238 protein-coding genes and 5 pseudogenes (2 of these 243 only partly in view) are annotated in these 229,085 nt (G+C 51.2%); 146 read left to right on the top strand and 97 right to left on the bottom strand.

Annotated elements, in window-relative coordinates; genetic code table 11:
• Positions 1-1,465, top strand: the 3' portion of a protein-coding gene (gene metH / locus EAV92_RS08465; protein WP_123040654.1) for a methionine synthase. 1,976 nt of this gene lie to the left of the window's left edge; only the last 1,465 of its 3,441 coding nucleotides appear in the window; the start codon falls outside the window, past its left edge; it ends in the stop codon at positions 1,463-1,465.
• A 62-nt stretch (positions 1,466-1,527) separates the two neighbouring features.
• Here the strand turns inward: metH and tlp are convergent, their stop codons facing one another.
• Positions 1,528-1,752: a small acid-soluble spore protein Tlp gene (gene tlp / locus EAV92_RS08460; protein WP_123040653.1), complete on the bottom strand. Its 225-nt coding sequence runs from the start codon at positions 1,750-1,752 to the stop codon at positions 1,528-1,530.
• A gap of 273 nt (positions 1,753-2,025) precedes the next feature.
• Between tlp and EAV92_RS08455 the strand changes: the two genes are divergently transcribed.
• From EAV92_RS08455 to EAV92_RS08370, 18 genes and pseudogenes are all read left to right on the top strand, one after another.
• Positions 2,026-4,311, top strand: a complete 2,286-nt coding sequence (locus EAV92_RS08455; RefSeq protein ID WP_123040652.1) for a DEAD/DEAH box helicase — start codon at positions 2,026-2,028, stop codon at positions 4,309-4,311.
• Complete coding sequence (locus tag EAV92_RS08450; RefSeq protein ID WP_123040651.1) at positions 4,308-5,723, top strand: ribonuclease H-like domain-containing protein; 1,416 nt, start codon at positions 4,308-4,310, stop codon at positions 5,721-5,723. Before EAV92_RS08455 ends, EAV92_RS08450 begins: the two co-directional genes overlap by 4 nt.
• On the top strand, positions 5,716-6,579 hold the full coding sequence (locus tag EAV92_RS08445) for an HAD-IIA family hydrolase (protein WP_241158482.1): 864 nt from the start codon (positions 5,716-5,718) through the stop codon (positions 6,577-6,579). The genes EAV92_RS08450 and EAV92_RS08445 overlap by 8 nt, the downstream gene beginning before the upstream one ends.
• A gap of 14 nt (positions 6,580-6,593) precedes the next feature.
• A pseudogene (locus EAV92_RS08440) lies at positions 6,594-7,411 on the top strand (Fpg/Nei family DNA glycosylase).
• 3 nt (positions 7,412-7,414) lie between these two features.
• Positions 7,415-8,254, top strand: a complete 840-nt coding sequence (locus EAV92_RS08435) for a deoxyribonuclease IV (protein ID WP_123040650.1) — start codon at positions 7,415-7,417, stop codon at positions 8,252-8,254.
• Positions 8,251-8,607, top strand: a complete 357-nt coding sequence (locus EAV92_RS08430; RefSeq protein ID WP_123040649.1) for a cyclic-phosphate processing receiver domain-containing protein — start codon at positions 8,251-8,253, stop codon at positions 8,605-8,607. Before EAV92_RS08435 ends, EAV92_RS08430 begins: the two co-directional genes overlap by 4 nt.
• Positions 8,600-8,935, top strand: a complete 336-nt coding sequence (locus EAV92_RS08425) for a thioredoxin family protein (protein ID WP_241158481.1) — start codon at positions 8,600-8,602, stop codon at positions 8,933-8,935. The genes EAV92_RS08430 and EAV92_RS08425 overlap by 8 nt, the downstream gene beginning before the upstream one ends.
• Entirely contained in the window at positions 8,932-9,705 is a 774-nt protein-coding gene (locus EAV92_RS08420; protein WP_123040647.1) for an ABC transporter ATP-binding protein, read from the top strand. Before EAV92_RS08425 ends, EAV92_RS08420 begins: the two co-directional genes overlap by 4 nt.
• Positions 9,702-10,730 carry a 23S rRNA (cytidine(2498)-2'-O)-methyltransferase RlmM gene (locus EAV92_RS08415; RefSeq protein ID WP_123040646.1) on the top strand — a complete coding sequence of 343 codons (1,029 nt, stop codon included), beginning with the start codon at positions 9,702-9,704 and terminating at the stop codon, positions 10,728-10,730. The genes EAV92_RS08420 and EAV92_RS08415 overlap by 4 nt, the downstream gene beginning before the upstream one ends.
• A 159-nt stretch (positions 10,731-10,889) precedes the next feature.
• Positions 10,890-12,539, top strand: coding sequence for a serine/threonine-protein kinase (locus EAV92_RS08410; protein WP_123040645.1), 1,650 nt, complete (start codon positions 10,890-10,892; stop codon positions 12,537-12,539).
• Positions 12,536-13,798 (top strand): chromate efflux transporter, encoded by a 1,263-nt coding sequence (chrA, locus tag EAV92_RS08405; RefSeq protein WP_123040644.1) that lies wholly within the window; start codon positions 12,536-12,538, stop codon positions 13,796-13,798. The genes EAV92_RS08410 and chrA overlap by 4 nt, the downstream gene beginning before the upstream one ends.
• A gap of 13 nt (positions 13,799-13,811) precedes the next feature.
• The gene (locus EAV92_RS08400) at positions 13,812-14,513 is read left to right on the top strand and encodes a response regulator transcription factor (RefSeq protein WP_123040643.1); all 702 of its coding nucleotides are present in this window, start codon (positions 13,812-13,814) and stop codon (positions 14,511-14,513) included.
• On the top strand, positions 14,510-15,865 hold the full coding sequence (locus EAV92_RS08395) for a sensor histidine kinase (protein WP_123040642.1): 1,356 nt from the start codon (positions 14,510-14,512) through the stop codon (positions 15,863-15,865). The genes EAV92_RS08400 and EAV92_RS08395 overlap by 4 nt, the downstream gene beginning before the upstream one ends.
• A gap of 45 nt (positions 15,866-15,910) precedes the next feature.
• Complete coding sequence (locus tag EAV92_RS08390; RefSeq protein ID WP_123040641.1) at positions 15,911-16,567, top strand: SGNH/GDSL hydrolase family protein; 657 nt, start codon at positions 15,911-15,913, stop codon at positions 16,565-16,567.
• A gap of 67 nt (positions 16,568-16,634) precedes the next feature.
• Positions 16,635-17,489, top strand: a complete 855-nt coding sequence (locus tag EAV92_RS08385) for a carbon-nitrogen hydrolase family protein (RefSeq protein ID WP_123040640.1) — start codon at positions 16,635-16,637, stop codon at positions 17,487-17,489.
• A 45-nt stretch (positions 17,490-17,534) separates the two neighbouring features.
• The gene (locus EAV92_RS08380) at positions 17,535-18,164 is read left to right on the top strand and encodes a GNAT family N-acetyltransferase (RefSeq protein WP_123043636.1); all 630 of its coding nucleotides are present in this window, start codon (positions 17,535-17,537) and stop codon (positions 18,162-18,164) included.
• A 19-nt stretch (positions 18,165-18,183) separates the two neighbouring features.
• Positions 18,184-18,855 (top strand): GNAT family N-acetyltransferase, encoded by a 672-nt coding sequence (locus EAV92_RS08375; protein WP_123040639.1) that lies wholly within the window; start codon positions 18,184-18,186, stop codon positions 18,853-18,855.
• A gap of 39 nt (positions 18,856-18,894) precedes the next feature.
• A complete protein-coding gene (locus EAV92_RS08370) occupies positions 18,895-19,668 on the top strand; it encodes an MBL fold metallo-hydrolase (protein WP_123040638.1) in 774 nt (257 codons plus the stop codon).
• Here the strand turns inward: EAV92_RS08370 and EAV92_RS08365 are convergent.
• Entirely contained in the window at positions 19,665-20,327 is a 663-nt protein-coding gene (locus EAV92_RS08365; RefSeq protein ID WP_123040637.1) for a thiamine diphosphokinase, read from the bottom strand. The genes EAV92_RS08370 and EAV92_RS08365 overlap by 4 nt on opposite strands.
• Before the next feature lie 133 nt (positions 20,328-20,460).
• Between EAV92_RS08365 and EAV92_RS08360 the strand changes: the two genes are divergently transcribed.
• Genes EAV92_RS08360 through EAV92_RS08350 form a run of 3 tightly spaced genes read left to right on the top strand, consistent with a single transcriptional unit; the run spans position 20,461 to position 22,078 of the window.
• Entirely contained in the window at positions 20,461-21,102 is a 642-nt protein-coding gene (locus EAV92_RS08360) for a trimeric intracellular cation channel family protein (RefSeq protein ID WP_123043635.1), read from the top strand.
• A complete protein-coding gene (locus EAV92_RS08355) occupies positions 21,099-21,578 on the top strand; it encodes a low molecular weight protein-tyrosine-phosphatase (RefSeq protein ID WP_123040636.1) in 480 nt (159 codons plus the stop codon). The genes EAV92_RS08360 and EAV92_RS08355 overlap by 4 nt, the downstream gene beginning before the upstream one ends.
• The gene (locus tag EAV92_RS08350) at positions 21,575-22,078 is read left to right on the top strand and encodes a hypothetical protein (protein WP_123040635.1); all 504 of its coding nucleotides are present in this window, start codon (positions 21,575-21,577) and stop codon (positions 22,076-22,078) included. Before EAV92_RS08355 ends, EAV92_RS08350 begins: the two co-directional genes overlap by 4 nt.
• On the opposite strand, the gene EAV92_RS08345 is transcribed toward EAV92_RS08350, so the two are convergent.
• The 5 genes from EAV92_RS08345 to EAV92_RS08325 all read right to left on the bottom strand — a co-directional run bounded on the left by EAV92_RS08345 (position 22,075) and on the right by EAV92_RS08325 (position 27,052).
• Positions 22,075-22,263: a CLC_0170 family protein gene (locus EAV92_RS08345; RefSeq protein ID WP_123040634.1), complete on the bottom strand. Its 189-nt coding sequence runs from the start codon at positions 22,261-22,263 to the stop codon at positions 22,075-22,077. The two genes, EAV92_RS08350 and EAV92_RS08345, sit on opposite strands and share 4 nt — an antisense overlap.
• A gap of 25 nt (positions 22,264-22,288) precedes the next feature.
• Positions 22,289-23,524: a Ger(x)C family spore germination protein gene (locus EAV92_RS08340; protein WP_123040633.1), complete on the bottom strand. Its 1,236-nt coding sequence runs from the start codon at positions 23,522-23,524 to the stop codon at positions 22,289-22,291.
• Between the two features lie 72 nt (positions 23,525-23,596).
• Positions 23,597-24,607: a GerAB/ArcD/ProY family transporter gene (locus tag EAV92_RS08335; RefSeq protein WP_338134408.1), complete on the bottom strand. Its 1,011-nt coding sequence runs from the start codon at positions 24,605-24,607 to the stop codon at positions 23,597-23,599.
• Positions 24,604-26,226, bottom strand: coding sequence for a spore germination protein (locus EAV92_RS08330; RefSeq protein ID WP_123040632.1), 1,623 nt, complete (start codon positions 26,224-26,226; stop codon positions 24,604-24,606). The genes EAV92_RS08335 and EAV92_RS08330 overlap by 4 nt, the downstream gene beginning before the upstream one ends.
• Positions 26,227-26,305: 79 nt before the next feature.
• Complete coding sequence (locus EAV92_RS08325; RefSeq protein WP_123040631.1) at positions 26,306-27,052, bottom strand: alpha/beta hydrolase; 747 nt, start codon at positions 27,050-27,052, stop codon at positions 26,306-26,308.
• Positions 27,053-27,299: 247 nt separating this feature from the next.
• Here EAV92_RS08325 and pdhA point away from each other — a divergent pair, with 247 nt between their 5' ends.
• From pdhA to EAV92_RS24510, 11 genes are all read left to right on the top strand, one after another.
• Entirely contained in the window at positions 27,300-28,403 is a 1,104-nt protein-coding gene (gene pdhA / locus EAV92_RS08320; RefSeq protein ID WP_123040630.1) for a pyruvate dehydrogenase (acetyl-transferring) E1 component subunit alpha, read from the top strand.
• A 43-nt stretch (positions 28,404-28,446) separates the two neighbouring features.
• Complete coding sequence (locus EAV92_RS08315; protein ID WP_123040629.1) at positions 28,447-29,424, top strand: alpha-ketoacid dehydrogenase subunit beta; 978 nt, start codon at positions 28,447-28,449, stop codon at positions 29,422-29,424.
• A gap of 91 nt (positions 29,425-29,515) precedes the next feature.
• Complete coding sequence (locus EAV92_RS08310) at positions 29,516-30,868, top strand: dihydrolipoamide acetyltransferase family protein (RefSeq protein WP_123040628.1); 1,353 nt, start codon at positions 29,516-29,518, stop codon at positions 30,866-30,868.
• 3 nt (positions 30,869-30,871) lie between these two features.
• Positions 30,872-32,290, top strand: a complete 1,419-nt coding sequence (gene lpdA, locus EAV92_RS08305; protein ID WP_123040627.1) for a dihydrolipoyl dehydrogenase — start codon at positions 30,872-30,874, stop codon at positions 32,288-32,290.
• Positions 32,291-32,439: 149 nt separating this feature from the next.
• The gene (locus tag EAV92_RS08300; protein WP_206424293.1) at positions 32,440-32,943 is read left to right on the top strand and encodes an acyl-CoA thioesterase; all 504 of its coding nucleotides are present in this window, start codon (positions 32,440-32,442) and stop codon (positions 32,941-32,943) included.
• Positions 32,944-32,986: 43 nt separating this feature from the next.
• Entirely contained in the window at positions 32,987-33,781 is a 795-nt protein-coding gene (gene thyA / locus EAV92_RS08295) for a thymidylate synthase (RefSeq protein WP_123043633.1), read from the top strand.
• A complete protein-coding gene (locus tag EAV92_RS08290) occupies positions 33,778-34,428 on the top strand; it encodes a DNA-3-methyladenine glycosylase family protein (protein WP_123040626.1) in 651 nt (216 codons plus the stop codon). The genes thyA and EAV92_RS08290 overlap by 4 nt, the downstream gene beginning before the upstream one ends.
• A 277-nt stretch (positions 34,429-34,705) precedes the next feature.
• Complete coding sequence (locus tag EAV92_RS24725; RefSeq protein WP_206424278.1) at positions 34,706-35,023, top strand: transposase; 318 nt, start codon at positions 34,706-34,708, stop codon at positions 35,021-35,023.
• An 11-nt stretch (positions 35,024-35,034) separates the two neighbouring features.
• The gene (locus tag EAV92_RS08285) at positions 35,035-35,895 is read left to right on the top strand and encodes an IS3 family transposase (protein WP_241158525.1); all 861 of its coding nucleotides are present in this window, start codon (positions 35,035-35,037) and stop codon (positions 35,893-35,895) included.
• Between the two features lie 239 nt (positions 35,896-36,134).
• Positions 36,135-37,775, top strand: a complete 1,641-nt coding sequence (locus EAV92_RS08280; protein WP_164472691.1) for a plastocyanin/azurin family copper-binding protein — start codon at positions 36,135-36,137, stop codon at positions 37,773-37,775.
• Between the two features lie 34 nt (positions 37,776-37,809).
• A complete protein-coding gene (locus EAV92_RS24510) occupies positions 37,810-38,013 on the top strand; it encodes a hypothetical protein (RefSeq protein WP_164472690.1) in 204 nt (67 codons plus the stop codon).
• A 42-nt stretch (positions 38,014-38,055) separates the two neighbouring features.
• On the opposite strand, the gene EAV92_RS24505 is transcribed toward EAV92_RS24510, so the two are convergent.
• A complete protein-coding gene (locus EAV92_RS24505) occupies positions 38,056-38,232 on the bottom strand; it encodes a hypothetical protein (RefSeq protein ID WP_164472689.1) in 177 nt (58 codons plus the stop codon).
• Here EAV92_RS24505 and EAV92_RS24500 point away from each other — a divergent pair.
• The 7 genes from EAV92_RS24500 (at position 38,222) to EAV92_RS08245 (ending at position 43,695) form a co-directional block, all read left to right on the top strand.
• Complete coding sequence (locus EAV92_RS24500; RefSeq protein WP_164472688.1) at positions 38,222-38,464, top strand: plastocyanin/azurin family copper-binding protein; 243 nt, start codon at positions 38,222-38,224, stop codon at positions 38,462-38,464. The two genes, EAV92_RS24505 and EAV92_RS24500, sit on opposite strands and share 11 nt — an antisense overlap.
• Before the next feature lie 91 nt (positions 38,465-38,555).
• Positions 38,556-39,122, top strand: a complete 567-nt coding sequence (locus EAV92_RS08270; protein WP_123040623.1) for an RNA polymerase sigma factor — start codon at positions 38,556-38,558, stop codon at positions 39,120-39,122.
• A gap of 3 nt (positions 39,123-39,125) precedes the next feature.
• Positions 39,126-39,911 (top strand): anti-sigma factor, encoded by a 786-nt coding sequence (locus EAV92_RS08265; RefSeq protein WP_123040622.1) that lies wholly within the window; start codon positions 39,126-39,128, stop codon positions 39,909-39,911.
• A 136-nt stretch (positions 39,912-40,047) separates the two neighbouring features.
• A complete protein-coding gene (locus tag EAV92_RS08260; protein WP_123040621.1) occupies positions 40,048-40,530 on the top strand; it encodes a dihydrofolate reductase in 483 nt (160 codons plus the stop codon).
• Between the two features lie 127 nt (positions 40,531-40,657).
• Positions 40,658-42,148: a glutamate synthase subunit beta gene (locus EAV92_RS08255; RefSeq protein ID WP_123040620.1), complete on the top strand. Its 1,491-nt coding sequence runs from the start codon at positions 40,658-40,660 to the stop codon at positions 42,146-42,148.
• A gap of 93 nt (positions 42,149-42,241) precedes the next feature.
• A complete protein-coding gene (locus EAV92_RS08250; protein ID WP_123040619.1) occupies positions 42,242-42,568 on the top strand; it encodes a hypothetical protein in 327 nt (108 codons plus the stop codon).
• A 41-nt stretch (positions 42,569-42,609) separates the two neighbouring features.
• The gene (locus tag EAV92_RS08245; RefSeq protein ID WP_123040618.1) at positions 42,610-43,695 is read left to right on the top strand and encodes a glucosaminidase domain-containing protein; all 1,086 of its coding nucleotides are present in this window, start codon (positions 42,610-42,612) and stop codon (positions 43,693-43,695) included.
• 20 nt (positions 43,696-43,715) lie between these two features.
• Here the strand turns inward: EAV92_RS08245 and EAV92_RS08240 are convergent, their stop codons facing one another.
• Positions 43,716-44,492 (bottom strand): HAD family hydrolase, encoded by a 777-nt coding sequence (locus EAV92_RS08240; protein WP_123040617.1) that lies wholly within the window; start codon positions 44,490-44,492, stop codon positions 43,716-43,718.
• 137 nt (positions 44,493-44,629) lie between these two features.
• Here EAV92_RS08240 and EAV92_RS24495 point away from each other — a divergent pair, with 137 nt between their 5' ends.
• Positions 44,630-44,767, top strand: coding sequence for a hypothetical protein (locus EAV92_RS24495; protein WP_164472687.1), 138 nt, complete (start codon positions 44,630-44,632; stop codon positions 44,765-44,767).
• An 18-nt stretch (positions 44,768-44,785) separates the two neighbouring features.
• Here EAV92_RS24495 and EAV92_RS08235 read toward each other — a convergent pair whose 3' ends face one another.
• A complete protein-coding gene (locus EAV92_RS08235) occupies positions 44,786-45,016 on the bottom strand; it encodes a hypothetical protein (protein WP_123040616.1) in 231 nt (76 codons plus the stop codon).
• 140 nt (positions 45,017-45,156) lie between these two features.
• On the opposite strand from EAV92_RS08235, the gene EAV92_RS08230 reads away from it, so the two are divergent.
• Entirely contained in the window at positions 45,157-45,888 is a 732-nt protein-coding gene (locus tag EAV92_RS08230; protein WP_123040615.1) for a phosphonate ABC transporter ATP-binding protein, read from the top strand.
• Here the strand turns inward: EAV92_RS08230 and EAV92_RS24490 are convergent.
• Entirely contained in the window at positions 45,885-46,025 is a 141-nt protein-coding gene (locus EAV92_RS24490) for a DUF6254 family protein (protein WP_164472686.1), read from the bottom strand. The genes EAV92_RS08230 and EAV92_RS24490 overlap by 4 nt on opposite strands.
• Before the next feature lie 90 nt (positions 46,026-46,115).
• Between EAV92_RS24490 and EAV92_RS08225 the strand changes: the two genes are divergently transcribed.
• From EAV92_RS08225 to EAV92_RS08200, 6 genes are all read left to right on the top strand, one after another.
• Positions 46,116-46,796: an MOSC domain-containing protein gene (locus EAV92_RS08225; protein WP_123040614.1), complete on the top strand. Its 681-nt coding sequence runs from the start codon at positions 46,116-46,118 to the stop codon at positions 46,794-46,796.
• Between the two features lie 7 nt (positions 46,797-46,803).
• Positions 46,804-47,550, top strand: coding sequence for an SDR family NAD(P)-dependent oxidoreductase (locus EAV92_RS08220; RefSeq protein WP_123040613.1), 747 nt, complete (start codon positions 46,804-46,806; stop codon positions 47,548-47,550).
• A 108-nt stretch (positions 47,551-47,658) separates the two neighbouring features.
• Positions 47,659-48,573, top strand: a complete 915-nt coding sequence (locus EAV92_RS08215; RefSeq protein WP_123040612.1) for a polysaccharide deacetylase family protein — start codon at positions 47,659-47,661, stop codon at positions 48,571-48,573.
• Between the two features lie 141 nt (positions 48,574-48,714).
• A complete protein-coding gene (locus EAV92_RS08210) occupies positions 48,715-49,719 on the top strand; it encodes a 2-oxoacid:acceptor oxidoreductase family protein (protein ID WP_123040611.1) in 1,005 nt (334 codons plus the stop codon).
• Between the two features lie 40 nt (positions 49,720-49,759).
• Entirely contained in the window at positions 49,760-52,069 is a 2,310-nt protein-coding gene (locus tag EAV92_RS08205; RefSeq protein ID WP_123040610.1) for a thiamine pyrophosphate-dependent enzyme, read from the top strand.
• 16 nt (positions 52,070-52,085) lie between these two features.
• A complete protein-coding gene (locus tag EAV92_RS08200) occupies positions 52,086-52,388 on the top strand; it encodes a hypothetical protein (protein ID WP_123040609.1) in 303 nt (100 codons plus the stop codon).
• A gap of 54 nt (positions 52,389-52,442) precedes the next feature.
• On the opposite strand, the gene EAV92_RS08195 is transcribed toward EAV92_RS08200, so the two are convergent.
• Positions 52,443-52,952, bottom strand: coding sequence for a hypothetical protein (locus EAV92_RS08195; RefSeq protein WP_123040608.1), 510 nt, complete (start codon positions 52,950-52,952; stop codon positions 52,443-52,445).
• A gap of 162 nt (positions 52,953-53,114) precedes the next feature.
• Here EAV92_RS08195 and EAV92_RS08190 point away from each other — a divergent pair, with 162 nt between their 5' ends.
• The 7 genes from EAV92_RS08190 to EAV92_RS08160 all read left to right on the top strand — a co-directional run bounded on the left by EAV92_RS08190 (position 53,115) and on the right by EAV92_RS08160 (position 59,469).
• On the top strand, positions 53,115-53,639 hold the full coding sequence (locus EAV92_RS08190; RefSeq protein WP_123040607.1) for an ADP-heptose synthase: 525 nt from the start codon (positions 53,115-53,117) through the stop codon (positions 53,637-53,639).
• 50 nt (positions 53,640-53,689) lie between these two features.
• Entirely contained in the window at positions 53,690-55,666 is a 1,977-nt protein-coding gene (locus tag EAV92_RS08185; RefSeq protein WP_123040606.1) for a tetratricopeptide repeat protein, read from the top strand.
• A gap of 87 nt (positions 55,667-55,753) precedes the next feature.
• Positions 55,754-56,071, top strand: a complete 318-nt coding sequence (locus EAV92_RS08180) for a YbjQ family protein (protein ID WP_123040605.1) — start codon at positions 55,754-55,756, stop codon at positions 56,069-56,071.
• A 12-nt stretch (positions 56,072-56,083) separates the two neighbouring features.
• Positions 56,084-56,995, top strand: a complete 912-nt coding sequence (locus EAV92_RS08175) for an aldo/keto reductase (RefSeq protein WP_123040604.1) — start codon at positions 56,084-56,086, stop codon at positions 56,993-56,995.
• Positions 56,996-57,066: 71 nt separating this feature from the next.
• Positions 57,067-58,035, top strand: coding sequence for a CobW family GTP-binding protein (locus EAV92_RS08170; RefSeq protein ID WP_123040603.1), 969 nt, complete (start codon positions 57,067-57,069; stop codon positions 58,033-58,035).
• 78 nt (positions 58,036-58,113) lie between these two features.
• Positions 58,114-58,845: a DUF2935 domain-containing protein gene (locus EAV92_RS08165; RefSeq protein WP_338134407.1), complete on the top strand. Its 732-nt coding sequence runs from the start codon at positions 58,114-58,116 to the stop codon at positions 58,843-58,845.
• 186 nt (positions 58,846-59,031) lie between these two features.
• Positions 59,032-59,469, top strand: coding sequence for a GNAT family N-acetyltransferase (locus tag EAV92_RS08160; protein WP_123040602.1), 438 nt, complete (start codon positions 59,032-59,034; stop codon positions 59,467-59,469).
• 64 nt (positions 59,470-59,533) lie between these two features.
• Here EAV92_RS08160 and EAV92_RS08155 read toward each other — a convergent pair whose 3' ends face one another.
• Both EAV92_RS08155 and EAV92_RS08150 read right to left on the bottom strand, forming a co-directional pair.
• Positions 59,534-60,973: a sensor histidine kinase gene (locus tag EAV92_RS08155; RefSeq protein ID WP_123040601.1), complete on the bottom strand. Its 1,440-nt coding sequence runs from the start codon at positions 60,971-60,973 to the stop codon at positions 59,534-59,536.
• Positions 60,970-61,653: a response regulator transcription factor gene (locus tag EAV92_RS08150; protein WP_123040600.1), complete on the bottom strand. Its 684-nt coding sequence runs from the start codon at positions 61,651-61,653 to the stop codon at positions 60,970-60,972. Before EAV92_RS08150 ends, EAV92_RS08155 begins: the two co-directional genes overlap by 4 nt.
• 198 nt (positions 61,654-61,851) lie before the next feature.
• On the opposite strand from EAV92_RS08150, the gene EAV92_RS08145 reads away from it, so the two are divergent.
• The 5 genes from EAV92_RS08145 to EAV92_RS08125 are packed head-to-tail and all read left to right on the top strand — an operon-like array spanning position 61,852 to position 66,985.
• The gene (locus EAV92_RS08145) at positions 61,852-63,324 is read left to right on the top strand and encodes an efflux RND transporter periplasmic adaptor subunit (protein ID WP_164472685.1); all 1,473 of its coding nucleotides are present in this window, start codon (positions 61,852-61,854) and stop codon (positions 63,322-63,324) included.
• A complete protein-coding gene (locus tag EAV92_RS08140) occupies positions 63,321-64,022 on the top strand; it encodes an ABC transporter ATP-binding protein (protein WP_123040598.1) in 702 nt (233 codons plus the stop codon). The genes EAV92_RS08145 and EAV92_RS08140 overlap by 4 nt, the downstream gene beginning before the upstream one ends.
• Positions 64,019-65,191 carry an ABC transporter permease gene (locus EAV92_RS08135; RefSeq protein ID WP_123040597.1) on the top strand — a complete coding sequence of 391 codons (1,173 nt, stop codon included), beginning with the start codon at positions 64,019-64,021 and terminating at the stop codon, positions 65,189-65,191. The genes EAV92_RS08140 and EAV92_RS08135 overlap by 4 nt, the downstream gene beginning before the upstream one ends.
• Before the next feature lie 23 nt (positions 65,192-65,214).
• Positions 65,215-65,781: an RNA polymerase sigma factor gene (locus tag EAV92_RS08130; RefSeq protein WP_164472684.1), complete on the top strand. Its 567-nt coding sequence runs from the start codon at positions 65,215-65,217 to the stop codon at positions 65,779-65,781.
• A 55-nt stretch (positions 65,782-65,836) separates the two neighbouring features.
• Positions 65,837-66,985 (top strand): metallophosphoesterase, encoded by a 1,149-nt coding sequence (locus tag EAV92_RS08125; RefSeq protein ID WP_123040595.1) that lies wholly within the window; start codon positions 65,837-65,839, stop codon positions 66,983-66,985.
• 112 nt (positions 66,986-67,097) lie between these two features.
• Here EAV92_RS08125 and EAV92_RS08120 read toward each other — a convergent pair whose 3' ends face one another.
• Positions 67,098-67,490 (bottom strand): hypothetical protein, encoded by a 393-nt coding sequence (locus EAV92_RS08120; RefSeq protein ID WP_123040594.1) that lies wholly within the window; start codon positions 67,488-67,490, stop codon positions 67,098-67,100.
• A 78-nt stretch (positions 67,491-67,568) separates the two neighbouring features.
• On the opposite strand from EAV92_RS08120, the gene EAV92_RS08115 reads away from it, so the two are divergent.
• Positions 67,569-68,000: a DUF3052 domain-containing protein gene (locus EAV92_RS08115; protein WP_123040593.1), complete on the top strand. Its 432-nt coding sequence runs from the start codon at positions 67,569-67,571 to the stop codon at positions 67,998-68,000.
• Positions 68,001-68,139: 139 nt separating this feature from the next.
• Here the strand turns inward: EAV92_RS08115 and EAV92_RS08110 are convergent, their stop codons facing one another.
• Entirely contained in the window at positions 68,140-69,696 is a 1,557-nt protein-coding gene (locus tag EAV92_RS08110) for an ABC-F family ATP-binding cassette domain-containing protein (RefSeq protein ID WP_123043632.1), read from the bottom strand.
• Positions 69,697-69,866: 170 nt separating this feature from the next.
• Here EAV92_RS08110 and EAV92_RS08105 point away from each other — a divergent pair, with 170 nt between their 5' ends.
• The 6 genes from EAV92_RS08105 to EAV92_RS08080 are packed head-to-tail and all read left to right on the top strand — an operon-like array spanning position 69,867 to position 74,310.
• Entirely contained in the window at positions 69,867-70,865 is a 999-nt protein-coding gene (locus tag EAV92_RS08105; protein ID WP_123040592.1) for an NAD-dependent epimerase/dehydratase family protein, read from the top strand.
• Positions 70,866-70,890: 25 nt separating this feature from the next.
• Positions 70,891-71,976 (top strand): histidinol-phosphate transaminase, encoded by a 1,086-nt coding sequence (hisC, locus tag EAV92_RS08100; protein ID WP_123040591.1) that lies wholly within the window; start codon positions 70,891-70,893, stop codon positions 71,974-71,976.
• Positions 71,973-72,794: an AAC(3) family N-acetyltransferase gene (locus tag EAV92_RS08095; RefSeq protein WP_123040590.1), complete on the top strand. Its 822-nt coding sequence runs from the start codon at positions 71,973-71,975 to the stop codon at positions 72,792-72,794. The genes hisC and EAV92_RS08095 overlap by 4 nt, the downstream gene beginning before the upstream one ends.
• Complete coding sequence (locus tag EAV92_RS08090; RefSeq protein ID WP_241158479.1) at positions 72,791-73,255, top strand: GNAT family N-acetyltransferase; 465 nt, start codon at positions 72,791-72,793, stop codon at positions 73,253-73,255. Before EAV92_RS08095 ends, EAV92_RS08090 begins: the two co-directional genes overlap by 4 nt.
• Before the next feature lie 14 nt (positions 73,256-73,269).
• On the top strand, positions 73,270-73,800 hold the full coding sequence (locus EAV92_RS08085) for a YfiT family bacillithiol transferase (RefSeq protein ID WP_123040588.1): 531 nt from the start codon (positions 73,270-73,272) through the stop codon (positions 73,798-73,800).
• A 30-nt stretch (positions 73,801-73,830) separates the two neighbouring features.
• Positions 73,831-74,310, top strand: a complete 480-nt coding sequence (locus EAV92_RS08080; RefSeq protein ID WP_164472683.1) for a DinB family protein — start codon at positions 73,831-73,833, stop codon at positions 74,308-74,310.
• Between the two features lie 58 nt (positions 74,311-74,368).
• Here EAV92_RS08080 and EAV92_RS08075 read toward each other — a convergent pair whose 3' ends face one another.
• The 3 genes from EAV92_RS08075 to EAV92_RS08065 all read right to left on the bottom strand — a co-directional run bounded on the left by EAV92_RS08075 (position 74,369) and on the right by EAV92_RS08065 (position 79,559).
• Positions 74,369-76,264, bottom strand: a complete 1,896-nt coding sequence (locus EAV92_RS08075; protein WP_123040586.1) for an EAL domain-containing protein — start codon at positions 76,262-76,264, stop codon at positions 74,369-74,371.
• Positions 76,265-76,371: 107 nt separating this feature from the next.
• Entirely contained in the window at positions 76,372-77,076 is a 705-nt protein-coding gene (locus EAV92_RS08070) for a response regulator transcription factor (protein ID WP_123043631.1), read from the bottom strand.
• Between the two features lie 92 nt (positions 77,077-77,168).
• Positions 77,169-79,559 (bottom strand): PAS domain-containing hybrid sensor histidine kinase/response regulator, encoded by a 2,391-nt coding sequence (locus tag EAV92_RS08065; protein WP_123040585.1) that lies wholly within the window; start codon positions 79,557-79,559, stop codon positions 77,169-77,171.
• A gap of 139 nt (positions 79,560-79,698) precedes the next feature.
• Here EAV92_RS08065 and EAV92_RS24720 point away from each other — a divergent pair, with 139 nt between their 5' ends.
• Positions 79,699-80,004 (top strand): response regulator transcription factor, encoded by a 306-nt coding sequence (locus tag EAV92_RS24720; RefSeq protein ID WP_206424292.1) that lies wholly within the window; start codon positions 79,699-79,701, stop codon positions 80,002-80,004.
• On the opposite strand, the gene EAV92_RS08055 is transcribed toward EAV92_RS24720, so the two are convergent.
• Genes EAV92_RS08055 through EAV92_RS08045 form a run of 3 tightly spaced genes read right to left on the bottom strand, consistent with a single transcriptional unit; the run spans position 79,972 to position 83,689 of the window.
• Complete coding sequence (locus EAV92_RS08055) at positions 79,972-81,207, bottom strand: sensor histidine kinase (RefSeq protein WP_241158478.1); 1,236 nt, start codon at positions 81,205-81,207, stop codon at positions 79,972-79,974. The genes EAV92_RS24720 and EAV92_RS08055 overlap by 33 nt on opposite strands.
• Complete coding sequence (locus EAV92_RS08050) at positions 81,204-81,878, bottom strand: response regulator transcription factor (protein ID WP_123040584.1); 675 nt, start codon at positions 81,876-81,878, stop codon at positions 81,204-81,206. Before EAV92_RS08050 ends, EAV92_RS08055 begins: the two co-directional genes overlap by 4 nt.
• On the bottom strand, positions 81,875-83,689 hold the full coding sequence (locus EAV92_RS08045; RefSeq protein ID WP_123043628.1) for an ABC transporter ATP-binding protein: 1,815 nt from the start codon (positions 83,687-83,689) through the stop codon (positions 81,875-81,877). The genes EAV92_RS08050 and EAV92_RS08045 overlap by 4 nt, the downstream gene beginning before the upstream one ends.
• A gap of 195 nt (positions 83,690-83,884) precedes the next feature.
• Here EAV92_RS08045 and gluQRS point away from each other — a divergent pair, with 195 nt between their 5' ends.
• From gluQRS to EAV92_RS08020, 5 genes are all read left to right on the top strand, one after another.
• Positions 83,885-84,841: a tRNA glutamyl-Q(34) synthetase GluQRS gene (gluQRS, locus tag EAV92_RS08040; protein ID WP_123040583.1), complete on the top strand. Its 957-nt coding sequence runs from the start codon at positions 83,885-83,887 to the stop codon at positions 84,839-84,841.
• A gap of 19 nt (positions 84,842-84,860) precedes the next feature.
• A complete protein-coding gene (locus tag EAV92_RS08035) occupies positions 84,861-85,481 on the top strand; it encodes an HD domain-containing protein (RefSeq protein ID WP_123040582.1) in 621 nt (206 codons plus the stop codon).
• Position 85,482: 1 nt separating this feature from the next.
• A complete protein-coding gene (locus EAV92_RS08030) occupies positions 85,483-86,040 on the top strand; it encodes a GNAT family N-acetyltransferase (protein WP_123040581.1) in 558 nt (185 codons plus the stop codon).
• Positions 86,041-86,665: 625 nt separating this feature from the next.
• On the top strand, positions 86,666-87,013 hold the full coding sequence (locus EAV92_RS08025; RefSeq protein WP_123040580.1) for a YciI family protein: 348 nt from the start codon (positions 86,666-86,668) through the stop codon (positions 87,011-87,013).
• Complete coding sequence (locus tag EAV92_RS08020; protein WP_123040579.1) at positions 87,010-88,239, top strand: RNA polymerase sigma factor; 1,230 nt, start codon at positions 87,010-87,012, stop codon at positions 88,237-88,239. The genes EAV92_RS08025 and EAV92_RS08020 overlap by 4 nt, the downstream gene beginning before the upstream one ends.
• Positions 88,240-88,290: 51 nt before the next feature.
• Here EAV92_RS08020 and EAV92_RS08015 read toward each other — a convergent pair whose 3' ends face one another.
• Positions 88,291-89,064 (bottom strand): C39 family peptidase, encoded by a 774-nt coding sequence (locus EAV92_RS08015; protein ID WP_123040578.1) that lies wholly within the window; start codon positions 89,062-89,064, stop codon positions 88,291-88,293.
• A 142-nt stretch (positions 89,065-89,206) separates the two neighbouring features.
• Here EAV92_RS08015 and EAV92_RS08010 point away from each other — a divergent pair, with 142 nt between their 5' ends.
• The 6 genes from EAV92_RS08010 to EAV92_RS07985 all read left to right on the top strand — a co-directional run bounded on the left by EAV92_RS08010 (position 89,207) and on the right by EAV92_RS07985 (position 95,013).
• Positions 89,207-90,502: a stalk domain-containing protein gene (locus EAV92_RS08010; protein WP_123040577.1), complete on the top strand. Its 1,296-nt coding sequence runs from the start codon at positions 89,207-89,209 to the stop codon at positions 90,500-90,502.
• Positions 90,503-90,628: 126 nt separating this feature from the next.
• Positions 90,629-91,018: a cupredoxin domain-containing protein gene (locus EAV92_RS08005; protein ID WP_123040576.1), complete on the top strand. Its 390-nt coding sequence runs from the start codon at positions 90,629-90,631 to the stop codon at positions 91,016-91,018.
• Positions 91,019-91,178: 160 nt separating this feature from the next.
• A complete protein-coding gene (locus EAV92_RS08000; protein WP_241158477.1) occupies positions 91,179-91,295 on the top strand; it encodes a cytochrome c oxidase subunit 2A in 117 nt (38 codons plus the stop codon).
• A 15-nt stretch (positions 91,296-91,310) separates the two neighbouring features.
• A complete protein-coding gene (locus EAV92_RS07995; RefSeq protein WP_123040574.1) occupies positions 91,311-91,781 on the top strand; it encodes a cytochrome c oxidase subunit II in 471 nt (156 codons plus the stop codon).
• A gap of 12 nt (positions 91,782-91,793) precedes the next feature.
• A complete protein-coding gene (locus tag EAV92_RS07990; RefSeq protein ID WP_123040573.1) occupies positions 91,794-93,428 on the top strand; it encodes a b(o/a)3-type cytochrome-c oxidase subunit 1 in 1,635 nt (544 codons plus the stop codon).
• A 163-nt stretch (positions 93,429-93,591) separates the two neighbouring features.
• A complete protein-coding gene (locus EAV92_RS07985) occupies positions 93,592-95,013 on the top strand; it encodes an NAD-dependent malic enzyme (RefSeq protein ID WP_123040572.1) in 1,422 nt (473 codons plus the stop codon).
• 75 nt (positions 95,014-95,088) lie between these two features.
• Here the strand turns inward: EAV92_RS07985 and EAV92_RS07980 are convergent, their stop codons facing one another.
• Positions 95,089-96,105: a ParB/RepB/Spo0J family partition protein gene (locus EAV92_RS07980; RefSeq protein ID WP_123040571.1), complete on the bottom strand. Its 1,017-nt coding sequence runs from the start codon at positions 96,103-96,105 to the stop codon at positions 95,089-95,091.
• Between the two features lie 133 nt (positions 96,106-96,238).
• On the opposite strand from EAV92_RS07980, the gene EAV92_RS07975 reads away from it, so the two are divergent.
• The gene (locus EAV92_RS07975) at positions 96,239-96,631 is read left to right on the top strand and encodes an MmcQ/YjbR family DNA-binding protein (RefSeq protein ID WP_123040570.1); all 393 of its coding nucleotides are present in this window, start codon (positions 96,239-96,241) and stop codon (positions 96,629-96,631) included.
• A 66-nt stretch (positions 96,632-96,697) separates the two neighbouring features.
• Positions 96,698-96,859 carry a hypothetical protein gene (locus EAV92_RS24485; protein ID WP_164472681.1) on the top strand — a complete coding sequence of 54 codons (162 nt, stop codon included), beginning with the start codon at positions 96,698-96,700 and terminating at the stop codon, positions 96,857-96,859.
• A gap of 31 nt (positions 96,860-96,890) precedes the next feature.
• Here the strand turns inward: EAV92_RS24485 and pdxR are convergent, their stop codons facing one another.
• Positions 96,891-98,294: a MocR-like pyridoxine biosynthesis transcription factor PdxR gene (pdxR, locus tag EAV92_RS07970; RefSeq protein ID WP_123040569.1), complete on the bottom strand. Its 1,404-nt coding sequence runs from the start codon at positions 98,292-98,294 to the stop codon at positions 96,891-96,893.
• Between the two features lie 132 nt (positions 98,295-98,426).
• Here pdxR and EAV92_RS07965 point away from each other — a divergent pair, with 132 nt between their 5' ends.
• Together EAV92_RS07965 and EAV92_RS07960 are read left to right on the top strand one after the other, a co-directional pair.
• Positions 98,427-99,605 carry an MFS transporter gene (locus tag EAV92_RS07965; protein WP_164472680.1) on the top strand — a complete coding sequence of 393 codons (1,179 nt, stop codon included), beginning with the start codon at positions 98,427-98,429 and terminating at the stop codon, positions 99,603-99,605.
• Positions 99,583-100,152 carry a thioredoxin family protein gene (locus EAV92_RS07960; protein ID WP_123040567.1) on the top strand — a complete coding sequence of 190 codons (570 nt, stop codon included), beginning with the start codon at positions 99,583-99,585 and terminating at the stop codon, positions 100,150-100,152. The genes EAV92_RS07965 and EAV92_RS07960 overlap by 23 nt, the downstream gene beginning before the upstream one ends.
• Here EAV92_RS07960 and xerS read toward each other — a convergent pair.
• A complete protein-coding gene (gene xerS / locus EAV92_RS07955; RefSeq protein WP_123040566.1) occupies positions 100,149-101,222 on the bottom strand; it encodes a tyrosine recombinase XerS in 1,074 nt (357 codons plus the stop codon). The two genes, EAV92_RS07960 and xerS, sit on opposite strands and share 4 nt — an antisense overlap.
• A 133-nt stretch (positions 101,223-101,355) precedes the next feature.
• On the opposite strand from xerS, the gene EAV92_RS07950 reads away from it, so the two are divergent.
• Complete coding sequence (locus tag EAV92_RS07950; protein ID WP_123040565.1) at positions 101,356-102,189, top strand: hypothetical protein; 834 nt, start codon at positions 101,356-101,358, stop codon at positions 102,187-102,189.
• A 12-nt stretch (positions 102,190-102,201) separates the two neighbouring features.
• Here the strand turns inward: EAV92_RS07950 and fumC are convergent, their stop codons facing one another.
• The gene (gene fumC, locus EAV92_RS07945; RefSeq protein WP_123040564.1) at positions 102,202-103,572 is read right to left on the bottom strand and encodes a class II fumarate hydratase; all 1,371 of its coding nucleotides are present in this window, start codon (positions 103,570-103,572) and stop codon (positions 102,202-102,204) included.
• A 96-nt stretch (positions 103,573-103,668) separates the two neighbouring features.
• Here fumC and EAV92_RS07940 point away from each other — a divergent pair, with 96 nt between their 5' ends.
• From EAV92_RS07940 to EAV92_RS07825, 27 genes are all read left to right on the top strand, one after another.
• Positions 103,669-103,989, top strand: a complete 321-nt coding sequence (locus tag EAV92_RS07940) for an MTH1187 family thiamine-binding protein (RefSeq protein WP_123040563.1) — start codon at positions 103,669-103,671, stop codon at positions 103,987-103,989.
• Positions 103,986-105,458 carry a sialate O-acetylesterase gene (locus tag EAV92_RS07935; protein WP_123040562.1) on the top strand — a complete coding sequence of 491 codons (1,473 nt, stop codon included), beginning with the start codon at positions 103,986-103,988 and terminating at the stop codon, positions 105,456-105,458. The genes EAV92_RS07940 and EAV92_RS07935 overlap by 4 nt, the downstream gene beginning before the upstream one ends.
• Positions 105,459-105,524: 66 nt before the next feature.
• Positions 105,525-105,782, top strand: a complete 258-nt coding sequence (locus EAV92_RS07930) for a hypothetical protein (protein ID WP_123040561.1) — start codon at positions 105,525-105,527, stop codon at positions 105,780-105,782.
• Positions 105,783-105,872: 90 nt separating this feature from the next.
• Positions 105,873-107,000: a tyrosine-type recombinase/integrase gene (locus EAV92_RS07925; RefSeq protein ID WP_123040560.1), complete on the top strand. Its 1,128-nt coding sequence runs from the start codon at positions 105,873-105,875 to the stop codon at positions 106,998-107,000.
• 121 nt (positions 107,001-107,121) lie between these two features.
• Positions 107,122-107,505, top strand: a complete 384-nt coding sequence (locus EAV92_RS24480) for a hypothetical protein (RefSeq protein ID WP_164472679.1) — start codon at positions 107,122-107,124, stop codon at positions 107,503-107,505.
• Between the two features lie 229 nt (positions 107,506-107,734).
• Complete coding sequence (locus EAV92_RS24475) at positions 107,735-108,097, top strand: hypothetical protein (RefSeq protein WP_164472678.1); 363 nt, start codon at positions 107,735-107,737, stop codon at positions 108,095-108,097.
• A gap of 1,513 nt (positions 108,098-109,610) precedes the next feature.
• Positions 109,611-110,105 (top strand): DUF6933 domain-containing protein, encoded by a 495-nt coding sequence (locus EAV92_RS07920; RefSeq protein ID WP_123040559.1) that lies wholly within the window; start codon positions 109,611-109,613, stop codon positions 110,103-110,105.
• 220 nt (positions 110,106-110,325) lie between these two features.
• Entirely contained in the window at positions 110,326-110,724 is a 399-nt protein-coding gene (locus EAV92_RS07915) for a hypothetical protein (protein WP_123040558.1), read from the top strand.
• Positions 110,725-112,177: 1,453 nt separating this feature from the next.
• The gene (locus EAV92_RS07905) at positions 112,178-112,663 is read left to right on the top strand and encodes a hypothetical protein (protein ID WP_123040556.1); all 486 of its coding nucleotides are present in this window, start codon (positions 112,178-112,180) and stop codon (positions 112,661-112,663) included.
• A 226-nt stretch (positions 112,664-112,889) separates the two neighbouring features.
• Positions 112,890-113,330 (top strand): DUF3841 domain-containing protein, encoded by a 441-nt coding sequence (locus EAV92_RS07900; protein ID WP_123040555.1) that lies wholly within the window; start codon positions 112,890-112,892, stop codon positions 113,328-113,330.
• A 767-nt stretch (positions 113,331-114,097) separates the two neighbouring features.
• Positions 114,098-114,595, top strand: coding sequence for a GyrI-like domain-containing protein (locus EAV92_RS07895; RefSeq protein WP_123040554.1), 498 nt, complete (start codon positions 114,098-114,100; stop codon positions 114,593-114,595).
• 215 nt (positions 114,596-114,810) lie between these two features.
• Positions 114,811-115,242 (top strand): hypothetical protein, encoded by a 432-nt coding sequence (locus EAV92_RS24470; protein ID WP_164472677.1) that lies wholly within the window; start codon positions 114,811-114,813, stop codon positions 115,240-115,242.
• Between the two features lie 629 nt (positions 115,243-115,871).
• The gene (locus tag EAV92_RS07890; protein WP_123040553.1) at positions 115,872-116,285 is read left to right on the top strand and encodes a hypothetical protein; all 414 of its coding nucleotides are present in this window, start codon (positions 115,872-115,874) and stop codon (positions 116,283-116,285) included.
• 240 nt (positions 116,286-116,525) lie between these two features.
• Complete coding sequence (locus EAV92_RS07885) at positions 116,526-116,840, top strand: hypothetical protein (protein ID WP_123040552.1); 315 nt, start codon at positions 116,526-116,528, stop codon at positions 116,838-116,840.
• Positions 116,841-117,319: 479 nt separating this feature from the next.
• On the top strand, positions 117,320-117,712 hold the full coding sequence (locus tag EAV92_RS07880) for a hypothetical protein (protein WP_164472676.1): 393 nt from the start codon (positions 117,320-117,322) through the stop codon (positions 117,710-117,712).
• 268 nt (positions 117,713-117,980) lie between these two features.
• Positions 117,981-119,768 (top strand): GmrSD restriction endonuclease domain-containing protein, encoded by a 1,788-nt coding sequence (locus EAV92_RS07875; protein ID WP_123040550.1) that lies wholly within the window; start codon positions 117,981-117,983, stop codon positions 119,766-119,768.
• A gap of 280 nt (positions 119,769-120,048) precedes the next feature.
• Positions 120,049-120,519 carry an NUDIX domain-containing protein gene (locus EAV92_RS07870; protein WP_123040549.1) on the top strand — a complete coding sequence of 157 codons (471 nt, stop codon included), beginning with the start codon at positions 120,049-120,051 and terminating at the stop codon, positions 120,517-120,519.
• Positions 120,520-120,889: 370 nt separating this feature from the next.
• Positions 120,890-121,147 carry a VOC family protein gene (locus EAV92_RS24465; protein WP_164472675.1) on the top strand — a complete coding sequence of 86 codons (258 nt, stop codon included), beginning with the start codon at positions 120,890-120,892 and terminating at the stop codon, positions 121,145-121,147.
• 265 nt (positions 121,148-121,412) lie between these two features.
• Positions 121,413-121,877: a GNAT family N-acetyltransferase gene (locus EAV92_RS07865; protein WP_123040548.1), complete on the top strand. Its 465-nt coding sequence runs from the start codon at positions 121,413-121,415 to the stop codon at positions 121,875-121,877.
• A 231-nt stretch (positions 121,878-122,108) separates the two neighbouring features.
• Positions 122,109-122,633, top strand: coding sequence for a DinB family protein (locus tag EAV92_RS07860; protein ID WP_123040547.1), 525 nt, complete (start codon positions 122,109-122,111; stop codon positions 122,631-122,633).
• A gap of 769 nt (positions 122,634-123,402) precedes the next feature.
• Positions 123,403-123,708: a low molecular weight protein tyrosine phosphatase family protein gene (locus EAV92_RS24840; protein ID WP_123043627.1), complete on the top strand. Its 306-nt coding sequence runs from the start codon at positions 123,403-123,405 to the stop codon at positions 123,706-123,708.
• A 274-nt stretch (positions 123,709-123,982) separates the two neighbouring features.
• Complete coding sequence (locus EAV92_RS07850; protein ID WP_123040546.1) at positions 123,983-124,378, top strand: VOC family protein; 396 nt, start codon at positions 123,983-123,985, stop codon at positions 124,376-124,378.
• Positions 124,379-124,512: 134 nt separating this feature from the next.
• The gene (locus tag EAV92_RS07845) at positions 124,513-125,001 is read left to right on the top strand and encodes a GNAT family N-acetyltransferase (RefSeq protein WP_123040545.1); all 489 of its coding nucleotides are present in this window, start codon (positions 124,513-124,515) and stop codon (positions 124,999-125,001) included.
• Positions 125,002-125,254: 253 nt separating this feature from the next.
• On the top strand, positions 125,255-125,704 hold the full coding sequence (locus EAV92_RS07840; RefSeq protein ID WP_123040544.1) for a GyrI-like domain-containing protein: 450 nt from the start codon (positions 125,255-125,257) through the stop codon (positions 125,702-125,704).
• A gap of 204 nt (positions 125,705-125,908) precedes the next feature.
• Entirely contained in the window at positions 125,909-126,460 is a 552-nt protein-coding gene (locus tag EAV92_RS07835) for a GNAT family N-acetyltransferase (RefSeq protein ID WP_123040543.1), read from the top strand.
• A 367-nt stretch (positions 126,461-126,827) separates the two neighbouring features.
• Positions 126,828-127,319 (top strand): GNAT family N-acetyltransferase, encoded by a 492-nt coding sequence (locus EAV92_RS07830; protein WP_123040542.1) that lies wholly within the window; start codon positions 126,828-126,830, stop codon positions 127,317-127,319.
• Positions 127,320-127,442: 123 nt separating this feature from the next.
• Positions 127,443-127,856, top strand: coding sequence for a hypothetical protein (locus EAV92_RS07825; protein ID WP_123040541.1), 414 nt, complete (start codon positions 127,443-127,445; stop codon positions 127,854-127,856).
• Between the two features lie 463 nt (positions 127,857-128,319).
• On the opposite strand, the gene EAV92_RS07820 is transcribed toward EAV92_RS07825, so the two are convergent.
• On the bottom strand, positions 128,320-128,541 hold the full coding sequence (locus EAV92_RS07820) for a hypothetical protein (protein ID WP_123040540.1): 222 nt from the start codon (positions 128,539-128,541) through the stop codon (positions 128,320-128,322).
• Positions 128,542-128,650: 109 nt separating this feature from the next.
• Here EAV92_RS07820 and EAV92_RS07815 point away from each other — a divergent pair, with 109 nt between their 5' ends.
• The 23 genes from EAV92_RS07815 (at position 128,651) to EAV92_RS07695 (ending at position 142,478) form a co-directional block, all read left to right on the top strand.
• Entirely contained in the window at positions 128,651-129,130 is a 480-nt protein-coding gene (locus tag EAV92_RS07815) for an SRPBCC family protein (protein ID WP_123040539.1), read from the top strand.
• Complete coding sequence (locus tag EAV92_RS25215; protein WP_123040538.1) at positions 129,093-129,623, top strand: GNAT family N-acetyltransferase; 531 nt, start codon at positions 129,093-129,095, stop codon at positions 129,621-129,623. The genes EAV92_RS07815 and EAV92_RS25215 overlap by 38 nt, the downstream gene beginning before the upstream one ends.
• 59 nt (positions 129,624-129,682) lie before the next feature.
• Positions 129,683-129,892, top strand: coding sequence for a helix-hairpin-helix domain-containing protein (locus tag EAV92_RS07805; RefSeq protein WP_123040537.1), 210 nt, complete (start codon positions 129,683-129,685; stop codon positions 129,890-129,892).
• A gap of 492 nt (positions 129,893-130,384) precedes the next feature.
• Positions 130,385-131,017 (top strand): GyrI-like domain-containing protein, encoded by a 633-nt coding sequence (locus EAV92_RS07790; RefSeq protein ID WP_123040534.1) that lies wholly within the window; start codon positions 130,385-130,387, stop codon positions 131,015-131,017.
• Positions 131,018-131,054: 37 nt separating this feature from the next.
• Entirely contained in the window at positions 131,055-131,387 is a 333-nt protein-coding gene (locus EAV92_RS24460; RefSeq protein ID WP_164472673.1) for a hypothetical protein, read from the top strand.
• Positions 131,388-131,493: 106 nt separating this feature from the next.
• The gene (locus tag EAV92_RS07785) at positions 131,494-131,973 is read left to right on the top strand and encodes a GNAT family N-acetyltransferase (protein WP_123040533.1); all 480 of its coding nucleotides are present in this window, start codon (positions 131,494-131,496) and stop codon (positions 131,971-131,973) included.
• A 16-nt stretch (positions 131,974-131,989) separates the two neighbouring features.
• Complete coding sequence (locus EAV92_RS07780; RefSeq protein WP_420888809.1) at positions 131,990-132,661, top strand: O-methyltransferase; 672 nt, start codon at positions 131,990-131,992, stop codon at positions 132,659-132,661.
• A 500-nt stretch (positions 132,662-133,161) separates the two neighbouring features.
• Positions 133,162-133,443, top strand: a complete 282-nt coding sequence (locus tag EAV92_RS07775) for a hypothetical protein (protein WP_206424291.1) — start codon at positions 133,162-133,164, stop codon at positions 133,441-133,443.
• Positions 133,427-133,978, top strand: a complete 552-nt coding sequence (locus EAV92_RS07770) for a GrpB family protein (protein WP_123043626.1) — start codon at positions 133,427-133,429, stop codon at positions 133,976-133,978. Before EAV92_RS07775 ends, EAV92_RS07770 begins: the two co-directional genes overlap by 17 nt.
• A 554-nt stretch (positions 133,979-134,532) precedes the next feature.
• The gene (locus tag EAV92_RS07760) at positions 134,533-134,982 is read left to right on the top strand and encodes a GNAT family N-acetyltransferase (protein WP_123040530.1); all 450 of its coding nucleotides are present in this window, start codon (positions 134,533-134,535) and stop codon (positions 134,980-134,982) included.
• Positions 134,983-135,003: 21 nt separating this feature from the next.
• On the top strand, positions 135,004-135,501 hold the full coding sequence (locus EAV92_RS07755; RefSeq protein WP_123040529.1) for a GNAT family N-acetyltransferase: 498 nt from the start codon (positions 135,004-135,006) through the stop codon (positions 135,499-135,501).
• 27 nt (positions 135,502-135,528) lie between these two features.
• Positions 135,529-136,047, top strand: coding sequence for a DinB family protein (locus EAV92_RS07750; RefSeq protein ID WP_123043625.1), 519 nt, complete (start codon positions 135,529-135,531; stop codon positions 136,045-136,047).
• Between the two features lie 10 nt (positions 136,048-136,057).
• The gene (locus tag EAV92_RS07745) at positions 136,058-136,576 is read left to right on the top strand and encodes a DNA topology modulation protein (RefSeq protein WP_123040528.1); all 519 of its coding nucleotides are present in this window, start codon (positions 136,058-136,060) and stop codon (positions 136,574-136,576) included.
• The gene (locus EAV92_RS07740) at positions 136,566-137,135 is read left to right on the top strand and encodes a GNAT family N-acetyltransferase (RefSeq protein WP_206424290.1); all 570 of its coding nucleotides are present in this window, start codon (positions 136,566-136,568) and stop codon (positions 137,133-137,135) included. Before EAV92_RS07745 ends, EAV92_RS07740 begins: the two co-directional genes overlap by 11 nt.
• A 21-nt stretch (positions 137,136-137,156) precedes the next feature.
• Positions 137,157-138,074: an SRPBCC family protein gene (locus EAV92_RS07735; RefSeq protein ID WP_123040526.1), complete on the top strand. Its 918-nt coding sequence runs from the start codon at positions 137,157-137,159 to the stop codon at positions 138,072-138,074.
• A gap of 30 nt (positions 138,075-138,104) precedes the next feature.
• Positions 138,105-139,058: an aminoglycoside phosphotransferase family protein gene (locus tag EAV92_RS07730; protein WP_123040525.1), complete on the top strand. Its 954-nt coding sequence runs from the start codon at positions 138,105-138,107 to the stop codon at positions 139,056-139,058.
• A complete protein-coding gene (locus EAV92_RS07725) occupies positions 139,055-139,312 on the top strand; it encodes a DUF2164 domain-containing protein (protein WP_338134405.1) in 258 nt (85 codons plus the stop codon). The genes EAV92_RS07730 and EAV92_RS07725 overlap by 4 nt, the downstream gene beginning before the upstream one ends.
• 133 nt (positions 139,313-139,445) lie before the next feature.
• Positions 139,446-139,988: an inositol monophosphatase family protein gene (locus EAV92_RS07720; protein ID WP_338134404.1), complete on the top strand. Its 543-nt coding sequence runs from the start codon at positions 139,446-139,448 to the stop codon at positions 139,986-139,988.
• Positions 139,989-139,995: 7 nt separating this feature from the next.
• Positions 139,996-140,787, top strand: coding sequence for a lipid II flippase Amj family protein (locus EAV92_RS07715; protein WP_123040524.1), 792 nt, complete (start codon positions 139,996-139,998; stop codon positions 140,785-140,787).
• Between the two features lie 23 nt (positions 140,788-140,810).
• Positions 140,811-141,116 carry a hypothetical protein gene (locus tag EAV92_RS07710; RefSeq protein ID WP_123040523.1) on the top strand — a complete coding sequence of 102 codons (306 nt, stop codon included), beginning with the start codon at positions 140,811-140,813 and terminating at the stop codon, positions 141,114-141,116.
• Between the two features lie 16 nt (positions 141,117-141,132).
• Positions 141,133-141,471, top strand: coding sequence for a cupin domain-containing protein (locus tag EAV92_RS07705; protein WP_123040522.1), 339 nt, complete (start codon positions 141,133-141,135; stop codon positions 141,469-141,471).
• Positions 141,468-141,866, top strand: a complete 399-nt coding sequence (locus tag EAV92_RS07700; protein ID WP_123040521.1) for a GNAT family N-acetyltransferase — start codon at positions 141,468-141,470, stop codon at positions 141,864-141,866. Before EAV92_RS07705 ends, EAV92_RS07700 begins: the two co-directional genes overlap by 4 nt.
• 15 nt (positions 141,867-141,881) lie before the next feature.
• Positions 141,882-142,478, top strand: a complete 597-nt coding sequence (locus tag EAV92_RS07695) for an AAA family ATPase (protein WP_123043623.1) — start codon at positions 141,882-141,884, stop codon at positions 142,476-142,478.
• A gap of 567 nt (positions 142,479-143,045) precedes the next feature.
• On the opposite strand, the gene EAV92_RS07690 is transcribed toward EAV92_RS07695, so the two are convergent.
• The 5 genes from EAV92_RS07690 to EAV92_RS07670 form a co-directional block, all read right to left on the bottom strand.
• Positions 143,046-144,044 carry a tyrosine-type recombinase/integrase gene (locus tag EAV92_RS07690; protein WP_164472672.1) on the bottom strand — a complete coding sequence of 333 codons (999 nt, stop codon included), beginning with the start codon at positions 144,042-144,044 and terminating at the stop codon, positions 143,046-143,048.
• Between the two features lie 83 nt (positions 144,045-144,127).
• The gene (locus tag EAV92_RS07685; protein WP_123040519.1) at positions 144,128-145,618 is read right to left on the bottom strand and encodes a hypothetical protein; all 1,491 of its coding nucleotides are present in this window, start codon (positions 145,616-145,618) and stop codon (positions 144,128-144,130) included.
• 12 nt (positions 145,619-145,630) lie between these two features.
• Entirely contained in the window at positions 145,631-146,599 is a 969-nt protein-coding gene (locus EAV92_RS07680; RefSeq protein WP_123040518.1) for an AAA family ATPase, read from the bottom strand.
• A gap of 16 nt (positions 146,600-146,615) precedes the next feature.
• Positions 146,616-148,604, bottom strand: coding sequence for a hypothetical protein (locus EAV92_RS07675; RefSeq protein WP_123040517.1), 1,989 nt, complete (start codon positions 148,602-148,604; stop codon positions 146,616-146,618).
• Entirely contained in the window at positions 148,591-149,277 is a 687-nt protein-coding gene (locus tag EAV92_RS07670) for a TnsA endonuclease N-terminal domain-containing protein (protein ID WP_164472671.1), read from the bottom strand. The genes EAV92_RS07675 and EAV92_RS07670 overlap by 14 nt, the downstream gene beginning before the upstream one ends.
• 111 nt (positions 149,278-149,388) lie before the next feature.
• Here EAV92_RS07670 and EAV92_RS25210 point away from each other — a divergent pair, with 111 nt between their 5' ends.
• On the top strand, positions 149,389-149,649 hold the full coding sequence (locus EAV92_RS25210) for a helix-turn-helix domain-containing protein (RefSeq protein ID WP_123040515.1): 261 nt from the start codon (positions 149,389-149,391) through the stop codon (positions 149,647-149,649).
• 44 nt (positions 149,650-149,693) lie between these two features.
• Complete coding sequence (locus EAV92_RS07660) at positions 149,694-150,725, top strand: tyrosine-type recombinase/integrase (protein ID WP_123040514.1); 1,032 nt, start codon at positions 149,694-149,696, stop codon at positions 150,723-150,725.
• Between the two features lie 2 nt (positions 150,726-150,727).
• Here EAV92_RS07660 and EAV92_RS07655 read toward each other — a convergent pair whose 3' ends face one another.
• Positions 150,728-151,066, bottom strand: coding sequence for a hypothetical protein (locus EAV92_RS07655; RefSeq protein ID WP_123040513.1), 339 nt, complete (start codon positions 151,064-151,066; stop codon positions 150,728-150,730).
• A 134-nt stretch (positions 151,067-151,200) separates the two neighbouring features.
• Between EAV92_RS07655 and EAV92_RS07650 the strand changes: the two genes are divergently transcribed.
• Positions 151,201-151,545: a helix-turn-helix domain-containing protein gene (locus EAV92_RS07650; RefSeq protein ID WP_123040512.1), complete on the top strand. Its 345-nt coding sequence runs from the start codon at positions 151,201-151,203 to the stop codon at positions 151,543-151,545.
• Between the two features lie 79 nt (positions 151,546-151,624).
• On the opposite strand, the gene EAV92_RS07645 is transcribed toward EAV92_RS07650, so the two are convergent.
• The 12 genes and pseudogenes from EAV92_RS07645 to EAV92_RS24455 form a co-directional block, all read right to left on the bottom strand.
• The gene (locus EAV92_RS07645; RefSeq protein WP_241158475.1) at positions 151,625-151,912 is read right to left on the bottom strand and encodes a GIY-YIG nuclease family protein; all 288 of its coding nucleotides are present in this window, start codon (positions 151,910-151,912) and stop codon (positions 151,625-151,627) included.
• A gap of 95 nt (positions 151,913-152,007) precedes the next feature.
• A pseudogene (locus tag EAV92_RS25205) lies at positions 152,008-152,163 on the bottom strand (response regulator); the annotation flags it as partial.
• A 46-nt stretch (positions 152,164-152,209) separates the two neighbouring features.
• Positions 152,210-154,879, bottom strand: coding sequence for an FtsX-like permease family protein (locus EAV92_RS07635; protein WP_123040511.1), 2,670 nt, complete (start codon positions 154,877-154,879; stop codon positions 152,210-152,212).
• Positions 154,876-155,538: an ABC transporter ATP-binding protein gene (locus EAV92_RS07630; RefSeq protein WP_123040510.1), complete on the bottom strand. Its 663-nt coding sequence runs from the start codon at positions 155,536-155,538 to the stop codon at positions 154,876-154,878. Before EAV92_RS07630 ends, EAV92_RS07635 begins: the two co-directional genes overlap by 4 nt.
• Positions 155,522-156,193: an ABC transporter ATP-binding protein gene (locus tag EAV92_RS07625; RefSeq protein WP_123040509.1), complete on the bottom strand. Its 672-nt coding sequence runs from the start codon at positions 156,191-156,193 to the stop codon at positions 155,522-155,524. The genes EAV92_RS07630 and EAV92_RS07625 overlap by 17 nt, the downstream gene beginning before the upstream one ends.
• Positions 156,190-156,912: a hypothetical protein gene (locus tag EAV92_RS07620; protein WP_123040508.1), complete on the bottom strand. Its 723-nt coding sequence runs from the start codon at positions 156,910-156,912 to the stop codon at positions 156,190-156,192. The genes EAV92_RS07625 and EAV92_RS07620 overlap by 4 nt, the downstream gene beginning before the upstream one ends.
• A gap of 131 nt (positions 156,913-157,043) precedes the next feature.
• Positions 157,044-158,096: a phosphodiester glycosidase family protein gene (locus EAV92_RS07615; RefSeq protein ID WP_420888808.1), complete on the bottom strand. Its 1,053-nt coding sequence runs from the start codon at positions 158,094-158,096 to the stop codon at positions 157,044-157,046.
• Positions 158,097-158,249: 153 nt separating this feature from the next.
• Complete coding sequence (locus EAV92_RS07610) at positions 158,250-159,851, bottom strand: COG4705 family protein (protein ID WP_123040506.1); 1,602 nt, start codon at positions 159,849-159,851, stop codon at positions 158,250-158,252.
• A 205-nt stretch (positions 159,852-160,056) separates the two neighbouring features.
• Positions 160,057-160,668: a TVP38/TMEM64 family protein gene (locus tag EAV92_RS07605; RefSeq protein WP_164472669.1), complete on the bottom strand. Its 612-nt coding sequence runs from the start codon at positions 160,666-160,668 to the stop codon at positions 160,057-160,059.
• Positions 160,669-160,736: 68 nt separating this feature from the next.
• The gene (locus tag EAV92_RS07600; RefSeq protein ID WP_123040504.1) at positions 160,737-162,110 is read right to left on the bottom strand and encodes a sensor histidine kinase; all 1,374 of its coding nucleotides are present in this window, start codon (positions 162,108-162,110) and stop codon (positions 160,737-160,739) included.
• Between the two features lie 24 nt (positions 162,111-162,134).
• Complete coding sequence (locus EAV92_RS07595; RefSeq protein WP_123040503.1) at positions 162,135-162,821, bottom strand: response regulator transcription factor; 687 nt, start codon at positions 162,819-162,821, stop codon at positions 162,135-162,137.
• A 50-nt stretch (positions 162,822-162,871) separates the two neighbouring features.
• On the bottom strand, positions 162,872-163,036 hold the full coding sequence (locus tag EAV92_RS24455) for a hypothetical protein (protein WP_164472668.1): 165 nt from the start codon (positions 163,034-163,036) through the stop codon (positions 162,872-162,874).
• A 289-nt stretch (positions 163,037-163,325) separates the two neighbouring features.
• On the opposite strand from EAV92_RS24455, the gene EAV92_RS07590 reads away from it, so the two are divergent.
• The gene (locus EAV92_RS07590; RefSeq protein ID WP_338134403.1) at positions 163,326-163,988 is read left to right on the top strand and encodes a C40 family peptidase; all 663 of its coding nucleotides are present in this window, start codon (positions 163,326-163,328) and stop codon (positions 163,986-163,988) included.
• Between the two features lie 47 nt (positions 163,989-164,035).
• Here EAV92_RS07590 and EAV92_RS07585 read toward each other — a convergent pair whose 3' ends face one another.
• The 3 genes from EAV92_RS07585 to EAV92_RS07575 all read right to left on the bottom strand — a co-directional run bounded on the left by EAV92_RS07585 (position 164,036) and on the right by EAV92_RS07575 (position 166,942).
• The gene (locus EAV92_RS07585) at positions 164,036-165,010 is read right to left on the bottom strand and encodes a C40 family peptidase (RefSeq protein ID WP_123040502.1); all 975 of its coding nucleotides are present in this window, start codon (positions 165,008-165,010) and stop codon (positions 164,036-164,038) included.
• Positions 165,007-166,092, bottom strand: coding sequence for a glycosyltransferase (locus EAV92_RS07580; RefSeq protein ID WP_123040501.1), 1,086 nt, complete (start codon positions 166,090-166,092; stop codon positions 165,007-165,009). Before EAV92_RS07580 ends, EAV92_RS07585 begins: the two co-directional genes overlap by 4 nt.
• 115 nt (positions 166,093-166,207) lie before the next feature.
• Positions 166,208-166,942 (bottom strand): YheC/YheD family protein, encoded by a 735-nt coding sequence (locus EAV92_RS07575; protein ID WP_123040500.1) that lies wholly within the window; start codon positions 166,940-166,942, stop codon positions 166,208-166,210.
• Between the two features lie 124 nt (positions 166,943-167,066).
• Here EAV92_RS07575 and EAV92_RS07570 point away from each other — a divergent pair, with 124 nt between their 5' ends.
• Complete coding sequence (locus EAV92_RS07570) at positions 167,067-167,765, top strand: succinylglutamate desuccinylase/aspartoacylase domain-containing protein (RefSeq protein WP_241158474.1); 699 nt, start codon at positions 167,067-167,069, stop codon at positions 167,763-167,765.
• A gap of 86 nt (positions 167,766-167,851) precedes the next feature.
• Here the strand turns inward: EAV92_RS07570 and EAV92_RS07565 are convergent, their stop codons facing one another.
• From EAV92_RS07565 to EAV92_RS07515, 10 genes are all read right to left on the bottom strand, one after another.
• Positions 167,852-168,445: a DedA family protein gene (locus EAV92_RS07565; protein ID WP_123043620.1), complete on the bottom strand. Its 594-nt coding sequence runs from the start codon at positions 168,443-168,445 to the stop codon at positions 167,852-167,854.
• A gap of 50 nt (positions 168,446-168,495) precedes the next feature.
• Positions 168,496-169,308, bottom strand: coding sequence for an undecaprenyl-diphosphate phosphatase (locus EAV92_RS07560; protein ID WP_123040499.1), 813 nt, complete (start codon positions 169,306-169,308; stop codon positions 168,496-168,498).
• A 71-nt stretch (positions 169,309-169,379) separates the two neighbouring features.
• Positions 169,380-170,066 carry a response regulator transcription factor gene (locus EAV92_RS07555; protein ID WP_123040498.1) on the bottom strand — a complete coding sequence of 229 codons (687 nt, stop codon included), beginning with the start codon at positions 170,064-170,066 and terminating at the stop codon, positions 169,380-169,382.
• Positions 170,063-171,529: a sensor histidine kinase gene (locus EAV92_RS07550; protein ID WP_123040497.1), complete on the bottom strand. Its 1,467-nt coding sequence runs from the start codon at positions 171,527-171,529 to the stop codon at positions 170,063-170,065. Before EAV92_RS07550 ends, EAV92_RS07555 begins: the two co-directional genes overlap by 4 nt.
• An 18-nt stretch (positions 171,530-171,547) precedes the next feature.
• Positions 171,548-172,297: an ABC transporter permease gene (locus EAV92_RS07545; RefSeq protein WP_123040496.1), complete on the bottom strand. Its 750-nt coding sequence runs from the start codon at positions 172,295-172,297 to the stop codon at positions 171,548-171,550.
• Complete coding sequence (locus EAV92_RS07540; protein ID WP_123040495.1) at positions 172,294-173,028, bottom strand: ABC transporter ATP-binding protein; 735 nt, start codon at positions 173,026-173,028, stop codon at positions 172,294-172,296. Before EAV92_RS07540 ends, EAV92_RS07545 begins: the two co-directional genes overlap by 4 nt.
• A 105-nt stretch (positions 173,029-173,133) precedes the next feature.
• Positions 173,134-174,051: a hypothetical protein gene (locus EAV92_RS07535; protein WP_123040494.1), complete on the bottom strand. Its 918-nt coding sequence runs from the start codon at positions 174,049-174,051 to the stop codon at positions 173,134-173,136.
• A gap of 130 nt (positions 174,052-174,181) precedes the next feature.
• Positions 174,182-175,360 carry an MGDG synthase family glycosyltransferase gene (locus tag EAV92_RS07530; RefSeq protein ID WP_123040493.1) on the bottom strand — a complete coding sequence of 393 codons (1,179 nt, stop codon included), beginning with the start codon at positions 175,358-175,360 and terminating at the stop codon, positions 174,182-174,184.
• Between the two features lie 32 nt (positions 175,361-175,392).
• On the bottom strand, positions 175,393-175,842 hold the full coding sequence (locus tag EAV92_RS07525; RefSeq protein WP_123040492.1) for a divergent PAP2 family protein: 450 nt from the start codon (positions 175,840-175,842) through the stop codon (positions 175,393-175,395).
• Positions 175,843-177,151: 1,309 nt separating this feature from the next.
• Positions 177,152-177,367, bottom strand: coding sequence for a hypothetical protein (locus tag EAV92_RS07515; protein WP_123040490.1), 216 nt, complete (start codon positions 177,365-177,367; stop codon positions 177,152-177,154).
• Positions 177,368-177,457: 90 nt separating this feature from the next.
• Between EAV92_RS07515 and EAV92_RS25115 the strand changes: the two are divergent.
• Positions 177,458-177,621, top strand: a pseudogene (locus tag EAV92_RS25115) (IS110 family transposase); the annotation flags it as partial.
• A gap of 1,740 nt (positions 177,622-179,361) precedes the next feature.
• Here the strand turns inward: EAV92_RS25115 and EAV92_RS07505 are convergent.
• Both EAV92_RS07505 and EAV92_RS07500 read right to left on the bottom strand, forming a co-directional pair.
• Positions 179,362-180,360 (bottom strand): DUF3889 domain-containing protein, encoded by a 999-nt coding sequence (locus tag EAV92_RS07505; protein WP_164472667.1) that lies wholly within the window; start codon positions 180,358-180,360, stop codon positions 179,362-179,364.
• Between the two features lie 261 nt (positions 180,361-180,621).
• The gene (locus EAV92_RS07500) at positions 180,622-180,717 is read right to left on the bottom strand and encodes a DUF4275 family protein (RefSeq protein ID WP_241158473.1); all 96 of its coding nucleotides are present in this window, start codon (positions 180,715-180,717) and stop codon (positions 180,622-180,624) included.
• Between the two features lie 370 nt (positions 180,718-181,087).
• Between EAV92_RS07500 and EAV92_RS07495 the strand changes: the two genes are divergently transcribed.
• A complete protein-coding gene (locus EAV92_RS07495) occupies positions 181,088-182,275 on the top strand; it encodes an IS256 family transposase (protein ID WP_123040486.1) in 1,188 nt (395 codons plus the stop codon).
• A gap of 106 nt (positions 182,276-182,381) precedes the next feature.
• Positions 182,382-182,594 carry a TM2 domain-containing protein gene (locus EAV92_RS07490; RefSeq protein WP_123040485.1) on the top strand — a complete coding sequence of 71 codons (213 nt, stop codon included), beginning with the start codon at positions 182,382-182,384 and terminating at the stop codon, positions 182,592-182,594.
• Positions 182,595-183,054: 460 nt separating this feature from the next.
• Here the strand turns inward: EAV92_RS07490 and EAV92_RS25200 are convergent, their stop codons facing one another.
• The 13 genes from EAV92_RS25200 to EAV92_RS24440 all read right to left on the bottom strand — a co-directional run bounded on the left by EAV92_RS25200 (position 183,055) and on the right by EAV92_RS24440 (position 198,536).
• The gene (locus EAV92_RS25200; protein WP_123040484.1) at positions 183,055-183,348 is read right to left on the bottom strand and encodes an integrase core domain-containing protein; all 294 of its coding nucleotides are present in this window, start codon (positions 183,346-183,348) and stop codon (positions 183,055-183,057) included.
• Positions 183,349-183,760: 412 nt separating this feature from the next.
• A complete protein-coding gene (locus tag EAV92_RS24450; protein WP_164472666.1) occupies positions 183,761-184,234 on the bottom strand; it encodes a hypothetical protein in 474 nt (157 codons plus the stop codon).
• Entirely contained in the window at positions 184,234-185,763 is a 1,530-nt protein-coding gene (locus EAV92_RS07475) for a hypothetical protein (RefSeq protein ID WP_164472665.1), read from the bottom strand. The genes EAV92_RS24450 and EAV92_RS07475 overlap by 1 nt, the downstream gene beginning before the upstream one ends.
• Before the next feature lie 197 nt (positions 185,764-185,960).
• Positions 185,961-186,266 carry an IS3 family transposase gene (locus EAV92_RS07470; RefSeq protein ID WP_241158472.1) on the bottom strand — a complete coding sequence of 102 codons (306 nt, stop codon included), beginning with the start codon at positions 186,264-186,266 and terminating at the stop codon, positions 185,961-185,963.
• Positions 186,263-186,817, bottom strand: coding sequence for an IS3 family transposase (locus tag EAV92_RS25195; RefSeq protein WP_420888823.1), 555 nt, complete (start codon positions 186,815-186,817; stop codon positions 186,263-186,265). Before EAV92_RS25195 ends, EAV92_RS07470 begins: the two co-directional genes overlap by 4 nt.
• Positions 186,712-187,107: a helix-turn-helix domain-containing protein gene (locus tag EAV92_RS24835; protein WP_241158471.1), complete on the bottom strand. Its 396-nt coding sequence runs from the start codon at positions 187,105-187,107 to the stop codon at positions 186,712-186,714. The genes EAV92_RS25195 and EAV92_RS24835 overlap by 106 nt, the downstream gene beginning before the upstream one ends.
• Positions 187,108-187,223: 116 nt before the next feature.
• Positions 187,224-187,688: a hypothetical protein gene (locus EAV92_RS24445; protein WP_164472664.1), complete on the bottom strand. Its 465-nt coding sequence runs from the start codon at positions 187,686-187,688 to the stop codon at positions 187,224-187,226.
• A gap of 369 nt (positions 187,689-188,057) precedes the next feature.
• A complete protein-coding gene (locus EAV92_RS07455; protein WP_123040480.1) occupies positions 188,058-188,471 on the bottom strand; it encodes a hypothetical protein in 414 nt (137 codons plus the stop codon).
• Positions 188,472-188,618: 147 nt separating this feature from the next.
• Positions 188,619-189,440 (bottom strand): ankyrin repeat domain-containing protein, encoded by an 822-nt coding sequence (locus tag EAV92_RS07450; RefSeq protein WP_241158541.1) that lies wholly within the window; start codon positions 189,438-189,440, stop codon positions 188,619-188,621.
• 56 nt (positions 189,441-189,496) lie between these two features.
• Positions 189,497-195,760 (bottom strand): DNRLRE domain-containing protein, encoded by a 6,264-nt coding sequence (locus EAV92_RS07445; RefSeq protein WP_123040478.1) that lies wholly within the window; start codon positions 195,758-195,760, stop codon positions 189,497-189,499.
• A gap of 1,087 nt (positions 195,761-196,847) precedes the next feature.
• Positions 196,848-197,318 carry a DinB family protein gene (locus EAV92_RS07440; RefSeq protein ID WP_123040477.1) on the bottom strand — a complete coding sequence of 157 codons (471 nt, stop codon included), beginning with the start codon at positions 197,316-197,318 and terminating at the stop codon, positions 196,848-196,850.
• A 409-nt stretch (positions 197,319-197,727) separates the two neighbouring features.
• Positions 197,728-198,171 carry an ASCH domain-containing protein gene (locus EAV92_RS07435; RefSeq protein ID WP_123040476.1) on the bottom strand — a complete coding sequence of 148 codons (444 nt, stop codon included), beginning with the start codon at positions 198,169-198,171 and terminating at the stop codon, positions 197,728-197,730.
• Positions 198,172-198,398: 227 nt separating this feature from the next.
• Positions 198,399-198,536, bottom strand: coding sequence for a hypothetical protein (locus EAV92_RS24440; protein ID WP_164472663.1), 138 nt, complete (start codon positions 198,534-198,536; stop codon positions 198,399-198,401).
• 674 nt (positions 198,537-199,210) lie between these two features.
• On the opposite strand from EAV92_RS24440, the gene EAV92_RS07420 reads away from it, so the two are divergent.
• A complete protein-coding gene (locus EAV92_RS07420; RefSeq protein ID WP_241158470.1) occupies positions 199,211-200,098 on the top strand; it encodes an IS3 family transposase in 888 nt (295 codons plus the stop codon).
• A 540-nt stretch (positions 200,099-200,638) separates the two neighbouring features.
• On the opposite strand, the gene EAV92_RS07415 is transcribed toward EAV92_RS07420, so the two are convergent.
• From EAV92_RS07415 to EAV92_RS07385, 7 genes and pseudogenes are all read right to left on the bottom strand, one after another.
• Positions 200,639-201,619: an SDR family oxidoreductase gene (locus EAV92_RS07415; protein WP_123040474.1), complete on the bottom strand. Its 981-nt coding sequence runs from the start codon at positions 201,617-201,619 to the stop codon at positions 200,639-200,641.
• A 239-nt stretch (positions 201,620-201,858) separates the two neighbouring features.
• Positions 201,859-202,647 carry an SDR family NAD(P)-dependent oxidoreductase gene (locus tag EAV92_RS07410; protein ID WP_123040473.1) on the bottom strand — a complete coding sequence of 263 codons (789 nt, stop codon included), beginning with the start codon at positions 202,645-202,647 and terminating at the stop codon, positions 201,859-201,861.
• A gap of 278 nt (positions 202,648-202,925) precedes the next feature.
• Positions 202,926-207,065, bottom strand: a complete 4,140-nt coding sequence (locus tag EAV92_RS07405; protein ID WP_123040472.1) for a carbohydrate-binding protein — start codon at positions 207,063-207,065, stop codon at positions 202,926-202,928.
• A 374-nt stretch (positions 207,066-207,439) separates the two neighbouring features.
• Complete coding sequence (locus tag EAV92_RS07400; RefSeq protein ID WP_123040471.1) at positions 207,440-208,657, bottom strand: MFS transporter; 1,218 nt, start codon at positions 208,655-208,657, stop codon at positions 207,440-207,442.
• 67 nt (positions 208,658-208,724) lie between these two features.
• Positions 208,725-209,300: a TetR/AcrR family transcriptional regulator gene (locus EAV92_RS07395; protein ID WP_123040470.1), complete on the bottom strand. Its 576-nt coding sequence runs from the start codon at positions 209,298-209,300 to the stop codon at positions 208,725-208,727.
• Between the two features lie 106 nt (positions 209,301-209,406).
• The gene (lspA, locus tag EAV92_RS07390) at positions 209,407-209,907 is read right to left on the bottom strand and encodes a signal peptidase II (protein ID WP_123040469.1); all 501 of its coding nucleotides are present in this window, start codon (positions 209,905-209,907) and stop codon (positions 209,407-209,409) included.
• Positions 209,908-209,985: 78 nt separating this feature from the next.
• A pseudogene (locus tag EAV92_RS07385) lies at positions 209,986-210,917 on the bottom strand (aldo/keto reductase).
• On the opposite strand from EAV92_RS07385, the gene EAV92_RS24435 reads away from it, so the two are divergent.
• The gene (locus EAV92_RS24435; protein ID WP_164472662.1) at positions 210,881-211,288 is read left to right on the top strand and encodes a TetR-like C-terminal domain-containing protein; all 408 of its coding nucleotides are present in this window, start codon (positions 210,881-210,883) and stop codon (positions 211,286-211,288) included. The pseudogene EAV92_RS07385 and the gene EAV92_RS24435 overlap by 37 nt on opposite strands.
• Before the next feature lie 37 nt (positions 211,289-211,325).
• On the opposite strand, the gene EAV92_RS07375 is transcribed toward EAV92_RS24435, so the two are convergent.
• The 5 genes from EAV92_RS07375 to EAV92_RS07360 all read right to left on the bottom strand — a co-directional run bounded on the left by EAV92_RS07375 (position 211,326) and on the right by EAV92_RS07360 (position 215,376).
• Entirely contained in the window at positions 211,326-211,769 is a 444-nt protein-coding gene (locus EAV92_RS07375) for a cell wall hydrolase (RefSeq protein WP_123040468.1), read from the bottom strand.
• 101 nt (positions 211,770-211,870) lie between these two features.
• Positions 211,871-213,007 (bottom strand): hypothetical protein, encoded by a 1,137-nt coding sequence (locus EAV92_RS07370; RefSeq protein ID WP_338134402.1) that lies wholly within the window; start codon positions 213,005-213,007, stop codon positions 211,871-211,873.
• A 33-nt stretch (positions 213,008-213,040) separates the two neighbouring features.
• Positions 213,041-213,604, bottom strand: a complete 564-nt coding sequence (locus tag EAV92_RS25105; protein ID WP_338134401.1) for a Rieske (2Fe-2S) protein — start codon at positions 213,602-213,604, stop codon at positions 213,041-213,043.
• 46 nt (positions 213,605-213,650) lie between these two features.
• Positions 213,651-215,111: a glycosyl hydrolase family 18 protein gene (locus EAV92_RS07365; RefSeq protein ID WP_164472661.1), complete on the bottom strand. Its 1,461-nt coding sequence runs from the start codon at positions 215,109-215,111 to the stop codon at positions 213,651-213,653.
• 52 nt (positions 215,112-215,163) lie between these two features.
• Positions 215,164-215,376, bottom strand: coding sequence for a DUF378 domain-containing protein (locus EAV92_RS07360; RefSeq protein WP_123040466.1), 213 nt, complete (start codon positions 215,374-215,376; stop codon positions 215,164-215,166).
• A 146-nt stretch (positions 215,377-215,522) separates the two neighbouring features.
• Between EAV92_RS07360 and gtfA the strand changes: the two genes are divergently transcribed.
• Positions 215,523-216,989 carry a sucrose phosphorylase gene (gene gtfA, locus EAV92_RS07355; RefSeq protein WP_123040465.1) on the top strand — a complete coding sequence of 489 codons (1,467 nt, stop codon included), beginning with the start codon at positions 215,523-215,525 and terminating at the stop codon, positions 216,987-216,989.
• Between the two features lie 62 nt (positions 216,990-217,051).
• On the opposite strand, the gene EAV92_RS24430 is transcribed toward gtfA, so the two are convergent.
• The 5 genes and pseudogenes from EAV92_RS24430 to EAV92_RS07325 form a co-directional block, all read right to left on the bottom strand.
• On the bottom strand, positions 217,052-217,993 hold the full coding sequence (locus tag EAV92_RS24430; protein ID WP_164472660.1) for an LptM family lipoprotein: 942 nt from the start codon (positions 217,991-217,993) through the stop codon (positions 217,052-217,054).
• Positions 217,990-219,034 (bottom strand): annotated as a pseudogene (locus EAV92_RS07345) (MBL fold metallo-hydrolase). The gene EAV92_RS24430 and the pseudogene EAV92_RS07345 overlap by 4 nt, the downstream one beginning before the upstream one ends.
• A gap of 139 nt (positions 219,035-219,173) precedes the next feature.
• The gene (locus tag EAV92_RS07340; protein WP_123040463.1) at positions 219,174-219,584 is read right to left on the bottom strand and encodes an RDD family protein; all 411 of its coding nucleotides are present in this window, start codon (positions 219,582-219,584) and stop codon (positions 219,174-219,176) included.
• Between the two features lie 109 nt (positions 219,585-219,693).
• On the bottom strand, positions 219,694-221,010 hold the full coding sequence (locus tag EAV92_RS07335) for a COG4705 family protein (protein ID WP_241158468.1): 1,317 nt from the start codon (positions 221,008-221,010) through the stop codon (positions 219,694-219,696).
• 446 nt (positions 221,011-221,456) lie between these two features.
• Entirely contained in the window at positions 221,457-222,689 is a 1,233-nt protein-coding gene (locus tag EAV92_RS07325) for an aminopeptidase (protein WP_123040460.1), read from the bottom strand.
• A gap of 128 nt (positions 222,690-222,817) precedes the next feature.
• On the opposite strand from EAV92_RS07325, the gene EAV92_RS07320 reads away from it, so the two are divergent.
• Complete coding sequence (locus EAV92_RS07320; RefSeq protein ID WP_164472659.1) at positions 222,818-223,894, top strand: FUSC family protein; 1,077 nt, start codon at positions 222,818-222,820, stop codon at positions 223,892-223,894.
• Positions 223,895-223,898: 4 nt separating this feature from the next.
• On the opposite strand, the gene EAV92_RS07315 is transcribed toward EAV92_RS07320, so the two are convergent.
• The 6 genes from EAV92_RS07315 to EAV92_RS07290 form a co-directional block, all read right to left on the bottom strand.
• Complete coding sequence (locus EAV92_RS07315; RefSeq protein ID WP_123040458.1) at positions 223,899-225,587, bottom strand: DUF6044 family protein; 1,689 nt, start codon at positions 225,585-225,587, stop codon at positions 223,899-223,901.
• 171 nt (positions 225,588-225,758) lie between these two features.
• On the bottom strand, positions 225,759-226,799 hold the full coding sequence (locus EAV92_RS07310) for an LLM class flavin-dependent oxidoreductase (RefSeq protein WP_123040457.1): 1,041 nt from the start codon (positions 226,797-226,799) through the stop codon (positions 225,759-225,761).
• A 97-nt stretch (positions 226,800-226,896) separates the two neighbouring features.
• Entirely contained in the window at positions 226,897-227,160 is a 264-nt protein-coding gene (locus tag EAV92_RS07305) for a thioredoxin family protein (protein WP_123040456.1), read from the bottom strand.
• 52 nt (positions 227,161-227,212) lie between these two features.
• On the bottom strand, positions 227,213-227,665 hold the full coding sequence (locus tag EAV92_RS07300; RefSeq protein WP_420888807.1) for a (2Fe-2S)-binding protein: 453 nt from the start codon (positions 227,663-227,665) through the stop codon (positions 227,213-227,215).
• A 23-nt stretch (positions 227,666-227,688) separates the two neighbouring features.
• Entirely contained in the window at positions 227,689-228,519 is an 831-nt protein-coding gene (locus EAV92_RS07295; RefSeq protein ID WP_123040455.1) for an FAD binding domain-containing protein, read from the bottom strand.
• On the bottom strand, positions 228,506-229,085 hold the 3' end of the coding sequence (locus tag EAV92_RS07290; protein ID WP_123043618.1) for a xanthine dehydrogenase family protein molybdopterin-binding subunit. The gene runs 1,754 nt beyond the window's last position; only the last 580 of its 2,334 coding nucleotides appear in the window; the start codon falls outside the window, past its right edge; its stop codon occupies positions 228,506-228,508. The genes EAV92_RS07295 and EAV92_RS07290 overlap by 14 nt, the downstream gene beginning before the upstream one ends.

Here is a 229,085-nt window from a genome sequence, read left to right as displayed (position 1 = left end):
CGGGCCACTGATGGCGGGCATGACCGAAGTGGGACGGTTGTTCAACAACAACGAGCTCATCGTGGCCGAAGTGCTACAGAGCGCCGAAGTCATGAAGGCTTCCGTCGCCCATCTCGAGCCCCACATGGAGAAATCCGATTCCGCGCTGAAAGGCTCCATCATGCTCGCCACCGTCAAAGGCGACGTACACGACATCGGCAAAAATCTCGTCGAGATCATCCTCTCCAACAACGGATACAAGATCATCAACCTGGGCATCAAAGTGCCTCCGGAGCAATTGATCGAAGCTTACCGCGCGGAGAAGCCGGACGCGATCGGGCTTTCCGGCCTGCTCGTCAAATCGGCGCAGCAAATGGTCGTGACCGCGCAGGATTTGCGAGCCGCGGGGATCGACGCACCGATTCTCGTCGGCGGCGCCGCGCTAACCCGCAAGTTCACGAAAACGAGAATCTCGCCGGAATACGACGGCGTCGTCTTGTACGCGAAGGACGCCATGGACGGCCTTGACCTGGCGAACAAGCTCAATGATCCCGAGCAGCGTTCCAAGATCGAAGAGGAGCATCGAGCCGCGCTCGCCAAGCTGGCGGAAGAGGAAGAGAAGCCGAAGGAATTGCCGGAAGCGACGCGCACCCGGCGTTCGAACATTTCGCAGGATGCCCCGGTATTCACGCCGCCGGATTTCGAGCGGCACGTCCTGCGGAACTATCCGCTCGCGCACGTGCTGCCCTACGTGAACTTGCAAATGCTCATGGGGCACCATCTCGGGCTCAAAGGCAACGTGGAAGAGCTGCTGGCGGCAGGGGACGAGAAAGCCGTACAGCTGAAGGAATCGATCGACGGCATCCTTAGGGAAGCGGAAGGCAACAGCTGGCTGAAGCCTCAGGCGATGTACCGATTCTTCCCGGCGCAGTCGGAAGGCAACGACGTCATCGTGTACGACCCTCAGGATACGACCAAAGTGCTCAAGCGGTTCAGCTTCCCTCGCCAACAGGTGGAACCGTTCCTGTGCCTTGCCGATTTCCTCAAATCCGTGGAGAGCGGCGTCATGGACACGGTAGGATTCCTCGTGGTCACCGCCGGCCAAGGCGCAAGGGGGCAGGCGGAGACGTGGAAACAAAACGGCGATTATCTCCGTTCCCACGTGCTGCTGGCGACGGCGCTTGAAACGGCGGAAGGCCTCGCGGAGCGCGTCCATCAGATCATGCGCGACAATTGGGGCTTCCCCGATCCGGCCGACATGACGATGAAGCAGCGTTTCGGCGCGCGTTACCAGGGCATTCGCGTTTCGTTCGGTTATCCGGCATGCCCTGACCTCGAAATGCAAGGCCCGCTGTTCGAGCTCATGCATCCCGAGGATATCGGGGTCGAACTGACGGAAGGCTTCATGATGGACCCGGAAGCTTCCGTATCCGCCATGGTGTTCGCGCACCCGGAAGCCCAGTACTTCAACGTGGATAAGTCCTGATCGGCGAATCGCCCGACGCGATAAATAAAGGGATGCCCCTCGGGGGCATCCCTTTCGCCGTATTACTGCCCTTCGTGCTGCGCTTCGTCTTGAATTTCGCTGCGGAAGCCTTCGATGCTTTCGCGTCTGTTATCGTTGTTTTGCTCGATCGCTTCGCGTTCCTGGGGTGCGATCTCTTCCGCATGCTCATCGAGGTAATCTTCGGATTCCTCGAGGTTGTCGATCGTGTTCTGCACCATTTCCTGCAGCTTTTCCACGTTGTCCGAACGGTCGTCCGGCTTGGCCATGTTCGATCTCTCCTTGTCGCCCTATCGGGATGCGTGTATTGACCCGTGCATAGGGTGGCAAATCCGCTTCGCCTTTATGCGCGGCGGGAAAACTTTTCCCGGGAAAGCGCAGGAACAGACACGGAATGTCAAGCGAAGGTGATTTCGGGCGAATCCGGGGAAACGGGGTACCGAAAACCGGACTCTTTGTCGAAAATAAGGAGCTTTCCCGCATTGCTGGGCGAACATATATTCTGTACAATAAAGAAACCAGTTTGTAAGGAGGCGGGGAAATTGAACCGCTTAACGGGAAAAACCGAATCGATGGAGGAGTGGCTCGCGCATCTGCGGACTCGGCAGGACATCATGGAGAACGTGACGTACTGGCACACGCAGCCGGCGCGGCCGTCCCGGACCGTCCTCCTGCCGGACGAAATCCATCCTAAACTCTCGCAGGCGCTTGCCTCGAAAGGCATCCGCGAGCTCTATACGCACCAAGCGAACGCGTTCCGAAGCGTGGCCGCCGGAAAGAACGTCGTAACCGTAACGCCTACGGCTTCGGGGAAGACGCTCTGCTACAACTTGCCGGTCCTTCAGACGCTGCTGCACGATGACAGCGCCCGGGCCCTGTACCTGTTTCCGACGAAGGCGCTCGCGCAGGACCAGGTCGCCGAGCTGCAGGAACTGGCCAACCTGATGGAAGTCGACATCAAGACGCATACATACGACGGGGACACCCCGCCGACGGTCCGGCAAGCGATCCGCAACGCCGGGCATATCGTCGTGACGAACCCGGACATGCTGCATTCCGCCATTCTTCCGCATCATACGAAATGGGTAAAACTTTTCGAGAATATCCGCTATATCGTCATCGACGAGCTGCATGCCTACCGAGGTGTGTTCGGGAGCCACGTGGCGAATGTCATTCGCAGGCTGAAGCGGATTTGCAAGTTTTACGGAAGCAACCCGCTGTTCCTGTGCGCTTCCGCGACGATCCGCAATCCGCGAGAGCATGCCGAACGGCTCGTGGGCGAATCCGTCGACCTGAACGACGACAACGGCGCGCCGGCGGGGGAGAAGCACCTCGTCTTCTATAACCCTCCGGTCGTGAACAAGCAGCTCGGCATCCGCCGCAGCAGCGTACTCGAATCGCAGAAGCTGGCCGGTTCCTTGCTGAAGGACGGCATCCAAACGATCGTGTTCGCGCGCAGCCGCGTACGGGTCGAAATCCTGCTCACGTATTTGCAGGAGCTGGTGAAGCGGGAGCTCGGCACCAAATCGATCCGGGGCTACCGGGGCGGATATCTGCCGAAGCTGCGGCGGGAAATCGAACGCGGGCTGCGCAGCGGGGAAATCCGCGGCGTCGTCAGCACGAACGCGCTGGAGCTCGGCATCGACATTGGGCAGCTGCAAGCGTGCGTGCTGAACGGCTATCCCGGCTCCATCGCGAGCACCTGGCAGCAGTCCGGCCGGGCGGGACGCCGGCATGGCAGCTCCGTGACGTTCCTCGTGGCGAGCTCGAACCCGCTGGACCAATACTTGATCCAAAATCCGGATTACTTCCTCGGAAGGCCGCCGGAAGAAGCCCGGATCCATCCCGACAACCTGCTCATCCTTCTGGATCACGTCAAATGCGCGGCTTACGAGCTGCCTTTCGAGCAAGGCGACAAATTCGGCGAAGAGAAGCTGTCGGACCTGCTGGAGTTTTTGGCCGAAGAGAAGGTGCTGCATCGCGTCGGCACGCGCTGGTACTGGATGGAGCAGGGCTTTCCCGCCCATAACATTTCGCTCCGGTCCGCCGCGCAGGAAAACTTCGTCATCATCGACATGACGGAAGGGCACCGCGTCATCGGCGAAGTGGACCGTTTCGGCGCGCCGACGCTGATCCATGAGGAAGCGATTTACTTGCACGAAGGGGTACAATACCAGGTGGAGAAGCTGGACTACCCCGAGAAGAAGGCGTACGTCCGCGAGGTCAACGTCGACTACTTCACCGACGCCAACCTGGCGACCGAGCTGAAGGTGCTTCACGTGGACCAAGAGAAGACGTCCGGCCCGCTGATGCGCCAGTACGGCGAAGTGATGGTGACGGCCAAACCGACCATTTTCAAAAAGATCCGCCTGCGCACGCACGAGAACATCGGATCGGGTCCCATCCATCTTCCGGAAGAGGAGCTGCACACGAGCGGCTACTGGTTCTCCTTCTCGGAAGAGGAGACCGCCAAACGCTCCGCCAACGACATGCAGATGGCGCTGCTCGGTCTGGCCAACGTGCTCGTGCATTTGGCTCCCCTGCACCTGATGTGCGATCCGCAGGACATTCGCGTCGTGCCCCAGGTGAAGGATGTCCACAACAAACGTCCGACGATCTACTTCTACGACCGTTACCCGGGCGGCATCGGCCTCAGCCAGCGCCTGTACGAGCTGCATGACGAGCTGCTGAAGGAAGCGGGTCATCTCATTCGGGGCTGCGGCTGCCTGAGCGGCTGTCCCGCCTGCGTCGGGCCGATCGAAGAGGTCGGTCTGCTGGGCAAGGATTTGGCCTTGTCGCTGTTGGAAGGGCTCGGGACGCCGTCATGAGCGGGCTGAAGGAGAGGCTGGAGCGGCTTCGCGCCGCGGCGAAGGCGGAGGAGAGCGAGGCCCCGAAGGAGGAACCGGCGGCAGCCGCCGTGTCCGATGAAGAGCCAGGCCTTCATCCGGCTTTCCGAAGGCTCGGCGTCGAAGAAGTGACCAACGAAGCCGGTTCCTTCCTGCTTCGGAGGATCGTTTACCCGTTTCCATACCGGCATGGCCGGTATGGCCTTGAGGAGCTGGCCGGCTGCGCTCCGTTCCTGCATCCTGTCGCATGCCGGCAGAACGGGAAAACCCGGGGAGCCCGGCGCCGGGTGGAATTATCGCCCGACGTGCCGGTTCCGGAGGCGAAGGGACTGCTGTTCCTCGATACCGAAACGACCGGACTCGGCGTGGGCACGGGCAACGTTCCGTTCATGATCGGAATCGGCCGCTGCACGGACCGCGCATTCGTGGTGGAGCAGACCCTCATCCGTCACCCCGGCGAAGAAAGGGCCATGCTGACCTGGCTCACGAGCCAATTCGCCGGCGTCACGCATCTGGTGACGTACAACGGAAGATCGTTCGACTGGCCGGTGCTCGTCGGCCGGTTCATTCTGAACGGATGGAGAAGAAGCGGGCCCGAGCCCGGGCATCTGGACTTCCTGCACCCGTCGCGCGCGTTATGGAAAAACACGCTGCCCAGTTGCCGCCTCGGAACGATCGAGGAGGAACGGCTCGGCATCGTGCGCGGCTTCGACGTGGCCGGCGCCTTAGCGCCGGAGCTGTACATGCGCTTTTTGCGGGACGGAGATCCGGAGCACTTGGCGGGCGTATACGTCCATAACGAGAAAGACGTGCTGACGCTGGTCTCCCTGGCCGTCCATTTCGGGCATTTGCTCGGCGGCGGCCTCGGCGGTGCGGCTCCCGATCCGATCGATGCCGAGGAGCGCTTTCGCACCGGAGCTTGGCTGGAGCAGCACGGGCAAACCGAGGAGGCACGCCGCTTATACGATCTGCTGGCCGCTCTGCAGGAAAAGGATGCAGGCGACGATGCCGGCTGGCGGCTGGGGCTTGCGGCGAAATATAAGCGGCTCGGCCATTGGGAACGGGCGATTCCGATGTGGGAGCAGGCGGCCGCGCTCGCCGAAAAGTCGCGGCTGCCGAAGATCGAAGCCCATCTCGAGCTCGCGATCCATTTCGAACACCGGGTTAAGGATTACGATACGGCATTGCGATACGCGGAGTCGGCGCTGGCGCTGACCAATCGCAGATTGTCTTTGCTCCGGCCGACGCCGGCGGCCCGTGAAGAAAGGCAGCGCCTGGAGAAGCGCATCGAAAGGCTGCAACGCAAGCTGTTTCGGGCGGCTTTCGGGCAAGTGGCCGGAGAGAAACGGTCGCGAAACACCGCAGAGGACACGGGAGGCTGGCTGGATGATTGAAGAACGACCGGGGGACGGCCCCTTGGCCCAACATCGGGAATTGCCGGAACCCAAGGCGCTCCTGTTCGATTTGGACGGGACCCTGTACCGGGGAGGAGAAAGGGTGCCTGGGGCGGACGGATTGATCCGGCGGCTCGCGGCGGCCGGCATCCCTTGCTGGTTCGTGACCAACAACTCCTCCCGCACGCCGGAGGATGTGGCGGCACATCTCCGGAAGATGGAGATTCCCGCGGAGCCGGGGCAAGTGATCACTTCCGCGCTGGCGGCGGCGGATTACGCGAGCCGGCTGCGGCCGGGCGGACGTGCTTTCGTCATCGGGGAGGCCGGCTTGAATCAAGCGCTGACCGAATCCGGCATCCGGATCGTGGACGAAGGCGATGAGGGTCCCGCAGATATGGTGGTGCAGGGGATCGACCGAAAATTCTCTTACGAAAAGCTGGCTGCTGCCGTTCGGCATATGCTGGAGGGAGCCGCATATTTGCTCACGAACCCGGACCGGCTGCTGCCGACGGACGGCGGGCTGATGCCCGGAGCGGGAAGCTTGGGCGCGTCGCTATCGGCCGCTTCCGGCAAGGAACCGGTCGTGATCGGCAAGCCGTCCGCCATTTTAATGGATTTCGCCTTGAAACGGGCCGGCGTGGAGCCGATAGAGGCTTGGGTGGTCGGCGATAATCCGTTCACGGATATCGCGGCTGCCGTAAACGCCGGATGCCCGTCCGTCCTGACGTTAACCGGACTCTGTTCGGCCGACGATTGGGAAGACAAGTGCAGGGCCGCCGGCGTCCGACCGGACGCGGTATGCGCCGGATTGGAACAGCTCGAACGGATGCTGCCGACATCGAAGCGAAGCGAATAGAGAGGAAGATTGCCATGCCGGAATGGCCGGAAATGGAAACATACCGCAAGCTGCTGGGCGAGCGTTTGGCGGGACAGAAAATCGTCAGCGTCGCCGTGAATCGCGACAAGTCGGTGAACGAGCCGGAAGATGAGTTCCGGCGGGCTTTGACGGACCGCCGCATCCTGTTCGTGGAGCGCAGGGGCAAACAATTGATCTTTCATCTCGACGACGGATTCCGTTTGGTGCTTCATCTCATGCTGGGCGGATGGATGGCCTACGGGGTGGATGGGCCGAAGGAAGACGGCGAATTCCAGGTGATCCTCGGGTTCGAGAACGGCAACCGGTTGTTTTTCGGCGGGCTCCGGCTCGGTTATTTGCACCGCCTGAGCGCGAAGCAGGTGAACGAGCAACTGAGAAGCCTGGGACCGGATCCTTTCGATCCGCGGCTGACGCCGGAATCGTTCCGGGGTCGGCTGAAACCGAGAAAAGGCAAGCTCAAGTCGGCGCTTACGGACCAGAAGTTTCTGGCCGGCATCGGCAATTGCTACAGCGACGAAATCTGCTTCGACGCGTGTATTCACCCCGAGACGCCGATTCCCTCGCTCGACCGGGAGGCGACGGACCGCCTGTTCGCGTCGATGCGCAAAGTGCTGGCGGAAGCGGCGGAATACGGCGGCTACATGGACCGCCCGCTGACCCCGGAGGATACCCTGACCGGAGGTTTCGACGACGGTGCCGGGTATATGATAGGGAAGGGGAGCCCTGCGTCCGGTGCGGGACCGACATCGAAAAGGGAGAAACGGCCGGACGCAAAATGTTCTATTGTCCCCATTGCCAAAAGGTGGGATAATGCATGCGGATCGGTTCTCACGTCAGCACGAGGGACGGCTACCGCGGCGCGGCGGTACAGGCGGCCGCGATCGGCGGAAACGCCTTTCAGTATTTTCCGAAAAACCCGCGCAGCCTGCACGTCAAGCCGTTTGATCGGCGCGACGCCGCCGCCTGCGCGGAATGGTGCAGGGAGAACGCCGTTTCCTCGATCGCCCACGGCCCATATCCGGTCAATCCGGCGGCCGAAGGTGAAGCGGCGGAGACGATGGCGTTGTCCACGCTGAATGATCTGGACATCGCGAATACGTGCGGATCGATCGGCGTTGTCGTGCACTTTGGCGTTTATAAAGGGACCGACCCGTTGCAAGGGTATCGGAATATCATCCAGTGGCTGAACGCCGTCACTTCCGCATGGACGGGCGACGCCAAAATCCTGCTCGAAAACCAGGCAGGCGACCACGGCATATTCGGCACGACGCCGGAAGAGCTTGTCCAAATCCGAAGCCTGTGCGCGGAGCCCGGAAAGATCGGGTTCTGCCTGGATACGTGCCATCTTTTCGCCAGCGGCGAATGGAAACCGGGCAAATGGGAAGCTTTCGCGGAAAGGGCGAGGTCTCTCGGTTATTGGGATGCGCTCGAGGCGGTTCATCTGAACGACTCCAAATATGAGTCCGGTTCCCGCAGGGACCGGCATGCCGTTCTCGGCAAAGGCTTTATCGGGGAGGATGGCTTCCGCGAAATGCTGTCCACGCCGGAAATCCGCCGCGTCCCTCTTCTGTTGGAGACGCCGGAGGAGACGGGCGGAACGCACCGCGAACAATTGGCGCTCGCGAAAAGATGGAACGGGGAGGAACCGACATGATCCACGTCTATTTGGACGATTTGCGTCCTTGCCCGCCGGGCTTTGTCCTCGCACGATCCGCGGAGGAATGTTTGCTGCTGCTCGCGGAGAGCGAGGTCGGCATCCTCTCGCTGGACTATGAGCTTGGATACGGGCAGCCCAACGGCGCGGCGGTCGTGAAAGGGATCATCGTCAGCGGGAAATATCCGAAAGAAGTTTACGTGCATTCTTCCAGCCCCATGGGCCGTGCGCACATGGTGAAGCTGCTGAGGGATGCCGAACCGCCCGGCGTCGCCATCCATGACGGCCCGATGCCGGAGAGCGTGCTTCGGGAAGCCGCTTTGCGTGCGGGAGGGGGCGGCGGCGGTGCGTGAATGGGAGCCTTCGGAATGGCGGCGGGAATGGACCGCCGCTCCGGGACCGCTCGCCGTATTCGTACATACGCCGCTATGCGGGACATGTAAAGCCGCCCGCCGGATGATGGACGTCGTCATAGAGATGATGCCGGAGCTTCCGATAGCCGCGGCCAATTTGAACGCAATGCCGGACCTGGCGCAAACGTTCCGAATCGAAAGCGTGCCGTGCCTGCTCATCAAGCGGCCCGACGGAGGCGTCAAAAAACGCTACCGGTTCGGGTCGGTTACCGAGCTGGTGGAGCGATTGAGAGCGGCGGATTTGAAGGGGAGGACCAAGCTGCCATGATTGAACTGAACGCATTGACCCTGCGCCGCGGGGAGAAAGAAATATTGAAGGGCGTCGATTTGCACGTCAAAGCGGGAGAGCGGTGGACGCTGCTCGGACGCAACGGGTGCGGGAAGACGACGGTCCTGGAAATGATCACGGGATATCTGTTCCCAACGACGGGAACCGTGGATGTGCTCGGCAACCGGTACGGACAGGTAGACGTCCGCGAAGTCCGCAAGAAAATCGGATACATCAGCCCTTCGCTCATGGAGAAATTCACGCTGCGCGATCCCGTTTGGGAGATCGTCGCGGGCGGGGCCTACGCTTTCCTGCGGATTTACCAGGAAGTGCCCGAAGAAATCAAGGAACGCTCGCTGCGGGAACTGGAACGGACCGGCCTGCTCGGGACGGCGAACCAGCCTTTCGGTACGCTGTCGCAGGGTGAACGCAAAAAAGTGCTGCTCGCCCGCACGATGATGGCGTCGCCGGAGCTGCTCATCTTGGACGAGCCTTGCGCGGGGCTGGACCTGTACGAACGCGAGAAGTTTCTGGATACGTTGTCCGGATTCGTTTCCCCGGATTTGTCCATGTTATACGTCACGCATCATATCGAAGAAATCGTCCCTTTCTTTACTCACGTCGCTTTGATGGCCGAAGGCCGGATGGCCGCCCAAGGGCCGAAAGAGGACGTGCTCACGCCGGAACTGCTGCAGCAAGCTTACGATCTGCCGCTGCAGGTGGACTGGTCGGAAGGACGTCCGTGGATTCGGGTCGGAGGTGGACGATGACGTCTGTTACATTCATCGGAACGGCAAATCCGGGATTCGCTCCCTATGCGATGGAAGAATTGCGCCGCCGTTTTCCCGGCTCCTCCGTGTCCGGGCTTTCGGGCGAGACGTTCCGATTTTCGCCCGGCGTATCGGATACGGAGGAATGGCTGAAGGAAATCCGCCGCGACGAGCCCGTGTTCCTTCGCCATCTGTTTCCCCTCGACGCCGAGGTTCCGTTAACAGACGATCCCGGAAGTACGGCAGATGCCATCGTGGCTTATGCGCGCACGCTGGCAGACAAGGTGAACGGCCGGAAAGTGGCCGTACAGGTCCGCAAGGCCGTTAACAGTCCGTTTCCGTTCACGTCGGCGGAAGCGCGGGATATCGCGGCGGGCGTCGTCCGGGAAGCGGGCGGAGAGCCCGTGCTGCAGGACGCGGATTGGATCGTGTCGCTGTACGCTTCGCCCAAGACGCTGTTGTTCGGCTGCTCGGAGCCCCGAAACAACCTGTCGGACTGGCCGGGCGGCGCGATTCGCTTTCGCCGGGAGGAAGGCTTGCTATCCCGTGCTGCGTTCAAGCTGCTGGAAGCGGAACGAGCCTTTCGGCTGCCGCTCGACCGGTTCAATAACGCGCTCGATCTGGGCGCGGCTCCCGGCGGCTGGTCATCGGTGCTGCTGGATCGGGGGCTGAAAGTAACGGCGGTGGATCCGGCGGAAATGGATCCTTCGCTGAAGGGCCATCCAAGGCTTCACCATCTCAAGAAGAACGCGGCGGAATTGTCGTTTCCGCCGGGGACGTTCGATTTGCTCGTCTGCGACATGAGCTGGGATCCGCATCGGACGTGCCGGCTTGTCTCCGCCTTGTCGCCCGCCTTGTCGGCGGGAGGCTCCGGGATCATCACGCTCAAGCTGATGTACCGCAAGCCGTTCCAGACCCTCCGGGAGCTTACGGAAGCCTATTCCGAGCATTTCGACGTCCGCAGGGTCAAGCAGTTGTTTCACAATCGCGAAGAAGTTACAATGTGGGTACGCAGGAAGCCTTGACTTCTTTTAGGCAACAGTATGGCACATCGGATCGGGAAAGCATCCCGCTCCCGGCACCGGTTTTCCCCGCAAGGGGTACCGGCCGCCGGCGGCGGGATTTTTGCGTTTACAGGCAATGGTGAGCTGGCCGAATAGCGTGAAAATAAGGAGGGGAAAGCGATGGAAGCGCAGCGAAGGGCGATACCGGCGTTGGCTGCAGGCTTGGTGTGGGGTGATCGCTACAGAATCGTCGGCCAGATCGGCCGGGGCGGCATGGGCAGCGTATATTTGGCCGAAGATCTTCGCTTGAACGGCAAGCTGAGGGCGCTCAAGCTGACGTGCACCCTGACCTCAGAGAGTGAGGCTTTCATCCGGGAAGCCCGAATTCTGGCCGACCTGCAGCATCCGAATCTGCCGGACATCGTGGATTACTTTCCGCCGGACGAAAGCGGGTGGGCTGTACTCGTCATGGAGTACGTGCCCGGGGACACGCTTGGCGACGTCTTTGCCCGGAGCGGCGGCAGGCTTCCTTACGCCAGAGTACTCCGTTACTTGGAGCAGTTGTGCGGTTTGCTCTGCTATTTGCATGGCAGGCAGCCGCCGATCGTATTCCGCGATTTGAAGCCTTCCAACGTGCTGATCGATTCCCTCGACCGGGCAGTGTTGGTCGATTTCGGCATCGCGCGGGCGTACCGGCCGGAAGCCGCAGCAGATACGGAGCGGCTGGGCACCCCCGCGTTCGCCGCGCCGGAGCAGCTTCGCGGCCTGCAAACCGACGCCCGTTCGGACTTATACGGCTGGGGTGCGCTCGCTTATTACCTATTATCCGGAGGCCGTTCAGCCTATCAGAGGACCGGCTCACTGCGGAGCGAGCTCCAGCCGGAGGTGCCGGCCGGCTTCCTTGATTTGCTGGATGAGCTGCTCTCGGACAACCCCGGTATGCGTCCGCAGAACGCGGAGACATTGAAGCGGCGCATTCGGGAGCTCGAGGAGGGATGGAACCGCTGCGAAGCGGATTGGGTACATACGCCGAAACCTACGGAAGCAGCGCACGATGGCGTGACGATAGCGGCCGTCCTGTCGGCGTATCCCGGCGCAGGCGCCACCTTCTCCACGCTGGGTTTGTCCGCCTTCTTGTCCTCCCGCGGAATCGCCCACGCCGTCGTCGAATTCCCGGCCGGAGAGCCGGAACTGCACGCCCTGCTGGACGGCGCGCGCCGAATGCCCCGTCATGCGGCGTTCGCCGATCCTTCCGGCAGGGGGCCGGCCTTACCCGCCTGGAGAGAAGCGAAGGCGAGCCTATACCCGGCGAATCCTCAAGGGGTAAGTCCCTTGCAGCCGGACCCCGCCTTCGGCGAATGGCTTCGCAGGCTCGGCGTGCCGCTTGTCCTGCTGGACGTATCGAGCCGCTGGGAGCAGGGCGGCACGGCGGAATGGCTCGAGCGGTCCGGTATCCAATCGCTGTGGTGGGTGGCGGACAGCCATCCCGCCAAATGGACGCCACGCAGGCAAGCTGCAGCGGAAGCGATCCGGGAGCGGGCGGCGCGAAACGGCATCCTGAGCGGATGGATCGCCAATCGGGATCATTCCTTTCCGGAACGCTCCGAGTGGCTCGCATGTTTTCCGACGCCCCCGATCTCTAAGCTTCACCGGGTGCCGGGGGAATGCGTTTCCCGAACCGTCTGGACGGGCGAAGGGTATCCGGCAGGCAAAGCCGGTTTGGAGACAAGCGGCCGTGCGTTTCAAACATGGGCGGAGGAGGTTATGGGAAGGCAAGGAAGCGAGCGCGTTTTTCAGACCTTCGCGAAACGTGCTACAATGGGGACATGAGACAAGAGAGCGAAATCGCGAGCCAAGCGGCGGCGCCCGTCCGAACGGGCGGCTGGATCGAGACGGGGCTGACCGCCCTGAAGCTGGGACTCACCTCGTTCGGAGGACCCGTCGCGCATATCGGCTATTTTCGGGAAACCTACGTGCGCCGCAAGCGCTGGCTGGACGAGTCGGCCTTCGCCGACTTGACCGCCATGTGCCAGTTCCTGCCCGGCCCGGCGAGCAGCCAGCTCGGCATGGCGATCGCCATGCGCCGGGCGGGAATACCGGGTGCGTTAGCCGCGTGGGCCGGATTCACGCTTCCTTCGGCGGTTTTGATGGTTTTGTTCGCATACGGTTTCGCTGCGGTGAACGAGTCCGCTTCCGGCTTGATCCATGGGCTCCAGCTGGCCGCCGTCGCCGTGGTCGCGCAGGCCGTTTGGAGCATGGGGCGGACGCTGATTCCCGATTTGGCTCGTGCCTGTATGGCTCTCATCACGGCAGCGGCAGTCCTGGCGTTTCCGGGTACGGCCGGCCAACTCGTGCCGCTCGCGCTGTGCGGGGTCGCCGGATGGCTGTTGCTGCGGAGCCAGGTTCCCGGAGATCGGCAGCGGCAGCTTCAAGATCAGGCTGAACCGTCGACCGTTCCGGTCAGCCGCAAGTTCCGGTTCGCTCCGGTCGCTTTTCTGTCGCTGTTCGGCTTGCTGCTGTTCTTGCTGCCTTGGCTGGCGCAGATGACGCAAACGCCGCTAACCCGAATCGCCGACATCGGCTACCGGGCCGGATCGCTCGTCTTCGGCGGCGGACACGTCGTGCTTCCGATGCTGGAGCACGAATCGGTCAAAGCGGGCTTGCTGGACGAACGCCAGTTCATGGCGGGATACGGCGCGGCCCAGGCCGTCCCGGGCCCGCTGTTCACGTTCGCCGCGTTCGTGGGCGCAGCGTCGTCCCAAGGCTTCACGGGCATCGTCCGCGCCGCGGCGATGCTGGCGTCCGTGTTCCTGCCTTCGTTCCTGCTTGTGGCGGGCGTCATGCCTTATTGGGAACGTTTGCGGAACAACCGGTCGGCACGTGCGGTGCTGGCCGGGGTCAACGCGTCGGTCGTCGGGCTTCTGGGCGCTGCGTTATACGATCCGGTGTGGACGTCCGCGGTGCATCATCCGGCCGATATCGCCGTCGCAGGCGCCGCTTTCGCCATATTATTTTACAAGAAGATACCGCCTTTGCTCATCGTGGCCGCCTGCGCGGCGGCCGGATGGATCATCGAGTCTATGACATAAGGAGGGGTACCCCGTGAAAGACAAAGAGAACATCCTGATCATCGAAGACGAGGACGGAATCGCAAGGATCCTGCAGCTTGAATTGGAGCACGAGGGATACGAGGTGGGGCGCGCCGCGGACGGAAGGACGGGTCTCGAAATGGCCCAATCCGGCGACTGGCACCTCATCCTGCTGGACGTCATGCTGCCCGAGCTGAACGGCATCGAGGTGCTGCGCCGCCTTCGCCAGGGTAATTCCACCGTCCCCGTCATCTTGCTGACGGCTCGGGACACGGTTCCCGACAAAGTCAGCGGCTTTGAGCACGGGGCCAACGACTACATCACGAAGCCGTTCGCCATGGAAGAACTGCTCGCGAGGGTGCGGAACATTTTGCGTATTTTCAAGGCTTCCCGCGAAGGGGAGAGCGAGGACTCGCTGAAAATCGGGGATTTGACGATCGAGCTCATCAGCCGCAAGGTGTACCGCAAAGACCATTCCATCGACTTGACGCCGCGGGAATTCGAGCTGCTGCTTTATTTGGCCCGGCACAAAAACGAAGAGAAAACGCGCGACGAAATCTTGTCCGACGTCTGGGGCTACGAGTACATCGGCGATACGAACGTCGTCGATGTCTATATCCGCTACTTGCGGCAGAAGATGGATAAAGGCTACCGACATAAGCTTCTCCACACCGTCCGCGGTGTCGGCTATATGCTGAAGGAGCCGGACGCATGACGCTGAGAGCCCGGTTTACTCTCTTTACCGTATTCTGGCTCATCTTCATCCTGATCCTGTATAATATATTCGTCTACTTTTTCGTCATTCGGGTGACGACGCGCGGGGAGCTCCAACTGCTCGCCAACAAGGCCGATCTGGTCGTGGAGGCGCTGCGCAAGCAAGGGATGTCGCGATACGACGATCCGAAGCTGCTCACGGACATGTACAACGCCAACGAAATGCTCCGGATCGTGCTGAAAGACAAAGGCGTCGTCAATAAAGTCGGCATTGATAAAGAGCTGCTCAATCTCCCGCTCGGCAATCCGTCCGCGCTGAAGTCCGAATCCTTGCAGGTGAACGGGCAGCGGATCATTTTCTTGACCGTTCCCTTATACGAGGACGGAACGTTGGTGGGCGCCGTGGAAGGCGCGCGCAGGCTGACCGTGCTGGACAGCTACATCCAGATTCTCGTCAGCGTTCTTGCCGCCACCAGCGCCGGAGCGATCGTCGTCGCGATATTCGGTACATACTGGTTCACGTCACGCATGACGGGCCCGATTTCCCAAATGGTGCAAACGATGCGCGAGATCGACCGAAGCGGGAAGCTGCATCGCGTGAAGCTGAACGGACGGGAAGAATCCGTCGAGCTCCAGCAGCTCGTCCGGGCGTTCAACGAAATGATCGACCGGCTGGACCGGACGATCGAGCATCAGAAGCAGTTCGTGGCCGACGCTTCGCATGAGCTGAAAACCCCGCTCACCGTCATCGGCAGCTATGCCGACATGCTGAAGAGATGGGGACGCGACAACGAAGCCGTGCGCGACGAGGCGATCGAAGCGATCGGCAAGGAAACCGAACGGCTGCAAAAGCTGACGAGATCGATGCTGACGCTGGCGGAAGCGGAGCAGGACGATTGGGTGAGCGTGTCCCGGTTCAACGTGACGAGCGTGGTGAAGGAGCTGGCGGAAATGCTGGGCACGACGTTCGCCCGGGATATCCGCGTGCATTCGTCGAACCAGTCGGTCCCGATGCGAGGGGACAAGGATAAAATCCGCCAGCTGCTGCTGATCCTGATCGACAATGCGATCAAGTACAGCAAAGAGCCGATCGACGTGCGCGTTCGGCAGGACAAGACCGGCGTAAAGCTGGAAGTGACCGACTACGGGATCGGCATCCCGGAAGGGGAAATCCCGTATTTGTTCGAGCGATTCTACCGGGTCGATTCCGCGCGGCATCGATTAACCGGCGGCAGCGGCTTGGGGTTGTCCATCGCCAAGCGGATCATCGACCTGCACGAAGGCAGCGTGGACGTGTTCAGCAAGCCGAGCAGCGGCACGACGATCTCGATCCATTTTCCGCGCACTCTATAAACGGATGGCGAAGCCGATCGTTCGCCTTAGGGAGAGTACAGACCAATGAAGCTTCAAAATGGGGAAAAACTGCTTTTCATCGGGGACTCGATCACTGACGCGGAACGTCAGCGTCCGGACGGCGAGGGGCTGTTCCAAGCGCTTGGCAAAGGATACGTCTCGCTCGTGGACGCTTTCCTTCAGGCTTCGTATCCCGAGCTCGGCATCCGGGTCGTGAACATGGGCACGAGCGGGAACACGGTCAGAGACCTGGAACAGCGTTGGGAAACCGACGTGGAGCAAAGAAAGCCGGACTGGCTGTCGATCATGATCGGAACCAACGACGTATGGCGCCAATTCGATACGCCGTTCATCCGTGAATGGCATGTGCTGCCGGACGAGTATGAGGCGACCTACCGCCGTTTGGTGGAACGGACGCTCCCGCAGGTCAAGGGGCTCGTTCTCATGACTCCGTTCTACCTCGAACCCAACCCATCGGACGCCATGCGCAAGCGCATGGAGGAGTACGGCGCCATCGTCCGTAAGCTTGCGGAGGAATACGGCACGTTGTTCGTCGACACGCAGGCGGCTTTCGACCGGGTGCTGACGCATCTGTACGCCGCCACCCTGGCTTGGGACCGCGTCCATCCCGGCACGGCGGGTCATATGATCCTGGCCCGGACGTTTCTCGGGGCGATCGGCTTCGACTGGAACCGCGGGTAAAGGAACGGCATTCGGTCAACTCGGCCGGATGCCGTTTGTTTAGAACACAGAGGAGGATTTCAACCTGATGAAGATGAGAGTGTCCGCCGTCCAATTCGAGCTCCGCGACGTTTCGGGATTTGACGAATTCAGCCGGCAGGTCGTTCACTATGTGCGCAACGCGGCCGAATACGGCACGCAATTCCTGCTGTTTCCGGAGTTCGTCACGACGCCTTTGCTGTCCGCAGGGAAAGGAGAGTCCGGCGATCCGATCGGCAAGCTGACGGATTATACCGACGATTACGTTTCCCTGTTTTCGGGGCTTGCGAAGGAATACGGCATGTACCTGATCGGCGGCACGCATGTGACGCGGCACGGAGACCAACTCCGGAACACCGCTTTCCTGTTCGGTCCGGACGGCTCCGTCCGCACGCAGGACAAATTGCACATCACGCCGACGGAGAAAGAAGAATGGCGGGTCAAGGAAGGAGACGGCGTCGAGGTGTTCGACACGCCCTTCGGCACGATCGGCGTGTTGACCTGCTATGACATCGAGTTCCCGGAAATCGTGCGGATGGTTCGGGCCAAAGGCGCGGACGTCATTTTCTGCCCGTCGTGCACCGACGACCGTCACGGCTTCTACCGGGTCCGCTATTGCTGCCACGCGCGCGCGGTGGAGAACCAAATCTACATCGTCACGACCGGCACGGTCGGTTCCCTGCGGCGCGTGGACTTCATGCGGGCCAATTACGGCCAAGCCGCCGTCATCACGCCGAACGACATTCCGTTCCCGCCGCGCGGCATCCTCTGCGAAGGGGAGATCAACGCGGACATGCTGATCACCGCCGATCTGGACCTGTCTTTGCTTGAGGACGTCCGCAAGGCAGGCTCGGTGACGACTTGGCGGGACCGCAGGACGGACCTGTATCCTGACTGGAAATAGGTGATCGCGTTGTACAAACGATTGAGGGTAACGGACGGCAGCCGAATGCTGCCCGCAGTCATCCGGAATTACGGGAAGGAAGATTTCGGCGGACTCATCGAGGTTCAAGCGCTCAGCTTTCCGCCGCCGTTTCCTTCGGAATTGTGGTGGAATGCCGAGCAATTGAACGAGCATGTCACCCGTTTTCCGGAGGGAGCGTTATGCGTGGAAATCGAGGGCCGGATCGCGGGATCGATGACGGCGCTGCGAGTAAGATTAGAGGATGATAAGCCCCATGACTGGGCTTCCGTGACGGATCACGGATACATCCGCAATCACGACCCCGATGGCGACACCCTGTACGTGGTCGATATTTGCGCCGCGCCGGCCTACCGCCAATTCGGTCTGGGGCATTGGATGATGCAGTCGATGTACGAAACGGTCGTCCATTTGGGCTGCAGGCGGTTGCTCGGCGGCGGCAGAATGCCGGGTTACCGGGCTGCCAACGCCGAGTCGGGGCTCAGTCCGGAGGAATATGTGGCGCAGGTGACGGAAGGCGCCAGGAAAGATCCCGTTCTGACGTTCCTGCTCCGCTGCGGAAGATTGCCCGTCGGCGTCATGGCCGACTACCTGGAAGACGAGGATTCCTGCGGATACGCCGCCTTGATGGAATGGCGCAATCCGTTTATGACTTAGCGCAGAGGAGAAAACACGCATGGAATACGTTCGCATTCAATCGATCCAAGACCCCAATTTCGCGGAAATGCACGGCTTGATGGGCCGTATTTTCCCGCCGGAGGAAGTGCTCGTGTTCGAGCTGTGGGAGGAGCCGCTTCAGGACCCGAACATCCATGTTTACGTCGCCGTGCACGAAGGTGCCGTGGTGGGAGCGACGGAATACCGCTATCAAGCGGAGCTGAAGGTGGCGATGACCGATTTCACGATCATCGGCCAGCCCGGCCTTGGCATCGGCCGCTTCCTGTACGTGAACCGGGAGAAGGATCTCCGCCGGCTGGAAAGCGAGTCGGGCACGACTTCGATCGGCATGTTCGCGGAGATCTATGATCCGCTCGAAGCCGAAGCCCTCTCGTTCGGGCAAGTGCTGCCGATGCATCCGGCGGTCCGCCGCGAGGTGCTGTCCCATATCGGGTTCAGCAAGCTGGACATCCGGTATGTCCATCCGTCCTGGGACCACGAGGGCAAAGCCGTCACCGGGCTCGACCTTGGCTTCCGGCCGGCCGACGAGAACCGGACGTCTTTGCCGGCGTCGCTCGTCGTCGCTTTCCTGCGCTGGTACTATCAAGCGCTGCCGAACAAACCGCAGGAGTGGCTGGACATGGTGGCCGCGCTCGAAAAGCGCGATGAAATCCCTTTGAAGCCTCTTTAAACCAAGAAACGCAAGCATCAGGGAAGGGGGCAGACGGGGTTGGAAATCACGTTTTTAGGACAGGGAGATTCGCTCGGCACGCCCCGGGTGTACTGCGGCTGCGGCGTTTGCGAAGAGGCCCGGACAACGGGAGCCAATCGGAGACTCAGATCCTCGCTGTGGCTGAGAGAAGAAGGCGAGCAGCCGCTGCTGCTCGATTGCGGACCCGATTGGCGTGAGCAGATGGAATCGGTCGGCGCGCGAGGCGCGTCTAGAGCGCTCCTGACGCACGCGCATTTCGACCACATCGGGGGACTCGTCGATTGGGCGGACGCTTGCCGCTGGACGGACTCGACCGCCGACGTCCATGCGCCGCTGGAAGTGCTGGAGGAAGTGCGCGAGCGTTTCCCTTGGATCGGATCGCGCCTGAAAATGCACGCGAACGACGGCGGCATGGTTTACGGAAGGTGGAATATTCGTCCCTGGAAGGTGAATCACGGGAAAAACGGCTACGCTTACGCGTACCGCTTCCAACATCAGGATACCGGCAAGGCGTGGGCGTACTGTTCCGATTCGATCAACCTGCCGGAAACGCAAAAAGCCCCTTTGCGGGGCTTGGATTTGCTCGTGCTGGGCACGAGTTTCGTCTTGGAGCCTTATCCGATGGAAACCCGGTCGGTCTATGACATGAAGGAAGGACTGGCGCTCGCGGAAGAGGTGGGAGCGGGACGGGTGTTGTTCACGCATTTGTCCCACGACGTCGACGTTCGCCGGGATTACAATCTTCCTGCTCATGTCCGGCTCGCGGAGACGGGAATGACCGTGACGGTCTAGTCACGGCTGCGAATGATGAGCACTTGGCCGCCGCGAATCGTGACGTTGCCGATGTCCGCTTCGAGCACGTTGCTCACGCCGAGCGACCAGCCGAGCGTCAGGACCGCTTCCGTGAGCGGATAGCGGAAGCCGGTCAACGTAACGCCGGTCACCGTCTCGGTAAGCGGCAGCAACGATACGTAAGGATATCTGGGATCCGCCTCGATCCGGCATTCGCCGGTGCAGAGGCGGATTTCGTTATGTTCGTCCACGAGAAGCGCTTGTCCGCCTCTCGCGAGCGCCTGCCTGAGTAGATGGACATTGGCGAGGCTATGGTCGAACCGCGTGCCGAGCCCGCCGAGAATCCGAATGTCGGCGTACCCGCGGTCCTGAGCTTCCCGAAGCGCCAGCTCCGTATCCGTCCAATCCTTGTCCACGGCGTCAACGGCCAGGCACTCCCGTGCCGCCTCTCGGATCGCAGGCAGCCGCTCCGGCGGAACGGAGTCAAAATCGCCGAGCGCCAAGTCCGGCACGAGACCTCGCGAGACGAGAAATTCCGCTCCGCTGTCCGCGCCGATCAGGTAATCGCCTTCCCGCAGCTCGTCTAGAGCCCAATCGCCCAGCCGGCCTCCCGTTACGATCACCGCGCGCCGCCCGTTTTCGTTTTGCTCAATTTTCATTCCGGTTTCCCCCGATACGTGGTCCACATGGTCACGTACCAGTATAACCGGAAAAATTCCATTGCGGAAACTTCCGGCGAACGTCTACAATGAGGAATGTTTGCGAAACTTCGACAAAGAGGGGTTATCGGCGTTGGATTTCGACGTGTTTCACGTGTTCAGCTTGATCGGGGTCATCGCTTTCGCAGCGAGCGGAGCCGTCGTCGCCATGGAAGAGGAATACGACATTCTGGGCGTGTTCGTCCTCGGTCTGGTGACGGCTTTCGGAGGAGGCGTGATCCGCAATCTGTTGATCGGCTTGCCGGTGACGACGCTGTGGAGTCAAGGACTGTTTCTGAAAACGGCGTTTTTCTCGATCCTGGTCGTTTTTGTCATGCCGTCGAGCTTGATTACCCATTGGAAAAAAGGCGAAGCCTTCTTCGATGCGATCGGACTTTCGGCGTTCGCGATTCAGGGTGCGCTGTACGCGGTGGATGCGAAATTGCCGCTCAGCGCGATCATGGTCGCCGCCATGCTGACCGGTATCGGCGGAGGCATGATCCGCGACATCATGGCAGGCCGGAAGCCGCTTGTCCTTCGGGACGAGATTTATGCGGTATGGGCGATCCTTGCGGGTCTAGCGGTCGGCATCGGCCGGCTTTCCTCGATCTGGCAGTTGATCACGCTGTTCGCGCTCGTCGTGGTGTTCCGGATGCTGTCCGTGCATTATAATTGGAGACTCCCCCGGCGTACTTTGCCGGGCAATCATAGCAAAAGCGCAGGAGGCGGATTATGAGTTACTCCGTTTTGTTCGTCTGTCTGGGCAACATTTGCCGTTCTCCCATGGCGGAGGCGGTATTCCGCGACCGGATCCGGCGCGAAGGATTGGACGGCGTCGTCCGCGTCGCGTCGGCCGGCACGGGGGATTGGCATCTCGGCCATCCGCCGCATGAAGGAACCCGCGGCGTGCTCGACGCGCGCGGCATTTCTTATGCCGGCATGAAGGCGAAGCAATTGGCGGCGGACGACGGCTCGCGCTACGACTTGATCGTGGCGATGGATTCCCGCAACGAGCGGGACATCCGCGCGGCCTTGCATCCGAAGCCGCAGGCGGAAATCATCCGTTTCCTCAGCCTCGTGCCCGAGAAGGGGATGGCGGACGTGCCCGATCCTTATTACACCGGCAATTTCGAGGAAACGTACACTTTGGTGTCGGAAGGCTGCGAGCGGTTGCTCGCTTACGTCAAGGAAAAGCTGGGGAATCGGCCATGACCGCGCATCCTCCGGTTTCGCTCACGAACATCCGCGTCGTCACGGAACAGATGCTGGCCGACCGTTTGGAACCCGTGAAGACGCTCGCCGAAGAAGAGAACGAGGCTTATCGGGTGATGAAGGACGCCGAAACGGGCGAGCATTACCTTCATTACGCGGTACGGCACTTGAACGTCGCGGCGGGAGGACTCGAAGAGGTGTACCACCAATTGATGCCGCTCGAGCATGACGACGTCATCGCGCTGGCGCTCGGCTCGCCCGATTTCACTTATCCGGCCCATTGGAATCGCGCTTACTTGCGCAACGGCCCGAATGGCGGTTTCGTCTGGTACGATCCCGACGGTGCTTCCTCGCAGGACGGCGATTACGAAGCGATCGCCGAAGAAATCCGCAGCAGGCTCGCTTCCTTCCGCAAGGAAGGGCGGGGAGGCGAGAACGAGGTCGGCCGCCTGATGGAGGATATCGAGCGCATTTTCGATCCGGATGCCGAGAAATCCTAAGAGATCCATTGCCAAATCGTTAAACCCAGGCCCGTCGCCAGATTGAACCATCCGGCGAATCGGGCCGCTTTTTTTTCCTTCATGAGCTGCGCCATACGATATCCTTCCACGTCGATTCGGAGCAGGAACAGCCCCGTCGCGATCCAGAGAAAAATCGAATAACTGACAGTCGACCCTGTGAGCACGGTAACGCCTCCGTTTCCCGTTCGTTTATTTCGCTTTCATGCCGACCCTGCGGATTTTGAAATCGACGTCTACGTCGATAGGGACGGTATTGTACATCATCTGCCATTTTTCCATGGTCTTCACGTTCTTGTTCCAATAATTCGATTTTTTGGCTCTCACGTATTCACCGAATCCGAATATATCGGAGCCCCAGCGCTGCGTTTTATGGATGAACTCGAGATACAGCTTTTCCGTGGAAACCGCGCCGAGCTCTTCCAGCTTATTGAGGATTTGATCGTTGCTGAGAGAGACGAGCTCGTTCGTTTTTTCCTCCACGTTGATTTCGGTGCTGACCTTGACGGAGAATCGAGGCTCGCCGTCCTGCAAGTAAACGCGGATTTTGGAGCTCCTGTGCGTTGCGTAAATCGTGACGGTAGTCCCCTGCAATTGGATGACGCCTCGGTAACCACCCGGGTTGATATGCTTAATCGCCATGTAGGCGGCGATTTCGAGAGGTTCGCTCGCGCCAACCATGGTGTCGCCTCGAAAGGCCGCCAAGCCGGCCAATTCCATGTTCTGCTCACTCATCATTTTTACATAGGGGAGTAAGCCTTCTTGTCCTAACTTGGAGGAGTTGCTCCAGAAATTGCCCATAAACGACTGCGGGAATTTACCCATGCGGACCGCGTTATCCAAGGTGGAGATCAAATACATCGTCGGTACCCGTTCCAAAGGCGGATGCGTGCGGATGACTTGTTCGGCTTTTCCTTGAGAGATCATCATCCACGCCATTCGCCGGACTTCCGGATTACGCCGCAGGAAATCGTTCAAGTTCGTGATGCCCTCCCGCGCCACTTCTTCCGAAACGACGATGGCACGCAAATGCCCGAAAAATAAAAGCGAGGAGATTTGCTGCTGCAGGTTCATCATTGCGTCGTCGATCGTATGCCCCGTCACGCCGATCACCCACAGCGTTTCCGAAGGTTTTCCTCCTCCTCCGCCGCCTTCGCCGGGTCCGAGCGGGATTTTTCCGGGCAAGGCGATTTGGACCGTGACGCGGATTTTATGCTGTTCGGGTGCAGGAAAGGATCCCGGCATGTGGGTCACATCGTCTTCCGACTCGCCATTGTCCGGTTCGGCCCTATCTACCGCGACCCCGAGAATGACCGCGCGTTCTTCGAGTTCCAAACGGTCCCAGCAGCCGGTGACCAGGGGAACGAATGCCAGCAGGACGGCGAGAAGTTTACCCGTTTTTTTGCGACGTTTTCGATTCAAGCCCATCCCCCCTCACTCCCCGGATCATCGCGATCAAGAGAAGGAGCGCCGGATACCCGATCGTCAAATACAAGCCCATCATGCCGACCTGTTGGATCGTCGTGTACATTTCCACGATGCTTTGCGGCTGCATGGCGAGCATAAAGATGAACGGCAATAGAAAAACGAGAGCATCCGGTAATCCCGCAGCCGGAACAAGTTCGTGATGGAAACGATGGTCAACGTATAGGTGGAATAAAGCGTCGTGAATACAGCGGTAACCCATACGGCCAAAAATGCGGCATCCAACCTTTCCAAGACGTTGGCCGGCAAAGAAGTCGTCTTCGCAAGCTCCAGTGTCGGCCAGAGCAGCAGCTTCGTTTCCTCCGCTCCGAATACGCCGACCGTCGCTGCCACGATCGCGACGTATAATCCGCCGGCGATGAGAATGCCGAATGCGCTGGCTTTCAAGGCTTTATTCGGATTGCGCATGGCTGGGATGACGCAGGAGAGAATGAACGAACTTTGAAACAGATTACCGATCGAGAAAATGCCGGGGACCATGTTTACGATCCCAGAGCCCGTATTGGGCTGCAAATTGATGTAATCCGCGTTTTTCAAAGACAAGATGACGATAAGCACCGCGGGAACGAGCAGGAACGGCAGATAGAAATAATGGATATAGGCGAACGTCGTCATACTGTGGCGGGAAGATATGGCCGCCAGAATGAGCATGACGATGACGGTCACTTCGACGGGGGTGTTTTTCAAGACGGAGGTGATCACGACTTCCCCGAACTCCCTGGCCGCGAATGCCGTCAAAAGCCCGAAGAACAAGATGATGGCCGTACTCCCGACCCACGACGTCCACTTGCCGATAATCACTTCGCTGTATTGGACCAGGGTTTGCCTGGGGAATCTTTTGCCCAGCAGCGAGAGTAGGACCAAACCGACGAAACCCAGCAGCGAACCGAGCAAAGTGACCAACGGAGCGCCGGAGCCGGCGGCTCTGACGGCGAACAAGGGAAGGGGGAGTATGCCGACGCCGATGATCGAGCTGACGAGGATGGCCACGGTCTCCAGGAAAGTGATCTCACGGTCGGACTTCATTTGGCAGACTCCTTGTCGTTGGGGTTCAGGTTTTTCGGGTCGAGAACGTTGGTAGGCGGTTTTCGGAGCTGTTCCACCGTTTCCCGATTCACCCGATCCGGGTCGCGCGGGTTCAAGAAGGAGGGGCGTTTCTTCATCGACCATATCGGGGTGCGGAAGAGAACGTCCATCATGCCGCTGACGTTGCCCGGAACGACCGGGCTAAGGTAAGGGATGCCGAACGATTTCAAAGACAGCATGTGGTTCACGATCAGGATCAATCCGACCATGATGCCGTAAAGTCCGAAGATGCTCGCCATGATGATAAGCGGGAAGCGCAGGAGCCGCAGCGCGAGCGCGGCGTTGTACGCCGGGGTCGCGAAGGAGCCGATCGTCGTAAGCGCGATGATGACGACGGTGATGGGACTCGCGAAGCCCGCGGATACAGCCGCTTGGCCGATGACCAGGACGCCGACGATCGATAACGCACCGCCGACTTGCTGGGGAAGGCGGATCGTGGCTTCCCGCAGCACCTCCATGGAGATCTCGATGACCAGGACCTCGATGATCGCGGGAAACGGGACGCCGGCCCGGCCGCCCGCTACGGCCACGGCGAATTCCGTCGGAATCAATTCCGGATTGTAGGAAATGATGGCGACGTACAGGGAAGGGAAGATGAGGGAGAAAACGAGCGCGATGGCCCGCGCCAGCCGAATGGCGCTCATGAGCAGGAAGCGTTCGGTATAATCCTCGACCGTCTGGTAGAACTGGTTAAACACGATCGGGACCAACAGGGCGAGCGGGGAACCGTCGACGAGTATAGAGACCCGACCTTCCAGCAGATTGGCGGCGACCTTGTCCGGACGTTCCGTATATTGAATCTGCGGGAACGGGGAAATGTTGTTGTCCTCGATGTATTGCTCCAGGTAACCGGAATCGAGAATAGCGTCCGCCTTGATATTGGACAGCCGTTTCTCCACTTCTTCAACGAGCGCTGGATCCGCGATATCCTCCAAATAACAGAGCGCGACTTTGGAGTGGGTTCTCTCGCCGATTTCCATCGTGCGGATCCGCAGCGTTTTCGTCTGCAGACGGTAGCGGAGCAGAGCGATGTTCGTCCCGAGCGGTTCGATGAAGCCTTCCCTAGGACCCCGGATGACCTGTTCGGTCGCGGGCTGGTCGACGGAACGTTTGTCGATCTTCCGAGTGCCGATCACAAGCGCTTCTGAAATCCCCTCGATGGCCACGACCGAGTCTCCGCGCAATACGGCGGCGGAAACTTTCTGGTAATCCGCTTCCCATCTGCATTCGCTGTGGTAGAGCGCTTCCTGAATCAAGACGGATTTCAGTTCTTCCTCCGGACACCCCTCGCCATCAAGACGCGGCGGAGCAGTCATCAACGCTTTTAGGATTTGGGTGTTGACGATTTCTTGGTCAATCATGTTGAAGAAATAGAAGAGAACGGCCGGACGGCTTCCGAAAACGATGAAAGGGCGGACCGCGAAGTCGTCGCTTTGGCCGAGTTCGGCTTTGAAGTAAGCGATCGTTTCTTCCCGGCTTCCGCCGATCGATGGGGGAGTCAACGCGGTCACCGCCTCCGGATGCAGGATTCTCCGCAGTCTTGCGGAGATGTGTGTCATTTTTTACATCCGGAGGGGGATTTAAACAAAAATGCCCCTTTCATTGAAGGGGCATTGCGGCGTGAAGTGATTTCCTCGTTCAGTATCGGCGGGCGGGGCCGAGGAACGGCGCCAGGGCCTCGGGGAGCAGCTGCTGCCAGAAGCCCCATTTGTGCTCGCCGTCCCGTTCGGCGTAATCCACGCGGGCGCCTTTGGACACAAGCAAGCGGTGCATTTCGCGGTTAAGCGTGACGAAGTCGAACGTTCCGCGGTCCGTTTCGAACGCGGTTTCCTGCAGGCCGACCGCCATCCACAAGTTCAAGCCGGATAGATCGCCGGCGGCTTTCGCCTGCTCCATCGAGTGATCGTAATAGGCGCCGGATAAAGACAAGATTCGGTTAAACAGATCCCGGCGCTGCAGCGACAGGCTGAGGCATACGGCGGCTCCGAGCGAATCCCCCGCCAGAAGGCGATCATCAGGCGTACGGCGGACGGAAAAATGCCTTTCGACGTCCGGCACCATTTCTTCCGCGAAAAAACGGGTATATACCTCGTGACGGGATCCGCCCGGCATGTATTCCGATGTGCGAAGCCTCTTATCGACATCGACGCCGACGATGACGAAGGGTTCCCAATCTTCTTCGAGGATCAAGCCCTGTCCGATGGTCGCGATGCGGCCGAAATTAAAGAAATCCTCGCCGTCTTGACAGTATATAACCGGGTAACTGATCGTCTCCTGGTATCCCGGGGGCAGATAAATCCGAAGGCTTCGCTCGCCTTCCGGCAAGAAACGGCTGGGAACGACATGTTTGACGACGGTTCGACGGGTGACGGCAAAGTCGCTCATGCAGATCTCCTCCTGAGGTAAGGTATGGGAAATCCCGGCCATGGGAAAACCAATGAAGGATTTGGACCGGGGATTGTATCAACGTGTTACACCGATTTAAACGACCTGTTATACAAACAACATAGTGCCGAAATGCCGATAAACATAAGGATTTCTTGTATTTCTCTTTGACCAAACGACTCATACAGAAGTATAATAATTCTATAACAGAAACTCCTCTTCCACAATCTATGATGAGGTGACTTTAATGAGCAAAGTATCTTTGGAAACGCCGGAGGCGAAAACCGGCGGTTTGCCGCACGAAGTGCGCGCGAATGACGTCGCTCCGCTGCAGGTATTGTCTCCCGAGGGAGAAGTCGTCAATCCGGACTACATGCCGGAATTGTCGGACGATCAATTGAAGGAAATCATGTACCGCATGGTATTTACCCGCACGTGGGACGAGCGGGCGATTAACCTGGGCCGCCAAGGCCGTCTGGGCTTCTACGCGCCGGTTTCCGGCCAGGAAGCGACGATGGTCGGCAGCGAATACGCCCTGAACAAAGACGATTTCATCTGCCCCGGCTACCGCGACATGCCGCAGATCGTATGGCACGGCTTGCCGCTGTACCAGGCTTTCCTGTATTCCCGCGGCCACCAGCATGGCGGCCAGATCCCGGAAGGCGTCAACGTTTTGATGCCGCAAATCATCATCGGCGCCCAGATCCTGCATGCGACCGGCATCGCGATGGGCTTCAAGCTGAAAAACGAGAAACGCGTCGCCATCACGTATACCGGTGACGGCGGTTCTTCCGAAGGCGATTTCTACGAAGGCCTGAACTTCGCCGGCGCGTTCAAGCTGCCGACCATTTATTTCGTCCAAAACAACGGTTACGCGATTACGACGCCTTTCGCCAAGCAGACGGCCGCGCAATCCATCGCCCATAAGGCGCTGGCGGCGGGCATCCGCGGCGTGCAAATCGACGGCATGGACGTGCTGGCGGTTATCGCGGCCGTACGAGAAGCGGCCGAAATCGGTCGCAACGGCGGCGGCGCGACGCTGATCGAGGGCCTGACCTACCGGTTCAAGCCGCACTCGATGGCGGACGACACGACCAAATACCGCACCAAGGAAGAAGAAGCGGAGTGGAGCGAGAGGGATCCGCTCGTCCGGTTCGGCAAATTCCTGGCCAAAAAAGGACTCTGGTCCGACGAAGATACGGCTCGCGTGAAGGAAGAAGCGAAAAACGCGGTCAACGAGCATATCAAAAAAGCGGAGCAAACCGAGAAAATGACGGTGTCCGGACTGATCGACTCGATGTTCGAGCAAACGCCGCCTCACCTGGAAGAGCAAAAAGCCGATTTCCAATAACCGAGATTCGCTATCGGATCCATAGACGGGGGAGTAAAACAGCATGGCGCAAATGAATATGAAAGAAGCGATCCGCGACGCGATGAGGGTTGAGCTCAAACGCGACCCCAACGTGCTCGTGTTCGGGGAAGACGTCGGCAAGGTAGGCGGCGTGTTCCGCGCGACGGAAGGATTGCAAGGCGAATTCGGCGATACGCGCGTGTTCGACACGCCGCTGGCCGAATCCGCCATCGGCGGCCTCGCCGTCGGCCTGGGCACCCAAGGATTCCGCCCCGTGGCGGAAATCCAATTCGTCGGCTTCATTTTCGAAGCGTTGGACCAAATGTTCGTTCAGGCAGCCCGGATGCGTTACCGTTCCGGCGGCCGCTATCACTCTCCGATCGTGTTCCGCACGCCGTTCGGCGGCGGCGTCAAAGCGGCGGAGCTTCACACGGACGCCTTGGAAGGTTTGGCCATCCAAACGCCCGGCATCAAGGTCGTTATCCCTTCCAACCCGTATGATGCCAAAGGCCTGCTCATTTCGGCCATTCGAGACAACGATCCCGTTTTCTTCATGGAACACTTGAACTTGTACCATGCATTCCGCGACGAAGTGCCGGAAGGCGACTACACGGTGCCGATCGGCAAGGCGAAAGTCGTCCGCGAAGGCAAGGACGTCACGATTATCGCTTACGGCCTGATGGTCCACACCGCCCTGAAAGCGGCGGAAGAGCTGGAGAAGAACGGCGTGCAGGCGGAGGTCATTGACCTGCGCACGCTTGTGCCGCTGGATATCGACACGATCGTCGCTTCCATCCAGAAGACCAACCGCGCGATCGTCGTGCAGGAAGCGCAGAAATCGGCCGGCGCCGCCGCCGAAATCATCGCCCAGATCAACGAGAAGGCGATTCTGCACCTGGAAGCTCCCGTGCTCCGCTGCGCGCCTCCGGATACGGTGTATCCGTTCGCGCAAATCGAAGATGCTTGGTTGCCGAACGCGGCTCGCATCGTGAAAACCGTCAATCAAGTGCTGCAGTTCTAATCGAAGCAGGACAATTCGGGGTCCCCAATAAGCTGCGAAAAGGCTTCAACGCTTCACGTCGATTTTTGGGGTGTAAATAGGAGGGTGCCAGGTGGCCAGATTCGAATATCGGTTTCCCGAGCTCGGCGAAGGGCTGCATGAAGGCGAAATCGTCAAAATGCACATCGCTCCGGGCCAAACGGTAACGGACGAAGACATCATTATGGAAGTACAGAACGACAAGGCGATCGTGGAAGTGCCTTGCCCGGTGAACGGCAAAGTGCTCGAAGTGTTCGCCAAGGACGGGCAAGTCATGCACGTCGGCGAAGTCGTCGCCGTCATCGAGGCGGAAGGCGACGTGCCGGAGCAAGCTCCGGCGGCGGGCGACCACGCCCAAGCGGTGGGCGGCGCGTCCGGCAACTCCGCGGTCGGCGGCGCGGATACGAAAGGCCAGCCGGCCCAACAGCCGGCAGCTGCGGAATCCGCTCCCGCACCGGCTCCGGCTCCAGCGGCGGCACCTTCGCAACCGGCTCCCGGCGGCATCGTGCTCGCCACGCCGAGCGTGCGCAAGTTCGCCCGCGAGAAAGGCGTGAACATCGCGGAAGTGAAAGGCACCGGCAAAAACGGCCGTATCACCCGTGAGGACGTCAGCGGCTTCGCGGCAGGCGGGGCTCCTGCTGCACCAGCGGCAACGGCAGCCGCCGATGCGCCTGCCGCTGCAAATGCACCTGCGGCAGCTCGTCCGGCGGTACAAGCCGGCCCGGGCGTCGAAGAGCGCGTGCCGTTCAAAGGCATCCGCAAAGCGATCGCCAACGCGATGGTCAAGTCGGCTTACACTGCTCCGCACGTGACGATCATGGACGAAGTGGACGTCACGGCGCTCGTCGCTCTTCGCAACCGCGCGAAGCCGGTTGCCGAGAAAAAAGGCGTCAAGCTGACGTACCTTCCGTTCATCGTGAAGGCGCTCGTCGCCGCGTGCCGCGAATTCCCGGCGCTGAATGCGACGATCGACGAAGCGGCGAACGAAATCGTCTACAAGAAGTACTACAACATCGGCATCGCCGCCGACACGGATAACGGACTCGTCGTGCCCGTCGTGCATGATGCCGACCGCAAGAACGCATGGTCGATCGCCGGCGAAATCCGCGAATTGGCCGGCAAGGCGCGCGACGGCAAGCTGGCTCCGAACGAAATGAAAGGCGGCACGATCACGATCACGAACATCGGGTCTGCCGGCGGGATGTTCTTTACGCCGATCATCAACTTCCCGGAAGTCGCGATTCTCGGCACCGGCCGCATCAGCGAGAAGCCGGTCGTCAAGAACGGCGAAATCGTCGTCGCCCCGGTCATGGCGCTGTCGCTCAGCTTCGATCACCGCATCATCGACGGCGCGACCGCCCAAAACTTCATGAACTATATCAAACAGCTGCTTAGCGACCCAGAACTTCTCGTCATGGAGGTGTAAACGATGGTTGTAGGAGACGCTTCCCTAGACATCGATTTGCTGGTTATCGGCGCAGGCCCCGGCGGTTATGTGGCCGCCATCCGCGCCGCCCAGCTCGGACAGAAGGTCATCATCGCGGACAAAGCCAAGTGGGGCGGCGTCTGCCTGAACGTCGGCTGCATTCCGTCCAAAGCGCTCATCAATGCCGCGCATCATTATGAGTCGATGCAGCATGCCGAGACGTACGGGCTGAAAGCCGAGAACGTCGGCGTCGATTTCGGCAAGGTGCAAGAGTATAAAACTTCCGTCGTGAACAAAATGACGGGCGGCGTGGAAATGCTGCTCAAGGCGAACAAAGTGCAAATGTTCGCCGGAGAAGTCATGTTCATCAACGAGAACGAGGCGCGTTTGTTCAACGATCAGGAATCGCCGCGCTATCGGTTCAAGAACTGCATCATCGCGACGGGCTCGCGCCCGATCGAGTTGAAGCCGTTCCCGTTCGGCGGCCGCATCCTGTCGTCCACCGAAGCGCTGTCGCTGCCGGAAGTGCCGAAAAGCCTCGTCGTGATCGGCGGCGGCTACATCGGCATCGAGCTTGGCCAAATGTACAGCAAGTTCGGCACGAAGGTGACGATCCTCGAAGGACTCGACACCATCATGGCCGGCTTCGACAAGGACATGAGCCAGCTCGTCGCCAAGAAGATGAAGAAGGCGAACGTCGACATCATCACGGGCGCCAAAGCCCAAAGCGCCGAGCAGAACGACAAGGAAGTCACCGTCACGTACGAGGCGGGCGGAGAGACGAAAACCGTCACCGCGGACTACCTGCTCGTCACGGTCGGACGCCGCCCGAACACGGACGGCGAACTCGGCCTGGACATGCTCGGCATCAAAATGACGGACCGCGGCCTGATCGAGGTCGACGACCAATGCCGCACGAGCATCCCGCACATTTACGCCATCGGCGATATCGTGCCGGGAGCCGCGCTGGCGCATAAAGCTTCCTACGAGGCGAAAGTGGCGGCGGAAGCGATCGCGGGACTTCCTTCCAAGGTCGACTACAAGTGCATCCCGGCCGTCGCGTTCTCGGACCCCGAATGCGCAAGCGTCGGCTATACCGAGAAGGAAGCGAAGGACAAAGGCCTGAACGTCAAGAGCAGCAAGTTCCCGTTCGGCGGCAACGGCCGCGCGGTAACGCTCGGAGGCGCGGACGGCTTCATGAAGATCATCCATGAAGTCGACACCGGACTCGTGCTCGGCGCCCAGATCGCCGGCGTCGAGGCTTCCAACATGATCGCCGAGCTGGGGCTCGCGATCGAAATGGGCGCCACGATCGAAGACATCGCGTTGACGATCCACGCCCACCCGACGCTTGGGGAAATCACGATGGACACGGCCGAGCTGGCCATGGGCCATCCGATCCACACGATCGCTCCGAAGTGAACCGAATGAACTCGCAGCATCGCCAAGATCCGCGCGGAAGCGCGGATCTTTTTTTTGCCGTAATCCCTTTGCGCGCGGTCTTTCGGAGACTGACAACTTCCGAAAGAGGTAAAATATAAGTAGATGAAGCCGACGAGGAGGCGCCAACCATGACGCTGGAAAGCAAACCGATGAGCCAATCCCGCACGATCATGACCGAGCTCGTATTCCCATCCGATACGAACCATCACGGCACGATGTTCGGCGGCACGCTGATGTTGTATATCGATAAAATCGCCGCGATCGCCGCCACCCGCCATTGCCACCGGCCGGTCGTGACGGCCAGCACCGACAGCCTGGATTTCCTGTCGCCGATCCGCATCGGGGAAGCCGTCGAATTGGAGGCTTTCGTCACCTGGACGCATCGGAGCTCGATGGAAGTGTTTTGCGTCGTCCGCGCCGAAAATCTGTTTACCGGCGAACGCAGGGTGACGGTGACCGCGTTCTCGACGTTCGTGGCCGTGGACGAGAATAACCGCCCGATTCCGGTGCCTGGCGTCCATCCGGAGAACGATGACGAACGCAAACTGCACGAAAGCGCGCCTGAACGGTATCAGCACCGGATGGAACGCCGCAAGACGCGGTATTCGTCGACAGAATCGGGCGCGCAATGATAGAATAGGCGGAAACGAGTAAAGAGAGTCAGAGGTGTCATTCGTGCGCAATTATTTGGATTTGCTGCAGGACGTGCTGGATCACGGCACGGAGAAAATGGACCGGACCGGAACGGGTACGCGTTCGGTTTTCGGCCGTCAGCTCCGCTTCGATCTCAGCGAAGGCTTTCCCCTGGTCACGACGAAGAGGATCCATCTGAAGTCGGTCGTCCACGAGCTTTTGTGGTTTCTCCGCGGGGAAACGAATATTCGCTACCTGAAGGAAAACGGCGTCACCATCTGGGACGAATGGGCCGACGAGAACGGCGACCTCGGGCCGGTGTACGGGTCGCAATGGCGTTCCTGGGAGGCCCCGGACGGCCGCAAGATCGACCAAATCTCGCAATTGATCGAGGGCATCAAGCGGAATCCCGATTCCCGCAGGCATCTCGTCAGCGCTTGGAACGTCGCCGAAATCGACCGGATGAAGCTGCCGCCTTGCCATTTGTTATTCCAGTTCTACGTCGCGAACGGAAAATTGAGCTGCATGCTGACGATGCGTTCCGTGGACACGTTCCTCGGACTGCCGTTTAATATCGCGTCTTATGCGCTGCTCACGCACATGATCGCTCAGCAATGCGATCTCGACGTAGGGGAATTCGTGTTCTCCGGCGGTGACGTCCATATTTACAGCAACCATTTGGAGCAGGTGAAGCTTCAGCTGACGAGGGAACCGCTGCCGCTGCCCAAACTCATCATCAAACGGAAGCCGGACTCCATTTTCGATTATGTGTTTGAGGATTTCGAATTCGCAGGTTATGAGCACCATCCCGCGATCAAAGCTCCGGTAGCGATATGACGAAGGAATGTCCCGCACGGCCGGACCGGCTTATCTTCAGCTCGGAAAGCCCCGAGATCCAGGCGCTGATCAGAAACGACGAACGGCTGGCTTGGCTGATCGGCAGGGTGGGAGAATTGACGATTCACCTGAATCCCGATCCGTTCCAATCGCTGGCGTTGTCGATTGTCGGGCAGCAGTTGTCGGTGAAAGCCGCCGCCTCGATCAAGGAACGCGTTCTGCTGCTGGCCCCGGAGTTCACCCCGGAATCCCTGCTGGCACTAGAGCCGGAGACGCTCCGCGGTGCGGGGCTGTCCCGTGCCAAAGTGGTTTCGATCCACGATTTGGCGTCCAAAACGGCCGCACGCCAGTTGGATTTTGACCGCCTGGAGCAGATGGAGAACGAGGAGATCATCGAGATGGTGACCGACGTCAAGGGCATCGGAAGATGGACGGCCGAGATGTTCCTCATGTTCTCGCTCGGCAGGCCGGACGTGCTGTCGCTCGGCGACTTCGGCTTGCAGCGCTCCACGAAATGGCTGTTCGGCATGGAGGACCGGCCGGACAAAAAGTACTTGGAGCAGCACGGCCACAAGTGGGCACCATATCGCTCCGCTGCTTCGTTTTATTTGTGGGAAGCGATCAACCGGGGCATCATCAACGAATAGGTTTCGCCTGTCGTTCCGTCATGGAGCGGCAGGCGTTTTATTTATGTAACTTTCTTGCATAATTCTGTGTGCGGCTCGAAGATTTGGCTGAGTTATGTAACTTTCTTGCATAAAACCGTGTGCGGCTTGGAGATTCGACGGAGTTATGTGACTTTCTTGCATAAATCCGTGTGCGGCTCGGTGATTCGACGGAGTTATGTAACTTTTGCAACTAGAATAAAAAGTGGACACCTCGTTAAGAGAACACAATAATGAATGTATCTCAGGAGGTGTTCACATGGGTGAACAACGGCAGCGGTTCAATGAGGAATTTAAGAAACAGACGATCAAGCTCCTTCAGGAGCAAGCAAAAACGGTCGAGGAGATCGCCCAGGAGCTCGACATTCCAGCAAGAACATTACATTCATGGAAAGCGAAATATCGTGATTTTAAGAATGAACCCATTGCCTCACTGGATCGCATTAAAGAACTCGAACAACTCGTCAAAGAGCAGCAACGTGAACTTCACGCGAAAGATCGGAAGATCGCTGATGTCGAAGAAGAGCTAACGATTGTAAAAAAGGCAGTGCACATCTTCAGCAAGCCAAAGAACTAAGATTTCAGTTCATTGAAGATCATCGCTCCGAGTTCAATTTGGAGAAGATGTGCGAATTAATGGGGGTTTCCCGGAGCGGTTACTACAAATGGCGGTCTGCTGGTCCAAGTAATCAGGAACTACGTAAGCGTGAACTGATGGGGCGTATTACGTATCACTTTAACGACTCAGAGAAGCGCTACGGCGCTCCCAAAATCACTTTTTTACTGCGCGAGGAAGGTTATACGGTAATTGAGCGGACAGTCGGTTTGTACATGCATGAACTCGGCCTGCGTTCCTGTGTCTCGAGTAAATACAAGGTTCAAACAACCGACTCTAATCACGACTTGCCGATCGCTCCAAACATTCTGAATCAACAGTTTGAAACGCAGCGGCCCAATCAAGTTTGGGTTGCTGACATCACCTACATTCCGTGCAAAGAAGGCCGGCTGTATCTCGCGAGCGTCCTTGATCTTTGCACCCGTGAGATCGTGGGCTGGCGCCTTGAGGACCGTATGACGACCGATCTGGTGCTCGGTGCTTTGCAAGATGCCTATGCAGCCAAGAAGCCGAAGAAGGGGCTTCTCCACCATTCAGATCGCGGGAGCCAGTACGCATCCGATGACTACAAAAAGCAACTTAAAGCTTACAGAATGAAAGCAAGCATGAGTCGAAAAGGCAATTGTTATGACAATGCGTGCATTGAATCATTCCACAGCATCCTTAAAAAAGAACTTATTTACTGCAAACGATTTAGAACGAAGCAACAAGCATACAACGAGATGTTTCGGTACGTTGAGTTCTTTTATAACCGCAAACGGATCCACGGTGCACTGGGATATTTATCACCAGTTCGTTTCGCTTCCAGTTTCAGTAAGAGTAAAGCTAGTTAATTGGTGTCCACTTTCTTGACGTAGGTCCATTTCTTGCATAAAACGGTTTGCTGCACGAGGTTTCGGTGGAGTTATGTAATTTTCTAGCATAAATCCGTGAGCGGCTCGAAGATTCGGCGGAGTTATGTAACTTTCTTGCACAACCCCTGATGAGAAAAATATTTTCTAATCCCTCAAACCGTTTTTTCCCATCCGTCGTTTCCTTGGGTGAAGTTGGAAAACGGGAGGGAACGATGGGGATGAAAATCGGTAAAAAGTTATTGTCGGTATTGAGTTTGGCGATCGCGGTGACGGTCGCGCCCTTCAGCGCGTTCGCGGCGGGGGAAACGGACAGCGCGGGAAGTTCGACGAGCGTCGCAGCCGTCAGTGCGCTGCCGACGGGCCATTCGTCGGACATCGCGGCGGAGCTCGGCATTTTGCTTGGGGACGGCCACGGCGTGACGGAAGCGTACCTCGCCAAAACGACGACGAGGATGCAAGGAGCGATTATCGCGCTTCGCCTGCTGTGCAAAGAAAAAGAGGCACTTGCGTATACGGGAACGGACAATTTCGCGGACGCAGGCTCCGCGGGGTCCAGCCTGAGGCCCGTACTCGCTTATCTGAAGGCGCATCCGGAGCTCGGCTGGAGCGGCACGGGCGGCGGAAAGTTCAGCCCGAACGCGGCGATTACGGCGCAGCAAGTGTACAAGGTGATGCTGGAATCTTTGGCGTACCGGACGGGAACGGACTTCGCTTACGCCGATGCGATCGAGTTCGCCGCTTCGAAAGGCCTTAGCCGGGCGGCCGCGGCAGCGCCGTTCACGAACCGCGATTTGGCGTCGGCGCTGCTGGAAACGCTGCAAACGATACCTCAAGGCGGCGCGAAGACGCTCCTCGACATTTTGGTAGAAGGCAAAGCGTTGTCGGCGGATAAAGCCGGCTTGCTCGGCGGCAAACGCATCGACGTGCGGAAAACCGCGGACGGCTCCACTTATTTGACGGACGGCGCGGGAATGGCGCTCTATCTGTTCACGAAAGACATGGCCGACCTGAATTCCTGCACGGGCGACTGCCTGAAGGCTTGGCCGGTATTCAGCGCGGACCGGCTGCTGCTCGCCGACGGGGTCGACGGCAAAGACTTCGGCGCGTTCACCCGCACCGACGGGATGAAGCAAGTCACGTACAAAGGCTGGCCGCTCTATTACTTTGTAAAAGACGCGAAGCCCGGAGACGTGACGGGCGAGGGTGTCGGCAAAGTTTGGTATTTGATCAAGCAGCCGTTCTACACGGTGGCGCTCGGTACCGATCCGACGCTGAAAATCAACTATCTCGTCGACGCGAACGGCATGTCGCTGTACTACTTCGATAAGGATCCGAAAGGCGCCAGCGTATGCTCCGGCGATTGCCTGGCCAAGTGGCCGGCATTCCACGCCGACAAGATCACCGTGCCCAGCGGCCTGAAAGCGGAGGATTTCGGCGAAATCATCCGGCCGGACGGCGCTAAGCAGACAACTTACAAAGGCTATCCGCTCTATTATTGGGTTCAGGACGCCAAACGCGGCGACACGCTGGGCCACAACGTCGGCAAGGTTTGGTTCCTCGTCGATCCGGACAAATTCACCGGTACGACCACGCAGGATTCCCTGCCGGGCAGCGCGACGATCGAAATGAAAAACTACATGTTCTCGCAGGATACGGTCACGGTGAAAGCCGGTTCGACAATCACGTTCATCAACCGGGACAATGACTTCCACAACGCGGTGGCGGTCGACGGATCGTTCCGGATCCCGCTCATCTCTCAAGGGCAATCCGTTACCATCAAGCTGGATAAACCGGGTACTTACGCCTTCTACTGCGAACCGCACAAAGACCATATGAAAGCCACGATCATCGTCCAATGAAGAATTTCGGAACGGGATTGATCCGGTATAGCGTATGGGCGCTTCTGATCCTTTTCGCAGCCGCTTGTTCGTCCAAAGGAGGGAGCGATGCCGCTTCGACGCCGGCAGCAGCATCGCCGTCCATCGCAGCCTCGGTTGCACCGTCAGCAACAGCATCGGCATCGCCGACGGAATCCTCGGAGCCCTCGGAATCGCCTTCGGGTTCGGCTTCCGCCTCGCCGTCGTCGGCATCGCCTGAGGCTTCGCCTTCCGACTCACCATCGCCGTCGGCGAGCGCGTCTCACGACCCTTCGCCCAAACCGGAAGCTTCGCACGACGACCACGGCGGGCACTCGGCGATGCCGTCGCCGAAGCCATCGGCGAAACCTTCGCCGCAGCCTTCGAAGGAAACGGCTTCACCATCGCCTTCCCCGTCCGCCGAAGACCGGAAGAGCGAGACGGTCACCGTGGAAATCAAAAGCTTCGCGTTCCACCCGTCCGATATCGAAATCCATGTCGGCGACAAAATCAAATTCGTCAACCGCGACGACGTCGAGCATTCGGCCGTTGCGGACGACGGATCGTTCGATACGGGCATGCTGGGCAAGGACGAAGAGAAGACCGTCACGTTCGACAAAGCGGGGACGTTCACGTACTACTGCAATCCCCATACGGGAATGACGGGTAAAATCGTCGTGAAAGAAAGTTGAATTCGGGACGGACGGGAGGGGCTCCCGTCCGTCCATTTTCTGTTAAAATAGGGATGGCAAGCAATCGCGGTTCAAAAGGGGTAACGACGAGATGCCGACCCATACCGACAGCGAATTGATGCGGATGATCCGCATGAAACAAAGGGACGCCTTAGAGCTTCTATATGACCGGTACGCGAAACTGGTCTATTCCTTCGCCAGACGGGCGGCGGGAAGCGAACCGCTGGCGCGGGAAATCGTCCAGCTGGTGTTTACCCGCCTATGGACGACGAGAGCCGAATACGATGCGGCGAAAGGCTCGTTCGCCAATTGGCTCATTACGGTCACGAGGAACATCGCCGTGGACGTCCTTCGCAGGGAGAGGCGGCATGCCGCCAACGTCCCGATGGAGTGGATCGAGGAAACGAAGGAAGCTTCGGAAACGGATGACCCGGCTAGCGAGCTCGTGCGGCGTTCCGAAATATCCGAAGTGGCTGCTGCTGCCTCCCGGCTTACCGTACCGCAGCAGAGGGTCATCGAGCTTTTGTACTGGAAAGGATATACGTTGCAGCAGATCGCGGAAATGGGCGGGGAACCCGTGGGCACGGTCAAAAGCCGGCTGCACCAAGCGTTGAAATCTCTTCGCCGCCATCTCCAGGGCCTCAGGGAGGAACGTTAAGCGATGGAAAACAGGGACATGACAACGAACTGCCAAGGACTGGCGGATTATATGGCGGGCGAAATGTCGGACGTCGAGCGCAAACGCTTCGAACGCCATCTCGATACTTGCGCCGCTTGCCGGGAAGACGCCGCCGAATGGCGTCTCGTATGGGATCGGCTGTCGGAAGACGCGCCAGAGCTGGAGCTTCCCGCCGACCTGAAGGCGGAAGTGATGGACTCGATATTCGGTCAAACGGAAAGCGATAATCCCGCAGAACGACAAACGCAAACCGTCACCCCAGATACGGTCCGTTCTCGCAAGCCGATCGCAAACGTTTACCGCCGGGTGATTCTCGCAGCCGTCATTGCTGCAGCGTTTTTCGCGGGCTTCGCGGGCCGGGGTTTACTGCCTTCCGGGTCGGAGCAGGCAGCCGTTCCCGCAATGGCAGCTCCCTCGCAAATCGAGAAGCTCGTTCGGCTTTCGCCCGAAGAGGAAGTCCGTTCCTACGCGGCCGGCAAAAACGCCTACGGCGTTGCATGCATGATCAAGTCGGCAGGCGAAACGCGGCTCGTCGTCTATGTTTTCGGCACGCCAAAGACGGAAGGGGAGCAGGCCTATCACGTCTGGCTGCTGAAAGACGGCACCCGCCGCAGCGCCGGTACTTTTACCGTGGGCTCCTCCGGTATCGGCCTTCTCACGGTACCGTGGAAGGATGATTTCCCTTCCTTCGATCATGTCGGGGTCACGCTCGAGCCGGATGCCGGCACGACATCGCCCCAAGGACCGAAAATGTTCGGATCCGCTTGAAGAACGAGTCAAATTTCGTAGAATCTTAACAATTGGAAATGGATTCTGGCCGTTCGTTCGGGTAGGCAGCATCTTTCCGGTATGGTATGATAGTGAAAATATACAGTCGTCATACGTTTCCGGAAGAGGGTTCCGCATGGCCATTACCATGATATCAGCAGCCGCTTCCAACGGGGTCATCGGGATCGGCAATCGGCTGCCCTGGCGGCTCCCCGCGGACATGGCTTATTTTATCGCCCAAACCAAAGGCAAACCGGTTCTCATGGGCCGGCTCACGTTCGAATCGTTGAAGAAGCCGCTGAAAGACAGGACGAACGTCATTCTTTCCCGAACGATGGAGGAAGCGCCGGAAGGCTGCGTCGTCGTCCGAACCGTGGAAGAAGCCGTCGAAAGATTCAAAAACGAAGATTTGATGGTTATCGGGGGAGAGCAGATTTATCGTCAGCTCCTTCCTTACGCGGACCGAATTCTGCTGACCGAGATCGATCGGGAATTCGAAGGGGATGCGTATTTTCCCGCTCTGGATCCCCGCGAGTGGACGCGCGTTTCGGCCGTGCCTGGCGTGCGGGACGAGCAGAACGATTTGCCGTTTACGTTCGTCGTGTACGAACGGCAATAGACGGATAGTGCAAACAATTGTAAGGAAAGTCCATTCTGGCTGCCGAAGCGATTTGGTAGCATGTTCTAATTAAAGTTAGAGATTCGCCACGAAACAGCGAAACACCGACAGATGGGGGAAACCGAAGATGTCCACACCTACGGGATTTATGGAATATAAGCGGGAGCTGCCCCGCGACCGCGATCCGCTCGAGAGGATCAAGGACTGGAACGAATTTCACAAATTGTTTTCGGAAGAACAGCTCCGTACCCAGGGCGCGCGCTGCATGGACTGCGGCACGCCTTACTGTCACACGGGGATAGAATTGTCCGGCGCCGCTTCCGGCTGCCCGGTCAACAACCTGATTCCGGAATGGAACAACCTGGTGTACCGCGGACTTTGGAAAGAAGCTTACGAGCGTCTCATGAAGACGAACAACTTCCCGGAATTCACCGGCCGCGTTTGCCCGGCGCCTTGCGAAGGCTCCTGTACGGTAGGCCTGATCGGCGATCCGGTCACGATCAAAACGATCGAGCAAGCGATCATCGACCGCGCCTTCGAAGAAGGCTGGGTCGTGCCGCAGCCGCCCAAGTCGCGCACCGGTAAGAAAGTCGCCGTCGTCGGCTCCGGCCCGGCGGGTCTTGCAACCGCCGCCCAATTGAACAAAGCGGGCCACACGGTAACTGTTTATGAGCGCGCGGACCGCATCGGCGGTTTGCTCATGTACGGTATTCCGACGATGAAGCTGGAGAAGGAAATCGTCCAGCGCCGCGTCGACCTGCTGGCCGCCGAAGGCGTCCAATTCGTCACCAACACGGAGATCGGTAAAGACATCCAGGCTGATAAGCTGATGGAAGAATTCGACGCCGTCGTCCTGTGCGGCGGCGCGACGAAAGCCCGTCCGATCGGCAACGTGGAAGGCGCTGAGCTCAAAGGCATCTATCCCGCAATGGACTTCCTGAACAGCACGATCAAGAGTTACTTGGATAACGGCTTGCAGGAAGGCACGTATCTTTCCGCCAAAGACAAGAACGTCATCGTCATCGGCGGCGGCGATACGGGAACCGACTGCGTGGCAACCGCGCTCCGTCACGGCTGCCGCACGGTAACCCAGTTCGGCACGCACGCCAAAGCGCCGGAACGCCGCGACACGGTTAACAACCCGTGGCCGGAATACCCGAACGTATACACGCTGGATTACGCTCACGAGGAAGCGAAGGCTCTTTACGGCGAAGATCCGCGCGCATTCTCCGTCCTGACGAAGAAGTTCGTCGGCGACGAGAACGGCAATGTGAAAGAACTGCACACCGTGCAAATCCGCCGTTACGTGGATGAGCAAGGGCGCAAGATTTACGAAGAAATCCCGGGCACCGAGCAAGTATGGCCTGCGGACGTCGTTCTCGTGGCCGTCGGCTTCGAAGGTCCGGAGAGCACGCTGGTCGACCAGTTCGGTCTGGAAACCGACCGCCGCACGAACGTCAAGGCCCGCTATGGCCATTATAAAACCAACGTTGACAAAGTTTTCGCCGCCGGCGACATGAGACGCGGCCAGAGCTTGATCGTCTGGGCGATCAACGAAGGCCGTGAAGCCGCCCGCGAAGTGGATAAATATTTGATGGGAAGCAGCATGCTTCCGTAATGAACGACCGTCAAGGCCGTTCCGGCGAACGCACCGCGTTTATCTTTTCCGGAACGGCCTTTTTTTGACCGTCGGGAACGAAGGAGGATCCGAATGATCAAGTATGGGGCCGAAAGCTGGAACGATTTGATTTTCACCGCGTTTTATCCGCGCGTCGAGAAACGGGACAACCAGTGGGTTGACGTGGAAGTTCAGGTCGACACCGCATCGTCTACGCCGCTTCCCGACGATTTGATCGATTTTTCCATTCTGATCGTCTGCACCCACCGCGGGTTTCCGATGCAGATCGTGCCGCAGGACGAAGGCTGCGACTGCGAATACCAGTTGACGGCTTCGGAAAAACAGCAGATCGAAGATTACATCGCAAGCTCTCCGTTACAAGCCCGGATACGCGAAGCCGCGGAACAAGATTTGGCTTAGTTTCCGCATCACATTGGCGATAAGAGGGGGGAGAGGGGAACGTGGAAAATGCGGCCTTGCTGTCGCCGGCGGACGTAAATGTCATTCGCCGGTACGTGCAAACGAAATACGCGCCCCTCTCCGGAGCCAAGCGGGCAGAGATCGTCGCTACCGCGATTCGCCAAACGATCCAGCGGAGACTGCCGGAATTGCCCGCCGAATTCAAGGAGAGGATCGCGGACGATTTGATCCGGCGGTGCCTCGTCGTGGAGCAGCGGGAAATCCGGCCAGACGACGTGTTGGACGTTTGCGCGGAGATCGAGCTGCCCGATCCGTCCGCGGAAGCGATGTTTTTGGACCCGATTCTCCGTTGGATGAATGAGCGGGCGCCGGGGAAATGGAGTCCCGAGCTGCTGATGAACCGATTGTTACGCAAAGAACCGGCTGCCGTGCTCGCCCAAGCGGAGTTCTCCGCCGAATTCGGAACGCTGGCGGCTGAAGCGCTGCCGCTTCCGGCACTGCCCCGAACGCGGCCTGGCTGGGACATCTTCGGCAGAGTGCCGCGTCCGGCTTTGGCGATGGCCGTTCTCGTGCTGGCCGGCGGCATCGCCGCGGGCGTGCTGCTGGGGCGTCCCGCTCCGGAGACGTCGGAGCAGCCTTTGCCGTCGCCCGTCCTGCAGCTGCCCGTGCCGTCCGCGGACGTGGGCATGCCGACGCAGCTGCGGTACCGGGACATCGATACGGCCGCGGTCAAATCGTACTTGCGGAGCCGGGATTCGATGCTGGCGGACGAGCCTTATTTCAGTGCCATCGTAAACAGCGCCAAGGAGCATGACGTGAATCCGCTGCTGCTGTTCGCGGTGACCGGGCAAGAGCAGGGCTTCGTTCCGAAGTCGAACAAAAACGCCAAAAAAATCGCCAACAATCCGTTTAACGTGTTTTACAGCTGGGAAGAATTCAACACCGACATCGGCGATTCGGCCGACATTGCCGCCCGCACGCTGTCGCGGCAGGGAAGCAAACGGCCGGAGGGATACGAGCCGTTCGACTGGCTGAATCAGACCTACGCAGAGGACCCGAATTGGTCCGACGGGGTCAAGCGAATATTCGATAAGTTGAACAGCCTGCCGCCTTCATCATACAAATGAAAAACCGTCCGAGGATCACCTCAGGACGGTTTTTGTACGTTGCGGAGAGGCTCTGCGGCCTCGGAATTTCGATAAAGATATTGGTGGATCGCCGGCGGCACTTCGGGTAAAGCCTCAAGCGTCAGGAACGCGCCCTGCGGCTTCGCCTCGACCGGGACCACATTGTAGTTCCATTCGCCTTCCTGCTTCAGGTAGACGGAGTGGATGCCGCATTGCAGCGCGGGGAGCACGTCGGTTCTTAAGGAGTTGCCGATCATCCAGGTGGAGGAACGGTCGAATTTCCCATCTCGCAAAATTTGCTCCAAAGCTTCGGTATTCTTATGCTGCCGAACGTAGATGCGGTCCCCGAAATAGCGTTTCAGGTTCATGCGTTCGACTTTGTTCTGTTGGATGGAGTAGTCGCCGCCGGTATAGAGATGGAGGTCGTGTCCTTCCTCGATCAGGTGCTGAAGCGTCTCGTCCATGTACGGATAGGGTTCAACCTCGAGGTCATAGACGCTGTAGCCCAGCTTCCAGAGGAACCGCTCCTCTTCATCGGAAGCCGACCGGCCGCAAAGGTTATGGAAATAACGGTACGTATCCACGAAGGACTGCGGAAAATGTTCGCTCTTGAAGCCGAAAACCTGGACGCCCGCGATATCGATCTCCGTATGCTTCCGCAGGATTTCCTCGCGTTTGAAGCCGAACGGTTCGAGCCATTGGGTCATCTCGTCGGCGAACTGCTCCAGGATCAAGTGGAAGTACTTGTTGCAATAGATCAACGTATCGTCCAGATCAAACAACAGTGTTTGCTTCATGTGAAAGCTCCTGTTTCGTCGGGAATGTGATGTCTTTCCATTATCCCTTAGCGGGAACGGGTTTGTAAATGTCGGGAACGAGGAAAGCTATATAGAAAACCCTTCCCGGGATTTCAGGAAGGGCGGGAGGTGAGCATATGCCCCATAACAAAAGCACGAAGGCGGACGACCAACGGAACGAGTCCCGTTTCACCGCCAAAGCGCAAGGGCTGAGCCTGAACAAAATGGCGCGTTATCCGGCCAGCATGAATCGGATTAACAAAAACTTGCCGTAACGGCAAGGAGAGACGCGATTACGCGTACTTCGCGATTTTGGATTGCAGGTCCCGCTTAATGAGCGCCAGCCGCTGGCGGACATAGAAGTCGTAGCTGCCCCCGCTCAACTCGCGGGGGTTCATCATGTTGCCCGTGTCGTTGTCGATGATCTCCAATTTACCGTCGGTGTAAAATTTGAAGGTCAAGTCCCTTGACGGCCTGGATCCCTTGGAAGCTTCCATGTAACGGAAATGTTCGCTGTTCGCCATTCCATCATCCCACCTTAGAGAGCAAGTGTAGGAACATTTGTTCCTGTTTCCATTATAGCAAACATTTGTTCGTATGGAAAGGCGTTCCTGAATGAAATAAACTAGATTTATCTTGTTTCAGAAGGAGTTCGTTCGCTTCTATGATCATCATTCGAGATTTGGACCGCAGGCTTCCCGAGGGAAAAAGGATTCTGGACGGCATCGACGCAAGGCTCGATCCCGGCACATTCGTCGCGGTAGCCGGCGCAAGCGGCAGCGGCAAGTCCGCGCTCCTTCGGTGCTTGGCGCTGCGCGACCGGTGGTCGGCGGGCGAATATAAAGTGGACGGCGTCGATATCTTGAAGGCAGGATGGTCCGCGCGGATGAAGTTCCGCCGCCAAATCGCCTATCTGGAGCAGCGCCCGGTCTTGTTCGAGAAGAAAACGGCGTTGAAAAACGTGCTGATCGGCAACGCGGAGCAGACTCCGTTGTGGCGCCGGATTACGGGCATGGTCCGCAGCGACGATTACATGGGCGGCATGGACATGCTCGAGGCGGTCGGCTTGCTCGACCATGCGCACCGGCCCGTGGAGAAAATGAGCGGAGGCGAACGCCAACGCGTCGCGATTGCCAGAGCCCTCGTGCACGGGGCCCGTTACGTGTTCGCGGACGAGCCCGTTTCCGGCCTCGATCCGCATACGTCGGAAGAGTTGATGGCCACGCTCAAGAAGCTGTGTTCCGAGAAGGGGACCACGATCGTGGCCGCGCTTCACCGGCTTGAACTCGCCGAGAAATTCGCGGACGAAGTCTGGGGCCTTCAGGACGGCAAGCTGGTTCTTCAGGTGCAAGGCAGGCGCCTCACGGCAGCGGAGAAGCTTCGCCTGAACGATTAAACGTCCGCCGGATCCGGCTTGCCTTCCGGATCAGCGTCATTGGCCAGCCCGTGCAGGGAAGGCACTTTACCGTGCGGGTGCTGGGCTTGTTTTCGGGCTTTCCAGGCGCTTTCGCGGCGCCGTTTGGATGTCGTCATCGGAAAACCTCCTTTCTTGGGAGTATCTTTAGCGTGGCGAAAGTCACTTGGCCTTATACCCCATTGAGTTGTCGAGCAGGAGGAACGCATATGACCGAGAACGATACTGTCCCTTCATGGCCGATTCTTTCGGTGAATGTCGGGCGCAAGAAGACGGAATCTTTTAAAGGGAAAGAAGCCGTTTCGGGCATTTACAAGCATCCGGCGGAAGGAGCGGCGCACGTGAGTCCGGCCGGCGTGTCGGGTGACGAAGTCGCCGATCTCGTGCACCATGGCGGACCTGACAAAGCCGTTAATGTTTACAGCCACGCGCACTACCCCCATTGGGAAGACGTGCTGGGCCGTAAAATGGCGTTCGGCGCATTCGGGGAAAACCTGACGGTGGGCGGCTTGCGGGAAGAAGATGTGTGCGTAGGGGATGTTTTCCGCGCGGGTACGGCCCTGCTTCAAATCAGCCAGCCCCGCGTGCCGTGTTGGAAGCTGGCCATGAAGTGGGGGCTCGACGAACTGCCGGCGCTCGTGACCCAGAGAGGGGCGACCGGCTTTTATTTTCGGGTGCTGGAGGAAGGCGAAATCCGGGCCGGTGACGTCATGACCTTGGAACGGCGCCATCCCTCAAGCGTCACCGTGGCCGAAGCGAACCGAGTCATGCATAGGGATCGGAACGATCAGGAAGGCATCCGCGCGTTGCTCGCGCTCGAAGACGTACTCGCGACGAGTTGGAAAACGCCGCTTGCAAGCCGGCTCGCCAGACTTCAGACAGGGAGCTGAACGCAGCATGTTCGAAGGGTTGACCGTCGTGATCACGGGAGCGGCGGGCGGTATCGGACGCCATTTGTGCCGCGCATACGCCGCTAAAGGCGCCAACGTGTACGCCACGAGCCTGCACGGTGTTGAAGGAGAGGAACTTGCCGAAGAGGTTCGGCTTGCCGGTGGCCGCATTCGCTATCGACAGGCGGACTTGCGGGATGCGGCGGCCGTTCCCGCCTTGTTCGAAGAAGCGGAAGCGGAATGCGGCGGAATCGACATTCTGATCAACAACGCCGGCTACGGCGTGTGGAAATCGCCGCTCGAGCTGACGGTCGAGGAATGGGACGGCGTGCTGAACACGAATTTGCGAGGCACGTTCCTGTGTTCCCGGGAGGCCGCCATAAGAATGAAGGAGCAGGGCCGTAAAGGCGCGATCGTGAACATCGCGTCCACGCGCCACCTTCAGTCCGAACCCCACTCGGAGGCGTATGCCGCTTCCAAAGGAGGCATCGCGTCGCTGACGCACGCCCTTGCGCTTTCTCTCGGCGAATACGGCATCCGCGTCAACGCGATCAGTCCCGGCTGGATCGAGACGGGGGATTACGATGCGCTTCGCCCGGAAGATCACACGCAGCATCCCGCCGGACGGGTCGGCAAGCCGGACGACATCGTCCGGGCGTGCTTCTACCTGACCGATCCGGAGAACGATTTCGTCACGGGCATCGACCTGGTCGTGGACGGCGGCATGACGCGGAAAATGATTTACGTTCCTTGAGTTCGAAAGCAGTCTGTCCGGTACCCGGGCAGGCTGCTTTTTTGCGCTCCAACCGCTTGGCAAGGGCGGGCATCCGCCGTCATACAATGTAGAGAGGAGGCGGTGCGCGTGAACACATCGGAGAGATTGGGCTACGGCAAAGAAGAGAAGCTGCTGATCGTCAACGCCGACGACCTGGGACTGGCGAAAGCCGCGAACGACGGCGTATTCGATTTGCTTGAAGAGGGGGCGGTTTCGTCCGCCACCATCATGATGAATTGTCCTTGGTCCGCGGAAGCGGCGGAACGGATCGCCTCGATGCCGGATGTCGATATCGGCGTCCATTGGACGCTGACGAGCGAGTGGCCGCACTACCGATGGGGACCTCTCGTCCGCAATCGTGCATCCGCTACGCTGACCGGCAAGGACGGCTGGTTCCCCCAGACACCCGAAGAAACGGAGAGGCGAGCCGACCCCGAAGAGGTGCGCGGCGAATTGATCGCCCAGACCGAAGCGGCGCTCGCCGCGGGGATCGCGTTGACGCATGCGGATAACCACATGGGCAGCTTATACGGAATCGTATCCGGCAAAGATTTGCTCCACGTTGCCTACGATGTATGCGCCAAATACGGCTTGCCGTTCCGCCTTCCCCGCAAGCTGATTCCGGTCGGCGGCCGGCAAATTCCCCCGGAGGTTCAGGAAAGAGCGAAACGCCGAGCAAGAGAGGCCGAAGACCGAGGAATCGTGCTTCCCGATTATATAACCGGACCTGAGTACCGGCTTCTTCCGGGCGAGTCTTACGACGATGTGAAAGCGGAAGGAATCGGGCTGCTGCGGGCACTGCTCCCCGGCGTCACGGAGTGGATCTCCCATCCGGCACGCGTGACGGACGAATTGCGATCTTTCCACCTTCATCCCGAGAAGAGGGGGATGGAAATCCGATTTTGGCGGGACCCCGACGTCCAATCTGTGCTGCGGGAAGAACAGATCCGGATGATCGGGTGGAAGGAGCTTAAACAGCTGCAAGACAGCCTGAGAATTTAAGAGACAGGCAAGTAAGCGTTTGCCGTTTTTTACCCTTCGTTGCAGGAATTTTGCAAATTATCTCGAAATTATAAATATTTCAACCACTCTTTACACGGCATTCGACGCTCACTTTATCCGGAAAGGGGACGACAAGGCAGCATGGTGCAGTTACCCAAACTGAACGAGCTTGGCTTTTTCGAAATCCGCTTGGAGTCGATCGGAGGGCTGGGGGCCAACCTCGCCGGCAAAATGCTCGCGGAAGCGGGCGTCATGGGCGTCGGCTTGAACGGCGTCAGCTTCAGTTCTTACGGTTCCGAGAAAAAAGGTTCTCCGGTCAAGGCGCACATCCGCTTCTGCGACGCGGACGCCAGGATCCGCGACACTTCCCCGGTGGAACGTCCCCACGTGGTCGGCATTTTCCACGAAAACCTGTCCAAAACGGTGAACGTCATTTCGGGCATCTACGAGGACAGCATCGTGCTCGTTAACTCGAAGAAATCTCCCGAAGAGCTGAAAGAGCAATTGAAATTGAAAGGCGGCATCATCGCCGTCGTCGACGCGACCGGCATCTCGCTCGCCGAGAACAACCGGGTCAACATGGCGATGCTCGGCGGACTGTTCCGGCTTTGCGAATTCCTCGATCCCGAATTCATGAAAGGCGTCGTCCGCAAGTCGCTGGAGAAGAAATACCCCGGCGCCGTGCAGCCGGCGCTGAACACGTTTCAGCGCGGCTACGACGAGGTCAAGTTCCAGACGTTCGCGCTGGCCGAGGGAGACAAGATGCCGGACTTCGTCCGGATGGACACGCCGGTTCTGGGATACGAGACCCAGCCGATCGGAGGCGTCATCACGAATCCCGGCAACAGCATCCTGAAAGACCTGAGCATTTCCCGGGCGGGCATGATGCCGCATTTCGACGACGACAAATGCATCCACTGCGCCGCCTGCGACAACGTCTGTCCCGACTTCTGCTTCGTCTGGGAGGAGCTGCCCGACAAGAAGGGCCGTCCCCAGATGTTCCTGCAAGGCATAGATTATCAATATTGCAAAGGCTGCCTGAAGTGCGTGCAAGCCTGTCCGACCGAAGCATTGTCCAGCGAGCTGGAGGAAGCGGGCTACGCGGAAAACCACCGGGTGGCGCATCGGTTCGATTTGGCGCTCTGATTAGATACCTGTCATGGGATGAGGAGAGGGGAAAGGCACAATGGCGATCGACATTCGCAAGGAAATGGGCTCCGCCGGCACCGTGGAGCAGCGCATCGTCTATGAATCCGGCAACGAAATGGCCGCATACGCCGCACACCAGATCAACTACCACATCATGGGTTATTTTCCGATTTCGCCGTCGACCGAGGTGGCGCAGTTCCTGGATTTGATGAAAGCGAACGGGCAGCACGACATCGTCCTGATCCCGGCCGACGGCGAGCACGGCTCGGCGGGCGTCTGCTACGGCGCTTCCACGGCGGGAGGGCGCGTGTTCAACGCGACGAGCGCGAACGGCTATCTGTACATGCTCGAACAAATGCCGGTGCAGTCCGGCACGCGTTTCCCGATGGTCATGAACCTCGTCTGCCGGTCTGTATCCGGGCCGCTCGACATTCACGGCGACCATTCCGACTTGTACTTCGCGCTCAACACCGGCTGGCCGATCGTGCTTTGCCGGGATCCGCAAGCCGTGTACGACATGAACATCATCGCGCTGAAGCTGGCGGAAGACCCGGAAGTGCGCCTGCCGGTGCTCGTCGCTTCGGACGGCTACTTTACCAGCCATCAGAAACGCCGCGTCCATACGTTCGCCAACCGCGAAGACGTGCAGAAGTTCGTGGGCGAGCATCCTCCGGAAGGCTTCGTGCACGTCCTGGACCGGAACAATCCGATTACCGTCGGCCCGTACATGAACGAACCCGATTACATCAATAACTGCTATCAGCAATCGATGGCCATGTATAACGCGGAAGCCGTCTACGACCGGATTCGCCAGGAATACGCCGAACTGACGGGACGCGATTATCCGATCCTCGACCTGTACCGGATGGAAGACGCCGAGGTCGCGGTGTTCCTGCTCAACTCGTCCGCCGAAATCATCAAGGACGTCGTCGACCAGCTGAGGGAGCAAGGGATCAAAGCCGGCTCGATCTCGCCGAACATCATTCGGCCGTTTCCGGCCAAGGCGATCGCCGAAGCGCTGCGCGGCGTGAAAGCCGTCACGGTCGGCGACCGCGCGGACTCGTACGGCGGGCACGGCGGCAACATGGTCAACGAAATCAAGGCGGCGCTGCAAACGTACCGGAACCACGACACGCTCGTGATCAGCCGCATTTACGGCCTTGGAGGCAAAGATTTCTATGCGGAAGACGGCTTGAAGCTGTTCGAATTCGCGATCGACGCCGCGGCCAAAGGCTACGTCGAGAAACCGTTCGACTATCACGGCCATACGCCGGGCGATCCGGCCAAAGCACCCAAACGCGTGATCGAACCGATGAAATACGAGGACCTGAAAACCGGCCTCATCACCGTCACGCCGGACGAGGAAACCGGCAAGCTGAACGTCCGCGTGCCTCCGCTTCGCTCCTTGACGAAGAAGCCGAAACGGATCGCGCCGGGACACGGGGCTTGTCCGGGCTGCGGCATTTTCTCGGGTTTGGAGCTGTTCTTCAAAGGAATCGAAGGCGACATCGTCGCGCTGTTCCATACCGGCTGCGCGATGGTCGTGACGACGGGGTATCCGTACTCCGCGCATAAAGCGACCTACATCCATAACCTGTTCCAAAACGGGGCGGCCACGCTGTCCGGCGTCGTGGAAATGTTCCAGGAGCGCAAGCGCCGCGGCGAGCTCGACCATCTCGGCCTGAAGGACGACTTCACGTTCGTCATGATAACCGGAGACGGCGGCATGGACATCGGCATGGGCCCGGCCATCGGGGCCGCGCTTCGGAACCACCGCATGATCATTTTGGAATACGATAACGAAGGTTACATGAACACCGGCGCCCAACTGTCGTATTCGACGCCGATGGGCCACAGAACTTCGACGTCGAACGTCGGCAAAGCGCAAGGCGGCAAGGTGTTCCACCACAAGGACACCGCGCAGATCATGGCGGCCACGAACATTCCGTACGTATTCACGGGCAGCGAGGCGAATCCGCAGGATTTGGTCCGCAAGGCGGCCAAAGCGCAGTGGTACGCGCAGAACGTCGGCATGGTCTACGGCAAAATCCTGATCACGTGCCCGCTCAACTGGCTGTCGGAAGACAAGGACGGCTCGACGATCATCGAACAGGCCGTGAATTCTTGCTTCTTCCCGCTCTACGAAGTGGAGAAAGGGATCACGACCATCACGTACAATCCGGAAGAGAAGGGCAAACGGGTCCCCGTTTCGGATTGGCTCAAAATGATGGGCAAGACGAAGCACCTGTCGAAACCGGAATACGCCGAGACCTTGCGGGAATTCGAAGGCGAGATCGAGCGCCGGTGGAGCATGCTGAAAGCCAAACACGAAAGTCCATACCTCTAAGATTGGGATGTCCGTCATGCCCTATGTGTTAAGAGAAGCGGGAACCGGCCGGCTGCTTGCGCGAGCTCAGGTCAACGGATATCGGCTGCCGTACTATGGCGTCGTTCTCTGGGATACTGTACCGACCGGCGAAGAAATCCGTGAATCGCTGGCTCAAGCGGGTGAAGCGGGAGATACCGCAGCGGCATGGGAGCCTGAGGCATTGACCGAACACCATGCCAAGATGGCGAACGTGAAGCTCCGCAACGACCCGCGACGTCAGGTGTTCTGGAACGACAATCAATTAAGCGCAAGTTTCGCGGATTCCCGCGGCGAATGAACAAACCCCCGGATCGCATGACAACGATCCGGGGGTTTGCTTATTTCGATGCGTTCAATAGTTCGGGAATATCGTCGCTTCTTTCTTGCCCGTGGTCACCGCCGCGTTGACTACTTTCTGCAGCTTTAAAAACTCATTGGGCTTGAGGTCGATTTGAAAATAGGCGTACAAATAAGCGGCGTCGTGAAAGGAGAGGCCGGGGTGACAGGCAACCTGAAGCGGAGTAAGCGGATTGTCGATCAGCACCTGCCATTCCCCGTCGCGCTCGCTTGGCGGTATGGAAGACAAAGTCTCGTTTTTGCCCTCATAAATCGCCTGGAATTCCTCCCAAACGCGATCCCAGGAAGGGCTGTACCGACCGGGATTCGGAAAATCCGCGCGAGCGCGCCGGAGAAGACCGCCGATCGCTTCGGCGTCGGCGTCTCCATACTCTCTCAAAGCAGTCCGGAAATCTTCCACGAACGCATAGAAGACGGAATAGCCCGCGGATTCCATCGCGGCGGCGAAGGCTCTGCCGCCCTCCGAAACGATGGCGCGATAGGCCTGAAAGCTGCAATCCGGCATGATTCGGCAACTCTCCTCTCGACTTATGCAAAGCGGGTTTACGGAAACATTCTCCGTTCATTATATCGCATTCGAAGGCTTCACGTCCGGCATTTTATGTTATAATGAGAACCAATGCAAAGACGCTTCAGGAGTGAAAGCTTGGGAAAGGAATGACGGAAGATGAGCCGGCGTTTTGTCATCGAGGCGGTTATGATCGCCATTTATGGGCAACTGCTTCTGCCGAAACGTTCAGTGGAATACAGGATTCCCTATTCTACGGTTATGGAGCTGTACGACCTCAAAGAAAGCGAGGAACCGATTATGCAAGACCCGGAAGACGAACGCCATGTCCGGGAAAAAATCGGGGAAATGATTGCATTCTTCGAGGATCCGTTTAATAAAAAGAAGTTGGAGCGCGCGCTGACTGCCCCGTGGAAGGAAAGTCCGCCGATGCCGATCAACGAGAACGTCACGTTCGTCGTCGTCAACGCCGTCGAAAACATGCAATACGGCGAAAATTTCGATCCGATCGAAACCGAAATCATATTGTCCTCGCTGCGGCTGCCTTGCCCGGTCCTGACCGACCACGTGGAGTTCCAGGACAAAGTCGTGCAAGGTTCCGTACCGATTCAACTGTTCGATATCGACGATTTCGAATTTGCCGTGGAAGAAGGCGCGGACACGACGGACGGTTATTCACAATAGCGAAGCTGCCGAGGAATCGGCAGCTTCGTCTACATACGGGAGGGATCCGCATGTTCCGTTCATTCTCTAGGTGGATGGCAAGCCGCATGTACCGCGCGGGGGATGGGAGCCGCGCCCTCAGGTGGTACCGTCAAGCCGGGACCGCCGGACTCAGCCCGCAGGAAACGATCGAGTTCGCCTCGCTGCTTCATGAGCACGGAGATGCGGACCGGGCGCTCGGTCTGCTGGACCGGCTGCTGGAACGGAAGCCGTATGCCGCCGCGTATGAGAGAAGGTCCCGCATCCTGCAACAGGCAGGCCGGGAAGACCAGGCGCTGGCCGACCTGGATGAAGCGATCCGAATGAACCCGGGTTCGTTCGCCCATTGGTATTCGCGCGCGATCCTGCATAACGAGCGGGGGGAACTGAACGAAGCGGTCCGGGATTTCCGGGAAGCGCTGAAACGGAAGGAAGAAGCGAAGGAATCCACGTATTTCGAGCTGGGGAACGTCCACATGCGGTTGGGTCAATTCGAAGAAGCCGAAGCGTGTTTCCGGCTTTCCGCCCAGGATGCCGACAAAGCGATTCCGCATTACTATTACCGGCAGGCTCAGGCGCTTGAAGCGATGAACATGCCGGAAGAAGCCTTGAAGGCGCTCTCGCTTGCCATCCGGCTGAACGACAGCTGGAACCTGCAAGCTGACAGAGGCGCCGCGGAGTTGAAGAAGCGAACGAGATATTCCTCCGGCGCGGTCAAAAGCTTCCTCCAGGCGGCGGATGAGGAATTCGGCTTCCGTCTGTTGCTGTCGAAAGTGTATGAAGCTCTCGGCAGGAACGCGGACGCTCTGGCGGCGGTAGAGCGGGCTTTGCGGGATTTTCCGGATGCAGCGGAGCTGCAGCTTCGGAAAGCCGCCGTCCTGCGGAACATGGGACGCCTGACGGAGTCCGAATCGCTGCTGTATGAGGTGAAAAGCCGTAATCCCGTGTGGATGCCCGTATATCTCGAGCTTTGCACGACGCTCCGGCATCAGGATAAGTACGATGAAGCGATCATGGTTCTTCAGGACGCCAAAGCGCATTTTCCCGATAACATGGTCGTGCGCTACTGGCTTTCCGACGCTTTGCGCGAAGCGGAGCGCCTAGACGAAGCGTTGGCGGAAAACCGCCTATTGACCGAACTCGAACCGAAGGATCCGCTTAATTGGCGGCAGCGCGGGGAACTCGCCATTGACGGCGACCGTTTCGAAGAAGCGGAGTCCGCCTATACGCGCGCGTTGGAATTCGAGGACAAAGCCGACGATTACATGAGACGCAGCTTCGCCCTTTATATGCAAGATCGTTACGAAGACGCGCTGCTGGACATCCAGAGCGCCGTCAAACGGGACCCCTCTCTGAAGAACGACAGCAAAACCGCGTATGCGCTCGCGGAACTGTATGTCGGGATGGAAAACTGGGACCTCGCCGAGAAGGAATATTCGCGCGCGATCGCCTCCGAGCCGGACAATCCGCAAATCTACGACCGGAGAGCCCGCTGCCGGGCCGCGGCCGAGAAGTGGGCGGAAGCGGTGGAAGACTGCAACAAGGGGCTCTCGCTCGACGCAACGAACGCCAAATTGCTGTGGCTGCGAGGCTACTTGCATTTTAAGCTGGACGAATACGATTCCGCGCTCCGCGACACGCTCACCTACGCGAAGCTGAGGCCGGAGGACCCTAAAGGGCATTACAATCTGGGCCTCGTTTACAAAAAACTGTACCGGTACGACGACGCGATCGGATCTTTCACGAAAGTGGTCGAGCTGAATCCGTTTGAGCCTCAGGCTTATCTGGAACGGGCGTCAATCTGGTACCACCATTCCTTCGACCGGATCCGTGCTGCGGACGACTTGGCGCAATGGATGATTTACGCGGGGAGCGTAAACGCGAACGGCAAGGAGCCGAAGGACAGCTTATCGCTGCTTGCCGATCTTTCCGGCTTCGACGACGAGATGAGGGAAAGGGCGCGCGAGCAGTTCCAGAGCGTGTTTTCACCCGCCCGTTATTTATCCTAAAGATTGCGCTAAGAATGGGCTTCGGCTTGGTTGCCCGTTTCCGGCTATGGTAAAATGAGGCGTACTTTTATTTAAGGAGGCGGCCTCATGCTGGTTACGACTACACCGAACGTTGAAGGCTATCGCATTACGCAGTATATGGGCATCGTAAACGGAGAGACGATCATGGGAGCGAATATCTTCCGGGACTTCCTTGCTTCGATCACCGATGTCGTCGGCGGCCGCGCCGGCTCTTACGAGAGCAAGCTGAAGGAAGCGCGCGACATCGCGATTTCGGAAATGGTCGCGCAAGCGCAGCGTCTGGGCGCCAACGCCATCGTCGGCGTGGACGTCGACTACGAAGTCGTCCGCGAAGGCATGCTGATGGTCGCGACCAGCGGGACGGCCGTTAAAGTAGAACCTTAAGGAGGGGAAACGGTGAAGTATCGGGTTTTAGGGAAAACCGGATTGCGCGTATCCGTCGTCGGAGTCGGCACGTGGCAGTTCGGCGGAGAATGGGGCCGTACATATTCGCAGCAGGAAGCGGACGCGATTTTGGGCAGGGCCAAGGAGCTCGGCATCAACCTGATCGATACCGCGGAATGCTACGGCGACCACCTGTCGGAATCGTTGATCGGCGAATCGATCAAGGGAAACCGGAGCGACTGGATTCTCGCGACGAAATTCGGCCATCATTTTCACCGCCCGTTCGAACGCACGGATTCCTTCGATCCCCAAGGCGTGGTCGCGCAGTTGGAAGCTTCGCTGAAAGCTTTGAAAACGGACTACGTCGATCTTTACCAGTTCCATTCCGGGCCTGACGCTTCTTTCGACCAGGACGCGTTGTGGGACACTTTAAACCGCCAGGTGGAGGCGGGGAAAATCCGGCACTTGGGCATCTCGATCGGCTCCAACCAGAATATCCACCAAACGTCGCAGGCCTCACAGGTCGGCGCGGAAGCGATCCAGGTCGTGTATAACCGGCTGGACCGCAAGCCGGAGGCCGAAGTGTTTCCTTCCTGTCTGGAACAAAACCTCGGCGTACTTGCCCGGGTCCCCTTGGCGAGCGGCTTCTTGAGCGGCAAATACAAGCCGGGCACTGCGTTCGACGCCAGCGACGTCCGTTCCCGCCGCAATCGGGAAGAAATCGACGAGCAGATGCGCGAAGTCGAACGGATCGGCCGCGAAGAGGTGCCGGCAGGCACGAACATGGCGGCATGGGCGCTGGCTTGGTGCTTGAAGCACCCGGCCGTGACGACCGTCATCCCAGGCTGCAAAGACGTTGCGCAGGTGGAAGCGAACGCCGCGGCGGTCGAGCTCGTGGAAGCGGGCCATCCGCAGGAAGCTTGAACAACGAAGCGATGATCGAGCGCCGCAGCCATAAGCTGCGGCGCTTTTAAATGCGAAGGAGAGTGGCGGAAATGGTGGAACGCACCGTGCCGGTGTACTTGCTGACGGGATTTCTCGGCAGCGGCAAAACGACGTTGCTCAGGCGCTTGATCGATGACGCGAACGGCCGCGGGTGGAAACCCGCCGTGCTCATGAACGAAGCGGGGGACGTGAACCTGGACGGCATGCTCGTCGGCACCGAGGTGCCGATGGCGGAAATGCTGGGCGGCTGCATTTGCTGCACGGTGCGGGCCGATCTCGGCGTGGAGTTGATGAGCCTGGTGAAGGAGCACGATCCGGACGTGATCTGGATCGAATCCACGGGCGTCGCGGAACCTTTGGAAATCATCGACGGCGTGACGGAAGCCTCCTTCTACGGCAGGATCGAGCTGAAGGGCGTCGTCACGGTCGTGGACGCCCGGCATCTTCTCGACCGGATGCGCATCGGAACCGGTAAAACCTACCGGCTCATGCAGGATCAAATCCGCGCGGCTTCGCTGGTCGTGCTGAACAAAACGGATTTGGTCGCGCCGGCGGAACGGGACGAGCTGGCGGAGCGGCTCGCGGACTGGAACGCAGGAGCGGCGATCGTGCAGACGGTGGGCGCTGAGCTCGATCCTGAACGGATTTATGGGATTCACGAGGGCCTTCCTGCGCAAACGGCCGATCAAGAACATCGGCACGAGCATCATCATGAGCATCACCATGGCCACCACCATGTCCGCGCGATGACCCGTTACCTGAAAGGCCCTGTCGACAGCCATGCATTCGAGGCTTTCGTCGGACGCCTTCCGGAAGGCGTCTACCGGGCCAAGGGCATCGTGTCGTTCCGCGATACGGCCAACCGGTATCTGTTTCAGTACGCGTACCGCCAAAGCGATTTCCTGCCAATTCGGCCGCAGAAGACGGTCCACGACGTGCTGGTGTTCATCGGGGAGGATTTCTCGGAATCCGACTTGGATGCGGAGCTGGACAAGCTGACCGCCGAAGACCGGAACTGAGCCGCTTGCCAGTCCCCGCCCACCGCATAAAGGACATGCGGAACGGCATAGGGATGGGCGAGAGGAGCGTGACGGAAATTGGAAGACATTCGGGCGGACGACGCTTTATTCGAGCACCGATTTTGGCTTCAGATCTTGGGAGATCATTCGAGGTTCATTCTGCTGACGCTGGCTCCGACGGAGACGGCGGACGTACAAAAGGCCCAAATCTTCATCGCGACCTTCGACCGTTTGCTGGCGCAAGCTCGAGCGGCGGTCCCGGCGGCGGATTTATCCGCGTTGAACCGGGAGGCTTACGGCCAGACCGCCGCTTTGCGAGCCTTCAAGCTGGATATCCTTTCCCGGCAGTTGGCCGGGAAGGTCAACGTCATGCTGCCGCCGACGTTCTTCAATCACATGGTGAACGAATTGGAGGAATATGTTCGTATTTTGCAGGCGCTGAACGCCGGTCAGCCGGTCCCGCAATTCGACCCGTTGCACCATGATTTGCTGTGGCTGACGGACGCCGCGGGCCACGCAGGCGCGATCGCCGCGGATTTGGACATGGTGGAGAAGCGGTTGATCGCGAGAAGCCGCAAGTTCATGAAGCACTTTGAAGGCCTCTACCTGAAGGCGATCGAAATGGCGGGCTACATGCGGACGAATCTCCGCGATTTTCCGGCATTCCGGCGGTTCTACGTCGACATCGATCTGGAGATGAGACTGTTCATCCAGTTCTTGTCCGAGATCGAGGAGATGGAGCTGACTTCCGAGGCGCTCGACCGGATCGCCCCGCTCATGCCGGATCATATGATGCGGGAAGAATGGTAATATTTGACGAAGCTGGCGGTCTCGGGATTGGTCCCGGCTCCGAACGGCGACCCCACGAAGCCTCGGGTGGAAGCTTGAGCTTGGTTCTCCATGGATAAGGCAGCGGAATGTCCCGCCTGTTCCCGTTGCGCGGATCGGGAGATTTCGTTATGCTGGGGAAAGCTTGTTTCGGAAAGGAAGAGGGATATGGATTGCCTCAGAGTCACGACGGAGGAAGAACTGCAACGGGCATTCTCCGTCCGCAAGGAAGTATTCGTCGAGGAACAGCAGGTTCCGCTGGATCTGGAAATGGATGAGTATGACGTGTCCGTCGACGCGTGCCGGCATTTCATTGCCGAGGCAGACGGGCGGACGGTCGGCGCCTCGAGGTGGAAGGAGTACGAGCCGGGCACGGCCAAACTCCAGCGGATCGCGGTGCTTAAATCCTACCGGGGAACGGGTGTCGGCAGGCTGCTCGTGCAAACGATGGAGAAGGACGCAGCCGCTCAGGGCTATCGTAAAGCCGTGCTGGACGCGCAAGTCAGCGCAGAGGAATTTTACAAAAAGCTCGGTTACGTCACCGAATCGACTGAGACGTTCCTGGACGCCGGGATTCCGCACGTTCGCATGAGCAAGGCATTATAACGCCGAATGACGAATGACGGCAAAACAAGAGGCAGCCCTGGGGGCTGCCTTTCGCGTTTGGCGGTCATACGCCCGGTTCCTCAACCGGCAAGAGCACCGTGAATCGGCTGCCGCGTCCGGGCTCGCTCCGGGCGGTTAGCGTTCCGCCGTGCCATTCGACGATGGCTTTGCTGATCGACAAGCCGAGTCCGGTTCCGCCGTAGGCGCGGGCCCGAGACTCGTCCACCCGGTAAAAGCGGTCGAACAGCCGCGGCAGATGGCCGGCCGGGATTCCCGAGCCGTTATCGCCGACGCTCCAAGCGATGCCCCCGGCGGCGATTTCAGTCGAAACGCGGATTTCCCCGCGCGCCGGATCCGTATGCTGAACCGCGTTCTGGAACAGATTCAGCAGCACTTGCTTGATCTTGTCCGAGTCGAGTTTCGCCGGAGGCAGCGTCCGAAGCTCGAAAATGACTTGCCGGTCCTCGGCAAGGAGCCGAAGGTGGGGTTCCATTTCCCGCAGGATACCGTTGAGGTCCGTTACGTCCGGATGCAGCTCCGGATTGCGGTCCAGCTTGGCGAGCAGCAGCAGGTCTTGAACGAGCTTGCCCATCCGTTTGGACTCCCCATGCATGCTGCGCAAGGCTTGTTCCAGCTGCTCAGGATGGGAGGCGGCTCCCCGGAGCAGAATTTCCAGAAATCCGTGAATCGAAGTGAGCGGGGTCCGCAATTCATGCGAGGCGTCGGCGACGAACCTGCGCATTCTTTCTTTGCCTTCCTGCTCCGAGCGGAATGACTGCTCTAACCTTTCGAGCATCCGGTTGGTCGAAGCCGCCAGCAGGTCGATCTCCGCTTGTCCTTGCTTCGAGGGAAGCCTTTCCCCCAGGCTGCCCGCGTCGATCCTTTCCAACGTGCGGGTGACCCGGTGCAGCGGAATCAAGGTGCGTTTAATGACGGGGCGGAACAGAAGCCAGCCCAGCATCAGCGCGAGCACGGCGATTCCGGAATAGAGCGCTAATTGACGGTAAGCGTCGGCTTTAATCGGGCCGGTGTTCGTACTGACCTGGACGATCCCGCTCATGCCGCCGAAGGAGCGCACCGCCTGCATGACGACGAGTTGTTCTACGCCTCGTTCGTTTTTGGAAATCCGATAGGAGATCCTTCCGCGTTCTCTTTCCGGCGAAGCGAGCGTTTCTTTCAGCAATTCCTCATTGAGCTTCGGGGCAGCGTCCTCATCGGCATCCGGTCCGATTTCCGTCAGATTGCCGTCCGGATCTCGATAGACGACCGAAGAAGAGGAGAGGATGAACACCGGAAATTCGCGGCCCCGGCGCATGCCCTCGGAAAACCGCTGCCAGACGTCGCCGGGAACGGACAAGATTTGCCTGCGGATGGCGTCCGCTTTGTTCCGGTAAAGGAACCGTTCCATGAACAGGTATTGCACGACCCCGACGCCGACCAAAATCGCGAGCAGCAGCAGGAGCGACCGGATGAGAAGCTGCGAGCGGAGGGAATTCATCCTCATGCCAGGTCCATCCGATAGCCGGCTCCCCGGATCGTACGGATTCTCTGATGCTCGCGATCGCCGATTTTCTCCCTCAAGGAGCGGATGTACACTTCGACGATGTTTTCTTCCCCGCCGAAATCGTAACCCCACACGCGGTCCAATATCACGCTTTTGCTGAGCACGTATCCGTTCTCCAGCAGCAGCAGCCGGAGCAGGTCGTACTCCGTCGGCGACAGCTCCAGCGGTTGATTATTCATCCGGATTTCCTTGCGGCGGTCGTCGATCCGGAACGGTCCCGCGGCGACTTCCTCCAGCAAATTCGGGAATTGGTTGCGGATCCTCGCATGGATCCGGGCTAACAGCTCTTCGAAGCTGAACGGCTTGGGCATGTAGTCGTCGGCGCCGATCGTAAGTCCGCGCACCCGATCCTCCGGCTCTTCCTTCGCCGTCAGCATGATGACGGCCACGGGTTGAATCTGCTTCATCCTGCGGCACACTTCGAAGCCGTCCAGCTGCGGCATCATGACATCCAGGATGACGATATGCGGGCAGAAGTCGCGGAAAACGGACAAGCCTTCTGCGCCGTCATTCGCGGTGCGAACCTGATAGCCCTCGTTCTTCAATCCCATCTCGAGGAATTGCAAAATGTTCGGTTCGTCATCCACGAGCAGAACCTTGATTCCTTTGTCTTGGGGCATTCGGCGAATCCTCCGTCCGATGAATTCCTATACCTCGATTGTAATGGAAACGGATGAAGCGGGAATGAGTACAAGCTGAAAATAAGCTGAAAATTTCGCTCAGCAAACTTTCAGCCGGAACTCATCTGAAACTAAGGTTCGCCTTTCATAATGGCCGATGAACAAGCCTTTTGGTGGTTGGAGGAGGAGCACGTGCGAATGAGATGGAACAAATGGTGGACGATCGGCACGGCGGCGATCGTGCTGGCCGGCGCGTTCGGCGGGTACCGTTGGTGGTCGGGCAAGGAAACAAAACCCCTGCAAGCCGCCTTGCAGACGACCCAAGTCCGCAAAGGCAATCTGGAAGTGAAGATCAGCGGGACGGGCAACATCGAAACCGCGAACCGCGAAACGCTGTCCGCCTCTTCTTCCGGAAAGATCGCGGCCGTCAAGGCCAAGGCAGGGGACAAGGTCAAAAAAGGCCAGGTGCTCGCCACGTTCGAGCAAAGCGACAACTCATCGAACACGGAAACCCAGATCCGAAGCAAGCAGCTCGACGTCAAGAAGAAAGAACTCGATCTGGAAACGATGCAAACGCAGTACAAGGAAGCTTCCGACGATGACCAACGAGCGCAGCTACTGATCAGCATCCAAAAGCAGCAGCTCGACATCGAGACGACGAAAGAAGACATCAAGACGCTGCAAGAGGATGAGTCGGATAGTCTTGATCCGATCACCGCGCCGATCGACGGAACGCTCGCCACATTTAACATCAAGGTCGGCGACACGATCGGCGGGCAAGGGGGAAGCTCCGGTTCTTCCTCCCTGGGCGAGGTCGTGGACTATGACCACTTGCAAATGGTCGTCGGCGTAGACGAATTGGACATCGACAAAGTAAAACTGAACCAGAAGGCGGATGTGCTGGTGGAGGCCGTTCCCGATCAGACGTTCACCGGCAAAGTGACGTCGATCGCCCAGGAAGGGACGGCGAGCAACGGAGTATCCACGTTCGACGTGACCGTATCGCTGGATGACGTCGGCAGTCTGAAGGCGGGCATGTCGGCGGAGGCCAGCATCTTGACGCAATCGAAAGAGAACGCGCTGTATTTGCCGATCGAGGCGGTGCAGTCATTCGGCGGACGGTATTTCGTCATGGTGCCGGACAGCACGGCGACGGTCTCGACCGGCGGCAACGCTGCAGGATCGGGATTCCGGCGTCAAGGACAGACGGGTGCCGCCGAGGGAGCAGCATCCCGCAGCGGACAAACGGGCAACGCGCAAGGAGGCACCGGAACCCAGTCGTCCGGCAACTTCCAGGGTCGCGGTAATTACTCTGGCGCCGCAGGACAAGGCACCGGACAATCCGGCACGTTCCGCCAGAATCGCCAATTTGGCGCCGGCACCGCGCAGAGCGGAGTAAGGCGCGTCTCCATCGAAGTCGGCATCCATAACGAAGATTACATCGAGGTCGTATCCGGCCTGACGGAAGGCGAAGCCGTCGTCGTTCCCACAACCGCGGGCAGCAGCACGAGCACGCAGAACCGCAACGGCGCCGTCGGCATTCCGGGACTTGGCATCGGCGGAGCCGGAGGTTTCGGCGGCGGGGGCGGCTTCACGGGTAGCGGAGGATTCCAGAGAAGCGGCAACGGCGGCAACCGGACGACCCGCACGCAAGGAGGCGGCGGGGGATGACGAACGCCGAGCTTCCGCTCATCCGCATCGAGTCTTTATCCAAGCAATATAAAATGGGGGGAGAGACGGTCCACGCGCTGGACGAAGTCTCCCTCACCGTCCGCCACGGCGATTTCGTCGCGATCATCGGGCCGTCGGGCTCGGGCAAGTCCACGCTCATGAACGTCGTGGGCTGCCTCGATACGGCATCGTCCGGCAGCTATTGGCTGGACGGGGAAGAGGTCAGCCGGCTGCGGGAGAACAAGCTGGCGGAAATCCGCAACCGCAAGATCGGCTTCATTTTCCAAGGGTTCAACCTGCTCTCCAAGCTCACCGCTTACGAAAACGTCGAACTGCCGCTCATTTACCGGGGCGTTCCTCCCAAGCAGCGGCGGGAACAGGTGATGGAAGCGCTGCGCAAGGTCGGGCTGGAAGATAGGGTCAACCATCGTCCGGTCGAATTGTCCGGCGGCCAGCAGCAACGGGTCGCGATCGCCAGAGCGCTTGCCGGAAATCCGCCGATGCTGCTCGCCGACGAACCGACCGGCGCGCTCGATACGAAGACCGGCAAAGAAGTGATGGGCCTCATCCGCGAGCTGAACGAAGCGGGACATACGATCGTTTTGATCACGCACGATCTTGAAATTTCCAAGCAGGCGAAACGCGTCGTCCGCATCCAGGACGGCCGGCTCAGCGAGGAAGAAGGTCGGACGGCATGAATTTCGCGCAAGGGATCAAAATGGCGTTCAAAAGCATCATGGCGAACAAGCTCAGGTCGCTGCTCACGATGCTCGGCATCATCATCGGGGTCACCGCGGTCATCGCGCTCGTCTCCCTCGGGCAGGGCGCCACGAAGTCGGTCACCGAACAAGTGCAGAGCCTCGGCACGAACCTGCTTACGGTCAACATTCTGGGCCGCGGCACGACCAGTACGCTGACGGCCAAAGAGGCCGACCAATTGGGCGACATCTCGGGCATTCAGTATCTTGCGCCGGCCAGCACGTCCAACGCCTCGGTCAAAAACGGCACGGAAAGCGTCAGCGTCAGCGTCGTCGGCACGAATTCCGAATACGCCGACGTGCGCGAGTACAAGGTCGCGACCGGACGATTCCTGTCCCAGATCGATTTGGACTTCTACCAGAAGGTCGCCGTGCTCGGTTCGCAGACGGCTTCCGACCTGTTCGGCTCCGGCAATCCGATCGGCCAATACGTTCAGATCAACGGGGCCCGGTATAAGGTCGTCGGCGTTCTCGCTTCCAAGGGCAGCACGACGAACGGATCGAGCGACGAGGTCGTCATGATCCCGGAAAGCTCGGCGGAGCGGCTGTTCAAGCAAAAAGGCGTCCGCACGGTTTACGTCCAGGTGCAGCAGCACGACCAAATCGACTCCGTCGTCTCGCAACTGGAAGCCGCGCTGAGCAAGAAGTTCCGGGGCAACACGGACAGCTACCGCGTGTTTAACCAAAGCGACATCTTGTCCACGCTCGACTCGGTTACGGGCACGCTGACGCTCGCTCTTGGCGGAATCGCCGGCATTTCGCTGCTCGTCGGCGGCATCGGCATCATGAACATCATGCTCGTCTCGGTGACGGAACGGACGAGGGAAATCGGCATCCGCAAAGCGATCGGCGCGAAACGTCGCGATATCCTGACCCAGTTCCTGATCGAATCGATGGCGCTTAGCGGACTCGGCGGCGTACTCGGCATCGGCATCGGGATCGGCGCGGCCAGGTTGGCGTCCACGATGCTGAAAATGCAGGTGGAATTCTCGGTCCAAATCATCCTGGTCGCCTTCGTCTTCTCCGTTCTGATCGGCGTCATTTTCGGCATGTTCCCGGCGAACAAAGCCGCGAAGCTGAAGCCGATCGATGCGCTGCGTTTCGAATAAAACCGAGAAAGGACGTGCCGCAGGTGAGCGTGACTTCAATTTATGAATCGTTGGTGGAACCTCACCTGGACGATTTGCGGAAATATTGCTTCTTCCTCACCAAATCCAAGTGGGACGGGGAGGATCTTTGCCAGGAAGCGATCTTGAAATCGATGGTTTATTTTCGGAACAAGGAAGCGTACCAAGACGTGAAGCCTTTCCTGATCCGCGTGGCGAGGAACCTGTGGATCGACGGGTGCCGTTCCCTTCAGAGGCAGCGGAGACTGCCTTTGAAGGGTTTGGCTTCCTGCTGGTACGACGCCAATTACGCGGAAGTGCGCAGCTTGATCGAGTGGGTCGGCGAACGATTGCCCGCAAGGAACATCGAAATGCTGCTGCTGTCCGATTATTTCGGCTACACGATGCAGGAAATCGCCGAAACGATGCATTCGACGGTTCCGGCCGTGAAGTCCGTGCTATTCCGCACGCGAAGCATGCTGCGGGAACAGGACGCGGAATCGCTTCGCCGGACGGATGGCGCCAAAGTCATCCCGCTCGACGTCGAAAGCTGGTCCAAGGCGATTATGCGCGACCTCCCGCCTTGTCTGTGACTGTGATATACTTTTCTCAGTTTGCTTAGACACGGGCAGAGGGAGACGCACGAAAATGAAGGGACGCATGGTGTTCGGTATTTCGTTTTTCTTGTTGGTCTATTTGCTGATTAACGCATACATCGGTTGGCAAGGATGGCTGTTCGCGGTCGAACTCGCGCCTTCGTTGCCGGCTGCGCTCTACTGGATCGTCTTCGGGATCATTGCCTTCGCCTATCTGATCGGCAGAATCCCGCTTCCGAATCCCTTGAAGCCGGCCGCCCGAATGCTGAAGGTGATCGGTTCCTACTATTTCGCGGTGATGGAATACGCTTTGCTGCTGCTCCTTGTCGCGGATCTGGCCGGCTGGTTACTGCGGCTCACCGGTGCGAAGCCCGACCATTATCCGCTAATCGCGGGATGGATCGTCATCGGCATCATCGCGCTGATCCTCGTTTGGGGCTCCCGGAACGCCTGGAGCCCGGTCATCCGGTCTTACCCGGTACAAGTGGACAAACAGGTTAAGGGCATGACGCGTCTTCGAATCGTCGTGGCGTCGGACATCCATCTCGGCAACATCGTCGGGAAGCGGCACTTGCGCAGGCTGGTCAGCCGGGTCAACGCGTTGCAGCCGGACTTGATCCTCCTGCCGGGAGACGTGATCGACGACAGCATCGAGCCTTTCGTTCGAAATCGGTTGAGCGATATCCTGCAGCTGTTAAAAGCCAAGTTCGGCGTCTATGCCGTGCTCGGCAACCACGAGTACTACGGCGGGCATGTCGAGGAGTACGTCAGCCGCATGAAGGAGATCGGCATTCCCGTCCTGAGGGACGAAGTGGTGGAGGCGGTGGACGGCTCCGTTATCGTGGCGGGGCGGAAGGACCACACGGCGGAGTCGATGGAGCCCGGCGGAAGGCTCAGCGTGGCCGAGCTGCTGGAGGGGATCGACCGCGGCAAGCCGATCATTCTGATGGATCACCAGCCGAGGCAATTCGGCTTGGCGGCGGATGCGGGAGTGGATCTGCTGCTCTGCGGGCATACGCACAGGGGGCAGTTCGCGCCCAACCATCTCGTCACGAAGCGGTTGTTCGAGCTCGATTGGGGCTATATGAGGAAAGCGGCGATGCACGTCGCCGTCTCCTCGGGCTTCGGGTCTTGGGGGCCGCCGATCCGGATCGCAAGCCGTTCCGAGATTTTGCAGATCGACATGACGTTCCAAGCTTGATCCGATAAGAAAAACCAGCCCGATGTGCGGCATTGCTGCCGACATCGGGCTGGTTTTTTAAGTAGGGATAAGAAGGATTCCGATAAGCTTTCCGCGAATGGGAAGTAAGGAATTAGTCTTTTAAATAAGATTCCAGCCGTTTAATCAGTTCCTGCGCGACTTGTTCGTAGGGTTCATCCATGTATTCGCCGATGACTTTGCTTCCCGGAAGATTCCGTTTCGTCGGAATCCCGAGGAACTCCCGTTGGCACTCCCAAATCACGACGCGGTGCGTGTCGGATTTACCGCCTTTCCGCGATACGTCCATCGTAATTCCTGAGCGGTAATAGGGCGTGAACGAGTCGTGGCCGGTGCGGTGCAGCGCGATTTCGACGTCCAATTGCTTCTCGGCGGCGATCGGACCGTATTTCAGAAGCAGCTCATCGCACAGCTTGCCGAACTTTCGCTCGGCTTCCATGATCTTGCCTTTGACGGTACGGGTCAGTTCGTGCTGTTCCAGTTTCATCTCTGAATCTCCCATCTTCAAACGGTCGTTCGATAACCATCCTAAACGTTATTCGTAGAAAGGGGAAGGGAAAACGGCATGGTAAATCTTTCATCCGGCAATGCCGGTTATTCGGGAACTCCGCTCGTGAAGAAGCTGGGATATCAAGCGGGACAACGGGTTTGCGTCGTTCATGCGCCGGATGCGTATTGGGAAACGCTGGGCGAATTGCCGGAAGGAATCGTCCGGGCTGCGGAAGGTGAGGGGGAGCTCGATCTCGTCCATCTGTTCGTGCGTTCCCGGCAGGAATGCGAGAACTGGATTCCGATTTACCGGGAGAGAATCCGGCCGAGCGGCATGATCTGGGTGTCCTGGCCGAAGAAGGCGTCCAAGGTGCCGACGGACGTGACCGAAGACGCGATCCGATCGTTCGCGCTCGAACAACGGCTGGTCGACGTGAAAGTGTGCGCGGTGGATACGGTCTGGTCCGGGTTAAAGCTGGTCATTCCCGTGGCGTTGCGAGGAAAATGAAAAACAGTCTCTCTCACGTGGAGGGAGACTGTTTTTCAGTCATTCAGAATTATAAGTTTCACACCTATGCATTTCTGAATGACCTCGATAAAAACGAGATTCTCTGCCCCAGTGGACGACGAAGTCGTTTTTACTTGCATTAAAACACTTTCGTCGTCCAGGACTCGCAGTTCCAGACGTCCGTCGCGACTTCCCGATAAAATTCGGGCTCATGGCTGATCAACAGAATGCTGCCCTTATATTGCTTCAACGCCCGCATCAATTCGTCTTTGGCGTCGACGTCGAGGTGGTTGGTCGGCTCGTCGAGCACGAGCAGGTTCGTTTCGCGGTTGATCAGCTTGCACAGCCGGACCTTGGCTTTCTCGCCGCCGCTCAGCACCGATATTTTGCTCTCGATGTGCTTCGTCGTCAGCCCGCATTTGGCGAGCGCCGCGCGTACCTCGAATTGGGAGAGAGAAGGAAAGTCCTTCCATACGGCCTCGATGCAAGTCTCGTCCGCTCCGCCTTTGACTTCCTGCTCGAAATAGCCGAGGAACTGGTTCTCTCCGCGCGTGACCGTGCCCGAGAGGGGGGCGATTTCCCCGAGAATGCTGCGCAGCAGCGTCGTTTTGCCGATGCCGTTCGCGCCGACGAGCGCGATTTTCTGGCCGCGTTCCATCAGGAGATCGAGCGGGCGGGACAACGGCTCGTCGTATCCGATCACGAGCTGCTTCGTTTCGAAGATCAGCCGGCCCGAAGTCCGTGCTTCCTTGAAGCGGAATTCCGGTTTCGGCTTTTCCTTCGCGAGTTCGATCACTTCCATATTGTCCAGCTTCTTCTGGCGGGACATCGCCATGTTGCGCGTGGATACGCGGGCCTTGTTGCGCGCGACGAAATCCTTCAGCTCCGCGATTTCCTGCTGCTGGCGCTTATAGGCGGATTCGAGCTGCTGCTTCTTCGCCTCGTGCTGCTGCACGAACGTGTCGTAATCCCCGACGTAGCGGTTCAGCTCCTGATTTTCCACGTGGTAGATCAAATTGACGACGCTATTCAGGAACGGGATGTCGTGGGAGACGAGAATGAACGCATTTTCGTATTCCTGCAAGTAACGCTTCAACCACTCGATATGCTGCTCGTCCAGGTAGTTGGTCGGCTCGTCGAGCAGCAGGATGTCCGGCTTCTCCAACAGCAGCTTGGCCAGCAGAACCTTCGTGCGCTGACCGCCGCTCAGATCGTTGACGTCCCGCTCGAGTCCGATGTCGCCCAGGCCGAGTCCGCGCGCGATTTCCTCGACCTTGGCGTCGATCAGATAGAAATCGTTGCTGTTCAGCGTATCCTGGATCGATCCGACTTCCTCCAGCAGCTGCTCCAGCTCTTCCGGCGTCACGTCGCCCATGCGTTCGTACATTTTGTTCATTTCTTCCTCAAGGTCGGTCAGATAACGGAAGGCGCTCTTCAGTACGTCGCGGATCGTCATTCCTTTGGCCAGCACGGAGTGCTGGTCGAGATAGCCGACACGGACTTTCCGGGCCCATTCGATCGAACCCGCGTCCGGTTCCAACGTGCCCGTGATGATGCTCATAAACGTCGATTTGCCTTCGCCGTTGGCGCCGATCAGGCCGACGTGCTCGCCTTTGAGCAGGCGGAAGGAGACGTCATGGAAGATCGCCCGGTCTCCGAATCCGTGGCTTAAGTTTTTAACGGTTAATATGCTCATGTTTTTGCACCTTTTGTAGAGAGGATAATGGCCGGTTTCGTCATTGAAACGCAACATTCTCCATTATAGAACGGGACCTCGAAAAAGGGAATTGTCCTGCGGTCTTTTCCGCTGGGACCCGGGAGGAGTATAATCATGGAAACGACCAACCAAGGGAGAGGTGACGCCGTTTGAAAATCCTGATCCTCGGAGGCACGCGGTTTCTCGGCTATCATCTCGTGATGTCGGCCGTCCGGGCCGGACACGAAGTGACGATATTCTCGCGGGGCCAGACGGACACGGCCGAATTGCCGGAATGCGTGGAGCGGCTGGTCGGTGACCGGGACGGACGCCTGTCCGCGCTGCAAGGACGGCAATGGGACGCCGTCATCGACACGTCCGGTTACGTGCCGCGAATCGTTCGGCAATCGGCAGAGCTGCTTGCCGGGAACGCCGGCCATTATACGTTCGTCTCGAGCATTTCCGCCTACGCCGGCCTTGACCGTTCCGGCGTTAACGAAGAGAGCCCGCTGCTCGAGCTGACGGAGCCTGGCTCGGAAGAAGTCGCTAAGCATTATGGCGCTTTGAAAGCCTTAAGCGAGAAGGAAATTCTGACCGCGTTCCCGGATCGGGCGCTGATCGTTCGTCCCGGCTTGATCGTCGGTCCTCGGGACACGACGGACCGCTTCACGTACTGGCCGTCCCGGATCAAGAGGGGAGGACAGGTGCTTGCGCCCGGACCTCGGGATGCGCGGATTCAAATCCTCGACGTCCGCGATTTGGCGGATTGGATCGTCCGGTTGGCCGAGGCACGCCAGGCCGGGATCTACAATGCGGCCGGTCCGGAAGGCATCCTCTCGATGGAAGAGCTGCTTGAAGCCTGCAGAACGGCGCTGAACCCGCAAGCCGGTCTCGTATGGGCGGACACTCCGTTTTTACTGGAACGGGGAGTGGGACCGTGGATCGAAATGCCCCTCTGGCTCCCGGGCGTCGGCGATACGGCCGAAGTCGCCGGCTTGATGGCCGCGGATAACCGCAAAGCGATCGGCGACGGCCTGACTTTCCGTCCGCTGGAGGAAACGATCCGCGACACCGCCGCTTGGGACGAATCGCGGCCGGATACGGCGGAGCGCAAAGCGGGCATGTCCCCGGAGCGAGAAGCTTCGCTGCTGGCCGAGTGGCTGGAATAGATCACGCAGAGAGGAAGTTTACGTCTTGAGCAAATTTTGGAGCCCCTTGGCCGCTTCGCTGATTCCTTATGTGCCGGGAGAACAGCCGAAGGACCAAACTTACGTCAAACTGAACACGAACGAAAACCCTTATCCGCCATCCCCGCTTGTGCTTAATGCGATCAAGGATGCCGCTAACGGCGATTTACGTTTATATCCGGATCCCACTTGCAGCGCGCTTGCGGAGAAAGCTGCCGCCTATTATGGCGTACAGCCGAACCAGGTGTTCATCGGCAACGGGTCCGACGAGATTTTGGCTTTCGCGTTCGCCGCTTTCTTCTCGCCGTCGAACCGGCCGATTTTGTTCCCCGACATTACATACAGCTTCTACAAGGTGTACGCGGCGCTGTACGGCATTCCTTACAAAACCGTCCCTTTGGACGAAGAGTTCCGGGTGCCGCTGGACGCGTTCGACGAACCGAACGGCGGCATCGTCCTGCCGAACCCGAACGCGCCGACCGCCCGTTACATCGAGACGGAGCGCTTCCGGGGCGTCCTCGATTGGAACTCGGATTCCGTGATGATTCTGGACGAGGCTTATATCGATTTCGGCGGAAAATCGGGGGTGGAGCTCGTGGCGGAGTTCCCGAACCTGCTGGTCGTCCACACGCTGTCGAAGTCGCGGTCGCTCGCCGGACTTCGGGTCGGCGTCGCGATAGGCCACCCGGACCTGATCGAGGGCTTGAACCGGGTCAAAAACTCGTTCAACTCTTACACGATCGACCGCCTCGCGCTTGCCGGCGCGGCCGCGGCTTTCGACGACAGAGCCTATTTCGAGGAAACGACGCGCAAAGTGATCGCGACGAGGGAGCGGACGGACGCCGGCTTGAAGCAGCTCGGTTTCCGGGTCATCGATTCGTCCGCGAACTTCCTGTTCGCGGAGCATCCGGACCATCCGGCCGCCGGAATCTTCCAAGGGTTGAAACAAAGAGGAGTGCTCGTCCGTTATTTCAATCAGCCCCGAATCGACAACTTCATCCGCATCAGCATCGGTACCGATGCCGAGATGGATACGTTTTTGCGGACGCTGGAGGATGTGCTTCGGCAGGATGGGGGATCCGCGGAAGCATGAATAACGAATGGAAAGCGATCGAACGGACGCCGTTCGTGGTGACGGTCGATTCGCTGGTAGAAGATTTCCGCCGTCTGGGCATCCGACCCGGCATGACGCTGCTCGTCCATTCTTCGCTCAGCGCCATTGGTTGGGTGAACGGAGGGCCGGTCGCGGTCGTGCAGGCGCTGATGGAAGCGGTGACCGAGGACGGCACCCTGGTAATGCCCACGCATTCGGGCGAATACTCCGATCCGGCGAAGTGGCAGAATCCGCCGGTGCCTGAAGCCTGGTGGGACACGATTCGCGCCACGATGCCGGCGTTCGATCCGGCCGTCGCGCCGACGAGGGGAATGGGCCGGATCGTGGAAGCGTTCCGCACTTTCCCGGGCGTCATCCGCAGCAGCCATCCCGCGCTTTCGTTCGCCGCCTGGGGAAAACTCGCACATCAGGTTACCGACGCGCACGGACTCGATTTCGGGCTTGGAGAAAGGTCGCCGCTGGCCCGTATCTATGAGCTTGACGGCTCGGTCCTGTTAATCGGCGTCGGGCACGACTCCAACACGTCGCTGCACCTGGCGGAAAATCGGGCGGTCAGACGAACGCAGCGAACCGAATACGCACCGATCCTCGAGAACGGCCAGCGGGTATGGAAGGCGTTTCAAGAAATTCAGTTTCAAACGGAGCTTTTCGAGGAAATCGGCCGCGCGTTCGAAGCGGATCGCCCCGTCGTTACGGGCGCCGTCGGCGTGGCCGAATGCCGGCTGTTCCGCCAACGCGACGCCGTCGATTTCGCCGCAGCCTGGCTGGACCGGGAAGGAAGGATGGACTCATTGTGATATCTTTAACCGTACTGCGCGTCACTTTGAATGAATTGGATCAAGCGGTGCCGTTGTTCGATCGATACCGCCAATTTTACGGACAGCCGTCCGACCAAGCCGCTGCGCGCGGTTTTCTGTCCGAACGGCTGCAGCGGCAAGAATCGGCTATCTATTTAGCGGTCGATGAGGAGACGGGCCAAGCCGTCGGTTTCATGCAGCTTTATCCGACTTTTTCTTCGATATCGATCCGCCATAGTTGGATTCTGAACGACTTGTTCGTGAGCGAGGAAGCCAGGGGCCAAGGGGCGGGACGGCTGCTGTTGAAAGCCGCGAAAAAGCTGGCTGAAGAGACGGGAGCCAAAGGATTGAGCCTGTCCACTGCCGTTGACAACGTAACCGCGCAGAAGCTTTATGAGTCTTTCGGTTTCGTAAAGGACACCGAATTTTATCACTACGATTTGAGAACGGCATCCGTATAAGAGGAGAGACGAACATGACCGAAGATTCGAGATATCCGATCGGCAAATTCGCCCAAGCAGGCGACATCACCCCTGAACAGCGCGAGGCCTGGATCCGGGACATCGAGCAAGCGCCGGAACAGCTGGCGGCCGCCTTGCAAGGGCTGAGCGACGAGCAGCTCGACACTCCTTATCGGGATGGCGGCTGGACCGTTCGCCAAGTGGCGCACCACATCGTGGACAGCCACATGAACAGCATGATCCGGTTTAAGCTTGCGCTTACGGAGCCGGAACCGACGATCAAACCTTACGACGAAAACGCCTGGGCACAGCTTGCCGATACGCGCGACGCGCCGGTCGATCTCGCGGTGGCGCAGCTCCGCGGGCTGCACGTCCGCTGGGCGATGCTGCTCCGGTCGATGAATGAGGCCGATTTCGCGAAAACGTTCTTCCACCCGGCCAATAACAGCGTATCCCGGCTGGACCGGACGCTGGGCATTTACGCTTGGCATGGCCGCCACCACGTGGCGCATATCACCGCTCTGAGAGAGCGGATGGGCTGGTAAAACGTCAACCGAATGGGGGAGGAACAGCGCTTGACGAATCATGATGCGATCCGCAATCGGCAATTGTTCGAAGACTACGTTCCGTTCGTCCGTTCCTTGGCGAATCTGACCGAGGAGCAACAGCTCAAGCGGCTGGGAGAAGGCAAATGGTCGGTGAGGGACGTTATTGCGCACATGTGGAAATGGGACGAATTTTTCGAGCGGCACGCCGTCCTGCCGCTAAGCCAAGGTCAGCCCCTGACCTATCACCATTTGGATTTCAATGCCTTCAATGAAAACGCCAAAAACGAGTGCCGCAAGCTTGATTGGAAACACGTGACCGAGCAGGCGGCTGCGACGCGGGAGCGATTGTTGAACGCCATCCGCGGCATTCCGGAAAGCGAATACGACCGCGAACACCAAGATGCCGACGGACGGCCTTTCTCGGTGACCGCCTACCTGCTGGATTTCGCCGAGCATGACGAGCATCATCGCAAACAGATCGAAAGCGCTCTAGGGACGGCACTTTGATCCGTAACGCAACTGAAGAAGCCTCTCCGGAACGAATTCCGGAGAGGCTTCTTTTCCATTAGGAGGGTAGTCCGTCGACTTCAGGTGACGGAACCGCGAAGGGGAAGGGCATCAGCTGCCTCAGGTAACGAAGCAGTTCCTCCTCCGGCATCGGCCGGCTGAACAGGAATCCCTGAGCAATGTCGCACTTCCACTGCTTCAGCCAATAGAGTTGATCGTAAGACTCCAAGCCTTCGGCGACGATGCCGTACCGCAGCTCCCGGACCCAGTCTATGATGGATTTGGTCATCCGGTCGTCCTGGCTCCGGCCGATGTCCTCGATAAAGCTGCGGTCGATCTTGATCAGATCGAAGGGAAGCCTCCTCAGATAACTGAGAGAGGAGTAACCGACTCCGAAGTCGTCGAGCGCAAGGCGAACCCCGCACTCCTTCAAACGCATGAGCTGATCGGCGGCTTTCTCGAACGATTGCACCATCGTCGTTTCGGTGAGCTCCAGCTCCAACAAACGGCCTTGCAATCCGCTTTCCCGAAGCACGACCGCTACCCGATCCGGAAAATCGGGCTCCAGCAATTGAACGGCGGAAACATTGACGGCCATCGTGGCGCCCGCTTCGTTCAGCTTCAGTTTCATGGCCATTTCGCAAGCGGTCTCGAGCACCCACTGTCCGATCGGGATGATCAGACGGGTTTGTTCCGCGAGCGGAATGAACTCGGCCGGCGAGATGGCGCCCCATTCCGGATGGTTCCAACGAATCAGCGCCTCGAAACCGCGAAGTTTCCCCGTTTCCAACTCGAATTGAGGCTGGTAGCTCAGATGGAATTGATTTCGGTCCAGCGCGAATTGCAAATCCTTCTCCAGGCTGGTGCGGTAACGGATTTGCTCCGTCAAACGGCTTTCGTAAGGCACCGTCTGGTTCGAGCCGCTTTCTCTCGCGTGCCGAAGCGCCGTTTCCGCCTGCATGAACAGATTCTGCAGCGTCTCCGCGTCTCCTTCGTATACGGCCAATCCCGTGCTGAAAGTGACGTGATAGGGACTTCCCTCAATGAGATAGGGAACGGACAACTTCTTTTTCATGTCGACGATCCAGATCAGAGACTGGAGCATGTCGTAACCGGGAAGAGAGACGGCGAAGTCCTGGCCGTTAAACCGGCTGATCAAACCGTCCTTCGGCAGGCCGGCGCCCAATCTTCCCGCGCATTCCCGCAGCAGTGCGTTGCCGCCTTCGACACCGTGGATATCATTGACGGCCCGAAGTTTTTCCACGTTCAAGATCACGAGGGAAAAAGGCTGCTTCCGGTCGATCATCCGCTGCCACTTGCCCTGCAGGCGCTCGTAACGGGGCAGCAGGGTCACTCGGTCGTATTGGGTATCGTGATAACTGACCCATTCCACCGTGACGAAATAATGGAAGATGACGGAGGACAAAGGGTATAGCGTGAGCAAAGGCAGCGTGAAATCCCGCAGCAATCCGTTCCGGATATCGGGAGGGAACCACATCGTTGCCGCGAGCTGGATGAGCGCAATGAACAAGCCGAAACAAACCGGCAGCCACCAAATCCGGCGCAGGCGCAGGCGTTTCCGGCGGAATACGAGGTTCAACGCCGAACCGGCGAGAGCTGCGGCGCCGATGCAGAGAATGCCCGGTGCCATTCCCATGCCGCCCAGATGATAACGGTAGCCGCCGATCACGACGAAAGAAACCGCGGCAGAGAGCGGACCTCCGAGCAAGCCGGACATCCCGGCGAGCACGGCTTTCAAGTCGACGGTTATGCCGGAATCGACGTGAATCGGCATATTCATCGATACGAGCCCGGCCGCGCCGAATAGAGCCCCGATCACGAGACATTGGCCGGGTTTATTCCAATGAAGCAGATAAGGATAGAGTCGATTCGCCAGCATGATGATAACGATCACCGTGGCGATATTTTGCAATAAACTCGTCATGTGGATCATGATGTTTCGGCAATCCCTCCACGTCGGACAGTCATGTGACAGTTTACATCACAAAAATTTAGAAAGTTTGCGGAGAGATGTTAAACGTTATGTAGGATTTGGAAAATTCAGCGGACGAATTTGTACCCGACGCCCCAGACGGTTTTGATATATTGCGGCTGCTTGGGATTGTCCTCCAGCTTGCGCCTTAAGTTCGTCACATGGACGTCGATGGCCCGGTCGTTCACGAAAGAGTCGATGCCGCGCACCGCGTTGATGAGCTCTTCACGGGTATAAACTTTGCCGGGATGTTCGACGAACAGTTTCATGATTTCGTATTCCGAAAACGTCGTTTCGACGGATTTGCCATCCCTCAGCAGCGTTCTCCGTTCAAGATCTAACGTGATGCCGGTGGATTCGGCTTGCCCGGCGGACGTCTCGGCCTCCTGAAGACGGCGGGGAGCGGAGGCGGCTTGCGAACGCCGAAGCACGGCACCGATGCGCACTTTGAGCTCCTGCATGCTGAAAGGCTTGACCAAGTAATCGTCGGCGCCCGCGCTGATCGCTTGGATCCGGTCCGCCACGGCGGTTTTCATCGAGATGACGATCAGCGGAAGGTCCGTCTGGCGGCGGAATTCCGCGCACAGCTCAGGTCCTTGTGCGTCCGGCAGGATGAGATCGAGCAAAATCACGTCGGGCGCAAAAGAAAACAGCGCCTGAAATCCGTCCCGGGCGGTTTCTACGCGCTGAACCGTAAATTGTTCTTCGTTTAAATACAGGGTGAGCATCTCGCCGATGATGGGGTCATCTTCGATTACGAGGATTCTCGTCAAGATCATCACCAACTTCGATAGTTGTTTAGGAAACTCATACTTTACTAACAAATTTCCGGCAAATTCATTATATCTTGTCGTTTGGCGTACGTCTAACCTCTTTTTTGTCTAAGAATGGAATCGATCGTGTCGATCAAAGCGTTTAAACGCGCATCTAACGTGCCTAATGCTTCTTCCGTCGGCTGGCTCTTGCGGAACGCCTCTTCGAGCAGCAAGGCTTCCCGGGCGACCGGAATGGCGCCCAAATGCGCGGCCGCGCCGCGGAACGAGTGGAGAAGGCGCTGAGGCACGGAAGAATCGTCGGAATCGGCGAAGTCTCGAAGCTGCTTCGGCAGATCCGCGTACTCTTGGCGGAACCGATCGAGCAGTTGGAGATAAAGGGCGGTTTTCCCGCCCAGCCGATGAAGCGCAAGCGGAATGTCCAGCGCGTCGGTGTCGGGCCATCCCGCGAGACTGTCCGACGGGGAAGGAACGCTCAAGGCCGTCGGAAGCCAGCGGGAGAGCACGGCTTTCAGGTTCTCCGGCGACACCGGTTTCCGAAGCAGGTCGATCATGCCGGCGTCCAGACAACGCTGCCTCCAATGCTCGATATCTTCTCCCGTCAGAGCGATCACGGGCAGGCTGGAGAAACGCTCTTCTCCATGGATGGCTCGCGTTGTCTCCAAGCCGTCCATGCCGGGCATCTGGAGGTCCATCAGCACGAGCTGAACCGGGCGGGACTCCAATACATGCCGGGCTTGCGTACCACTCGATGCTTCGCAGGCGACGAGGCCGAACTCTTCGACCAGACGCGCGGTGACGGTTCTGCTGATTTCGTTGTCCTCCACGACCAGCACGGTCCCGTTCAGCCGAAGGGAGGTTCGTTCCGGCTCGCGGGAAGCCGAGGAGTCCGCTGCTTCGGTTCGTTCGCACAGGGCAAGCAGAGCATGCCGGATTTGCATCGGAACCGTCGGTTTGATGAGGACGCCGGCAGGCCGCAGATCTTCTTCCATGGCCATGAGCATGTCCCTTCCCCGCAGCGTCGTGCTGCAATAAACCGCCGTTCCCTTCGCGTCGGCAGACCGTTTCCACGTTTCCCAAGTTTCCTCGCCGTGCATGTCCCCGTTTTCCATGTCGACGATCCATGCGTCCCAAGTTTCCGTGTTCAGCTTATGCTCGGCCGCAGCCCAGTCCTCTGCGGCTTCCACCTTACATCCCATCTCGACGAGTGTCTGCAGCCAATAGTCCCTCATCCGGGTACCGTCCTCGAGCACCAACACTTTCAAGCCATAGGGCAGAGGGTCTTCCAGGAATGAGCGGTTCCCTTGCGTGCCGAAAGGGATTTGGAAGGAGAAGGTGCTGCCCTCGCCAAACCCGCTGTCCACTTGAATGCGCGTACCGCCCATTCGTTGGATGAGGCTGCTGCTGATGACCAACCCCAGTCCGGTACCGCCGGAACGGTTCGCGCCTTCCGACGCCTGGGAGAAAGGTTTGAACAGCCGGGCTTGTTCCTGTGGCGTCATGCCGACCCCGGAGTCCGCCACGGCGAATCGGAGAGCGGCAGCGGACTCGTAAGCATGGACAAGCGAAATTTCAAGCGATATGAAGCCTTCGTCCGTGAATTTGATCGCGTTGTTAACCAGGTTGAGCAGGATTTGTTCCAGACGCGAAGGATCTCCGTACAGGACATCCGGCACGCCGGGCGCGATACGAAGCATCAGGTCGACGGGTTTCGCGCCCAGCAGCACGGCGAACGTTCTGCTTAACCGCTCCAATACTTCCTCCAGCCGGAATGGCACCGTTTCGATCGACAGCTTGTCCGCTTCGAGTTTGGAGTAGTCGAGCAAGTCGTTCAGGATATGGAGAAGCCCGTTGGAGGAGACCGTGATTTGCCGCAAATAGTCTCTCTGAATATCCGAAAGTTCGGTGCGTTGGAGCAGGTGAGTCAGGCCGATAATCCCGTTCAGGGGCGTGCGTATTTCATGGCTCATCCGCGCGAGAAACGCGCTTTTGGCTTCGTTCGCTTCGTCGGCGGCCTGTTTGGCGAGCCACAGTTGGCGCTCGATTTCCTTGCGTTCCGTGATGTCCCGGACGATCGTGGAGAAATAGGGCTCCTCCGCGCCTTCCGGTTGATGGGCGACAACCGTCTGCGACGTCGTGAGCACCGTTCCGTCTTCCTTGATCCACTCCGATTCATCCTGCCAATAGCCCTGCTCCTGGGCGATGCGCAGACCGGCGACGAGGCGAAGGGTGGTGGGCACGGACATGTAACGCTCCAAATAGCCGTTTTTCTCTCCGAGCGTCCGGATGCCGAGAAACTCATAGCCCGCCCGGTTCAAGTACAGGATTTTGCCTCTCAGATCGAAGGTGGCGATCATGTCATGGGCGGTTTCGGTAATCGCGAGCAGGCGCGAATTCATTTCCTCGGTGAATTGGAGGTTCCAGCCCGGCGTCGGTACCGGTTTCCACGAGCGAAACAGCTTTTTGAGCCGCGACAGAAACATGAGCTCCCTCCCGGTGCAGATGATGTCGAAAACTCATAATTTGCAAATATTCAGCCAAGAAGTCTTTTCATATTTCAAGTCTATCATATTCGATGGAGATAGAGCTCGGACAGAGAGTAGAGAGATGAGGAGGGATCGCATGTCGATCTTGATGAAAACGGCCCTATGGGAGCCGACGGGACGGGGAGATCACGACTTCGAGCCGTTGTTCGAGGCGTTCGGGGATCGATACTCGCTTACGCGGAGGGAGAAGGAAGTGCTTAGCACGCTTCTGACTTGGGGGTTGCGCAACGAGGACTTGAGCAGCACGCTTCACATTTCGGTGAAAACGGTCAAACACCATTTGGCGAGCTTGATGGAAAAAACGAGGACCCGCTCGTCCAGAGAACTGCAGGCCCTGTTTTTAAGATCTTTATTGAGCGGAAGTACCTTGACCTTGCAATGACCCTGCCGGGGGAATCGCCTCTTTCGGCAGCTCGACGCGGAACGAGGTTCCTTCGCCGGCGCGGCTGCAAGCCGACACTTCGCCGCCGTGCATGTCCACGATTTTCTTCACGATCGAAAGCCCGAGCCCGCTTCCCCCGGAGGCGCTGCTGCGGGCTTTGTCCGCTTTGAAGAACCTTTCGAAAAGGTGGGGGAGATCCTCGTCGGAGACGCCGATGCCGGTATCCGTGATTTCCGCAAGGACCCGACCGTCGCGTTCTTCCAAAGCCACGCGGATCGTGCCGCCTTCGGGCGTGAATTTCACCGCGTTATGCAGAAGGTTTTGCCAGACTTGGCTCAGCAGATCCTCGTCGGCGGAAATCGTCGTTTCCTGCAGCTCGACGTCCAGCTCCAGCCGTTTCGCACGCCATTGCGGCTCACAGGCGAGGATGGAACGACGCAGCTGGCGGTCGAGTCGGTAGGGCTTCGATTCGAAAGGATGCTTGTTCGATTCCAGAGACGTGAGCTTCAGCAGGTTATCGCTGAGCTTGGACAGCCTCGCGCTCTCGGATTCGATGATCCGAAGATAATGAAGGCGAGTCTCGGCCGGCAAATCCTCGCTGCGCAGCGCCCTCGCGAAGCCGCCGATCGACGTCAGCGGGGACTGGAATTCGTGCGAAACGTTGGAGATGAACTCCTGCCGCATTTTCTCCATTTGGCTAAGGTTGTCTGCCATTTGGTTGAAGTTGCGGACCAGAATGCCGAGCTGGCCCAGTTTGCGGGGATCCGATTCCAACGTGACGTCGAATTCCCCTTTGGCGATTTTGCGCATCGCCTCGATCCAATTCATGAATAAGGTGATCTGCTGACGGCCGGGATCGAATATGAACCGGATCATTAAAATGACGAGCCCTAACAAATTCACCATGAGAAAAGCGGTCAATAATTGCCGGCCGATGGTGTGACCGATATCGGGAAACCAGGTCCGGTAAATGAGCGACATGATCCAGTTGGCGATCAGATAGAGGACGATCAAGGTGACATGAAAAATCGCCGATCCGAACAGCACCCATCTCCATGGAGTCCGGGGACGTTTGGCCGGCTGCCTGCCGCCGTTTTGCCGCATTTGCCGGTAATATTCCTCCTGGGAGGCAAGCAGTCGGTCGTGTCTCTCCATATGGCGGCTGCGAATCCTGCCGAAAATACCGCTGCGTTCGTCCCTCATTCCGCCGCCTCCAACCTGTAGCCGAGCCCTCGGATCGTCGTGATCCGGAAGCCGTACCGCTCGTCGGGAAACCGTTCCCGCAGTCGCTTGATATGCACGTCCACCGTGCGCTCGTCGCCTTCGTAATCGTACCCCCAAATTTGCTCGATCAATTGTTCCCGCGCGAACGTGATGCCGGGATAACTCGCGAGTTTGAACAGCAGCTCGAATTCCTTCATCGGCAGGGTGAGCCGTTCTTCACCGGCAATGACGGCGTATGCTTGCCGATCCAATTGGATGCCGCCGATCGCGACCTTCTGGGAGATGGAGATTTTATACCGTTTAAGCAGCGCCTTGACGCGGGCGACCAGTTCATCCGGTTCGAACGGCTTCACCATGTAATCGTCCGTGCCGAGACGGAAGCCTTTGACTTTCTGCGACGTTTCGCCTTTGGCCGTCAGCATGAGCAGGGGAATGTCGTACCGTTCGCGCAGCTCCGTGCATAGCTCCCAGCCGTCCATTTTGGGCATCATGATGTCCAGTACGACCAAGTCGGCCGGGATTTTCTCCATCAGCTCCAGCGCTTCTTGGCCGTTTTCCGCCTGCATGATGTCGAACCCTTCCCGGGCAAGGAATAAGGAGACCAGTTCGCGGATATGGGAATCGTCGTCTACCACCATAATTCGTGTCATACGTTCAAAGCCTCCTCACGGTCATGGTCTGCGTACGCCGGTTGTTCGGCATAACGGAGCTGCTGCTCCGCGAATTCCCGGTACAGCGGATGGCTGGCGGCCAATTCCTCGTGCGTCCCGATGCCCGTCACCGAGCCTTTGTCGAGAAAAACGATCTGATCCGCGTCGACGACCGTGGAGAGGCGGTGGGCGATCACGAGCGTCGTGCGTCCTTGCATCAGATTCGCGAGCGCTTGTTGAACGACCGATTCGGATTTGCTGTCCAGGCTGGATGTCGCTTCATCGAGCATAAGCAGCTGCGGATCGCGGAGCAAGGCACGCGCGATGGCGATTCTTTGCCGCTGGCCGCCGGACAGCTTGATGCCTCGTTCGCCGACCTCCGTATCGTATTGATGAGGCAGCTCGTCGATGAAGGCGTCGGCATAAGCCATCGCGGCCGCTTGGCGAAGCTCGTCGTCGCTGACTTCGCGGTCTAACCCGTACGCGATGTTATCGCGGATCGTGCCGGACATGAGCGGACTCTCCTGCGAGACGTAGCCGATCCGTGCCCTCCATTGGGGGAGATCGTAGGTTGTGATCGGTTCGTCACCATAAAGCACGCGGCCGCCTGTAGGTTCGTAAAAGCGCTCGATCAGCGAGAACAGGGTGGTTTTGCCGCTGCCGCTGGGGCCGACGAGCGCGGTAACTTTGCCGGTCGGAATCGGGAAGCTGACCTCGTCCAGCACGGGACCGTTCCCGCCGTTGTAAGCGAACGAGACGCGGTCGAGGCGGAGGGAAAGCTCGGTCTGCGGGAGCGGCTTGCCGCCCGTGCGGATTTCTTCGGGCTTGCCCAGCGTTGCGATCATGTTCTGGGCGGCGCCCATGGCCTTCTGCAGCTGGGTGAAAAATCCCGTGATCTGACCGAGCGGCATGATGATTTGGATCAGGTACAGCAGGAAAGCCACGAGCTCGCCCGCGGACAGGGCGCCTGAAGAAACCCTTAGTCCGCCGAATCCGATGACGACGACCATCAGCGTCATGATGACCAGTCCCATCAGCGGGGCGATCAACGCTTGGACGCGGGCTTCTTTCAGGCCAAGCCGGTACAACGCTTGAATGCCGGTCATGCCTCTTGCGTATTCCGGAGCTTCGGCGCCGGAGGATTTGACCAGCCGGATCTCGGAGAGCACCTGCTGGAGGATGGACGTGAAGCCCGCCGTCTCATCCTGCATGCTGCGGGAAATCCGGTACATTTGCCGGCCGAGCGGGAACAGGATGCCCAGCGTGAGCGGCACGGCGATGAGGAGCACGAGCGTCATTTGCCAATCGAGCGTGAGCAGGATGACGACGGAGCCGATGATCGAAATGACGCCCGTGATAAAGCCGGACAGCAGCTCGGACATGACCTGCTTGATGACGCCCGTATCATTCGTGACGCGGCTGATGAGCGCGCCCGTTTCTTCTTTGTCGTAATGCGATACGGGTAGATGCAGCAGTTTGCGCCACAGGAGGCTTCGCAAGGCTTTCAGCATTTGCTGCCCGAACCGGTTGAACAGGAAGATCGAAAACGCGCCCGCGGCCGTCTGCACCAAGAAGGCGCCGCCGATGGCGGCGATCTGGGCGAAACGGATCGATTGCAGCGAGAAGCCGTCGACGAGGTTCCGCGTGAACAACGGCACGAACAGGCTGACGACCGTATTGATCAGACTAAGCGCGAAAGCGGCGGCGAACATGCCGTATGAGGGCTTGGCTTGGCGAAGCAGCGCGAAAAACGCCTTCCAATCGCCGGTCGGTTTCTTATTTGAGTTCGGATTCGGTTCGTTCGGTTTCATAGTAAAGCACCCTTTCGGTTTCCGGATCGCAAAATACGTCCGTATTTCCATTATGCGGATATGTGAACGGTTAATCTACCTCCCGTTCGGTGTCATCCTACGTCAGAATGCATCAGCAATGTGAACGGAATATGAATCGCGTGATACAATAGACGGAAATGGAAGCCGTTGGGCCAAAATAGGGAGGAATGTCGCATGCGGGGAAGATTCGCGCCCACGCCCTCCGGCTTGCTCCATCTGGGAAATGCGGGAACCGCGCTGCTGGCCTGGCTGCAAATCCGTTCCCGCGGCGGGCAGATCGTCATGCGCATGGAGGATCTGGATTTACCGAGGTGCAAGCCTGAATTCGCGGAGCGGGCGTTGGCCGACATGCGCTGGCTCGGCCTGGATTGGGATGAAGGGCCGGACGTCGGAGGGCCTTATGTTCCGTACGAACAGAGCCGGCGCGGCGAGCTTTACGATGCCGCGTTGGACAAGCTGGCGAGGGAAGGGCACTTATATCGCTGTTATTGCAGCCGGGCGGATCTGATGTCGCTGGGGAACGCACCGCATGGCTTGCATTCCGAGGGGCCGGCGTATCCGGGCACATGCCGCAGGTTGACCGAGCAGGAGCGAGAGGCGCGGGAAGCGGTGAAACCGCCGAGCTGGCGATTCGCCATGCCGGAGCATGGCGTTGAGTTTGTTGACGGCATCGCGGGTCCGATGGCTTTCGCGGCGGGAGCGGGTGGAGATTTCGTCGTCAAACGGGCGGACGGCATCGTGGGCTACCAGCTCGCGGTCGTGGTAGACGATGCAGCGATGGGCATCACGGAAGTGCTGCGCGGCTGGGACCTGCTCGACTCTACGCCGCGCCAGCTGATGCTGGCCGAAGCGCTCGGCGTGGAGCCGCCGCGATACGCGCACGCACCGTTGATGAGGGGGCCGGACGGCAACCGATTGGCGAAGCGGCACGGCGACATCGCGGTTTCCTCGCTAAGGGAATCAGGTTTGAAGCCGGAAGCGGTCGTCGGGCTGCTGGGTTGGCTGTACGGTTTGCTTGATCGACCGGAAGCGGTGTCGGCAAAGGAGCTGCTGCCTTTGTTCGATTTGGGGCGGATTCCGCAGGAATCGGTGACATTGCCGGAGGATTGGCTGGAACGTTTGGAGCGCTAGAAAGGAGCAGGGTGACTGCATGGAAACTTGGATCAATGAGAGAATGTCGGGGCAAATCGCGTTCATCGCGGAGGTTGATAAGCTGAAAGGCGTGCTGAGGCAAACCTTCATCATGGACGGAAGCCGCCGGGAAAACACGGCCGAGCACAGCTGGAATATCGCGGTGTTCGCGATGCTCATGCATGAGTATGCCGAGCCGAAGCCGGATCTGAACCGCGTCGTCCGCATGCTGCTTTTGCACGATATCGTGGAGATCGATGCAGGCGACACGTTCGCATACGACGCTGTGGGCTACGAAGATAAGGAAGAACGGGAGCAAGCGGCGGCCCGCAGGATCTATGGGCTGTTGCCTGAGGATCAGCGCGACGAATGGGTGCAGGCTTGGCGGGAGTTCGAAGAAGGCGAAACGGTCGAAGCCCGCTACGCCAACGCGATCGACCGGCTGCTTCCGCTCGTGCATAACTACTACACCGGAGGCCAGAGCTGGGTTCGGCACGGCATCAAGCGGTCGCAGGTAATCCGTCGGATCGCGCCTGTCGAGCACATTTCCCCGCCGATGTGGGAATTCGCGATGGAGCTGCTGGACCGGGCGGTGGAGAAGGGGATTTTGAAGGAAGACGAACCCGGGGAGAGGGGTTAATTTGCCGAGGCTGTACGGTTCGAAAATCATGCTGAGGGAGTACCGGATAGACGACCTGGAGCCGATGAGGCGATGGGTGAACGACGCGGATATCGTGTGCCATCTATCCGATATTTTCCTTTATCCTCATCCATTACAGGCTTCGGAACAATTTCTGGAGGAGATGCTCGAGGGGACTTCGGACAGCCGGGGATTCGTCATCGCCGATCCGGAGACCGAAGCGTACATCGGTCAAGTCAATTTGGACCGGATCGACTGGAAGAACCGCGTCGGCTCGATCGGCATCGTTATCGGTTCGCCGGAGAACTTGGGCAAAGGGTACGGCACGGAAGCTTTGCAGATGCTCGTTCGTTTCGCGTTCCTCGAACTGAATCTGAACCGCCTGGAGTTGGAGGTCTACGACTTCAACGAGCGCGCATGCCGGAGTTACCGGTCATGCGGCTTCCGCGAGGAAGGCCGGCTGCGGGAGAAGCAGTTCAAAAACGGCCGTTACGTGGACGTGATCGTCATGGGACTGCTGCGCTCGGAGTGGCTGGATGCGTTGGAGACGGGCGGTTGAGGCGCAGTCATCGTGTTCACCGACGAACATATTTAATGGCGTTAAGAATTTGAGTTCGTGGTAACTCATGCGCTCTAGCGGGACTTTTTCCCGTTCGAAAGAGAGTAACTCATGCGCTCTAACGGGACTTTTTCCCGTTGCAGGTTCGAAAGAGAGTAACTCAGACGCTCTAGCGGGACTTTTTCCCGTTGCAGGTTCGAAAGAGAGTAACTCAACTGCTCCAACGTTACTTTCTAACGTTGCAGAGGAGGAAGAGAGTAACTCAACTGCTCCAACGTTACTTTCTAGCGTTGCAGAGGAGGAAGAGAGTAACTCAGATGTTCCAACGTTACCTTCTACCGTTGCAGAGACGGAAGAGAGTAACTGAACTGCTCCAACGTTGCTTTTACCGCTGCAGAGACGGGAGAGAGTAACTGATCTGCTCCAACGTTACTTTTTACCGTTACAATTAATAGAGTGTGACACAACTCATCAATGTGTTTACATAGTAATAATTATGTAAACTTGAGATTTCACACATCAAAGAAAAAATATTTTCCGCCAATGTAGAAATCGTGCTTTTCCATCCGTCATGTTATCGAAGCGCGAATGAAGCGCTCAACAACATGCAAAGGGGATATACGAGATGCATTTTTCGTTACTGTTCTATGAAAGCCAGGAAGACTTCGCCAGTCGTTCCGACCCGGAAAAACAGCAGGAATACTTGGCCGGCTGGTCGCACTATGTGAATGCGCTTCGCAGCTCGGGGATTGTGGTCAGCGGCGCCGGGCTGTTCCCGCCCGAAACGGCCGCTACGCTTCTGCGCCAAGGCGGGGAGGTGCGCGTGCAGGACGGCCCCTTCTCCGAGGCGAAGGAACAGCTGGGTGGAATCTTCGTCATCGACGTGCCGGATCAAGAAACCGCGCTGGAGTGGGCGTCGCGCAGTCCCGTCCGGGCGGTCGAAGTGCGCCAGAACCTGCCGTCTCTTAAGTGACGGACGCACGAACCGCGATAGAGAAGGCGGCGCGCGAAGCCTACGGCCGGCTGCTTGCCTTCTTGGCCGTTCGATGGCGGAACGTGGCGGCCGCCGAGGATGCACTGGCGGATGCCTTCGTCGCAGCGTTGGAAAAATGGCTGCAGTCAGGCGTACCGGACAAGCCGGAAGCCTGGCTGTATACGGCCGCGCGCCGACGTTTAATTGACGGAGCGCGTCGGGATCGCGTGCAATCCCAAGCCGCACCGATGCTCTTAAAAATGGCAGATGAAGCCCAGAAATGGGCTTCTTCCGTCACGAATTTCCCGGACGAGAGGCTCCAAATGCTGTTCATCTGCGCCCATCCGGAAATCGATCCTTCGATTCGCACGCCGCTTATGCTCCAAATGGTTCTCGGGATCGAAGCGGCTCGCATCGCTGCGGCGTTTATCGTGAAGCCTTCTACCATGGGTCAGCGGCTGACCCGGGCGAAAGCGAAGATGAGAGAATCCGGCATCCGATTCGAACTTCCCGGTCCCGACGAATGGCCGGAACGGCTCGGTGCCGTGCTCGAGGCGATCTACGCCGCTTACGGCAGCGGTTGGAACGATGCGGACGGATTCGATCAGCGGAAACAGGGAATGGCGGAAGAAGCGATCTACTTGGGAAAATTGCTTCTGCGGTTTATGCCGGAAGAGCCGGAAGTTCTCGGACTCCTGGCGCTTATGCTGCACTGCGAAGCGCGGCGCGAAGCGAGGAGACTCGCATCCGGCCATTACGTACCGCTCTCCGAACAGGATGTTTCTCTCTGGTCCGGGACGTTGATCGAAGAGGCCGAACAGTATCTCCATACCGCGTCCAAAGCCGGTAAAATGGGGCGTTTTCAGCTTGAAGCGGCCATCCAGTCGGTGCATGCCCATCGTGCGTTAACCGGTCATACCGCGTGGGAAGAAATTGCGCTTCTGTACGAAGGTCTCGTCCGCATCGCGCCGACCATCGGCGCCTGGGTCGGGCGTGCTGCCGCAATAGCCGAAGCGAGAGGAGCCGAGCAGGGATTGGCCTCTCTTCGCGAGCTGCCGGACGAATCAGTCAAAGACTATCAACCCTATTGGGCGCTGATCGCCCATCTCCTTCGCCGACTGCGACGAATCGAAGAGGCGCGCTCCGCATACAGCCGAGCCATCGGACTCTGTTCGGATCCGGCCGTTCGCGAGTTTTTGAAACGGCAATCCGAAGCTGATGGCTAAACAAACGCAAAAAGCCCCGCCAGCCATCACGGCCAGCGGGGCTTCGTCTTTTTATCGGAGCTTTCCTTGTCTAGCCGCACGAATCACGACTGCCAGTCCACGCCAGAAATCCGTCGTGCCATGCGGGTCCTCAATGATTCCTCCGAGATCGGCGCTGCCGAACTCATTCAAGAACCAATCGGGGGCCGGCGTTTTCTTGTCCGCCTCCAGCTGAGCGACCCTTTTGCCCAGTTCTTCGAAAGCTTTTCTTTCCGCGTCATTCATGGGCTCGTCCTCCTCGTTACGATAAGTGAAAATCCAATACTGCCTTGCCTCGCTCTGGAACACCGATTCCTTGCCACTCACTCTGCCGTCGTTTTTCACGCCTTCTGCGATCATGCCGTCGTGCTTGTAATTGTCGTTGTCCGGGTTCGGGTCCATGACGTCGATCAATCCGTCATGTGCGCCCGTCAGGACAATGAAGTGGCCGCCGCGCGTGAAATGGCCGCCTGCGCTCATCGATGCGATCACAAGCGCACCATCAGACAAAGCTTTTTTCACCGCGTTTAGGCTGCCGGTCGCCGCGCAGCTCAGTCCGTAACTCTTCGCGATGCTCGGGAAGAGCGCCCAGGAAGTCCCGTTCTCGCTTGTCCGGAAACCGTGATCGACGGAGTATTTTGCCGCCTCGGGAGGAAGCAGGCTCTTTCCGGTAAAAGAGCTGTACACCATCGCGAAGGAAGTCGGGCCGCAACCGGTTAGCCCGATCGTTTGATTGGAATCTCGGATATTGGAATACATCTGATTCTTCCACCGCAGATCTTCTTGGCTGTAATAAACGAGATTCATTTCCCCTCACCGTCTTCCTTCGAATTCTGAATCTATACAAATTTCCACTTAACTGGTTATTTTCCTCTATTTCACTAGTGAGAGAGGATCATGCTATAATTCTATGAATAACGTCATAACGATATCATGGGAGATTCATAGAATGAACAAATGGGGAAAAACGCTCGCCGCCGCGCTGATCTCAGCTACCGCTTTGACGGCGTCAGGCGGACAAGCCGCAACTGCAGCCACCTCCGTAAAGCCGGTTACCGTCCTGCTTGATGACGTGGCGATGTCTTTCGACGGCATTCAGGCCCAAATCAAAAGCAACATTACGTTCGTCCCGTTCCGTTCCATCGCGGAAGCGATGGGCATCGACATTCAATGGAATGCGAAGCTGAGGAGAATTACCGCAACGGGCCAAGTGAACGGCCAGGCGACGACGGTCGTGCTCGATGTGGGCAAAATCACCGCCACCGTCAACGGAAAATCGGTTAAGCTTATCGCCGCGCCTTACACGATGAACGACCGGACGCTCATTCCGCTGAACTTTTTCAGCACGCAATTCGGCGCCAAGGTCGGCTGGGACGGCACGACCCGTACCGTTTCGATCGTTTCTCCGCTAAGGGAAATGTACCTCCGTGGATTTTACGCTATCAGCTCGTTCGCCGAGCGCGCCCATATCGATGAGATGAACTCCGTCGCTTTCGGTTGGGCACGGTTGGACGCCAACGGCGAACTGACGACAAGCGGCAAAGACTTCTACTGGCCGCCCGCAGCGACTGACGCATCGCCGGAATCCATCGTGAGCGGCGCTTCCGCCGAAGGGATTGCGCCTTATCTGATGGTTTTCGCGGTGGACGGCAGCGATGAGTTGACGAAAATGTTGAGCGATCCTGCGCTTCGTGACCGTTCGATCGACGGCATTTTGAAGCTTGCGAAAGAGAAAGGGTTCGGCGGCGTACAGCTGGACTTCGAAGGTCTCGGACTACGGGACAACGCTCCCGAACAACGGAAACTGTTCAACGATTACGTGAGCCTGCTCGCAAGCAAGCTTAAGCCCGAAGGCCTGAAGCTGTCGCTGGCCGTACCGCCTCCGAACGGCGCGTACAAAGGTTACGACTACGCGACGCTGGCGGGCCTTGCGGACGATCTCGTCGTGATGGCATACGCCTATCATCCGGCCGGAACGCCCAACCATACGCCGCAGCCCAATGCGAAAGTCGAAGCCGCGATTACGGGACTGCTCAAAGCCGGCGTACCGAAGGAGAAGCTCATTTTGGGCATCGACCTCTGGAGCGAAACGCCGCAGACGATTGACGACAAGCTGGGTCTTGCGAAACGTTACGCGCTCAAAGGCGCGGCATTTTGGCGGATCGGACTTTATTCGTACTATGGGCAGGAGATGACGGATACGATCAACCGTTCCGTCGTCAAACTGACCACGGTTTCGAACTAACGCCAACTGCACGCTTTCCAATTGTGTCCATTTTGTGGTTTCCGGCAAAAAGTGATTTTTCTCACAGTGGGGGCCTCCGGCACGGGTTTATGATAAACCCAGCCCGATATTGAAGGAGGACACCCCATGAAGAAATGGTTATTCACGCTCGGATTCGTGCTGGCGGCAACGCTGATTCTCTCCGCCTGCGGAAGCAAATCCGAGGACAAAGCCGCACCGGCCGCGAGCGCAGCGGCAAGCACCGCCGCCGGTGCCGCTAAAGAGATTACGATCAACGCGAAAAACTTCGAGTTCGACCAGAAAGAAATCAAGGTGAAAAAGGGCGACACGGTCACGATCACGCTGGCCAACAGCCAAGGCAATCATGGCCTCAAAATCGAAGGCTACGACAAAGAGATCAAAGGCAACGGTTCGGTAACCTTCACTGCCGATAAGGCCGGCTCGTTCAACTTCGCCTGCTCCATCATGTGCGGACAAGGGCATGCCAAGATGACCGGCACCTTGATCGTCGAATAACCGAGATGAACAAGCGCTTCCCGTAAGGGAGGCGTTTTTTTGTATTTGTCGCAACCTGTCACAAAGCGTTCACGCCGGATGTGATATTTGTCACAGAGGAAAACCCGGCTCACTCCCTACAATGAAGGCAAGACATCGACAGACGGGAGGTCATTTCGAGATGAAGAAAAAAGATAAGCCTTCTCTCAAGGGGACGTTCGTCTCCGTCATGCTGCTGGGCGCTTTCATCCTGGTCGCGTGGATCGGCGTTTTCGCGCTTTATATGGCCCGTAACTAAAAAGGAGTGGACTTCATGCATCTTCACCGTCTAGAGAAAATTTGGCTCAGCATCGGCATCGGGATGCTCGCGATCTTTCTGATCGTGCTCGGCACGATGGCCTTCACCATGGGGATGGCGCCCCCCAGCATGGATCACCACACGATCGATCCTACGAAGGTGAACCAAACGGCTCCGTTCGACAAGCCGGGCATCACCCAAACCGGCAACAAACAATATGAAGCGGTCATCGTCGCCTATGCATTCGGCTATGAGCCGCAGAAGCTCGAAGTACCGGCCGGCTCCACCGTGGATTTCATGGTCACGACTTCGGACGTCGTACACGGCTTCTCGATCGTCGGAACGAACGTCAACATGATGATCGAGCCCGGCGAAATCAGCCATATCAGCCACACGTTCGATGAACCGGGCGAGTATCTGATCATCTGTAACGAGTATTGCGGCACCGGCCACGAATACATGAAGACCACCATTGTCGTCAAGTAAGGGGAGAATAGGATGAAAAATTTCGATCGAAGCGACGGCAAGCTGGTTATCGCGCATATTCTGTTCGCGTTCGCGGCGCTGCTCGTCGGCGGCATCGCGGGGATGTTGCAGGGGATGGTCCGAGGCGGTACGATCACGCTTCCCGCGAACATCGGCTATTACGAGCTGCTGACCGCGCACGGCGTCCTCATGGCACTTATTTTCACGACGTACTTCATCATCGGGTTCCTCTACTCCGGCGTATCGCACACGCTGGGCGGCAAGCTGCTGCCGGCTTCGAAAAAGCTGGGGTGGGCCGGTTACTGGACCATGTCCGTAGGCACGGTGATCGGGGTCGTCGTCATTCTGCTCGGCAAAGCGACCGTGCTGTATACGTTCTACGCGCCGATGAAGGCGTCGCCGTGGTTCTATATCGCGCTGGCTCTCGTGGTCATCGGCAGCTGGCTGAGCGGCTTCGGCATCTTCCTGCAATACCGCCGCTGGAAGCGGACGAACCCCAACAAGCTGTCTCCACTGTTCGCCTACATGTCCGTCGTTACGATGCTGCTGTGGCAAGTCGCCACGATCGGCGTGGCCATCGAAGTCGTCGTGCAGCTGATCCCGTGGTCGTTCGGCTGGGTGGATACGGTCAACGTGGTGCTGAGCCGCACGCTGTTCTGGTACTTCGGCCATCCGCTCGTTTACTTCTGGCTGCTGCCGGCTTACATTTGCTGGTACGTCGTCATTCCGAAAATCATCGGAGGACGCATTTTCAGCGATTCTCTCGCGCGGCTGTCGTTCATGCTGTTCCTGCTGTTCTCGATTCCGGTCGGTTTCCACCATCAGTTGATGGAACCGGGTATCTCGACCTTCTGGAAATACCTCCAGGTCGTGCTCACCTTCATGGTCATCGTTCCGTCGCTCATGACGGCGTTCTCGCTGTTCGCGACGTTCGAGCTGAACGGACGCGCGAAAGGAGCGAAAGGCCTCTTCGGCTGGATGAAGGTGCTGCCGTGGAAAGACGTCCGTTTCTTCGCGCCGTTCATGGGCATGCTGATCTTCATTCCCGCCGGTGCTGGCGGCATCATCAACGCCAGTAACCAGATGAACGCGGTCGTGCATAATACGCTGTGGGTCACGGGCCACTTCCATTTGACGGTGGCGACCAGCGTGGCACTCACGTTCTTCGGCATCGTATACTGGCTCATCCCAACCGTGACGGGGCGCATCCTGACGCCGAGAATCAACCGAGCAGGCATCATCCAGACGATCGTATGGTGCGTCGGGATGTTCATCATGTCGGGTTCGATGCATACCGTCGGTTTGCTCGGTTCGCCGAGACGGACGGCCTACACGACTTACGACGACAATCCGGACGCGATCCTGTGGATGCCTTACCACGTCGCCATGGCGGTCGGCGGCATCATCCTCTTCGTCGGCGTGCTGCTGATCATCGGCAACGTGATCGCCTTGCTCCGCGCTCCGAAAGGAGAAACCCAGTATCCGATCGGCGAAGTGTCGGAGAACGCAGAAGCGACGCCGCGTTTCCTGGAACGCTGGGGCCTGTGGCTTGGCATCGCCGTCGCGCTCATCCTGTTCGCGTATACGATTCCGCTCATCGATATGCTGCGGAACACGGTGACGTCGCCGGGATACGTGACGTGGTAACCCTTATGTTAAGGCCATATTGAGATCAAGCACGGATCCGCTCGCGGGCCCGTGCTTTTTTGCGTATGCCGGAATCTGTTATAGTAACGGAAGAGGGGCCGGTCCGATTCCACGGACGGCCTCCATATCCGACAGCGGGAGGTTCTCGAATCCAATGAGTCCTATGGGTACCGGCATGTCAGGAGGCAAAAGCGTCATCATCCGCCTGGAGATCAGGACGGATCGCATTCATTTCGGCCAGGTGGCAAGCGCCGTCGCCGTCACCGGAGGGGACATCGTCGCCATCGACGTCATCCACACGGGACGGGACTCGACGATCCGCGATTTGACCGTTATGGTGGTTGACAACGAGCATTTGGACCGGGTGCTTGAGGCTTTGAAAAGCTTGGAAGGCATCCGGGTCGTGAACGTATCGGACCGGACGTTCCTTCTGCACTTGGGAGGCAAAATCGAAATCGCTCCGAAAACGCCGATCCAAAACCGCGACGACCTGTCCAGGGTCTATACGCCTGACGTCGCCCGGGTCTGCATGGCGATCCGCGAGGATCCCGGCAAAGCGTTCACGTTGACGATCAAGCGCAATACGGTCGCCGTCGTCTCGGACGGGACGGCCGTGCTCGGTCTCGGCAACATCGGCCCGTACGCGGCCATGCCGGTCATGGAAGGCAAAGCGATGCTGTTCAAACAGTTCGCCGGCGTCGACGCGTTCCCGATTTGCCTGGATACGCAGGATACGGAAGAAATCATCCGCCACGTGAAGGCGATCGCGCCGGCGTTCGGCGGCATTAATTTAGAGGACATCGCTTCGCCGCGCTGCTTCGAGATCGAGAAGAGGCTCCGTGAGGAGCTCGACATCCCGGTTTTCCATGACGACCAGCACGGTACGGCCGTCGTATTGTATGCAGGTTTGATCAACGCGCTTAAGGTGGTCGGCAAGGAGCTCGGCAGCGTGAAGGTGGTCGTGTGCGGCGTCGGAGCGGCAGGCGTGGCCTGCAGCAAGATTCTGATGGCGGCAGGCGTCGGGGAAATCATCGGCGTCGACCGAGAAGGCATCTTGACGGCCGACAAGGAGTACGCGCAGCCGATGTGGCGGTGGTATGCGGAAAATTCCAATCCACGCAGGATCAGCGGGGGATTGGAAGAAGCCGTGGAGGGTGCCGATGTATTCATCGGTTTGTCGGCCGGCGGGCTTTTGAAACGGCATAACGTGCAGCGAATGGCACGGGATCCGATCGTGTTCGCGATGGCGAACCCGACGCCGGAAATCACGCCGGAAGAGGCCGAGGATATCGTCGGCGTCATCGCGACGGGCCGGTCGGACTATCCGAACCAGATCAACAACGTGCTTTGCTTCCCGGGTATTTTCCGCGGGGCGCTCGACTGCAGGGCGACCGAGATCAATGAAGAGATGAAGCTGGCGGCCGCGGAAGCGATCGCATCGGTCATCCGGGACGAGGAGCGGAACAAGCTCTATATCATCCCCAGCGTGTTCAACCAAGAGATCGTCAAGACGATCCGCGACCGGGTGGTGGAAGCGGCCATACGATCCGGCGTTGCCCGCCGGATTCCGCGGGAATTCCGGTAAGACGGTGACCGGTTTCGACGAAAAAACGCGTCCCCGGACAGGGAACGCGTCAAATATCGTCGAATATTAACGTCATTAACCGTTAATCAGCGCATCTTTCACTTTCCGCCATTCGTCGAGATGCTTCTCCAGCGTCTCGATCCAGTGGTTAACGTCGTTAATGAACGGCTCCCGGCTTTCCGAAGGGATCTGCGAATAGGAGGGCAGCCATGCGAATGGTAGTTCCGCCTCCGCGGGGAGGGAGCCCAGCAGCTTCTTGAGCTGGGTCTCGATCGGGCTGGCTTTGACGGCCGGCTCCGCCTCTACGGCTTCCGGCTCTGCAGCCGGTTTCGCTTTCTGCGCGGGCGGTTCCTTCGGTTCAGCCGCTCTTTTGGCTCGTTCGGCGCGGTTCATTTCGAACGTCGACCAGGTTTCGAGCAGTTCGCGGCCGGATTTGTACAGCAGCTTGTCCTTCGTGCCCGCGGAAATCTCTTTGTCCTTGAACAGCTTCGCGATTTTCTTGACGTCGCTGACCGGCAGCTCGTCCCGGGCAACGATGAGCGCGAGAGAGTCGCGATGCTCGAGCGGCAAGTCTTTCAGCGGCAGGAGCTGGTCTTCGGTCAGCTTGTCCTTGCGGATTTCGGTGCCGCCGACGATCAGCTTTTTGACTTTCGCGTCGAATTTCAGCAACTCCAGCTTGTTTTTGATATAGGCTTCGGGTTTGCCGAGCTTGCTGGAGAGATATTTGACGGAGCTCGTGAATTTCGGATCGTTCATCAGCTTGTGGAACGCTTCCGCTTCCTCGATCGGAGAGAAGCCTTCACGGGTTAAATTCTCCGCGATCTGCTCGAGGTAGATCTCCAATTCGTCCGTCACGTTCGACACGATGCAGGGAATCGTCGCGCGGCCCAGGTTTTTGGAGGCTTTGTAGCGGCGGTTGCCGTAAATGATTTTGTAGCGGCCGTTGTCGAGCGTTCTCACCTTGATGGGAGACAGCAGGCCGAGTTCCGAGATGCTGTTCATCAGCTCTTGGATCGCCTCGTCATCGAACTGGTAACGGGGCTGATCGGTATCTTCGTCGATCAAGTGCAGGGGAAGTTCGATCATTTCCATATGAATTCTCCTAACGTCCATGAGGGCTTGGGACCGGATGTCCGACTTGTTTTAGCTAACCATTTTGCGCGTCGGGCGTCAATACGTTTCGCTATACTCGTCTCTATCGGAATCAGGAAGGGGATCGGATATAATGGCTTTCGAAAGCGAGCACGTGCTCGTCTCGGAGACCGCGTTCGCCGTTCGCGACCGGATTCGCGAGATTTGCGCCGGACTGCCGGAGGCGGAGGAGAAAATCGACGGCTTCGGTCATACGACGTTTCGCGTGAGGGACAAGTCCTTCGTCATGATGGGCGAAGGCGAGAAGGGCTGGGGCGGCAATTGCAACATCAAAAGCGATAAGGAAACGCAGCAGGTGTTGATCCAAAAAGGTCCCTACATCCGCGCGCCTTATATCGGCCAGCATGGGTGGGTTCAGGTGGCAAACAAAGAGATCCGCGACTGGGACGAGTTCCGGGAGCTGATCATCGAAGCCTATCTTCGAGCGGCGCCGAAAAAGCTTGTCCAAGCCTATCATCAGCAATGATGCGACGGTATTGGTGATCATTCGCAACGATCCCGTATACAATGGGTAAACGGGAGAGTGAGTGGGATGGAGACTTTCGGCAGGGGCTGCCTGTACCTGATCGTCGGATTCATCGCGATTACCGTGTTCGCGTTCTTGACCGGCAGCACGATCCACATTCCATGGTTCATCCTGATTCCGGTCATTATCCTGGTATTCTGGCTGGCCGCGAAGAAAAGCAATAAATAAGAGGGCCCTCGCGGGTCCTCTTATTTGTCTATCATCGGTTCTTGAGCACGTCCGCGAGCGTTCGGACCCCGTCCTCGATTTGCCGCTCCGTGACATTACCGAAACCCAAAATGAGTTTGCTTTCGTAACGGCCTTTGCGGATGGCGAACGATTCCGCGGGGTAGACAAGCACGCCGCGTTCTTTAATCGCCTCCGTAAGCGCGTCGTCAAACCGGACACCTGAGAAATCGGCCACCAAATGCAAACCGGCGGCGTCTCCATCCGTTTCCACATCGGAACCGAACCATTGGCGTAAAGAAGCGAGCAGACGGGCTCGTCTTCGGGCATATACCCGCTTCATCCGGGCCACATGGCGATCCAATTGGCCCTCCGCCATGAATCGGGCCAGCGCGAGCTGGGGCAGCGCCGGGACATGGAAATCCGCCGTTTTCTTGATGTGGACAAGGGGCTCTACCAGCGCTTCCGGCACGACCATGTAACCGATCCGCAAGGCCGGGAACAATTTCTTGCTGAATGTCCCGACATAGATGACCCGCTCCGCGTCCCATTCCCGCATAGCGCGTACCGGCATGCCCGAATAACGGAACTCGCTGTCGTAGTCGTCTTCGATGATGTAACAGCCGGTACGGCGGGCATATTCGAGCAGCTGCAGCCGCCGCTGAATCGGGAGGATGCCCCCGAACGGAAATTGGTGCGACGGCGTGACGAACACCGCTGCCGGCCGAATCGCATCCTTCAGCTCCGTTACACATAAACCATGCCGGTCGACCGGTACGGGTTCCACGTTTGCGCCTGAGGAAACGAAGATATCGAGTATGAAATTCGCGGTCGGATCCTCCGTCACGATCGTTTTGCCTGGAGCCAGCAGCAGCTTCGATAGCAGCGATAACGCTTGCGTCGCGCCTGCCGTCACGATGACTTGGGCGGGCGAACAGCGGAAGCCCTTGGTTTGCAGCAGCAGGCGGGCGATCTGCAGGCGAAGCTCCGGCCCCCCGGCCGGGTCGCCATAACCCAAAACCGCAGGATCGGCGATTGCCGCGCATTCTCGATAGGCGGCGGTCCACCTGGCAAGCGGAACGTCTTGCAAGGACGGGAAGCTGGGCATGAAATCGATGTAAGGGTTGCGCTTCGTCCGCTCGAACGTGATCGGCATGGAAGACGCCGCATCTCCCGAGAGCGGACCTTCAACGAATCCGCCGCTTTTCCAGTCCGCGACAAAGGTACCCGAACCCACGCGACCTTCCACGTAACCCTCCGCGATCAACTGTTCATAAACCTCCACGATCACGGACCTTGACGCGCCGAGCTCGCCGGAGAGATCCCTCGTAGACGGCAGCCGCCGGCCGATTCTTAATTGCCCCTGCAATATCCGATCCCTTAGCAGAGCGTAGATCTGTTCGGTTTTCGTTCCTGCGGATGCCATGTCTCCGGTCATGCTCGTTTGCGCCCCTTTATCGGAAAATTGGTATGCTCAAAATTGCGCAAAAGTGGTCCTAAATAAAACTAATTTAGCATGATAGGATGAAATTGCCAACCGAAATGAAGAGGAATGAGGGGGAGGATCCGGATGGTTCGGAAAATGGTATTTCTCGCTCTGGCGATGTTCAGCTTGGGGACGGACCTGTTCGTGATCGGCGGCGTGTTGCCGAAGCTGGCCCAAGGTTTGTCGGTTTCGGCCGCCGCAGCCGGACAATTGGTTACGGTATTCGCGGTCACTTATGCGGTTACTGCGCCGTTTTTATCGGCAATGGCGGGCAAGTATCCCCGTAAACCGGTCATGATCGGTGCGATAACGGGATTCGCCTTGGCCAATCTCGGTTCCGCATTCGCCGTGAATTTCGCCATGCTGCTAGGCATGAGGGTGTTGGCGGCATTATGCGCAGCCACATTCTCGCCGTCGCTGCCGGCAACGGCGGCGCAATTGGCCCCGGCCGAGCGTCGGGGAGCGGCGCTGGCCATCGTCAACGGCGGATTGCCTGCCGCTCTGGTGGCGGGTGCGCCGCTCGGCACATGGATCGGCCAGGTTTTCGGCTGGCGGTGGAGCTTTCTGCTCGTGTTCGCTCTGACGATTACAGCGGCTGTAAGCCTGTGGCTCACGCTGCCGCAGCTGCCGCGGGCGGAAACCGCGTTGGTCCGCCGAAAGCTGTCATTCGCAGTGACTCCCGCTTACCGGGGAGGATGGGCCGTATCCTTGGGGTGGATTATCGCGACCTATGAGCTGCAAACGTATCTGCCGCAGATTTTATCCTCGCTCCTGAAGATGGACGCGGAGAGGACGAGTCTCGTCCTGCTGATGAACGGGATCGCCTCGGTCGTCGGAATCGTGCTCGGGGGTCTGTTCGCGGATCGTTGGAAGCCGGTGTCGACGATCCGATACGCCTTGCTGCTGATGGCGGCATCGTTCTTGATCATGCCGTTTGCGGTTCACTCTGCGATCGGATTCACGGCCGTCGTCCTGCTGTGGGGGATCGGACATTGGGGTTTTTATCCGTCGCAGCAGCATCAACTCGTCTCGCCGCGTCCAACGGAAGCCGGTACCATTTTGGCCTTCAACAGCTCCGTTGTCTATTTCGGGCAAGCGATCGGCGCCGGACTCGGAGGTCTGGTATACGCATCCGGCGGGTCGGGCATCGAGATCGCCTGGATCAGCGCGGGAGCCGCGTTGCTCGCATTGGCCGCCACGAAAACGAAACTGTATATCACGAAAAATGGAGGAATGAAACATGACGATTCGATTGCCGCATAAAGTCGGGACCGGCATCACGCCGAAGCAGTTCATGGAGGGGATGCAGAAGAACCGGGAGCGTTTTGAGGACATCTATCGAGCTTTCGAATGGCCGAATAGGGAGGATGAGCGATATTTTCGAGGGTTCGCCAACGCGAAAAACCTGCAGGTGCTGATCCTATGTACCGATTGGTGTCCAGACGTGATCTGGAACGTACCGCTGTTGTTCCGAATGCTGGAGGATGCCGGCGTGCCTGTCGAGGTGCTGCCTATGGAGGAGCATTTGGAGACGATGGACCTGTTTCTGACCGACGGAGGGCGTAACCAACCGATCGTGCTTTTCTTGGACGGGGAAGGAACGGTGCTGGGCAAATGGGGAGCAAGACCGGCTTACATTCAAGAAGTCATGAATGAATTCAGACGCAAAAATCCGGACCGCACGGATCCGGATTACCAAGAAAAGGTGTCCCGCGTCAGGAGGGAGATCGAAAGCATTTACCGCAGTACCGATTACGTGTCGGCCGTGGTGACGGAGGTCCGGCAGCTGATCGCGTCCTTCGGCGTTTAACGGCGGTCGATCGCTTCTTCCATCGTTTTGTCGGTCAGGTGGGCATAGATTTGCGTCGTCTCCGGAGAGGCGTGGCCGAGCTGCTCCTGGGTTTTGTACAAATCGTTCCGCAAGTAATAGTCGGTCGCGAAAGAGTGCCTCAGCTTGTGGACGGACAGGAACGGTTTTCCGAACCTTTTGGCGTATTTGACGACCATCTCCTGAATCGCCCGCTTCGTCATGCGCGAGCCTTCTTGGCGGCCGTTCGCGATCGCGAGAAACAGCGCCTTTTCCCGCTTCGGCGCTTTGTATCGGGTTTCGCGCTGGGCGAGGTATTGCTCCAGGTCTTCGACGGCGTCCTGGCGGAAGTAGACCGGCGTCTTGAAGGTGTCGTCGTTCTTCCCTTTGCGGTAGACGTAGACGAGCTTGCGCTTCATGTCGAGATCGTCCATATCGAGGTGGACAAGCTCCGACACGCGAAGACCGGAGTTGAGGATCAGGCTGACGATGCAGCAGTCGCGGATCCGGTTGAGCTCATGTGCGTAGGTTGCTTGCTTGTTGGCGGCTACGTCGTGCGCGTAGTCGTTGCGGATATAGTTGATGAACTCGATGATTTCCTGCTCCTGCAGCAGTTTGCCTTCGAGTTTTGCGGCCGTGTCCTTCGGTTTGTGCGTGCGTTTGACCGACACTTTGGCCATCACGTTGCGCTTGAGCAAGGGATAGAAGTTCTCGTCCTCCGCGATTTGGCTGAGATAGTGGAACAGGGAACGGAGGGAGGAGAGCTTGCGTGAAATGGTCGTTTTACCGTTGGCATGCTCTTTGCGTGTGGCGAGGAACATGCGGAAGTTGTCCACGCTGTCCATATGGAGCCGTTCGAGATCCTCGATCGGAATCGCACTCATCGTGGCGGCGCTCGTCAAGCCTTCCGCTTGCAGCCAAGAAAGGAACGTTTCGTAATCCCGCACGTATTCCAGCAAGGACGAGGGGGACAGATCGGGCAGTTTATAGTTAATGAACTTCTCGACGTACCAGGGCATGCCGGGAATGTGCTTCTCGAGCTCTTCGCGGTCTTTCTTTTTCTGCAGGTTCAACGCGTTTCGCCTCCCGGGCGGTAGTTACTTCCACTTTACCGGGCTCCGTCCGCGCTGGCAAGGGTCCCGCAACCTATGGCGCCGACATCGCGTCTATGGAAGAAAGAGTAAAATCGCGAGGGGGTCGACGGGAATGGGCGTGAGCGCGGGGGTTCGAAGCTTATTGCTGCTGGGGGTGCTGGCCTTGTCGGGATGCGGTGAACGGCCGCCGGCGGAGCAGGATATGACTTATTACGCGCAGGGGCTGGCCCAGATGGACTCGGTATTTAAAAAGTATGATTTGGCACATATCGGTTCCGGTGTGCAGACGGACGGCGTGCATCTGGAAGTCCGAAAACGACATGATCCGATGAAGCCGGTTTCGGAATCGGAAATCAAGTCGATTAAGGAAGCGATCTATGAGGAATATGACCGGGAATTCCCGCTCGTGATCGAGATATGGACGATGCCGGAGACCCCATCGGTGGACGGCAAAATTACGGGGATGGATGGCAAGAGGCTGCTTGTCACGGGACCGGCAGCAAAGGATGGGGCTGGACCCCGTGCCATGTGGCTGGGTGTGGGCGAGGACACCGTCATCGTAAATGGGAAGACGGGGGAACCGATGGCGTGGGATCAACTGAAAATCGGTTACAAAGTGAAAGCATGGAGCGAACCGCTCGTAGCGACGAGTTATCCTGAACAGTCCGGCTTATTGCGGCTGGAGGTCATGGAAGCCGTTGAAGGCGGCGGCGATTTGCAAGGGACCGTCACGAAAATCGGCATCGGCATTGAGGATACGACGCAACGAGAGCTGCAAGTCGACGGAAAACCGTATCTCGTGCTGCCAACGGCCGTATTTCGCAACGGAGATCGGGAAGCGAAGTTCGAGGATTTGAAGGAGGGTGACCGTGTCGCGGTCTGGTTCGCCGGTTATTCCGTCAACCCGGATGAACAAATGATCTCGCAGGTGGTGCTCACCCCCTGATGATTAACGGCGTTAACTTTGTTGCCGAACCATGCGTTCCGGCCGGACGATCTCGTTAAACTGCTCTTCCGTCAAGAGGCCGCTGCGCAAGGCAGCTTCTTTCAGCGTCAAGCCTTCTTTGTGCGCCGTCTTGGCGATCGAAGCGGCATTTTCATAGCCGATCAGCGGGTTCAGCGCTGTTACGAGCATGAGCGAGCGCTCCAGATGACCGGCGATCGCCGGCAGGTTCGGCTCGATGCCGACGGCGCAGTTGTCGTTGAAGGAATGGAGCGCGTCGGACAGCAGCCTGGCCGATTGGAGAAACGCGTAGGCGATGACGGGTTTGAACACGTTCAGTTCGAAGTTCCCTTGGCTGGCCGCGAAGCCGATCGCCGCGTCGTTGCCCATCACCTGGCAGACGACCATCGTCATCGCTTCCGATTGGGTCGGGTTCACTTTGCCCGGCATGATGGAGCTGCCCGGCTCGTTCGCGGGAATCGTGATTTCGCCGATCCCGCTCCGGGGTCCGCTGGCGAGCCAACGAACATCGTTGGCGATCTTCATCAGATCGGCGGCCAATGCTTTCAGAGCGCCGTGCACGAACACGAGCTCGTCGTGGCTCGTCAGGGCGTGGAATTTGTTGGCGGCAGAGACGAACCTTTTGCCGGTTTGCTTGCTGATTTCAGCCGCGACCCGGTCGCCGAACTCGGGATGGGCGTTAATGCCTGTGCCGACGGCGGTGCCGCCGATCGCCAGCTCGCGCAGGTTTTCGGCTGCGCTGCGGATCATCGATTCGCTCTTTTCCAGCATGCGGACCCAGCCGCTGATTTCCTGGCCGAGCGTAATCGGCGTAGCGTCCTGCAGGTGCGTGCGGCCGATTTTGATCACGTCTTGGAATTGCTCGCTTTTCTTGTGGAGGGTTTCTTTCAGGACGGTGACCGCGGGAAGCACCTTGTCTTCGATGGCGGACAATGCAGCCATGTGCATGGCGGTCGGGAACGTGTCGTTCGAGCTTTGCGACATGTTGACGTCGTCGTTCGGGTGGATTTTGACGCCGTTCCCGGACGCGAGGTGCGCGATGACTTCGTTCACGTTCATATTGGACTGGGTGCCGCTGCCCGTCTGCCATACGACGAGCGGGAAGTGGTCATCCCATTGGCCGGCTAAAATTTCGTCCGCCGCCCGGATGATCGCATCGGCTTTATCGGCGGCCAATTTGCCGAGATCGCGATTGACGGCAGCGGCACTTTTCTTCAGCAGGGCAAGGGAGCGGATCACCTCGATGGGCATACGTTCCGTCCCAATGCGGAAATTTTCCGAACTTCGCTGGGTTTGAGCCCCCCACATCCGGTCGGCAGGCACCGCGATTTCCCCGATCGTATCCTTCTCCATCCGAAAATCCATCGTCCATTCCTCCTTGTGCGAGAGCGTTCGAATATGGTTTATTACCTATATAGAATAACTCTGATTCGCCATGACACCAAATGAGGAAGTGACGAGATGGCTATCGCCCAAGTAACGATCGTTCCGATCGGGACCGGTTCCACGAGTCTGAGCGATTACGTCGCCGATCTGTTCCGCGTCTTGGAGCAAGAGGCTGCCGGGCTGCGGTACGAATTGACGCCGATGAGCACGATCATCGAGGGGGAGCTGGACGACATTTTGCGGGTGATCCGCCATATGCATGAAGCTCCGTTCCTGCAGGGTGCGCTGCGTGTGTCCACTTCGATTACGATTGATGACCGGAGAGATAAAAAGGGTTCGATGCAGCAGAAGCTGGAATCCGTGGAACGGAAGCTTGGCGGGGGGACGGAAGCTTGATTCGGCTGCATGCGATGTTTACGGACCATATGGTCCTGCAGAGAGAGAAAGCCGTACCCGTGTGGGGAACGGGGAGCGATGGCGAGCGCGTGGCCGTCGAATGCCGAGGACAGCGGGTTGATACGGTTGTTCGGGATGGAAGTTGGAGAGTGGAGCTGCCTCCGATGAGTGCCGGTGGATCGTTTGAGCTCACGGTGACGTCGGAAGAGCAGGTCATTGTGTTGCGCGATGTCTTATTCGGGGACGTGTGGCTGGCCGGAGGGCAGTCCAACATGGAATGGAGCCTGGTCGATGCGGCCGAAGGGCCGACCGAGCTCCCTCAGGCGGCTTTCGAGCAGTTGCGCTATTATCAAGTGCCGAAAATCGCTTATGAAGACGGACTTGAGCATGAAACTTCCTGGGTTGTCTGTACGCCGGAAAACGCGAAGGCGTTCTCGGCCGTTGCGTATTTCTTCGCCAAACGGGTGATGGCGGAAACGTCGGTCCCGATCGGCATCGTCGGCTGCAATTGGGGCGGCACCTCAGCCTCGTGCTGGGTAAACGAGGAGGTGCTGGAGAAGGATCCGGCGCTGCATGTTTACTTGGAGGAGTATCAGGAGAAGCTGCGCGATTTCTCTTGGGAGGCTTTTGAGCAAGAGGAGACGGAGTATAAGGGTAGGGTCGATGCGTACAATGAGCGTGCCGCGCAAGGCGTGCCAGCGTCTGAGTTGGGGGATTTCCCTTGGCCGCCGCCGTTCAGCCCTCGCAGCTTCATGCGGCCGAACGGCCTGTATCATGCAATGCTGCGGAAAGCCGCTCCGTATGCGCTGAAAGGATTCCTTTTCTACCAAGGAGAGTCCGACGCGGACAAAGCGCATTTGTACGATCGATTGATGGCCGCTTTGATAGAGTTGTGGCGTTCGGATTGGGAGGATTCGCAGCTGCCATTCTTGTTCGTCCAGCTGCCTGTGTTCGACAACGACGGAAATCCGGATGGGGACCAATGGCCGCTGCTTCGTGAAGCCCAGTGGCAGACCGCGCGCCGCGTGCTTGGTGCATGGCTAGCCGCCGTGTGGGAACACGGTGAGAAAACCGACATCCACCCTCGCCACAAGCAGCCGGTTGGAGAAAGGCTCGCCCTGCTCGCGCTGGAGCACGTGTATGGATTTGATGGCATCGAAAGCTCCGGGCCGGTGTGGGTGGATATGCGGGTTGAGGGAGATGCTGTGGTGCTCCGTTTTGATCATGCTGGTGCTGCAGGATTACGCGTTCGCGGCAGCGGAGAGTTGCAAGGCTTCGAGATTTGCGGTCCGGACCGTGCATATGTGGCTGCTGAGGCAGAGATCCGCGGGGATATGGTGATCGTGCACAGTGATCGCGTGAGGGAGCCGATCGGCGTTCGGTACGGCTGGGCGAACTACTCCGAAGCTAATTTGATGGGTTCCGGAGGGTTGCCGGCATTTCCTTTCCGGACGGATAGGCGATCGTAATCGCGGCTTGTTGTTTGGCGGCTTGGGGTAATGGTGGGAAGAGGGAAAATTGGGGGGGCGGTTCGCATGGTCGGAATCGGGTATGTCCTTTTATGGATTGTGCTGATTATCTTGCCGATCTACTCGGCATGGAAGAAACGATGGCTTGTCAGCGCCGTCTATGCCGCCGGCTGCCTGATCTTTCTTTACTCCGTCCTTCAGCACAGAGACGGTTGGGAAGATCTCGCCGATATCGCGACCCTGATCGTCGTGGTGATTCCTGTCTATCTTATTGCCTCAATTATATGGCTGATCGGCACCGGGAAGAAGCGTTCCCGCCGCTGAACTAAACGTAATAGGATCCGAAAGAATCGGAGACAGCTGCTTAGGCAGTTTGTCTCCTTTTTATTTTTCATATGGGGAGGAAGTGGGGGGATGCAGGGAATGAGGGATGAGCAGAATGGTATCATTTTGGAGAGATTGCCGGACGGTTGGTTGGCGGTGACGATGCCATACGTGGCCGAATGGGTGGATCGGTTACGGAAGATCCCCGGGCGAAAATGGGATGCCGAAATGAAAAGGTGGCGCGTGCCGGATAACGTGGAGTCTGTGAGATGGTTGTGTCACTATTTTCGGGAGGATCCCGTTGAGGTGATGTCGCCTTCGCTGTTGGAATCGTATCCAGAGTTTGCCAAGCTGAGAAGCGGTTCCGATTGGCGCTCGTTGGATCGCTTGGCCGATCGGATGAAGAGAAAAGGATACAGTGCCAGCACGCAGAAAGCTTATACCGGACATGCTCGGCGTTTTTTGGAGCAACTGGCCGCCCCCTTTTCGGAAACAATGCCGGAACATGTCCACCAGTATGTGAAAAAGCTGATGGCGGAAGACCGGTCGCACATCTATGTCAGCCAGGCGCTCAGCGCTTTAAAATTCTGGCTGTGCGAGGTGGAGAACCGGATCGGCTTCTCCAAGGCATGGATCATGCCGAAACGCGAGAAAAAGCTGCCCAGCGTGCTGTCCATGCAAGAGGTTACGCGACTGCTCGGTGCCATCCAGAATGTGAAACACCGCACCATTCTGACTCTCGTCTATTCGGTAGGTCTGCGAATCGGTGAAGTCGTGAAGCTGAAACGTCAGGATATCGATCCGGCGAGGAAGACGATCCATATCCGCCAGGGCAAGGGACGGAAGGATCGTTATACTGTATTGTCCGCTCAAGCTTATCGATTGTTGGAGAAGTACTTGAAAATGGTCCGAGTTGAAGACTATCTCTTCCCGAGCGGTGACGATCTGGGTAAGCCCATCAACGTGCGCACGATCCAACTCGTATTCTACCGCGCCAGGAGAGCCGCCGGCATTCTGAAGCCCGCGACCGTTCATACTCTGCGTCACTCCTTTGCTACGCATTTGCTTGAGGAGGGGACAGACCTGCGCTACATCCAAGAGTTGCTCGGTCACGCCAGCTCCAAGACGACGGAGATCTACACCCACGTCAGCATCAAAGACATCCGGAGAATCAAGAGTCCTTTAGATCGGATGATGGAGTCCGGGGATGAGGAGTAGGGAGATGTTCGCGAAAGAGGAAAAATGTGGATTTATAGCGAATTCGTATATCAGACGGTGGAAGAGTGTTATGCGAGTTCGTGGAATGGGAGTTATCTGAAAGAACCGAAAGGAGAATCATATGAAAAAATGGATAAAACTAATTTCATTAATATCTGTTCTTTTCATAATGAGTTGTACAAATGATAAAAAAGTAAGACCAGATACACCCGAGAACCTATCACTTCTTGCATCCTTAGCGATAAATAATCAAGACTATGAAACATTAAAGTCATATTTTACAGAAACGAGGAAAGAGACAATAAATAGTGAGTATTTTGCTAATCTTAAAGAAATAAAATCAAATGGAGCTGAATTCAGAACATATAGTTACATAAGAATTAATGGAAAGAGTTTATTACTCGAAATTATTAAAGATCAAGACACAAAGACATATAAAATACAGAACATCATGGTAGTACCAAAAGAACTTGAAGGATTATTTAATACACCTAACGGTAAATAAGAATGTTAAGTTTCTCGATGAAGCTGGTTCCTTCAGATAACACTGCATTCACGCGTCGCAGCCTTACGGCCGCTCGGTCCGCCAGATGCATTTTCGAAGAAGAGGATACAGGCGGACAACCCTGCGAGGCTAAGTGGCGAAGCCACCCGGCGACTTCGTCGCCTTAAGCCTCTCGGGTTCGTGAATGCGGGAACGTTACACGAAATCATTGCGTTTTTGAAAAGAGTAGGTGAGAACCATACAGAGTGAATTCGAAGAATTTACTTTAATTCTTAAAGAAATTAAAAAAAAAATTGATATTAACACTGATATGACATGGAGCGGCTACAACAACATTAATGAATTGAACAGTGAATTGGATTATCTTCTCCTAACTTTAAGTAATAAGGATAGATCTGCCATAGATAGAGTTGTATTTTTGTTTGCTCCAACTGGGACATTTCAAGAATTATCAATTTCAAATGGATGGCAAGATAGATATCTGGAACTTATAGTGATTGTCGATCAATATTCAAGTAGGCCCAAAACAAGAAATGATGGTTTATTTACAAGATTGAAGAGATATTTGCAGCGTAATCAACGAGGGCAATGACATCGTGTAACATCACATTCACGCTGCGGAGCCTGACGGCTCCTTGGTCCGCCCGAGGCATTTAAATGGAAGTAACTCAGGCGGACAACCCTGCGAACCTAACCGCATCGCGGCCGGTCACTTCGTGACCTTAAGGTTCTCGGGTTCGTGAATACCAGAGACGTTATCGGAAAGATCCGCTGATTAAAAACCAATAGATAAATTAGAGATTTGATTACTTAGGTCACGGTTGCCGTGACCTTTTTTCTATTTAACGACCCTCATCGTGAAGGAAGAGAAAGGAAATTCTTGACGGACATGGAATATGGAAAGTAGGCATTTCGAAGAAGAGATTTTGAAGATCAAGAACAGATGAAGATCAAGAACAGATGAAGATCAAGAACAATTAGAGAACCTTGAAAGTATTTCGAAGATGGCGGATCGATCCGATAACACCGTATTCATGCATCGCAGCCTGATGGCTGCTCGGTCCGCCCGAGGCATTTCGAGGGAGCTAATCCAGGCGGACAACCCTGCGAACCTAACCGCGTCGCGGTCGGCTCCTCCGGAGCCTTAAGGTTCTCGGGTTCGTGAATACGAGAGACGTTATCGGAAAGATCCGCTGATTAAAAACCAATAGATAAATTAGAGATTTGATTACTTAGGTCACGGTTGCCGTGACCTTTTTTCTATTTAACGACCCTCATCGTGAAGGAAGAGAAAGGAAATTCTTGACGGACATGGAATATGGAAAGTAGGCATTTCGAAGAAGAGATTTTGAAGATCAAGAACAGATGAAGATCAAGAACAGATGAAGATCAAGAACAATTAGAGAACCTTGAAAGTATTTCGAAGATGGCGGATCGATCCGATAACACCGTATTCATGCATCGCAGCCTGATGGCTGCTCGGTCCGCCCGAGGCATTTCGAGGGAGCTAATCCAGGCGGACAACCCTGCGAACCTAACCGCGTCGCGGTCGGCTCCTCCGGAGCCTTAAGGTTCTCGGGTTCGTGAATACGAGAGACGTTATCGGAAAGATCCGCTGATTAAAGACGATAAGAGACATTAGAGATTGATTACTTGGGTCGCGGTCGCCGTGACCTTTTTTGCTATATAACGACATAAAGCATTAAGGAAGAGAAAGGAAATTCTTGACGGACATGGAATAAGGAAAGTAGGCATTTCGAAGAAGTGATCAGTCGAAGACTAAGTGCAGAAGAACAAGAGCGGATTAATATCAAGAGCAGATGAAGATCAAGAGCAGATGAAGATCAAGAGCAGATGAAGATCAAGAGCAATAAGAAGAACCTTGGCAGTATTTTCGAAGAGGGCGGATCCATCCGATAACACCGTATTCACGCATCACAGCCTAGCGGCTGCTCGGTCCGCCAGAGGCATTTCGAGGATGCAGATCCAGGCGGACAACCCTACGAACCTAACCGCGCTGCGGCCGCCCCGCTGGGGCTTAAGGTTCTCGGGTTCGTGAATACGAGAGACGTTATGCGAAACCAGTGCGAGAAAGGAACAACAGGATGCTTACTTTAAGACTTACTAAAGACCTTTTGAAAGACATGAAAACAACTCCAGTTGAAGACGCCAATGTAGCTCCGTTTTTAAGCTGGCATGTAAATATATATATCTTGAACAAACGAAAACACATTGTCTTTGTGAACGATTTAACTAGATTAGCTATTATCATTGATGGAATAAGAACAGGGCAATTAGAGCGATTGAAAGATAAATTCTTGCTAACTTTTAGGGAATACTTACTCCGAGAGGGAGTTAACGAAACATTGATCAATAGATATTTAGAGTACTGCGCAGAAGTAGTTATTTCGAAGACAAACAACAGAAGTGTCCTAGGAACAATGAAAGAAGTTACATGGTTTGTTGAAGATGATTTTTACGATAATATTGAACGCTTGAAATGGCTGAATAGAATGATACATAAACCAATAGATTACATGGAACCGATCAAGTACTTTATAGAATCCTTATGGGATCATAAAAACTACAACACAGTTTGAAGATTATTCAGGGTGGCACTGGCATCGCATAACACCGTATTCACGCATCGCAGCCTGGTGGCTGCTCGGTCCGCCCGAGGAATTCCCAGGGAGCAGGAACAGGCGGACAACCCTGCGAACCTAACCGCGTCGTCGCGGCCGCCCGTTGGGCTTAAGGTTCTCGGGTTCGTGAATACGAGAGACGTTAGCTGACATTGCCTAAAAAGATGGAGTGGTAAGTTTGTGGGTCCCATATGAAAAAATCAGAAATCATCCGCAAGATTTTAATGTAAAGTACCATTTCTATTTACCACAAGAAGGCGGAAGAAAGAAAATACCTTATCAAGGATACAGATGTGATTTTGCATATGAAGAATATTACGTGGAAGACAAGTCAATATATGCGATCCATCCTGAATTTGAAGATGAATTAGGAAATATTATTTTAGTAGATGACAAACCGGTAAGGGCAAGTGGAACAGCTCGAATGTGGATCCTTTTTCAAGAAATGAGGGAGAAAGTACATAGAAATAGAATTAAAGTAGGGACTAAAGGTTATTTCATGGAAGGCTCCAGGAGAGTCGGTGAAGTGGAAGTAATAGAGATTATAGGACTACATACAAACAAAGAAAAATTGTGAGTATTTCTATGAAGAGGCAACATCAGCTAACACCGTATTCACGCATCGCAGCCCTGTTGGCTGCTCGGTCCGCCCGAGGCATTTCGAAGAGGCGAATTCAGGCGGACAACCCTGCGAACCTAACCGCATCGCGGCCGCCCCGTTGGGGCTTAAGGTTCTCGGGTTCGTGAATACGTAAGACGTTATATGCAATCGTGGGGATTAAGTTCGTAATTTAAAGATCTAAATAAGGAGAAGAGCTTAAATGGGTAGCTTAGCAATAGAACCATTTATCTTTCTAGGATGCATCCTATGTTTTTTTCTGCCGATTTGGTTGAGAAACAATCTAGAATACATACAGTTCTTTGTTGGTTTTCTATTAATATTTGGTGTGATGGCACTTCATGAGGAGTTACAGATAAGAATTTTATATTTGTTAGCGTTTATATGGGTTTTGGGATCAATAAGTGCACTAAGAATAAACCAAAAAAGAAATTAAAGAAGACCTTGATTTGTAAGTATTTCAAGAAGTCCACGACTGCATATAACATCGTATTCACGCATCGCAGCCTGGCGGCTGCTCGGTCCGCCCGAAGAATTTTCAAGGGAGCTGAATCAGGCGGACAACCCTGCGAACCTAACCGCGTCGCGGCCGCCCCGTTGGGGCTTAAGGTTCTCGGGTTCGTGAATACGAGAGACGTTATCAGAAATAAGTGCTATATAAATCAGAAGAGAATTGAGGAATTGTTTTGTTCATTCACAGAGATCAAGTTTTAGAAATACTGGCGAAGAAATACTATGATTTTTTAATATCCCTACCATATGAAGACGAATTATATATGAAAGGAATTAATGAAGGGAAAAATAAATTCCTAGCAAATCTACATATTTACCTCAAAACTAAAACTGTTTCTAGACATCCCAAAGACAAACATTATACAACCGATTTTATTACTGAGAATGCATTACAGGAAATAAGCTTGGGATCATATTCAGATATAGAATATGATCATCTAATTCCAAAAAGAGGTATATTCAAGATATTTGCGAGACTAGAGCAAGGCAAAAAATGCTCTCCGAAGATTTTGTTAGAGAATTACTACATAAATATTTATGGACAGCTACTATAACTAAAGCAGAACATAGGCTTTTGTCTCGTTCTACAATGCCTGAGAATTGGGACAATATAAACATAAAAGCTCGGTATGAATTAAAAGGCATAGAATTATTAATCAGAAAAGTAGATTTTTCGTTTGCTTAATCAAGGTAGGCACTTACTTCTGATAACATCGTATTCACGCATCGCAGCCTGATGGCTGCTCGGTCCGCCGATGCATTTCAGGAAGTGGATCAGGCGGACAACCCTGCGAACCTAACCGCATCGCGGCCGCCCCGTTGGGGCTTAAGGTTCTCGGGTTCGTGAATACAAGAGACGTTAGCTGACATTCGACTAATAATAAAGGATGGTAACCAAGTGCTAAATGAATCAGATTTGGAAACCATTAAGTTACTTCTTAATAAATTTAACCCGTATATTTTCCCCACCAAGAATAAATGGAATACAACTCCAAGTCATAATGAGATTATCAAAGCTTTGGAAAGTTTTCCGGGCACTCATCGACTTGCCCTAGAGATTAAACGAATATTTGAAGATCATAAGAAGAATATTGATTTACAAAACTCTGTTGAATTAGCCAACAAAATATGGTCTTTTGCTTATCCATATTATCCTTTCAAAGTTGCTTGGCATGATGGCTGCCAAGGCTGGTTTGTAATATGGAAAGACATAGTGAACAACAAATTTTATGTAGAATGCACTGAGTGCTGTAGTCAGCTAGATTCACCGGAATATATATTAAGTGATAAAGATTTTAGTATTGATTCGTATGGAATTTCGTTGTATCCAACATTAGATGAGATAAAAGAAATTGGTTGGGACAAATACATAATTAAAGAATAAGATCTTTAGTTAGCAGTTCAAGAAGGTCGAACGTCAGCTAACATCGTATTCACACTGCGGAGCCTGACGGCTCCTTGGTCCGCCAGAGGCATTCCGAGGAAGCGGATCAGGCGGACAACCCTGCGAACCTAACCGCATCGCGGCCGGCTCCTTCGGAGCCTTAAGGTTCTCGGGTTCGTGAATACAAGAGACATTATACGATATTAATGCAAAGTTAGGGTGAAACATGAAATTCTGGACCGTCCAGCATATTGATTCCTGGAACATTGCAAAAGAGAAGGGATATTTAGAAGGAAATCCCGACTATATATTTGAGGAATTTTTAGATAGTTATAGGTGGATGATGGAACAGATGACTAAACGTCTCGTAAATTATCAAGGGAATTTTCCGATTTGGCTGTGGCTTAAAAAACCTGATTTAAGAAAAAGCGGCCATTTGAATAAGAAAGAACGAGGTGTTTTATTAGAAGTGGAATTAAATAAAGATGAAGTATTGATATCTGATTTTATGGCTTGGCATATCGTATTATGCAATGATTTTCTTGCTTTGACAGAAGCGGAAGATGATTTGTTCGAAGCTGGCAAACTACCCATGACAAAAGAAGAAAGTTGGACAAGGATATTTGATTACAAAGAACTTAAGAAAAATGAGTACTGGGAAGGTTAAGAAGATCTTCAGGCAGTAACGGGAAGAATTGAAATCTCTAGAATCAGATCTGTTAAAGAATTTACGGCAAGATAACAGAATTTCATAGCAGACTCGAAGAAGGCATTAACATCGTATAACACCGTATTCACGCATCGCAGCCATTCGGCTGCTTGGTCCGCCCGAAGCATTTCAAGAAGCTGGATCCTGGCGGACAACCCTGCGAACCTAACCGCGTCGCGGCCGCCCCATTGGGGCTTAAGGTTCTCGGTTTCGTGAATACGAGAGACGTTATCGGAAAGATCCGCTGATTAAAAACGATAAGAAACATTAGAGATTGATTACTTGGGTCGCGGTCGCCGTGACCTTTTTTGCTATTTAACGACATAGAACACGAAGGAAGAGAAAGGAAATACTTGGCGGACATGGAATAAGAAAAGTAGGCATTTCGAGAAGTGATCAGACGAAGACTAAGAGCAGAAGACCAAGAGCAGATGAAGTTCAAGAGCAGATGAAGTTCAAGAGCAGATGAAGATCAAGAGCAATCAGAAGAACTTTGACAGTTTTATCGAAGAGGGCGGATCCATCCGATAACACCGTATTCACGCATCGCAGCCTGATGGCTGCTCGGTCCGCGTGAGGCATTTTCAATGGAGTGGATTCAGCGGACAACCCTGCGAACCTAACCGCGTCGCGGCCGCCCCGTTGGGGCATAAGGTTCTCGGGTTCGTGAATACAACGACGTTATGTGAAATCCTTTATAAAAACCAAAACAAAGGAGAAATATCATGGAATTCAAGATAATCAATAAAGAACGAAAGTTACTTATCGGTCTAGCCTGTGACGTGACGCTAGCAGAAGTGCAAGACAGAGTGACCATTAACCTTGCAGAACAGTTTATGTCTAGAAGATCAGAAATTAAGAATGTCATTAATACCAGAGAAGTATTCGGGGTTTCGACAGACCCTGAGGATTACAATCCGGATACCGATCAGTTTGAATTTTTTATCGGAGTGGAAGTTAATTCGTTAACAGAAATACCAAAGGATATGGTATGTAAAGAAATTCCAAGTAACGAGTACGTTGTATTTGCATTTGAGGGACCTGCCGAGAATGCAGGGAGAGTTCATAATTACCTATATACTGAATGGCTCCGAAAGAATGAATATCAATTATCAGGTTTATATAACATCGAAGTATATGATGAAAGATTCAAAGGTCCATTTTCTGAAGAATCAGTAACAGATATTTACTTTCCAATTAAGAAGAAAGAAGCATGTGTGTAATGCTGTGCATGTCATAGGACTTCACATAACACCGTATTCACGCATCGCAGCCATTCGGCTGCTCGGTCCGCCCGAAGCATTTCGTGGAGATGATCCAGGCGGACAACCCTGCGAACCTAACCGCGTCGCGGCCGGCTCCTCCGGAGCCCTAAGGTTCTCGGGTTCGTGAATACGAGGGACGTTATGCGAAATTATCGAAAGTAGGTAAAAGTGCAATGAAATACGAACAACTCAACAAGGATTGGGGAGCTGAACCCAATTCACCAGATCCTGAGATAGAGATAAATTACAACTCAAGAACGTTGACTTTGCATTTTTATTTAAATGCCTTCATGTATGAGAATGTCGAAGAAGAGGACAGAGGAGTTCTTGAATTTCATAACTGTTATTTATTCAGATTAGGGCCGACAAATGATGAAGGATTTTATAAAGGTGATTGCCGATTTTCTAGAAGCGGAATTAGCTGGGGAGAGTTTTATAAGCTTGAGGAATCGGGATGGGAAAGTGATTTTCCAAGTGACAAAGTAATGATTGCATCAGTAGATGAAATAAGCAAGCTAAATCATTATCTATTTTACTTTAGAGATGAGACATTTGAATGCATAGCAGAAGGTTTTGATTTCAAAGCTTTACAGGTGAATTCTTAGGAGTCGATAACTTCGCATAACACCGTATTCACGCATCGCAGCCTGGTGGCTGCTCGGTCCGCCAGGGGTATTTCGGGGAAGCTGAATCGGGCGGACAACCCTGCGAACCTAACCGCGTCGCGGCCGCCCCGTTGGGGCTTAAGGTTCTCGGGTTCGTGAATACAATGACGTTATCGGAAAGATCCGCTGATTAAAAACCAATAGATAAATTAGAGATTTGATTACTTAGGTCACGGTTGCCGTGACCTTTTTTCTATTTAACGACCCTCATCGTGAAGGAAGAGAAAGGAAATTCTTGACGGACATGGAATATGGAAAGTAGGCATTTCGAAGAAGAGATTTTGAAGATCAAGAACAGATGAAGATCAAGAACAGATGAAGATCAAGAACAATTAGAGAACCTTGAAAGTATTTCGAAGATGGCGGATCGATCCGATAACACCGTATTCATGCATCGCAGCCTGATGGCTGCTCGGTCCGCCCGAGGCATTTCGAGGGAGCTAATCCAGGCGGACAACCCTGCGAACCTAACCGCGTCGCGGTCGGCTCCTCCGGAGCCTTAAGGTTCTCGGGTTCGTGAATACGAGAGACGTTATCTGCAATTGCTCTTGATTTGGGGGTAGAGAAGTATGAAGATGATTAAACCAGGAATTGGGGTAGACCAATTCACTTTAGGGATATCGATTGAAGAATTGTTGAGACTTATCGATGAAGAATACGAAAAAAGTGAGCTAGCCGACTACATAATATTGAAATTTAAATACTATAAGTTCTGGATCCATCAGATTTCAGAGACTGTAACTCAAATACTGGTATCTGGCCAATATCCAGGTAAACTACATGGCAAGATTGGCATTGGGAATACAATGCAAGACGTAGACGAACTTATTGGGAAGTACGTTCAAGATGATTATGTTTATATAATTCCTGATTTACCGGGAGTTTGCTTCGAACTTAAGGATGTAGAGGATTCTGAAGAAGAGTGGAACAATACTACCGCACCTATAGAAAAGATCACAGTATATACTGCCGAAGAGGTATAAAACTTGCGATAGTATATCAGTGAAGGAGCAACTGCAGATAACATCGTATTCACGCTGCGGAGCCTTTTGGCTCCTTGGTCCGCCAGAGGCATTTTCGATGGAGCGGATCCAAGCGGACAACCCTGCGAACCTAACCGCGCGGCGGCCGCCCCGTTGGGGCTTAAGGTTCTCGGGTTCGTGAATACGAAGGACGTTATACGAAATCACTGCTAATGGAACATATATAAAGGCGGAAAAGCCATGAATGATTTCGAAGTAATTTTTAGAGAAATAAAGAAAGACTTAGGTGACATAATTAAAATTGAAGATTATTTAGTAATTGAGAATAAGAAAGCATCAATAGTTCTAAGTACAGTAAGATTCATGGGTTCAATAGAAGTACTTGTTGATTTTACATATGATTTTTTTATTTCTCATATAGAATCAGAAAATTCATTCAGATTTAAAACCATTAAATTCGAAAAAATAATAGATTTGATTAATGAAATAAAGAGAGATATTAATGATTTAAGAGAGCTTGAATGTGCATACATTGAAGGCAGTAACTTCGTATAACACCGTATTCACGCATTGCAGCCTTATGGCTGCTCGGTCCGCCAGGTGCATTTTCGAGGGAGAGGTTTCTGGCGGACAACCCTGCGAACCTAACCGCGCCGCGGCCGCCCCGTTGGGGCTTAAGTTTCTCGGGTTCGTGAATACGAGAGACGTTATACGCAATTACTGGGATTGGTTTTTAAGGGAAATGATCCGGGCGGGTTGAAGGGCACGATGAGTACTCGAGGATGCATGCGGCGCAATAAAACCGTACTTCGATGTCATTTCGAAGATGCACGACCCGCGGGATTTTAAAGATAAGATTTGTGGGTGGATCGAAGAAGCCAGTAACTGCGTATAACACTGCATTCACGCTGCGGGGCTTACGCCTCTTGGTCGTCCAGATGTATAATCATGGAAGATGGTTCAGACGACACACGAGCCGGCCTAAGATAGGAGCTATCTAAGGCCGGCTCGCGTCGTGAATGCGGGAACGTTATATGAAAGGGCTGAAGAAAATAAGAAAAATCGTTCAAGAAAACAAGTATGAAATACTTCAGGTAATTTTAAACATTTTATACTTAGTAATATTATCTATTGGTTCAAAAGTGGTTGGCTTAGGTTTTCCAATCAATATATTTATAGGCTCATTAGTTGGCATAATTATCGGATTTATTTTTGAGCTTATGGGAAATTATCGATTTCAGTATTCGAGTAGATATAAGTACTATTTAATTGTTGTAAATTCACTTTTTGCCGGCTTTGCAATTTATTATAAAAGGCATGAAAATATAGCTGGTGTATTATCTCTGTATTGTTTTTTGATAGTTTACACCTTATGGATGGATCAAATTCTGAAAAGATTCTATCACAAACACTGTAGAGATGCTTAGCTGTTTCAATGATGTCAGCCCCTTCATATAACATCGTATTCACGCTTCGCAGCCTGGCGGCTGCTCGGTCCGCCCGAGGCATTTCAAGGGAGCCGGATCAGGCGGACAACCCTGCGAACCTAACCGCGTCGCGGCCGGCTCCTTCGGAGCCTTAAGGTTCTCGGGTTCGCGAATACAAGAGACGTTATCTGAAACCAATGCAGACTATAGAGGAATTTGTAACTAAATGTAGAATAATTCCTTCAACACCTATATTTTGGAGGTAAGTATGCCAGAAAACTTAACGATTCAAGGGATCCATGTTCAAACATTATATTCGCAGTATGCATCAAAGAAATTTATCGTAAACAGAAAATATCAGCGGAAATTGGCGTGGACCATTGAAGAAAAAAGGAATTTCATTGACACAATTATTCGAGGGCTTCCAGTTCCGTTATTTTTATTGGCGGAAGTGAAAAATGACAATGACATAAAGCTTGAGATTATTGATGGAATGCAAAGACTCGATGCTATTTTTTCATTTGTTGAACAAAAGTATATGCTAAAAGATGGATATTTTGATTTATCAGTCATGGCTGATACTCTCGAAAAAATGAAATCCAAAACTATTCAACAAAGGGAACCTGTATTAGATTCAAAAATATGCAAGGAAATCGCTAATTATTTGCTACCGGTTTCCAAATCTCTTTCTATGGTAGAGGAAGAAATCGAAGAAACATTCAGAAGAATAAATTCAAGTGGTCGTCATCTGTCATATCAGGAATTAAGACAAGCTGGCGCCATTGGCAAATTTCCTGACTTAGTCAGTGGCCTCGCTGCAGAAATACGAGGTGATATTTCTCGTGACAGCGTCCTTTTGAATGATATGTCAAAGATTAGTATAACGAACAGACGACTAGAGTACTATGGGATAAATATTTATGAAATATTTTGGGTTAAGAACGATATAATGTCATACCGAAATATTCGTGAATCTAAAGACGAGGAACTAATCGCGCATATCATTTCAGATATGATTCTAGATAATAAAGAAAATTATAATGCAGAGGCGTTGGATTCATATTATGGATATAATTCAAACCCACTCGGGGAAACCCCACTCGGAAAAACTAAGATTGAAACTGCAATTGATAGAATCTCAGAAGAAGTCATAAAAAAACAATTCGACACTGTGTTCTCAGCAATTGAAGAAATCTTAACAAAGAAAACTCTTAAGTTTGCTAATCTTATTTATAAGAAGTCGGATAGAAAAGAAAATTGGCGTTCATTTCACGTAATATTTATGGCATTTTTTGATTTAATGGTTCGTCAATCGAAGAAAGTATATGACGAAGATGGTTTACTTTCATCACTCAATGGTATTGGTGATGAGTTAATAGACAATCGTGTGTCTGAAAGATTGTGGGATTGGCAATTTAATGACAGAACAGTTAAATCTATTGTTGGTAGAATACAAAGTTATTTCGTAGAAAGAGTTGTAGATGACCCAGCATTCGATGATTGGACTCGCAATATTACAAAAATTCTTATGCAGTCGATTACGGAACAAAATCAATATGATTTTAAAATTGGAGTTCATGATTTTAATACTGGTAAATATAATGAACCTTTAGTATGGGACATTATTAAAACCCTCACAGCGATAAACAATCTAGGCCCTAATAGGGTGGGGTATGTCTTAATAGGTCTGACAGATGATTTGAAAAGCGCAGAAAAACATAAAGCAAAATATCATAGCCCTTTTGTACAAGTTCAAGATTTTTATATAACAGGAGTAAAAGATGAAGCAAGAACAAAAACAGGTAATGTGGATAAGTTTCTCCATAAGATAATTGAATCGATCAAAAAAGCGCCAGTTAAACCTGAGTCTTATCTACAATCCATTTTAAATAATATTAAATCACGGCAGTATCATGGTAAGGAAATATTAATCTTGAAAACTGAGTTTAACGAGCCTGTTTGGTACGATGGTAGATTGTTTGAAAGAAATGGATCGCACAGTGAGCCTGTAAAGGAAGAAAATTACTACAAAGTCTATAATAAATTTCAAAAATAGTTTGCAAACAAGCCTAACTTCATATATCGAAGTAGGCTTGTTTTTTAGTGAATTCGAGAAGGCATTGGCTTCAGATAACATCGTATTCACGCATCGCAGCCTTACGGCTGCTCGGTCCGCCTGAGGCATTTCGAAGATGTCAATCCAGGCGGACAACCCTGCGAACCTAACCGCGTCGCGGCCGGTCACTTCGTGACTTTAAGGTTCTCGGGTTCGTGAATACGAGGGGCGTTATCTGACATAATTGCAAAGCGGATTAAAGACAAGGAGATCGATACATTTGAGTATGTCTGAATATTACAAATACTTACGAAATAAGTTTGGATCCGAATTGATCTTTATGCCAGCAGTAGTTGGCATAATTCGTAATGAATATGATGAAATCTTATTTGGTCGTAAACATGAAGAAGATACTTGGGGATTAATTGCTGGAGCAATTGAAATTGGCGAAACTCCCTCTGAGGCTGTTATAAGAGAAGTATTTGAGGAAACAGGTTTAGTTGTACTTCCGGAAAAGATCATCGGGATTTTCGGAGGAGAAAAACATCGATTTACTTATAGAAATGGACATAAAGTCGAATACATTACTACTGTTTTTGAATGCAGGGTAGTTGGAGGAACGCTAAAACCGAATAATGATGAGATAAAAGAATTGAAATACTTCAAAGATACCGATATACCCGAAATTCAAAACCCATATCCCAAAGAGATATATATTAAAGACTACTCTGAAAGAGCAATATTTGAATGATTGTCGAGGAAGGCAATTACGTCATATAACATCGTATTCACGCATCGCAGCCTGTTGGCTGCTCGGTCCGCCTGAGGGATTTCGAAGAAGTGGTTTCAGGCGGACAACCCTGCGAACCTAACCGCGTCGCGGCCGGTCACTTAGTGACCTTAAGGTTCTCGGGTTCGTGAATACGAGAGACGTAATAAGAAAGTCCAGCCAAAAATTCATATAAAACCCAAGTGGTGATTTCAAAGAAATAATTAAAAAAATAGGAGGTATTATTCGTGGAAGCAAAAAAAGTGGGCAAGATACGTCATTTTTCATCTATTTTCTTTGTGGAAGATCGGAAGTTAGTTTTAGATTACTTGGATTCAGTTGTGATTACAACATGGGATTTGTTGAACGTGAGGGTCTGAATCTTATTTTTCATGAAACCATAAACAAAAATCATATTACTCCTAACTTTCCTAATCATAGTGACATTGCGTTGGACGTATTTTCAATGGTTGAAAATATTGATGCATTATATGAGGAATTTAAGACAAGAGGTGCCCAGATTCATTACGAATTAAAAACCAATGAATACAATATGAGAGAGTTTGCGATTATAGATCCGCAGGGATACACGATAGGATTTGGTGAATAGCACAACCTTATAAAGGATATTTGTAGTGTTTCGAGGAAGGCTGGACCTTCTTATAACACCGTATTCACACATCGGGTCGGCATTCGCCGCCCCTCGGTCCGCCTGAGGGATTTCAAAGAAGCGGATTCAGGCGGACAACCCTGCGAACCTAACCGCGTCGCGGCCGGTCACTTCGTGACCTTAAGGTTCTCGGGTTCGTGAATACGAGTGACGTTAGGTGAAATATTCGCAGATCGTTATTAGGTTAGACCTGGAGGGAATAATCATGCAAATCATTCAAACTTCAGAATCAGAAGTAGTTGCTCATCTCAACAAGGAAGTACATGATTTGCATGTATCTTTATATCCAGCTTACTTTAAAGAATATCACTTTGAGACCGTGAATGAGTTTTTTAAGAATGCGATGACTAATCCAAGATTCCTCTTTTACATAATCAAAGATGAAGATCAATATTTGGGGTATGCCTGGATTGAACTAAGGGAATATACAGAGAATGTTTTCATGAGAGCATACAAATCCATATTTGTACATCAATTATGTATTAGTAAAAGATATCAGAGTAGAGGGCTTGGTTCATTGCTAATAAATAAGATAGATCAAATTGCTAAAGAAAATGGAATCAATAAAATAGAGCTCGATTTCTGGGCTGATAATAAGATTGCGGAGCAGTTTTATCTGAAGAATGGATTTAAGGATTATAGAAGATTCGTATATAGGGATCATCACTGATTTGAAAGTATATCTGAGAGGGCAAATACTTCACCTAACATCGTTTTCACGCATCGCAGCCTTATGGCAGCTCGGTCCGCCAGAGGCATTTCGAGGAAGCTGATCAGGCGAACAACCCTGCGAACCTAACCGCGCTGCGGCCGCCCCGGTGGGGCTTAAGGTTCTCGGGTTCGTGAATACGAGAGACGTTAGGTGAAATTCGATGCAATGCTATTTAGAGGGAGGATTATCATGGATGCAGAAAAGCTATATTTAATTTCTGAGGTTGAAGGGTATTCCCCTCAAATTGGAAGATTGTTATCCATGATGAACTACGCTAGATGTACAACGCTTGAGACTGTAAGGGATTTAACAATAAGTCAATTAGATTACCTACATGATAGTGATAGTAATTCAATTGGTGCCTTGTTGTTTCATATTGCTGCTGTTGAATATGCATATAGAACATGGACTTTTGAGGAAAGAGATCTTAATTATGACGAAAGGCAATTTTGGGAACCTGGAATGAAGCTTGGTGATTCAGGTAGAGAACGAATTAAGAATAATGACCTTACTTATTATTTAAGTTTACTAAATGAAGTGCGAACTAAAACTTTGGAATATTTCAGCAATAAAGAAGACAGCTGGTTAGATATAGAAAAACCTTTTAATAATAAACCATCGAACAACTATTTTAGATGGTTTCATGTTTTTGAGGATGAATTGAATCATAGAGGGCAAATAAGATTGATTATAAAGAAATTAAGGAACGCTTAGGTATCTCAATGAACTTCACCTAACACCGTATTCACACGGCGGGCCGACATTCGTCGCCCCTTGGTCCGCCCGAGGCATTTCGAGGAAGCTGGATCAGGCGGACAACCCTGCGAGGCTAAGTGGCGGAGCCACCCGGCGACTTCGTTGCCTTAAGCCTCTCGGGTTCGTGAATACAAGTACGTTAAGCGAAATTGCTGATACTAAAACTAAATGCAGATAGGAGAGGTTTTACTGGATTCATTTATAAGAAAACTAAGTAATTATTTATTGGCTATTTCACCGACGATCTTTGTCATGTTTCTATTAATAGATTATTTACCTTACACTGGACTTGGAAGGATCGCGTATATACCAAGTGTGATTACAATAAACACTTTTATTATTCTTATAGCGAGTTATAAGAAGTTCAAACATAAACTGAAATCTGTGTCTTTATGGAATATCAGTTATATTTCTAACGACATTCATAACTGTAGTGCTATACCCACAGGAGTCAAATCCTCATGTAATCATTCAAATCTGGAATCAATTATTTGGTTTTAGTTAATAAGTATGACTTTGATTTTAATTCAAAGAAGCCAGCAACATTCACGCTGCGGGGATTACGTCCCTTGGTCGTCAGATGTATAATCATGGAAGATAACTCAGACGACACACGAGCCGGCCTAAGATAGGAGATATCTAAGGCCGGCTCGCGTTGTGAATGCGGGAACGTTAGATGAAATCAGGGAATTATTGTATAAAACATATTAAGGGACAGGTGAAATTCATTAAATTACTTTTCATCTGCAGCCGGAATAAGTGGCGCAGTTTAACAGCGGAGAAGATCTTTGATGGACTTAACGGATATGAAGCAAGGTCAGCCGGATCAGAAGAAGGTGCAAGAATTAAAGTTACTCAAGGTCTTATTGGATGGTCTGATTTAATTTTTGTTATGGAGAAGAAACATGTTCGAAGACTCAAAGAAAAATTCTCAAACCAACTACATTCAAAACAGATAATATGTTTGGACATCCCCGATGACTATCGATTTATGGATAAAGAGTTAATAGAAATATTGAAGTCTCGAGTATAGAACTTCCTGATGAATAAAAAACAAGGTTTTTGGTTGTAATTCAAGGAGCCCCTGACTTCATCTAACATCGCATTCATGCTTTGCAGCCTTACGGCTGCTCGGTCCGCCAGAGGCACTTTGAGGGAACTGATTCAGGCGGTCAACCCTGCAAACCTAACCGCATCGCGGCCGGTCACTTCGTGACCATAAGGTTCTCGGGTTCGTGAATACGAGAGACGTTATGTGCAATCGAGGCAAGTAAATAATATATCTTAATTCTCTAGGAGGTAGTAGAATGTCTGACATAAATAATCAATTAGTTGAATTCATCGATACAATATATCTGCCTGTATTAGATCGACAGGAATCAATTCAATGGTTCCAAGAAAAACTGGGCTTAACTTGGAATGGTTATTGTTTTAATCTCGGTTCCGGCCCAGTCATATTTTTAGTCCCCGTTAAAAACAAGGAAGATGTAAAGCTCTCATATTTGACGGATGAATGGGAAGGAACAGATTATGAAATGCAATTGGTAACTTTTCGATCAAAGAATATTGAAGAGACACATAGAAAGCTACAAGAACGGGGAGTGAACGTATCTGAAGTAAAAGTGTACGATGGAAATCGAAAAAACTTTAGATTTTATGATTTGAATGGTAATCGATTTGACGTTTGGTCAGGTTGGCTATAACAGGCGGACAACCCTCGAACCTAATCGCGTCGCGGCCGCCTGTTGGGCTTAAGGTTCTCGGGTTCGTTATTACGATAGACGTTAGGTGAAATAAATGCAAAGCATTAAACATCCAGTTTGAGAAGAGGCTAACGATGAGGATAAGTAAGGTTGAATTGAATGATAAAGGAATTCTAATGAATTTGATGACATTATTTCTTCATGATTTATCTGAATTCAATAATGATTTAGAAATAAACCAATCGAATGGATTGTTTGAGTTTGATGTATTTGAATGGTTTTTCGAGAAGGAAGGTTTGACTCCATTCTTCATTTACAATGAATCTAAAATCATCGGATTTATATTACTTCAAAGTGGTCCTTACACAAATCAGGAATTTGCTGATTATGTGTTGAACTCATTTTTCATTCAAAAGAAATATCGAAGGCAGGGACTGGGAAGAGAGGCTTGCAAATTATTCTTTAAGCAATTTCCTGGAAGGTATGCAATAAGTCAATTGAAAAATAATGTGCCAGCAGTTCAGTTTTGGAAGAACATTTACAAATCAATTGATGTCGAATTTTATGAGAAAGAAGAAATCGAGGATGGTCATGAAGTAGTGTATCAATATTTTAAAGTCTGATAAGAGCTCTCTAGCAATTCAAGGGGCATTAATTTCACCTAACAACGCATTCACGCATCGCAGCCTTGCGGCTGCTCGGTCCACCGAAGGCATTTCGAGGTAGCGGACGGATTCAGGCGACAACCCTGCGAACCTAACCGCACCGCGGCCGCCCCGTTAGGGCTTAAGGTTCTCGGGTTCGTGAATGCAAAGACGTTAGGTGAAATAACTGCATTCATACAAACAAACCGACAAATTGAAGGGAGTTACGTCAATGACTACTTCTTCAGAAGTGGAAATCATTCAATTGCCAGAATTGAAGTTTGTTGGAATACCAGTAACTTCAGTATTCGCAAATCATGATCAAAGAAGAATTGAAAAAGCAAAGCAAGATTTTTTAAATCGGATTGAAGAAATAAAGAGTATCGCAAACCCATCTGAATATGTTTGTTTGGGCTTTGTATCAGAGACGCTATTTACATATTTGATTTGCATGGAAGTTACGGAATTAATAGATGTACCGGAAGGAATGCTAGGCTTTTCAATCCCATCTCATAAATACGGAAAAACAAGATCAGATGAAGATCCATATTCGGTAATTCATAATTATTTGAAACAACAAGGAATGATAAACAATAAGAGAGCAGTAGCAATAGAAAAATATAAATTTGAAGATCCTCAATGGCCTGATAAGGTTGATGTATTTATTCCAATCGAAGATTAATCATTTGATAGTTATTCAAGAGGGCAGTTACTTCAGCTAACACTGTATTCACGCATCGCAGCCTGGTGGCTGCACGGTCCGCCCGAGACAATTCGAAGCGAAATCTGGCGACAGCCCTACGAACCTAACCGCGTCGCGGCCGGTTCCACCGGAGCCTTAAGGTTCTCGGTTTCGTGAATACGTGTATGAAACCCAGGAGGGCATATGAATCATTTATTAGATACAAAGACGGATAGACTTTACATCCGACCATACAGAACGGATGATTTTGACAAGTCATTTTCGCTGATGCAGGATAAGGACCTATATAGATTTCTGCATTTTGATGTAATGAATTATGTGGAATATCAAGGACTGTTCAATTGGCTGATTCAAAGCTATGAGTCTAAGGGAATGGACTTTAAGTATTCTTTCGCAATAATACTGAATGAAACAAATCAGTTAATTGGGTGGGTTGGCGTGGGGAATCTTGACTTTCTTCAAGACGAAAAAGAAATCTATTATCTAGTTGGTCAAGATCATTGGGGCAAAGGTTTTGCATATGAAGCAGCTCAAGAAGTGGTAAATTATAGTTTTAATACATTGGGTCTCAGCCGAGTGGTCGCCAAAGTTGCACCAGAAAATCTTGCTTCAAAGCGAATTATCGAGAAATTAGGTTTTAAATTTGAATATGAATTGAATAACCTACCTGAAGAACATGCTGAGTGTAATGGGGAATTGCTTTACTCATTAGACAAACAAGATTTCTCAAGCTAATTTGAAGAAGTCGAAGACTTCACACAACACTGCATACTCGCTGAGGGCTAACGTCCCTTGTTCGTCAGACGACAAACGAGTCGGCTCGCGTCAGATGTGCATTTCGTTTTTTAGCAGTCGTTCAATGTATAAGATAAGTAAAACAACTGATTGGCGGACACTTATGAATATAGGAATTCTACTATCATTACAAATCTCTTTCCTATCAGGTTGGACAATAAACAAACTTAATCAAATTCATAAAAAGGTCCAGAAATATAATGAAAAAATGACTTCATCGTGAATCATGAAAGCGTTGACTCCGAAACATCATAACCACACGCAACCACCTGAAACCGTTATAGACTCACAGGGGGCTACTTTTAATATGATTAGAATGTGTAATAATACGGATGTCGAAGAAATTTATTTGATAATCAACGATGCAGCAAAGGCATATAAAGGAGTGATACCTGACGACAGGTATCATGAACCGTATATGTCAATGGAAGAACTGAACAATGAAATCAGTAATGGCGTAGTGTTTTGGGGTTATGAAGAGAACAAGTTATTGAATGGAGTTATGGGGATTCAAGACAAGGGAGATGTGTCCTTAATCAGACATGCTTATGTACGAACAAACCAGCGGAAAAGTGGAATAGGTACAAAGCTACTATCTCATTTGACGGCATTAACTACTAAACCGATCTTAATAGGAACATGGGACGCTGCTGATTGGGCAATAAGATTTTATTTGAAGAATGGCTTTTCTCTTGTTTCATCTGATGAGAAGAAAGAATTATTACATACTTATTGGGATGTTCCTGAAAGACAAATTGAGACTTCTGTAGTTTTATGTGACAGCAAGTGGACTTCATGACAAGTTGTCATAACATCGTATTCACACATCATTGCCTGGCCGCACCGTCGGGGCTTTAGGTTATCGGGTTCGCGAATATGAGCGAGTTTATCTGACTTAGACCAAATTGATATGGAGTAATTCATGGAGAGCAGCTTTTATAAATGGAAAGATTATTTTCTAGAGAATAAAGTAAACCTAAAGTTAATTAACTGGAACGACAACTATAAGTTAACCGATACTGAGCGTAAAACTATCGTAAAATCAATCCAACAGTTCCAACTCGGTGAGAACTCAGAAGGAAAATACCTAATAAATAGTGCGCGTAAATCTAGGTTAAGAACTCACGATCATAATTATTACGATGCACTTATAGAATTCATTGGAGAAGAGCAACGTCACGCTAGGGATTTGGCTAGATTTATGAGGAAACAAGATATCCCATTAATCCGAGTCCACTGGATTGATCAAGTATTCAGAAGACTTCGTAGATTGGCAAGTTTAGAGATATCAGTGCTCGTCTTGTTAACAGCGGAAATTATAGCAAAGGTCTACTAAAATGCACTTAAAAACGCTACTAATTCAAAGGTGTTAATTGATCTCTGTGATCAGATATTAAAAGATGAAGAAAAACATGTTGAATTTCAATCCGTGACACTTCAGTACTTTGCAAAAGCCAGAAGCAAAATCTCAATCACCTGTTCTAGATTGATTCACAGAGCATTGCTCGAAGGTACATTGATCATCGTATGGTTACAACATAAATCCGTATTTAAAGCTGGAGGTTATAGCTTTAGTAGATATTACTCGACCTGTAGAAATGAATTTAAACAGTCAAACAGAATCGTAGTTGGTTCATATATGCGGTTACGCTAGATACCACTGCATTACAAAGCGGGGGGCTTACGCCCCATGGTCGACAGATGTATAATCATGGAAGATGGTTCAGACGACACACGAGCCGGCCTAAGATAGGAGCTATCTAAGGCCGGCTCGCGCCGTGAATACGGGAACTTTATGATCATTCATTTTTTGTGTGCAAATCTTTCTCTTCATGATAGTCTTCCCAAAGTGAGCTGATATAACTTTCAAGTGTCTTTACGATTTCATTTCTTCGACTTTCTTCAATATTTACAGTGTCATTTAAGATATCATTTCTAATTCGAATGAGTACGAATAAAGGAGGTAGAGCATTTTCCCGAAAAGCCAAAATCATGTTTTCTTCCTGTGGTGTAATATCCATAGCTTCCTCTTTCCCTTCTGATCAAGATAATCTCATTTTAATCCCTCACATTAGTGTCAAGGTCAAGCGGAAATAAGAATATTATCTGTGTAACCTGGAGGACTGATTCATGTCAATTTCGTCAAATAACAAACGAATTGACTCTGTTTCTAGAGTTATCAAAGCTTCACCTCAAACTATTTATAAGTCATTCATTGATCCAGAAGCCTTGGTTTCATGGCTTCCACCTAAGGGAATGAAGGGACAAATTTATGAGTTCGATGCTACGAATGGTGGCGCCTATCGAATGTCCTTAACGTATACCGACACAAAACATGCTATGCCCGGTAAGTCCTCGGAAAATACGGATATTGTTAAGGGGAGATACCTTGAATTTGTTCCAAACGAGCGAATTGTACAGTTAGTAGAATTCGAGTCCGCTGACCCTGCATACGCCGGGACGATGATAATGACGTGGATCTTTGCAGAAGTTTCTGAAGGCACCGAAGTTACGATTGTCTGTGAAAATGTTCCCGAAGGAATCCGACAGGACGATCACCTTTTGGGTATGAATGCCTCTCTGGAGAATCTTGCTTTATTTACGGAATGAGCCGAACAACTCATATCATGATAGGAACGTGAGAGCAATGGAAAAGGATAGCATAGTCTATCGTAAGCTTGTTACTAACGACGAGACTGCGTTTGCTGGATTGGTGCGGCTGTTTAATCGGGAGTTCGAATCGGTGGATCCTGAGTACGTTAACGCTCAAAACATCGAATTGTTACTGGGGCGTCCAGAATTTGTTTGCATTGCTGCTTTCGACGGAGACGAGATTGTAGGCGGGATCACCGCGTACGAACTTAGGATGTATGATCGTCCGGGATCAGCGATGTATTTGTACGATTTGGCCGTAGCTGAGAAGACCAGGCGCCGTGGGATTGGTAGTGGGCTTGTTCGAGAGCTTCAGGCATATTGTAGGCGAACGGGGATTAGAGAACTATTTGTACAAGCGGATTCTTCGGACGAGCATGCTTTAGCGTTCTATGACAGTTTGAGCGGAAGACCGTCTATGGCTGTGCAATATTCCTTTGACTTGGTATAGAGGTGAACAACATTTTCAAATTCAATATCAGTGATCATAACGAGGAAGAGAGGAAACATATGCTAAGCAATCACGAAACAAATGATTTTCCAAGACTGGCGCAGCCGGCAATTCGCGCCCTTAGGAACTCAGGAATTTCAGATTTACAGCAACTGACGCGAATCACAGAAGCAGAACTTAAACAATTACATGGAATTGGACCAAATGCAATAAAACAACTGCGTGACGCATTAGAAGCGAAAGGCCTTTCATTTAAAGATAGTGAATAAGGAGAGTTTATGATGAAAAAGGCCAATTATCGTGCAGTTTCCATATTGAATATTCTAGCCGCGGTTTGTTTTGCGATTGCCGGGTTTCTTTCGAAATCAAATAATGATAAAGCAGGTTACGGTTTGTTTATCGTAGCTTTGTTGTTTCTCGTGAACGGGATAGCGAATTTAATAAAGCATAGGAAGTTGAATGATAAACAATGAAGAGGTTTAAACTCACCGTAATCTTAACCGTTGTTCAAATTTGTTTAGGAGCAACAGCAATCATTATTGATAAAAGTCATCTCAATGGACTTGGTGAAGGCAGTAATCAGGAAATAGCCAATCTCGTAACCAATATCGAGTTTTACATAAAGAATTGGTTAGGGATTGATGATATTGTAAATTACAATTTCAATTTTCTTACTTATCTTCTGGGAGTCGTATTTTGGTTGTTCGTAGGATTGCTAATTGATCTTATTAGGAATCGAATAAGTCTTAGGAGCGATCGGTTTGAGCAAAAAGATAGATTATAAAAAAGACTATAAGCAGCTTTATATACCAAAAACGCTACCGGAAATAGTGGAAGTGCCATCGATGTCATTTTTTACGATCAGTGGTTCAGGGGACCCTAACGGCGAGGAATTTGGCAAGGTGATTGAAGCTTTGTACAGTTTGAGTTACGCAGTCAGAATGTCTTACAGAAGTAACGACGTACCCACGGGTTATTATGAATACACGGTGTTTCCGCTTGAGGGCGTTTGGGACTTGGTTGACCGGTCAAAGCCCGCGACTGACAAAAGCAATTTTAAGTACACGGTTATGATACGCCAACCGGATTTTGTGACTGAGAAAGTGTTTGAGCGATTTTTGGAGCAGACCAAGAGGAAAAAAGCCAATCCCTATCTGGAAAAAGTCCGGTTCGAACACGCGGAAGATGGATTGAGTTGTCAAATGATGCATCTTGGAAGTTTTGATGATGAGCCTGCAAGCTTTGCACGTATGGAAGCGTTTTGTACAGAACAGGGATTTATCCGTTCAAGTAAAATTCACCGGGAGATCTATCTGTCTGATCCCCGGAAGATCGAACCGGAGAAGTTGAAAACGGTGTTAAGATTCCCAGTAAATAAACGCTGGTACATGTAACAGTAATCTATCACCTTGGAGAAGAGAGAGGTGCTATATGGGAAAGATTCACCCTCACTATTATCTTGGGGCATTGATTGGTTTAGTTGTAGGTTATGTAATATCGAAGATTTATGAAATATGGGCAATTGCATATCGTGAGACTCATTTTGACCCTCACATGACGAATTCTTGGCAAAGTGATATACCGCCGCTTTGGATTACAGCTACTGAAAAACCTAGCTTGTTTTCTTTATTGGTGATTTTGATATATATCGTTGTCGGCGTTGTTTTCGTGAGAATTTTACATATCAAAATAAATAACTTAAGTAATGCGGATAGTGGTATTGGAACTGCCCATGGAAGATCAGTGGAGGATAGCCAAGTATGATCTTGCTTTGTATAATCATGGAAGATATCTCAGACAACACACGACCCGGCCTAAGATAGGAGCTATCTAGAGCCGGGTCGCGTCGTGATACTGGAAGGTGATTTGTTTGACCTATGAAATCAAACAAGCTGATGATTCTCAGCTTTCGATCGTTCATCGAGTGATGAGGGAAGCATTTGAAGAATATCAGGACCGGTTATTCCCTCAGTCGGGAGCATTACGAGAAGAAGTCGAAGACATTCGAAAGAAGATAACCGACAGGGGCGGAGCTATTATAGTATGGCAGCACGAAGAGCCCATTGGATCCGCTCAGTATTATTTTCAAGGAGATTATATGTATATCGGTCGTGTTTCAGTTGTACGATCGGCACGTGGAAGAGGAATCGGAACGGCTATAATGCAAAACTTAGAACAAGTAGCTATGAAAAGGAATGTTTTTGAAACACGAATTGGAGCGAGGAAGTCACTTCCAAACAACATTTCGTATTATCAGAACATTGGATTTGAAATTCTCGAAGAACACGAGTACCCGGAAAAGACGGATGGCTGGTTTGTAATGAAGAAGTGCTTGAAAAGCAATCAATAAAACAGAGGTGATGTTCGTGGAGCAATCGATCATTTGGGAGAACGTGGATCAGTACATATCGGAGCAACTGATTCGGCACGATCCGATACTCGATGATGTGTTAGCCAATAATCGAGAAGAAGGATTACCGTCTTATGACGTCTCCCCCGCACAGGGTAAGCTGTTAAATTTACTTGTGAGAATGCATGGGTCAAAACGCATTTTAGAAATTGGTACGCTCGGAGGATATAGTACGATTTGGTTGGCGCAAGCACTTCCATCGGATGGAAAGTTGATTACTCTGGAACTTGATCCTCATCATACACGGGTCGCTGAAGCAAATCTTGTACTTGCTTTAGTTCATGAGAAAGTAGAAGTTCGCGTAGGTGATGCTTTGGAACAATTGGCGCAGATGAAAGATGACGGCATCGAGCCTTTCGACTTTATTTTTATCGATGCTGACAAACCGAATAACCCAAATTATTTAAAATGGGCACTTGATCTTTCCCATCCAGGCACTGTCATTATTGGAGACAATGTAATCCGTGAAGGCGAAGTCATTAACGTGAATAGCGAAGATCCGCGTGTACGAGGTGTAAGAGAGTTCTTTGAACTTATCGCAAACGAACAGAGAATTACGGCTACGGCAATTCAAACGGTGGGAAGCAAAGGTTACGATGGATTCGTGATTGGAATTGTGCAGTATTAAATTTCCCCTACAAGAGAGAGGGAGAATTTTGAAACCATCCCGGATCATCATAACTATGTTTGTTTTGATTATTCTTGGGTCAATCCTTTATTTCATTTATCCAGTTAATACTCGAAGTGTATTAAAACATACGACTAATATAGAGAAGATTCATGTTGTTTATCAATCCCAAGGCAATTCAACTGTGTACTTGTTAACCAAGGAACAGGGCAGAAATCTTGATGAACTAATTCAATTATTGAGCACGGTTACATATACAAGAAAATTAAATACGTTTCGAGGTGGAACAGGCGATGTACTTCTTATGACAATCGTTTATAGAGATAAAAATGGTCATCTTAATAATTACGATGTTGATTTCCGTGAACAGGGAATCATCAAAAGCCATGATCAGGAATACAGAATACACGGGAATCTAAGGAATTAATGAAAGAGCTTGTCGATTGGATAAGACTCAGTGATAGCAACTCTAGATCCGTCTCGTGAGGTGAAGCAATCGAATGAATAGAAGGTCAATGGGAATAGCTTTTATAAGCATTGCTGCTTTTCTCTATAGCGTCCGTTATATCTGTGCAGCAATTTGGGTTTCAGGTACGAACGGTTGGGGCTGGCCGCACTTTAAAGAAGCCCTGAATAATTTAGGCGGCGGACTGTTGCTGTTCAGCATTATTTCACTGATTATCGGTGTCCTTTATTTAGCGATTTCTGAATTTGGTAATCATTTGGAGAACACTTTTAAGCAAATAAAAAAGAACTGGGATGATTATGATACGACACCTTAACAGCAACTGGCCGGTATGGGCTACGGAATCGGTTGAAATTAAGACACCTGATCCTGTTTGGTTAGAGAAAGGGCGTTATGAAGTTAATAGATTAAGAGAGCACCTTTCTCCTTATGGAGTCAGCGAAGTTGAACATATTGGCAGTACATCGATACCGAATCTCCCGGCAAAGCCCATTATTGACTTGATGGCTAAGATTAGCTCTTATGATGAGATAGAAAAGATTGCTGCAAGCCTTAAAGCTGTTAACTGGAATTATGTGCCGCCTGAATTGGATGGGCAGGAGTGGAGAAGATTCTTTGTCAAAGTTAAAAATGATAAAAGAGAGTGTCATCTTCATCTTATGTTAGAGAATGAGGAGCGATGGGAAAAACAACTCCTGTTTCGAAATTTACTTCGAGAAAATCCAGATTGGACCTGGCAATATGGCGAACTTAAAAAGAAGTTAGCGGAGGATTACAAAGAAGATAGGGAAGCTTACACGGAGGCAAAAACTGATTTTATAAAGAGTGTTTTGGAGTCAATTGATAACTAAATCGTCATGAATACGAGAAGGAGAGTCGACTTGCACAATAAGAGATTAGTGAACACAATTTGTTTTGTTCTTGGCGGCATTCCTTTGCTCATTTATCCATTTGTTGTTATAGCGAATATTATGCAAATGGCAGGCGAGTCATCAGACGATAGAGTTTATCTATCTGTAATCGTCTATTTGTTCCTATTCTTGAGCACCACATATTTGTTAACGTACCTTGCTTGCTTAATCCTCTTTTTCATTATCAAACGTAAGAGAAAATTACTCCCCATCATACCGTTAGTTCATCTCGTGCTTACAGTCATAATTGGCATTCTGTGGGCAGCCGCTGAATAGAATGTTTACATAATAATGGTTATGTTAACTATTAGACTAATGATTTAAATCGTGCGAATGTATAGTCGCATCTTAAGCATTCAATGTATAATCATGGAAGAAAGCTCCGACGACATGCCGGCCGGACTTAGATAGAGCTATCTAAGCCCGGCTTCTTTTTTTAGGAGCGACAAAACTAGAATCTACTGAAAGCAGGGTCATGGGGAGAAGGTGATGACTTGGCAATCTGCAGGTTGATCCAGGAGAACGAATTGGAGGACCTTCTCGAACTTTACAGGCATTTGCAACCGTTAGATCCTGAATTGGCAAGAGACGATGACCTGGCTGCTCATTGGAATGACATCTTGAATGACAAAGGCATGCACATCATCGTTGTCGAACACGAGGGGAAAATCGTCGCCTCATGCGTATTGGTGATCATCAAGAATCTTACCCGCAACGCTCGACCATACGGATTGATCGAAAATGTCGTTACGCATGAGCGATACAGACGAAACGGATTCGGACGCATGGTGTTGAATAAGGCCAAAGAAATCGCGATGACCCAAAATTGTTACAAACTCATGCTAATGACCGGCTCGCATAGAGAAGAAGTCCATCAATTTTACGAGAATGCCGGGTTCATCAAAGGGAAGAAAACCGGATTTATCATCAACTTTGACATATAGGGTCTCAGAGCGGAGGGCGACATGATTCGAATTCTGCAGGAAACGGATGCGCAAGCATACCAAGAGATTCGGTTGAACGGGCTACTCACGAATGCAGAAGCTTTCGGATCCACTTATGAGCGCGAAGCGGGCTTTACCTTAGAGACGTTCATGGAGAGAATCAAACCCAGCCAGGATCGCTTCGTTTTAGGTGCGTTCGAAGATGGTCGAGTGGTCGGCATTGTCTCTTTCGTCAGGGAGACAGCCATCAAAACCTCGCATAAATCCAATGTTTACGGGATGTACGTCCGGAAAGAGATGCAAGGGAAGGGCATAGGTAAATCGCTAATGCTCGAATTGATACGACACGCACGAGAATGTGCAGGTTTGGAGCGTATTAATTTGACCGTCGTGTCGACGAATGAAGCTGCCAAGAAGCTTTACCGCTCGATCGGGTTTGTCATCTATGGCGTGGAAAAAGACGCTTTAAAATATAACGGGCAATATGCGGATGAGGATCTAATGGTTCTTGTTCTATAGAAATCGGAGGGATCCACATTGATAGACATGGAAAAGATTTATCTCATCACCGATATTCCGGGATATACGCCTCAAGTCAGCCGGTTGCTCTCGATGATGAACTACGCGCGTTATACAACGCTGAGCGCAGTTGAAAATTTAACATCGAATCAACTCGATTTCTTATTAGATGAAGATAGCAACTCGATAGGCATGTTATTATTACACTTCGCCGCCGTAGAGTTTGCCTATCAAGTGTTCACTTTCGAAAAGAGAGATTTAAATAAGGAAGAAGAAGCGGTCTGGGGACCGGCTCTAGATCTCGGAGAAGCGGGACGACGGGAGATTCGCGGCCACGAGCTCTCCTATTATGTGGACAAATTGAATGCAGTCAGGGAACGCACCTTTGAACTATTTAAAACCGTCGGCGATGATTGGCTTCATCAGGAAGAAGCGTTCTGGCATCAGAAGCCGGGGAACCATTATTTCATGTGGTTTCACGTCTTCGAAGATGAGATCAATCACAGAGGCCAAATCAGATTGATCAGGAAGAAACTGAAAGTCTAAGGAGCACCCGATGGATCGTATCCTTGTTATCGGTTCAGCCGGATCCGGAAAGTCAACATTATCTCGCGAAATCGGCCATGCGACCGGCCTTCCCGTCGTTCATTTGGATCGGCACTATTGGAAACCCCATTGGACGCCGATGCCGAACGTTGAATGGGATGTATTCGTGGAGCAAGTTTCACTGCAAGAACAATGGATTATGGACGGCAATTATTCTCGAACATTAGAGCTTCGAGCGAAAAGAGCCGATACCATCATCTTTCTGGATATGCCGCGATATCTATGTATGTACCGTATTCTGAAGCGGAGATGGCAGTACCGCGGCAGAACAAGGCCCGATCTGAATGAAGACTGCCCGGAGAAGCTCGATTGGCCGTTTTTAGTATGGGTTTGGAACTTCAGAAAGAGAAGTCGCCCTAACATTCTCCGTATTCTGGATAACGTTAAGGATTCTAGAACGGTAATCATCCTAAGTTCGAGAAAACAAGTGAAAGAATTTCGAAGAGGGAGAGATGGACTTGAATGTTGAGAAGCTGTTCACGACTGAACCTATATTTGAAACGAACAGGCTTTATTTAAGAAAACTTGCCTCTTCCGACGCCGAACAGTTCTATTCATTCGCAAGCGACCCATTGATGACCGAGCACGTTAGGTGGGATTACCACCGTTCCATAGAAGACACATTTGCCTTGTTAAACTCGATTGAACAGAAATTCAAAGCGAGACAGTCTTTTAACTGGGGAATCGTTGATAAACCATTAGGAAATCTGATCGGAAGAGTGTGCTTGTTCGGTTTCGACGAGGAAAACGACATGGCGGAAATCGGTTTCGCCTTATCCAGGGAATTTTGGAACCGGGGCATCGCATCGGAAGCCAGTAAAGCGTTAATCGAGTATGGATTTGAGGAAATGGGACTGAACAGGATTGAAGCTCGCTGCAACGTAGCAAACCTGGGTTCCGAAAAAGTCATGCAAAAGATCGGAATGAAATTCGAAGGTGTCTTAAGAAATCAAATCAAAATGAAAAACGAATATAAGAGCCAGAAGCTATATTCGATTCTTCGTCAAGAGTACTTCGACGCCAAGTGACAGAGTGGAGTGAGACAGCTCATGAATAACAAGAAAGCGGCCATTTGGAAAGGGATCATCGCGGCGAATTTGCTCGCGCTTGTCTGTTTGGGCGCAACGACGGCATTATTGAAAATGAGTACCGGCGAGCCGGGGATGTTGATATTATCCGAATTCGTGATCCTGCCCATGATTATGGGGATCGTGAACGCATACTTCTGGAGATCACACGGCGTTACGGCGGGTCCATCCTTCGGATATGGATTCCTGAACCTCATCATCAGTCTCGTACTCAGCGCCTTCTTCATGGGGGAGGGCGTCAACTGCCTCATCATCGTTGCCCCGCTGATCTATACGTTTCTCATGTTGGGAATCCTGTTCGGACATTACATGTTCAAACGCAATAAAAATACGCTGAACATCGGGATTCTAGCCGTCTTTATGAGCGTGTTCGTGGCCAATCTCGCTATGACATCCCCGTCGGATGGGCTGGCCACGGACAAAATTGTTATCAAAGCCAGTCCCGAGAAGGTCTGGCAAAACGTCGTTTCTTTCCCGGCGATCGATGCCGAGCCTACTTACTGGCTGTTTAAAATCGGGCTTCCGAGTCCAGTGCAATCCGTGGCGGAAGGCAACTACGTGGGAGCAAGCCGGCAGTGTATCTTCAGCAATGGTGCCGTATTCGAAGAAAGGATCGTCGAATATGAGCCGAACAAGAAACTGACCTTCGAAATCACCAAGCAGCCCGACGATCCCGAAATTATCGGACACTTGAACTTGTTGAAGGGTCAATTCATTCTCGAAGACAACGGGGACGGCACGACAACGCTGATCGGAAACAGCTGGTATGACCTCAAAATCAAGCCGTCGCAATATTTCGATGTCTGGACGCAGAGTGTCATCCGAAACGTCCATGTAGTCGTTATGGAGCATATCAAACAATTGTCCGAGCAAGCTTGAGCCCTAAATAGTTAATTTCAGGAGGTAGGGATGGTTTCGTTTAACGTCGTTCGAGACCTCGTTGCGGCTGCTCCTTGGGGCGGAGAAAAGGCTCATGTAAGCCCGATTTTGAAAGGATATTCCACCGACGGTAAATTCGTCATCAATCTGCGGGGCCGACACTATCTTCTGAAGACATTCGATTTGGCGCAGCTCGATCAGAAGGTACAAGAATACGGCGCATTGGAGAAAATGCAGCATTTCAAGGTTAAGAGCTCCAGGCCACTGGAATTTGGCTCTTGGGAACAGCACGGTCTCGGCTATATGCTGCTAACATACATCGATGGAAAAGACGCCGCCGAAGAGCTTCCTCGGTATTCCGTCGCGGATCAATATCAAATCGGTGTGCAGGCTGGTAGAGAACTGCGAAAAATCCATGAATATTTACCTGAGGTAGAGGCTGCCTCATCGTGGTGTGAACGAAAAACGCTGAAACACCGGAGATACTTGGATGAGTATCTGGCGTTAAACGTTCGTATCCCCGGAGATGAGCGTCTTTTGTCTTTTATCGATGACAATCTGCACTTGATGAATGGAAGGCCGGATGGATTTCAGCACGACGATTTCCATGTCGGAAACTTGATCGTGCAGGACCAACAGTTGGCCGGCGTGATTGACTTTAACCGTATTGACTGGGGAGATCCGATACACGATTTCCTGAAAGTCGGCATTTTCAGTTCGGAGGTCAGTGAACCGTTCTCCATCGGGCAGATTCACGGCTATCATGGCAACGATGAGCCTGATGAAGATTTTTGGAGACTTTATTCTCTATACTTGGCGATGTGTCTGGTTTCGTCGGTCGTATGGATTTTAAAGGTCAAACCTGAAGAACTGGATGTCATGATGGATAAAATTGTTCGCGTCTTAGAAGACCATCGTCACTTCGAGGATATTATTCCGAAATGGTACACAGAGATCTCCAAATTGAAAGGAGCATGCAAATGATCATCCCCATAAAGTTGCCTAAAGAAGATAAGGAAGCAATCGTACATAAAGTACAAGCTTATTTCGAAACGGAACGGGGCGAGACGATCGGCTCCATCGCAGCGGAACAGCTCATCGACATGATGGTGACCGAGCTGGGACCGTACCTCTACAACAAAGCCATTATCGACGCCAGAGCTTTGATCCTTGAGAAAACGAGCCAAATTGAAGACGAGCTATACTCTCTGGAAAGACCGACTCGGGGCAAGAAGTGAGCGATGGACCGGAAAATCATTCAAGCCGCGCATGATTTGGCTGTCTCCGTGATTAAGGATGCGGGACGGATCGGCTCTTGATAGATTTGATCGCTATGAGCGTTTGGTAACGAAAGATGCTTATGGAGATGTCGTGACCGAGGTCGACTATTTGGCGGAAGCCCTTATTTTGGAACGGATTTATTCGGCATTTCCAGACCACCAAATACATAGCGAGGAAGCGGGAGGTAACGGGAAACGATCCGATTGGCTCTGGCTGATCGATCCGTTGGACGGGACGAATAATTACGCCATCGGGCTGCCGATATTCACGACATCGATTACGCTCTTGTACCGCAAAGAGCCGGTATTAGGCGTCGTTTATGAGCCCATCACGGATCGTTTGTTCGTCTCCAGCTTGGGTGCAGGAGCGACTTGCACGCGACTCTGGGCGCCAACTCTGCAATGGTGCTTGCTCGCGAAAGGTCACCTAGACGGGATCGTCCTCTATAATTCTGAAGGAGACGATCTGTACTCGGGATTACTGATGGTGCAAGAGGCAGGTGGCAGCATCGTGGATTTTGAAGGAAATGCTTTCCGCGCCATGACGGATGAACCTTATTTGATCGCCTGTCACCCTGACCGCGTCAACGAATTGCTGGGTATCGTGCACGAAGGACTGAAAATACGGAGCTGATTTCTGGATGGAACGTCTATTGCTCATCGTATTCATACTGACCATGATTATCCATGCGGCCGAGACGCTATCCTACTCGATCCGCTTAGCCGGCGTGCGACTGAATAAAATCGCGGTGGCATTATCCTTAACCGGCATCATCGTGCTGGTGTCGAGGACAGCGAATTTGGTGCAGGCTCCGTTAACCGCCAAATTCGTTGATTTTGCGAGGGGTAACGCATCATTCGACTTGTTGGTACATTTAAGATGGATCCTGCTCGCATCTTCCGTCGGCACGCTGATCGCCATCGCCCTGTTTCCCTCCTTTGTCAGCCTTTTTGGGAGGATCATCGCGAGGCTGGAGGTAACGGGATCCATTCCCAAACTCATCTCCAGCGTTTCGATCGGTCAGCTCATGAGAACGCGACATTACCTCAGAATCCCGCGCTTCCGCATTAGCCAGTACCGTTACCTCGGCATTTCCAAAACGTTTATCCTCTTGAACGTCGTCGTGACCTCATTTTATACGGTGGGAGTTTTGTCCTCGCTATACGCGGCATATAGGCTTCCGCAATACACTACAATGGCTTCCCAAGCAACCGGCATCATTAACGGGGTTGCCACGATCCTGCTTACCGTGTTCATCGATCCGCAGCTCGGCTTGATCACGGATAAGGCTCTGAATCATGAAGAGCAGCGAAACCAATTGGGAAAAATTTACGTCTTATTGATGACGAGTCGATTTTTCGGCACGATGCTCGCCCAGTTCGTATTGATTCCAGGCGCTTATTTTATCGGAATCATCGTGAAATTGATTTGAGTTGATTAGTGGGGAGTGTTCTGATGGGGGCAGCGGTCATCATTTGGTTGATCGGGATGATCATTTTCTTCTTTTTCTTATACTTGGTCGTTCAATCGGCGATCGATAATACAACCATGGCGGGCAATATCCAAGAGATTAAGGATCTTCTTCAAGAGATGAAGTCTTCAAGAGTTCAAGCTGCAAGCCAACAAAATGATGAAAATACGCCTGCTGATCTCGAAACGGCTGCTTATGAAGACTGTCCCGCATGCGGGAACCGGGTGAGAGTCACGGATAAAACGTGTCCGGATTGCGGTTTGACGTTACATTCGGATTCGGAAAATTAGGAATAGGAGTGGTGTTATGCAACGTGCTTTCACAACGTATGAGATATTCAAGAAGTTAAGCCGCGAGAATCCTTATAAAGAGTTCTTGCGCGTACCGACAATGAGCGCCGGCATCTATCAGTTGAATCAGGGGGACGTCGATCGCCAGCAGCCTCATACGGAAGACGAAGTCTACTACGTGCTGGAAGGCGAAGCGGAGATACAGGTCGGTGATCAGAATTATGAAGTGAGTGAAGGATCCGTTATTTTCGTGGAAGCGCACTTGGAGCACCGTTTTCACTCGATTAAAAAGGATTTGAAGGTGCTTGTGTTCTTCTCGCCATCAGAGTATTCCTTGAGGGGGAACGAGAAGTGACAATTACATATCTTGATACGCATGAGATTCTGCCGGAGGATTTGTCCCGGGTTTTCATGAATTCCGGAATCAAAAGACCTTATCAAGACTTGGAGCGATTGCAGCAAATGATCCATCACGCCGACATTGTCATCACCGCTTGGGCGGATGACCGTATGGTGGGGATCGCCAGAGCGCTGACGGACTATTCCTATTGCTGTTATTTGTCGGATCTGGCGGTGGACCGAGAGTTTCAGCAGCATGGCATTGGTAAAGAGCTCGTTCGCCGGGTTCAGGACAAAATCGGAGAACAGTGTTCACTTGTGCTGATATCCGCACCAACCGCGGTAGACTATTACCCCAAAATCGGATTTACACGTTCGGATAAAGCATTCGTGATCGCACGCAACAAGTAGAAAGGACGCAAAATGATGTTGATTTGGATCAATGGGACGTTTGGAGCCGGCAAAACACAAACCGCATACGAGCTCCACAGGCGGTTGGAAAAGTCTTATGTATTCGATCCCGAGAATGCCGGCTTCTATTTACAACGGAATGTGCCGCGTGAATTACGCAAAGACGATTTCCAAGACTACCGCTTATGGCGGGAAATCAACTATTCGATGCTAAGTCACCTGGTTAAAGAATACGATGGGATTCTCATTGTGCCCATGACGATCGTTAATCACGTTAATTTTATCGAAATTGTGGGCAGACTAAGGAATGACGGCGTTGATGTACGACATTTTACGCTTAGTGCTTCTAAAGAAACCGTGCTTAAACGGTTGAAGAGCAGGGGAGACGGAGCGAATTCTTGGCCGGCCAAGAAGCTTGATCGCTGTATGGAGGGTTTAAGCCACGAGATGTTCGAGGAACACATTCCGACAGACAATATGACCATTTCGGAAATCGTGGAACATATTGCGAACCGAACGAACGTTTCCCTAAAGCCGGATCAGCGTGGTACGGTCGCTAAGTTCAAGGATCGTCTAATCATCAAGTTGAAACATTTGAGATGGTTTGGATGATTTGAAGTTTACATAATTATTGTTATGTAAATAATACTAATGAGCAGCGATGATTTGAACGATGATTGGGAGCCAAATGAATCTGAATGCTTAATACAAAGTTTCTGCAAAGACGGAAAGCAATTTGATTATTCAAAAACCTGTTCGATGAACATTTGGTAAAGCTTCATTTGAAATCAAAATCAAACATCACTAAAATCAAACATCGAATTCGCCGGACGTCGGATCGGCTGCCGGCGACTGAAAAAACACTGGCAACAATCTGTTATTGATACAAAACAAAAGATCAGGAAAAGAGATGTTATATGAGGAAAGCCCGAAATCAATATAAAAACGGTTATGACGAGTTAAATAAGCCCAGTGCCTTTAATACTTGATGTCTTTTTCACAAAACCCGTATTTTGTACATATGTCTATATGGCTTTTTTTCCGGTGGTTCCTTCCCGTAAATCCGGTGTCGAAGGACAAGAACATACATCGTTAAAGGACAAGAACTTGCATCGATTGACTCGATCTTAACTTTTCTGCGTTCTTGAACATGAACTTGCATCGCTTTGATTCTTTTCTTTAGATTCCGAAATCATTGTATTTTGAATACACTCCGATCATATCGGTTATCGATAGTCCCAATTGCATCTCACCAGTTGAAATGTTATTTGAGTCTAAGTAATCAAGAATAAACGTTTGTCTGATTCGATTTGCTGTTATTACTGATTTACCAAATGCATCTGCATATTTTTCAATTATTAAAGCTAATGCTCGTCGAGTTAATCTAGAGCCTTTTGAATTTCTACCTCTTGTGAAGAATAATGGTAAATTTGAAACTAAATCATTATCGAAGTCCACTCTTACGTATTCAAGTAAAATACTCTTTGCTTTTTCACCAAATGAAATCTGTACAAAGTGTTTGCCTGGTCCTCTATAATTTCTTCTTAAGAATGAAACGTGGTTCTTTGATAAATCTAAATCTTTACAGTTTAGAAATCTAATTTCAGATAGTCGGAGCCCTGTATCAGCAATCAAGGCAACAATAGAGGCATCTCTTAACCTATTAGATTTATAGAATATCTCATCATAGGAGTTTACCGGGATGTAGCCTTGGTATACAAACTCAACAAAACACATAATCTCCTCTCTTGTCTCATCTATCTCATGTTTTCGAGTAATCTGATTCCGTTCTTGTTCTACTCTAAGCACTTTAATGAACTCATTATGTTTTAAGAGGTAATCCCCTGCTTCATCTTTAGTGAAAAGTAAAAATGAAAAAATAGATCTCAAGGAATACACTTTTCGTTTCATTGACTTCATGCCTTTATCACGTAGAAATTGGACATATTGCTCAATGTCATCTTTACTTAAATTATTTATAAATGACATGCTGATTAAAGATAGCTCTTTTCTTGGCTTATTTCGAAATTCAAATAGCCAATTGATAAAATATTCAAAGTCTTTTATGTATGAAATTTTCGATGTAGGTGCTAGTTCGAGCTTTTCATAGCAGAATCTCTTGATAAACTCCGGGGAGCAATTTAATAATTTGCCAAGAGCAATTTGGTCTTCATCCATGTGTAACAATCCCTTTTGTTTTTCCAGAAAGGATACCCATTTTCCTTGTCGATGATACATTGCCAAAGCCAAACCACTCAATATCAAAATGCTAAGCGGTTTACATACTGATCCACATATTCTTTCAATTTTTTATTTTCATTACTTGGATTATCCATTATTTTCATGGCTACCTTTAAAGGATGAAACGATTTCATTTTGTTGAGCATTCGACGTTCTTTATTGTTGTTGGATGGGTATATGCACTGAGATTTATCTTTTTCATATTGCAATCGACTAAATTCAATTTGTCCTATCGGATCATTTCCGTTAAATTTAAAAGCGATTCTTGGGAAGCAATTCGCTTTCATAATATGAATTTCGTTCCAGTTAGGTACTTTAATCTCTGCGGCTCCCTCCTGTGCGATCCTCAACCATTCATTGAAAAAGTTAATGCAAAATTCAGCTGTGATGCGGTTTAACAGCCAATTTACTGCAGCTTCTTTTCTATCTATAGGTATTGAGGAGTACTCCATAAATCTTGATCGGTAGTATTTCAGTTCGTCTTGAATAAGTTTTGTGGCATACTCAAATAAAAATAACTTTGGGGGCGCTATACCGTCACTTCTTGATGTTCGGTAGAAGTGTTCTATCTTAAGTATTGATTTTCGCCAAAATACATATGCGTATGCATATGGGCAAATTGGCGGGAATTCCGCCCCTTCCCCCTTTTTTAACTCAAGCATATTTTCAATGCAATTCTTATGTTGCTTCAGTATTTTTTTCCTTATATAACGATCCACCGACATAAATACATTTCGATTCTCGAAAAATGCGCGTTCACGCATCTTTTCATTTCGTAGATATTCTAGTTCGTTTTTGTCTGACAAGATTGGCCAATGAGCTGTTGACTTAACTTGTGATGGCTTTGTCAGTAGTTGTAGATCAACGTGATTCGGAATAAACAGCCATCGAACTTCATGATGCATGCTTTTCCAAATATCAGAGAGCCACAATTCAACCATATTATCTTTAGATTGTATCGGCGTATTCCAAGTCTGCCAGCGTTCAACAGTAAAGTCTGCTAAGCGGTAACCGCATTTGCATGTAAACGGGTCACTTAGCTGCTTGTTACTTATTAAAAACGGAATTTGGTTCCTACAACCTGGGCATGCATCTAACAAATATTCTTCATGGTTTGGACACTTACGTACCATAATGAATTGATGTAGCCAACTGTGATAGCCATTATTCATGCATTTTTCACACCACCTAAGGTAAGGGGCGAACCATGAATCTAAGCGCTCCTTGCAATAATGCAGTGGAGATACGATGTTGCTGGTTGTAGTGTGATTATGCTCTGTCAGGTCGTAGTCCAATGCCGTCCTCAATGCAGCACTGTCAAAACCGCGTAACTCTCTCAACTCCCTCCACCTATCGCCGATTATGTGGTTTTTTATACCTTGTACACCCTCACTTCCAAATGTTTTTAACAACTCGTTGCGTTCTACTCGATTCGCTAAGATCAGCTTTTCAAATACGGACCAGGGTGTCTCATAAGGATGGATCCACTCTCTTCTCCAAGCAATGTTCATGATTGACCTCCCTTAAGCAAGTGCCATGTAAACTTCGGATTCAATATACCCGGACAGTTTGATTGCCTGACGCCATTGTTCTTCGCATATCCAATCGCATTGGTCCCCATGTGCCCCGAATATTTTAAGAGCATTTTCAATCGTAAACGCGAAGTACTCCATTGGAATCTCAAAGTCGCTCGCTAATCCATATTCCTTCCTTATGTCGACAAATAGTTGGTGGATGATCGACGCATCTTTCTCTAATCGAGAGCCTTTGGCAAAACCCTCAGGGAAGAAGTAACGTGTGTAACTCCATCCACTGTTCTCCGGGTATTCAGATATCTCTGGAGAGTCATAACATTTCATGATTAACTTCATTTCATCGAGCGTTCGAATACCATAATAATGGTGTTCATGTGTCATAAATCGGCCTATAATCTGCGATTTCTTTTGCTCTAGAAAGAAGGTTCTCCGAGCAAGCAGTTCTTCTTGGCCGACCGAAAGTACAGACATGCTAATTTTTTCCCTATCCAGCTCATTGTAGATGTCCATGAGCCAGTTAAAATGAAACTCTGTTAATCGATGAGCTTCATCCATGATGAGCATTATTCGTCTAAGCTTGGATTTCTCTGCCTTCTCCATCATCAGATTTACAATCTGTCTTCTCATTTCGGCCGGCTTTCGCCGCGCAGGAAATGGGAACTTAAAGTCGTTTAGTAAGTCAAGAAAGAACTTTTCTTCACTAGGTACACGATACGAATTGCTGTTCGCGATTAGGATCGGAAGTGGGGCGCCAATTTGAGTCGGTAAATTCTCGATCGCAAACTTTACTGCAGATGTTTTTCCGATCCGCGGCCGACCGTATACGATCATCCCTGGCAGTCGATTGTTTACAATTCGGATCAGGCTTTCCATTAGCCGGAGTACTTCTTTGGTGGGGATCAAATAGTGTCCTTGTTCGATTGGGTGAGTTCCAATCGAAATTTTGGGTTTATCCATCTTGTTGCAGCTCCTTTTATAGCGATTGCGTTTTAAATTGTTTCATCATTTTTTCGTAACGATCAAGCTCAGCCTCATTTTGCGACTTATTGGATAATTCTCTTGCTTTTTCCAATGATTCATTATGTTTAGCAGCTGATTCCAATGCTTGTGTTTCGCCTTCTGGAACATTTACTCTTTTTCGTTTGCTCTGAGCTGTTTCTTGAACATGAGTTACTTTATTGGTCGCTCCTCGCTTTCCTTTACTTGCATTTTTCATTAAGTACTCTGTGTATACAAACACAGGATCATCCCAAGTCGTATAGTGAATCAATTTGCGCAGCACTAGCGAATTGATTGCCTTTCGCGTTTGTAACGAATGAGGGGTGATTGACCATTTACCTACTGCTGTCAAATAACCAAGTTCGCTACCGTCTGCCAAAAACGCCTTTATGGTCCTCAGATCATCTACATTTACGTGTAGGATCAGATCTTGGCCAATCAGATGCGCAGAATTCGTCAACTTTTCGTTGCGATATTCAACGCCTTCGTAATGGACATAAGGTTTCTTACCTGATGCTATTGACCCTCGAACTGTTCTTTTGATCGTTGTCTGCATGAACAAAACTTCTGAACGCATCCTTTCCTCTAATTGACGTGGGAGCAAACCTTGGTCAAGCCGCTTTCCAAGCAACTCCAGGGGGGTCTGATGATATATCCCCCCATGTGGTGAGCCATTGTAATTTGATATCATTACGTCGATCAACTCTTTAAGATGATCGTATGAAATGTCAAACTTGATTGCACTTTCCTCAGGGTCCTTACGACGAGGATCATCAGGATTACTTCCCGTCGTATTTGGTAATCGGTGAAAGCCCATTTCCTCCAGGATCTTAAAAAAACGTTCAATGATCCCTCTTCTCATAGGAAGGTCTACTGGTCCTAAGTTGGTAAAACAACCAATTAAATTTTTAAGTCGATCTTTTACGAGGTTAGCAACATGAGATTTCGCATTATCGAAGCATATGACATCCCATACCGCCCACTGCGTTGCTGAATATATTTCAGACGGAAAGCCTCCAATCTCATGGTAGGTCAATCCTGGAATGGTCAATTGTAATTTCTCATGCGGTAGAATAGCATTACGAATGCAGTGCATGACATCGCTAGCACTGTACTCCTTGCTAAGGCTGATTGAGTACCCTAGAATGTTTCGCGTTGCGACGTCAATTATGGTTAGTATCCAGAAGCGATCGAGGACTTTGGTGACTTCGTCACCTTCTGGAGTCTTGATCTTGACTGCGAAAAATCCATCGATGCGGTGCGCATCAAATTGAATTTTCTGATAAGGCGGAATTGTCGACGGATGATTCTGCTCCCCTTCTCCCGTATGTCTGGCTTTTTGTTCAGCATCATGTCCGAACCGGGAAACTGCTTTGCCAAAGTATAAGTAAGCTAAGCGATTCAAATAACGTTGCAATGCTTTATATCCCATGTGCTTTGTATTAAAGGGATAGGCCGACAATGGAATTTCTTTTTTACGACATTCTTCAATCAGCTTCTTATGTATGCTCTTAGGTTTCATAGCCGGTTCCAATGTCCTTCGATTCCTGCCTAAGTAAAGATCATCGATTAAATCCTTAATATCTGGATACTTAGCAAGCAGTAAATTAAACTCACCAGATTTTCTTGTTTCGTTTCTCGCTGTATTCAAAGGATTAAGCTCATACTTTTTGACTTTCTTTTGTGGGATTAAAGCTCGAAACCCCCAAATTGTTCCGTGCCCGTCTAAACTCATGCATCGCTTAATTAGTCGCCGAACGCTCTGTTCGTCTACTCCTGTTTTTTCTTTAATTTCGGTAAGGTCAGCCTCTCGTTTGAAATACATAATCACTGCCTCTCGGCGACGATTGTAAATATCTCTTGAAGTTTCACTTAAAGATTGTTCGTCCACAGTTGGCCATACCTCTGGGTTCACTTGCTCAGGAAGAAGCCCTTCCTTTTCATGAATTCTAAGCCTGCTCATTTCTCCATACCTCCAATTGGTTACTCCAAATTTGATTATCTAAATCAGCTTGAATGTGACCCTCATAAATCAGCCATTGACAAGCAAGATGAATATTTTCTTTCCCAACTTTTTCATACATTTCAGAATAAATTTCATCCAACCTTTTCTTTTGCGTTATATTCTTCAACACTTCATTTGCACAGTGAGGTTTTTCATGATTGGTGACACTCGAGACTATTTTTAATTGGTTCTGAATAAGAAAGCGACTTCGACGTATTTGCTTTTCCGTTCTAACCTCGTAACCAATTCCTTCCTGATTACACCAAGTTTCCTGAGCTTCAATTTGTCTCATTGTCCGTTCATATTGGCGATGCCGTGGATGAAGCTCCTTTTCGTATTTAACCTCGATAAAAAGCACCTTTCCATTTACATACAGGATCCACATATCAAGGATCGAAGTATGTCTCTTTCCTTTAAGAACAAATTCGATTTCACAGGGCTGTTCGCAGTACGTAAGTACTCGATAGTCGGATTCCACATTAAGCCAGTGGTCAAATTCTAAATCGCTGTAAAGCACAATATCCCTGAGACCGACTTTTCGACCAGCTGCGTTCCAGCAGTTATTCCCGTACCGTTTGTTTCTGGGTAACACAATTGGGGAATATCCAGGTGTTTGAAACGTTGAAGACAATCCGTTTCCCCCTTCCACTCGATGTTTATAACCTAAACATTTTTCCAGTTCCTTATACAGGCTTTCTACAGCTATATGAAACACGTTTATTGGCAATACTAGAGTTATAGAATGAATAGATTTGCCGAGGGGGAGATTATCATAAACGAAGAGGAATTTTATATATGGCTAGGTCAATATCTGAAGGGCTTAAGGATGAGTAAAAAATGGACTCAGTCTCAACTTTGTTCGAGGTATCATCTTTCACGTTCATCACTTTCAAATATCGAATTAGGAAGACACCACTTATCAGCATTTGCGCTATATAAATTGCTTCGCATTTTAGACGAGCCCTTCGTATTAACGCTCAAAACAATGACTTCAACTGAATAAGAATGGATAAACTGGAGGGTAAAAAGTATTAGAGGTGTTGAGCGTTGAGGATTCAAGAAAAGAACGATTTATCGGTGGTTTTAACTTTGATGGAAGGCTATCCGGAGTTTGTTCGTAAGTTCATAAATTACAAACGAGATGATTTGTCGCCCTCTTCTCTTCTTGAATACCTTCGAGATTATAAGTTTTTTTTCGAGTGGATGTTGTCCAACTGCGTTGATGAAAAGGATGACTACTTGTACATTACGTTAGTTGACCTGGAAGCTCTAACTGTTGATGATGTACACCGGTTTATGAATTACATCCTTGAAGATCTTGGTAAAAGCGTTCAAACGATGCAACGAAAAGTTTCTTCGGTTAGATCGTTATTTAACTATTTAAATGATGTTGAAGAAGATAGAAGCGGTAATCCATTGCTGAAGCGTAATGTATTCAGAAAAGTCTCGATCAAACGATCTGCAGATCCTCAATCAATTGCACGTAAAATCAAAGATAAAGTGCTGGATCGGAACTCGATATTTGATTTCATTCACTTCATTGAGTTTCGCTATAGGCAGGATCAACGTAGGAACAAGCAATCAATTTTTTGCTTTGACCGTGACTGTGAACGTGATTTATGTATTATCAGCCTTCAACTTCATTTGGGCTTAAGGGTAAGTGATTTAGTAAATTTAAATATTGATGATTTTCTAATGAATGAACAGAGTATCGTCTTGAGAATGAATGATAGTACCGTAGTAAAGCAGCTCAGCAGCATTGCTGCTGAAAAAATCGAAAAATATATTAAAGTTAGAGAAGAAAAATATTCTCCAGAAACAAATGAAAATGGTTTGTTTCTTGCAATTCAAAATGGCTTTGAACAGGGTAAACGCATGACCAAACGGGCGATTCAAGAAATGGTTAAAAAATATGGTCGAGCATATGGTAAGTCCGAACTAACGAACAGACAACTTCGGCATTCATTTGGACTGAACCTTGTTCAAACGACCGATTTGATCACCACAAAAAATCAATTCGGACAAGGAATTGAGACAATCCAGAAATATGGTTTTCTCGCTGATCTTTTTGATGATTAGCATCAGTCTTCAGGGTCATGCAATGAATTTCTTTGTAATGCAAGCCGCGTCTTCAAGTTGTTGAAAGCTTCAAAATAAGCTTCCTTAACGTCGAGATCACTAATTTGCGAAACCACAACTGTTGAAGCAACTTCTACCCCTTTAATATCCAGTATTGCGATTGAGTCAGGTGCGGCTGGTTTAAAAATAACAGGGACTTCCCATTCTCCATAGAGCTGACTCATGAGAAACCACTGATTTTTAATCATTTTCGTATTTGTAAACATCCGCCCTTGAAATTTTAGTCCAGAGGGAGTAACTGTTGCCATGCCGAACTCAATGAGTTCGGTTTTTTTTGTCATTTTGATCACCTCATAAGTATGTATGTGCAATTTCGATCAATTTGATACATATGAATATCAACTACGTCGAATGATACCAATCAATGCATGTATCCTCCATTCCCCATTGATTACACTAAATTTGAGGTGTACCAATGGAGAAGACGGTATTGAAATCTGTAGGACGAAGAATTCGCGATTTAAGACAACAGAAAAAACTCTCCCAAGAAGAACTCGGGGAGATTTCCGGATTTCATTTTTCTTATATAGGTGGAGTTGAACGTGCAGAAAAAAATATCTCGCTTCTCAATCTTCAAAAAATAGCTGATGGGCTTGAGGTTCCACTACATGAATTATTTTTATACTCTAGACATCTTCGTTTTAAAAAGACTGAAAAAGATAAATTATTGAATGATATTATTCATAAGTTAAGTGACATGTCGATTTCAGATTTAAAGAAAATACAGGTACTTATCGATCAATTGTTTGAAAGTAGATAGCAAAATATAAAAGCTCTTCGATTGAGGATTTCCCTCATTCAAAGAGCTTTTTACTATTCGTCATCTTTGTATCAAATATTTAATGAGCAAGGACAATCAAACTAGCCGTCTTGGGATCATAGTCCACATTGGTAATCGAGCCATCCTGTATACGGTGCACCGCTTCGTCAATCACCTGCAGCGGTACAAGAAACCATTCCTTTGGCCGTACAGGGCGGCCAAAACGGTCACGGATGGTGAGATCGAGCTGAGCCGGTGCAAAGATACGGTGGAGTATCCCCTCCAGCTTCGTGCGGTTGATGCCGGCCAGTTTGTAGCTGGCGATGACTTCAACAACCGCCAGCAAATAGGGCTTCGTTTGACGCATTGGCTAAACGTGGAATCCGTCAACTGCGAGAAGTCTGCTGTCGAACGCATCCACCCCGAACTCAATTTAAAAAACAATATCACGCACGATGATGTATTGTCCGCACCGCAGTGCAGCCCGGTTACACGATCCTTCACGGTATCGCTTGCGGTTAGCAAGATGAGGGGCGTTTTTACATGTTGACTCCTTAACCGTCTGCAGATTTCGATTCCATTAATCCCGGAAGCATGATCTCCTAACAATAAATCCAAATGGACAGGTACCTATAGGATACCTGTCCACAGCCACAATGAACACTTAGAAAAATAGATTCGTGTTGCGGAGCGTTTGCACCAACTGCCGTTCCGCGATGCGCCGGAGTCCGATAATGGCGATAACCGTGGAGACCGCTGATGCGATCAACAATTCAATGAAATAAATCCAAGGAACGGCCATCGCTTCAGGCGGAGGATCGAAAACGCCCGTGAGAATCTTGACGAACAAATACGCGATCCCAAAGCCAAGAACGATTCCGGAAATCGCTCCGCCGATCAGCATGAACAGTCCTTCGCTCCATAAGAAGGAACCGACCTGCTTCTTCGTCCCCCCAAGCGCCGAGATTATGGCGAAGGTACGACGTCGTTCCGTCAATCCGAGCGCTAGTATCAAACCCGTGAACCCGACGGCAATCAGAACCGCGTACAGGATTTCGAGATCAGACAACCCCCGCAGGCTGATGGAGGTCAGACTCGAGCTGATGGTTTTCTCCACGGATCCGATTTCCGTGACGCTGACTCCGGTAAGCGGAGAAGAGATATCGGCCGCTTGTTTGGCGGCTTGAACCGGGCTTCCGTTCGTTCGGATTAGTACGACTTCAGCTGCGTCGGAGCCTGTCTGCTTAGCAATATAAGACGAGTTGGCGACCAGGAAAGAATCCTTCGGCGCAGTCGGAAATTCCTTCACCATTCCAACGAGATGGAACGGAATCACATGATATTGATGATCGATTGCGTTCTGTAATCGAAGATTGATCCGATCCCCCGTTTTCAACTGGAAGTCCGAGATCGTTTCCTGAGATACCAGCACTCCGTCGGGCGTGTTGGCCAACTCATCCAATGTCGCTTTCGCGTTCCCATTTCCGAAATAGAAGTCGGACATCGTGCTGACTTCGCCGATATGACGAGGGTCGATTCCGTAAATGTCCTGCAGGTCATTCCCGACGAAAGCAAATCGGTGCTCCATGGACTGAATGCCCTTCACGCCGGGAATCATGCCAAGCTCCGCAAGCTTGCTGTCTGGCGGAGCAGCCGTCGTCCCTGTCACGTTGACGTCGGAGCCGTTGGTCAATTCGGCATCCACTCTTGCCTGACCGTTATAGGTCATGTTGAAAACGGAAGTGGAGACTGCAAACGAGAAAGCCAGCGCGATCAGGATCGTACCCTTGGCCACCAGCGCTTTCTGTCTGGACAAGGATCCGGAAACCACGTGGGACAATCCCCCGGCGATGGGACGAAACAGGAATGACAGTTTGCCCCCTCCCTGCTCCAATATGATCGACCATAGCCGCAGCAGCAGCAGCGCTCCGCCGATCCACAATCCGAGCGGCGCGATGAATTGCTCATAGTGAACTGAGGTTTTGATGACGCCTTCCGGTGCCAGTACCAACTCATAGCCGGTATTCGCCGCTCGCCAATAGAACAATCCGGCAACCGCCAAGAGAATCCAATCCAAACAAAGCAAACGCCAAAGTGGCTTGCGCTGGCGGCCGACACTCGTTCTCAAGCTCGCGACCGTCGACCGTCTCGCTTCCATCCAGGCCGGATAAACGACGGAATAAACGGAGAGCATGAAACCGACGAAGGAAGCGATGGCGAGCCAGATAATCGTCGTCGCGTTCCAAGCCAAAGGAATGGCCGCAATGAGCTTGGAGGTGATGACTGCGAACAAGATTCCCGCTGCGATGCCTCCGATCGTGATGATGAGCGCTTCCGTGCCATGCAGCGCCAAGACTTGCCGCATGGATGCGCCTCGAGTGCGAAGCAGCGCTTGTTCTTGACGGCGCCTAGCAGAACCGGAAGCCGTGATGGCGACGGTCAGCAGGACGCCTAGAACAGCGCCGGGCAGGCCAAGAAATAGAAAGACGGTTCGGGCATAGAGCGCATCTTCCCTCACGCCGTCGAGGCGTGCTGCCAAATTGTTCCCTACGGTTCCGCTGCCCGCGATCTCGGCTTCCACGTGATTCGCCATTTGCATGGCTTCCGCAAAGGCGGCATTCGGGTCGGAAGGAAGCGGATGGGCGATTTTGACATGCACTTGCGTCGTCACCGTATCCGGACGCGTTTCCGCTTGCGGATCGAAAATTTGATGGTACACTGCGTTCGGTAGTACCAACACATTATCCGGCGGCGCTTGCGGGGAAGCGCTCGGCGCCGCGCCTACCGCCTGAAACAACGAATCCGCTTCCGGCAAATCGATGACGCCGTCAATCTTGACTTCAGCCGGGGCGGCGCTGATGCGTTCGATGCGCACGGTATCGCCGACGGTTACGTGCAGATTCGCCGCGGTTTGTTGGGCGATGAGGACGCCCTGTGTCCCACCGAGCAAAGGACGAACCTCCGCTTGCATGAAGTGCGTGGGATCCTTCGGCAACCCCAGCACCTTACCTGCGCCAGTGGTTTGCGTCGTGCCGCCGGTAACCGCCGTAAAGCTTGCGACGTCCGCATACCCTACCGGGTACATCTCGGTGTAGGGTGTAGTGCCGGAAACCGCATTCTGAATGGTTTGATTATTTGCGCCCGGAGCCAGCAAGATTTGCCAATCGACCGGAAGAGAGTGAATGGCTTTCTGCGTCATTCTGGCATTGCTGTCCGAAATGAAGCTCCCCAGGGATGACAGCAAAGCGACGGTTAGCGCAACCCCTGCCATCGTACCGGCCAACCTTCCGATTCTTCGGCGCAGGAGCCCCTTTACCCAGATAGACAGCATCATGATGTTCTCACCTCCAGTCTGCCTTTATTCATTTGCCACAAGGTATCGAACTTCTCCGCGATGCGGCTATCATGCGTAGCGACAACCAGCGCTGATTGCGTGTTTCTTAGGGCATCGAACAGCACTTCGAACAAATGCTCCGCGGTGGGATGGTCCAGTTGTCCTGTCGGTTCATCAGCCAAGATCAACGGAGGACGGGTCGTCATAGCCCGGGCGAAGGCCACGCGTTGGGATTGTCCGCCGGAAAGCTCCTCCGGCAGCTTGTTCGCCAAGTGCTTCAACCCGATTCTGTCCAATTCTTGGATGGCCGCAGACCTTGCCTCTTCTCTGCTCGCATGGGCCAGCAGAAGCGGCAGCTCCACGTTTTCCAGAACGGACAACGGCGCGAGCAAACTGGGCATTTGGAAGACAAATCCGACCTTCTTGGGGCGCAGTTCGCTGCGCTTGCCAAGCGCTGGCCATTGAATTTGCCCGGCGGTGGGCGCTTCGATACCGCCAAGAAGCTGAAGCAACGTCGATTTCCCGCTGCCGGACGGGCCGACCAATGCAATCCGGTCGCCAGGATTTACTATGCAAGTCGCGGATTCAAGCGCCGTCACCGTTTGATCGCCGCTTTCGTACTTAACGCCGATCTCCTGCGCTTCAACGAGAGCTTTCATCCAGCATCCTCCCGTCCTGCATGCTGATTACGCGATCCGCATATCCAGCTACGACTTCGCTGTGCGTGACAACCAATATAGCTCCGCCTTGTTTGCGGCGATCATCGAACAACCGCAAGATTTGCCTTTCCGCCTCGGCATCCACTTCGCCGGTAGGTTCGTCCGCCAGCAAGATCGGAGGATCCGTCGACAAGGCGACCGCAAGTCCCGCCCGAACCGCTTCCCCGCCCGAGAGTCCGGAGGAATTCGCGTCGGCGCGATCCGCCAAACCGACAATCTGGAGCAATTCCGAAACTTTCGAAAAATCGGTTTTGCCGGCTAATTTCATTTGCAAACGGATGTTATCCGCTACCGTAAGGTGAGAAAACAGGTTGCCGGATTGCAGTAAAATACCGATCTGAGCGGCGCGAACGGCCGAACGTTCTTTTTCGGCTAAACGCGTAATTCGTTTGCCCATCAATTCGACATGCCCGCCATCCGGCATGTCCAATCCGGCCAGACAGGCCAGCAGCGTGGATTTTCCACTGCCGGAAGGCCCCATTACGGCTACAATTTCTCCTGCATGCACCTCCAGGCTCATTCCCCGCAAAGCTAACGTTTCTTCATTCTCGGTGTGATAGAACCGGTAGAGATCAAACGCTTCAAGAACCTTCATTGGGCATCCCATCCGAAGCTGTCGGACATCCTCTTCCATTGGTCCACGTTATCCGCTCCGAGCGGCGCCCACATCGTCAGTGCGGCCAATACTTTATTGTGCCAGTAGTAGTACGTTTCGTTCTCCTGACGCACTTGTTTGCCGGTCACTTCGTTGGGCTCCGAGTTGGACTCGTATGAGACTTTGATTGCTTTGCCGTGTGGCAAGGACACTTCCTTGATCTTGACAATCTTCACGGCGCGGCCGTTCTTCGCTAAATCGGCGGCTAGACTGGATTTCACGCTGTCTATCGTCGGCGCTTGATCGAGAGCCTTCACCTCTACTTTCACGCCGTCCAATTTATCAATGAAGCTGACGTTCGAATCTTGCTCCGTTCTTCCCCAGCCTTCGGGAACATCCAGAGTATAGCCTCCCGACTTCGAATGGTATTTCACGAATGCTTGAGAGTCGGGGATATCGCCGGGAGGATTCTTCTCGGGGGTGATCGGCTCTTCGCCCGGCAAGGCGGATTCAGCAGGAGCAGCCGATGCAGTGGCTGACGGTGCCGCCGATGCCGATTGAGATGGTGCGGCCGCCGGCTGCGTAGACGCAGGTGCCGATGCGGAAGCTTGGTCAGGTGCGGTATCCGTTGCCGTACTCGCAGCTTTGTTGCTCGAACATCCACCGATCAGCGCGCCAGTCAATAAACAAACGACGGCAATCTTATACGTATTTTTCATGGACAAACGACCTCCTTGTATTCAAATCCGATTCTAACTTTATCTGTTTCATACTTTGAAAGTCTTTAAGAGATCATTAGAATTTGATGAGAGAAAGACAGCCCAATCCGGATGGCTTTTTCCAACTGTAATTAACTCCTAATCTTGTTTGAAGAGTCGAAATGACTCATATCAATGCCTTGCCATATATTTTTCACAACGACTTGTTCCGGATGATCAAACACCAAGAAAGCGGTTGGCAAGTAACGCCCCCCATTCTTGACGGCAGGCTTATCTATAATGTTATTGTCTTTCACAAGTACGGTAGACGCTCCTCCATCGAGATTAGCGGCGATCACAGCTCCCTTTTCGAGAAGGATTTTCTGTACATCATATAACGTAGCGCCGAGGGAATAACCCGGTTGACGTCCATCAATGACAATGAACATGATCGTACCGTCTTTTTTCTGAGCCATACAGGTACGAGGGGCGATTCCCCATCCGTCGGCTTCGTTCTTTACTAAGCCTTTACCGTTCACGATAAATCTCGGTTGAAAAGTCACGGCTTCCTGAACCCCCATAGAAAGCAGATCCGCGGGTTTATATTTTCCTGAAACCATCATTCCGTTACGATCAACGCCGACTACGTTAACAGGTGTATCCATGTCGACATCCCGATACAATATTTGGCCCCCCGACATGACGATGCCCGCAGGCTTAAAGCCGTTGCCCTCCCAATTAGGATCATCGAAAGCGCCGCCATTCACACCTGCAATGGCCCCCGTCCGTTGAACCATGCTCAAGACTTTTTCTCCACTTCCAACCGTATTCGTGACAACAAGTCTGATCATTTTGGGATCGTGCACATACATAATATAGCCCTTGAATTTGCTTCCTGAAATCTGTTCAATGTCAACGCTATTGCTCGAATGTGTCGATAATCTAACAGGACGATTGTCCTTCACTTGCGCCATGGCATCAAACTCTTTGTTGTAATCGGCCACACGGCTATCCAAACCATCTTGGCCAATCAAATATTTTGCTAAATAACGATGCTGAGTTGTAATCAAAGTGTCTGCCAACATGTACCGTAGATTTGAGCCGGATGGCGTGAAGTAAAACCATCCTGTCCCCCCGAGAATAACTAGTAACGCCGCGTAGAGAAAAAGTAAAAAATTGTTTTTTCTACGGCTTCTTCTTCTCAAGATAATCACATCCTAACTATTCAGAAATACGAATAAATTCCTCATTAGTTAGGCTACATCAATCTTCTTAAGAGATTCTTAAAGTAATAAATTCTTAACTATAATGCTATATAAGGAACGGTCGTCTGGAATCAGACGACCGTTTCTTAATTGTTATTTATTTGAGCCGTTCAAAATACTAAGTGAATCGTTAAGCGCAGAAATGCACTTGTCCGCATTAGGGTTGCTTTTGCGAACGGCTGCCAAAACAACGTCAATCGTTCCATCGATTCGAGTCCATGTTGGGCCATCAATTTTCCTGAGCTTTGGCTCAGAAATGTCCCACTGATGCTCCAAATTGTCGGCGCCTTTTTTGGCGGATGAAAAGTCCTTTTTGTTTATGGCATTCAACATGTCATTTTCAATATTGACGAAATCCGTTAATCGTCCGGCCAATTTCGATTGAGATGGAGCATTCGTGGCTGCCGGAGATTCTGCCGGAACTTGAGAAGTCCCCGATGGCGAAGAAACGGGGGTTTGTGATGCCTCTGCCCTATTTGCATCGTTCAGTACCTTTAGAGAAGACTGAATTGCGGTTGTGCATTGATTCGCATCGGGTTTGCCATTGCGTACTGAGGCCAATACAACGTCAATCGTTCCATCGATTTGAGTCCATGTGGAGCCGTCTATTTTTCTAAGCTTCGGCTCCGACTTGTCCCATTGATTTTCCAAATTGTCGGCATCTTTTTTCGCAGTAACAAAGTCCTTCGTGTTTACGGCGTTCAACATATCATTTTCTAAATTTATAAAATCGGTCAACTGTCCGGCTAATGAAGCCGGATTGGACGCTGAGGACGAACCGGGAGAATCCATTTGCGATGCGATTTTATTGTTCAGCAGAACATATCCGCCGATGCCGGCAGCTAAGAAAATAAGGAGTACGGCTGCGGTTTGAACGAGGACGTTTCTTTTGTTTTCTTTTGCTTGCCCCGGCTCTGCGATTTCGCTTTTCGGTGCCGTATCGATTTTGGTAACCGCCAAGAAAATGATGACAACCAAAATCGCAGCTAGAAAGATGACGCTCGTAATGGTGGTACCTAAGCCTAATCCGCCATTTATTTTGGTTTGGGATAAGTAGTCACCCAAGGATGCCCCAAGCGGACGAGTCAGAATATAAACGACCCAGAAAGCTAATACCGCATCGAGACGCAGCCATTTCCAAGCCATATACGTAATTGCGATGATAATAACGACCGTGATGCCCGTGTTAAAGTAACCAAGTCCGAGTTGTTCGGAATACAAATCGCCGACAGCTGTTCCTAGGGCGAATGTGAATAGAATGGTTAGCCAATAAAAAACTTCGCGTTTCCTTGTGTAGATCGAGTGAATGGAAAGCGTTTTTTCGCTTGCGTACCAAAGCAGGAAAGTGAGACCCAGCAGTATGCTGAATACGGTCGTGCTTCTCTCCAGCGGAATTCCGATTCCGTCCGTCAAATTATCGGTAACCAAGGTACCGAATACGCTTATTAATACGACAGTCAGCCAATATATACCGGGTACATATTTCGGCGCCCTGAATTGAAGGAACAATAAGATGAAAAACGCGACTCCCATAATAATCGTTGTGTTCGTTAAACCGAATCCCAAGTTGAAATTGATATAATCCGCAAATGTTTCCCCGACCGTCGTGCATAGGACTTTGATGATCCAGAAGTAAATCGTAACTTCAGGTACCTTGCTCAGTAATTTTTTCGTTTGGGTTGGATTTGTCGCCATGACCTTCTTTGTCCTCCTCGACATTTTCCTTTTTCAATGGATTTCTCGTCCGAACAGAAGTCGTTCGAATTAACTCCTTCTCGGTTGATTCAACTTATTACATTAGCCTACCCATACATTAGCCTCTAATCCTAAAGCATCGGTGAAGGAATTCTAAACTGTTTCTTAACTTCATAACTTTTCATGCCAAGGTTGACGAATGATTTCATATAGCGGGTTTTCGTTTTTTCATCACTCTGCTGATTCCGATAAGGGCAATAAAAACGATGAAGCCTATTACTCCTGCTGTCCAGGATCCGTGCCGCACACCCGCATACATTCCGCTGACAGCGATATGGTATGGCAAGAGGCCTATCATTGTCGTCCAAATAAATTTTCTAACGTTGGCTTTTAGTATTCCCGCGGCGTAATTGATCATATGGTATGGCAGAAAAGGCACGAAGCGGGCCATCAACAATCCTAAAGCCTCTTGTTCACTCAGATATCGCTCTAGTATCTTTGTAAATGCGAATTTCTTCAGGGTACTCGCAAAAGGATTAGATAGCCACTTCGCCAAATAATAAGCGCCAATTGCTCCAAGAACGCCCCCGATCCATGAATAAACGCCGCCTAATGCCGGGCCGTAAATTTCCATCAACAGCAGTGTCGTAAACTCACCAGGTACCGGAAAGACATTGACGGTCATTTGCACGCAAATACCAATCACAACGCCCCATAGCCCAAAATCCTGAATGGCATGAAAAGCGTGTTGTACAACTCCAATTTTTAATAAGTAAATGTAATAACCAATCGCGGTGGCGATCAATGCCAAACTCACGAAATTGACCCATCTTGATTTATTTTTTAGCATTCTTACTCAATCTATCTCCTCAATCTTCCATGTGATCAATATGTACGCGAAAAAACGAATGAAACCGTAGTGCCCTTACCTTCTTCGCTTGTGATGGAGACGGACCCTAAGTACTCTGACGCAAGTTCTCTCGCGATCGATAAACCCAGTCCGTTACCGCCGCCTTCCTTCCTACTCCTCGACTTATCCACACGGTAAAACCTTTCGAAAACGAAAGGCAATTCAGCTTTGGGAATGCCTGAACCATGGTCCTCTACTTGTAGATAGACCTTTTCATTATCGACTTGAGATCGTATAAGGATCGGTTTATCAACGCCGGAATAGCGTACGGCATTATCCAATACGATGATCAGCATTTGCACGAGATGATCTCGGTTAATGCAGATTTCAATATCCGGGTTTAACTTGGCTAGAAATGTATACCTGGGGTGCAACATTCGATAATTTCGGATTACGGATGAGATGACTTCCGCAACATTAACGGGGGCTACCAACTCTAGAGGAATAATATTTCTGTCCTTCTGAAGGACGAGTAGTTGGCTCGCAAGCGACTTTAATCTCTCCGTCTCTTGTATTGCCGCATTCAGCGATTCGTCAAGTACGTCGGCTCGATGTTTCCCCCACCGATGAATGAGTTTCAGATGGCCTTCGATAATCGCGATCGGGGTATGGAGTTCATGTGAAGCGTCTTCGATGAATTTGCTTTGCCTGTTGAAAGAGCTTTCCAACTCGTCCATCATTTCATTGAACACGCGAATGAGATTCGACAGTTCATCGTTATTATCTTGATGAATGATTCGTTCATGCAATCCCTGTCGCTTGATCCTATTCATAGTAATCGACATATGCTGAATGGGCTTGACCAATTGCCGAGCGACGAACCACCCTCCGAGCGCGCAAAAAACGATGCCAAATATTCCACATGCCACGATAAGGCTGTTGAGTCGCTCAATCAAGTTGTCAGCGGTTTCGATATTCGTGGCTAGCTCGATGGTCCCGGTAAACGAAAGCGTCTGAATGGGACTCCGAATCGTTAGCAAATGGTCTTGTCCATGATACGTGGAAGTATATTGAACGGCTTTCACCATCGAAGAAGGTATCCATACTGCCGGAATCCCGTTGGAGATTTCTAAAAATACGTGCCCTTTTGCATCCAATAATCGAAAGAGTTGATCCTGACGAACGAGTTTGTCAAAAAATTGACGATGGCTGCTCCAATCTGCCGGATCGTTTTCCGATTCTTGTTCGTTCAAATAGCCGGCGACTTCATCAACCGTCTTTTTCAAGTTGTTCCTTTCCGTTTGTTGAATCCAATGGGAAATAAGGCCGTACTGGGTCAGACTATAAATGACGAATAAAATTAAAATCAGACTCGATGTTAGTATGGCCAGTTTTAGTTTGATTTTCAATGCGATGCATCTCCTTCTTAGATATCAACCTTTTAGCATGTAGCCCACTCCCCTTATCGTCTGAATGAAATATTGCCCAGGATCAAGTTTTTGCCTCAGATATCGGATATAAACGTCAACGACGTTCGTTTCGATTTCGGCATCGTATCCCCAAACTTCGTTCAATAAACGATCCCTGTTCATTACCTCGTTTCTGTGTTGAAGCAACGTAATCAATAAATCAAATTCTCTTTTGGTCAGTTCGATCCGTTTCCCTTTCTTTTTCACTGTTCTTGACAAGATATTGACGGTTATATCGTGAATGGCCGTAATTCCGTCATCATGGGATTCGCCTTTCGCCTCGTCGACTTCTACCCTGCGAAATATCGCCCTCATTCGGGCAAGCAATTCTTCGATGGCGAACGGTTTCGCGATGTAATCGTCAGCACCGCTGTCTAATCCGGCAACGCGATCAAGTACCGAATCGCGCGCAGTCAACATAATGATTGGAGTCTTGTTGTGCTGGCTCCTTAATCGCCTGCATATTTCGATTCCGCTAATTCCCGGCAGCATAATGTCCAGGAAAATCATATCCCACTTGTGCTCGGATGCTTGCTTATACCCTTCTCTGCCGTCAGAACAAACGGTGATGTGGAATCCTTCATACTCCAACTCCAATTGAACGAAACGCGCAAAATTGGGCTCGTCTTCGACGAGCAGCAGTTTCTTCATGTTCGATCTCTCCTGACAATGAAAGAACCAGATAAAACAGGTATCCCTCATTAGAATACCTGTCTTATCCAGTGTTTATCCTCAATCGTTTTCGGTTTCGCCATCTCCATCGGACGTATCTTGATCGTCAGCCGCTTCTCCGTCGCCATCCGATTGGACCGTAGCGTTATCAAAGCAGCTAGCAACACGGCAAATGGAATCCATTTTTTCTTCACATCATTTCCTCCATGTTGATTGTCAACTACGTACCTAACAGTACCTTATCCTAATGAGCAAGACTTTAAGAAACCATTAGATTTTCATGAGAAAAGACAGCGCTCTTCGGCATTATGATGAGATTGTCCAGTATAGTAGATTAATCTATTCACATCATTTTTTCATAAGAGCCTTTTTGATGGATGATGTTCGGCTTTTCGTTCTCCTTGGAAAGTGTCGGCAAAAATCGATGTGGTATAGTGGTCCTGGGATTTAAACCGGGTCCTAAACACATCGAAGGAGGCTGTTATGAATATGAACATCGTCCACAGCATCAAGAATACGCGAATGAATAAATCTTTTGCCGGGTTCGCTCTTGGTCTTTCCATTGCTTTGTCCGGTGGTTTGTTGATGAACGCTCAACCAACTTATGCGGCGGTTGCCGTTTCGACGAACTCCATTGCCGACAAAGTGATTGCCACCGGGGAACAATTCATGGGCGTTCGTTATCAATTCGGCGCGCCCGGCGGACGGACGGACGTCTTCGATTGTTCTTCGTTTACGCAGTATGTATTCAAGCAAAACGGCATCTACCTGCCGCGTTCTTCGAGACAGCAAGCGGCAGCAGGAGTGGCTGTTTCCAAGGATCAACTGCAGCCGGGCGATTTGATTTTCTCCGATACGAATCGCGATGGGATCATTAACCACGTAAGCATCTACATTGGCGGCGGACAGCTCCTGCACACCTATCGGGTGGGCATCGGTGTCACGATTTCCAATTTCGCGGGCAGCACTTGGGATCGTACTTTCGTCACGGCTCGCCGGGTAATTAACGGCGGTTCTGTACAAGCCCCCGGGTTTACCCAAGCACAACCTGCCCGGAGCGCACCGGTTCAAACACCGGCTTCACCTTCAAAAGTTTGGAAACACGCTTACAGAACGGACTCGGATAACCAGCAAAGCGAACAATAATAAGATATATCACTAAAAGCAGAGCTCCGAGAGAAGCTCTGCTTTACTTATAATATCTCCCGTGCCGTCACGAATCGACTAAGCCAATAAGGTGAAGTCCATTTCGTAATCGTCACGCCCGGCGGCGAACGATACGTATTGAGCATGTAGCCGTTCCCGATGTCCACCCCGACATGGCCGATCCGATTATCCGAGTAACGGTCTCTTTTGAAAAAGATTAAATCCCCGGGTTCGATCTGACTTCGAGTAATCGCGCGACCCAGTCGCGCTTGGGATCTCGAAGTTCTTGTGAGTCTCACACCGTTTTTTCCGAAAATATATTGCGTATAAGAAGAACAGTCGAATTTACCCGTTCGGGGATATGGTCCGGCACCGAACTGGTAAGGCTTTTTAAGCAAGGTTCTGCCAAGCGCCAGAATTGCCGGAGCGAGTTCCGGTTCCGGTAATTGTTTGATCTTCACGGGTTTATCCTTTTGATTTGCCGCCATCACGGCGAGTTTCCCGGCGGGTATCAACACGCGTGTTCCGGAGGGGATCGGTTCTTTTAATTGCGTATTGGAGGCAAGCACGTTCTTAACTGTAGTATTGAACAATTGGGACAGTTTTTTTAAGGTGTCCCCACTCAGCGTAGTGAAGAAACGGCCGGGTTGTTTGATGCAAATTCGATGTGCTTTGTAATTCAGCCGAAAATCGACATTAAAAAGCCGGTTCGTTGAGCGAAGAGTAATGTATCTCTGCTTGTTCAAGACGACAAGCGGATCGATTCGCAGCGTAACATTTTCTCTTCTTGCTGCTTCTCCGGATTTGGGAATCGTGATGCATTCCGAACCGTCCGTGATCACGAAGCCTGTATGGGTCGTTCTCAAGATATCATACTCCAGGATCTCCATCACATCTTTAAGCGGTAAATAGTGCAATCCGTTTTTCGTGAACATGTTTACGTTCGAAAATTGCCTTCTCTTCCGCGTGAAATAGTCTCTTTGAAATAAGAGGACGGTTACCTGCGAATTCGTAGATATCATGGTGTGACCTCCTTATACGTTTGAAGCAACCTGGCGACAACGTTATGATTCGAAAATTTCTTCTTGACTGTTTGCGATCCGAACTCTCCCCATTCTCGGGCTAGAGCAGGATTTCCTAATAAGAAACGAATGTCTCTATTCAGTCTTTGTGTGGAAACCGAATTCATTGCACCATGATCGCCAAAATGAAATTGAATCATTTTATCGATTAGATTCGGTTGTACGATGCCACAGTATCCGGCAACACCTACTGCTACAACAGGTTTTCCACAAGCCATGGCTTCAAGTGCGACGCGCCCCGTACCGACGACGATATCTGCAGCAGCATAAGCTTCATGGATCCGGGACGTAGGGGGGCGAACGATGATGGCTTTTCGGCCTATGCGTCGATTGACAGCAGCGGCAAGCGAAACCAAGTACGAACGTTTGGTTCCGGGACCCATGAGAACGGCGATAACTTGTGGATCGTTCTTCGCGATCTGCTCTGCAACCTTGACTACGATCCGGGCTATCGGATATTTGTCAAAAGAGAACCTGCCGGCGTACAAGAGTATTTTAGATGATAGTGGTAAACCAAACCCCTTTCTTGATGAATTCGGATTTTTTACGGGATGGAACGTCTCTAACTCAATTCCATTGGGGATCGTCCGGATTTTTTCCGTCGGAACTTGATGGCGTTTCAACCAATTTGTTAATTGAGGAGACACGGATATCATGCGTTTTGACTTTCTCGCTGCCGTCAATAAGGCCGATTTATCATGATAAGTACCATGAACAGTAACGACGAACGGAATATTCCGCAAATTCGATAGTGTAGCCGCGAGAGTAAATGATTTAGAATCATGAGCATGCATTAATTCATATTTTTCTTTGATGAGCATTGAGCTGAGCCAGGCTGCCTTGTTCCTACTCGGGAGAATATGAAGTTTAATACCCGCTGCTGAATAAGCTGCTGTGAGGGGACCTCCTTCTGTTGCAACACCTATTGGGATGCCGCGTGCCATTAAAATTTTGGAGATGGCGAGGGTATATTTTTCCGTACCGCCAATATTCAATCTAGAAATCAACATCAGTATTTTCATGGTTCACCATCCCGATTCGCCGACTCCAAGAGGCTCTATAAGCATGATGGTATATGCTATGTGCATGCTTCGTTACCTGCAAGGGCGTATATGGACATAATCGGAATTGGGAAATTTAACGCCGTCCATTCATGATCTGATAGCGGCGGATCTTCTGATAAATCCGTTTGTCTTTTAAGATTTTAAAGCCATAAATGGCCGGACGCGGATTGGCTTCCAAAATCCAAGGACGCAGATTGCTGTCAATGCCTACATCGAACCCGATTTCCTTAATCAAGGGAAACGTTTTATTCAATTGAGCGACAGCTCGGCATCCTAAATCTTTAAGTTTGTTCGTGTATGCATCGATGTCTGACACATGCCGTGCTAACAATAATTCAACCGGTTTGGAAGATCCACCTTTGCACACATTCGTAACGATCTTTCTTGGATGCCCTAATCGGCCGATGATCCCCGTTGTGTCCCATTTTTGATTTGGATTTTTCTGTACCATGATCCTCAAATCAAAGCGGCGCCCGTCATATTTCAATAATTCAATGCCGCGTTGAACAACAAATACGCGTTTGTACCTCAGCTTCTCTATGGCCTTAAATAGATCTTCAAATGTGTAGAAAGTCCTGATTTCCGTGTTTACTTGAAAAAAGTATTTATTTTCTTTTACTTGTTCAACTCGGAAGACATCCTTGCCGCCAGTTCCATTATTTGGCTTCACATACACCATCGTGTACTTGTCTAACATCGCTTTTAGCGTGCCTATGGAAAACAGCCTTGTTTCAGGGACATGTTCATGAAGATCACGGATTTGAATTAATGATTTGTATACATTGTGTTTTGTTGCAAAGCCTCCCAGGGGGGCCCCCCCTTTCCGATGTATTCATTTATCTAAAGTATGCGGTTCGCGCCTTGTTGGGTTCACGACCGTTACCCTTTTGCATATCGGAACGTATTATGATCATTCAGGAGGTGGTTGTCCTTTGCACATTCAAAAAGGGAGGTTACTGCCGAACACCAAATTCAAAACCGCTTGTCTCGTTGTAAAAGGCAACTCAGAAGGTCCATCGATGATGATAACAGCTGGAGTCCATGGGAAGGAATTGGCAAGTATTTATGCTGCCGAGAGATTTGTTGGGATGTTGAAAAGAGAAGAGCTTCTGATCCACAAGGGTTTGGTTGTCATTATCCCCCTTGTCAATCGTATAGCTTACAAATTGCGTATTAGGGGAAAGCCCGACTTAAATCGAACGTTCCCGAAAAATCCCTCCGATTATTCGCGTCACCCGATTTCGAATGCAATTTACCAATTAGCGATGCGTATCAGACCAGAATGGTATATCGACCTGCACGAAGCCAATGGATTGTCTCAACTAAACCCCAAAGTACTCGGACAAACATTAATTGTCGATCCAAAAAGCCCAGCAATAACTATTGCAAAGTCTATCGCGCTTAATATGAATAGATCAATAAAGAGTAGCACAAGACATTTCATGGTCCGCCAAAGAAACTTGCCGGGTTCCGGTCGAAGCGCCGCATTTCGATGTTTTCAAGCAAAGTCAATCACAGTCGAAACCAGCTGGGAATTGCCTTTTCATGAACGGGTAAATTACCAGATGAGTATTCTCCTGAGTATTTTGAAGGAAGCCAGTATCATACAGCCGCAACCATTTTCAATGTAAACGAAGAACTAGGATTCATCTTGTCGATCTTCAATTTCGATCGTGGACTTTAATTATCCGTGGCAACGGCTACGGTTAATTACGGGTTAACGTTTTCTTGATTTCCAAACCCACCGAACAATTAACAAAAGGATAATAGCTGCAACCAAATAACTGAACGGTCTGATGTATGGCTCGGCTTCGTTCCAATTCTCGCCCAACCGAAATCCGGCATATGTTAATGCTAAGTTCCAGGGAATGCAACCAAGAGCGGTAAAGATGGTGAACCGGAAGAAATTCATTTTGGCTATGCCAGCAGGTAAAGAAATGAACGTTCGAATAAAGGGCAGGTTTCTTGTAACAAGTACAGTCCACTCTCCATAATTCTGAAACCATTGCTCTGCTTTTTCCAGATGGCGCTCATGAAGTCGAACATATTTCCCGAATCTCTGAATGAAAGTTCTCCCGCCAGCATACCCGACAGCATATGCGACAATTGAGCCAAACAAATTACCAATAACGCCAGCAGCGACTATCTCAAGAAATCCAAAATTGCCTCTGGAGACTTGAAAGCCTCCGACAAGCATGATGACTTCGCTTGGTAGCGGAATACAGGCACTTTCCAATAGCATGCTGAATCCTATTCCCAAAATACCTAAATGATCAATTAACGATTGAATGAATTCAGTTAGACGATCCATTAATTGATGCAAAACTTTTCAACTCCTTCTTTTCCGCTATGATTTTCGCTTTATCTCACGAGAAGGTATATCCCAAATAGAATGGCCAGTACAAATCGATAATACGCAAAAGAGCTTAACTTCAGCTTCTCCAGTAATTTCATAAACGAGACAACTGCAAGCAATGCGACGATAAAGGCAATCACGAATCCAACCGCAAAGTATCCCATGTCTGAAGCGGTTAGCGTTTTATAGCTCTTCAGCATGTCAAAGCCGCTTGCAGCTACCATCATAGGTACTGCGATTAAGAAGGAGAAGTTTGTAGCCGCTCGGTAACTTGCGCCGATGAGTAAACCTCCTGCGATCGTGGCACCTGATCTGGAGAAACCCGGCCAGAGCGCCAAACACTGAAACAGGCCAATTTGCAACGCTTGCCGGTAGGACAACCCATCCATCGATTGGGCTTTAGCAGGCTTCGCGTTCCGTTCGGCGTAAATCATGAAGACCCCGCCCACCACAAGACCGATCAATACGGTATAGGGAGAAAACAAGTAGTTCTTAATGACTTTGTTCAGGACCAAACCCATTGCCATCGCGGGGAGACATGCGACAATGATGTGACCGAGGTTAAGAGAATGACCGTTCGCTTCTTGGCTCACCTCATTCTTAACGATGCCAAGCAGACTCAAGTACTTCCTCCAATACAAGACCACAATTGCCAAAATTGCTCCAAGCTGAATGAAAACCTCGAACGTATCAGCTTTATCTCCTTTAAAGCTCATTAAGTCTCCACTGAGAATCAAATGGCCCGTTGACGATACAGGAAGAAACTCCGTCAATCCTTCAATAATTCCTTGAATTATGGCAGTCACAATATGGCTCACAGTTTAACCTTCCTCCGTTTCATCTGACTTTCTCATCAAAACTATAATTTCCATATTTTTATAACTTTTTCTCAAATACGAAATCGGTACCCCGCCCCCCACACGGTTTCAATAAACTGAGGATCGCTGGAATCAACTTCTATTTTTTCCCGAAGTTTACGGATATGAACGGTTACCGTCTGGGTATCTCCCGAGGCGTCGTAACCCCAAAGACGTTCAAACAAATGCTCCTTACTGAAAACGTGGTTTGGATTTGAGGCCATAAAATACAACAATTCGAACTCTTTGGCCGTCAACGTTATTTCCTTCTCTCGAATGAAAACACGTCTTTCGTCTGGATTGATACTGAGTCCATTTACCGATACTTCATTCGATCCATTTTTTCTGCCTACCAGTCGATCGTAACGGGTGAGATGAGCTTTTACGCGCGCAACCAATTCAGCGGGTTTAAATGGTTTTACGATGTAATCGTCCGCGCCCAATCCTAGTCCGCGGATGACGTCTATGTCTTCTCGTCTCGCGGTTACCATCACAATTGGAATGTTCGAATGTTCGCGAATTCGCTTGCAAATTTCAAATCCGCTCAATTTCGGCAGCATTAAATCCAATACAATCAAATCAAAATCTCCGGATAATCCAAATGCAAGCCCGGACTCGCCTTCGATGGCAATTTGTACTTCATATCCGTTCATTTGCAAATAATCGCGTTGAAGCTCCGCAATGGATGGTTCATCCTCAATGATTAATACTTTTTTCAAACGGATACCTCCTTCGCTTGAAGTGGCAGCGTCAGCAAGATTATGGTGCCTACACCTTCCTTGCTCTCAGCTGCAATCGTTCCTCCGTGGCTCTCCATAATTTGCTTCGCGATCGCTAGTCCCAAACCGCTGCCTCCTGTACTGGAATTACGGGATTGCTCGGCTCGGTAGAATCGGTCAAAAATGTGCGGTAAGGATGAGGCCGCTATCCCCGATCCGTTGTCCTCTATTTCAATATGGAATTCCCAATCCGTCGAAGTTGCGCGAATAGAAATTCGTTTTTCTTCCTTGTCCATATATTTCAAGCTGTTCTGGATGACATTGCTCAATACCCGCTTGAATTTCTCGCGGTCCATTAATACCGTTGCATCATGATCCAATTGCCAAGTAGTCCCTAGATGAATGTCCATTTTTTCTAGTTCAAACTGAAGTTCTTCTGTCCAATCTGTCATAAACATCTGAACGGGAACTACTTCAAAAATAAAAGGAATTCTTTTTAAATCCAATTTAGAAAAGAGGAACAACTCATTGATTAACCGATCCATTTCTTCAGCTTTGGCAGCAATTGTCTTCATATATTTCTCCGTTTTTTCAGGTGAATCGGCGACGCCTTCCAGGATGCCGTCGACATAGCCCTGAATAGAGGTAAGAGGCGTTTTCAAATCGTGCGAAATGTTCGAAATCAATTCCTTGCGATTTTCTTCATATTGAAGCTGCAAAAGTATAGATTTCTGAAGCTGAGATCTCATTTCTTCGAAATCATTTCCAAGTTGACCGATTTCGTCTTTGCCGGAAACCTTGACTTGAAAATTAAGATTCCCATTTTTTATTTGCTGCGTCGCCGATCGGAGCTGTCGGAGCGGCCGGATAATACTTTTGGACATGACATAAGTAAGAAACGAATGCGTAAGTACAAGGATGACCACGAGCACGGCAAACAAGCTCGGAAAGTACTTCCGCGCAAAGTATACGAGCGGATCCACTTTGATAACCAAATAAAGGCTGCCCTTACCGCCTGTTTGAGTCAGGAAATCGAATTGATTCACTTGAAATAGCTCATTGCCGTATGACTGCGTCGGCAATTCACCTCGGAATCCTACGCTATTGTATTGCGGCAAACTGGCCAAAAGTGAGCCATTCACGCGAATCAGCTCCGGCACGAATAACATTGAATCGTTCAAACGAACGACAACGTAGCCGCTCTTTTGTTTCATTTCCTCGTTGAAATCGGCTAAATAACTGGGGTCAGTCAAAAGAGTCGAGTTTTGCGAGATCAAATGCTTGATAATGTGGTGATAATCTCCATCGTCAAAGCCTTCTACTTGCGTTTCGTAGAAACTTTTAATATTTTGAATATCTCCTCGGTACACGAACACGAATAATAATGCGGTGACAACCATCAGAATGAGCGGAACGATGAGCATCGCGGCATAGGAGATCAATAATTTTAAACGGATGGACAACAGAATCAACTCCGCAAATTAAGCTTCTTTGCGATCAAACCGTAAAAATCCAAGTGAGAGGAACAAGACGAGGGCAGATAAAATAAACAAGGCCGTGATTACTATTTTTCCAACGGATACAGCGCCAGCCAGCCAAAGAACGTACCAGTCCGTGTAAGATGCAATTGAAAATGCAGAAAACCCTTTGACGAAATAAGGAAGAACCTTCACAACAGCATATAGTACGATCGCAAAAACGACGAATCCGCTCACGCTTTGAAACAACTGCGCCACAAATACGAAAAGAGCAGCAAGCGCGCACATGGAGATAAAACTTGCCAGGTAAGCCTTAAGGACATCGAAGTAATCCATTCCATTCATCACCGAAGATCCTGCTGCTAAATTGCAAACGATCGAGACAGACGCCAACAACAGAAAAATAGCGGCAATGGCAGTAAAAAGGACAAGTGTCTTGGCCATATAGACACGAAATCGGGTAATGGGTCGCAACAGAGAAAGTTTTAACGTTTTGGAGGCCACTTCATGAGGAAAAATATCTGCAATGGAAAGAAATAAAAATAAAGGGATCCATAGAGCAGTATAAATACTGAGGATCTGAATGGGAAAGGATGCGCTGACAGCGATCCAACCGATACGAGGACCAAGGGCATGAAAGGCTAGGGCGAGAAGTATAGGCAGTATGGCTGAAAAGAGTAAAAAATAAGTGGTCTTTCTGCGGTACGTCATGAGACGAACCTCATTCCGGTATCCCGCCAGCAAGCTGCTCATGTTGGATCCCCCTTCTTCGCACTCTGCAATTGCTCAATATAATACTGCTCTAAAGTAGGGGTACCCTGAAGCAGAGCTGACACGTCACCTTCTACCATCATTCCCCCATTAAACAAAATGCCAACACGATTACATAACTGCTCCAACTCGTGAATCATGTGACTGGAAATAAGAAAAGTTGTACCCTTTTCAGCCGCACGCCGTTTGACTACGTTCCGAAACAGGACGATCCCCTCAATATCCAGACCGTTAGTCGGCTCATCGAGAATGACAAGTTCTGGATTCGGAAGAAGTGCAGCAGCTAGTGCCAGCTTTTGTTTCATGCCGGTAGAAAAATGTTTAATCTTTTCGTTCTGATATCGGTCAAGCCCTACCTCTTGTAGCATTTCCGTTATTCGGTTTGAGTTTACATTTGGATAAAAAGAGGCGATCAACGATAAATATTGATTGGCGGACACGTAATCATAAAAATCAGCGGATTCGATCATGCACCCAACCCTGCTCATTGCGCGTTCAAATGAGTTTTCCATCTGCTCGCCAAACAAGCAGACGTTCCCTTGGTCGGCTTGAATAAGACCGGTTATCAATTTTAATAAAGTCGTCTTGCCTGCTCCGTTCGGCCCAAGTAAGCCGTAAACATCTCCTTGGTGAAGCTTCAGATGAATATCACGGATTCCCCGATTGTTACGATAAAGCTTACTTAATCGATCAACTTCAATAATTGTTGACATCCTGCCACTCCCCTTTCTTGGAATAAACAGCAGACCCGAGCAAAGAAAGCTCGGTCTGCTGTTTTCCCATAGATTATGAATGCAACTATTGGGCATTACATAAAATCAATCCTCGTGATTGTGGCCTTCATGACGATCCTGTACCGTTTTCACAGTTTTGCCCGTCAAATCAATCGTATCTGGCACCGTCTGATCGAATCCCGTCAATTTTGCATCGAAGTCGAACGAAACAGTATGCGCGTTGCCGTTGGTGTCTTTCCCGGTAAATGTAATGCTGGCTTGTTGACTTTCGATTTGATTACTTGCATTAATCGTAGCATCTAAGCGGAACGATTGAATTTGAATGTCTTGCGTAATCGGCAGCACCTGGTTTAATAACAAGGTCTCTCCGAATGCGCGCTCAGGATCTTGTTGATCTTTATGTTCGTTGGAATCGCCATTTTCGTTCCCAAAACGATGAAGGGCAAGCGGCGCTAGCGCCTGAACGACAGCAGGAATTTGAGTTTGGGACAATTGCACCGAAATTTGCTTGGAACCATCGCTCTGAGTGGTCGACTGCACATAATTCTTTAAATTGCCGACAAGCGCGTCAACAACGGTTTCCGCTTGCTGATCCATCCAAGCGGATTTACCTTCCTGGTGGTTGCCTTCTTCTTGATCAGCCTTGTCTTGCTTCAAATAATAAGTATTGTTGTTGCTGGTCTTCCACACTTCACCATTGTTTTGCGCGAACAATTGAAGCGACTCGTTGCCGCTTTTACCGGAAATTTGGAAGTTTCCGCTTTTGGCTTCGTTTTGCATGTTTGCCTTGAGCGTTCCTTGTCCCTGTTCAAGGATCGTGCCGTTGTCCATCAACGATCCCGAAACCTGTACAGTTACGCTCTTGAGTGCTTTCGTCGTTTTGAGAGCCGACTTGTACGCATCATAGCCGGAAGTGCTAGCCAAGGCCGTAAAGCCAGTCGTCAGCATGACGACTCCACTGATGCCAATCGCACCGCCTGTCATCAACCATTTCTTTTTCATGTCCTTCCTCCTTGTTCGATAATAATTGGGACACATCCCATATCATCGTACTTTCGAATAATGAAGAACACGTGAAACACCCATTAAATAATTCTTAATTCAATGCGAACAACTCGGCAAAATTATTTGTTTAACGATATCTTTGAACGGCCTGCCTATTCTGTTGGATGTTCACCCGTTCACATGCAAAACTGTGCTGTTGAATTTCACGAACAATATTCGTCGCAATTGTACCCGCTGCGTCATATTCGCGGACTTGACCCATGGCTCTCGCCATCTCCTGGCGAAAGCCATCATCCTCCAATCGAACCAGATTGGCTGATAATTCATTCAAGTTATTTGCAATAAGTAACGCCCCCCTTGCGGACAACGAGTCAGCGTTCCCTTTTTCTTGTCCGGGCAATGGCCGATATACCACGACCGGGAGCGACTTGACTGCCGCTTCGGAGAGGGTGATCCCGCCCGCTTTTGTAACAAGACAAGCCGAAACCGACATCAGCTCTTCCATTTTTTTGACGTATCCGAATACATGGATCCTTTGTTCACTGGCATACGTCTTCTTCATTTGAGCAGCAAGTTTTCCGTTATTTCCGCACACGAGCAAGATATCGAAAGAAGTGCCCTTCAAAATGGTTTGTACCTGTTCTCGGATATTAGACAATACGCCATGCGCGCCTGCGGCCAGTAACAAGTATTTGCGTTGGGGGTTCAGCTTGTATTTTTCAAACAGTGTCTCTAGGATAAATTCCTTTAGAAATGGGTTTCGAACAGGAATGCCGCTGACGACGACCTGTTTGTCGCTTACTCCGTATCGCAACATTTCTCCTTTCAAATCCTCGGTAGCGACAAAATATCGGTATGTGCCGGGATGGATCCAACGACTGTGAAGTACATAATCCGTTAACACCGTAAAGGTCAACGGCATCGAGCTTTCCCGTTTGAGAGACATCTGTGGGACCGTAAGGAAGGGAAATGTATGAATGACCGCGTCCGGTTTCCACTTTTCGATCAGTGCCGATATTTTGTGTTTACCGATGGCATGCAGCCATTGATTCAGCCAAAGATTTTGTTTTCGCGAATTGGCCATATGATAGCTTAGACCGTACAACTTTGGACAATAGACCGTACTTTTCAAATAGGCGAACCGAGAAAGCGTATTCCAAAGCGGATGGGCTTCCGCGAGCAAATCGACAAGATGGATCCGTTCGTACCCCATATCGTTAAACGTCTGCTTGAGCGAATTCGCCACCTGGAGATGACCATCGCCAAAGGTAGAATAAATAATGAGTATTGTGGCGTCCTTATTCATGACAATTGCCTCCTACCTCAGACCTTAAAATATTAGATTAATAAGTGCAGCAATATACTGACAATTCCACCGAATATAGCACCGGTGACGACTTCGATCGGACGGTGCCCTAGCATTTCCTTCAGTACAACGGGATCCCTTTTATCGGAGGCCCGAGCTGATTGAGATTTTAATATCCGATTAAGTAATTTCGCATGGATACCGGCGTGTCGCCGGATGCCTGCCGCGTCGTACATCGTTATCACGCTAACCATTGCGGCGACGGCAAATACGGAAGATGAAAAACCGTCGGAAATCCCGACGGCCGTGGCAAGAGCAGATACGCCCGCCGAATGCGAACTGGGCATCCCTCCTGTACTTATGCTCCGAAGTAGGTCCCATTTCTTGTTGGTAAACCAGTATAAAGGCACTTTTATCACTTGCGCGAGAACGATGGATGCGAGGGCGGAAAGCAGCGGATAGTTGGCAAAGAATGCGAGCAAATTTTGCACTCCTTCGTGGGTCAGTAGCTTCAACTGTTACAATAAGATCGATTTCTAAACATCCGGTGAAGCATTTATTAAATGATTATGAACTGAAGGATTCCCATGCAATTCTCGAGTAAATTGTTTGCTTTTAACATGCTCATTTCCAGTAATTCGTGGTACAACTTGTTCATTTGGAAAATAGAGAGCTTTTCGATGTGTTAGTTTGCAGGATATTTTATTTTGTTTGATTGATTTCAATGTTGCGAACTGAAATCATGATTTATCTTCGACCGCGTAAACGCGAAATGGGCTGCTAGGATGATTAAAATGTCGGGGTAACAAATCGCAGAATACACTAGCTTCCAACTCTGATATGAAAAGAAACCAGCTTGCATCGCCAACCATTCGTACACAAGCGATGCGATGGTCGCCGTGGCGATATAGAGGACATGAAAATGCAACGCTTTACGATGAGGATAAAAATAGTACAATTCAAATCCCGTCATCCGCTTTGGCATACAGATCGAGAACTCATATAATCAGCTAGGCTGACCACCAAAAACGCCATTCGCTGATCACCTCATATTCAATATTGCCGGAGCGCGGAAGTCGTAAACAAACGAGTACTTCAGAGTTCAAGAGATACCAAGATAAATAACGCCATCACCCTTCTGGGAGATGGCGTTATTTATTATCTAGGATGCTGTGAATGCCTATTGGCCGGCAACCCCATTTTTTATCGATAATGCATTCAGTTGCCTATTTCGTAAAAGCCATTCCTCCATGCCCAAACTCAGCTTATCTTATGAGCATATAGTATATGACTTTTGCATGTACTATCATCGTTTAATTGCGATATGAAACGAATAAAAAAGGGCAATGCAGTGAAATAAGCCCAGGGAGCTAGGTACAGCAAAAGTCATTTTGGGTTTACTCCATACCTCCCCAAGAGGTCCTTTCGAAACATTCCGGTAGGGGCAAATACCGGAATGCGGACCCCCTCCTATTGCTTGGTTTTCGGCCAAGGACGGACGTCGATGTCAGGCGTTTAAGGTGTGGATCGGCAGCGCATGCGGCCAGCGCCAATAATGGCCGTTTTTTTTATTCAGGCTTGTTTAAGGTGATCCATCATAACAACGAAAACCAAAATACATACCGTTGTTACCGTCAGCTTCAACATGGTTTACTACGCCTCATATGACCTATCACGCCGATAAATTGTACTCATTTCCTGTTATGGGTCCGATATCGAGTTTAATAAGGCATATCTGGATAATGAAAAGTTCCCTGCCGGCCTTATGGCGAGCGGGGAACTTTTCAAGTGTTATGGCAGGAATATATCGCTTGGAATCAAATTTTTATGGATCAGTAACTGCAAAGCAACCACAACTTGAAGATCGGTTAAACGGCATTCTTTTGCGATTTTCGAAATATCGGTACGTTCATCCATCTTTATGAGAGCATTATAAACCATAAGTTCAGACAAACTTAACGAAGATAAATCTTTTGCTAGTGGTAATTTATCTTGATTGGCCGACATTAAATCTGCCTCCCGGTCCAGTGCGTCAAAGTTATTTACCACCAATAGACAGATCTAATCAAGATACTATGGCCATAAAGCCTTCAGCCAGAATTCGGTGAAATCGATCGGTTTAATCACCCAAAAAAGCTCGTTGTCTATGCCAGCGTGGACCCAGCGTTTATTATCTCCAGGAAGTTTGCGGCCACCGTTAACCGGATCAGAAACGTTGGTCTAGCAGGCTCCGACACCAGCAGAGGATCGCATTACAGAATTGGAACGAATAATAAGGGAAATAGCAAAATCCAATCACAGCCGTTTAAAATTAATTAACTGGGAATTTGATTATGGGAGTTGGAAGGCCGGGTACTTACTGGGTTATAAAAAAACCCACCAGGGGTGGCCCTGATGGGGAGATAAATCAGTACATGATTTTTACCAAATACCCGTACTCAATATGATAACTAACAGGATGAAAAGAACAAGTGTAAAAGCTGCCATTCTGTGGTGATGAAAGTGATGATGACCTAAGCTACGAACGCCAAAAGACATCGAAATCACCGCCTTTTTTTGTAGTTGTTATTACCCTGTCTAATATATTATGGGGAGCAGTATACGGGCAGTGTATTCGCACTATAACGATCAAAATTGGCGTGTACACAATCAGGCACTATGGTTTAAGACGAGTGACCGATAGCCGAAAATCCGTGTGAAAATTAGTCTGTTATAGCGTGCACCCTCTTACATCTACACATATTGTATGATGAGGGGGTGATTAAAAACGGCTCAACCGATAACTATTGGAGCGAATAGCATAGCTAATATTGGCGGTCGGTTTTTTCTAATTGTCGAGGTGGAGGCAAAAACAACCGGAGTTGAAATTGATCCGGTATTTGGAGTTCGGACGACTGGTCAACAAGCGGCAGCATTCCTTCGCGCAGGCGTAAGACGTACGAAATTTGCGATTTCTGATCCTAGACCTACGAGTACAACGAAAGTCGAGCTGAAAGGCGTTTTGTTTGCCAATGGACAAATATTTAAGGTCTTCGACGTAGAAAACGCGAAGATGGACATTTCCGTTTTAGTCCGAATCAACCGAGCGACAGCGCAAAGGCTAATTCGAAACGGTACGCGTATCATCAAGGTTTATAGAAAACCATTCTAAAATAACGAAGGGGCTGATATCAGCTCCTTCAGAATGAAGACAAATGCCCTCGTTTCGGATCGAATCGAAGGCGTTTGTTGTAGTTGAAAGCGACAAACAACTGATTTCGTTTATGCGGATCGTTGAAACCACCTGAGCGCCAGAGCCAAGAGGCTAATTTTTTTTAGGTTCATTGCAGCATAAGCGAGCATCGCCTGATGGTGATGTTCTTCAGTCCGCGTAAGGTCGTCCATCGCTAGCCATGCTTTTCCTTCATGTCGGCGAATACTCTCTGAATCGTTTCCTTGTGTCAATTCGGTCGGTAATCGGAACACTTTCTTGGCCTCATTCGGTAATCGGAACAGATTCTTGACCACGGCAAGTGACAAGAATCTGTTCCGATAAATTTAAAAACCCGCGATTTACGCGGGATTGAATCGGTACATATTCTTGTCCTCCGACACCTTCCTCCCGCTACCGTTTTATTCGTCCTCCATCATGACTTCCACACACCAACAAAGCAGCATAGGGCAAATTACGCGATCACATTGACGAAAAAAAACCGCCTGATTAGGCGGTCATTGTTGAGTAAAGCGGGCAACCAAATTACAACCAGAGTCCCCTTCTTCAATACTATTCAAAACTTCAACGGCCTCCGCTAAATGGTCCTCAGCGATATAAAGCATTTGATCCTTCGTCACTAATGCCAAGTTATTGAGTTGTTGACGAAGCCCATTGATTTCCTTTCTAATTTTACGCATTCATTCAAATTGGTCTTTTGTTAAGCTTTGCCTTGTTGGAAGATTCATGATCGAATTACCCCCTTATTCCATTGTAAGAAGGGAGCGCTGTCTGTCGGTCAACCAAGTTATCACTTAGTTCCCCTTACAATATCCTGCCAATGTTGAGGTAAGGTATGTGTCTCTAAATGCTGAAAACTTGCCAGCTTTACACTGTTTGGGAATTTAGGCGATATTTCAAACGTTATTTTATCTTTGCCAACTGAAATATGTGGTCCGACTACAGGAGTTACAGCAAGAGTTATGTAAAAATGAAATCCTCGATCTCTTGGTCCGCCGTCAACCCTTCCTGCATTTATTACATCTACCTGGTATGGATAGACGAGAGGGAGTTCATGAAGCAGTTTGACGTAATGTTGATTTACGGCTTCTTGGATGTACGGAAGCAGAAACAACATAAGCATATCCTGACACAAGTATCGTTGGGATTCCTGCATCGCGGGAACGCTTGTTGCACCTATAGTTGACTTAAAACGTCGACGTTCTTTAACTTCAATGGTCATGACCTTTTCAGAGTCAATTATATATTGAATGGTGACTTCTACGATTTGTGATTGGTTGTTGCGATTTACCCACTGCGAAAAGGTTTGACTAGCTGCATTATTACGTATCCAGTGACAGCCTTGCGGTGTCGGGCTGCCATTTATTATGGCATCAGGATACTTTTGCTTCACTGCTTCTTGTACAATTCGTCTCCACTTGCCGTAATAAGGTATACTTCCGTCTGCTTTCTCCACTTTTAATACTACTGCTCTGCCAGTTCCCTTATTTGCCGCAATTGTGACATACACACCGAACGCACCGTTGGCTTCCCTCAGCCAGAACTTATATACAAGATGTCTAGTTGTTGGTAATGTAGCTGCACAGCCAACGTAATGAAAATCAACAATAGCTGCGCTTGGGTACTTCGATTTTGCTGCACTGCTAGCCATGTTCGCCCATTTGATGTATTGATGATACCCATCTTCTGCATCCTCCACAGAATATTTATTGGGAATGGCTAAAACAGGTTTGGCATCATTCTTTATCAATTGCAGCGAAATGACAATAAAGCACAATAGCTTTTTCATTCTTTCGCCCCCTTTATTCATGTTTCCTTTATTGTTCCAAACCGCATCTGGTTTATCCCAAGTTTCCCTTATCATCACTCCATCACCAGTAACCCCCCAGATCGTCTCTCCCGCTTCCGTTTCATTCCCTCCTCAATTGTCCACCTAGGTACCTACAACGCGGCAGAATGGCAAGCAGCGTTGCCAGACAACCAAAAGAAAAACCGCCTTTTATTGGCGGTTATTGTGTACTATCGTACCCGTTAGTTGAACATTTTCATACTATCTACGGCAATAATAAGGTCCCAATATACTTTCATGTGTTACTATATATGTCCATGTAAAGTCCTTATCAACAATATAAATATCTTGTTTCATAACGCAATTCATCAGCGGTTATCTTTGATGCATTTTAAATAATAAAGCCTTTCTAGAATGCTGGTTGGGCTTATCTTTGGTCACTTAATCGGCACGGCGATCGGCGTGGCTGCTCAGCCGTTGGTATCGTTTTGCATTTTCGTTCGACTAAGAAATTCGCCTTCAAAAAGAGCAATTAAAAGGACTCCAATGGGCCCTTTTGATGTAAATATTACCGCTATATTGCTTATTCTCAATATAGTATTATCTGTCTGTCAGAATAGTAGATGACGTAAAGTAGTTTGTGTACCAGAGTTTGGAGTCTATCCAGACACAAAAAAAGTAGGGTATTCTCGGGATGGCTAAGTCACCAAGAAAGGAACCCTACTCGATGACTACTATACCTGAAAGTACGCTGTCTAATCTATTTGAAAATCTTGTTACTCAATTTATTAAAGACAACCTCGAATCCATCATGTGTGCGGAAATTACTCAGTTTATGGATGAAAATCCGGAGGGTCACCATAACAGCCGAAACGGTTATTACCGGCGTAACTTGCACACTAGATACGGTAACATCGAAGACATGGCAGTCCCTCGGGATCGAAATGGTGAATTCCACACACATGTATTCGAGCCCTACCAGCGCCGGGACGGATGGCTGGAGGAGGCAGTAATTCAGATGTACAAGAGTGGCATGGGAACCCGAGAAGTGGCTCGTTTCATTGAGAGCATGTTCGGCAGTCACTACTCCCCCACAACGGTCAGCAACATCACGGCCACTGTCCTAGAGGACATTGAGAACTGGCAGCAACGCCCCTTGCAAAAGCGCTATAGTGTCATTTATCTTGACGGCCTCTATGTGAAGCTAAAGCGCAGTACGGTGAGCGGTGAAGTCATCTATTTCGCTATGGGTATCGACGAGGAAGGCCATCGTCAGATCCTCGGCTTCTACGTCGGCGGCCAGGAAAGCGCAAACGGCTGGCGAGACGTACTCAAGGATCTCTACCGCCGTGGTGCTCATGAGGTGCTGCTTGGTGTGTTCGACGGGTTACCTGGGCTTGACGACGCTTTCCGCGAGATCTATCCCAAGGCTGACGTACAACACTGTATTGTCCACAAGGTTCGCGCCACATTCCCAAAAATCCGAGTGCAGCACAAGACCGACTTCCTGGATGACTTGAAGACGGTTTACAATGCACTTGATCATGAGCTGGCGCTCGCCGCATTCGATACGGTAAAGGCCAAGTGGAATAAGCTATACCCTAAGGAGATCAAGTCGTGGGAAGAGCAGTTGTCGACGTTGCTGACGTTTTACAAATATCCACCTCTCATCAAAGAAGCGATTTACACGTCCAATCCGATCGAACGTATGAACAAAGAAATTCGTAAGCGTCTTAAGCCGATGAACAGCTTAACGAACATGGATGCGGCTGAGAAGATCGTTTACCTGGATGCCATTGATTACAACGAGCGATTTGCCAACAGAGTGATTCGAGGTTTCGGTGATACAGCTGTAAAGAAGAGACTGTCCGAGATGTTTGAGGAAAGCTACCCTACTGCTAAGACGGCGGAATAAAAACCGTCCCCGCGTTTCACTATCCACCGTACCCTTGGGTACCCCTACAGCACCTTACACAAACTTCTTGACGCTACCGAATAGTATTCTAGGGGAGAGAATTAGTTTGTTAAAAAGTGAAAAGTCGTTCCTTGCCGCGATCTTGCTGTGCTTCTTTTTGGGCAGTTTTGGCATCCATCGCTTCTACGTCGGTAAAATCGGCACAGGCATCCTGTCTCTTTTGACGCTAGGTGGTTTTGGTATCTGGGCGATCATCGACCTGGTTATTATTGTCGTCGGCAAGTTCAAGGATAAGCAAGGCTTGCCGCTGAAGGCATAGGTCAAAGGAATGATAAAGAGTCCCGAGTGAACTGGTACCCTCTATGTAGACACGGTTATTAAAAGCCGAAAAAGTCTACATAGGGGGTATTTTTATGCCTAAAAAAGGAACACCTCTACATTTACGGCAAACGCCTTCGTTTCGAACCGAAACGATGGCGTTTGTCTTCAGTCTGGCGGTAGCTGTTAGTTTGTCGTTGTTACGACGCGGGAAGCATCTGGGTCACCAAGAACAGAAGAAGAAACAAATGCCGGCCCGCTATTCGAAAACGGGCAAGACCATAAGAAGCCGGTTTTCGGAGTTTATATGCCACGTATCGAGAGACTCAGACAAGAGGGAAAAAAGCATCACGTAAAGGCATTCACAGTAAACTCACCGTTTTCTTTTTGGAGTGAACCGTTTCACCCCCTCGGTGCTTCATGCAAATATTGTGTAGCGGCTCGGCCCCGTTAATCCGGAGTCATGCCCACCAAAAATGATGTGGACCGTAAGATTGCTTTTTTTTCTCTGATTTACGGGCTCGGTGATACTTTGTTCGATCTTCGAGCGTCATGACCCACTTTGAAAATACCACTGGTGGCATGTTCTTTAGGCTGCCGTGTTTTTTGCGGTTGTTGTAGAAATCCATGTAACGATCGAGTGCACCATACGCCTCATCCAGCGTCATGAACTCCATCAAGCTAAAAAGATCACGTTCCAAAATGCTATGAAATGACTCAATATACGCAATTATATTCGGGGTATGAGGCGGGATTAGAGGTCATCCTTCCTAAGGATCCTGGGGGATAATTCCAATGTTCGACTGCTAAATGCTTTCTCGTCAAATTCATAATGTTTGCACTGGTGAAACATCGGGCTTTCGGCATCGCCTTTTGAATCGTCTGCCGATATCCGAAATACCCAAGCACATGTTTAACGGCTGCCCCGATCATCTGCCTGACTAACTTTTCTTTGAGGCTGAGATCCGTCCGGTTATCGAATTTCATTTCCAGCTGTTCGACAATCCCTTCAAGTGCCGGCCGTCCGAACTTACATGCATCCAGCATGTCTTTCACTTGATATGGTAAAATATGTTAAATAGGTTTCGAAATATGCCTAAAAATAAACCGAAAGTCAGCTCAACTTCTTGAGCTGACTCTTTAAAACCGACTTAGTATTTTAATCCTTTACGGAGTAGTTACAACTAGATCCCATTTTTTTTGTCCAAAAGCTCGTGCATTTATATATGTTGAATCAAAACCAGGATTACAACCCAAAGGAGTCGCATCAGATCCTGTATACGCATTTGTTCGACAAAAACCAAACCAAAGGTCAGTCGCCAAACTAGAAAGGTTAGGATCAACTCCTGTATCTTGAACTGTAAAAGTATTTAACGACTGCCCTTCAATTGATACATTTTGTGGTGTTTTGATTGTTGTTCCAAATGGAACAACCGGGGTACCAGAGGTGTTCTTTCTAACTGCTGCAAATCCAACTTGCGGTGCTAACCCTGAATGAGTAAGCCTAGTACTGCCCGACGAAGTTTTCATACTGCCTGTGTAAGCTGTTACGTCCTGGTTAGTCCAAATTGCCGCAAATGCATTGGGAGTAATAGCAACAAATAATAGAACAAGGGACAAAATAATCCTTAACATCTTCATTATTTCTTCACTCCTTGTAATTTAGTCCACAAGAAATCAGGTATTGATGCAATAAATAAATAATCATCCTTTACAAGCAAATCAGAAATTATTTCGGAATCTGGTTTCAGAAGTTTCACCATTTTCCAACTTATAGAATCACCCTCTTTCACAATTTGATATGGATTTCCTGAGGAAGAAATCGCGAAAGTTTTAGTCGCCTTTTTTATTAGTCTCGAAATTGGTTCCTCTGAAGGTATCCTTGTCCATCTTTCCTTATTAATGTCTATTGACCAAAGCGAGCCAGATAAATTAGCAATTAACGAATCTTCAACAGGAATAATATACTTCGGTTCTCCCTCGATTGCAGGTGTTTTAATACGTTCCCATGATGTACCCTTTTTGATAAGCAATTTTCTTTCTTCTGTTAAAGCAACCAACTTGCCATCATCTGCGATGTTTAGTGATAGTAAGGGAGATGGAATAACAGTTTTATTCCAAGATCCTCCGTCGTTTTTTGATTCATAAATATATTGTTCTGTGGATATAACAATTGATTTGTTCAATGATACATCAACACTTTTAATACTAGACTCAAGGGATAAGATTGCTCTATGTTCACGTTTGTATAAGGAATAATCCCAAACTTCCTTATCTGTTGCAAAAAACAATTCATCCTGTTTATTAAACCAAGCGGCTTTAATATTCTCTTTAATCTTTAAAAATTCCCAGGAGTTTCCGTTGTTATATGTTATCAAAACGAATGGTTTTATTCCTGAAATAAATTCACTTGGGTTACTGTCACCCCATGCTATCAGGGGGTTTTTTCCTGCTGATATCCCGTTTACCGCAAATCCGCTTTTATAAATTAAAGCTTTATTAATCGAACCAGTATACCTGAATACCCCCCCTCCTGAAGGGGTTTTGTGTAAAGCATCAATAACTGTCCCGCTTTTCGCGTCATAATAAATTTTAGAAAACCTATTTTCACTATCGATTCCAACCACTGTAATAACTGGTTTGCTATCAATAATGGAAAGCGTAAATTGATACCCGGTAGCCCAATGTTCACCTTTTTTTAGGTGGAATTGGGACTTTGCTGCTTCGAGCAAAGCTGGACTGTCATATTTAATATCTGATAGCGTTATTGGTTTCGTATCTTTAAGCCCGGTTGTTTGTTCTTCTATCGTAATTTTTCCTTCTGATATCCCGATCATTAAATGCTGCACTGAATCTGGCTTTGAAAAAAACAATGTCCATTTAAACCGTTTTCCAGTTTCCCCTCTTGTTCCTCCCATAGTCTCATCAACACTAGTCATTGATTCAAGAGCGGCATTCTGATTCCAAACTTTAGCTTTTCGGAAGCCGACTATCGCGGCTTCTCTTAGTGTTAATTCTCTACTATTGGATTTAGTTTCCACAACTGAAGCGATAGAACTTGATATTGAATGACTTCTAATAATTAAATAGGAGATTAGGCAAAGTACAAATATAGCGATCGCTGCTAGCACAAATCCTCTATGACGCCAAGAGATTTTATATATCTTCACTCCCCCCCCTATTAACTGTATTTTATACCACATATATTCAATTTTATATAGTCATTTGGTAGTATATGGAATTTTAAATGATGTCTTAATAAGCCGAAAAAAATCGAAACAAGCTTTATAGAAACTATCTCAAACTATCGATTAATCCCTCCTCTTACATGGTCAAGACCCCTTTTAGCGGACACTAAAGAAAAACCCTACCCGACAAGCTGGCGCCGGTATTGAACCGGAGTCAGCTTGTTCAATTTTCTTTGCGGTCGACAATGATTGTAAAAGTGGATGTACTCATCAATTCGCCTTTGTGCTTCTTCAAAGGTTCGAATATCATAGGGGTAGAGCCCTTCCGCTTTCAAATGCGAGAAGAAACTCTCCATGGAGGCATTGTCATAACAATTGCCTCGGCGAGACATGCTGATTTGGGCGCCAACCTTTGGCAGCATGTCGTGGTACTTGTAGGACGTGTACTGGGTTCCCTGATCGCTGTGAACGATCAGACCGGTCACGTCCTTCTCCGTTTCGAATGCCTTTGCGAATGTCTGCAACACAAGTTCCGTGTCATCTCACTTATATGGTGAGCGACGATTTCGTTCTGGCATAAGTCTTTAATGGCGGAGAGGTACAGCCAGGAATCTCCAACTCGATACTGCGTAATATCGGTGACCCATTCTTGGTTCGGTGCATCTGCCCGGAATTGGCGATCTAAGATGTTTCTTGCTACTCGGTCGCCAATGTTCCAAGTCCGGCTGTACGGACGGTACTTGCGGCGAATTTTGGAGCGAAGTCCCATCCCTTGCATTAACCGCAGTACTTTCTTGTGATTGATCCAGATACCGTGATCCTGGTGCAGGAAAAGCTGAACTTGCCGGTAGCCGTAAATCCCTTTGTAGCGCTCAAAGGTGGCACGAACTAACTGCTTTGCTGCTTCATCCTTATCCACATCCATCCGCTTTACATATGCGTAGTATCCGCTTCGGGAAACGCCGACTTCTTTACAGAACTCTGCGACGCTAAAGTTTTCACGGAGCTCGTAGACGAGCCTATACTTCTCTGGTATACCTCCGCCTTCGTAATGGCCAACCACTTTTTTAGGACGGCATTCTCCATCTCCAAACGCCGTACATAGCGATCTTCATCGACATACTCTTTCCGTTTCCCACGGTGATCCATAAGCCCATACTCGCCCATCTGCTTGTAGCGTCTCATCCATACTTTTAGTCGAGTAATATCCTCGATTCCGAGTACCTCTGCCACTTTCTGTTTTGTCATCCCTTGAAGTCGCATTTCAATTGCTTTCTTCTTCGTTTCGAAGCTATACGTAACAAATTTTTGCCCCTTCTTCGCCATGACGAAAAGCACCCCCTATAGTTTTCATCGGTTTAACACCAGGGTGTTTTTCCAATGTCCACTATAAGGGGTGCACTTCATTTCGGTGGAGGGCTTTTGCTATTTAGTACCTTCCTTTACCTTAAAGAATCTGCTACCTTAAGTAAATCACTTAAAGGAACTGGTCCATTATTTTTCCCAATGTAGATACGATAACCGATATTATTTTTAACGAAATGTATTCGATCTAATGCTAAATTTGAATCATGGTAGTACTTCCCCTTTGTCCCGTCAATAAGTTTAACTTCATCTCCATGTGGTATAAATATCTGATCATACAGAGTTTCGGTTTTCGGTATTATATCTAGTAGCATTGTGTGTTGAGTCTTTTCATTAAAATAACGAATCCTAAGCATCGTTTTTTTTAAATCCCCGCCTATATGTGTTGGTGTAAAAGGTACATACGTTGGCAACAACATTTTGGTATTGTATTTACTTTCGAATGCACTTTTTGCTTCGTTTACAGAAAGGTTGTCCCCCAAGGGATTTTGTGGATTCAAAATAGATAAAGCTATTGCCATCACTGCGCCCAAAAGATTCATTCCCTTTAACGTTCCTTTCTAAGTCAAAATTGTGTGTTTAGTATTTCCACTGTTTAGTATTTCCACTGATAAAAAAACAATTCAAGCTCACTTTTCCACTTTGGACTTAGTTACTGGCGCTCCTCAGCCATCGCACGCCGCCGGGTACCCGTGTTTGTGATTTGCGCAGCAAAAAACGCCCAATGGAACAGGGTTCTTCCGGTTCGCTTGGGCGTTTAACGGGTGGCGGGGTTTCGTGGCCAATTTGTATAGTGCTTAGAGTAAAATAAATAAATAATAATATAACTTCAAACGCCTGATGGTGTCCTTTGAATTCGAGCTATATCCATGTTACCTAGTTCACAAATCGAGTTGCATTTCACTATTGCCTCAGTTATTTTTCAGTAATATATATCTTTCTGGAGGGCCGTATTCTTGCTCTCCTTCAAAATAACCGAGTTTATGAGGAAAGCAAAATACAAGACTTGGCATTCCAAGACCAACAGCTCTCTTTAATGCAGTTTTTAAAGGTATTTGTTTTCCATCAATATCTTCACACCATGAGATGGCATAACATTCATCCGATGCGCCTTGCTGTTTCAACAAAGTTTCAATATTCAAATAGTTTGAATTGGGCTTAGGTATTTCTTTCATAATCCTCCTTTCTAAGAATTTTTCGTAACTGCTTAGCCGGTGTAATGCATCTTTACGCTTTTGGGGATTGGATAGTTCATATAATACCCTGTCCTGTACTCTCTTGACAAAAAAAGACTTTACAATAAGAGCTTCAATTTCTGTATTCAACCTTTATCCCCCCATTAAAAATTTGCGATAAGAATTAGAAAATGATATGAATAAACAAGTAAAGAGAACTGCGTCTTATGACGCAGTTCACTTGCGAATCTAAACTCTTATATTCTTTTAGTGCTGTTTATTATGAAAACTATATGCTCACCTATCTAAATATTCAGATGCAAGCTTTCCATAACTATCCTTGATTGTTGTGTCTGCGCCATGTTCTTCTAAAACGGAAATAATTTCGGAATGATTATTAATGTACGCATAGTGTAACGATGTTTGTGCATTATTATCAATAGCATTTAGAGAGGCATTATGTTTAATAAGCATTTTAACTGAGTCAAAATGGCCATAACAAACCGCAATATGAAGAGGAGTACAATTTTTTGAACCTTCACATTTAATATCAATTTCCGCGCCACTACTTAATAAAAGCCCAATGATTTCAATATATCCATTGCTCGCGGCAATGTACAGCGCAGAAAATCCATCTGCATCCTTTACATTAACATTTGCACCTCTTCTTACGAGGAATTTAGTTACATCGAAATGATTTTCTTGAACAGCCCAGTGCAATGGAGTATATCCGACACCACCTGAATCCCTGCACTCAATATCCATACCTTCACTAATTAACAACTGTAAAATATCCAAATGCCCACATGCTGCAGCAGAATGCAACGGAGTATAACCATTACGAGTGATTGATAAGTCGGTCGTCTCTACTGCCAATAGTGCCTTAACTACTTCAATATTTCCATGAGTTGTTGCAACTTCTATGGGAGTAAATCCTTCATAATCAATAACATTAGGGTTAGCTCCGTTAGCAAGCAAAAATCTTACTATATTTACATGTCCGTTTTGACTTGCCCAGTGCAATGCTGTATATCCATCTTTATCCCCAGCATTTATATTGTCTGTATTTATGATTTTTTTTAATGCTTTAAGATTTCCTTTTAGAGCTGCAGTAAACATATCCAATTTTTACTCCTCCTATTATAAGGAATGGAGCTATACTTTGCCCCTTTTGCTCACCATTGGCTTCTAGGAAAATAATAATGATCATGTGGTGTATTCATCTTTGGTGTTTTCGGTCCTTTTGGTACTGGTACATCAGGATGATAATGCGGTCCTTTTGCATCTTTTGGTCCATCGAGTCTAGGTTCTCTGCCATTTCCAGCTTTTTTTGCAGCTTCATATGCATCTTTTTTTGAGCTAAAGTTCTTTCTTTTGGCCGGTGGGTTTGGATCTCTTTCTTTTTGCGTAGTATTTGTTTTTGATTTCTTCGTTGCAAACAAATTGTATCCTGCATGATCTAAACTCAATGCGGCCGAGACTCCGGCGGCAACCGCAGTTCCAATCGCACCGGCCACCCAGATTGCAGCAGCAGTTTCACCGATACATAAATCCCACACGCATTTTCCTGAGTGGTCATCGTATTTTAATGGATTATTTATTACATAAGTGTGTTGATTCTGACTTAAAGGACTAATTAAGTCCCCTTCATACGTATCCTCCGAAAGAAACCGTCCGGTATCTGCATTATAATACCTGGCCATCAGATAGTATAACCCTGATTCAGTATCGTAACGATATCCGGCATAGCGGTACGGATTTGAGTTGGCTAATGACCCTGTGTTGCTTAAGACGTTCCCGTATGCATCATATTCATAAGACGCAACGATCTCTTGATTTTGGTCAGTTAAGGCAACAATATCACCATGACCATTGTACTGATAATAGTATGTGCCTTGCCCCGTAATAGTCATACTTAACAAGACACCGTCTGTTGAGTATGTGTACAGCTTTGTTACATTACCATTGGCATCTGTTTCGTACAAGACCTTGATGCTGTTCCCATCATAATGATAGTTCGTGACAACACCATTTACTGTAGACTTGACTCTGCGACCGGTATCGTCGTACTCATATTGGCCGAGCAGAGCGTCATCTACCTTATTTCGAACTTCAAACAGCCGGCCTGACTCATCCCATTTGTACTTAAGTTTATTATCCTGGATCAAGTTTCCAGCTTTATCGCCTGAGCCAGTCATAGTCTCATAAGTGTACGCTTGCCCATTTACCGATAGCAGCTTATTCGCCTTGTCATAGCTATAGCTAAAGGTATTAACCACATTGCCTGCAGAGTCTTTGATCTCTTTTTTCGTCCGATTGCCTAAAACATCATAGGAGTAAGAAATCGTGGTTCCATCTTTCGGATTCGTTTCCGAAAGAAGTTGGTTTAACGAGTCATACGTATAAGTGATCTTCTGCCCAATCTCGTTGATTACTTGGATTCGATTTCCATTGTCATCGTACTGGTAAGCCGAAGAAGAGAGAACCTCGCCATTGGAATTCGTATTTACCATTTTCAGCGTCTCACCGGCTTCATTGTACAGCTGCTGTAACTGTGTGCCGTTACCGAATTGAAGTTGGGTTAGATTGCCCTCTTCATCGTAAGCGAAGCGGCTGAGATTCTGATTGTGGTCCACGACTTCAGTCGGAAGATTGCTGATCCCGTAATGGAAAATCGTCTTAAAGCTTGTCGTACCCGCACTGACCGTGATCGAACTTCGAGCGTCACTGTTCGGCACGTATTGGATGCTCAGTTTACTATTATCTGGAGCAGTTTGTTCTTGCAATCGATCCAAGGTATCCGGTGTGTACGTCCAAGTTTTGTTCGTGATTTTGTCAGTGATTCTCGTGATGTTGCTATTCGCATCGTATTCGTACGAATATTTCAATACACCATTGTATTTGATGGAGTTCAACCGGTTCGCGGAGTCGTATCCGAATTCAACTTTGTTGCCGTTCTGGTAACTTACTTTCACCAGGTTGCTGCCGGCCTCGTACTCGTACGTTGTAGTTTCACCTACACCATCCGTCGAGCTTACCAATTGGTCATTTTTATTATAGACATTGGTTTTACTCGAATACGTCGTCAATCCGTCTGTAGATTGATAACTTGTGGACGTCAGGTTGCCATTCAAGTCGTAGCTGTAATTCGTCTTAAGGTTAACCCCTGGGAGTTGAACGGATTTCAACCGGTCGAACAGGTCATAGGTGTAGGAAGTTTTATTATTTTTGGCGTCAGTGACAAATAGCGGATTTCCCTCGGTATCAGAGTCTATTGTCGTAACTCGACCAAGCTCATCGAGAACCTGTGTGATATAGGTGTTATTTGTGTCGTACTTAAAAGAAGATTTGATGCTTCCTTCTTGCATTCGGAAGCTGTCTAACCAGATTGTTCCATTGAACGGGTTGATCTCAATAACCGGCAGGGCAAATACAGCCCCGTTCGGAACTTGATCTGCTGCCGATGTTACGGACAATCTCACCCAACCCATCGGGATCGTGGATGGCTTGTCTCCCATAATCGACGAGATCAATTGGTGATTGGCATCATAGAAATTGATTTTGAGATCAACATTAGGAATGACCGATGATTGCGATTTGATCAATCCGGTAAATGAATAGCCTTTCCCTGATTGAATGGCAATGTCGCTGACCGGTGCATATTGGATTGCCGACAAGGGGTTGGAAACGGTAACGCTGCGCTTACCGCTGTCCATTTGCGCGGTATCAATCGAGAGCCCGCTTCCTTGGACGTACTTCCACTCATCCGGCGTAGAACTGCCTCGTTCAAAACTGGAATTACCGATTAGATTATAAGCGGATATAACGAAAGAATTTTCGAGTTGAACCCCGTCAAAATTAACCGTGCCTGTGTTGGCGCCTACCTCAATCACCACATGTACAAAGGCAGTTTGTTCAGGCAATGCTTGATTAGGCGAGATTTGCAGTCGATTCCATGCGTTAACTTCTCCGATCGCAACATTACCTTGCGTAAAACTGGAAATTACGGCATGGTTTGAATCCATTGCTTCCAATCTGATTTTGGTCGCTTTCGCTGCGTCAGCGGTAGATCCTTTAAAATAGGCGCTCAAGGTGAATTGTGATGCCGGAACCACTGCAACGTCGGCAGACGTTACAATTGCAGTAGAACCCGCTGTAATCCCACTGAAAGTTAGACCCCTGCTGCCAAATTCCGCATCATACCCCCATGTTACGGAAGCAGCACCGGCTATCGCAGGTGAATTCCAACTGTCCGGCCAGGAATCTTGGTTGGCATCCTCTTCAAAGCTCGCGTTGAGAAGAAGATTTTCACCCGCAGTCATCGTACGATAATCATCAGTTAGATTGCCTTTATTATACGAAACAGCGCTCTGCCGGTTTAAAGGATCCTTAGACCCAAGCCAGTTATGAAGATTATCATAAAAATAATTCGTTTTGTTTGACGACCCAATCGTGCCGTCGGTTGACGCAATAAGATTATTTTGATTGTCATATTCATAGTTGAATGTAGTGTTATCCGCTAAAGTGCTTGAAGTAAGATTTCCTGAACCAGCGTCATATAGGTTGGTTAATTGTTTGTTTGTTTTTGGATCGGTAATGCTCTCTATTTCATTGTTCATCCGTTTGGTTGCTGAATCTTTTGCGTATGTGTAGGTTGTTTTTAAGTTCTGACCCGCAGGATTACTCTGACTAATAGGGTCGAGTGTCTCTTCCGCAATATTTCCGTTCTCATTGTAGGCATAAAACACCTTGCGGCCGTTCTCATCATAAAAAGCGGAATTCATGGTCGGAGGGTTCACGGTATGCGTGAAGGGTCCAATGAACGAAGAAGCCGTTGTGCCCTCTTCCAGTTGAAGTGCATCAAACCAAGAGCTGCTCGCGCCAGTTGTATTCGAGATGGCCGTTTTAACTTTTACATATGAAGTACCCACCGGCAAAGTATTCGCTGCAATGGTCGCATTCACGCTTTTCCATGTAATTACGGTGCCTGGCTGCGTGATTTTCCCAAACTCGCCAAGATTCGTGTTGGCACTGTCGAAAGCGATAACCGAAAGAACAGTATTCAAAGTACCGCTTGTTTGAGTAGCTTTGATCATACCGCTAAGCGTGTAGTTTAGCGTACGGTTAACAGGAATGGAGTCCGAAAAATAAACGGAATATTGACTGGATACGGTCATTTTTAAACTTCTTGTTCCTTGGACTCCGACACCATCGACTCCAGTTGCATTCGTTTGTCCGGAATTGTATGACCAGCGGTCAGGGACATGGTAAGTATCGCCGTCTGAGTCAACTTCAAAGCTGGCATTTTGGATTTTATTATTGGGATTGACGCTCTGTACCCGATCATCTTTATCAGGGTTTTGAGGATCTGTCGTGTAGTAATAATAAGTTTTGTACCCCTTCGGGTCAGTGATGGAGATCAAATTATGGCTCGTATCATATTCATAACGGATCGTTACGACTTCGGCCGTGCCGCTAGCCTGGGTAACTTGAGTCAGATCATTGCCTGTATAGCTGTATGTTGTTACGTGATTTGCAAGATCCGTAACTGAAGAAACTTTCCCGTTGGCATTATATTGGATGGTTGCCGTTACCCTGCCGGCAGGATCCTTGATGCTCTCTACTTTTCCGCTTGTTCCATACACGTATGTTAACGTATTGTTATTGGCATCTGTTATCGATGTCAGGTTCCCAGCACTTGAAAAGTTATATGCCGTGCCGACTTTGTCTGTCATTTTATATGTGCCGTCTACATTCTTAACCAGGTCTACATCGACGCCTGGTGGCGCGATATAACTCGTTCCCGACTGCTCGAAGGTGTGCAGCGTGCGGTCTGCATCAATGTACAAGATATTTCCCCTATCGACGGGATAAATTCTTGCCTCCAGGCTGGAGAACCATCCATAACCGAAAATGCCTTCATAACTGGATCTGCTATTGTAGGTTCGGCTAACGGATGTGGCGATTCGACCCGGTACCGTGACGTCGGAATTCGTGAATGTTAAATTACCGTTTGCCACATTGACATCGGTTTGGTAAGTCCAATGGTCCTCGTAACCCAGTGGATTCACGATGTAGTCCAAGTAGATTCGAGGAGTTAGATCTACATTATTGGTGTAATTAAAAGCGTAAAAGAGCCTGCGTTCCGAAGTGTCTGTAGATGCTTTGATTACAAAACCGAAATTGTTGGCCCCTTTGTTATACCAGCTATCTACCGCAGATTTTACATCAAAGTTATACCAGCCCGCACCAGTCGGTGAACTTGTTAGCGTCTCGGGGGTGGCAACCGTCGTAACGTTATTATTGCTCCATTTCAGTGTTTCCGCGGCCCAATCTGAAGTCGCACGATAGGCTTGAATTACTGTATTGGATCCAGGTGTAACGGAACCATATTGATAGAGCTTTAAAGTGCCCCCTTGTACATACGATCCTGCAGGAAGCACGGGCAGTGTAAACCATACATAAGACTGCGTCAGCCCAAGACTGGCGGAATCATAACCCGCAGATAGATAAGTTGCGGTCGAATAGTTTGTATTGGGGTTATTTTTGGAAACGAATGTATCTTGACCATCGTTATAAAGTAGGATAGTCGGATCAATGCGAACCGGGTAGACACGGTCGGCAGCTTTTAACCATGTGTCATCGGGAACAATATCGATAAAGAGCTGTGAACCTTGCACTCTGGCTGTCATGGTTACAGCATCGCTGTGTGCCTGGGCATTATCTTCCATGTACGCACGGTTAATATACCAACGTTTCTTCTTCGTGTTCACATCATAAAAACCAATCGAGCCGTCTTTTTCCGTTTTATAGGTGACTCCATTCAGGTTGACCGCAAAAGAAATAAGATTAACTGGATGATACTGATCCAGGACAATGTCCTCTTTTAAACCATTGTTATCCACATTATACTCAAGTCCAACAGGCGTAACCGTCTCCGTGCTGTCTGTCTGGTACTGCACTTTATTTCCGTTTACAACCGCGTTCTTCGTTTTGAACCCCACAGGTTTCATCTCCAAGGAGGCAGAGCCCTCGGAAAACAGAATGAACTTATCATTTGAGGAAGAATCCGCAAATTTAACATCGAATTGATTTGCTTTATTTTTGAATTTGTATTTTGGATCCGTAATTGGAGTCAGATTATTGTCAATATCCTCGAACTTACCATTCTTCTTGTAATGAATGTTCCTCATGGCAATTTCTTCAGTAAAACTACCGTCCGGGTTTAACCAGCGCTTCGAATTAGCCGTTCGTTTGTCGATCAATTCAACTTTTTCGTTTCTCTTTTTAGGGACTTGTTGTGTAAATGATTCAATATTCAAATCTTTTTCGTTTGCGTGTGCCTTACCAGGTGCGGAAACTGACCACTGAGGTACAGTCCATAAAATTAGGAAACTCAAAAACAACATTGATACTTTTCTAAGTTGTCTAAATTGCATTATTCAACCTCCACTTTATATGTAGTGCTTTTAGAATATACAAATTAAGCAAATATCAGACAATATGAAAGTGATGGAAAATGGATACAGAACAAGCATTGTTAGTTCGGTAATTCCACTTTTCAACTAACAATTCCATAGGGATACCGGCATTTCGAGCATCATGAGTCCAGTAATCGGTCTGGATATTTAACAAAAGGTCAAATCGAAGGACAAGCTTTTTTTAGCAAAGGACAACCTTTGGCAGGAACTTTCGTTTCTTTCATACGCTTGAGGGTTTTAAGGATTTGTTGAGTGTGAACAACGAAGTCCTCCGTAAGACTAGCTCCTCCCCCGCTGTCATTCTGGAGTCAACGGGGCATAACGATAACAGACATTTATGCTGGTGGCGCTATCGTCGCAAGGAGAGAAATCGCATCAAGGACTTAGGTAGCCAACCCTTGAAACGAATTTGCCTTATGCGTAATAAGTCCCAAATAAGCGCCGCGTTGCAAAGCTGGACGAATGAAAAAAAGAGGACTACGGCGGGTGATTTAGTCCGCAAGCGGTCCTCCCTTCTTCGAACCCTCAACATTTGCAGCAGCTGGTGTAAATTTTATGGTTTTCGCCCGAACGCGGCAAAAAATGCAAGTTCTTGTCCTCAATCGGGAATCGATGTAAGTTCTTGTCCCGACCCAAGGACAAGAACTTACATCGATAAAATGAAAAGCCGCGCTGCGCGTGGATTTAAATGAATGTATGTTCTTGTCCCCCGACATCCGGACCGGATGATCGGTTCTGTCTGATTGATTTCTGACATCGAATTGCTGCTCACTGGGGACCGATCTGGCTTTCAAGATGAGCGGGCAACAGCACGATCAACAACTCGGCGGACGTGACATTGGTCTACTATCGCATCAAAGATTTGGCCCTTGGCTATACGACTTCCGGGACCAGCCTGAACGGCAGCACCACTCTGAGGGATGCGATCGTCGATGCTCTGGACTGGATACTTGATCCCACCATTTCTCAGTTTTACTGCCCTTTATCTGAACAGCCTGCCGAATATTGTCGGCAGGCTGTTCAGTGCATATTCTATCGTTACCCGTTAAAATAATCCCCGGCGAATGAAATCAGCCGTCACGGGGAATTTGCCCACTTCCCTCGACCATACAGACAATTGGCCGATATGGTGGATTTCATGGGCGATGACATGTCGCATGATTTCTCCATATTTGAAGATAACCGTCTCCCCCTTTGACGTTAATTCCGATAGTTCCTTAAATTCCATTTCTGGGGTCCATGACATGACAAAAGGACGAATTTCATTATGAAACCGTGCAGATAAATCCTTCACTTTCTGCAGGCTGGCATAGGAATCGAACGGGTCAGTAAACTCCGGCTTCCCTTGCAAACCGGATATCCAGCTGAATTCAACATCCGCAATATGAAACAACGTATGCAAAATGCCCCCGATCCCGCCTGTCCGCTTCTTAAGCAGTTCTTCTTCGGAAACGTCTTGGCACCAATTGAACCAATCCTGCCGAACTTGCCAGTTATACTCGAATAATTTCAACATCTGGTTTGCCTCCAAATAGATTCAATTTTTTAAACCAAAAAAAAAGACCACGGGCAATCAGCCCATGGCCAGAAGGGAGCGGACACGCGCACGGCGTATCCTAAACGCACATCTGTTCCGTAAGGGGGGCTAGTTGCGACACAACTTCTATGTGGTTTTTATTCATAGCACCCACCTCCTTTGTCGGTTCCATAATTTTACACAATGGTTTCCGAAGCGTCAACCTCTTTGTGGCCATTCTAAGCAGAACAAAACTGCATAATCAAAATGGGTATGATTTTTTCCCGAAGAGCCCCGTCCTGTTCTCCATAGCGAATATATTGGGCGGTGTTTTGCAGTGGTCTTCCATACATTCTAACTCAACTTTCACAGCATGAAACAAGCCTTGATGTATTTCATAAGGAGAAGGTCATATCATCAACTCTTCGTCTATCGGATATTCCCATAGTCCCAGTTTTCCCTTCACTGGAATATAGCGCTTCAGCTGACGGAAACCTGCTATTTCCCACGCAAAATAACCTGGACTGTAATCGCCTAACAGGAGATCCTCACCCGTCACAAGCTTCCCGCAATCCAGAATGGCTGACGTATGATTAGCGTCGATGACTTGATAACAATTTGTTAGCTCGCAAGTTGCAAGGATAACCCCCGTAGGGAGGTTTTGTTCCGAATAGCCAATCTTGGCGAGTAAAGAACGTACGGGTTCATATTTGCAGGCTTGCTTATCGACTTTCTGGCTTGCATGAATGGCCAACGGTCCGCGATACCGGGTCTTCCAGGATCTTGTTTCATAGAGAGTCTCGCCTTGGACAAGCAGAGTCGCCCATGGTTGAATCATGGATAATACTTTCATTCCTCAACGCTCCATTACTGTTCATAATGAATTACTATTCCCCAAACATTCTCGAGACTTTCCATACCCGAATAAAAAAGACGCAACCCATAAGCACGCGCTCCGAGCACTACATCGCTATATTTCTTTAGACTTGCTGGTCTACAGAGTCTTGAGTTTTACGTCTCTGTGGACGTAGTGCCCAGGATGATGCAATCAGTGCAAAAAAGAATAATGGCGAAGCAATTTCAATAACCGAGATGCTTGATTTCTTCCACTTGCTCTTCGCCGTGGGTAAGGAAAAGGATTCCCCCGATGAACAATAACCCCGCGCCAAGCAAAGTTACAATCCAATAAACGGTTGTTTTCGACTTATCATCCATCATTTTCCGATCTCCTAAGATTGATTGATTATCATGCCTATATTTGATTCGATGTCCGTTCTCAAGAACGCTTTAGCTTCTTCGTTTCCTGTCAGTTGCAGCAAAACCGGCTCATCTTCGTTGTTTGCAATGACCGTAAACGTTAAGAACGGACAGCATTTCCGCTCCATGCTTACCCATTCGTTAACAAGTCGGAGCGTTTCCGAGTCTCCCGGAAAATGATATTGATACCCGGTTTCTAGCTCTGTAATGTCGAGCCTTCTTGTTTTGAGCTCTTCCCAAATGTTTTTATACACTACCCGCTGTTCTTTCGTAAAAACCCCATGGCAGCAATGAAGTGCACCCCTTATAGTGGACATTGGAAAAACACCCTGGTGTTTAAACCGATGAAAACTATAGGGGGTGCTTTTCGTTATGGCGAAGAAGGGGCAGAAATTTGTTTACTACAGTTTTGAAACGAAGAAGAAAGCGATTGAAATGCGGCTCCAAGGAATGCCGAAGAAGAAAGTGGCAGAAGTATTGGCTATCGAGGATATTACTCGACTAAAGGTTTGGATGCGCCGGTACAAGCAAATGGGTGATTATGGCCTTATGGATCACCGTGGTAAGCGGAAAGAGTACACCGACGTGGATCGTTATGTAAAACGCTTGGAATTGGAGAACGCCGTCCTAAAAAAGTGGTTGGCCATTACGAAGGCGGAGGTGTACCAGAGAAATATAGGCTCGTCCATGAGCTCCGTGAAAACTTTAGCGTCACTGAGCTCTGTAAGGAAGTCGGCGTTTCCCGCAGTGGATACTACGCCTATGTAAAAAGGTTGGAGGAGGACAAGGATAAAGCATCTAAGCAGCTAGTTCGTGCCACTTATGAGCGTTACAACGGTGTTTACGGTTATAGGCAAGTTCAGCTATTCCTGCATCAAGATTACGGTGTATGGATGAACCACAAGAAGGTGCTGCGGTTAATGCAATTAATGGGCCTTCGCTCTAAAATTCGTCGCAAATACCGTCATAACAGCCGCACTTGGAACACAGGTGACCGGGCTGTTGGAAACATCTTGAGTCGCCAATTCAGAGCAGACGCACCTAACCAAAAATGGGTCACCGATATCACGCAGTATCGAGTTGGCGATTCCTGGCTGTACCTCTCCGCCATTAAAGACTTATGCCAGAACGAAATCGTCGCTCACCATATAAGTGAGAGTAATGACACGGAACTTGTGTTACAGACATTCGCAAAGGCATTCGAAACGGAGAAGGACGTGACCGGCCTGATCGTTCACAGCGATCAGGGAACCCAGTACACGTCCTACAAGTACCACGACATGCTGCCAAAGGTTGGCGCCCAAATCAGCATGTCACGCCGAGGCAATTGTTATGACAATGCCTCCATGGAGAGCTTCTTCTCGCATTTGAAAGCGGAAGGGCTCTACCCCTATGATATTCGAACCTTTGAAGAAGCACAAAGGCGAATTGATGAGTACATCCACTTTTACAATCATTGTCGACCGCAAAGAAAATTGAACAAGCTGGCTCCGGTTCAATACCGGCGCCAGCTTGTCGGGTAGGGTTTTTCTTTAGTGTCCGCTAAATGGGGTCTTGACCACAAGCAACCGGTATTTCTTTGTTCATGTTTATAACCCCTTTTACTTGCGCATGATTTGTGACCGCACCCTGCTGTTTTCATTCACATGACCTTCCAATTCAAGTTATAATCCAAGCATAAAACTTAAAGGTAACTTTAAGTCAAGGGGGCTTTTTTATGGTGGGTCTCAATACTAAATAACTCTGTCTTCAAGCAAAAACGCCCCAGATAACCCGACTAACCGGGTCATCTGGGGCTGATAAATATGGCCGTTCAGTTATGTCCCTGCCTATCAATCATTTAAAATTCCTCGCCAGCCCAGATATTGTCTAATCTTCAGCTATATTTTTGGATAATTCATTTCGTATTTTGGGTAGCAATAGTAAGGCGGTCTACGTCCTATTTTAGGCATCAGCCATGAATCTTCAATATAAATCATAGTAACTTTTTCGGTAGATTGATTCACAAGTAATAACTTTACTTCTGGATTAAATTCAAATCTCAATCCAAGCACCTCCTTCCATTAGGAATGTGTGGATTCCCCACCGTCAACATGCAGCACTTGACCTGTAACAAAACGTGAATCATCAGAAGCTAGATAAACATACGTAGGTGCGAGTTCAAATGGATGAGCAACTCGTTCCATTGGGTTAAATGCTCCATAAACAGCCACTTGGTCTGACGAGAAGCTTGCTGCAATGAGTGGCGTCCAGATTCGACCTGGAGCAACGGCGTTAACTCGAATTCCTTGTTTCACAACATTTTTAGCCAATGCACGCGTCCAACCAACAATTGCACCTTTTGTGGCTGTATAATCAATCATTTGTTGCTCGCCTACATACGTTACGACTGAAGAAGTACCGATAATAGAACTGCCTGGTTTTAGGTAAGGAATCGCTGCTCTCGTTGTGTAAAAATGGGAGTATATGTTAACTTTGAAGGTATCATCGAATTGTTCGTCTGTAATGTCAAGAAGGCTTTGTTGTTGAAATTGGATGCCAACGTGGTTACAAAGAACATCTAGGCGTCCGAAAGTTTTCACTGTTTGCTCTACAATGGCGATACATTGCCGTTTATCTCGCAAGTCTCCTGGCATCAATAGGCAACGTTGCCCTAGTGCTTCGATTCTTGCTTTTGTTCTATTAGCATCCTCATGTTCATCTAAGTATGCAATGGCAACGTCAGCATTTTCCTTTGCGAAGGCAATGGCTGCTGCCGCACCAATTCCACTATCCCCTCCTGTAATTAGAGCAACTTTACCGGCTAACTTACCACTCCCTTTGTAATTTGGATTTTCGATTATTGGAAGTGGTACCATTAATCCTTCTATACCAGGATGACGAAGTTGGCGTTGTTCAGGTAAATTAATTGGAATTTCTTCAAAGCGTGTGATTTTTCCGTAATTAGGGTACATGGGATAAGGTTGAGTTATCATTTTCGCTAAAAACATCTGTTGCATTTGTTTTATTTGTTGCAACTCATGCTCATCAGATTCTTGTGCCATTTGACACCCTCCCACTGGATGCGATCTGCAAATGCCTTCGTCTCAGAATATTTTCCGTTCCGGGGCTCCTATTGCACTTATTCCTTGAAATGTTTATGTTGTAACTGCTAATCCAAGTATTTAAAAGTGTTAAACTTGTGTAGGAAATGAGCGGATGACCAAGAATAACCCTCCACCAAGCTGATAGTAGCCTAGTAGAGGGTTATTTAGATTTTATTTTTTTAGCAACCAACCGTTGGTTATCCTTTACTTTCCCGGTTGAACAACCATTGATCAAATTCGACCGCCACGATCCGTTCGCCCGTCACTCCCTCCGCGTCCGATGAAGCGAGGTAGATGATGGGGGCTGCCATAATTGCCGGCGTGAGCAGATGCGTCTGCGGGCCAAGTTCCTTTCGCAATTCGTCCGGAATCATACCGGTCACCGTTGCACCGCCGGGAAGCAGCATGTTGACCGCCACGCCGTGTTCCCTCAGGTCTTCCGCCATGATAAAAGAGAGCGATTCGGTTGCTGCGCGTGACGGACCGTAAGGCACGAAGCCTTTTCTTTTCATGGTTTCATAGTTCATTGAAATGTTGATAATGCGCCCCTTGCCCTGCTCAATCATAAGGGGCGCAAAAGCGCGGGCGACGAGGAAGTAGCCCGTCACGTTGGTGTCAATCAAATTCCGAAAGCCTTCGGGCGTTACCTGGTAAAAAGGCTGTGGCTCGGTGAGAAAGCGCGGATTTACTGTCTTCATACCGATGCCGGCGTTGTTCACCAGCACATCGATTCCGCCCCATTCGCGGCGGACCCACCGGGCAGCTTCTTCTGCTGACTGCTCGGATCGCACGTCAAGCGGCAGGGCGTGCGCATCGTATCCTTTTTTTATAAAGCCGGCAACCGCTTGATCCAACTTATCTCCCGTTCTTGAAGATACCGCTACCTTTGCCCCTTCGGCCAGCAGCGCTTCCGCCATCGCATAGCCCAAGCCGCCCGACGCACCCGTCACGAGCGCCCGAATGCCTTCTAACCTTTTGTTCGTCATGTTGGACGTCACCTTTCGTTAATGAGTCATATATTTGTGCGTTCCCTATTTTACCCAAAGTTTATAATTATCTTACTCGAAAGACGATCTCATTCCCAGTCTGGTTATCCCTAATCGGTGTACCGAAAAACCTTCCAAAACCTATTAGGAGGGTAATGCAAGCTATTACAAAGGAGTCCTGATATAGTTACTCACACAAAACGTCCCCGCACCGAAGCTCCATCGGTACGGGGACGTTTTGCGTTATTGTTAGTCGCCACTTGAAAGGGCATAGTCGGTTACTTGCCCAGAATAGCGCTCCACACCTCAATGAGTGCGTTAATGCTCCGATTGAGCGTTGTCTTTGCTTGATCGGACACCTCTTGCTGCTTCTTCTCTTTATTCAGCTCTTTCAGCAAATTCTCAAGATGCTTGATCCCCTGTTTCCAGTCCGGCTTATTTTTGGTGACCGCATCTGTTGCATGCTCAAGCTCTTTATCCAGCAGTTTCCACGTCTTTTCGTCTAACTGTCCGGCTGAGCTAAACCAATCCAGCAGTTTACCGATGGCAGGAGCGTTAATGGGGGCTGGAAGAACCGTGAAATTGTCGTAGCTCGTTTCGTTCATGAACGTCCGCATGCCGACCTTGCCGTGTGTAAATGGATTGCCGCTGCGGTCCGTATAGTCGATAACCGGCTTGCTCATATCATCGACATACACTAGAATGCGGGCACCTTGCGCAACGACTTTGACATGCTTCCATTCGCCTGTCTTCACCTCGAGCGGCACCCCAGTTAAATAGGTCCAGCTGTAATTCAACTTGCCGAGATGAACGCCCTGTTTGTTCAGGTACGCGACATATCCTTGCACGAAGTCCGCATTGTTCTGATTCAGCTCCGTGCCGTGAGCCGGGTTGCTCGCCCTGAACAGAATGCCTCCGTCACCGGAATTGCTAATCAGCTTGATATCGGACTCCACGCTGTAATCCGACCAATTGGCATCCCCGATCATCGTCTTCGCGAAGCTGCCAACCGCTGCCTGATATTCGCCGGTATGAGCAACCTTCGGTTCGACCGGATTTTGATGAATTCGTATTCCTTGGAAGTCGAATTCACCTTTTACCGTTTCGACCTTCAAGGTATGTGTGCCCGCCGGGAGATAGACGCCTTGCTTCGTTGTTGTCGCCCAGTTCTCCCAGGTGACGGAATTCGGAACATCGACTTCACCGGTTAGATCGGTTGCATCGTCGAGCCACAACCGGACCTTCGCGCCATCCATCGATGTAGCGGTCACGAAATCAACGTTGTACACTCCGGCCTTGGCAATATCTACGCTGTAGGCTAACCATTCGCCAGTAGCGTTCCACCCCACATTGTAGCTGCCGCCTGCATTACGGCGGATATCGACCGCATCATTCCGGTATTCCGAACCAATGTTAGCGGGAGTCAGATCATGGTAGCCCGTACCTTCGCCGCCCGTCTTATAATCAACAGCCTGGATAAAGCCGGGCAATACGTGTGGCTTATCGAATTGGGTGAGCGACAGTCTCGTCATGTCAAACTCGCCTTTAACAATTTCGACCTTCAATTCATGATCGCCGGCCGGCAGCAGGATGCCGGATTTCTTCACCGACTTCCACTTATTCCAGTCACCGGAAGCAGGGACGCCCAGTACGCCTGTTAAATCAGTCGTGTCATCCAACCATAACCGGACTTGTGCATCTGTGAACGTCGTCGCTGCCCACAAGTCGAGATCGTACATACCATCTTCCGCGACGTGGATGTTGTACTTGAGCCATTCGCCTGTTTGATTCCAGCCAACGATCTGATCGCCGGAAGCAGCGGATCGAATGTCGACGCTATCGCTGCGGTATTTGCCCCCAATATTCGCAGGAGTCAAATCATGGTAGCCTACTCCTTCACCGCCGGGCTTGTAATGCTCGGCTTCGATGATGCCGGGAACGGGTATCGGCTGATTCGTCCTCGTCAGCGCAATACCTGCAAAATCAAATTCTCCGCGGACCGTCTCGGCTTTCAGCGTATGCTTGCCTGCCGGCAGTGTAACGCCGGATTTGCGCACCACATTCCAGATGTTCCAGTCACCGGTCTTCGGAATGTCTACAACGCCGGTAAGATCCGTCGTATCGTCCAGCCATAGCCGGATCTGACCTCCATCCAGCGTAGTAGCCACTTTAAACTCTGCGTTATAGGTTCCGGCTTCCGCTACGTCAATGTTAAACTTCAGCCATTCGCCCGCCTGGTTCCAGCCGACGTTGTAACCGCCGCTGACCGGATTGGAGCGAATGTCGACGGAATCTCCCCGGTACTGGCCGCCGATGTTTTGGAGTGTATTATCATGATAACCGACGCCTTCACCGCCGGAGATATAATGCACCGTACCAATCGCACCCGGGATTGGATGATAAGCGTCGTAAGCCTGCTCTTCCTCGGCAATGTCGCTCTTCACGCTCCAGAAACCTTCATACCGCTGCCAGCCGTCATCCTGGCCATCATCGAAATTATCATAGAGAACCGGAACGTCGACGTGTCGATGGAACGTCAGCTTGTCCAGCGAGATCGTGCCTGATACGGCAGCGACCTTCAAGATATGCACACCTGCCGGCAGTTCTACACCATTCAACTGAGCGGTTTGCCATCCTGCATTTTCAGCATCAGTGTCTTCTGCCAGCTCAAACTCGCCTAACGGCTGTCCACCATCCAGAGTGAGTTGTACCTTGCTGCCCAGGGCTGCATCCGAATAAGAAAGATCGATATCGTATTTGCCTGTTTCCGCGATGTTCAGCCGGTATTGCAGCCATTCGCCCTTCTCGAAAGCGGTGACATGTGAGGTGCCGTCATTTGCTTTGCCGGTATCAACGCCATCACCGCGGTATTCGCCGATTGTACCCGGTGTCTGGTCGTGGTACCCGACCCCTTCGCCTCCTGACAGGTAATGAACGGCCTCAACTTGACCCGGAACCGGTTTCGCTGCGTCAAAATCGCTGCTGCCGTTCACATCGTTGCTGAAAGCGACATAACCGAAATTAGCCTTCGCGTTCTCCGTGACGTAACCGATGCTGCCGCCGCCAAGCATCACGCTGCGCGTCTGCTTCAGCATGCCGTCGACGTAGATCTTGAAAGTATCTCCTGCTTTCTCAACCCGGATATTGTGCAGCTTCGTATAATCGTACCCATCTGGCAGCGAGCTCGCCACCCATCCCAGATCGACGCCGTTCACCCGGAACTGCGTCTGCAACGAATTGCTCCCCGGATCTAACAACGCAGTGCCGAAATCGTTATCGCCCTTGTAGGAAAATACGATTCCGAGCCGCGAGTCACCGATATTGCTGGAATCAGCCAGGTGCAGGTTAAATTCTGCCGTATAGCTGTTTCCGGCCGCAGCAGTGGTCAACAGTCTGCTATTACCGGCGGCTTGCATCCGCAGAAGGCCGGAATCAATCCTCCAGCTGGCACCGTCCTCATTCGTCCACGCCGGGCTGAGTTCCGCGCCATTGAACCGGTCTTCGAAATCCGGCATCTCCGGATCCGGCTGATCGGTTGCCGTCGGTCCGAGCACAGACATTTTATCCCCGTTGAACACGATCCGGTCCATCCCCATATGGCGAAGAGGGCCGACAATGCCCTTTCCTTCGAGATTGTGGTAGATGATATAGCGGGCATCCAGGTTCGGGCCAATAACGACCGTATTATGGCCGAGACCGACGGTCGGACCTTCCGTACTAATCAGAATCGGGTTATCCTTATCACGCACGAATCCCGTGAGCGGGTTTGTGCTAACCGCGTAGTCGACCCGATAGCCTTTGCTGAATACATGGTTGCCGGTATACGTCATATAGTATTTGCCGTCGCGCTTGAACAAAGTAGAGCCTTCCGTCCAACCGTTCATGCTCGCACCTGTACTGATGTCGTTGCCAATCGTCGTTGGCGTAGGCATCGGAGCCGCGAGAATTCCCGATCCGCCCGCATGATAGAAATACCACTTGCCATCATCGTCAATGAAGACGTCGCCATCGATCGAATGACCCAAATTGCCCGTCTGCACCGTGAACGGACCGGTCGGGCTCTCGCTGCGCAGTACGTAATGACCATTGCCGGCTGGAGAGGTATACATGTAGAAGTATCCGTTCCAATATACGACTTCAGGAGCGTAGGCTCCTTTCGTAACCGGATCGGTAGCAGCCAATCCTCCATAGCTCCAATTGACAAGGTCTGGCGAGCTCCACACTTTGACCCCGATATCGGTATCTCTCGTGCTCACATACAAATAATAAGTACCGTTAAACTTCAGCACGTAAGGGTCGCCAAGTCCATATTGTCCCCATTCGTCCGGCAGCGATGCTGGATTCTTATAGGCGAATGCCGACTGAGAGGCAAACAAGAGCAGCACACACAGCAAAACCGTTATACTTCGTTTCAACATCAACTTATCACCTCATCGATTTGGTTTAAGCGCTTTCATAGATGAATGATCGTAATGATCTTCACCTGATACCGTTGTCTCATCACCTCTATTCTTCCGAAAATATTGTAATACATCGTGAGTATATCGACTTTTTTCAGGAAAAGTCAACTTTTGTTACAATATTTTTGAATGATTCAATGGAATATCAACTAAAACAGTTTTTAATACAATATTTTTGTAATAAATGAGATAACCATAGGCGGTTCTTGTCCTCTGACTCTTCAAATCAGCCTTCTCATTTCAGCATATAAAAATGCCGGCCACGTTGGCCGGCATTTTTGAACTAACGTTTCCCGTTAACTTTGAACGTGTGGATTACTCAACTCTGTTCCTCAATCAATTAGATTTTGCTTCCGTACTCTCAAAAACTCCGTCGCATAATACACTATGGCGATGGCCGGTAAGGCGATTCCGATCAGCAGTGCCGCCTCCCAGCCCCCCTTTGCGTAAGCCCATCCCCCTGCCGCTGAGCCGATAGCGCCACCTAAAAAGAAAATGGCCATATACAAACCGTTAAGCCTACTGCGAAATTCCGCCCCCAAAGAGAAAATCACCCGCTGCCCGAGAACCATGTTGGCGGAAACCCCCATGTCAAGTAAAATCGCCGCAACTACGAGGATGGGGACTGCGAGTGCAGAACTTGATGGAACCAGCAAGGGAAGCAGCACGGAAACGATAACGATGGCCAGTGCCCATCCCGTAGCCGGGCGAACCCATCCACGGTCTGCCATACGGCCCGCCGCTGGCGCTACAATTGCCCCCATTACCCCGACTAATGCGAACAGAGCGACTTCCTTCTGAGTGAAATGAAACGCCGGACTTGTCAATACCAACGGAACTGTAGTCCAAAACAAACTGAATGTCCCGAATACACAAGCATGATAAATGGCCCTCCGGCGCAATGCCGGTGTCGTCTTCAGCAGATGCAGCATGGAAGACAGCAGCGCCGGGTAAGCTGTAGCGGTCGAAGGCTTCCTTGAGGGTAGTGCCTTTGCCAATACAAGAGCCAACGTGAAAATCAATGCTGCGGAGATGAAATATATGGCGCGCCAGCCCATATACTCCGCCACCAAACTTGAAATGGGACGCGCAAGCATAATCCCCAGAAGCAGACCGCTCATGACGTTGCCGACATTCCGACCGCGCACGGCTTCAGGCGAAAGATGAGCCGCATACGGCACAAGGATTTGCGCTGCTACGGAACCTACTCCGATCACGAGTGAAGCGGTGAGGAAGAGAATGGGGCTTTTGATTACAGCGGCACCTGTCAAAACGACGGCTGTTAGGAGCAATGATGAAAGGATCAACTTACGATTTTCCAGGATGTCTCCCAGCGGTACGATAAATAATAAGCCGATCCCGTAGCCGACTTGAGTCAACGTAACGATGAGTGCGGCAGCCCCGGCGGAGAGCCCGATGGTCGAACCGATAGAGCCTATCAATGGTTGAGCATAATAAAGATTTGCCGCTATGATACCGCAAGCGATTGCCAGGATAAAAATCAGCGATGGCGAAATCGATTTTTCCGTTGGAATGGAAGCTGATTGCATAAAAAGTCCCCTTTACTCACCAGAAATATTCTGGAACAGTCGTTCCGGAATGTGCAAAAAAAATGTTCTAAAGCATTTCCATCACCATGTCTATCATCTGCTGCATCTTGCTGTGGTCCCCCCGCACCTTCGCATCGATATTTATACTATGATTCAGGTTTGTGAGCAGATAAGATAAAGTCTTGATATCTTTCTCAGGCATGATTTCTCCCGTCTCCTGACCTTTGCGCAGCAGCTCGTAAAAGGATTTCTCCAACTCGTCAAACCGCTCTCTGATCAACGCATTCAGTTGCTCATCCGGCGAGTCCATGCCGACTGCTGCATTCGTAATGAGACAGCCCTTCGGCGAATCGCCGTCCAAGGCGGAATCGATGTGTACCTCGAAGTACTGCCGAATACCCGATTTTGCGGAAGTCGCATTGACGAGGAGGTCCCGTTTGGCTTGCTTCCACTTCTTGTACCAGTTGATCGCGTCGATATAAAGCGTTTGTTTGTCCCCGAACGTTTCGTACAGACTTGATCTGCTAAGATCCATGGCCTCCAGCAAATCGGGAATGCTTGCCGCTTCGTATCCCTTCTTCCAAAAAACGAGCATCGCATTATGGAGCACCGCTTCTTTATCAAACTCTTTGTAGCGTCCCATGGCTCTACCTCCGTTTCCGTAGGTACAGTATATACTTTTTGGAACAATAGGTCCAATATTTCAGGTATGAAAGTTTGCTCAAACAAAAAAGCTTGATTTCTCAAGCTTAAGGGCGATCTTCTGCGGTTTTTCGCTGGACATTTGTCCTCTTGTACCGTCCGTCGAGAATCGTATCCAGCAGGATGAGTACCACGCCGATGTTGATTCCGATGTCAGCAATGTTGAAAATCGGGAAGATATAGCTGCCGAATGTCAGCTTGAAGAAGTCGACAACCTCTCCATACAGCGCCCGGTCGAACAGGTTTCCGATTGCGCCCCCGAGAATCAATCCTAGCGCCGCCAGAAGCAGAGTTCTTCCCGAATTCCGATTCCTCTGAATGTACCATATGATGCCGATAACGACAGCGGTCGTAATTACAATAAAGAACAGCTGCTGGTTAGGCAACATGCTGAATGCCGCGCCGTTGTTCTTATATAGTTGAATTTTGAAAAACTCGCCGATCACTGAAATCTGATCGCCTACTTGCATGGTACCGGAGACGATTTTCTTCGTAATCTGGTCCAACGCAAACACGACGAGCGCAACCCAGTAATAATAGTATTTCACTACGTCTCCCCCACTTTGTTCCAACGTTGACGTCACTATTTTACCACATCCCCCTCTTCTGATGTGATCGCCGCTTTTTCACGAAAGAGATTTTAAGGCGCCCACGACGGGATGAGGCACATACGGTTCTTCAAGCGTTGCGATTTCTTCCGGCGTCAACTTGACCGACAGTGCCGGTACCGCTTCTTCAAGCTGGGATAAACTCGTCACGCCGATGATAGGAGATGTTACGGTCTCCTTTTGCAACATCCAGGCCAGCGCGATTTGTACGCGGGGAACGCCGTGCTGCGCCGCGATGGCTGCAACCCGTTCCGCGATCGGCCGATCGGCTGTCGTCATCGCGTCATATTTCGACTTCTGGGCTTGGTCGGTTTCAGATCGAGAAGTCGTTTCTCCCGGATCGCGCAACAATCTTCCGGATGCCAGCGGACTGTATGGAATCACGCCGATCTTCTCTTCTTTGCAGAGTGGGAGCATCTCCCGTTCCTCTTCGCGGTATTGAAGATTGTAATGGTTCTGCATCGACACGAATCGGGTCCAGCCATGCTTCTCCGCAACATGCAGAGCCTTGAGGAATTGCCAAGCAAACATCGCCGATGCCCCGATATATCTTGCTTTCCCTGCCTTCACCACATCGTGCAAAGCTTCCATGGTTTCTTCGATGGGCGTGTCGTAGTCCCAGCGGTGAATTTGATACAGATCTACGTAATCGGTTCCGAGTCGCTTCAGGCTCTTATCGATTTCACTCAAAATCGCCTTGCGGGAAAGCCCGGCGCCGTTAGGTCCCGGTTGCATGCGGAAATGAACTTTCGTAGCAATGACGACCTCATCCGGTTCGCGTAATCCTTTAAGGCCCTGCCCACAATTTCTTCGCTCGCTCCAGTCGAATACACGTTGGCCGTATCGAAAAAATTGATTCCGAGATCAAGAGCTTTTTTGATGATCGGGCGGCTGCGTTCCTCGTCGAGAATCCATGGATGCGTCCACCGGCTCGCATCGCCGAAGCTCATGCAGCCAAGGCAAAGCCTGGATACGTCCAAGCCCGTATTGCCCAATTTTACGTATTCCATATTCGTCATTCCTTTCTCTATCGACCATTCAATATTTTACTATATTTTTCCGCCAAATACCGGGAAGAAGCTATGCTCGCCATAATTCTGCACATTTTTGCAGCCGATTCCTCGAATTGGTCATTCAAGAGTATGAGGTTGGAGTCGATCTATCCGACGGAAAGAATCAAGGCTTAAACCAAGATGTTTTGCTTCAATTTTTCGGTGCTGCGGTCGTGGGAGCCGTGGAATGGTGGTTTAAAAATGGCATGCCTTTACCTCCCCGAGTCATGGCAGAACAAACAGGGATATTGTTGGATCGGAATTTTTAATCCATAAAAAAAGATCCGCGCCCAGCGCGGATCTCCATCAAAACGTGTTATATACATTTTCACATGTTTCCGCGGTCGGCTGATAAAAACAGTGCTTCTTCCAACGTCCAACGAACGGTTGATTATACCAAGTTGGCGGACATGGCCCGGGGTTCTGGTACGTTCCGGGACGGAAATACCATAGGGAGAATTTCGCCGGCCAATTCCGCTCCCCATTCACAGCCCGTCGAGCGAGACGGCGTACCTTGTCTCTCGCGCTTTGATAGAACATGCCATGTTGCAGTGCCTCGAACGCATGCGGCTGATAGATCATTTGGGGAATCGTCCGGATTCCTTTAAAATCGGAGCAGTTCGCCCGGATTCGGTTAATGCCGACATTGCCAACAAGGAGCATGCCCATTTCGCCTTCAGCCTCGGCTTCAGCTCGAAGCAACCTCGCCAACATATCAATATCCTGTTTCCTGGCTTTAACGACTGCCATTGACTCACCTCTTTGGTTTATAGCTCATCATATTGTAGGCGAATCATATGTGTTACTTCGGCAGTATAGACTCTCCACCACGAAGCTGCGCCCGCTCCACTTTACTCCTCTTCAAACAATTTCTCGCCGCGATGGAGGCGCCATGCAATCCTTGCCGTTTGAGGGGTTTCGCGGGCTGTCGGAGCATGCGCCGCGAGATAACGGGTAATCGCGAGAATCAGCGTTTCGCGGGCTTTCTCGGCGAACGAACCCGATTCGGAAGACCAGTGGTCAAATTCCGCCAAAGCAGCCTCGTACATCTGAAAGGTGTGGAAATCGGCATCTTCCCGAAGAAGTGCATGACCCAATACATTGAATAGGGGCTCCGGTTCACCGCCGCCGCGCAAATAGCGGGTTACCCATGCTCCTGCTTGCGCCACCTGCTGCCTTTTATCGAGAATATCAAGCAGTTCCTCAGAGTTCGGTATCGGATCGGACGGTACGGCAACGGTCGGTCTCGGCGCAGGTGGAATATTCAAAAAACGGTCGAGGTAAATCGTGGCTGCCGAATGGAAAATACCGCGAACTATCCATGGATCCGATGATCGGATCAAGCTTTCGTGAACGGCGTGGGCATGCGTAAAGGTGTGCAGCACCGAAATCCAATCCCCAAAATCGTTTTGCGTATGGAATCGAACGATCCGTTCAGCCGCGGCCAACGCGGTAATTTGAGCGATGCGCACCGGAGAGGTGCCGCCGAACAATGCTTCCTTCAATACGCGGATCGTCGTAAACGGATCGTCTCCGAGCAAGACTTGCAGAAGCTCATCGTCATCTATCCGCTTTTCCGCGGACACTTCCCCCATTCGGGACAATTCTTCGAAGACTTCTTTCAACGGCTGTACAAGGTTAACCGGAGACTGCCAGCTGTAAAGCTCCTCGCTTCGCTGGGCGTCACCGAACATCGGAACGAGCGATGCGAGAATATATTTACGCTGCTCACTCCCGACATAATTCAAGCTCTCGAATGCTTTGTTGTGGAAATCCAGCGCATGGCCGCCATTCATGTAATAATGGTCCGTTACCGCCTGGCTCATCATCTTGAAAAGCCCGTTTTCATCGCTCCCGCTCTGCAAAGCCGTAAGCAGTACCCGCTCGGCTCCGCCGGTATCCCGGACCTCCATGCAATCCCTGTACCATTTGGTTAATCGTTCTTCCGAGATGTCCGTATTCGGCAGCGGATCGAGCAGGAAACGCATTCCATTGCCGGACGAGTCGCGCGCCGTTCTCAGTTAACCATGATATAACGCCAATATACGGCCCTGTTTATCAAGCTTCGGCAGAACGTTCGCCATCGCAGTCAGAATCGTCAATCCGGAGCCCCATCCTTGACTGCGGTTCTTCACACCGAATTCGATCCCGATCGCTGCGATTTCCGTTTCGGTAACGCCCGCTTCTATTAATCCGACAATCGCTTTGGCGATGACGAGGCCGATATTTTGCTCAAGGCCGTTCAGAAGGCGGTCTTTATATATTTGAACTTGATTGCCGTTACGGGAATTGGGGTTCACCCACACCATGCCGTCATCAATGGATATCTCGTGAACGGGAACATCGTCCGCCCACGGGTCAAGCGTTCCGCCGCCGCATACGTCAAACCGGGCATGGTGCCAATGGCAAGTCAAAATTCCGTTGCATAAACTTCCCATGTGAAGCGGAAAACCGAGATGGGGACAACGGTTATCAAGCGCGTGCACATGGCCCTCGTGATGGAATACAACGATGCCCCCTTTGATCAGTTTCGGACCTTGTTGGTGTAGCTCATCTACCGTTCCCGCCTGTATCCATCCCTTCATGTGCACGCCTCCAATGAAAAAAACGAATGTATGCTTACTTCTAAAACTAGTTTTTACTCACCAGAACGCTTTTGCTGCTTTCGTACCAGATCACCTTGTAGCCGAAGCTTTCATATACCCAGCGCAAGGGCAAATAGGTCAGCCCGTCTTTTATCGCTGCTTTGGTGTCCATCGTCACCTTGTTACCGTCTACTTCTAATATATCGCTTCCGATACGGATCTTAACCGTTGTGTCTTCAAGAATGGCAGTGACCGTACGAGAGGCATGTTCGTATTCGATCTTGGCTCCAATGGTCTCCAGCGCTTTCCTTACCGGGATCTGAAGTCGATTCTGAACATCCGTATAAGGCATTCCCAATTTCTCTTCCGGCGAGTACAGCAACTCGCGATTGTCCACCACGATAAAATAATCGTCGGGCTTATTTAGTTCGTACCTGTGGATCATATCCAATGCAGCTTTCAGAGCGCTGGTTTCATCCCGGGTGTCTTCCTGTATATCGAAAAACATGATGCCGCCGCCTTTATTCAGAGAGAGTCTTGTTTTCTGACGGATCGTGTTGAGACCGTTGTAGGAGTCCGATTTATCGCCCGGCACGAAATCGAGATAAGCATTGGCTTTATCCAAAGCCACAATATGCCTGTATTGCTTCCAGCTTGGTCTGGCGTACAAGGGAATGCCGACAACGATACGGTCCGCGGACACGCCCCTCTTTTTCCAGTACTGTATGGATACATCCGCCAACCAGTAGGGACTGTGCTCCCCTCCCTTCAAATCGTAAGCCATGATATTCAGCCAATCCAAATTCTTAAGGGCTGTATCGGTCACGGATTGTATGTATTCTGCTTTCGAATTTGCCGAGACGGCGGCCGCCACGGCCGCGCTCAAGGTTTTGCCCATGGGGGACAAAACTTCTTTCAGGGCCAAAATAACACGTTCAAACTCGTCCGAAGATTTGGCATTGGGGTATTCCCAGTCAATCTCCACGCCATCCAGGTTGTAGGCCTCAACGAAATCCCGCACTTCCCGGGTAAACCGTCCAAGGGCTTCGTCATTGCCGGCAAGCGCTTCAAAGTGGCCTTCCAGCCGCTCTTTCCCGTAGTACACCCCTCCGACGGCGATGACGACTTTCACTCCATGCGCATGGCTCTTATCCACCAGTTCCTTTAATCTTTCGGGCTTGCCAATGGGATAGAGAGAACCGTCCGAAGCCGGCTTTAAAAAAGCGTAGATCAGGTGGGTCATTCCGTCAAATTGAACAGCATCATCAACTGAATCCATCAACGCGGGGGATTCGGAAAAGTATCCCATGACTTTAAAATTGCCGTTTTCCTTGCCAAAACTAACGTGCCGAGGATAAAGGGACGCCGCGAGGATAAACACCATGAAGGCTGCAAAAATCTTTCTTTTAATAATCGTATACCTCCCTGAAGCCATAATCGATTTTCCAATCGTTAGACGCATAGGCTGCAGGTTTGTTGCATTTTTTTCCAAAAACAAAAAAACCACGCAAAGCGTGGCTCTTATCCTAAATGTACTTGTCCTGACCAACGCAACCTTCTTACGTTCTTACCCTTGCATCATCCGCGAATAAGTATCTGATACTGATCAACCCGCTAAGCCCGACTAAAGTATAAACAATTCGACTGAACCAAGAGGATTCCCGATGAGAATCTCCCCCGAACAATGCCGAGACCAGGTCCCACTCGAACAAGCCGACAAGAAGCCAATTCAACGCTCCGATGATCACAAGCGTCAACGCGATTTTGCCCATCCTTTATCACCTTCTGAGGAAAATTACTTACATTGACAATATGCGTTAATTTTCCGAATTCCATACCTTTGACGATGGCCGCGAATAGAGTTATCGTAATTGAATGGCCATGCCACTAACTTTGTACGACATATGGAGGGTTTCCCATGGCACTGAAAAATCAGGTGCAGTTGATCACGTACCCCGATTCGCTCGGCGGGGATTTAAAATCGTTAAACCAAGTGCTGAACGCTCATTTTACCGACATCTTCACGGGCGGGGTCCACATCCTTCCTCCCTTCCCTTCTTCGGGAGACCGCGGCTTCGCGCCGATGACCTATCTGGAAATCGAGCCGGCTTTCGGAACATGGGAAGACGTTCGGGCGATTGGCGAACGTTTCGATGTACTTGTCGACTTGATGGTTAACCACATTTCTCAGAAATCGGAGTACTTCCAGGACTTCCTTCAGAATGGTCGCGACTCGCAATACGCGGACCTCTTCCTCACGTTGGACAAGCTGTGGCCGGACGGCGAACCCGTTCAGGAAGATATCGACAAGATGTTCCTGCGTCGGCCGCGGCCTTATTCGACCTTTACGATCCAAAAAAACGGCGAACAAGAAAAAGTCTGGACCACGTTCGGCAAGACGGATCCTTCCGAACAGATCGACCTGGACATCCAATCGGAAATGACGAAGGAGCTTCTGGCCGCCTTCTTCCGGAACTTCAGCAAGAACAACGTCAAGATCGTTCGCTTAGACGCGGTCGGTTACGTCATCAAGAAGCTGGGCACCAGCTGCTTCTTCGTGGAACCGGACATTTACGGCTTCCTCGATTGGATCATGGACCTGGCGAAGTCGCACAACATCGAGCTGTTGCCGGAAGTGCACGCCCACTATTCGATCCAGTTCAAATTAGCCGAACGAGGATATTGGATTTACGACTTTGTCCTGCCCTATCGGATCCTCGCAACGCTGGTGACTCGCTCCGGCGGAGCTCTCGCCGACTATCTGCGGAACCGTCCTTCCAATCAGTTCACCATGCTCGATTGCCATGACGGCATTCCGATCATTCCTGATCTGGACGATCTTTTCGATACGAATGAAGCCAGGACAGTCGTGGAAAAGTGCCTGCAGAGAGGCGCCAACCTCAGCTTGATCCTAGGTGAGGAACATAAAGCTCCGGACGGCTTCGACGTGCATCAGATCAACGGAACTTACTACTCGGTTCTCGGCTGCGATGACGACGCTTATTTGGCCGCTAGAGCGATACAATTTTTCGCTCCCGGCATTCCGCAGGTTTATTACGTCGGGCTGTTGGCCGGCGAGAACAAGAACGAACGGGTCTCGCAAACGGGCGACGGACGCGAAATCAACCGTCACAACTATACAGTGGAAGAGATTGGACAATCGCTGGATAAGGATGTCGTACAACGGCTTCTGCAGCTGATTCGGTTCCGTAACCAGTACGATGCGTTTAACGGGGAGTTCAAGGTGATGGACACTTCGGAAGAAATCAAGATGCGATGGAAAAAAGGAGATACAGCCTGCGAGCTCTTCGTCGATCTTCGCACGATGCGGTCTGTTATCCAGTATACGGACGAAAACGGAAGCTTGGCTGAATATATCGTCTAGTCGTTATACAATGCAGGGACATCCGTAACGGATGTCCCTTTCTTCATGCAGGATAGAAGCACCTAGTCGATATTCGCGACATTCCATTCGCCGGCTTTGTTTTTTCTGACCGTAAACATGTAGCCGGAATGAAATAAGAAACCCTCTTTGCTAAGCGCCTTATAGAAAACGCTGACATTATATTTGTTTTCGTCCAGCTCCGAAATCGAATCCAGCTTTTCGAAACGGTACGATTTTCCTTCATCAATCAAAAAGCTTAACGCTTCCGCTAATTCTTGTGATTCCAGCGATTTCGAGAATGCCTTTGCGTCCTTGGCGATGATCGCGTCCATGCTCGCCAGCGCGCATTGCAGAACCGTTTTCTGAGTTTCGTCCAGCATCGATTCGTCGTAAGTCAAGAACACGCCGGCTTTAAAATCCTCGCTCGCATGCGTCTCCCTAATCGACGTAATCATGGATAGAAACAGCTTCTGCGCATTATTTTTCTCGTCGGATGAATAGGCAAAGCGGATGATCAACTCATTCGATTCGCCCTGGAACGAGAAGTAATCGTATTCCATCGCCGGGTCGCTCCGGTCCGATCCCAAGTATTCTTTATAAGCTGCCAAATCGGGATCGGCTGTCTGAAAGTCCGGACGGAACAAGTTGCCGTCCATAATAGCGAAAGAGTTTCTAGGCTCTCCATAGCCCCATTCTACCCCCTCCGCTAACTCTCGTTGATCCATGAATTTCGGAACGTAAACTCCGTACGGTAACGATGTGTGTCTGCGGAAAACGGCGTCCGTCAATTGGCCATTGAACGTATACGCCTGTATGATCGAGCCGCCGGACTGAACCTCGCCGAATAAGGAAGTTTGCGGGATTGGCGAGGGTTCGGGGGTCGTCTCTGCCTGCAGGCTCGGACTTGCTGATGGCTGAGCAACGTCGTTCGGCCCGGACGACCCGCATGCGGATAACACGAGTGCGGTGAATAGGATAATGATGAAACTTCGACCCCTTTTCATAGAAACGTTACGTCCCCCCACCATGGAGATTGAGCAGCCTGCAGTTCTCCGTTTAATGGGATGGTCTCGCCAATTTGAGGGGCAACAAGACTCACATTTACCTTCACCGCCTCTGCTGATGCACGTTCTATTGGCTCCGTCCAACCATGGTACGCAAGAGTAAAGGCTCCCCAATGAATGAGCATCATATTTTTCCCGTTTACGTCCACATGGGCCTGTACAGCCTCTTCGGGTGTCATATGGACCCACGGCCAGCGCCGGTCATATTGACCTCCTTCGATCAGGGCCATGTCAAAGGGACCGTACTTTTCCCCTATCTCTTTAAAATGCGCACCATAACCCCCATCTCCACTGGTATAGAAACGGGTTCGTTTTCCAAGTATGACCCACCCGCCCCATAATGTCGTATCTCGATTGAAAAGTCCTCTACCCGAGTTTGGATGGAGTCAATGCAATGGTTAAGCCTTGGAACTCCGTTTCATCCCACCAATTGAGTTCCGTGATTTTTTCTTGTGCGACTCCCCAACGGATCAAGTGTGCACTAACGCCGCAAGGAACGAAAAAATGGCCAACCTTGTCCCCCAACTTACGTATAGATGGGCAATCTAGGTGGTCGTAATGATCATGCGTAATGAATACAGCATCCATATGCGGCAATTCATCAATCATATGCAGCATGTCTTGGCTATAGCGTTTGCTTCCAAGAAAAGAAACAGGCGAAGCAACCGGCCCAAGCATCGGATCGACAAGTATCTTTTTATTGTCCAGAGAGAGTAAAAAAGCAGAATGCCCAAACCAAGTTAAACTATCTTCTTCACTTCGGATTTTGTTCCAATCCAATTCGAATACAGGCAATGGACCGGAAGGTCTGCGGTCTTGTGCACCTGAGAGGGAATCCTTAATCATGGAGAAGTAATCAGAAAAACTCATGTCCATCTTGGTCGGAACTTCATTCATAAACTTCCCCTTAATATAATTATCAAATTTAGAATATCGTTCTTTCTGCTCGCGATTTGGGTTTCCTCCGAGTACTGGGTGCATTTTTCTCCTATTCCCTTCCTGCTCATGCTTGATAAAAACATTTTAAGTTCAAGACGCTTAACAATCAAATTTGACTTTATGTAAGAAAAAAGGCGGCCGATTTGGCCGCCAATATATTTTTAATGTCATTAACGATTGGTTAATCGCGTATGACTTCCGTACCTGCAATAAAATCGTGAAGCGACCGTTTATCCTCACGAACTCCGACCATAATGGCACTCACGATGGTGGCAACGCCAAAAGTTATGCCATAAACAACGCCGGCAACTACATTGCGAAGGAGCATCGTCCCCAGGCCCGGAGGCCCTCCGTCGGCGATTTTAGCGATACGAATACCGCATATTCTTTTGCCGACCGTATAACCGTTCCAAATGATTGGGATAAGCAATGCATACAGAAACGTCAATGTATCGGATAAAAACTGATGACTTGATATTCCGTTTCCGGTAATGATCATGGATATGATCGTCAGAGGTAAGCCGATGATGAGTGCGTCAAGAAGAATCGCTCCCAATCGAATCCAAAAGCCAGCCGGTTCACTTGCATGCAAGCATATCTCCCTCTTCCTTCATGAAATTTGCGTTCCCTTACATTATACTCCATAAAAGAAAAATGACGGCCGATTTGGCCGCCATTTTATCCCTAGAGGATCAGCATGATTAATTGGAACCGTTAAGAATATGAAGTGAATCGTTCAGTGCAGAAATGCACTTGGTTGGATTTGGGTTGCTTTTGCGAACGGCAGCCAAAACTACGTCAATCGTTCCATCAATTTGAGTCCACGCAGTGCCGTCTATTTTCCTGAGCTTTGGTTCAGCAATGTCCCACTGATGTTCCAAATTGTCAGCGCCTTTACTGGCGGAAGAATAGTCCTTCGTGTTTATGGCGTTCAACATATCGTTTTCGATTTTTATGAAACCCGTTAATCGTCCGGCCAATTTTGACTGCGATACAGGTTTTGCGGCTTCCGGCGTTGCTGCCGGAGTCTGAGAAGACCCGGATGGCGATGATGCGGGAGCTTGTGATGCCGCTGATGAATCCGAATTGGACGCCGTGGCCGAAACGGGAGAATCGATTTGCGATGTGATTTGACGGTTCAATTGAACATACCCTCCGATGCCGGCAGCTAAGAAAATACAAAGTACGGCAACGGTTTGAATGAGAACGTTTCTTTTGTTTTTTTTTGCTTGCCCCGACTCTACGGTTTCGCTTTTCGACGCCGTATCGATTTTAGTAACAGCCAAGAATACGATGACAGCCAAAATCGCAGCTAGAAAGATGACGCTCGTAATCGTTGTTCCTAAGCCTAATCCGCCATTGATATGGGATTGGGACAAGTAGTCACCCAAGGATGCCCCTAGCGGACGAGTCAGAATATAAACGACCCAGAAAGCTAATACCGTATCGAGGCGCAGCCATTTCCAAGCCATATAAGTAATCGCGACGATAATAACGACCGTGATGCCCGTGTTAAAGTAACCTAGCCCGAGTTGTTCGGAATACAGATCGCCGACAGCCGTTCCAAGGGCGAATGTAAATAGAATGGTTAGCCAATAAAAAACTTCGCGCTTCCTTGTGTAGATCGAGTGAATGGAAAGCGTCTTTTCGCTTGCGAACCAAACCAGGAAAGTCAGTCCCAACAGAATGCCGAAAACGGTCGTGCTTTTCTCCAACGGTACTCCGATCCCGTCCGTCAGATTATCGGTAACCAACGTTCCGAAAACGCTGATGAATACGACAGTCAGCCAATATATCGCGGGTACATATTTCGTTGCCCTGAATTGAAGAAACAAGAAGATGAAAAATACGACACCCATAATCATCGTTGTGTTCGTTAAACCGAATCCCAAGTTGAAATTGAGATAATCCGCAAAAGTTTCCCCGACCGTTGTGCATAGAACTTTGATGATCCAGAAGTAAATCGTAACCTCAGGCACCTTGCTCAACAAATTGCTCTTTTTGTTTAGGTTTGCCACCACGAAATTTCCCCTCATCGAAAGTGGAATAAAGGATATGAACGGCTAATTCGAATATCTAACCCATACATTAGCCTCTAATCCTAAACCGTCGGTGAAGGAATTCTGAATTGTTTCTTAAATATTTCCCGATCAGGGGATGCTAGTTTGAAGTACGTACATTTTTCTTACGTTATGTATAACATCCTGTCCCTTCTTTCGGACCAGCATATATTGTCGGTGTGATGATGAATCACAATCCTAACGGGGGAGGTGATAACATGAGCGAGGGAGTTGGCAGTAGATCCCATGGTAATAGATCTCATGGCACCGGCAGTGCTTTCGCGTTTACTCTGGTTATGTTCATTTTGCTGGTGATTATTCTTTCGGGATTTTTTATCTAATCTATTACAACAAAAAGGAGCCTCATGAATTCCAGAGGCTCCTTTTTTTATGCAAGGCAACGACTAGATAGCCCAATTCCCTTGGCGAAAAACAGGCTCGACGGTTCCGTCGGGCAGTTCTCCATCGATGTCCAGCTCTGCACAACCGATCATGAAGTCAACATGCGTAAGGCTTACATTGGCGCCGCGCTCCATTAATTGTTCGCTGGATAGCTTCGTTCCGCCTTCCAGATTCACGGGATAAGCACTTCCAAGAGCGAAATGGCAGGATGCGTTTTCGTCGATGCCGGTATTATAGAAGATTCTGTTCAAGTTCGATATCGGGGAATCATGCGGTACAAGCGCGGCTTCTCCAAGATAGGATGCGCCTTCATCCGTTTCCAACAGCGACGTCAGATGTTCACGACCCGAATCGGCCTCGTAAGCAACCACTTTGCCGTCTTTGAACGTCAACGCGATTCCTTCGACAAGCCTGCCGTTCAAATTGAGAGGCAGCGTGCTTCGGACGGTCCCGTTCACGCCGGCTCGATGCGGCATCGTGTACACTTCTTCCGTCGGCATGTTCGCCACGAAGTATACGCCTTTCTCGTTCTCTCCTCCTCCGCCCCGCCAAATATGGCCTTCAGGCAACTCTACCCGCAGGTCCGTACCCGGCGCTCGATAATGGAGACTCTTGTACCGTTTCGCGTTCAGAAGATTTTGCCTTGTTTTCAAATGATCAATATGTTCTCGCCAAGCGGCGACCGGATCTTCCGTATTCACCCGTACCATTTTGAAAATCGCTTCCCACATGGCTTCCACCCGCCGCTCTTCCGGAAGGTCGGCGAATACTTTGCTTGCCCACGCGCGCGTAGGAGCTTTGATTAACGACCAACTGATTCGGCTATTGCGCGTATAGGCCGAATATTCCTTTCTTGCGACAGCGGCCGACTTGACCGCCGCCGATACTTTAGCGGAATCGATTCCCTGGAACAGATCCGGATTGGGCACTTTGATATGCAAGATCGCACCGCCTTCTTCGGCGAAACGAACCATGCTGTCTGCTAACCACTGCGGATAATAGTCGAAAGAATCGTCGGACGCTTTCTCGTATCGGATGCGGGCAATCTCCTCGTCGTCCCATTCCACGATGACGTATTTGGCTCCTGCCTCATATGCCTTTGCGACAATCAGCCGCGTAAATGGAGCCGTTTCCAACGGCGCGTGTACGATCAGCACTTGGCCGACTTGAACATTGACGCCAACCTTAACGACGAGTTCTGCATACTTGTTTAACATGGATTCGAAATAATCCATTTTTGCCTGACTCCTCTCTCATCATGTGTTCAATGTTTGAATTTTTGTTCGCACATACGGTTATTAACAAGAAGAACCACAGAAACGCTGCGTTCCAGCGAACGGGGGATCGAGTTGTGAGAACTTTCATGAACAGACTGCTTCCGTCTAACCGGACAATCAAAGCTGTACTGGCTGCCGTGTTGTCCTGGTTGATCGCCAACCGCATGGGATCGGAGCATCCGTTTTTTGCACCGCTGGCCGCCATTCTGTGTCTCCAAGTCACGGTTGAAAAATCAATCCGATTGGGATTTCAACGCATACTGGGTATTTTGGTCGGCGTGACTCTGGCAAGCGGCTTTGTTCATACATTCGGAACGCATTGGTGGAGTCTGGCCCTTCTTTTGCTGATTGGACTAACGGTCGGCCAAGCGTTCAAATTTCCCCAATATACCTACATGCAAATCGGCACCAGTGCATTGCTGGTGCTCACCGTCGGAACCCAAGCGAGCTACGGCATTGACAGAATCGTGGAGACGTTGATTGGCGCCGTGATCGCGATTGCCGTCAATCTAACGGTCATCCCTCCGGATTTCAGCCGAGAAACCGAAAAATTGCTCCATCATGCGGCTTCGGACCTTGCTTCGTACTATCGCCAATATTCGAAGTGGTTCAGAGACGATACCCCAGTGTCTGCTTCAGAAGACTTAAGGCGCTCCTTTACAACATTGGCGCAAGATTTGAATCATACCTCGTCGAAGCTCGAACAAGCCATGCACGCCTTAAAATTCAGTCCATTTACCCGTGGGAGAAGAAAACGACTCGAGTATTTGAAGCTGCTTCTAAATACGCTGATCCTCGGATGTATGCAAGGCGTGGAACTTCAGAAAAACGTGCTTGAAGCCTCCAGGTTAACCGACTTTAAAAATACGGATCGTAAGCGGTGGACGGAGTTCTTTTCCGGTCTAGCTGATTATATCGAGATGTGGAGAGATGACGCAATCCCGGGAAACGTTCCGAAACCGACCATGCTGTTGAAAATTCTTGAACGTACATCGATGACGGCGGAAACCTACATGTCCGCGTGTTGGGTTCAAACGCGCCGGCTATTGCAGGATTTCACCAATCTTGACGGTATGGAGGAGAGAATATTTCCCGAAGCGAGGCTCGCGACCGGTAAGGAATCGGACGGAAAAAGCCGCGGCCATGACCTGTTCGAAAGTTAGGACATCACTTCGCTTCGTACAGGTATATTCTCCATGCCGATTGAGGATCGTCAAAGATGTTCAGAAGTTGGAGTCCTTCTTCCTCGGCATTCATGATGGGAACGGCCGACAGAATATATTTGCCCCCCATCGCCTTTAACACGGCCGTATTCAGTTGCAAATGGTTGATTTTAACGATTGAATTTTTTGTAAATTCGTAGTTCTTTCCAAGCTCGCTTACAAAAAGATAACACCGGCTTCCCCATTGGTCGAAGTAGGTTTGCAGATCCGGACTCTTGTCCAACTCCTTGGCGATGATTTGCCGGAATTCATGTTTGTACGTAAGCGGATAATAATTCACGTAAGAATCCAACGTATAGAAGCCGTTATACTGGGCGATTGAAGGATGAAGTCCGATGCTGGCTACGCGATATGATTCTTGAGGCAGCCCGATATAATCTCTGATCTGTTGAAATTGATTAACGGCATAAAATTGTTTGACGGACGGTTGACCGTAAACGCGATAAACGATTTCGTCATTGCAAAAGAGAAGGAGTATCACTTGCGCAACGACATAAAAACGCACCCTCTTTTGCCACTTCCCGCCTAACATCCAAAGGATGTACAGAGCAAGCGCAAAGCTGACGTAAATCGTGAGCGGGTGCAGGTAATGAAACCGGCCGAAATTAAACATAGTCAATATAGAGAAACGTTGCTTTAACGGCTCCCACGCTTTGTAAAACCAGAAGGCGTACCATAAGGACAATGCGAAATTGAATCCGATCAGATAAAGAATTCTTTTATGGACTTTTTGGCTTTTTTGATTGAACACAACAATGAGCGCAATGCTGATGATAGGCAATATGACCGGGGTATGCATCGTTAAAACTTGATTATGACCGAATAAAAAATTAAAAACCGCGAGACCCATGGAATACCAAAAACCGTTCTGTGATTCAACGAACTCCGTTCGACTGGTGGGGGCGCTCGATAAGGCGAGCCCTGAAAGAAGCCGATAATCAATGGCCAAGTAAATCGCAGTCATGAACGCGATACCCACGAAGAACACTGGATTCCAATCGCGTTTCTTGATCCCATCCCGGAGCCACAGCAGACCCATCGCCGTCAAGAAGAAGAAGAAACCCAGGACAAAGCTGGAGTATAGAGGCAGGAGAGCCAATACTGTCCACTCTCTCCAGGAGTGCTCTCTGTTGCGTATTTTCAAAAAAGCCCAAAGCGCCAAGGGCTGTCCCAAAGTGCTCAGCATGCCCGAAGGCCAGAATGGAGTCAAGGCAAACGCAAGGGCAACACCGACTCGTATAAGGCTGGTGTCTTGCTCTTTAAGAAAGCGCTTCTTGAGCAACAAGTACATACCGAGAAAAGCAGCGAACCTCGTAATCGTTTGGCTGATCGCATAGGCGGTCATGGTGGGAAACAACGCATAAAGCCATACGATGCCTCGGAATTCGGACTCATAAGCGCCTCGCGGCAATCCGTTCATCACTTGGGGAATAACCGCGTTCAGGGGTCCAAACAGCTCATGGCTCCGTGTCAGTACCGTATACCAAGCGACGTTGGAATCCAAATTGTCTTGAACGCGGATGTGAGCATTGTCGCCTAGAACGATAAGAGGCGATAAATAGAGCAAAATAATGAATAAGGAAATAAGAATAAGACGCTTTTCTTTGGTGAGTTTTACAGCTGCCTGTTGCATGATCAACCTGCCTATGGGTGTGTTGGTCTCGACCTAGTTTCTGCAATTCGTAACTTGCTTATCCCCTTTTTACCCATGTTATATGAAATGACTTTAGATTTACGATAATATTCGTTTCAAGGACAAAAAAACAGCTGCCGATGTGACCGGCAGCCGTGAGGATTCATTGATTTATGAGCGATTCCAAACTGAACTTCGTACTTCTCGGCGCAAGATCGGCGCGACCTCTTCGGCGAAACGTTCCAGCTGTTCGCGTTGTTCCGATTCGGATAACCCGTCAACGCTGATGCTGAGTACTTCGTTGCCGAAGGCTTGCTGATAGTCCAATATTTTCTGGACGACGCTTTCCGGATTGCCGACCAACATCGAGCCGCGTGCGATGTGGTCTTCTAGATCCTTGAAAGGAGATTGGTTATGTTGGGAGGCAGGCGTAGAGAATTGAGCTTCGTAATAGGGACGGAATCTCTTGATCGCTTCTTCCGGCGTATCCGCCAAATAGAGACTGCCGGCGCCTGCTCCGACGATCGCTTTACGAGGATCATGTCCGTAGTAAGCGAATCGCTCCCTGTAATGATTGATAAGCGCCTTGTATTTTTCTTGCGGATGGAACGTATTCGACGAGAAAAGAGGTTCTCCGTATTGCGCAGCCAGCTCCGTTGAAATTTGGCTTGAAGCGCTGCCGTGCCAGATCGGGATTTGGCGTTGAAAGGGTCTGGGCAGAACGGTTACCTCATGAAGCGGAGGCCGGTATTTGCCCTCCCACGTTACTTTCTCCTCTTGCCATAGCCTTCTTAATAATTTATATCGTTCGGCCAGAGAGTCCCACTGTTGTTCCTCTAGAATGCCGAATAACGGATAATGCCGCGGATCGTTGCCCTTGCCGATGATGATTTCGAGCCTGCCTTCGGACAGATGGTCCAGCGTTGCATAATCCTCGGCCACCCGCACCGGATCCAATACGCTTAGCACGGTAACGGTCGTGAGCAGCCGGATCCGTTTCGTTCTGGCCGCGATTGCCGTAAGCACGACGGGAGGCGACGAGGATAGAAAGGGCGGTCCATGCCTCTCTCCTACGCCGTATGCGTCGAATCCGAGTCGTTCCGCCAATTCGGCTTGTTTCAGAACGTTAAGCAGCTTCTCGTGATCCGACAACGATTCCCCGGTAACGGAGTTTGGAATATTCATGATCAAGCTGAACAGCGCAAATTTCATTGTTAGAATATCCTTCCCAACGCTTCAGCAAGAGATTTATCGGCTAACGATGGACTGAATTTCCCGCAGGATGGCGTCTCCGATTCGCCAAGCTCGCTTACGCAATATCCTGATTATCCGGATCGCGGTTCTGGATATGTAAACGCAGCTTATCCGTGCGATCCGCGATCTTGCCGAACAGCGGAAGATTCGCGACGACATCCCCGCACCAATCGTGCGCCAGCACGAGCACGTCCACCGGTTCCTCCCGGCCGTTCAGGAAAGACAATTGCCGCTCTTCCAGCGCGTAAGCTTCGTAATTCGCCGCCAATGTTCGCTGGTTCACTTGCGCTTGTAAGGATTTATAATCAAAAAATAACATGGGAAAGACGCTGGGGCTAATCGACTTTTTCTATTTCCTTATAGGGAAATCGTTATGCGTTCGTTTTATTGAGAACGGATGCGACGGCCTGCCGAATCTCTTCATATCCCGTGCAACGGCATATGTTGGACTGGAGCCAGTCGCGGATCGTCGCTTCGTCTGCCTGAGGATGAGTGCTTTTTAGCGCATGGATATTCATAATGAAACCGGGCGTACAATAGCCGCATTGAAACGCAAAATGCTCGACAAACGCTTTCTGAACGTCGGACCCTTGGAGCCCTTCAATCGTGACGACCGGTTTTCCGGACGCTTCAACAGCCAGCATCAAGCAAGACTTTATCGGCTGCCCGTTCACGATAACCGTGCAGGTTCCGCAATCTCCATTCCTGCAGCCGGGCTTGGCTCCGGTTAAACCGAACGATTCCCTTAACACGTCAAGAAGAAGATCCGCCTGCCGAATTTCCGCCGAACGTTTCTCGCCGTTCACAAGGAACTCGACTCTCAAAGGGATCACTACCTCCCTTCTCTCTAACTGCCGAGGATCGATATCATATCGGTCAACGCCGTTTTCCAAACGAATTCGCGGTATGGCGCCGATGCTTTGATATCGCTGAGAATGGGAGCGGGCAGCTGAGCTGCCGCCAGCCGGATCCTTTCCTCCACCGGTAAATTGCCATCGTTCAGAACGCCTTCAATCGCAACCGAGCGGAAAGGAAATTCACATAGGCCGCTAAAAGCAAACCGGTTTCCCGAGTTTGTTTTCAGAGCTGCAAGAGTCACAACCGGATAATCGATGGCCGCTGCCTTTCTTTTCTTAAGGGTCAAATAGGGCATCTTCAAATATGGCGTATTTGTCATGGATTGTACAAGAAACTCTCCTCTGCCCAATTGAAGCGTTCCTTTGAAAATTTGACCGATCGGGAGCTGGCGAATGCCTGCCGGTCCGGCGATCATCAGTTCACTGTCCGTAAGCAGCAGAGGAAGAACCGCCTCCCTGTAGATGAACCGGCTGCATAGATTTCCCCCGAGCGTGATCAAGTTTCGGGATGTTCGATCGGCAACGCCGGCCCCCGTTTCTCCCAGCAACGGAAACACTTTGGCATCATGAAGCTCGGAGAGAGTGAGAGCGGAACCGAGAACGAGTCTCTGCTCCTTCACGGCCATGCTTCGGCATTGCGGGATTTGTTTCAGATCGATTACGGCTTCCGTGTATACGAAATTCCTTCTTCCAAGCGTAATGATCTCCGTTCCTCCCGATAAATACATAGGCCGCTTTCCTTGCGCACCCAATCTTTGAAAAAGGTCGACCGCTTCTTGAATGGAAGCTGGCTTGTAATAATCGAAATCATACGGAATCATCGGCAAAACGCCCCATTCGTGCTCTCCATACCGTTTCCGGATAGAGAGGAAGCGTGTTTAACCTGACGCTTGCAGCCCTGGACAATGCATCCGCCAGCGCCGCAGGCATGCCGATTAACCCGTGCTCCCCTAGCGCTCGGGCTCCGAACGGCGTATCCAGGCAAGGAGTTTCGATGAAATCGACCACATAGACCGGCTCTTCGTCGTAGCGAAGCACCGTGTAATCCCTCAGCGTAGGGTTGAGCACCATTCCCTTGTCGTTATAATCGAACCCCTCGCGATTGGCAAAGCTTAACCCCATGGCCATCGCTCCCATCACCTGGCCGAACGCCCCGCCCGGATTCAGCACCTTTCCGGCATCAATGACCGAAATCGCTTTGACGAGACGATAAGAGCAATCACGGATATCCATTTCAATCACGACCGCTTGCGCGCCGACATTCCATTCCGGACCCGGCGTTCCTTTTCCCGTCTCGGGATTTAGCAAATTCATTCGCCGCTGAATATAATTTCCCCGGCCGATAATCTGCCCGCCGATCGCATTGCCGTTGGGATAACGGTATCCG

The sequence above is a fragment of the Cohnella candidum genome (genome assembly GCF_003713065.1).
GTDB lineage: Bacteria > Bacillota > Bacilli > Paenibacillales > Paenibacillaceae > Cohnella > Cohnella candidum.
This window is presented reverse-complemented; position numbering and strand designations above follow the sequence as displayed.

What these genes read in the sequence shown, in the direction of transcription:
- tlp (WP_123040653.1), bottom strand. Translation starts at nt 1,752, where the DNA reads ATGGCCAAGCCGGACGACCGTTCGGACAACGTGGAAAAGCTGCAGGAA.
- EAV92_RS08450 (WP_123040651.1), top strand. Translation starts at nt 4,308, where the DNA reads ATGAGCGGGCTGAAGGAGAGGCTGGAGCGGCTTCGCGCCGCGGCGAAG.
- EAV92_RS08445 (WP_241158482.1), top strand. Translation starts at nt 5,716, where the DNA reads ATGATTGAAGAACGACCGGGGGACGGCCCCTTGGCCCAACATCGGGAA.
- EAV92_RS08435 (WP_123040650.1), top strand. Translation starts at nt 7,415, where the DNA reads ATGCGGATCGGTTCTCACGTCAGCACGAGGGACGGCTACCGCGGCGCG.
- EAV92_RS08430 (WP_123040649.1), top strand. Translation starts at nt 8,251, where the DNA reads ATGATCCACGTCTATTTGGACGATTTGCGTCCTTGCCCGCCGGGCTTT.
- EAV92_RS08420 (WP_123040647.1), top strand. Translation starts at nt 8,932, where the DNA reads ATGATTGAACTGAACGCATTGACCCTGCGCCGCGGGGAGAAAGAAATA.
- EAV92_RS08415 (WP_123040646.1), top strand. Translation starts at nt 9,702, where the DNA reads ATGACGTCTGTTACATTCATCGGAACGGCAAATCCGGGATTCGCTCCC.
- EAV92_RS08410 (WP_123040645.1), top strand. Translation starts at nt 10,890, where the DNA reads ATGGAAGCGCAGCGAAGGGCGATACCGGCGTTGGCTGCAGGCTTGGTG.
- chrA (WP_123040644.1), top strand. Translation starts at nt 12,536, where the DNA reads ATGAGACAAGAGAGCGAAATCGCGAGCCAAGCGGCGGCGCCCGTCCGA.
- EAV92_RS08395 (WP_123040642.1), top strand. Translation starts at nt 14,510, where the DNA reads ATGACGCTGAGAGCCCGGTTTACTCTCTTTACCGTATTCTGGCTCATC.
- EAV92_RS08390 (WP_123040641.1), top strand. Translation starts at nt 15,911, where the DNA reads ATGAAGCTTCAAAATGGGGAAAAACTGCTTTTCATCGGGGACTCGATC.
- EAV92_RS08385 (WP_123040640.1), top strand. Translation starts at nt 16,635, where the DNA reads ATGAAGATGAGAGTGTCCGCCGTCCAATTCGAGCTCCGCGACGTTTCG.
- EAV92_RS08380 (WP_123043636.1), top strand. Translation starts at nt 17,535, where the DNA reads ATGCTGCCCGCAGTCATCCGGAATTACGGGAAGGAAGATTTCGGCGGA.
- EAV92_RS08375 (WP_123040639.1), top strand. Translation starts at nt 18,184, where the DNA reads ATGGAATACGTTCGCATTCAATCGATCCAAGACCCCAATTTCGCGGAA.
- EAV92_RS08365 (WP_123040637.1), bottom strand. Translation starts at nt 20,327, where the DNA reads ATGAAAATTGAGCAAAACGAAAACGGGCGGCGCGCGGTGATCGTAACG.
- EAV92_RS08355 (WP_123040636.1), top strand. Translation starts at nt 21,099, where the DNA reads ATGAGTTACTCCGTTTTGTTCGTCTGTCTGGGCAACATTTGCCGTTCT.
- EAV92_RS08350 (WP_123040635.1), top strand. Translation starts at nt 21,575, where the DNA reads ATGACCGCGCATCCTCCGGTTTCGCTCACGAACATCCGCGTCGTCACG.
- EAV92_RS08340 (WP_123040633.1), bottom strand. Translation starts at nt 23,524, where the DNA reads ATGGGCTTGAATCGAAAACGTCGCAAAAAAACGGGTAAACTTCTCGCC.
- EAV92_RS08335 (WP_338134408.1), bottom strand. Translation starts at nt 24,607, where the DNA reads ATGAAGTCCGACCGTGAGATCACTTTCCTGGAGACCGTGGCCATCCTC.
- EAV92_RS08330 (WP_123040632.1), bottom strand. Translation starts at nt 26,226, where the DNA reads ATGACACACATCTCCGCAAGACTGCGGAGAATCCTGCATCCGGAGGCG.
- EAV92_RS08325 (WP_123040631.1), bottom strand. Translation starts at nt 27,052, where the DNA reads ATGAGCGACTTTGCCGTCACCCGTCGAACCGTCGTCAAACATGTCGTT.
- pdhA (WP_123040630.1), top strand. Translation starts at nt 27,300, where the DNA reads ATGAGCAAAGTATCTTTGGAAACGCCGGAGGCGAAAACCGGCGGTTTG.
- EAV92_RS08315 (WP_123040629.1), top strand. Translation starts at nt 28,447, where the DNA reads ATGGCGCAAATGAATATGAAAGAAGCGATCCGCGACGCGATGAGGGTT.
- lpdA (WP_123040627.1), top strand. Translation starts at nt 30,872, where the DNA reads ATGGTTGTAGGAGACGCTTCCCTAGACATCGATTTGCTGGTTATCGGC.
- EAV92_RS08300 (WP_206424293.1), top strand. Translation starts at nt 32,440, where the DNA reads ATGACGCTGGAAAGCAAACCGATGAGCCAATCCCGCACGATCATGACC.
- EAV92_RS08290 (WP_123040626.1), top strand. Translation starts at nt 33,778, where the DNA reads ATGACGAAGGAATGTCCCGCACGGCCGGACCGGCTTATCTTCAGCTCG.
- EAV92_RS24725 (WP_206424278.1), top strand. Translation starts at nt 34,706, where the DNA reads ATGGGTGAACAACGGCAGCGGTTCAATGAGGAATTTAAGAAACAGACG.
- EAV92_RS08280 (WP_164472691.1), top strand. Translation starts at nt 36,135, where the DNA reads ATGAAAATCGGTAAAAAGTTATTGTCGGTATTGAGTTTGGCGATCGCG.
- EAV92_RS24510 (WP_164472690.1), top strand. Translation starts at nt 37,810, where the DNA reads ATGGGCGCTTCTGATCCTTTTCGCAGCCGCTTGTTCGTCCAAAGGAGG.
- EAV92_RS08270 (WP_123040623.1), top strand. Translation starts at nt 38,556, where the DNA reads ATGCCGACCCATACCGACAGCGAATTGATGCGGATGATCCGCATGAAA.
- EAV92_RS08265 (WP_123040622.1), top strand. Translation starts at nt 39,126, where the DNA reads ATGGAAAACAGGGACATGACAACGAACTGCCAAGGACTGGCGGATTAT.
- EAV92_RS08260 (WP_123040621.1), top strand. Translation starts at nt 40,048, where the DNA reads ATGGCCATTACCATGATATCAGCAGCCGCTTCCAACGGGGTCATCGGG.
- EAV92_RS08255 (WP_123040620.1), top strand. Translation starts at nt 40,658, where the DNA reads ATGTCCACACCTACGGGATTTATGGAATATAAGCGGGAGCTGCCCCGC.
- EAV92_RS08250 (WP_123040619.1), top strand. Translation starts at nt 42,242, where the DNA reads ATGATCAAGTATGGGGCCGAAAGCTGGAACGATTTGATTTTCACCGCG.
- EAV92_RS08240 (WP_123040617.1), bottom strand. Translation starts at nt 44,492, where the DNA reads ATGAAGCAAACACTGTTGTTTGATCTGGACGATACGTTGATCTATTGC.
- EAV92_RS24495 (WP_164472687.1), top strand. Translation starts at nt 44,630, where the DNA reads ATGCCCCATAACAAAAGCACGAAGGCGGACGACCAACGGAACGAGTCC.
- EAV92_RS08235 (WP_123040616.1), bottom strand. Translation starts at nt 45,016, where the DNA reads ATGGCGAACAGCGAACATTTCCGTTACATGGAAGCTTCCAAGGGATCC.
- EAV92_RS08230 (WP_123040615.1), top strand. Translation starts at nt 45,157, where the DNA reads ATGATCATCATTCGAGATTTGGACCGCAGGCTTCCCGAGGGAAAAAGG.
- EAV92_RS24490 (WP_164472686.1), bottom strand. Translation starts at nt 46,025, where the DNA reads ATGACGACATCCAAACGGCGCCGCGAAAGCGCCTGGAAAGCCCGAAAA.
- EAV92_RS08225 (WP_123040614.1), top strand. Translation starts at nt 46,116, where the DNA reads ATGACCGAGAACGATACTGTCCCTTCATGGCCGATTCTTTCGGTGAAT.
- EAV92_RS08220 (WP_123040613.1), top strand. Translation starts at nt 46,804, where the DNA reads ATGTTCGAAGGGTTGACCGTCGTGATCACGGGAGCGGCGGGCGGTATC.
- EAV92_RS08210 (WP_123040611.1), top strand. Translation starts at nt 48,715, where the DNA reads ATGGTGCAGTTACCCAAACTGAACGAGCTTGGCTTTTTCGAAATCCGC.
- EAV92_RS08205 (WP_123040610.1), top strand. Translation starts at nt 49,760, where the DNA reads ATGGCGATCGACATTCGCAAGGAAATGGGCTCCGCCGGCACCGTGGAG.
- EAV92_RS08200 (WP_123040609.1), top strand. Translation starts at nt 52,086, where the DNA reads ATGCCCTATGTGTTAAGAGAAGCGGGAACCGGCCGGCTGCTTGCGCGA.
- EAV92_RS08195 (WP_123040608.1), bottom strand. Translation starts at nt 52,952, where the DNA reads ATGCCGGATTGCAGCTTTCAGGCCTATCGCGCCATCGTTTCGGAGGGC.
- EAV92_RS08190 (WP_123040607.1), top strand. Translation starts at nt 53,115, where the DNA reads ATGAGCCGGCGTTTTGTCATCGAGGCGGTTATGATCGCCATTTATGGG.
- EAV92_RS08185 (WP_123040606.1), top strand. Translation starts at nt 53,690, where the DNA reads ATGTTCCGTTCATTCTCTAGGTGGATGGCAAGCCGCATGTACCGCGCG.
- EAV92_RS08180 (WP_123040605.1), top strand. Translation starts at nt 55,754, where the DNA reads ATGCTGGTTACGACTACACCGAACGTTGAAGGCTATCGCATTACGCAG.
- EAV92_RS08170 (WP_123040603.1), top strand. Translation starts at nt 57,067, where the DNA reads ATGGTGGAACGCACCGTGCCGGTGTACTTGCTGACGGGATTTCTCGGC.
- EAV92_RS08160 (WP_123040602.1), top strand. Translation starts at nt 59,032, where the DNA reads ATGGATTGCCTCAGAGTCACGACGGAGGAAGAACTGCAACGGGCATTC.
- EAV92_RS08155 (WP_123040601.1), bottom strand. Translation starts at nt 60,973, where the DNA reads ATGAGGATGAATTCCCTCCGCTCGCAGCTTCTCATCCGGTCGCTCCTG.
- EAV92_RS08150 (WP_123040600.1), bottom strand. Translation starts at nt 61,653, where the DNA reads ATGCCCCAAGACAAAGGAATCAAGGTTCTGCTCGTGGATGACGAACCG.
- EAV92_RS08145 (WP_164472685.1), top strand. Translation starts at nt 61,852, where the DNA reads ATGAGATGGAACAAATGGTGGACGATCGGCACGGCGGCGATCGTGCTG.
- EAV92_RS08140 (WP_123040598.1), top strand. Translation starts at nt 63,321, where the DNA reads ATGACGAACGCCGAGCTTCCGCTCATCCGCATCGAGTCTTTATCCAAG.
- EAV92_RS08135 (WP_123040597.1), top strand. Translation starts at nt 64,019, where the DNA reads ATGAATTTCGCGCAAGGGATCAAAATGGCGTTCAAAAGCATCATGGCG.
- EAV92_RS08125 (WP_123040595.1), top strand. Translation starts at nt 65,837, where the DNA reads ATGAAGGGACGCATGGTGTTCGGTATTTCGTTTTTCTTGTTGGTCTAT.
- EAV92_RS08120 (WP_123040594.1), bottom strand. Translation starts at nt 67,490, where the DNA reads ATGAAACTGGAACAGCACGAACTGACCCGTACCGTCAAAGGCAAGATC.
- EAV92_RS08115 (WP_123040593.1), top strand. Translation starts at nt 67,569, where the DNA reads ATGGTAAATCTTTCATCCGGCAATGCCGGTTATTCGGGAACTCCGCTC.
- EAV92_RS08110 (WP_123043632.1), bottom strand. Translation starts at nt 69,696, where the DNA reads ATGAGCATATTAACCGTTAAAAACTTAAGCCACGGATTCGGAGACCGG.
- EAV92_RS08095 (WP_123040590.1), top strand. Translation starts at nt 71,973, where the DNA reads ATGAATAACGAATGGAAAGCGATCGAACGGACGCCGTTCGTGGTGACG.
- EAV92_RS08085 (WP_123040588.1), top strand. Translation starts at nt 73,270, where the DNA reads ATGACCGAAGATTCGAGATATCCGATCGGCAAATTCGCCCAAGCAGGC.
- EAV92_RS08075 (WP_123040586.1), bottom strand. Translation starts at nt 76,264, where the DNA reads ATGATCCACATGACGAGTTTATTGCAAAATATCGCCACGGTGATCGTT.
- EAV92_RS08065 (WP_123040585.1), bottom strand. Translation starts at nt 79,559, where the DNA reads ATGTTTCTGTCGCGGCTCAAAAAGCTGTTTCGCTCGTGGAAACCGGTA.
- EAV92_RS24720 (WP_206424292.1), top strand. Translation starts at nt 79,699, where the DNA reads ATGTCGATCTTGATGAAAACGGCCCTATGGGAGCCGACGGGACGGGGA.
- EAV92_RS08055 (WP_241158478.1), bottom strand. Translation starts at nt 81,207, where the DNA reads ATGAGGGACGAACGCAGCGGTATTTTCGGCAGGATTCGCAGCCGCCAT.
- EAV92_RS08050 (WP_123040584.1), bottom strand. Translation starts at nt 81,878, where the DNA reads ATGACACGAATTATGGTGGTAGACGACGATTCCCATATCCGCGAACTG.
- EAV92_RS08045 (WP_123043628.1), bottom strand. Translation starts at nt 83,689, where the DNA reads ATGAAACCGAACGAACCGAATCCGAACTCAAATAAGAAACCGACCGGC.
- gluQRS (WP_123040583.1), top strand. Translation starts at nt 83,885, where the DNA reads ATGCGGGGAAGATTCGCGCCCACGCCCTCCGGCTTGCTCCATCTGGGA.
- EAV92_RS08035 (WP_123040582.1), top strand. Translation starts at nt 84,861, where the DNA reads ATGGAAACTTGGATCAATGAGAGAATGTCGGGGCAAATCGCGTTCATC.
- EAV92_RS08025 (WP_123040580.1), top strand. Translation starts at nt 86,666, where the DNA reads ATGCATTTTTCGTTACTGTTCTATGAAAGCCAGGAAGACTTCGCCAGT.
- EAV92_RS08015 (WP_123040578.1), bottom strand. Translation starts at nt 89,064, where the DNA reads ATGAATCTCGTTTATTACAGCCAAGAAGATCTGCGGTGGAAGAATCAG.
- EAV92_RS08010 (WP_123040577.1), top strand. Translation starts at nt 89,207, where the DNA reads ATGAACAAATGGGGAAAAACGCTCGCCGCCGCGCTGATCTCAGCTACC.
- EAV92_RS08005 (WP_123040576.1), top strand. Translation starts at nt 90,629, where the DNA reads ATGAAGAAATGGTTATTCACGCTCGGATTCGTGCTGGCGGCAACGCTG.
- EAV92_RS08000 (WP_241158477.1), top strand. Translation starts at nt 91,179, where the DNA reads ATGAAGAAAAAAGATAAGCCTTCTCTCAAGGGGACGTTCGTCTCCGTC.
- EAV92_RS07995 (WP_123040574.1), top strand. Translation starts at nt 91,311, where the DNA reads ATGCATCTTCACCGTCTAGAGAAAATTTGGCTCAGCATCGGCATCGGG.
- EAV92_RS07990 (WP_123040573.1), top strand. Translation starts at nt 91,794, where the DNA reads ATGAAAAATTTCGATCGAAGCGACGGCAAGCTGGTTATCGCGCATATT.
- EAV92_RS07985 (WP_123040572.1), top strand. Translation starts at nt 93,592, where the DNA reads ATGGGTACCGGCATGTCAGGAGGCAAAAGCGTCATCATCCGCCTGGAG.
- EAV92_RS07980 (WP_123040571.1), bottom strand. Translation starts at nt 96,105, where the DNA reads ATGGAAATGATCGAACTTCCCCTGCACTTGATCGACGAAGATACCGAT.
- EAV92_RS07975 (WP_123040570.1), top strand. Translation starts at nt 96,239, where the DNA reads ATGGCTTTCGAAAGCGAGCACGTGCTCGTCTCGGAGACCGCGTTCGCC.
- EAV92_RS24485 (WP_164472681.1), top strand. Translation starts at nt 96,698, where the DNA reads ATGGAGACTTTCGGCAGGGGCTGCCTGTACCTGATCGTCGGATTCATC.
- pdxR (WP_123040569.1), bottom strand. Translation starts at nt 98,294, where the DNA reads ATGACCGGAGACATGGCATCCGCAGGAACGAAAACCGAACAGATCTAC.
- EAV92_RS07965 (WP_164472680.1), top strand. Translation starts at nt 98,427, where the DNA reads ATGGTTCGGAAAATGGTATTTCTCGCTCTGGCGATGTTCAGCTTGGGG.
- EAV92_RS07960 (WP_123040567.1), top strand. Translation starts at nt 99,583, where the DNA reads ATGACGATTCGATTGCCGCATAAAGTCGGGACCGGCATCACGCCGAAG.
- EAV92_RS07950 (WP_123040565.1), top strand. Translation starts at nt 101,356, where the DNA reads ATGGGCGTGAGCGCGGGGGTTCGAAGCTTATTGCTGCTGGGGGTGCTG.
- fumC (WP_123040564.1), bottom strand. Translation starts at nt 103,572, where the DNA reads ATGGATTTTCGGATGGAGAAGGATACGATCGGGGAAATCGCGGTGCCT.
- EAV92_RS07940 (WP_123040563.1), top strand. Translation starts at nt 103,669, where the DNA reads ATGGCTATCGCCCAAGTAACGATCGTTCCGATCGGGACCGGTTCCACG.
- EAV92_RS07930 (WP_123040561.1), top strand. Translation starts at nt 105,525, where the DNA reads ATGGTCGGAATCGGGTATGTCCTTTTATGGATTGTGCTGATTATCTTG.
- EAV92_RS07925 (WP_123040560.1), top strand. Translation starts at nt 105,873, where the DNA reads ATGCAGGGAATGAGGGATGAGCAGAATGGTATCATTTTGGAGAGATTG.
- EAV92_RS24480 (WP_164472679.1), top strand. Translation starts at nt 107,122, where the DNA reads ATGAAAAAATGGATAAAACTAATTTCATTAATATCTGTTCTTTTCATA.
- EAV92_RS07920 (WP_123040559.1), top strand. Translation starts at nt 109,611, where the DNA reads ATGCTTACTTTAAGACTTACTAAAGACCTTTTGAAAGACATGAAAACA.
- EAV92_RS07900 (WP_123040555.1), top strand. Translation starts at nt 112,890, where the DNA reads ATGAAATTCTGGACCGTCCAGCATATTGATTCCTGGAACATTGCAAAA.
- EAV92_RS07895 (WP_123040554.1), top strand. Translation starts at nt 114,098, where the DNA reads ATGGAATTCAAGATAATCAATAAAGAACGAAAGTTACTTATCGGTCTA.
- EAV92_RS24470 (WP_164472677.1), top strand. Translation starts at nt 114,811, where the DNA reads ATGAAATACGAACAACTCAACAAGGATTGGGGAGCTGAACCCAATTCA.
- EAV92_RS07890 (WP_123040553.1), top strand. Translation starts at nt 115,872, where the DNA reads ATGAAGATGATTAAACCAGGAATTGGGGTAGACCAATTCACTTTAGGG.
- EAV92_RS07885 (WP_123040552.1), top strand. Translation starts at nt 116,526, where the DNA reads ATGAATGATTTCGAAGTAATTTTTAGAGAAATAAAGAAAGACTTAGGT.
- EAV92_RS07880 (WP_164472676.1), top strand. Translation starts at nt 117,320, where the DNA reads ATGAAAGGGCTGAAGAAAATAAGAAAAATCGTTCAAGAAAACAAGTAT.
- EAV92_RS07875 (WP_123040550.1), top strand. Translation starts at nt 117,981, where the DNA reads ATGCCAGAAAACTTAACGATTCAAGGGATCCATGTTCAAACATTATAT.
- EAV92_RS24465 (WP_164472675.1), top strand. Translation starts at nt 120,890, where the DNA reads ATGGGATTTGTTGAACGTGAGGGTCTGAATCTTATTTTTCATGAAACC.
- EAV92_RS07865 (WP_123040548.1), top strand. Translation starts at nt 121,413, where the DNA reads ATGCAAATCATTCAAACTTCAGAATCAGAAGTAGTTGCTCATCTCAAC.
- EAV92_RS07860 (WP_123040547.1), top strand. Translation starts at nt 122,109, where the DNA reads ATGGATGCAGAAAAGCTATATTTAATTTCTGAGGTTGAAGGGTATTCC.
- EAV92_RS07850 (WP_123040546.1), top strand. Translation starts at nt 123,983, where the DNA reads ATGTCTGACATAAATAATCAATTAGTTGAATTCATCGATACAATATAT.
- EAV92_RS07845 (WP_123040545.1), top strand. Translation starts at nt 124,513, where the DNA reads ATGAGGATAAGTAAGGTTGAATTGAATGATAAAGGAATTCTAATGAAT.
- EAV92_RS07840 (WP_123040544.1), top strand. Translation starts at nt 125,255, where the DNA reads ATGACTACTTCTTCAGAAGTGGAAATCATTCAATTGCCAGAATTGAAG.
- EAV92_RS07835 (WP_123040543.1), top strand. Translation starts at nt 125,909, where the DNA reads ATGAATCATTTATTAGATACAAAGACGGATAGACTTTACATCCGACCA.
- EAV92_RS07830 (WP_123040542.1), top strand. Translation starts at nt 126,828, where the DNA reads ATGATTAGAATGTGTAATAATACGGATGTCGAAGAAATTTATTTGATA.
- EAV92_RS07825 (WP_123040541.1), top strand. Translation starts at nt 127,443, where the DNA reads ATGGAGAGCAGCTTTTATAAATGGAAAGATTATTTTCTAGAGAATAAA.
- EAV92_RS07820 (WP_123040540.1), bottom strand. Translation starts at nt 128,541, where the DNA reads ATGGATATTACACCACAGGAAGAAAACATGATTTTGGCTTTTCGGGAA.
- EAV92_RS07815 (WP_123040539.1), top strand. Translation starts at nt 128,651, where the DNA reads ATGTCAATTTCGTCAAATAACAAACGAATTGACTCTGTTTCTAGAGTT.
- EAV92_RS25215 (WP_123040538.1), top strand. Translation starts at nt 129,093, where the DNA reads ATGCCTCTCTGGAGAATCTTGCTTTATTTACGGAATGAGCCGAACAAC.
- EAV92_RS07805 (WP_123040537.1), top strand. Translation starts at nt 129,683, where the DNA reads ATGCTAAGCAATCACGAAACAAATGATTTTCCAAGACTGGCGCAGCCG.
- EAV92_RS24460 (WP_164472673.1), top strand. Translation starts at nt 131,055, where the DNA reads ATGGGAAAGATTCACCCTCACTATTATCTTGGGGCATTGATTGGTTTA.
- EAV92_RS07775 (WP_206424291.1), top strand. Translation starts at nt 133,162, where the DNA reads ATGAATAGAAGGTCAATGGGAATAGCTTTTATAAGCATTGCTGCTTTT.
- EAV92_RS07770 (WP_123043626.1), top strand. Translation starts at nt 133,427, where the DNA reads ATGATACGACACCTTAACAGCAACTGGCCGGTATGGGCTACGGAATCG.
- EAV92_RS07755 (WP_123040529.1), top strand. Translation starts at nt 135,004, where the DNA reads ATGATTCGAATTCTGCAGGAAACGGATGCGCAAGCATACCAAGAGATT.
- EAV92_RS07750 (WP_123043625.1), top strand. Translation starts at nt 135,529, where the DNA reads ATGGAAAAGATTTATCTCATCACCGATATTCCGGGATATACGCCTCAA.
- EAV92_RS07745 (WP_123040528.1), top strand. Translation starts at nt 136,058, where the DNA reads ATGGATCGTATCCTTGTTATCGGTTCAGCCGGATCCGGAAAGTCAACA.
- EAV92_RS07735 (WP_123040526.1), top strand. Translation starts at nt 137,157, where the DNA reads ATGAATAACAAGAAAGCGGCCATTTGGAAAGGGATCATCGCGGCGAAT.
- EAV92_RS07730 (WP_123040525.1), top strand. Translation starts at nt 138,105, where the DNA reads ATGGTTTCGTTTAACGTCGTTCGAGACCTCGTTGCGGCTGCTCCTTGG.
- EAV92_RS07725 (WP_338134405.1), top strand. Translation starts at nt 139,055, where the DNA reads ATGATCATCCCCATAAAGTTGCCTAAAGAAGATAAGGAAGCAATCGTA.
- EAV92_RS07715 (WP_123040524.1), top strand. Translation starts at nt 139,996, where the DNA reads ATGGAACGTCTATTGCTCATCGTATTCATACTGACCATGATTATCCAT.
- EAV92_RS07710 (WP_123040523.1), top strand. Translation starts at nt 140,811, where the DNA reads ATGGGGGCAGCGGTCATCATTTGGTTGATCGGGATGATCATTTTCTTC.
- EAV92_RS07705 (WP_123040522.1), top strand. Translation starts at nt 141,133, where the DNA reads ATGCAACGTGCTTTCACAACGTATGAGATATTCAAGAAGTTAAGCCGC.
- EAV92_RS07695 (WP_123043623.1), top strand. Translation starts at nt 141,882, where the DNA reads ATGTTGATTTGGATCAATGGGACGTTTGGAGCCGGCAAAACACAAACC.
- EAV92_RS07690 (WP_164472672.1), bottom strand. Translation starts at nt 144,044, where the DNA reads ATGGATGAAGACCAAATTGCTCTTGGCAAATTATTAAATTGCTCCCCG.
- EAV92_RS07685 (WP_123040519.1), bottom strand. Translation starts at nt 145,618, where the DNA reads ATGAACATTGCTTGGAGAAGAGAGTGGATCCATCCTTATGAGACACCC.
- EAV92_RS07680 (WP_123040518.1), bottom strand. Translation starts at nt 146,599, where the DNA reads ATGGATAAACCCAAAATTTCGATTGGAACTCACCCAATCGAACAAGGA.
- EAV92_RS07675 (WP_123040517.1), bottom strand. Translation starts at nt 148,604, where the DNA reads ATGAGCAGGCTTAGAATTCATGAAAAGGAAGGGCTTCTTCCTGAGCAA.
- EAV92_RS25210 (WP_123040515.1), top strand. Translation starts at nt 149,389, where the DNA reads ATGAATAGATTTGCCGAGGGGGAGATTATCATAAACGAAGAGGAATTT.
- EAV92_RS07655 (WP_123040513.1), bottom strand. Translation starts at nt 151,066, where the DNA reads ATGACAAAAAAAACCGAACTCATTGAGTTCGGCATGGCAACAGTTACT.
- EAV92_RS07650 (WP_123040512.1), top strand. Translation starts at nt 151,201, where the DNA reads ATGGAGAAGACGGTATTGAAATCTGTAGGACGAAGAATTCGCGATTTA.
- EAV92_RS07645 (WP_241158475.1), bottom strand. Translation starts at nt 151,912, where the DNA reads ATGCGTCAAACGAAGCCCTATTTGCTGGCGGTTGTTGAAGTCATCGCC.
- EAV92_RS07635 (WP_123040511.1), bottom strand. Translation starts at nt 154,879, where the DNA reads ATGATGCTGTCTATCTGGGTAAAGGGGCTCCTGCGCCGAAGAATCGGA.
- EAV92_RS07630 (WP_123040510.1), bottom strand. Translation starts at nt 155,538, where the DNA reads ATGAAAGCTCTCGTTGAAGCGCAGGAGATCGGCGTTAAGTACGAAAGC.
- EAV92_RS07625 (WP_123040509.1), bottom strand. Translation starts at nt 156,193, where the DNA reads ATGAAGGTTCTTGAAGCGTTTGATCTCTACCGGTTCTATCACACCGAG.
- EAV92_RS07620 (WP_123040508.1), bottom strand. Translation starts at nt 156,912, where the DNA reads ATGAAAAATACGTATAAGATTGCCGTCGTTTGTTTATTGACTGGCGCG.
- EAV92_RS07610 (WP_123040506.1), bottom strand. Translation starts at nt 159,851, where the DNA reads ATGGCGACAAATCCAACCCAAACGAAAAAATTACTGAGCAAGGTACCT.
- EAV92_RS07595 (WP_123040503.1), bottom strand. Translation starts at nt 162,821, where the DNA reads ATGAAGAAACTGCTGCTCGTCGAAGACGAGCCCAATTTTGCGCGTTTC.
- EAV92_RS07590 (WP_338134403.1), top strand. Translation starts at nt 163,326, where the DNA reads ATGAATATGAACATCGTCCACAGCATCAAGAATACGCGAATGAATAAA.
- EAV92_RS07585 (WP_123040502.1), bottom strand. Translation starts at nt 165,010, where the DNA reads ATGATATCTACGAATTCGCAGGTAACCGTCCTCTTATTTCAAAGAGAC.
- EAV92_RS07580 (WP_123040501.1), bottom strand. Translation starts at nt 166,092, where the DNA reads ATGAAAATACTGATGTTGATTTCTAGATTGAATATTGGCGGTACGGAA.
- EAV92_RS07565 (WP_123043620.1), bottom strand. Translation starts at nt 168,445, where the DNA reads ATGGATCGTCTAACTGAATTCATTCAATCGTTAATTGATCATTTAGGT.
- EAV92_RS07545 (WP_123040496.1), bottom strand. Translation starts at nt 172,297, where the DNA reads ATGAGCAGCTTGCTGGCGGGATACCGGAATGAGGTTCGTCTCATGACG.
- EAV92_RS07540 (WP_123040495.1), bottom strand. Translation starts at nt 173,028, where the DNA reads ATGTCAACAATTATTGAAGTTGATCGATTAAGTAAGCTTTATCGTAAC.
- EAV92_RS07535 (WP_123040494.1), bottom strand. Translation starts at nt 174,051, where the DNA reads ATGAAAAAGAAATGGTTGATGACAGGCGGTGCGATTGGCATCAGTGGA.
- EAV92_RS07530 (WP_123040493.1), bottom strand. Translation starts at nt 175,360, where the DNA reads ATGAATAAGGACGCCACAATACTCATTATTTATTCTACCTTTGGCGAT.
- EAV92_RS07515 (WP_123040490.1), bottom strand. Translation starts at nt 177,367, where the DNA reads ATGTCGGCCAATCAAGATAAATTACCACTAGCAAAAGATTTATCTTCG.
- EAV92_RS07505 (WP_164472667.1), bottom strand. Translation starts at nt 180,360, where the DNA reads ATGAAAAAGCTATTGTGCTTTATTGTCATTTCGCTGCAATTGATAAAG.
- EAV92_RS07500 (WP_241158473.1), bottom strand. Translation starts at nt 180,717, where the DNA reads ATGAAACAAGATATTTATATTGTTGATAAGGACTTTACATGGACATAT.
- EAV92_RS07495 (WP_123040486.1), top strand. Translation starts at nt 181,088, where the DNA reads ATGACTACTATACCTGAAAGTACGCTGTCTAATCTATTTGAAAATCTT.
- EAV92_RS24450 (WP_164472666.1), bottom strand. Translation starts at nt 184,234, where the DNA reads ATGAAGATGTTAAGGATTATTTTGTCCCTTGTTCTATTATTTGTTGCT.
- EAV92_RS24835 (WP_241158471.1), bottom strand. Translation starts at nt 187,107, where the DNA reads ATGGCGAAGAAGGGGCAAAAATTTGTTACGTATAGCTTCGAAACGAAG.
- EAV92_RS24445 (WP_164472664.1), bottom strand. Translation starts at nt 187,688, where the DNA reads ATGAATCTTTTGGGCGCAGTGATGGCAATAGCTTTATCTATTTTGAAT.
- EAV92_RS07450 (WP_241158541.1), bottom strand. Translation starts at nt 189,440, where the DNA reads ATGTTTACTGCAGCTCTAAAAGGAAATCTTAAAGCATTAAAAAAAATC.
- EAV92_RS07445 (WP_123040478.1), bottom strand. Translation starts at nt 195,760, where the DNA reads ATGCAATTTAGACAACTTAGAAAAGTATCAATGTTGTTTTTGAGTTTC.
- EAV92_RS07440 (WP_123040477.1), bottom strand. Translation starts at nt 197,318, where the DNA reads ATGTTGAAATTATTCGAGTATAACTGGCAAGTTCGGCAGGATTGGTTC.
- EAV92_RS07435 (WP_123040476.1), bottom strand. Translation starts at nt 198,171, where the DNA reads ATGAAAGTATTATCCATGATTCAACCATGGGCGACTCTGCTTGTCCAA.
- EAV92_RS24440 (WP_164472663.1), bottom strand. Translation starts at nt 198,536, where the DNA reads ATGATGGATGATAAGTCGAAAACAACCGTTTATTGGATTGTAACTTTG.
- EAV92_RS07415 (WP_123040474.1), bottom strand. Translation starts at nt 201,619, where the DNA reads ATGGCACAAGAATCTGATGAGCATGAGTTGCAACAAATAAAACAAATG.
- EAV92_RS07410 (WP_123040473.1), bottom strand. Translation starts at nt 202,647, where the DNA reads ATGACGAACAAAAGGTTAGAAGGCATTCGGGCGCTCGTGACGGGTGCG.
- EAV92_RS07405 (WP_123040472.1), bottom strand. Translation starts at nt 207,065, where the DNA reads ATGTTGAAACGAAGTATAACGGTTTTGCTGTGTGTGCTGCTCTTGTTT.
- EAV92_RS07400 (WP_123040471.1), bottom strand. Translation starts at nt 208,657, where the DNA reads ATGCAATCAGCTTCCATTCCAACGGAAAAATCGATTTCGCCATCGCTG.
- EAV92_RS07395 (WP_123040470.1), bottom strand. Translation starts at nt 209,300, where the DNA reads ATGGGACGCTACAAAGAGTTTGATAAAGAAGCGGTGCTCCATAATGCG.
- EAV92_RS24435 (WP_164472662.1), top strand. Translation starts at nt 210,881, where the DNA reads ATGGATGCGTCCACCGGCTCGCATCGCCGAAGCTCATGCAGCCAAGGC.
- EAV92_RS07375 (WP_123040468.1), bottom strand. Translation starts at nt 211,769, where the DNA reads ATGGCAGTCGTTAAAGCCAGGAAACAGGATATTGATATGTTGGCGAGG.
- EAV92_RS07370 (WP_338134402.1), bottom strand. Translation starts at nt 213,007, where the DNA reads ATGCGTTTCCTGCTCGATCCGCTGCCGAATACGGACATCTCGGAAGAA.
- EAV92_RS25105 (WP_338134401.1), bottom strand. Translation starts at nt 213,604, where the DNA reads ATGAAGGGATGGATACAGGCGGGAACGGTAGATGAGCTACACCAACAA.
- EAV92_RS07360 (WP_123040466.1), bottom strand. Translation starts at nt 215,376, where the DNA reads ATGGGCAAAATCGCGTTGACGCTTGTGATCATCGGAGCGTTGAATTGG.
- gtfA (WP_123040465.1), top strand. Translation starts at nt 215,523, where the DNA reads ATGGCACTGAAAAATCAGGTGCAGTTGATCACGTACCCCGATTCGCTC.
- EAV92_RS24430 (WP_164472660.1), bottom strand. Translation starts at nt 217,993, where the DNA reads ATGAAAAGGGGTCGAAGTTTCATCATTATCCTATTCACCGCACTCGTG.
- EAV92_RS07325 (WP_123040460.1), bottom strand. Translation starts at nt 222,689, where the DNA reads ATGGATTATTTCGAATCCATGTTAAACAAGTATGCAGAACTCGTCGTT.
- EAV92_RS07320 (WP_164472659.1), top strand. Translation starts at nt 222,818, where the DNA reads ATGAACAGACTGCTTCCGTCTAACCGGACAATCAAAGCTGTACTGGCT.
- EAV92_RS07315 (WP_123040458.1), bottom strand. Translation starts at nt 225,587, where the DNA reads ATGCAACAGGCAGCTGTAAAACTCACCAAAGAAAAGCGTCTTATTCTT.
- EAV92_RS07310 (WP_123040457.1), bottom strand. Translation starts at nt 226,799, where the DNA reads ATGAAATTTGCGCTGTTCAGCTTGATCATGAATATTCCAAACTCCGTT.
- EAV92_RS07305 (WP_123040456.1), bottom strand. Translation starts at nt 227,160, where the DNA reads ATGTTATTTTTTGATTATAAATCCTTACAAGCGCAAGTGAACCAGCGA.
- EAV92_RS07295 (WP_123040455.1), bottom strand. Translation starts at nt 228,519, where the DNA reads ATGATTCCGTATGATTTCGATTATTACAAGCCAGCTTCCATTCAAGAA.